164 protein-coding genes and 22 pseudogenes (1 of these 186 running past the window's edge) are annotated in these 181568 nt (G+C 58.3%); 82 read left to right on the forward strand and 104 right to left on the reverse strand.

The features are described 5' to 3' along the window. Positions 1 to 428, reverse strand: partial view of a helix-turn-helix domain-containing protein gene (locus tag RTP54_RS24015; protein ID WP_312366084.1) — the 5' end (the start) only. It extends 523 nt beyond the left edge of the window; 428 of the gene's 951 nt are visible here — the first part of the coding sequence; its start codon is at positions 426 to 428; its stop codon lies off the left edge, out of view. A 59-nt stretch (positions 429 to 487) separates the two neighbouring features. After that, a complete protein-coding gene (locus RTP54_RS24020; protein ID WP_312366085.1) occupies positions 488 to 901 on the reverse strand; it encodes a hypothetical protein in 414 nt (137 codons plus the stop codon). Between the two features lie 196 nt (positions 902 to 1097). On the opposite strand from RTP54_RS24020, the gene RTP54_RS24025 reads away from it, so the two are divergent. Continuing rightward, entirely contained in the window at positions 1098 to 3077 is a 1980-nt protein-coding gene (locus tag RTP54_RS24025) for an alkyl/aryl-sulfatase (RefSeq protein WP_312366086.1), read from the forward strand. Between the two features lie 557 nt (positions 3078 to 3634). Here RTP54_RS24025 and RTP54_RS24030 read toward each other — a convergent pair. From RTP54_RS24030 to RTP54_RS31085, 5 genes and pseudogenes are all read right to left on the reverse strand, one after another. After that, the gene (locus RTP54_RS24030; RefSeq protein ID WP_312366087.1) at positions 3635 to 3958 is read right to left on the reverse strand and encodes a DNA-binding transcriptional regulator; all 324 of its coding nucleotides are present in this window, start codon (positions 3956 to 3958) and stop codon (positions 3635 to 3637) included. Beyond that, positions 3948 to 4307 (reverse strand): type II toxin-antitoxin system RelE/ParE family toxin, encoded by a 360-nt coding sequence (locus tag RTP54_RS24035; protein ID WP_312366225.1) that lies wholly within the window; start codon positions 4305 to 4307, stop codon positions 3948 to 3950. Before RTP54_RS24035 ends, RTP54_RS24030 begins: the two co-directional genes overlap by 11 nt. A gap of 58 nt (positions 4308 to 4365) precedes the next feature. Further along, positions 4366 to 4521 carry a hypothetical protein gene (locus RTP54_RS24040; RefSeq protein WP_312366088.1) on the reverse strand — a complete coding sequence of 52 codons (156 nt, stop codon included), beginning with the start codon at positions 4519 to 4521 and terminating at the stop codon, positions 4366 to 4368. A 72-nt stretch (positions 4522 to 4593) separates the two neighbouring features. Then, entirely contained in the window at positions 4594 to 5232 is a 639-nt protein-coding gene (locus RTP54_RS24045; RefSeq protein ID WP_312366089.1) for a substrate binding domain-containing protein, read from the reverse strand. A gap of 132 nt (positions 5233 to 5364) precedes the next feature. Next, positions 5365 to 5535 (reverse strand): annotated as a pseudogene (locus tag RTP54_RS31085) (LysR family transcriptional regulator); the annotation flags it as partial. 69 nt (positions 5536 to 5604) lie between these two features. On the opposite strand from RTP54_RS31085, the gene RTP54_RS24050 reads away from it, so the two are divergent. The 8 genes and pseudogenes from RTP54_RS24050 to RTP54_RS24085 all read left to right on the forward strand — a co-directional run bounded on the left by RTP54_RS24050 (position 5605) and on the right by RTP54_RS24085 (position 13833). Then, entirely contained in the window at positions 5605 to 6996 is a 1392-nt protein-coding gene (locus RTP54_RS24050) for an MFS transporter (RefSeq protein WP_409517204.1), read from the forward strand. 30 nt (positions 6997 to 7026) lie between these two features. Continuing rightward, positions 7027 to 8076: an alpha/beta hydrolase gene (locus RTP54_RS24055; RefSeq protein ID WP_312366091.1), complete on the forward strand. Its 1050-nt coding sequence runs from the start codon at positions 7027 to 7029 to the stop codon at positions 8074 to 8076. A gap of 124 nt (positions 8077 to 8200) precedes the next feature. Beyond that, positions 8201 to 8410, forward strand: a pseudogene (locus RTP54_RS24060) (IS256 family transposase); the annotation flags it as partial. Positions 8411 to 8697: 287 nt separating this feature from the next. Continuing rightward, positions 8698 to 9948 carry an MFS transporter gene (locus RTP54_RS24065; protein WP_312366092.1) on the forward strand — a complete coding sequence of 417 codons (1251 nt, stop codon included), beginning with the start codon at positions 8698 to 8700 and terminating at the stop codon, positions 9946 to 9948. Positions 9949 to 9993: 45 nt separating this feature from the next. Further along, positions 9994 to 10186, forward strand: a pseudogene (locus tag RTP54_RS24070) (IS30 family transposase); the annotation flags it as partial. Between the two features lie 400 nt (positions 10187 to 10586). Next, a complete protein-coding gene (gene istA, locus RTP54_RS24075; protein ID WP_312366226.1) occupies positions 10587 to 11840 on the forward strand; it encodes an IS21 family transposase in 1254 nt (417 codons plus the stop codon). Further along, complete coding sequence (gene istB, locus RTP54_RS24080) at positions 11837 to 12718, forward strand: IS21-like element ISRel3 family helper ATPase IstB (RefSeq protein ID WP_312366093.1); 882 nt, start codon at positions 11837 to 11839, stop codon at positions 12716 to 12718. Before istA ends, istB begins: the two co-directional genes overlap by 4 nt. A gap of 363 nt (positions 12719 to 13081) precedes the next feature. Continuing rightward, a pseudogene (locus tag RTP54_RS24085) lies at positions 13082 to 13833 on the forward strand (IS6 family transposase). 205 nt (positions 13834 to 14038) lie between these two features. Here RTP54_RS24085 and RTP54_RS24090 read toward each other — a convergent pair. The 13 genes from RTP54_RS24090 to RTP54_RS24150 form a co-directional block, all read right to left on the reverse strand. Next, positions 14039 to 14824, reverse strand: coding sequence for a PhzF family phenazine biosynthesis protein (locus RTP54_RS24090; protein ID WP_312366094.1), 786 nt, complete (start codon positions 14822 to 14824; stop codon positions 14039 to 14041). Positions 14825 to 14932: 108 nt separating this feature from the next. Beyond that, the gene (locus RTP54_RS24095; RefSeq protein ID WP_312366095.1) at positions 14933 to 15715 is read right to left on the reverse strand and encodes an SDR family oxidoreductase; all 783 of its coding nucleotides are present in this window, start codon (positions 15713 to 15715) and stop codon (positions 14933 to 14935) included. After that, positions 15712 to 16644 (reverse strand): dihydrodipicolinate synthase family protein, encoded by a 933-nt coding sequence (locus RTP54_RS24100; protein WP_312366096.1) that lies wholly within the window; start codon positions 16642 to 16644, stop codon positions 15712 to 15714. Before RTP54_RS24100 ends, RTP54_RS24095 begins: the two co-directional genes overlap by 4 nt. Positions 16645 to 16651: 7 nt before the next feature. Beyond that, entirely contained in the window at positions 16652 to 18112 is a 1461-nt protein-coding gene (locus tag RTP54_RS24105; protein WP_312366097.1) for an amidohydrolase family protein, read from the reverse strand. Then, complete coding sequence (locus RTP54_RS24110; protein ID WP_312366098.1) at positions 18105 to 19505, reverse strand: ABC transporter substrate-binding protein; 1401 nt, start codon at positions 19503 to 19505, stop codon at positions 18105 to 18107. The genes RTP54_RS24105 and RTP54_RS24110 overlap by 8 nt, the downstream gene beginning before the upstream one ends. Before the next feature lie 68 nt (positions 19506 to 19573). Then, positions 19574 to 20602, reverse strand: coding sequence for a dipeptide ABC transporter ATP-binding protein (locus RTP54_RS24115; protein WP_312366099.1), 1029 nt, complete (start codon positions 20600 to 20602; stop codon positions 19574 to 19576). Beyond that, positions 20599 to 21579, reverse strand: coding sequence for an ABC transporter ATP-binding protein (locus tag RTP54_RS24120; RefSeq protein ID WP_409517195.1), 981 nt, complete (start codon positions 21577 to 21579; stop codon positions 20599 to 20601). Before RTP54_RS24120 ends, RTP54_RS24115 begins: the two co-directional genes overlap by 4 nt. Positions 21580 to 21600: 21 nt before the next feature. Further along, complete coding sequence (locus tag RTP54_RS24125; RefSeq protein ID WP_312366101.1) at positions 21601 to 22473, reverse strand: ABC transporter permease; 873 nt, start codon at positions 22471 to 22473, stop codon at positions 21601 to 21603. Between the two features lie 7 nt (positions 22474 to 22480). Beyond that, positions 22481 to 23446, reverse strand: coding sequence for an ABC transporter permease (locus tag RTP54_RS24130; protein WP_312366102.1), 966 nt, complete (start codon positions 23444 to 23446; stop codon positions 22481 to 22483). Between the two features lie 74 nt (positions 23447 to 23520). Continuing rightward, positions 23521 to 25089 (reverse strand): ABC transporter substrate-binding protein, encoded by a 1569-nt coding sequence (locus RTP54_RS24135; protein WP_312366103.1) that lies wholly within the window; start codon positions 25087 to 25089, stop codon positions 23521 to 23523. Between the two features lie 47 nt (positions 25090 to 25136). Continuing rightward, positions 25137 to 25535 (reverse strand): VOC family protein, encoded by a 399-nt coding sequence (locus RTP54_RS24140; protein WP_312366104.1) that lies wholly within the window; start codon positions 25533 to 25535, stop codon positions 25137 to 25139. Then, entirely contained in the window at positions 25532 to 26908 is a 1377-nt protein-coding gene (locus RTP54_RS24145) for an amidohydrolase family protein (RefSeq protein WP_312366105.1), read from the reverse strand. The genes RTP54_RS24140 and RTP54_RS24145 overlap by 4 nt, the downstream gene beginning before the upstream one ends. After that, the gene (locus RTP54_RS24150; RefSeq protein WP_312366106.1) at positions 26908 to 27567 is read right to left on the reverse strand and encodes an aspartate/glutamate racemase family protein; all 660 of its coding nucleotides are present in this window, start codon (positions 27565 to 27567) and stop codon (positions 26908 to 26910) included. Before RTP54_RS24150 ends, RTP54_RS24145 begins: the two co-directional genes overlap by 1 nt. A gap of 68 nt (positions 27568 to 27635) precedes the next feature. Between RTP54_RS24150 and RTP54_RS24155 the strand changes: the two genes are divergently transcribed. After that, positions 27636 to 28448, forward strand: a complete 813-nt coding sequence (locus tag RTP54_RS24155; protein WP_312366107.1) for a GntR family transcriptional regulator — start codon at positions 27636 to 27638, stop codon at positions 28446 to 28448. A gap of 127 nt (positions 28449 to 28575) precedes the next feature. Here the strand turns inward: RTP54_RS24155 and hydA are convergent, their stop codons facing one another. From hydA to RTP54_RS24180, 5 genes are all read right to left on the reverse strand, one after another. Then, entirely contained in the window at positions 28576 to 29976 is a 1401-nt protein-coding gene (gene hydA / locus RTP54_RS24160) for a dihydropyrimidinase (RefSeq protein ID WP_312366108.1), read from the reverse strand. Positions 29977 to 29995: 19 nt separating this feature from the next. Then, the gene (locus tag RTP54_RS24165) at positions 29996 to 31276 is read right to left on the reverse strand and encodes a cysteine desulfurase-like protein (RefSeq protein ID WP_312366109.1); all 1281 of its coding nucleotides are present in this window, start codon (positions 31274 to 31276) and stop codon (positions 29996 to 29998) included. A 26-nt stretch (positions 31277 to 31302) separates the two neighbouring features. After that, positions 31303 to 32040, reverse strand: coding sequence for an amino acid ABC transporter ATP-binding protein (locus RTP54_RS24170; RefSeq protein ID WP_312366110.1), 738 nt, complete (start codon positions 32038 to 32040; stop codon positions 31303 to 31305). Further along, positions 32037 to 32711: an amino acid ABC transporter permease gene (locus tag RTP54_RS24175; protein WP_312366111.1), complete on the reverse strand. Its 675-nt coding sequence runs from the start codon at positions 32709 to 32711 to the stop codon at positions 32037 to 32039. The genes RTP54_RS24170 and RTP54_RS24175 overlap by 4 nt, the downstream gene beginning before the upstream one ends. A gap of 67 nt (positions 32712 to 32778) precedes the next feature. Further along, positions 32779 to 33579, reverse strand: coding sequence for an ABC transporter substrate-binding protein (locus RTP54_RS24180; protein ID WP_312366112.1), 801 nt, complete (start codon positions 33577 to 33579; stop codon positions 32779 to 32781). A gap of 186 nt (positions 33580 to 33765) precedes the next feature. Here RTP54_RS24180 and RTP54_RS24185 point away from each other — a divergent pair, with 186 nt between their 5' ends. After that, positions 33766 to 34455, forward strand: a complete 690-nt coding sequence (locus tag RTP54_RS24185) for an FCD domain-containing protein (RefSeq protein WP_312366113.1) — start codon at positions 33766 to 33768, stop codon at positions 34453 to 34455. Positions 34456 to 34860: 405 nt separating this feature from the next. Continuing rightward, a pseudogene (locus tag RTP54_RS24190) lies at positions 34861 to 35289 on the forward strand (GMC oxidoreductase); the annotation flags it as partial. A gap of 573 nt (positions 35290 to 35862) precedes the next feature. On the opposite strand, the gene RTP54_RS24200 reads toward RTP54_RS24190, so the two are convergent. Beyond that, a complete protein-coding gene (locus RTP54_RS24200) occupies positions 35863 to 36093 on the reverse strand; it encodes a transcriptional regulator (protein WP_409517196.1) in 231 nt (76 codons plus the stop codon). Between the two features lie 220 nt (positions 36094 to 36313). On the opposite strand from RTP54_RS24200, the gene RTP54_RS24205 reads away from it, so the two are divergent. Next, entirely contained in the window at positions 36314 to 37204 is an 891-nt protein-coding gene (locus RTP54_RS24205) for a LysR family transcriptional regulator (protein ID WP_312366114.1), read from the forward strand. 23 nt (positions 37205 to 37227) lie between these two features. On the opposite strand, the gene RTP54_RS24210 is transcribed toward RTP54_RS24205, so the two are convergent. From RTP54_RS24210 to RTP54_RS24230, 5 genes and pseudogenes are all read right to left on the reverse strand, one after another. After that, positions 37228 to 37881 carry an Eco29kI family restriction endonuclease gene (locus RTP54_RS24210; protein ID WP_312366115.1) on the reverse strand — a complete coding sequence of 218 codons (654 nt, stop codon included), beginning with the start codon at positions 37879 to 37881 and terminating at the stop codon, positions 37228 to 37230. After that, entirely contained in the window at positions 37878 to 39053 is a 1176-nt protein-coding gene (locus RTP54_RS24215; protein ID WP_312366116.1) for a DNA cytosine methyltransferase, read from the reverse strand. Before RTP54_RS24215 ends, RTP54_RS24210 begins: the two co-directional genes overlap by 4 nt. Continuing rightward, positions 39040 to 39480, reverse strand: coding sequence for a DNA mismatch endonuclease Vsr (locus RTP54_RS24220; RefSeq protein WP_312366117.1), 441 nt, complete (start codon positions 39478 to 39480; stop codon positions 39040 to 39042). The genes RTP54_RS24215 and RTP54_RS24220 overlap by 14 nt, the downstream gene beginning before the upstream one ends. A 542-nt stretch (positions 39481 to 40022) precedes the next feature. Continuing rightward, positions 40023 to 41058 (reverse strand): annotated as a pseudogene (locus RTP54_RS24225) (Fic family protein). 258 nt (positions 41059 to 41316) lie between these two features. Further along, positions 41317 to 41838 (reverse strand): DUF6428 family protein, encoded by a 522-nt coding sequence (locus RTP54_RS24230; protein ID WP_312366118.1) that lies wholly within the window; start codon positions 41836 to 41838, stop codon positions 41317 to 41319. 43 nt (positions 41839 to 41881) lie between these two features. On the opposite strand from RTP54_RS24230, the gene RTP54_RS24235 reads away from it, so the two are divergent. After that, positions 41882 to 42223, forward strand: a complete 342-nt coding sequence (locus tag RTP54_RS24235; RefSeq protein ID WP_312366119.1) for a metalloregulator ArsR/SmtB family transcription factor — start codon at positions 41882 to 41884, stop codon at positions 42221 to 42223. 19 nt (positions 42224 to 42242) lie between these two features. Beyond that, positions 42243 to 43442, forward strand: coding sequence for an arsenite efflux MFS transporter ArsK (arsK, locus tag RTP54_RS24240; RefSeq protein WP_409517205.1), 1200 nt, complete (start codon positions 42243 to 42245; stop codon positions 43440 to 43442). 184 nt (positions 43443 to 43626) lie between these two features. Here arsK and RTP54_RS24245 read toward each other — a convergent pair whose 3' ends face one another. From RTP54_RS24245 to RTP54_RS24270, 6 genes are all read right to left on the reverse strand, one after another. Then, the gene (locus tag RTP54_RS24245; RefSeq protein WP_312366120.1) at positions 43627 to 44469 is read right to left on the reverse strand and encodes a DMT family transporter; all 843 of its coding nucleotides are present in this window, start codon (positions 44467 to 44469) and stop codon (positions 43627 to 43629) included. Between the two features lie 1095 nt (positions 44470 to 45564). Further along, positions 45565 to 45990 (reverse strand): plastocyanin/azurin family copper-binding protein, encoded by a 426-nt coding sequence (locus RTP54_RS24250; protein WP_312366121.1) that lies wholly within the window; start codon positions 45988 to 45990, stop codon positions 45565 to 45567. A 271-nt stretch (positions 45991 to 46261) separates the two neighbouring features. After that, positions 46262 to 46642, reverse strand: a complete 381-nt coding sequence (locus tag RTP54_RS24255) for a DUF6481 family protein (RefSeq protein WP_312366122.1) — start codon at positions 46640 to 46642, stop codon at positions 46262 to 46264. Between the two features lie 37 nt (positions 46643 to 46679). Then, positions 46680 to 46904 carry a hypothetical protein gene (locus RTP54_RS24260; RefSeq protein ID WP_312366123.1) on the reverse strand — a complete coding sequence of 75 codons (225 nt, stop codon included), beginning with the start codon at positions 46902 to 46904 and terminating at the stop codon, positions 46680 to 46682. 240 nt (positions 46905 to 47144) lie between these two features. Beyond that, complete coding sequence (locus tag RTP54_RS24265) at positions 47145 to 47354, reverse strand: cold-shock protein (RefSeq protein ID WP_112812233.1); 210 nt, start codon at positions 47352 to 47354, stop codon at positions 47145 to 47147. A gap of 592 nt (positions 47355 to 47946) precedes the next feature. After that, positions 47947 to 48192: a hypothetical protein gene (locus tag RTP54_RS24270; protein ID WP_312366124.1), complete on the reverse strand. Its 246-nt coding sequence runs from the start codon at positions 48190 to 48192 to the stop codon at positions 47947 to 47949. A 164-nt stretch (positions 48193 to 48356) separates the two neighbouring features. On the opposite strand from RTP54_RS24270, the gene RTP54_RS24275 reads away from it, so the two are divergent. The 3 genes from RTP54_RS24275 to RTP54_RS24285 all read left to right on the forward strand — a co-directional run bounded on the left by RTP54_RS24275 (position 48357) and on the right by RTP54_RS24285 (position 49870). Then, entirely contained in the window at positions 48357 to 48659 is a 303-nt protein-coding gene (locus RTP54_RS24275) for a DUF982 domain-containing protein (protein ID WP_312366125.1), read from the forward strand. A gap of 353 nt (positions 48660 to 49012) precedes the next feature. Continuing rightward, on the forward strand, positions 49013 to 49489 hold the full coding sequence (locus RTP54_RS24280; protein WP_312366232.1) for an Hsp20 family protein: 477 nt from the start codon (positions 49013 to 49015) through the stop codon (positions 49487 to 49489). 81 nt (positions 49490 to 49570) lie between these two features. Further along, positions 49571 to 49870: a DUF982 domain-containing protein gene (locus RTP54_RS24285; RefSeq protein WP_312366126.1), complete on the forward strand. Its 300-nt coding sequence runs from the start codon at positions 49571 to 49573 to the stop codon at positions 49868 to 49870. 110 nt (positions 49871 to 49980) lie between these two features. Here the strand turns inward: RTP54_RS24285 and RTP54_RS24290 are convergent. Next, positions 49981 to 50233, reverse strand: a pseudogene (locus RTP54_RS24290) (aspartate-semialdehyde dehydrogenase). A 275-nt stretch (positions 50234 to 50508) separates the two neighbouring features. Between RTP54_RS24290 and groES the strand changes: the two are divergent. Continuing rightward, entirely contained in the window at positions 50509 to 50823 is a 315-nt protein-coding gene (groES, locus tag RTP54_RS24295; protein WP_312366127.1) for a co-chaperone GroES, read from the forward strand. A 57-nt stretch (positions 50824 to 50880) separates the two neighbouring features. Then, a complete protein-coding gene (groL, locus tag RTP54_RS24300; protein ID WP_312366128.1) occupies positions 50881 to 52509 on the forward strand; it encodes a chaperonin GroEL in 1629 nt (542 codons plus the stop codon). Positions 52510 to 52571: 62 nt separating this feature from the next. Here groL and RTP54_RS24305 read toward each other — a convergent pair whose 3' ends face one another. The 3 genes from RTP54_RS24305 to RTP54_RS24315 form a co-directional block, all read right to left on the reverse strand. Beyond that, on the reverse strand, positions 52572 to 52940 hold the full coding sequence (locus RTP54_RS24305) for a response regulator (RefSeq protein ID WP_312366129.1): 369 nt from the start codon (positions 52938 to 52940) through the stop codon (positions 52572 to 52574). A gap of 163 nt (positions 52941 to 53103) precedes the next feature. Continuing rightward, a complete protein-coding gene (locus tag RTP54_RS24310; RefSeq protein WP_312366130.1) occupies positions 53104 to 54156 on the reverse strand; it encodes a sensor histidine kinase in 1053 nt (350 codons plus the stop codon). Further along, positions 54153 to 55595: an ATPase domain-containing protein gene (locus tag RTP54_RS24315; RefSeq protein ID WP_312366234.1), complete on the reverse strand. Its 1443-nt coding sequence runs from the start codon at positions 55593 to 55595 to the stop codon at positions 54153 to 54155. The genes RTP54_RS24310 and RTP54_RS24315 overlap by 4 nt, the downstream gene beginning before the upstream one ends. A 634-nt stretch (positions 55596 to 56229) precedes the next feature. On the opposite strand from RTP54_RS24315, the pseudogene RTP54_RS24320 reads away from it, so the two are divergent. Further along, positions 56230 to 56506, forward strand: a pseudogene (locus tag RTP54_RS24320) (hypothetical protein). Between the two features lie 190 nt (positions 56507 to 56696). Here RTP54_RS24320 and RTP54_RS24325 read toward each other — a convergent pair. Further along, positions 56697 to 63296, reverse strand: a complete 6600-nt coding sequence (locus RTP54_RS24325; RefSeq protein WP_312366131.1) for a putative Ig domain-containing protein — start codon at positions 63294 to 63296, stop codon at positions 56697 to 56699. 183 nt (positions 63297 to 63479) lie between these two features. Further along, positions 63480 to 64463: a helix-turn-helix domain-containing protein gene (locus RTP54_RS24330; RefSeq protein WP_312366132.1), complete on the reverse strand. Its 984-nt coding sequence runs from the start codon at positions 64461 to 64463 to the stop codon at positions 63480 to 63482. Between the two features lie 992 nt (positions 64464 to 65455). On the opposite strand from RTP54_RS24330, the gene RTP54_RS24335 reads away from it, so the two are divergent. Both RTP54_RS24335 and RTP54_RS24340 read left to right on the forward strand, forming a co-directional pair. Further along, on the forward strand, positions 65456 to 65827 hold the full coding sequence (locus RTP54_RS24335; RefSeq protein ID WP_312363638.1) for a hypothetical protein: 372 nt from the start codon (positions 65456 to 65458) through the stop codon (positions 65825 to 65827). A 526-nt stretch (positions 65828 to 66353) separates the two neighbouring features. After that, positions 66354 to 67466, forward strand: a complete 1113-nt coding sequence (locus RTP54_RS24340; RefSeq protein WP_312366133.1) for an AI-2E family transporter — start codon at positions 66354 to 66356, stop codon at positions 67464 to 67466. Positions 67467 to 67755: 289 nt separating this feature from the next. On the opposite strand, the gene RTP54_RS24345 is transcribed toward RTP54_RS24340, so the two are convergent. Continuing rightward, positions 67756 to 68259 carry a ferritin-like domain-containing protein gene (locus RTP54_RS24345; RefSeq protein WP_312366134.1) on the reverse strand — a complete coding sequence of 168 codons (504 nt, stop codon included), beginning with the start codon at positions 68257 to 68259 and terminating at the stop codon, positions 67756 to 67758. A 121-nt stretch (positions 68260 to 68380) separates the two neighbouring features. Here RTP54_RS24345 and RTP54_RS24350 point away from each other — a divergent pair, with 121 nt between their 5' ends. Then, entirely contained in the window at positions 68381 to 68683 is a 303-nt protein-coding gene (locus tag RTP54_RS24350) for a hypothetical protein (RefSeq protein ID WP_312366135.1), read from the forward strand. A gap of 115 nt (positions 68684 to 68798) precedes the next feature. Here RTP54_RS24350 and RTP54_RS24355 read toward each other — a convergent pair whose 3' ends face one another. The 5 genes and pseudogenes from RTP54_RS24355 to RTP54_RS24380 form a co-directional block, all read right to left on the reverse strand. Then, positions 68799 to 69116, reverse strand: a complete 318-nt coding sequence (locus RTP54_RS24355) for a hypothetical protein (RefSeq protein WP_312366136.1) — start codon at positions 69114 to 69116, stop codon at positions 68799 to 68801. Positions 69117 to 69243: 127 nt separating this feature from the next. Beyond that, positions 69244 to 69456, reverse strand: coding sequence for a hypothetical protein (locus RTP54_RS24360; RefSeq protein WP_312366137.1), 213 nt, complete (start codon positions 69454 to 69456; stop codon positions 69244 to 69246). Between the two features lie 396 nt (positions 69457 to 69852). After that, positions 69853 to 70530, reverse strand: a complete 678-nt coding sequence (locus RTP54_RS24365) for an aquaporin (protein ID WP_312366138.1) — start codon at positions 70528 to 70530, stop codon at positions 69853 to 69855. 1961 nt (positions 70531 to 72491) lie between these two features. Further along, positions 72492 to 73571, reverse strand: coding sequence for a BamA/TamA family outer membrane protein (locus RTP54_RS24375; protein WP_312366139.1), 1080 nt, complete (start codon positions 73569 to 73571; stop codon positions 72492 to 72494). Positions 73572 to 74119: 548 nt separating this feature from the next. Next, a pseudogene (locus RTP54_RS24380) lies at positions 74120 to 74453 on the reverse strand (FCD domain-containing protein); the annotation flags it as partial. 2 nt (positions 74454 to 74455) lie between these two features. Between RTP54_RS24380 and RTP54_RS24385 the strand changes: the two are divergent. Together RTP54_RS24385 and RTP54_RS24390 are read left to right on the forward strand one after the other, a co-directional pair. Continuing rightward, positions 74456 to 74614 (forward strand): annotated as a pseudogene (locus RTP54_RS24385) (SDR family oxidoreductase); the annotation flags it as partial. A gap of 10 nt (positions 74615 to 74624) precedes the next feature. Further along, the gene (locus RTP54_RS24390) at positions 74625 to 74849 is read left to right on the forward strand and encodes a hypothetical protein (RefSeq protein WP_312366140.1); all 225 of its coding nucleotides are present in this window, start codon (positions 74625 to 74627) and stop codon (positions 74847 to 74849) included. Positions 74850 to 75077: 228 nt separating this feature from the next. Here the strand turns inward: RTP54_RS24390 and RTP54_RS24395 are convergent, their stop codons facing one another. Continuing rightward, a complete protein-coding gene (locus RTP54_RS24395) occupies positions 75078 to 77060 on the reverse strand; it encodes a BCCT family transporter (protein WP_312366141.1) in 1983 nt (660 codons plus the stop codon). 244 nt (positions 77061 to 77304) lie between these two features. Here RTP54_RS24395 and RTP54_RS24400 point away from each other — a divergent pair. The 3 genes and pseudogenes from RTP54_RS24400 to RTP54_RS24410 form a co-directional block, all read left to right on the forward strand. Continuing rightward, positions 77305 to 77963: pseudogene (locus RTP54_RS24400) on the forward strand (ATP-binding protein); the annotation flags it as partial. 60 nt (positions 77964 to 78023) lie between these two features. After that, complete coding sequence (locus RTP54_RS24405; protein ID WP_312366142.1) at positions 78024 to 78401, forward strand: transposase; 378 nt, start codon at positions 78024 to 78026, stop codon at positions 78399 to 78401. 43 nt (positions 78402 to 78444) lie between these two features. After that, the gene (locus RTP54_RS24410) at positions 78445 to 78603 is read left to right on the forward strand and encodes an IS3 family transposase (protein ID WP_409517206.1); all 159 of its coding nucleotides are present in this window, start codon (positions 78445 to 78447) and stop codon (positions 78601 to 78603) included. Here the strand turns inward: RTP54_RS24410 and RTP54_RS24415 are convergent. The 6 genes and pseudogenes from RTP54_RS24415 to RTP54_RS24440 all read right to left on the reverse strand — a co-directional run. Further along, a pseudogene (locus RTP54_RS24415) lies at positions 78594 to 78785 on the reverse strand (type II toxin-antitoxin system VapC family toxin); the annotation flags it as partial. The gene RTP54_RS24410 and the pseudogene RTP54_RS24415 overlap by 10 nt on opposite strands. After that, a pseudogene (locus tag RTP54_RS24420) lies at positions 78782 to 79034 on the reverse strand (AbrB/MazE/SpoVT family DNA-binding domain-containing protein). The pseudogenes RTP54_RS24415 and RTP54_RS24420, both read right to left, overlap by 4 nt. Positions 79035 to 79212: 178 nt before the next feature. Further along, positions 79213 to 80196, reverse strand: coding sequence for an HAD family hydrolase (locus tag RTP54_RS24425; RefSeq protein WP_312366144.1), 984 nt, complete (start codon positions 80194 to 80196; stop codon positions 79213 to 79215). Positions 80197 to 80269: 73 nt separating this feature from the next. Beyond that, the gene (locus tag RTP54_RS24430; RefSeq protein WP_312366145.1) at positions 80270 to 80530 is read right to left on the reverse strand and encodes a hypothetical protein; all 261 of its coding nucleotides are present in this window, start codon (positions 80528 to 80530) and stop codon (positions 80270 to 80272) included. 336 nt (positions 80531 to 80866) lie between these two features. Next, on the reverse strand, positions 80867 to 82609 hold the full coding sequence (locus RTP54_RS24435; RefSeq protein ID WP_312366146.1) for a hypothetical protein: 1743 nt from the start codon (positions 82607 to 82609) through the stop codon (positions 80867 to 80869). Between the two features lie 9 nt (positions 82610 to 82618). Next, on the reverse strand, positions 82619 to 83584 hold the full coding sequence (locus RTP54_RS24440; protein ID WP_312366147.1) for a hypothetical protein: 966 nt from the start codon (positions 83582 to 83584) through the stop codon (positions 82619 to 82621). Positions 83585 to 84046: 462 nt separating this feature from the next. Here RTP54_RS24440 and RTP54_RS24445 point away from each other — a divergent pair, with 462 nt between their 5' ends. Then, positions 84047 to 85615, forward strand: coding sequence for an arylsulfatase (locus tag RTP54_RS24445; protein ID WP_409517207.1), 1569 nt, complete (start codon positions 84047 to 84049; stop codon positions 85613 to 85615). Between the two features lie 506 nt (positions 85616 to 86121). On the opposite strand, the gene RTP54_RS24450 is transcribed toward RTP54_RS24445, so the two are convergent. Further along, a complete protein-coding gene (locus RTP54_RS24450) occupies positions 86122 to 86388 on the reverse strand; it encodes a hypothetical protein (RefSeq protein WP_312366148.1) in 267 nt (88 codons plus the stop codon). A 23-nt stretch (positions 86389 to 86411) separates the two neighbouring features. On the opposite strand from RTP54_RS24450, the pseudogene RTP54_RS24455 reads away from it, so the two are divergent. The 3 genes and pseudogenes from RTP54_RS24455 to RTP54_RS24465 form a co-directional block, all read left to right on the forward strand. Beyond that, positions 86412 to 86692, forward strand: a pseudogene (locus RTP54_RS24455) (LysR substrate-binding domain-containing protein); the annotation flags it as partial. 356 nt (positions 86693 to 87048) lie between these two features. Further along, the gene (locus RTP54_RS24460) at positions 87049 to 88539 is read left to right on the forward strand and encodes an ABC transporter substrate-binding protein (RefSeq protein WP_312366238.1); all 1491 of its coding nucleotides are present in this window, start codon (positions 87049 to 87051) and stop codon (positions 88537 to 88539) included. Positions 88540 to 88593: 54 nt separating this feature from the next. Continuing rightward, positions 88594 to 90216 carry a serine hydrolase domain-containing protein gene (locus tag RTP54_RS24465; protein ID WP_312366149.1) on the forward strand — a complete coding sequence of 541 codons (1623 nt, stop codon included), beginning with the start codon at positions 88594 to 88596 and terminating at the stop codon, positions 90214 to 90216. Between the two features lie 654 nt (positions 90217 to 90870). Here the strand turns inward: RTP54_RS24465 and RTP54_RS24470 are convergent. Next, positions 90871 to 91596, reverse strand: a complete 726-nt coding sequence (locus RTP54_RS24470) for a haloacid dehalogenase type II (RefSeq protein ID WP_312366150.1) — start codon at positions 91594 to 91596, stop codon at positions 90871 to 90873. A 280-nt stretch (positions 91597 to 91876) separates the two neighbouring features. Beyond that, on the reverse strand, positions 91877 to 92494 hold the full coding sequence (locus RTP54_RS24475) for a TetR/AcrR family transcriptional regulator (RefSeq protein ID WP_312366151.1): 618 nt from the start codon (positions 92492 to 92494) through the stop codon (positions 91877 to 91879). Between the two features lie 204 nt (positions 92495 to 92698). Here RTP54_RS24475 and RTP54_RS24480 point away from each other — a divergent pair, with 204 nt between their 5' ends. Beyond that, entirely contained in the window at positions 92699 to 93823 is a 1125-nt protein-coding gene (locus RTP54_RS24480) for an MFS transporter (RefSeq protein WP_312366239.1), read from the forward strand. Positions 93824 to 94033: 210 nt separating this feature from the next. Here RTP54_RS24480 and RTP54_RS24485 read toward each other — a convergent pair whose 3' ends face one another. Both RTP54_RS24485 and RTP54_RS24490 read right to left on the reverse strand, forming a co-directional pair. Beyond that, complete coding sequence (locus tag RTP54_RS24485) at positions 94034 to 94585, reverse strand: isochorismatase family cysteine hydrolase (protein ID WP_312366152.1); 552 nt, start codon at positions 94583 to 94585, stop codon at positions 94034 to 94036. A gap of 173 nt (positions 94586 to 94758) precedes the next feature. Beyond that, positions 94759 to 94986: a hypothetical protein gene (locus RTP54_RS24490; protein WP_312366153.1), complete on the reverse strand. Its 228-nt coding sequence runs from the start codon at positions 94984 to 94986 to the stop codon at positions 94759 to 94761. A 121-nt stretch (positions 94987 to 95107) separates the two neighbouring features. On the opposite strand from RTP54_RS24490, the gene RTP54_RS24495 reads away from it, so the two are divergent. Next, positions 95108 to 95599: a GNAT family N-acetyltransferase gene (locus RTP54_RS24495; RefSeq protein ID WP_312366154.1), complete on the forward strand. Its 492-nt coding sequence runs from the start codon at positions 95108 to 95110 to the stop codon at positions 95597 to 95599. Between the two features lie 118 nt (positions 95600 to 95717). Here RTP54_RS24495 and RTP54_RS24500 read toward each other — a convergent pair whose 3' ends face one another. The 5 genes from RTP54_RS24500 to RTP54_RS24520 form a co-directional block, all read right to left on the reverse strand. After that, positions 95718 to 96323: a general stress protein gene (locus RTP54_RS24500; protein ID WP_312366155.1), complete on the reverse strand. Its 606-nt coding sequence runs from the start codon at positions 96321 to 96323 to the stop codon at positions 95718 to 95720. 20 nt (positions 96324 to 96343) lie between these two features. Continuing rightward, on the reverse strand, positions 96344 to 96664 hold the full coding sequence (locus RTP54_RS24505; protein WP_312366156.1) for a PepSY domain-containing protein: 321 nt from the start codon (positions 96662 to 96664) through the stop codon (positions 96344 to 96346). A gap of 710 nt (positions 96665 to 97374) precedes the next feature. Next, positions 97375 to 97644: a hypothetical protein gene (locus tag RTP54_RS24510; protein ID WP_312366157.1), complete on the reverse strand. Its 270-nt coding sequence runs from the start codon at positions 97642 to 97644 to the stop codon at positions 97375 to 97377. An 11-nt stretch (positions 97645 to 97655) separates the two neighbouring features. Continuing rightward, on the reverse strand, positions 97656 to 97973 hold the full coding sequence (locus RTP54_RS24515) for a hypothetical protein (protein ID WP_312366158.1): 318 nt from the start codon (positions 97971 to 97973) through the stop codon (positions 97656 to 97658). Between the two features lie 515 nt (positions 97974 to 98488). Then, a complete protein-coding gene (locus RTP54_RS24520) occupies positions 98489 to 99202 on the reverse strand; it encodes a YafY family protein (protein ID WP_312366159.1) in 714 nt (237 codons plus the stop codon). 281 nt (positions 99203 to 99483) lie between these two features. Between RTP54_RS24520 and RTP54_RS24525 the strand changes: the two genes are divergently transcribed. Both RTP54_RS24525 and RTP54_RS31090 read left to right on the forward strand, forming a co-directional pair. Further along, the gene (locus RTP54_RS24525; RefSeq protein WP_312366160.1) at positions 99484 to 100029 is read left to right on the forward strand and encodes a VOC family protein; all 546 of its coding nucleotides are present in this window, start codon (positions 99484 to 99486) and stop codon (positions 100027 to 100029) included. Positions 100030 to 100073: 44 nt separating this feature from the next. Beyond that, on the forward strand, positions 100074 to 100598 hold the full coding sequence (locus RTP54_RS31090) for an SDR family oxidoreductase (protein ID WP_409517197.1): 525 nt from the start codon (positions 100074 to 100076) through the stop codon (positions 100596 to 100598). On the opposite strand, the gene RTP54_RS24530 is transcribed toward RTP54_RS31090, so the two are convergent. After that, entirely contained in the window at positions 100543 to 100752 is a 210-nt protein-coding gene (locus RTP54_RS24530) for a transcriptional regulator (RefSeq protein ID WP_312366161.1), read from the reverse strand. The genes RTP54_RS31090 and RTP54_RS24530 overlap by 56 nt on opposite strands. 156 nt (positions 100753 to 100908) lie before the next feature. Here RTP54_RS24530 and RTP54_RS24535 point away from each other — a divergent pair. Next, a pseudogene (locus RTP54_RS24535) lies at positions 100909 to 101267 on the forward strand (LysR family transcriptional regulator); the annotation flags it as partial. A 1107-nt stretch (positions 101268 to 102374) separates the two neighbouring features. Here RTP54_RS24535 and RTP54_RS24540 read toward each other — a convergent pair. From RTP54_RS24540 to RTP54_RS24550, 3 genes and pseudogenes are all read right to left on the reverse strand, one after another. Further along, positions 102375 to 102620 carry a hypothetical protein gene (locus tag RTP54_RS24540; RefSeq protein ID WP_312366162.1) on the reverse strand — a complete coding sequence of 82 codons (246 nt, stop codon included), beginning with the start codon at positions 102618 to 102620 and terminating at the stop codon, positions 102375 to 102377. A 962-nt stretch (positions 102621 to 103582) separates the two neighbouring features. After that, positions 103583 to 103786 carry a hypothetical protein gene (locus RTP54_RS24545; RefSeq protein ID WP_312366163.1) on the reverse strand — a complete coding sequence of 68 codons (204 nt, stop codon included), beginning with the start codon at positions 103784 to 103786 and terminating at the stop codon, positions 103583 to 103585. Between the two features lie 818 nt (positions 103787 to 104604). Then, a pseudogene (locus RTP54_RS24550) lies at positions 104605 to 106034 on the reverse strand (cytochrome c biogenesis protein DipZ); the annotation flags it as partial. A gap of 295 nt (positions 106035 to 106329) precedes the next feature. On the opposite strand from RTP54_RS24550, the gene RTP54_RS24555 reads away from it, so the two are divergent. From RTP54_RS24555 to RTP54_RS24570, 4 genes are all read left to right on the forward strand, one after another. Beyond that, a complete protein-coding gene (locus RTP54_RS24555) occupies positions 106330 to 107373 on the forward strand; it encodes an alpha/beta hydrolase (protein ID WP_312366164.1) in 1044 nt (347 codons plus the stop codon). Positions 107374 to 107486: 113 nt separating this feature from the next. Further along, positions 107487 to 108227: a response regulator gene (locus tag RTP54_RS24560; protein WP_312366165.1), complete on the forward strand. Its 741-nt coding sequence runs from the start codon at positions 107487 to 107489 to the stop codon at positions 108225 to 108227. Further along, positions 108224 to 109549: a HAMP domain-containing sensor histidine kinase gene (locus tag RTP54_RS24565; protein ID WP_312366166.1), complete on the forward strand. Its 1326-nt coding sequence runs from the start codon at positions 108224 to 108226 to the stop codon at positions 109547 to 109549. The genes RTP54_RS24560 and RTP54_RS24565 overlap by 4 nt, the downstream gene beginning before the upstream one ends. A gap of 147 nt (positions 109550 to 109696) precedes the next feature. Beyond that, positions 109697 to 110116 (forward strand): organic hydroperoxide resistance protein, encoded by a 420-nt coding sequence (locus tag RTP54_RS24570; RefSeq protein WP_312366167.1) that lies wholly within the window; start codon positions 109697 to 109699, stop codon positions 110114 to 110116. A 460-nt stretch (positions 110117 to 110576) separates the two neighbouring features. On the opposite strand, the gene RTP54_RS24575 is transcribed toward RTP54_RS24570, so the two are convergent. Next, positions 110577 to 111011, reverse strand: coding sequence for an Rrf2 family transcriptional regulator (locus tag RTP54_RS24575; protein WP_312366168.1), 435 nt, complete (start codon positions 111009 to 111011; stop codon positions 110577 to 110579). Between the two features lie 174 nt (positions 111012 to 111185). Between RTP54_RS24575 and RTP54_RS24580 the strand changes: the two genes are divergently transcribed. The 3 genes and pseudogenes from RTP54_RS24580 to RTP54_RS24590 form a co-directional block, all read left to right on the forward strand. After that, entirely contained in the window at positions 111186 to 112157 is a 972-nt protein-coding gene (locus RTP54_RS24580; RefSeq protein WP_409517198.1) for an alpha/beta hydrolase, read from the forward strand. A gap of 238 nt (positions 112158 to 112395) precedes the next feature. Continuing rightward, a pseudogene (locus tag RTP54_RS24585) lies at positions 112396 to 112797 on the forward strand (IS21 family transposase); the annotation flags it as partial. A gap of 10 nt (positions 112798 to 112807) precedes the next feature. After that, positions 112808 to 113085 (forward strand): annotated as a pseudogene (locus RTP54_RS24590) (IS3 family transposase); the annotation flags it as partial. A gap of 372 nt (positions 113086 to 113457) precedes the next feature. On the opposite strand, the gene RTP54_RS24595 reads toward RTP54_RS24590, so the two are convergent. After that, positions 113458 to 114408 carry an AraC family transcriptional regulator gene (locus RTP54_RS24595; RefSeq protein ID WP_312366169.1) on the reverse strand — a complete coding sequence of 317 codons (951 nt, stop codon included), beginning with the start codon at positions 114406 to 114408 and terminating at the stop codon, positions 113458 to 113460. 211 nt (positions 114409 to 114619) lie between these two features. On the opposite strand from RTP54_RS24595, the gene RTP54_RS24600 reads away from it, so the two are divergent. From RTP54_RS24600 to RTP54_RS24625, 6 genes are all read left to right on the forward strand, one after another. Then, positions 114620 to 115501 (forward strand): carbohydrate ABC transporter permease, encoded by an 882-nt coding sequence (locus RTP54_RS24600; RefSeq protein WP_112810179.1) that lies wholly within the window; start codon positions 114620 to 114622, stop codon positions 115499 to 115501. A gap of 3 nt (positions 115502 to 115504) precedes the next feature. After that, entirely contained in the window at positions 115505 to 116389 is an 885-nt protein-coding gene (locus RTP54_RS24605) for a carbohydrate ABC transporter permease (protein WP_112810180.1), read from the forward strand. Between the two features lie 2 nt (positions 116390 to 116391). Beyond that, entirely contained in the window at positions 116392 to 117486 is a 1095-nt protein-coding gene (locus RTP54_RS24610) for a sn-glycerol-3-phosphate ABC transporter ATP-binding protein UgpC (RefSeq protein WP_312366170.1), read from the forward strand. A 40-nt stretch (positions 117487 to 117526) separates the two neighbouring features. Next, complete coding sequence (locus RTP54_RS24615; protein ID WP_312366171.1) at positions 117527 to 118792, forward strand: ABC transporter substrate-binding protein; 1266 nt, start codon at positions 117527 to 117529, stop codon at positions 118790 to 118792. Between the two features lie 71 nt (positions 118793 to 118863). Beyond that, positions 118864 to 120417 carry a glycoside hydrolase family 28 protein gene (locus RTP54_RS24620; protein WP_312366172.1) on the forward strand — a complete coding sequence of 518 codons (1554 nt, stop codon included), beginning with the start codon at positions 118864 to 118866 and terminating at the stop codon, positions 120415 to 120417. A gap of 8 nt (positions 120418 to 120425) precedes the next feature. Continuing rightward, the gene (locus tag RTP54_RS24625; protein ID WP_312366173.1) at positions 120426 to 121547 is read left to right on the forward strand and encodes a glycoside hydrolase family 88 protein; all 1122 of its coding nucleotides are present in this window, start codon (positions 120426 to 120428) and stop codon (positions 121545 to 121547) included. Positions 121548 to 121958: 411 nt separating this feature from the next. Here RTP54_RS24625 and RTP54_RS24630 read toward each other — a convergent pair whose 3' ends face one another. Both RTP54_RS24630 and RTP54_RS24635 read right to left on the reverse strand, forming a co-directional pair. Beyond that, on the reverse strand, positions 121959 to 122369 hold the full coding sequence (locus RTP54_RS24630; protein ID WP_312366174.1) for a type II toxin-antitoxin system VapC family toxin: 411 nt from the start codon (positions 122367 to 122369) through the stop codon (positions 121959 to 121961). Beyond that, a pseudogene (locus RTP54_RS24635) lies at positions 122366 to 122597 on the reverse strand (AbrB/MazE/SpoVT family DNA-binding domain-containing protein). The gene RTP54_RS24630 and the pseudogene RTP54_RS24635 overlap by 4 nt, the downstream one beginning before the upstream one ends. Positions 122598 to 123185: 588 nt before the next feature. Here RTP54_RS24635 and nhaA point away from each other — a divergent pair. The 3 genes and pseudogenes from nhaA to RTP54_RS24645 form a co-directional block, all read left to right on the forward strand. After that, entirely contained in the window at positions 123186 to 124418 is a 1233-nt protein-coding gene (gene nhaA / locus RTP54_RS24640; protein ID WP_312366175.1) for a Na+/H+ antiporter NhaA, read from the forward strand. 115 nt (positions 124419 to 124533) lie between these two features. Then, positions 124534 to 124758, forward strand: coding sequence for a transposase (locus tag RTP54_RS31095; protein ID WP_409517208.1), 225 nt, complete (start codon positions 124534 to 124536; stop codon positions 124756 to 124758). Between the two features lie 60 nt (positions 124759 to 124818). Then, positions 124819 to 124896: pseudogene (locus RTP54_RS24645) on the forward strand (LysR family transcriptional regulator); the annotation flags it as partial. Positions 124897 to 125035: 139 nt separating this feature from the next. Here RTP54_RS24645 and RTP54_RS24650 read toward each other — a convergent pair. Continuing rightward, complete coding sequence (locus tag RTP54_RS24650; RefSeq protein ID WP_409517199.1) at positions 125036 to 126367, reverse strand: PQQ-dependent sugar dehydrogenase; 1332 nt, start codon at positions 126365 to 126367, stop codon at positions 125036 to 125038. 403 nt (positions 126368 to 126770) lie between these two features. Between RTP54_RS24650 and RTP54_RS24655 the strand changes: the two genes are divergently transcribed. Continuing rightward, positions 126771 to 127163, forward strand: a complete 393-nt coding sequence (locus RTP54_RS24655; RefSeq protein WP_312366243.1) for a low affinity iron permease family protein — start codon at positions 126771 to 126773, stop codon at positions 127161 to 127163. Between the two features lie 286 nt (positions 127164 to 127449). Here RTP54_RS24655 and RTP54_RS24660 read toward each other — a convergent pair whose 3' ends face one another. Further along, positions 127450 to 128679, reverse strand: a complete 1230-nt coding sequence (locus RTP54_RS24660) for a penicillin-binding transpeptidase domain-containing protein (protein ID WP_409517209.1) — start codon at positions 128677 to 128679, stop codon at positions 127450 to 127452. A gap of 57 nt (positions 128680 to 128736) precedes the next feature. Beyond that, positions 128737 to 129782: pseudogene (locus RTP54_RS31100) on the reverse strand (transglycosylase domain-containing protein); the annotation flags it as partial. 262 nt (positions 129783 to 130044) lie between these two features. On the opposite strand from RTP54_RS31100, the gene RTP54_RS24665 reads away from it, so the two are divergent. After that, positions 130045 to 130851, forward strand: a complete 807-nt coding sequence (locus RTP54_RS24665; protein ID WP_312366176.1) for a nickel-binding protein — start codon at positions 130045 to 130047, stop codon at positions 130849 to 130851. 354 nt (positions 130852 to 131205) lie between these two features. Here the strand turns inward: RTP54_RS24665 and RTP54_RS24670 are convergent, their stop codons facing one another. The 5 genes from RTP54_RS24670 to RTP54_RS24690 form a co-directional block, all read right to left on the reverse strand. Then, positions 131206 to 131409, reverse strand: coding sequence for a hypothetical protein (locus RTP54_RS24670; protein ID WP_312366177.1), 204 nt, complete (start codon positions 131407 to 131409; stop codon positions 131206 to 131208). A gap of 30 nt (positions 131410 to 131439) precedes the next feature. Then, positions 131440 to 131694 carry a hypothetical protein gene (locus tag RTP54_RS24675; RefSeq protein ID WP_312366178.1) on the reverse strand — a complete coding sequence of 85 codons (255 nt, stop codon included), beginning with the start codon at positions 131692 to 131694 and terminating at the stop codon, positions 131440 to 131442. Positions 131695 to 131770: 76 nt separating this feature from the next. Next, positions 131771 to 131908, reverse strand: a complete 138-nt coding sequence (locus RTP54_RS24680) for a hypothetical protein (RefSeq protein ID WP_162703704.1) — start codon at positions 131906 to 131908, stop codon at positions 131771 to 131773. 35 nt (positions 131909 to 131943) lie between these two features. Further along, positions 131944 to 132750: a Ku protein gene (locus RTP54_RS24685; RefSeq protein WP_312366179.1), complete on the reverse strand. Its 807-nt coding sequence runs from the start codon at positions 132748 to 132750 to the stop codon at positions 131944 to 131946. Positions 132751 to 132753: 3 nt separating this feature from the next. Continuing rightward, the gene (locus RTP54_RS24690; RefSeq protein ID WP_312366180.1) at positions 132754 to 133614 is read right to left on the reverse strand and encodes a Ku protein; all 861 of its coding nucleotides are present in this window, start codon (positions 133612 to 133614) and stop codon (positions 132754 to 132756) included. Positions 133615 to 133784: 170 nt separating this feature from the next. On the opposite strand from RTP54_RS24690, the gene RTP54_RS24695 reads away from it, so the two are divergent. Further along, positions 133785 to 134114, forward strand: a complete 330-nt coding sequence (locus RTP54_RS24695) for a hypothetical protein (RefSeq protein ID WP_162703705.1) — start codon at positions 133785 to 133787, stop codon at positions 134112 to 134114. After that, positions 134111 to 134365, forward strand: a complete 255-nt coding sequence (locus tag RTP54_RS24700) for a hypothetical protein (protein ID WP_312366181.1) — start codon at positions 134111 to 134113, stop codon at positions 134363 to 134365. The genes RTP54_RS24695 and RTP54_RS24700 overlap by 4 nt, the downstream gene beginning before the upstream one ends. 79 nt (positions 134366 to 134444) lie before the next feature. Here the strand turns inward: RTP54_RS24700 and RTP54_RS24705 are convergent, their stop codons facing one another. Next, positions 134445 to 135161 (reverse strand): alpha/beta fold hydrolase, encoded by a 717-nt coding sequence (locus tag RTP54_RS24705; protein WP_312366245.1) that lies wholly within the window; start codon positions 135159 to 135161, stop codon positions 134445 to 134447. A gap of 385 nt (positions 135162 to 135546) precedes the next feature. Between RTP54_RS24705 and RTP54_RS24710 the strand changes: the two genes are divergently transcribed. Then, entirely contained in the window at positions 135547 to 136731 is a 1185-nt protein-coding gene (locus RTP54_RS24710) for an HWE histidine kinase domain-containing protein (RefSeq protein WP_312366182.1), read from the forward strand. A gap of 170 nt (positions 136732 to 136901) precedes the next feature. Here RTP54_RS24710 and RTP54_RS24715 read toward each other — a convergent pair whose 3' ends face one another. Beyond that, complete coding sequence (locus tag RTP54_RS24715) at positions 136902 to 137345, reverse strand: PRC-barrel domain-containing protein (protein ID WP_312366183.1); 444 nt, start codon at positions 137343 to 137345, stop codon at positions 136902 to 136904. Between the two features lie 381 nt (positions 137346 to 137726). Between RTP54_RS24715 and RTP54_RS24720 the strand changes: the two genes are divergently transcribed. Further along, entirely contained in the window at positions 137727 to 138308 is a 582-nt protein-coding gene (locus tag RTP54_RS24720; protein WP_312366184.1) for an intradiol ring-cleavage dioxygenase, read from the forward strand. Positions 138309 to 138464: 156 nt separating this feature from the next. Beyond that, complete coding sequence (locus RTP54_RS24725; RefSeq protein ID WP_312366247.1) at positions 138465 to 138959, forward strand: ferritin-like domain-containing protein; 495 nt, start codon at positions 138465 to 138467, stop codon at positions 138957 to 138959. Between the two features lie 113 nt (positions 138960 to 139072). Here RTP54_RS24725 and RTP54_RS24730 read toward each other — a convergent pair whose 3' ends face one another. The 5 genes from RTP54_RS24730 to RTP54_RS24750 all read right to left on the reverse strand — a co-directional run bounded on the left by RTP54_RS24730 (position 139073) and on the right by RTP54_RS24750 (position 143491). Next, the gene (locus RTP54_RS24730) at positions 139073 to 139261 is read right to left on the reverse strand and encodes a hypothetical protein (RefSeq protein ID WP_312366248.1); all 189 of its coding nucleotides are present in this window, start codon (positions 139259 to 139261) and stop codon (positions 139073 to 139075) included. A 187-nt stretch (positions 139262 to 139448) separates the two neighbouring features. After that, entirely contained in the window at positions 139449 to 140441 is a 993-nt protein-coding gene (locus RTP54_RS24735; RefSeq protein ID WP_409517200.1) for a L,D-transpeptidase, read from the reverse strand. 271 nt (positions 140442 to 140712) lie between these two features. Beyond that, positions 140713 to 141669 carry an SDR family oxidoreductase gene (locus tag RTP54_RS24740; RefSeq protein WP_312366186.1) on the reverse strand — a complete coding sequence of 319 codons (957 nt, stop codon included), beginning with the start codon at positions 141667 to 141669 and terminating at the stop codon, positions 140713 to 140715. 524 nt (positions 141670 to 142193) lie between these two features. Next, positions 142194 to 142430: a DUF6894 family protein gene (locus tag RTP54_RS24745; protein WP_312366187.1), complete on the reverse strand. Its 237-nt coding sequence runs from the start codon at positions 142428 to 142430 to the stop codon at positions 142194 to 142196. Positions 142431 to 142564: 134 nt separating this feature from the next. After that, positions 142565 to 143491: a hypothetical protein gene (locus RTP54_RS24750; RefSeq protein ID WP_312366188.1), complete on the reverse strand. Its 927-nt coding sequence runs from the start codon at positions 143489 to 143491 to the stop codon at positions 142565 to 142567. A gap of 129 nt (positions 143492 to 143620) precedes the next feature. On the opposite strand from RTP54_RS24750, the gene RTP54_RS24755 reads away from it, so the two are divergent. From RTP54_RS24755 to RTP54_RS24765, 3 genes are all read left to right on the forward strand, one after another. Then, positions 143621 to 143920, forward strand: coding sequence for a hypothetical protein (locus RTP54_RS24755; RefSeq protein WP_312366189.1), 300 nt, complete (start codon positions 143621 to 143623; stop codon positions 143918 to 143920). A 337-nt stretch (positions 143921 to 144257) separates the two neighbouring features. Next, a complete protein-coding gene (locus RTP54_RS24760; protein WP_312366190.1) occupies positions 144258 to 144851 on the forward strand; it encodes a DNA-3-methyladenine glycosylase in 594 nt (197 codons plus the stop codon). Positions 144852 to 145060: 209 nt separating this feature from the next. Continuing rightward, positions 145061 to 146317, forward strand: coding sequence for a DUF763 domain-containing protein (locus tag RTP54_RS24765; protein ID WP_312366191.1), 1257 nt, complete (start codon positions 145061 to 145063; stop codon positions 146315 to 146317). A 23-nt stretch (positions 146318 to 146340) separates the two neighbouring features. Here RTP54_RS24765 and RTP54_RS24770 read toward each other — a convergent pair whose 3' ends face one another. Next, complete coding sequence (locus RTP54_RS24770; RefSeq protein ID WP_312366192.1) at positions 146341 to 146787, reverse strand: hypothetical protein; 447 nt, start codon at positions 146785 to 146787, stop codon at positions 146341 to 146343. 148 nt (positions 146788 to 146935) lie between these two features. After that, the gene (locus RTP54_RS24775) at positions 146936 to 148270 is read right to left on the reverse strand and encodes a sorbosone dehydrogenase family protein (protein ID WP_312366193.1); all 1335 of its coding nucleotides are present in this window, start codon (positions 148268 to 148270) and stop codon (positions 146936 to 146938) included. 259 nt (positions 148271 to 148529) lie between these two features. Between RTP54_RS24775 and coxB the strand changes: the two genes are divergently transcribed. The 7 genes from coxB to RTP54_RS24810 all read left to right on the forward strand — a co-directional run bounded on the left by coxB (position 148530) and on the right by RTP54_RS24810 (position 156455). Beyond that, positions 148530 to 149495: a cytochrome c oxidase subunit II gene (gene coxB / locus RTP54_RS24780; RefSeq protein WP_312366194.1), complete on the forward strand. Its 966-nt coding sequence runs from the start codon at positions 148530 to 148532 to the stop codon at positions 149493 to 149495. Further along, the gene (ctaD, locus tag RTP54_RS24785) at positions 149492 to 152011 is read left to right on the forward strand and encodes a cytochrome c oxidase subunit I (RefSeq protein ID WP_312366195.1); all 2520 of its coding nucleotides are present in this window, start codon (positions 149492 to 149494) and stop codon (positions 152009 to 152011) included. Before coxB ends, ctaD begins: the two co-directional genes overlap by 4 nt. Before the next feature lie 7 nt (positions 152012 to 152018). Next, entirely contained in the window at positions 152019 to 152396 is a 378-nt protein-coding gene (locus RTP54_RS24790; protein ID WP_312366196.1) for a hypothetical protein, read from the forward strand. Continuing rightward, positions 152393 to 153031, forward strand: coding sequence for a cytochrome c oxidase assembly protein (locus RTP54_RS24795; RefSeq protein ID WP_409517210.1), 639 nt, complete (start codon positions 152393 to 152395; stop codon positions 153029 to 153031). Before RTP54_RS24790 ends, RTP54_RS24795 begins: the two co-directional genes overlap by 4 nt. Further along, positions 153028 to 154083, forward strand: coding sequence for a c-type cytochrome (locus tag RTP54_RS24800; protein WP_312366197.1), 1056 nt, complete (start codon positions 153028 to 153030; stop codon positions 154081 to 154083). Before RTP54_RS24795 ends, RTP54_RS24800 begins: the two co-directional genes overlap by 4 nt. Before the next feature lie 254 nt (positions 154084 to 154337). After that, entirely contained in the window at positions 154338 to 154802 is a 465-nt protein-coding gene (locus RTP54_RS24805; RefSeq protein ID WP_312366198.1) for an MgtC/SapB family protein, read from the forward strand. A 123-nt stretch (positions 154803 to 154925) separates the two neighbouring features. Beyond that, positions 154926 to 156455, forward strand: a complete 1530-nt coding sequence (locus tag RTP54_RS24810; protein WP_312366199.1) for a sensor histidine kinase — start codon at positions 154926 to 154928, stop codon at positions 156453 to 156455. A 113-nt stretch (positions 156456 to 156568) separates the two neighbouring features. On the opposite strand, the gene RTP54_RS24815 is transcribed toward RTP54_RS24810, so the two are convergent. The 5 genes from RTP54_RS24815 to RTP54_RS24835 form a co-directional block, all read right to left on the reverse strand. Beyond that, positions 156569 to 156832, reverse strand: a complete 264-nt coding sequence (locus RTP54_RS24815) for a hypothetical protein (protein ID WP_112811705.1) — start codon at positions 156830 to 156832, stop codon at positions 156569 to 156571. A 2-nt stretch (positions 156833 to 156834) separates the two neighbouring features. Further along, entirely contained in the window at positions 156835 to 157077 is a 243-nt protein-coding gene (locus RTP54_RS24820) for a hypothetical protein (protein WP_312366200.1), read from the reverse strand. 434 nt (positions 157078 to 157511) lie between these two features. Next, positions 157512 to 158081, reverse strand: coding sequence for an MOSC domain-containing protein (locus RTP54_RS24825; protein WP_312366201.1), 570 nt, complete (start codon positions 158079 to 158081; stop codon positions 157512 to 157514). Between the two features lie 255 nt (positions 158082 to 158336). Then, entirely contained in the window at positions 158337 to 158897 is a 561-nt protein-coding gene (locus RTP54_RS24830; protein ID WP_312366202.1) for a cupin, read from the reverse strand. A 70-nt stretch (positions 158898 to 158967) separates the two neighbouring features. Then, positions 158968 to 159222, reverse strand: a complete 255-nt coding sequence (locus RTP54_RS24835; protein WP_312366203.1) for a hypothetical protein — start codon at positions 159220 to 159222, stop codon at positions 158968 to 158970. A 282-nt stretch (positions 159223 to 159504) separates the two neighbouring features. Between RTP54_RS24835 and RTP54_RS24840 the strand changes: the two genes are divergently transcribed. Then, complete coding sequence (locus RTP54_RS24840; protein ID WP_312366204.1) at positions 159505 to 161013, forward strand: HWE histidine kinase domain-containing protein; 1509 nt, start codon at positions 159505 to 159507, stop codon at positions 161011 to 161013. A gap of 12 nt (positions 161014 to 161025) precedes the next feature. Then, on the forward strand, positions 161026 to 161358 hold the full coding sequence (locus tag RTP54_RS24845; RefSeq protein WP_312366205.1) for a response regulator: 333 nt from the start codon (positions 161026 to 161028) through the stop codon (positions 161356 to 161358). Here RTP54_RS24845 and RTP54_RS24850 read toward each other — a convergent pair. Both RTP54_RS24850 and RTP54_RS24855 read right to left on the reverse strand, forming a co-directional pair. Next, the gene (locus tag RTP54_RS24850; protein ID WP_312366206.1) at positions 161355 to 161780 is read right to left on the reverse strand and encodes a ProQ/FINO family protein; all 426 of its coding nucleotides are present in this window, start codon (positions 161778 to 161780) and stop codon (positions 161355 to 161357) included. The genes RTP54_RS24845 and RTP54_RS24850 overlap by 4 nt on opposite strands. Positions 161781 to 161924: 144 nt before the next feature. Then, on the reverse strand, positions 161925 to 162122 hold the full coding sequence (locus tag RTP54_RS24855; RefSeq protein ID WP_312366207.1) for a hypothetical protein: 198 nt from the start codon (positions 162120 to 162122) through the stop codon (positions 161925 to 161927). Positions 162123 to 162270: 148 nt separating this feature from the next. On the opposite strand from RTP54_RS24855, the gene RTP54_RS24860 reads away from it, so the two are divergent. Further along, positions 162271 to 162690 carry a hypothetical protein gene (locus RTP54_RS24860; RefSeq protein WP_312366208.1) on the forward strand — a complete coding sequence of 140 codons (420 nt, stop codon included), beginning with the start codon at positions 162271 to 162273 and terminating at the stop codon, positions 162688 to 162690. Between the two features lie 63 nt (positions 162691 to 162753). Here the strand turns inward: RTP54_RS24860 and RTP54_RS24865 are convergent, their stop codons facing one another. Continuing rightward, a complete protein-coding gene (locus RTP54_RS24865; RefSeq protein ID WP_312366209.1) occupies positions 162754 to 163833 on the reverse strand; it encodes a YihY/virulence factor BrkB family protein in 1080 nt (359 codons plus the stop codon). Positions 163834 to 164126: 293 nt separating this feature from the next. Between RTP54_RS24865 and ligD the strand changes: the two genes are divergently transcribed. Beyond that, a complete protein-coding gene (ligD, locus tag RTP54_RS24870; RefSeq protein ID WP_312366211.1) occupies positions 164127 to 166784 on the forward strand; it encodes a DNA ligase D in 2658 nt (885 codons plus the stop codon). A 45-nt stretch (positions 166785 to 166829) separates the two neighbouring features. Here ligD and RTP54_RS24875 read toward each other — a convergent pair whose 3' ends face one another. Together RTP54_RS24875 and RTP54_RS24880 are read right to left on the reverse strand one after the other, a co-directional pair. Further along, complete coding sequence (locus RTP54_RS24875) at positions 166830 to 167636, reverse strand: Ku protein (RefSeq protein WP_112832587.1); 807 nt, start codon at positions 167634 to 167636, stop codon at positions 166830 to 166832. Positions 167637 to 167651: 15 nt separating this feature from the next. Beyond that, entirely contained in the window at positions 167652 to 168551 is a 900-nt protein-coding gene (locus RTP54_RS24880) for a Ku protein (RefSeq protein WP_312366212.1), read from the reverse strand. Positions 168552 to 168796: 245 nt separating this feature from the next. Here RTP54_RS24880 and xth point away from each other — a divergent pair, with 245 nt between their 5' ends. Further along, on the forward strand, positions 168797 to 169567 hold the full coding sequence (gene xth, locus RTP54_RS24885; RefSeq protein ID WP_112811738.1) for an exodeoxyribonuclease III: 771 nt from the start codon (positions 168797 to 168799) through the stop codon (positions 169565 to 169567). 15 nt (positions 169568 to 169582) lie between these two features. Here xth and RTP54_RS24890 read toward each other — a convergent pair whose 3' ends face one another. Continuing rightward, entirely contained in the window at positions 169583 to 170356 is a 774-nt protein-coding gene (locus RTP54_RS24890) for an SOS response-associated peptidase (RefSeq protein WP_312366213.1), read from the reverse strand. 292 nt (positions 170357 to 170648) lie between these two features. Between RTP54_RS24890 and RTP54_RS24895 the strand changes: the two genes are divergently transcribed. The 5 genes and pseudogenes from RTP54_RS24895 (at position 170649) to RTP54_RS24915 (ending at position 178118) form a co-directional block, all read left to right on the forward strand. Further along, a complete protein-coding gene (locus RTP54_RS24895; RefSeq protein ID WP_312366214.1) occupies positions 170649 to 171407 on the forward strand; it encodes an ImuA family protein in 759 nt (252 codons plus the stop codon). Further along, a complete protein-coding gene (locus RTP54_RS24900) occupies positions 171322 to 172839 on the forward strand; it encodes a DNA polymerase Y family protein (protein ID WP_312366215.1) in 1518 nt (505 codons plus the stop codon). The genes RTP54_RS24895 and RTP54_RS24900 overlap by 86 nt, the downstream gene beginning before the upstream one ends. Then, entirely contained in the window at positions 172836 to 176102 is a 3267-nt protein-coding gene (locus RTP54_RS24905; RefSeq protein WP_312366216.1) for an error-prone DNA polymerase, read from the forward strand. Before RTP54_RS24900 ends, RTP54_RS24905 begins: the two co-directional genes overlap by 4 nt. Before the next feature lie 163 nt (positions 176103 to 176265). Then, positions 176266 to 176511: a hypothetical protein gene (locus tag RTP54_RS24910; RefSeq protein WP_312366217.1), complete on the forward strand. Its 246-nt coding sequence runs from the start codon at positions 176266 to 176268 to the stop codon at positions 176509 to 176511. A gap of 234 nt (positions 176512 to 176745) precedes the next feature. Beyond that, positions 176746 to 178118: pseudogene (locus RTP54_RS24915) on the forward strand (ISNCY family transposase). Positions 178119 to 178192: 74 nt separating this feature from the next. Here RTP54_RS24915 and RTP54_RS24920 read toward each other — a convergent pair. Both RTP54_RS24920 and RTP54_RS24925 read right to left on the reverse strand, forming a co-directional pair. Beyond that, positions 178193 to 178459 carry a hypothetical protein gene (locus RTP54_RS24920; RefSeq protein WP_312366218.1) on the reverse strand — a complete coding sequence of 89 codons (267 nt, stop codon included), beginning with the start codon at positions 178457 to 178459 and terminating at the stop codon, positions 178193 to 178195. 68 nt (positions 178460 to 178527) lie between these two features. Then, entirely contained in the window at positions 178528 to 178809 is a 282-nt protein-coding gene (locus RTP54_RS24925) for a hypothetical protein (protein ID WP_312366219.1), read from the reverse strand. Positions 178810 to 180244: 1435 nt separating this feature from the next. On the opposite strand from RTP54_RS24925, the gene RTP54_RS24930 reads away from it, so the two are divergent. After that, positions 180245 to 181099 carry a DUF932 domain-containing protein gene (locus RTP54_RS24930; protein WP_312366220.1) on the forward strand — a complete coding sequence of 285 codons (855 nt, stop codon included), beginning with the start codon at positions 180245 to 180247 and terminating at the stop codon, positions 181097 to 181099. Positions 181100 to 181568 lie beyond the last annotated feature (469 nt).

Below are 181568 nucleotides of genomic sequence, written 5' to 3' on the forward strand. Positions count from 1 at the left end.
CCAAGCCAATCCACGTAGTCCGGCAGCTTGCGAAAGCGCTGTGCCATTGCGTTCCTGACGGAGCGCCCGTCAAGGCTCAAGAGCAGCAGTTCAAAGGGCTTGATGTGCATCGACAGGTCCATGCCGGGGCAATGGACGGCGGCCGTGGTCGGATCCGATGTGAAGGCGCGCCCATTGACGCCGTGGTCAATGCGTCCCTTTTGATGAAAGAATGTGCGGAAGTGATCGGACAAAGGCCCCTGCGCTTTAAGTTCGACGGCGCAATCAAGCTCGACGTAGGAAAGCTTGATCTTGTCGCCGACAGCCTCATTCCATCGCAGACCGTAGCGACCGTCACTGATCGTGCTGTGGTTTTCCTCCCAGATCTGGCTTGCGAACTCCTCGCCTTCGTCCAGATCCGTGGTCGAAAACAGCCGATGTCGATACAAGGGTTCCAGGTCCGCCCCTCCCGCAGCTTGATTGCTTTCGTATCCTTTGACAGAGGATCCTATGCTTCAAATTGCCCCTGTGCTGACAGAGACAACAGGACAAGCATCGCCCGAAATTCGAAGGATTGGTCAGGAAGTTCTCTGTCCACTATTCTCGCTGACTCCTCGGTTATTGTTTGAAGTTCTTCCTCTCCAGCAATTTGGACCAGCACCTTGACTGCCTCAACCGTGGCGCTGTTCACTTTTTTGTCAGCGAAGTCGGCAAGGACTGCAAGCGTGGCGTCCTGTTTCAGCTCCTTCTCTGACATCAGCAGGCACGCCTCGGCTCCAATATGCGACAGTGCAGAACCAAGCTGCGACCAGGTAAGGGATGCGCCCACGCCGACGGCATCGCGGCAGACGAGAACGACGCTCTGGCGTAATCTGCCCCAGGCGGCTTCCCCGACACGACTGCGGAAATCCTGGTGGATCATGCGTTCCTCCATCGGCAGTTAAGTATCGTCGGTCCTTCGGACTTGGGACGCTATGCAAATAACGAACGCTGCCGCATTCGCAAATCGCATAGCGATTGCTGTGCTCGTCCCCCTACGCTCCGTTCAGACGTTTGCCGGGCTTTGCCTGAAGCGTCCGGTCAAGGAGACCAATCGAGTACAGAGGTAGGGACTAGACATGAAGCAGCACCTTTTCAGAACAGCATCCGTTGTGACTTTCCTGGCGGTAGCGCTGGCGCAGCCGGTCTTCGCACAAGAGGATGTCCGCAAGGACGCAACCGAAGCGACCAAGTCCGCAAACGACCAACTGCTCAAGCAGCTCCCGTTCAGCGACACCAGCGATTTCGACGACGCCAAGCGCGGCCTGATCGCGCCCCTGCCGGCCGACCTCATCAAGGGCGAGAGCGGCAACGCGATCTGGAATCCGGAGCAGTACGGCTTCATCAAGGAGGGTATGGCGGCGCCGGCGACCGTCAATCCGAGCCTGTGGCGGCAATCCCAGCTGATCACCATGAGCGGCCTGTTCGAGGTGACGGACGGTATCTACCAGGTGCGCAATCTCGACCTCTCCAACATGACGATCATCGAAGGCAAGGAAGGCATCACCATCGTCGATCCGCTGGTTTCGGCCGAGACCGCGAAGGTGGCGATCGACCTCTATTACAAGAACCGGGGCACCAAACCGGTGAAGGCGGTGATCTACACCCATAGCCATGTCGACCACTATGGCGGCGTGCGCGGGGTGGTCTCGGAAGAGGATGTCGCTGCCGGCAAGGTGAAGATCTACGCGCCGGAAGGCTTCCTGGAGGCGGCGGTCGCCGAAAACGTGATGGCGGGCACGGCGATGAGCCGCCGGGCGAGCTACATGTACGGCAATCTCCTCAACCCCGATCCCAAGGGGCAGGTGGGTGCCGGTCTTGGCACCACGACCTCAGCCGGTACTGTAACGCTGATTGCGCCGACTGACATCATCACCAAGACCGGCCAGAAGGAGACGATCGACGGGCTAACCTACGAGTTCATGATGGCGCCGGGCTCGGAAGCGCCTTCGGAAATGCTCTGGTACATCGAGGAGAAGAAGGCGATCTCGGCCGCGGAAGATGCGACCCACACGCTGCACAACACCTATTCGCTGCGCGGCGCCAAGATCCGCGAGCCGCTGCCCTGGTCGAAATACCTGAACCAGGCGCTGGTCATGTGGGGCGACAAGGCGGAGGTGATGTTCGCCCAGCACCACTGGCCGACCTGGACGAACGCCAAGGTGGTAAACCTGCTCGAAAAGCAGCGTGATCTCTATCGCTACATCAACGACGAGACGCTGCGCATGGTCAACCACGGCATGACCATGCGGGAGATCGCCGAAACCTTCAAACTGCCACCGAGCCTCGACAATTTCTGGGCGAACCGCGGCTATTACGGCTCTATCTACCACGATGTGGCCGCGACCTACGTGCTCTATCTCGGCTGGTTCGACGGCAACCCCTCGACGCTGCATGAGCTGCCGCCGGTCGAGGCGAGCAAGAAATACGTCGAGTACATGGGCGGCGCAGACGCGGTGCTCGAAAAGGCCAAGAAATCCTTCGCCGACGGCGACTATCGCTGGGTGGCCCAGGTCGCCAACCACGTGGTCTTTGCCGACCCGAACAACCAGCCGGCCAAGGACCTTGTCGCCGATGCGCTGGAACAGCTCGGCTATCAGGCCGAGTCCGGCCCCTGGCGCAACTTCTACCTGACGGGTGCGAAGGAACTGCGCGAAGGCGTGAAGAAGCTGCCGACGCCGAACACGGCAAGCCCGGATACGGTGAAGGCGATGTCGCTCGACCTGTTCTTCGATTATCTCGGCGTTAGGCTCAACGCCGAAAAGGCGGTTGGTGCGAGCGCCACGCTGAACTTCGATTTCGGCGATACCGGTGGCAAGTATCTCGTGCAGCTTGAAAATGGGGTCTTGAACAACACCAAGGGCGCGCGGGCTGAGAAGGCCGATGCCACGGTAACGTTGAAGCGCGAGGTGCTGGACAATCTGGTGCTCGGGTCGACGACCCTCGAGAAGGCAGTCGCTGCCGGCGAGATCAAGGTCGATGGCGACGCCACCAAGCTTACTCAGGTCGTTTCGATGCTCGACAACTTCGACTTCTGGTTCAACATCGTCACGCCGTGAGTTTGCAGTCCCGGGGGGTGCCTGCCCCCCTGCTACTACGCCTCGATCGCGCAGGAGACTGCGCGATCGTTCATCTGTGGAGGTCAGTCGAATGCGCCTCACAAACGTATTGTTGCGAACCCGACGCGAGCCGCAGCACTTCCAATGTCATAAGTCGCGTCCCGGACAATGAATGTGCGTCGAGGTGTGGGGGCCGTGCACAGGCCGGTTGTGTGAAGCGCTAGGCTAGCGATCTGCAACTCGGCTGGTCAGGTGTGAGATCAGAGGCCCAGCGGCGATTGCCATCCAGACCATTGTGTAGGTATTTTAAGGCCAAGTGAAAAGCGAACTGCTTTCGTGCCATCCTCACGGACCTTTCACATTAGCGGGTTCGGGAAAGCTCGGGGTTCTTCTTCTAAAGTCTGGCTCATGGGATTTTTACGCACGCTATGGTTCCATATTAGAACCTACGCCTCAACTGCTGTTTTGATTATGATCTGTTCCGGGTTGATCGCATGTTGATCGCATAATGTATCGGCTGGAACTGCGCGTGCCGATCCTTTCGCGGAAGTGTAGCCCTAAGACAGCATCTCTAGGCCGTGTTTTCGGACGATCGAGAGCAGCTTCAGTGCGGGGCCGCTCGGCCGCTTCGCGCCAGTTTCCCACTTTTGCACGGTCGACTCGCTTGTGTTCAGGTAACGCGCGAAGACTGGCCGGCTGACATGGTTGTTCTCGCGCAGCGCCTTGATCTCTTTTGGAGTCAGTTCCTGTGGGATGGACAGGCAAGTCTCATCAAAGGTCTTCATGGTTTCCTTGTCGATGGTGCCTGCCGCATACATGTCTTCGACGGCGCTATGGATCGCCTCAAAGGCATCGCTCTTGAACTTGCGCTTAGTCGTCATTGCAAATCTCCAATAGGGCGCCGGCTCTGATTTCGGCATCAAGCTCGACCTGTGTCTTGCGCCGATAGAGTTCGGCGAGCTTCCTGAAAGCCATGAGCTCGTCGTCATCGATGTTTGCGCGGTCCTTCTTCGCGAACAGATAGGTGAACACCCAATATTCACCGGCTTTTGCCAGAACGATCGAACGGTGCATGTTGTCGTTGAGCCGTTTCTTGAACACGCCGCCACCGAAATCGTCAGCCTGTCCGCGTGCGACTTGCTCAATCGCCTTGCAAAGGGCTTTGTCGGAGATCCGCGCTTTCTTCGCTGCCTTGGAAAACCACGCGGTTTTGAAAGTCCATTCTGATATCGCTTTATATAGCACTGGGTGCTACACACTATCAAGTTGTCGGGAAAGATTGTGGAGACTACGCTGCTTCCCATACCGGATTCAAAATCCTGGCAGCAAGCGCCGCCTTGTCCTGCGACAAGAAGCGGCCGCGCTCACCCACCTCTCGTAAGGTCGGCGCCTTGCGCTCGCTGAATTCCGAGACGCCCGGCGCGTGCTCGGTGACGAGACCCATCTTCTCCCGCTTGGCGTTAATCTGCGGCCAAAGCTGATGGTCTCAAGCGGAGATAGCTACCTCTGACCCGCCCTAGAGAAACACCCCGGCTTCGCGCGTGAAGGCGTCTATCAGAAGGCGCACGCCAGGAAGCATGCCGCGGTTGGCGGCATGGACCAGCGAAATGTCAAGGCTTGGGCCGGCCCAACCCGGCAACACGTGGACGGCTGTTCCCTCAGTGACCATCCTGCGGCCGACGAATGTCGGCAGCCGGCCGACGCCGAGCCCGGCTTCGATGGCCTCCGATATGGCGCGCACGTTGTTGGCCGACATTCGCGGCTTGAACTCGATTTTCAGGGGCTTCTGTGCGACATGGTGAAGCGTCCAGACTTGGCTATCGCCGGGGGCAATCTGCTCGCCGATCAGCGGGTAGCTGGCGAGTTCGTTTGGACGTGACGGGATGCCATGATCGGCGATCAGGGACGGGGCGGCAAACATCGATGCCTCCGTGCTGCCGATCTTGCGGCGGATCAGTGAGGAGTCCTTGAGGTTTCCGACGCGCACGGCAAGGTCATAACCCTCAGCAACGAGATCGACATAACGGTCGGAAGCGTCGATCTCGCAGCGCAGCTTCGGGTTGGCGGCAATGAAGCGCGCCACGATCTTGCCGAGGCCGGCCTCGACCAGCACCGTCGACATGGTCAACCTTAGCCGCCCGGAAGGCTCAGCCACCGCATGAGCCGCCTCGTCTGTTGCCCGCTGCAGTGCATCGACAATCAGCCGGCCATGAATGAGAAAACGTTTGCCGGGTTCGGTCAGCGACGAGCGCCGCGTCGTGCGTGCGATCAAACGGACGCCGAGATGCTCCTCCAGTTCTGCCACGCGCTTACTGACGGTGGCCAGCGGTATACCCATGGCACGGGCCGCGGCGGTGAAGCTGCCCGTCTCGGCGACGCGGGTAAAGATGACGACGGCCTCCACCGGTGGAAGGCGCTCGACGAATGGGACCGGCGTCTTTCGATTATCTACAGCCATATAGACTCATTCCATATTATCTCAATTATCGCGCCCATGGGGATAATCTATTTTCTTCTCATGAACCAGATGTCTTCACGCTCCTCACCCGAAGCCGGTACGCCGGCACAATCCGCACTGTTGACGCTCGCGATCATCTGCGGCGCCCAATTCCTTGTGGTCATCGATGCCGTCGTCCTGATGGTTGCCGGCCCGGCGCTGGCGCATGCGTTCGGCGCAAGCGAGCGCGACCTGCAATGGGTCTTCAATGCCTATGCGCTTGCCTTCGGCGGACTGCTACTTTTTGCAGGCCGGACTGGCGATCGGCTTGGCCATCGTCGTGTTTTCGTTGCCGGCGCTCTTGTTTTCGCGCTCTCCTCGCTCATCGGTGCGTTCAGTCAGTCGATGGCGATGCTGATCGCCGCAAGGACCCTGCAGGGAGTGGGGGCCGCCCTGCTCGCCGCCACTTCGCTGGCCCTGCTCACCCTGCATTTTCCTGCTGGACCGTCGCGGCTCCGCGCGCTCGGACTATTTGCGTCCTCAGCCACCGTGGGCGTGGCCTCCGGCACCCTGCTCGGCGGCCTTTTGACCAACTACTTCGGCTGGTCGTCCGTGCTCCTGATCAACGTTCCCCTTGGTCTCGCCATGGCCTGGGCAACGACCAGGGTAGGTGGCCGCAGCGAAGCCAGAACTGTCACCGTACCGGGGATGGACTGGGCTGGCGCAGCCACAGCCACGCTCGGCTTCGGAGCCCTCACACTCGGCGTCGCCGACCTCGCCGCTCCCACACCCGTCGCTTTCAGACTTCTGGCCTTGGCAGCCGGACTGCTCGCTGCCTTCGTCGTCATTGAACTTCGTAGCACGGCCCCGCTGCTCGACCTCAAGGTGTTTAACGTCCGTCAGGTCGCCGCCGGCAATGCACTTATCTTCGTCCACTCCGCCGGACCGCTGGTCACGCTGTTCTTCGGTTCACTCTACTTCCAGCAGGTACGCGGCATGGGGCCGCTCGAAACGGGACTCCTGTTCCTGCCCATGGCTCTCGCTTCGGTCGCCGGTGCCCGTTTTGCTCCAGCTATTATGGACCGCTTCGCGGCACGCCTCGTCTCGCCGCTAGGTTTCGCGCTGATGGGCGTCTCGTCCCTCATCCTGTCGTGGCTGCCGGCCGCACCTGAGCCGTTTGTCGCCGTATCCGCGTTTGCCCTGGCCATTGGTGGGTTTGGCTCGTCGCTCTCCTTTGTCTGCCTGACGGACGTGGCCACCTCATCGGTCAAGCCGGGCGAGGCCGGCATGGTCTCCGGCTTGGTGAACACCTCCCTCCAGATGGGCGGCGCCTCCATCCTCGCCACGATCCTCGCCGTGGCGGCCGCGGTTGCGTCGGCTCCTCTCGACATACACGCCAGTGCCTTCACCACGGCGGCTGTTATCCTCCTCGCAGGTGCGGTTGCCGGCCTTCTCCTTCTCACCGGCAAGTCCGGCCGGTGATCGTTCTTTACAAACACTTGGGAAACCAACATGCACCTCAATCGTAGGGAATACACCGCCATGCCCTTGCCCGCTCTCACTCTTGCGACCGTTGGCCCGGCCGAAACCGCCGCGCCAACGCTGCGTCAGCCCTCCGCTGTCGACCCGATCGATCTGGTCGATCCAGAACTCCGCCCCATCCTCAAGCAAATACCGCCTCTCGATCTCGGCCTGGGCAATCTCCAGGCCGTCCGCAGCACCCAGTTCCCGCCAGCGCTGCCAGCACCGGCTGTTCAACCAATGGATCGCTACATCGTGGGCGGCAAAGGCAATCCGAAGCTCAGGTTGGCCGTTCTCGACCCGGCGCCGCAGCGCTCGGACAAGCCGGCGATCCTGCACATCCATGGCGGCGGCCTCGTCGTCGGCAAGCCGGAGGTCGCGATCGTCGAGCTGCAGCAGCTATCTGCGGAACTGGGCGCACTTATCGTGTCGGTCGACTATCGCCTGGCACCCGAGCATCCCTTTCCTGCAGCGCTGAACGACGCCTATGCCTCACTCGCCTGGCTGCATGGATCGGCGGCGGAACTTGGCGTCGACCCGGACCGCATCGTCATTATGGGAGAAAGTGCAGGTGCCGGTCTGGCCGCAGCGGTTTCGCTGAGGGCGCGCGACCGCGGCGAACTGCCGATACGTTTCCAGCTGCTGCGTTATCCGATGCTGGACGACCGCACCGCCCTGCGCGCGCCGCCTGGACATGTCGGCCGCTTCATCTGGAACTGGCAGTCCAACGCCTTCGGCTGGACATCGCTGCTGGGGCGCAAGCCGCTCATGGGCAGCGCCCCGGCAGAGGCCGTTCCCGCGCGTGCTGCCGATCTCGGCGGCCTGCCGTCCACCTGGATCGGTGTCGGTACGCTCGATCTGTTCGCGCCGGAATCGATGAGTTTCGCTTCGCGCCTGATGGAAGCCGGGGTGCCGGTCGAAATGTCGGTGGTCCCCGGCGCGTATCATGGCTTCGACGCCATGGTGCCCGAGGCGCGCATCTCGACGGAATTCATCTCCAGTTGGAAGGCTGCGCTCGGTCGCGCGTTGAAGACCGTCTGATCTGTCATGTTCGCCCGCTTCCGGTCAAGAACAGGTGGCTACACTTTTGGTTGGTTATGGAATGGCCCACCCTTCCGAGGACTTCGAGTATGATGTCGTTCTCTTGAACGTGACGGAAGCAAGCCCCGACCAAGACAATGCCGTGCAGACTTGGCGGCATGTTGCTGATCACCTCCGCGCCAGATGCCCGAAGGTCGGCATCTTCCCGAACGAGGACAGCATCGCGCGCCTGATCGGCGCGGCCCCCCTCGAAGCCAACGACGAATGGCAACTCCTGAGCCGAAACATGCAGGTCGAGTCGATGGCCGAGCTAAATCCACCAAAAATCGAGGAAACCACTTCAAATTGCACCCAGAGCCGCCTGATCACCACGGCCCGGAGCTACGCCCGAAATTACGCCACCTTGACGGATCCTTTAATCTCAAGCCTGGCAGGCTGCTCGAAGTGTGCGGGTAGAGCGAGCCCTTGATTAAAATATACTAGTGGTTGAAAACGGTGGTGTGCTTGCGTGCGAGGTTGAAAGAACATGGTTAGGTTTTGCCTGTCGTTGTTTGTCGCCAAGGCCTGGTTTGGTGCTGAGGTAGGTTTTGCGCTCATCAATTCATCGGTGAACGAGGCCGGATGACGATGGTGTCGAGATGGCTACCGGCCTCCCTTTCTCCTCTCGCAGTTCCACGCCTGCGCCGGGTTCTTTTAGCCCAAATACCCGCCGATCTCGCTGATTGGCTAGACTTTGTGGCCCTAGCCTCATTATTGGCGTTTCACTGGAACCTCGGGCCTTCCGCTCTAGCTGGCCTGACCTTGGCGCTGGCTCTCCCTTACGTGTTGCTCGGGCCGTTTGTCGGCGTCTTAGTTGACCGCAGCGATCAACGCACCCTACTGGTCGCCAGCAATCTTCTAAGAGCTGTGGCGACCGCGTCCTTTGCGATCGCTCCGAATCTCGAGGCCCTGCTCCTGCTTGTCACCCTCAAATCAAGCGTTGATGCCGTATTCACGCCTTCCAAGCAGGTCACTTTGCCTTTGCTGAGCTCGCTGGATGGATTGGTCGCGGCGAACAGTCTGAGCCATACTATAAACCAGGGTACGAAAATAATCGGACCTGCCTTGGGAGGTGTATTGGTCACGCTGATGGACCCGCAAGGCGTCTTCATCGTCAATGCGGGCCTGTCGCTTATCGCGGGGCTGGCCCTTCTTGGATTGCCTTCGGGACTTCGGCATGCACCAGAGATGAGCGAGCCTAAGAGCTTTGCCCGAGAATTCATGCTCGGTCTTACCATCATCAAGGAGCGGCCGATGCTGTTTGCCGCCATTGCATCGATGGCCACAGGCTTTTTCCTGATCTTCCTCTATGATGGGCTGTTTGCACTGCTCATTCGAGAGATCGGTTACTCCGATTCAGCGCTGGGTCTGGCGGTCGCCGCTACCGGTGCGGGCGGCGTGGTGGGCGCGCTTGCCATCGGACAATACGCCACGCATGCAGATCCTCTGCGATTAATGGCGGTGGGGGGCATTTTCTTCGGTCTGCTTGTTGCAGTCGTTGGCCATCTGGGACGTGGCGATCTAACGCTTTCCCCAGTTGGCTTCTATCTGGTTCAGTTTTGGATTGGGTTTTGCAGCGCCGGCATCTTCGTACCCTACCGAACATTGATCCAGCGCGAGACACCTCCGGAGGCTATCGGCAGAGTGACTACTGTCAGCGAGGCTATGAGCGCCCTTGCGACCGCAACAGCCCCCCCGTTAGGAGCATTGTTGGCGGGGTGGTCGGGCGTTGCTGCTCCCTACCTCCTTGGCGGTTATGTCTCGGCCATGTTGGCCCTAGCCTTGTTTATCTTTAGTTGGGGTATTCGCTCGCGTGGCAAGGGGCCCAAATAGGGGGCGAGGTCTCAGGAAGAAAGAAAGCCGCACCGGTGATGGGTGCCAAACGCGCCCTGGCAAAAAGGCGCGGTGGAAAACGTCAACAAGCGCATTCGCCGCTTCATGCCAGGCGATACGGATCTTGCAGTCGTATCGCAACGCCAATTTGCTCGCAATCTCAACGACCAGCCGAGAAAGTGCCTCAACTACAGCACACCAACGGAGTCTTCTGGCGCATTTGCAGGAAGACGGCTGAACACCTAACCTCAAAACCACAATGAGGCACTTCGGTTGGGTTCTCCACACCCGTTCCATCGGAGCTACTGTCACGTTCGTTTACCTCCTGTTGCCACGCCATAGCCGGATACAAGTGATCGACCCCAGCGGTTTACCATTTGCGGAAGTGACAGCAGCGAGCGGAGGGTGGTATCCGCACGCGCTGAGCCGAACAGGTGCGAAGTCATGTAGATTGGCATTTAAGAAAACCGAGAATTACTCAGACAGCATGTGCCTGTCGGTACCGGAGCAATACTCCCCAATAGTGCCGTTTGAATCTTCCCCAGGTGCTGCGGCCGCCGGTCTTCCGGGGCGCGCCCCGGAAGACCGGCGGCGCGTCATCGCCGATACTCCTTCCGATGGTCGGAAGGGGGATGTTGGTGATCAAGCTGAGGGAGACGATCATGATCCTGGATCTGCATCAGCAGGGCCTGACGGTGTCGCCAATTTCCAGAGAAACCGGTGTCGATCGCAAGACGGTGCGCAAATACATTGAGCCGGGCCTCGAAGCTCCGGCCTATGGTCCAAGAAAGCCTCGGGCAACGGTTATCGACCCGTTCGCTTCATACCTACGGGAGCGGGTCAAATCCTATCCCGGTTTGACCGGCAGTCGATTGCTTAGAGAACTGCGCGAGCGAGGCTATACCGGCGGCTACACGGCTGTGACGGATTTTCTCCGTGATGTGCGCCCTGCTGCAAGTCAGGGCTTCGAAGTTCGTTTCGAGACGCCGCCCGGAGAGCAGGCCCAAGTCGACTTCGCCCAGTTCCACGTCGTTTTCACCGACGAACCGATGACGCCGAGGATCGTCTGGCTGTTCTCGATGGTGCTGGGTCATAGCCGCCTCATCTGGGCGCGTTTTGTCATGCATCAGAACCTACCGACCGTCCTGCGTTGCCATATCGCGGCCTTCGAGGCTCCTGGTGGCGCTCCCAGGGAGGTGCTTTACGACCGGATGAAGACGGCCGTCATCGGTGAAGGCCAGACAGAGGGCATCATCTATAACCGTGCCCTCATAAACCTGGCGCGCCATTACGGATTCCATCCCAAGGCCTGCAAACCGTATCGTGCCAAGACCAAGGGCAAGGTCGAGCGGCCATTCCGTTATATTCGCGAAGACTTCTTCCTCGCCCGATCTTTCCGTAACCTCGATGATTTGAATGCTCAGCTTCGGCATTGGCTGGATACCGTCGCCAATCCAAGGAAGCACGCCACGACCCTGCGCGTCATCAATGAAGCCTTCGCCGAGGAACGGCCGCACCTGCGACCATTACCGCTGGCCCCGTTCAAATCCGTCCTGAAGCTGGAACGCCGCGTGTCGCGCGAAGGTATGGTCAGCGTCGGCGGAAACACCTACAGCGTTCCGGATGCTACACGAAGCCGAATGGTGGAAGTCCATTCTCTCGCCGACGAGGTCCGCATCTTCGAAAACGGCATCCTGATCGCAGCCCATCCTGTCCTGGAGGGTCGTAAACAGCGCCGGGTTCATCCTGACCATCGACGAGCACTCGTGCCGCAATCCAGGACACGGGACGACGCCATTATCGTCAAGCCTGCCGGCGACACCGTACTTCAGCGATCTCTCGCCTTTTACGACGCTGTGGGCAAAGTCCTGGCACAGGAGAACCGCCCATGAGCGCGACCCTCGATGCCATTCCGTCCATGATCGATCGCATCCGTCATGATCTCGTCGGCCTGAAGATGCCACGGGCGCTGGAAGCTCTCGACCATGTCGTGCGCCGCCTCGAGCACGGTGAACTATCGGCACTTGAGGCCATCGACATCCTCCTGTCCGAGGAACTGACGCTGCGCGAGAACAGCCGCATCAAGACCGCCCTGCGAATGGGCAGGCTTGCAACGATCAAAACGCTAGCCGGCTTCGACTTTACGTTCCAACCCTCGCTCGACCGAGATCGCATCTTTACCCTGGCGCAGCTCGGGTTTGTCGACCGTCACGAGGCAGTTCATTTCCTCGGTCCACCGGGAACGGGAAAGAGCCATCTTGCCACAGCGCTGGGCGTCGAAGCCGTGAAAGCTGGAAAGAGCGTGTACTTCACGACGCTCGCTGACCTGATCGGTTCGCTTGCGCGTGCCGAACGGGAAGGTCGGCTCCAGGAGCGCATTCGCTTCTTCTGCAGGCCAAGCCTGCTGATCGTCGATGAGATCGGCTATCTGCCGGTCGTCTCGGGCGGCGGCAATCTGTTCTTCCAACTCGTCAATGCACGATACGAACGGGGGGCAAGGATCCTGACATCAAACCGCGGCTTTGCAGAATGGGGCGATGTCTTTGGCGATCCTGTCGTCGCAACGGCGCTGCTCGACAGACTGCTTCACCACGCCGTTGTCGTGCAGATCGAAGGATCCAGTTACCGGTTGCGCCAGCATGCCGAACTCATGCCGGAGCATGTCAGATCCAAAGCCCTCATCGCACCACCGGCATTCGCCCCGCCTCAAAAGCCACGCGGGCGGCCCCCGAAAAATCCTCAGTTCTCCTTGACGTCCACGTCGGCATAAGTGGGGAATTTTACTTCGGCACTTCTGGAGAAAATTCACGCGGCATTGACAGTGCCGTCTGTGCTTCGAAGATCGCATAATGTATCGATTGAAACCGCAGCTTCCCGCGCGCGGATGTAAACCCTTCCCAGAAGACTTAAGCCTTGGCCAATCGGACGCCTGGGCCATCGTTGGGCGCTGGGCCTTCCTCGAAGAACACAATGCCCCGCGCCTCATACACCCGTCTGATTGCTTCAATGGTGACCGGTTGCGGTCCTCTTGGACGGCCTCGTCTTGCTCCACCCTGCTCACGGTGTTTGCTGTCACCTTTGCTAGCTCCGCTACCTCGCGTACTCCGAGTTTTAAAATAGCGCGAGCGGCGCGATGTCACGTTGTCTGCAGCTTAACGGTTGAGGGATAGTTCGGCTGACATGAACTCGTCGACTATCAGCTACAAGAACCACCGCTTGCCACCGCAGTTCATCGCCCGTGCGGTCTGGCTGTATTACTGGTTCCCTTTGAACCTGCGGCTGGTTGAGGAAATGCTGGTGGAGCGCGGCATTGTCGTGTCTCATGAAACGATCCGGCGATGGGGCCGCAAATTCGGGGCGGATTACACCAAGCCGTTGCGCAGAATGAAGCCGTCGCGACACGATATCTGGCATTTGGACGAGGTTGTGATTTCCATCGGCGGCCGAAAACATTGGCTGTGGCGTGCCGTTGACAAGGACGGTTATGTTCTCGACGAGATCGTCCAGGCCCGCCGCGATACCAAAGCTGCCAGACGATTGCTGGTTAGACTGCTGAAGAAACACGGCTTGACGCCGAAGCGCATCGTCACCGACAAACTACGCTCATACTGAGCGGCAAGACGGGACGTGATGCCCCCTGTCGAACATCGATCGCACAAAGACCTGAATAATCATGCGGAGAATTCTCACGTGCCACTACGAAAACGAGAACTGATGATGGAGGGATATCGATCGGTCGGCGGTTTGCAAAGTTTTATCTCAGTCTTTTCTGCAGTCCGAAATCTTCTCGTCGCACCGCACCAGAAACGCTCAGCCCTCGCCACCCACGTTCATCGGATCCGCGCAATGGCGCAGTGGAAAGCCGTGACCGGCGCAACTGCTTGAGTTCACAGGCAAACGCCTTGTTCGGAGGGTGATGAAACAACGTGACATCGCCGTCGAGCGGCCTGCCGAGCAGATACCCTTGGGCCGTTTGGCATCCGAGCTCCACCAGGGTAGAAAGTTGATCCTCATTCTCGACGCCTTTACCCGTCGTCTAGCCGGGGGGCTGTGCGTGGCTTGAGATGCCATGGCAGCTACTGATCCCCGGTTAGATCTCGGCATAACCTTCGAGATAGAAAACGCAACTGCCTTCAAGTTCAACTCGATCGCCAGAAAGTCTGCATAGAACTTCGCCCCCGCGGCGAGAGGCTTGATATGCGTGAAATGTGGACTTTCCGGTAATCGCTCCCCAGTACGGTGCAAGCATGCAGTGCGCGGCCCCTGTGACCGGATCTTCCGGATTTCCTCTCGCGGGAGAAAAATAACGACTTACAAAGTCATAGCGTTCATCACCGGCTGCCGTGACGATAACGCCAGGACGATCGAGAGCTGCGATCGCGGCCAAATCGGGGGTGAGTGCGCGCACCGTTTGGGCATCACTCAATACGACAAGATAGCTGTGATGGCCGCGATACACCTCAACTGGAACGGCATTCAATGCTGCGGCCATGCGTGGCGGGGTGGCTACTTTTTCACATGGTCTCGACGGAAAATCCATGACGTATCCATCTTCCTTGCCCTGGACGGTCAACGGGCCGCTCTCCGTTTGGAAGATGACGCATTTTCGGCCCGGCTCGAGACGTTCCATCACAACGGCCGCACTTGCCAGGGTAGCATGACCGCACAGCGGAACTTCCACAGCAGGGGTGAACCATCGCAATTGATACTGCCCGTCTCGCTCCACTAAAAAGGCGGTCTCGGCGATGTTGTTTTCGGCCGCGATCGCTTGCAACGTCGCGTTGTTCGGAAAACTCGGCAGAACCATGACAGCTGCTGGGTTTCCCGCAAAGAGCCTTTTGGTGAAGGCATCGATCTGAAATAGAGGGACACGCATGGTATGCCATTTCCTCGTACTAAAGTGCAGATTTCGAAAAGGTCGCTGTTTGTCCTGTGCGCCAGGCAAGCCAGTGTCTCAGCGATCGATCTCAGAGGACAGGCAGTCTTATACTCCCCGGATCGCCCCACCATCCACCCTGATCTTCGACCCTGTAATGTAGGAGGCGCGCTCGGACGCCAGAAATACGGCAACATCCCCGAATTCTTCCGGACGTCCATAGCGACGGGCAGGAATGCTCGTTGCGGATGCTGCAGCGATATCCGCTTGGCTTTTTTCAGATCGTCTCGCAGCTATTGCGTCAAGTTCGTCGACGCGCTGCGTGTGAATGCGGCCCGGCAGGAGGATGTTCACGGTTACACCATCGGCTGCGACTTCGTCGGCAAGTGTTTTCGACCACCCCACAATGGCCGACCGTATCCCGTTCGAAAGCGCAAGTCGCGGGATCGGCTGCTCGACGCCGGACGATGTCAGCGTGATTATTCTGCCCCATTTCCTTGCCTGCATGGCGGGCAGAAGCCGGCCGGTGAGATGAAAGATGTTTGCGGCCATCGTTTCGAACTGAGAAAGCCAGTCGGACCTCGTGGCATCGAGGACGGTACACGACGGCGGTCCGCCGGTGTTGTTGATAAGAATATCGACACCACCTTTTTCCAGAAGGTCGTCGACAAGGCCATCTATGCTCTTCAAATCGCTGAGATCGACTGCGCACGGGAGCACCGGTCCTGCATCCTCCGGTAGATCGATGCGCCAGGTCTCGACTTTTTCGACCGATCTTGCTGCAGCATAAACGGTCGCTCCCTCGCGAGCGAGACCAGCCGCGATGGCGGCGCCCAATCCACGGCTGGCACCCAGTACCAGCGCCGTCTTGTTTACTAGTCCGAGGTTCATAGACCAAGCTCCTGCAGCCGTCGTGTCTGTCGTTCAGTGAGCCGTTCGATTTCGTAAATGTCGTCCTTCGAGAGGCTGGCACCGGGTTTGCGCAGTGCAGCGAACGCGATCGCGCCGCGCTTTGCCATGATATATTTGCGGATCGAAAGCCCGAGACCGGGCTGCTGTTCGTAACGCGCCAGAGGCAGATAGGCGTCGAAGATATCTTGTGCCCGGGTAAGGTCGCCCTCGCGCTGGAAACGCACGACGTCCCGCATCATCTCGGGATAGGCAAAGCCGGTCATAGCTCCGTCGGCGCCACGCGCCATTTCTTCCGGAAGGAACATGCCGCCATTGCCGCAAAGGATCGAGATGCGGCGCTTTCCTTGCGTTTCCGCAGCTTTGCGTAAGGCTGTGATCTTGCTAAGCCCCGGCCAGTCTTCGTGCTTGAGGCAGACGCAGGTGGGCACCTGGTCGATGATGGTCTGAATTACCGAAACCGGGATCGTCACGGAGGTGACGAGGGGAAAATCCTGAAGAACGAAGGGAACGTCGCCAAGAAATTCGGCCGCCTGCTGGTAGTAGCCAATGATCTGCTGGTCGTTTCGAAGCGTCGGTGGCGGCGCTATCATTACGCCCGCGGCGCCGTAACCGATCATCATGTCGGTCAGCGTCTTCATCGGGGCGAACCCCGCGGACGAAACGCCTGCGACCACCGGCACCCGACTATCGACGCGCTTGAGGATGCGCTTGACGTAAGTCTGCGATTCCTCCGTTGTCAACTTCTGGGCCTCGCCCATCATTCCGAGGACGGTCAGTCCCGTGGCGCCACGTTCCATGTAAAAATCGACCAAGCGATCGGTGCTGTCGAGATCGAGAGCGCCCGTGTCGGTGAATGGTGTCAACGCGATGATATAGACGCCATTTGCGTCCTCAGTCAGTCTTGCCATGGGGGCCTCATTCGACGGAAGGGGTTGCGTTCGGATAGCGGGCTGCGCCGAAAAATCCTTCGGGCAGTCCGATCATCGATTTCAGGTTCATGCGCCCAATAAGCGCGTCCGCCTCGCGGTTGGCGGCGGCGAGGATCGCAGCTGTATCTGCCTTCACTGGCCGACCAGCCTCAAGCAGCACTTCTCCGTCGATCACGACCATGTCGACATCGTTGCCGTTGGCAAAATAGACGGTCCGGAAAGCTTGCATCTGGAAAGGCGCCAGATGCGGACGATGCATGTCGATCACGACTATGTCGGCTTTCTTGCCGGCTTCCAGTGAGCCGATCTCGCCATCGAGGCCAAGCGCCGTTGCGGCATCGGTAGTTGCCATTTCCAAAGCTTTACCGGGTGGGAGGACAGAGGGGTCGCGGAAGAATGTCCGATGATAATGCATGCATTGCTGCATATGGCGGAACATGTCGCAGGTGCGATCCGGTGCCGTGGCGTCGGAACCGAGCGCAACCACCGCGCCGGCTTCGATCAATTCGGTCGCCGGGCATCGACCGAGAATCGAGGCGATCGCGCTGGGATTGTGCGCAATGCGCGTGCCGGTATCCGCGATAATCTGGATTTCTTCTGCGCTGAGGTCGATCGCATGCGAGAGCAGCGCATCGGGACCTAGCATGCCTATATCCTTGGCCCGCACGACGGAGCCACGCCAGTGGCCGTCTTGCGTGAAGATCACTCCGGCGTCGCGCGACAAGGCCCGCATCGTCTGCGTCTGAGAAACGGCAGCTTCGTAGTCGCTGGCGGAGAGCGTTTCGGCGTGCTCATTGCGCAGCACCGGCGTCAACAGGGCAATGCGTATGCGCCCTTTGCCGTGCCAGTCTTCCAAGAGCGAGCGCGAGACTGCGAACTGATCCTCGAATGTGACAGGATGTTGATGGCGCGTGCTTCCATCCCAACGGGCATAGGTGCGCGGATGGGGGGGGCGCGTGGAACCTACGGCAACTACGGAACGTGTACCGATGGAGGCCACGGCCTCACAATGGGCATGACCATATACAGGATCGTCGGTACGCATGATCGTGTCGCCGCCACCCAGCAACGATACGCCGCAGGTCACGCCAAAGCGAAGCCGTTCCAGGGCGGCAAGTTGCGCTTCGGCATGCCAGAATTCTGGCGTCGTGCCAACGGTATAGGCCATGTTGACAATCTCTTCCCAGCAGTCGGCCTGTTCCATGCCCATCGTTTTGATCAGGCCGTGGCCGGCGTGGGCATGGACATCGATCAGGCCGGGAATGACAACCTTGCCGGAGGTATCGATGGTGCGGCCGGCACGATAGCGCGATGCCAGGATATCTGCGGGCCCAACGTCGACAATCCGGTCGGCGAGGACTGCGACTGCGCCGTCGTCGATCACCCGGCGATCGGCATCCATGCTAATGACGGTTCCGCCGCAAAACAGCAGATCGATATCAATCACGACAATTCCTTTCCTGGCCGAATCCTGGCAGGGCGGTGACGTCGAGGACGGCGTCTGGGCGCATCCGCCATTCCGGATGGTCGCCGGCCAATCCCGTTACACGCAAGGGGTTATAGAGATAGAGCCAAGGCGGATCCTTCTGCAGCAAACGATAGGCGTTCTCGTAAAGCGCCCCACGCGCGGTGTTGCTCGTGGTGCGTCGGCCCACGTCGATCAGTTGCTCAACCTCGTTGTTGTGATAACCGAGCCACCAGGAGCCGCGGGCACGTGCATCGATCTTTTCGGCGAGCACGCGAAAGGTGCTGAGCGGACTGGAATCGAAGACGCACATGTCATGCACCTGCTTCAAGCGCACCCCATGGGCATACGCCTCGCGGTCTTCGTGCCGATGGACGCGGAAGGATATGCCGATTTTTGAGAGCTGTAGTTCAACGGCAGCGGTCAGCCTTTCCGCTTCGTCCGGCAGGCGTGTCGGGCAGTCGACGTCGATGACGAAACCATCGCCATGGCCCGCCGCCGCAAGCAGGCGCTTTGCTTCGACAAGATAGCATTCCAAACCGCCGGTGGCATCCGTGGCGCCGAAATGAGCGGGGCTTACAAAACCCGTCAATGGCCGCGCCGCACCACCGACCACGGTTTCGACCAACGCTTGCCGGTCAAGCGCAAGATTGGCTGCGCGCCGAACCCGCTGGTCGGCGAAAGGCCCGCTGGCGCTGTTGAAAAGGTAGATGATCGAGACCGGGACCAGAGAAACGGCGCGGGTAAAGCCATCGGCGCGATCAAGCGCTTGGGAATGATGGAAGTCGAGGCTATTTGCGACCTGGGCTTCGCCAGCAACAAGCATAGTCTGACGTCGGCCGGCATCCGGTTCGAAAACAAAACGGATGTGTGCGTTTGCAGGTTTCTTGCCGTGCCACCCCTCAAAACGGCGACCGGTGATGTCGAGGCCGTCGCGGAAATTTTCGAAAAGGTAGGGACCTGTGCCAACCGGGGCCGAGACATCCCCGCTTTCGTAGCGTTCGAGTGCACCAGGCGCGATCACATAGCCGTAGACAAGGACGTCTAGAAGATCGGCCATGGGACGAGCGAGAATGATTTCGATCGTCCTGGCATCCAGCGCAGTGATCTGCGCATCGCCGAGATATTGGCTCCAGACGCCGGGTGCACCTAGCGTGTACCCCTTGTCTGCTCGTGACATCCGGCGCAGCGAAAGGATAGCTGCATCGGCATTGCAGGTGGTGCCGTCGTGGAAAGTCAGGGCCTCGCGCAGACGGAATGTCCATGTCCGGGCATCGTCTGACACGTGCCAACGCTCAGCGAGCGCCGGAACGTAGGTGCCGTCATGGCCATACCGTACGAGGCCATCGAAGAAGGCGTCGAAGATGCACAGCACGTCGTTTGCATCGGTGCAGTCGTGCGGGTCTTCAAGTCGCAGCCGCGGTTGGACGATTGTAGCTGTATTCATGACGCGAAAACCTCCGGGTGGGGATCGTGCAGATGGCAGGCAACGCTGCCGCCGCCCGGCTGCGGACGAAGCGGCGGGCGCTCCACCGAGCATCGCGAGAAGGCGAGGGGACAGCGGGTTCTGAAGCAGCAGCCCGAGGGAAGTTTCAATGCGCTCGGCACCTCGCCGACGATTTCCACCTCAGTTTTACGAAGCGACTTGTCAACGCTCGGAGCTGCCGAGAGCAAGGCTTGCGTGTATGGATGTCGCGGATTGGCAAAGAGCTGGTCGCGCGAGGCCGTCTCGACCATGAAACCGAGATACATAACGGCGATCCGGTCGGCGATATGGTGAACCACCGACAGGTCATGGGACACGAAAAGATAGGACAGTCCGAACTCGTCGCGCAGATCCATCATGAGGTTGAGGATCTGCGCCTGGATCGAGACGTCGAGCGCTGACACTGGCTCGTCGGCGATAATCACCTTGGGTCGCACCGACAATGCACGCGCAATCCCAATACGCTGGCGCTGACCGCCGGAAAATTGATGGGGATAACGGTTTGCCTGTTCGGCGCTCAGTCCAACGCGTCCGAGCAACTTGATCGCCTCCGCATCGAGTTCCCGGCCGCTCATTTTGCTGTCCGATTGCGCGCGCATCGGTTCGATGACGATGTCCTTGATGCGCTGCCGCGGGTTGAGAGACGCGTAGGGATCTTGAAAGATCATCTGGAGTTTCCGCCGGAAAGGTCGCAATTCCTTCTGGTTGAGGCTCGAAACTTCTGTTCCGTCGATATAGATATCTCCGGATGTCGGAGCGTGTATGCGCGCTATTGTCTTTGCGACGGTTGATTTTCCACATCCGGATTCCCCCACGAGCGCCAGCACTTCGCCGGGCGCAATCGACAGCGACACCCCGTTGACAGCGTTTAACACCCTTTCCGGTGCAAGCAACTTCCCACCGCCGAACTGCAAGCGATCGAAAAAACCGCCGCTGATGGAGAAGGCTTTCACAAGGTTGCGGACATCAAGCACAGGTTGCGTCATCGTGCCGCCTCCTCAAGTGGAAAATGACAGGCGGCATCAAGCGATCCGCGAACATGGGCAAGATCCGGTGAGCGTTCGGCGCATATGGGCTGGGCGCGGGGACAACGCTCGCGGAAGGAACAACCGACACCGATCGCGCGGATATCCGGGACGGTTCCTGGGATTTGCCGCAAGCGATGCTGCCGGTTCGCAATACGGGGTATGCTGTCCAGCAATCCGCGGGTATAGGGATGTGCCGGATTTGCAATGATCTCGTAGGTCAACCCGCGCTCGACCACTCTGCCGCAATAAAGGACCACAACGCGGTCCGCCATTTCCGACACCACCGCCAGATCGTGCGTGACGAGGATCATGGCCGCGCCGGTGTCTTCGACCTGGCGACGCATGAGCTTAAGGATTTGCGACTGGACGGTTACGTCAAGGGCGGTTGTCGGTTCGTCGGCAATGATCAGACGCGACCCGGCGAGAAGCGCGATGGCGATCACGACACGCTGGCGCATGCCCCCGGAAAACTGATGCGGATAGGCGTCCAACCGCTTATCGGCCTCGGATATGCCGACATCCTCCAGCATGCGAATGCAGTGCGCGCGCCGGGCGGCCTGATCTAGATCAGTGTGCAGACGCAGCACCTCGTCCATCTGCCGGCCGACGGTGTAGACCGGATTGAGCGAGGTCATCGGATCCTGGAAGACCATGGCGATCTCGCGGCCGCGCACTCTGCGCATCGCGCGTTCATCGAGGCTGGCGATGTCGCGGCCATCAAAACGGATCTCTCCGCCGACAATTTTCCCCGGGGGATCGATAAGGCCGAGAATCGAGAAGCCGATCACGGATTTTCCGCCACCAGACTCCCCGACAAGACCGACGATCTCTCCGGCCTTGACGTCGAAACTGACACCGTCGACGGCCTTCACCAGCCCGCCAAAAGTGTGGAAATGCGTTCGCAGGCCCCGGATGTCGAGCAAAGGTTTTGCCATCTGCGTTTCCTCCCTCATGGCTTAACGCAGCCGCGGATTGAGTTCGTCGCGCAGGAAATCGCCGAACAGGTTGATGCCGAAGACGAGGAACATGATGAACAGACCTGGAAAAGCAGAGGTCCACCAGATTCCTGAGAAAAGAACGTCGAAACCTTCCTTGACGAGTAGACCAAGCGATGGCTCTGTGATCGGCACGCCGACGCCAAGGAAGCTTAGGGAGGCTTCGATCAGAATGAAGCTTCCGACTTGAATGGTCGAAACGACGATCAGTGGTGTGAGGACGTTCGGGAGCACATGGCGTCGGATGATCTGGGCATCGCTGAGGCCTGCAACGCGTGCTGCCTGGATGTATTCCTTCTGGATTTCGCTCAGCGTCGAGCCGCGCACGGTGCGCGCATAGACGACCCAACCGACTGCGGTGAGTGCAATCAGGATCATGCCGATGCCATTTCCGAACGCCGACATAAGGAACAGCGCAATCAGCATCGATGGAAAGGAGAGCTGGATATCGGCAATCCGCATGATCACGGCATCGAGCATACCGCCATAGTAGCCGGAAATCAGGCCGAGGGTGGTGCCGATCACACACGAACAGATCATTGCCGCAAGACCGATAAAGGCGGAGATGCGCGCACCGTAGATGATCGAGGCAAGCACATCGCGGCCCTGGCCGTCGGTGCCGAGCAGGTAGCGCGGATCGCCACCCTCCAGCCATACCGGGGGTTTGAAGCTGTCCATCAGCTCGAGCTGCGACACGTCGTAGGGATCCTGCCAGACGAGAAACGGTCCGAGGATGGCTAGGAACGCGAAGACGAGAACGAGCACGGTGCCAAGCACGGCAGGGATGTTGCGACGGTAGTTGTAGACGAACTCGGAGGAAAGCAGGCGGTTCATCTGATCCTCACTTGACCGTTATACGAGGGTCGATGAGCGTGTAGACGATATCGACCAGGAAATTGATCACGACAAAGATAAAGGCGGTCAGCATCAGGTAGACGACGATGACGGGCCTGTCTCCGCGATAAATGGAATCGATCAGAAGCTTCCCGGTCCCGGGCCAGGCGAAGATCGTCTCGGTGATGGTCGCAAAGGCGATGAGGTCACCGAGTTGCAGGCCGAAGATAGTGACGACCGGGATCAGAGCGTTCTTCAGGCCATGCGCAAAGAGGATATGGCGGCGCGAGGCGCCCTTGGCACGGGCGAACTTGATGTAGTCCTGCCGCATCACCTCCATCATGCCGGCGCGGGTGATGCGCAGGATGATGGCGAGCGTGGCAAGCGCCAACGTGATTGCCGGCAGAATTATGTGCGACCAGCCGTCTGCCGTGAAAATCGAGAGGCGCAGCCCCAACACCTCGACCGTATCACCACGCCCTGAAGAGGGCAGGAACTGGTAGCGGACGGAGAAGAAGAAGATCAACATCATGCCGACCCAGAACCCCGGTAGCGAAATACCGAAGAGTGAAGCGGTCATGATGCCGCGAGAGGCGGGGCGGTTCGGGTTGGCGCCGGCATAGACACCCAGCGGAATGGCAATGACAGTGGCGATCCCCATGGCGACGAGCACCATTTCCATGGTCGCGGGCAAGCGTTCAAGGATGAGATCCATCGCCGGTTGGCGGAACACATAGGACCGCCCGAAATCGCCCTGCAACAGGTTGGATAGGAAAATCCAGTATTGGCTGACGAGCGATCGATCGAGGCCCAGCAGGCGGCGCGCCTGCTCAATCTCGGCAGCGGTGGAATCGATGGGAATGACCATAAATACCGGATCCCCGGTGAAGCTCATCATCAGAAAGACGATGACGGACACCACAAAGAGGACCAGCACCATCTGTAGGAGCCGTTTTACTGTATAGCCGAGCAAGGTCGAGGATCCGTCAGGTTCGTGACTGGAAGAATAGGTGCCGGATCAACCCGGCACCCTTGCGGATTTATGGACTATTCTTTCACGTCGATATCGTAGGCCCAAAGAAACTTGTCGGCCCGCGGGGTAATGTCGACGTTGGTCTTAGCCGCGTAAAGATCCTGTTCGTAGTGGATCGGGATCATCGGAATATCCGCCATCAGGATCTTGGTCACGTCCTGCAGGTACTTGTCACGCTCATCAAGCTTGGCGGTCGCGTCTGCCTTGTCGATCAGGGCATCCACTTGCGGATTGGAGTAGCTGCCGCGATTGACCTGGCCGTATCCTTCTTTCTTGTCGCGCGTGTAGAACATGACGCTGTACATTGAGCCGCCGTCGCCCGATGGCACGTCCCAGCCGCTCATGATGAGGCTGGACTTGTCGCTAGGAACCCGGATGTATCCGAAGAAATTCGATTTCGGCATCAGGTTGAGCTTCAGATTGATCTTGATCTTGCCGAGCATGCTGGCCAACGCCTGGACGATCTGCTGATCATTTACGTATCGGTTGTTCGTGGCATCGAGGGTAACGGTGAAGCCGTCTGCATAACCGGCTTCCGCCATAAGGGCCGTCGCCTTTTGCACATCGAACGGATACATGTCGCGGAAACTCGCCCCGTCCAAATAACCGGTATGGGAAGCGGGCACATATTGCGCCGATGGGGTGGAGAGCCCGTTCATGATGACCTTGTTTATGGCGCCGACATCGATGGCGCGAACCATGGCTTCGCGAACGCGACGATCGACCATCGGATTCTTGTCGAGGTCGATGGTTGGACTCTTTTCGCGCTGATCGATCGACAAAACGACATTGAGCAGGCTCGGCTGGGCAAGAACCTTGTATCGATCATCGGCCTTTACCCGATCGACGTCGCGTACGTTCAGATCCTGGATGACATCGACTTCACCCGTCAGGAGCGCGGCCGTGCGGGTTGCGCCGTTGGTAATCGGACGGAAGGTGACGGTGTCGAGCTTGGCGGGTCCGGCAAAGTAGTCCTTGTTGGACTCCAGCGCGATGCGATCTTCCTTGACCCATTCGACGAGCTTGTAGGGTCCGGTGCCGATCGGCTTGAGGTCGGCTGCCTCGTCGCCGGCTTCCTTGACGTACTTCTCGTTGAGAATGAGCACGGCGGCAAGGTCGTTCGGCAAGACCGCGTACGGGCGGGGTGTCTTGATCTCGACCGTGTAGTCATCGATCGCTTTGAACGCGGAGATGTTGGCGCCAAGATTGGCCATCAGTGACTTTTTCAGCCGGTCCAAAGTGAATACGACGTCGGAGGCCTTGAATTCCTCGCCGTTGTGGAATTTCACGCCCTTGCGAAGCTTAAAGACCCAGGTTGTGTCGTCCGCGAGCTCCCAGCTTTCGGCAAGACCGGGACCGAATGAGAGATCCGCGTTACGGCGAACGAGCGGGTCGTAGATGTGGTAGAAAAGGATATTGCTCGACAGTTCCTCGCCGGCTTGAGGATCGAGGTTCACCGCGTCGGAGGTAAGCCCCACCGTGAGTGACTTGGCCTCGATAGGGCCGGTCAAGGAGGTGGAGGCTAGAAGGAGCGCGCCTGCGAACAGGGTGCCCTTGGTGGCTATCATGCGTAGATTCATCATCGTGTTCCCCTTTTTTTGGTTTGGTGATGAGAAGCGTGCGGAGCGATCTATGAAAGTGCGGATTGGACCTCGATCTGATAGCCCTCCGGATCGTCAAGGACGAAGGCGCGAATGCCGAGCGACGCGCTGTCGCGTGGCTCCGTCAAGCCGGAAGCTTGGTGGCCGGCAAGATAGGCGTGCCACTTGTCAACAGCAGGGACGCGGATGCACAGCTGCACCGGCTTGACCGGATGGGCCCGATGCATGCCGCGCGTTTCGTCCACGAGCCCGACATACGCGTTTCCGGCGATCCTCAAGATCTTCGACCAGCCTTGGTCGATCTCCAGCGGGAAGCCCATGACCTCGGTATAAAAGGCAAATGCCTTCGGCAGGTCCTTGTAGTAAAGAAAGGTAATCGCCTTCTCGACCTGTCCGCCATCGGGGCGGGTCGTATGTTCATTGCTCATTGGTTCAATTCTCCCGAGAACCAGCTGGTGGGACCACGAGCGGCATAGCGGCCGTCGCCCGGCCGATTGAGGACGCGCGTGCCATCGTAAGCAAGGCGTCCGGCAAGAAAGGTTCCGGCGACCCGGCCGGCGAATCGACGGCCGTCGTAAGGGCTCCAACGCAGCCCGTCTTCGGCATTTGCCGAATCCCAGACGACTTCGGCCTCCTCGAAGATGGTAAGGTCTGCATCGGCACCCGCAACGATCGCGCCCTTGCGCGGCGAAAGTCCGAAGAACCGGGCAGGCCGTTCGCAGAGCTGCTCGACGGTCAACCGGATCGGGTCTGCACCCTTCGCCTTGGCAATCGTGTAGAAGGCTGGCAGGAGCGTTTCCATCCCGGGCACGCCCGCTCCGGCATCAAAGATGCTGTCGGCGAATTTGTTGTCGATAGGCCAGCTTGAGTGGTCGGAGCTGACAAAGGCGACACGGCCAGACAGGACCTCGCTCCATAGCGCATCAATCATTCCCGGCCGGATTGGTGGATTGACCTTCATGCGCGCGCCGAGTTCTGCGCCGTCGCGGTCCGGGTCAAACCAGAAATAATGCACGCAGGTTTCGCCAGTGGCCCGGTAACCGTCATGGCGATAATTTTCCACCAGTCGGAACCCACGTGGCAGACTGATATGAACGATATGGGCATGGGCGCCCACTGTTGCCGCAAGCTCAAGGAAATGTGCCGTCGATGCGAGTTCTGCAGCGGGCGGCCGGCTCTGGGAGTGAACCCCGATACCGTCTTGACCAGCACCACGCGCACGCCCGATGCGCGATCGCACGATCTCCTGGTCTTCGTTGTGAAGGCCAACCGGCAAGTCCGTATTGGCAAGTGCGTCGAGCAGGTCGAGCGTGAGCGCGGCGTCGATGCGCGGGAACCGGGTTGGGCTGCTTTCGAATGCGGATATCTTGAAGGCGACGACGCCACTTTCCGCAAGCGCCTTGATGTCGTCGATGGGCTGGCTTGGCATGACGGTGGCGTAAAGAGCGACATCTGTATGCGCGTACCGACCGATCGCCGCCATCTTGGCCGCCAGATGCGCAGGCGTGCTCAACGGCTCTGGATTGTCGTATGGCATGTCGACGATCGTCGTGACGCCACCGGCAATTGCAGAGCGGGTCGTCGCCTCGATGCCCGGTAGGCCCAGATAACTGCCTGCATGCGTTTGCCCATCGACCACCCCGGGCATCACGTAGCTTTGACCAGCATCATGTGTTCGGGCAGCGTCCGGCGCCTTACCAGCGCCGACAGCATCAATGCGGCCGCCGCTTACGCTAACCCACCCGTTCTCAAGGATGCCTTTGGGCGTAACGACACGGCCACGCACGATAAGGTCCAGCATTATCGTGCCCTCCGGACATAATGAAGATCTGCATGCGTGCACGCGAGCGCGACGCCAGCCTGGACGGGATCGATCACGGGCAGGCCGAGGCTGTCCTGTAATGCCTCGCGGTAGGAGCCGAGACCGGCACAACCGAGAATGATGACGTCGGCGCCATCCGCGTCGCGCAATTGTCCGGCAATCGCGGATACACGCTCAACGACATCGGTTGCGACGAGCTCAACGATCGTCATGTCGATGGAGCGGTCACCGGCAAGGCGCGCATCGAGTTTGAGTTTTTCAAGATAACGTCGATGCCTCAAGATCGAGGACGGGCCGAGCGAAACGATCCCGAAACGCGCGCCAAGACCGAGCGCAGCGAGGTAAGCGGCCTCCGCTATACCGGTTACGGGCACACGCCCTGCAGCACGCACCACATCTATGCCCGGATCGGAGAAACAGCTTACGACGATCGCATCAGCCGTCGCATCGCGCACGGCTTCAACGAGATGCGGAATGACCTCGGCAACATGCGCGTCGGTTTCGATTCCTGGCGGAGACTTTGAAAGCTCGATGCAGCGAATAGCGTGCCGCTGGTCGATCAAGGGCTCCAGGCAGGCCTCCATGGAGCGTGTGACCGCTTTTGAGCTGTTCGGATTGATTACGAGAATGTCACCCACGCGGCCTCCTGCGGCCCAAAAAATCCGGCCCCCTTTGATATTTCACGTAATATACTACGAAATATTCCATGTCAAAGCCTGATGCGATTGATTGTTCGTCGAACATCGCCCAAAACAGAAAATCAGCGGGCGCCGCAGGAACGCGTCGCCGCATAACCGCATGGGAAACGAATGTGGAGGTAACATTGGCGAATGCGGACGGTGCGACAGGCAAACCCCGCAAGCAGTCTCTGACGGAGACTGCCTACGCATCCGTGCGCGAACAGATCCTCATGGGTGTACTTCGGCCGGGAGCAGAGTTTTCGGAGCTCGAGTTGGCGGAGCGACTGGCGATGAGCAAGACGCCGGTGCGGGAAGCGCTGGGCAGGATGGTGGCGGAGGGGTTGATCGAAGCCTTTCCCCGCCGCGGTTACCGGGTCACGCCTGTCACTGTGAAAGATATCAACGATCTGTTTGCCATCAGGGCAATGGCTGAGGGAACCGCGGCCGCCATGGCTGCGCTCAATCTCGGTGCCGACGATCTCGATCATCTCGACATGCTTGCAAACGCACGATACGAGCCGTCGGAGGGACCGACTATCCATTCTTTCGTCAAAACGAACGGGCAATTTCACATGGCCATCGCGCGGGGATCAACCAATCCAAGGCTGGTTGCGATGATATCGGCGCTTCTAGATGAATGCGCGCGGCTTTTCTACCTGGGGGCTCGCAGCCGGGACGTGAACCCTGAAACGAATGATGATCATCGGCACATTCTTCAGGTGTTGCGCCTGAGGGACAGCGAAAAAGCGCGGGCGGCGATGGTCGAGCATAGTGAGCACACCCGACAGGGCGTGCTCAAGGCGCTGATCTCAAGTGACGTCAGCAATCTTAGCATCTGAAGCCATGGAGCGTAGAGCTCTAAGGTCGAAGCGCCGCCGCCAGCGGTGGTTCCTATACTCGATCGGAGATGAAGTAGATTATGTTGCGCCGACCGCACAGTGAAGCTTGGCGATTTTCAACCGGTACCTATGCCGACGTCGAACGGGTTCGCGCCAGATAGTTACCTAGGCCCTTGTCGGCGACCAACGCGTCTCCATCGATTACTGTCTTGCCCCGCACGATCACCCGAACCGGCCAGCCTGTCACTTCAACCCCTTCATACGGCGTGTAGTCGGCGCCGTGATGCAGTATATCATTGCTGATGACCACGGATTTCATCGGATCCCAGAGCGCGATGTCAGCATCGGACCCGATGGCGATCGTATCCTCGCGCGGGTAGAGGCCATAAAGCTTGGCATGGTTGGTGGAGGACAAGGCGACGAAACGGTTGATGTCTATGCGGCCCTTGCCGACGCCCTCCGAAAACAGGATCGGCAGCCGTGTTTCGACGCCGGGAATACCATTCGGTATCCAGCGGAAGTTCCGCTTGCCTTCATGGTTGAGCTTGCCCTCGTCATCGTCGTAACGAAAGGGGCAATGGTCGGAAGAGAACAGGTCGAACGTACCGTTCTGCAGGCCCTCCCAGCATGCGATCTGGCTATCCTCGTCGCGCGGCGGTGGCGAACAGACAAACTTCGCGCCTTCTAACTCCGTGGCGTCGAGATCGCTGGCGGTGAGCATCAGGTATTGCGGGCAAGTTTCGCCGGCTACCTTGGTCCCTCGCGCCCTTGCGCGCTGGATTTCCTCCATAGCCTGTCGGTTCGAAACATGGACGACGACGATCGGCGTATCTACAATCTCCGCCAAGGAAAGGGCGCGGTGCGTGGCTTCCCGCTCGGCGGCAACCGGGCGGCTTTTCGCATGAAACTTCGGAGCGAGCTCACCATTTGCTTCGTGACGGTCGATCAGGAAACGGATCGCGTCCTCGTTTTCGCAATGAACCATAACCAGGGCGCCGGACGTCCTGGCACTCTCAAGCGTTGCCAGGATTTCATCGTCACGTAAGCGAAGGTTCTCATAGGTCATGAAGACCTTGATCGACGTGTATCCAGCCGCCACAAGAGCAGGCAGCTCCTGCTCGAGTACATGTGCTGTGGGATCGGAGATAATGATGTGGAAGCTGACATCGACATAACAATCACCTTCCGCCTTGGCATGATAGGCCTTCAGAGCCTCCCGCAGTGTCGAGCCTTTTTCCTGCAGGCAGAATGGCATCACCGTTGTATTGCCACCAAAGGCTGCGGACAGCGTGCCGCTGGCGAAATCATCGGCCATGACGATCCCGCCGCCAGACGGTTGGGCCAAGTGTACGTGACTGTCGATGCCGCCCGGCATTACATAAAGGCCGCTGGCGTCGATGATCTCCAGGGCATCATCAACGTTATCGGCCATTGCGGCGATCAGGCCATTGCGAATACCGACATCGCACCGGAAGGTGTCGCTGGCGGTGATGACGGTCCCGTTGCGGATGATCGTGTCGAAGGACATGCTGGCTCTTCCCGGTTTTTCAGGCGGCGGTTGCAGAGCCGGAGGGCGATCCGAGGATAGTATCCAGCGCCTTCGTCATCTGGTCGACTTCTTCGATGGTGTTGTAGTGGACCATCGAGACCCGGACCACTCCGTTGCTTTCAGTGAGATCGAGATATTCCGCTAAGCGCCGGGAGTGGAAGTCGCCGAACCGAATCGCAATTCGGTGAGCGTCCATCGCCTTGCAGATTTCCGCCGAATCCCGACCATCGAAGACGAAGCTGATCGTCGGGATGCGAGTGCCGTCCCTGTTGGCGCTATGACCGATAATACGGCAGTCGTTGCGGCCGCGCAGATAGGTCAGCAGTTTGTCGACAAGCGCGTTTTCCTGCGCCGCTATCGCGCCATAAGCTGCGACTATTTTTTCGCGGGTGGAACCGGTTTCGCCGGCCATTTCACCTATTTCGATCAAGTAGTCGACAATCCCGCATGTTGCATAGGCAAGCTCGTAGTTCGGGTTTCCCGGTTCCAGTTTGCCCGGCACTTTGTCCTTGCCATAGAAGTAGTGATAGAGCGTATCCAGTTCCAGAAGGTGGTCATACTTGCCGTACATCAGCGCATAATGCGGGCCGTAGGTCTTGTAGAGACTGAAGACGTAATAATCGACATTGAACGCCTGGACGTCGACCGCGCGATGCGGCGCATAGGCAACTGCGTCGACACAGATGCGCGCGCCCCTTGCATGGACGAAATCCGCGATCTCTCGAACCGGATTGATCGAGCCGAGAATATTGGAGGCATGGGTGACGCAGACAAGCTTGGTTCGAGCTGACATCAGCGGCTCAAGATCGATCAGATCGAGCGTGAAGGTGTCCTTGTTGAGCGGCCAGGTCTTGATGACTATGCCTGCGTCACGAAGTCTGACCCACGGACCGATATTCGATTCATGATCGGCAATTGTGATGACGATCTCGTCGCCGGGCACAAGCTGGCTTGTCATCGCGCGGGCGAGATTCTGCAAGAGCGCCGTCGTTGAACTGCCGAAAACAATTTCCTCCGGCCTTGATGCGTGGACCAGATGCATGGCGGCTGTGCGCGCCTCGTAAAGCGCCTTTGCAGCCGCCTGCGACACGTCGTAACTTCCGCCGATCTGGACGTTCTTGTCATAAAGGAAGGTATTGATCCGCTCGACGGCCTGCTTCAGGATCTGCGACCCGCCGGCATTGTCGAAGAATGTCCAACCATGAGACAGTCCGGGAAACTGGCTACGGACGAAATCGAGGTCTAGCTCGCCTTTAGCGAATGAATTTTGGTTCGGCATGTGGTCCTCCAGACCCAGTGTTGTTTTCAGTGGTCGAGAACAGAGCGCAGGAAGCTACGCGTCCGCTCTTCCTTGGGATTGTCGAAGATTTCGGAGGGCATGCCCTGCTCGATAATGCGGCCGCCGTCCATGAAGATGACGCGATCGGCCACCTGACGGGCAAAGCCCATTTCGTGGGTGACGACGACCATCGTGACGCCGGTACCGGCAAGCGTCTTCATCACGTCCAGCACCTCACCGACCATCTCCGGATCGAGTGACGAGGTCGGCTCGTCGAACAGCATGACCTTGGGCTCCATCGCCAATGCACGTGCGATCGCGACGCGCTGTTGCTGGCCACCGGATAGCTTACCCGGATATTTTTCCGCCTGTTCCGCAATGCCGACACGGGCAAGCAGTTGCCTAGCCTTTCGCTCGGCGTCCGCCGGCTTCGTACCGCGCACCCGCATCGGCGCCAGCATGACGTTTCTCAGCACCGTTAGGTGCGGAAACAGGTTGAACGATTGGAACACCATGCCGACTTCAGCGCGCACCTTTGCTAGCGTCTTGCACGGGCCCACGACAACGCCATCCACGACGATACTGCTCTCGTTAGAGAAACCCTCAAGCCGGTTGATGCAGCGAATAAGAGTGGATTTGCCAGACCCGGACGGGCCAATGACACAGACGACTTCGCCTTCCGCAATATCGAGATCTATGCCGTGAAGAACCGAGAAGATGCCATATGCTTTTTTCAGGTTGGTGATTTTGATCAGGGGGGTCATGAGTGTTTGTCCTTGCCAAAGCGTGTTTCCAACCGCGCGACGATGGCGACCAGGGGCCACAGCAAGGCGACGTAGATCAGCGCTGCGCCAATCAGTGGGGTCGGGTTGGCGGCCAGTGCCTGCGCCTGGGTGGCCTGTTTGAGGAGGTCAGGCATGGCGACGACGGATGCTAGTGCCGTATCCTTGAGGACGTTGATGCAGTTGTTGGTCAGTGGCGGAATCACGATCCTGATCGCTTGCGGTAGGATCACATCGACCATCATGTGGCGGTTGGAGAGGCCGAGCGCCTGTGATGCTTCGAACTGCCCATTGGGTATGGCTTCAATACCCGCGCGAAAGATTTCCGCGGTGTAGGCGGATGAGACGAGTGTAAGCGCCACGACTGCAGAGACGAAAGGTGAGAAGCGTATGCCGACGAAAGGCAGAGCGTAGTAGACAATTATCAAGAGCACCAGAAGTGGGATCGAGCGGAAGATGTCGATGTAGATCCTGGAGAGAAAGGGAGATGGGCCCGGCCCATAAAGCCGGATAAGGGCGAGGAGCAACCCGCCGACGAGACCGGCAACAATGCTGGTAACGCCAATCTTCAAGGTGACGAGCAGGCCCGACAACAGAAGCGGGAACGTGTCGAGCAGGATCGGAATATTGAAGAAGGTATTGAGGAGGTTCATGGGGCACCGGCTGTCGCAGTGGAATTGATGGCGGAGTTGAGATGCCGCCATCACGAGGAGGTTCGGCTTACTTTGCGGCCGGCATGTCCATGACCATGACAGTCGAGGTAGTCTCCTCGGCTTTGGCGCCGAACCATGTTTCGTGTAGTTTGGCGACGAAACCTTCTTTCTTCAGCGTCGAGATCACCTCGTTGACCTCCTTGGCCAGCGGGTCGCCTTTGTTGAACATGACCGAATACTTCTCGCCGGTGGGAATGCGTTCGACCACCTTCAGATCCGGCTTGTCCTTTACGTAATAGAGAAGTGCCGGGATATCGCTGATGTATCCGTCGACGCGGCCGGCAACGAGGTCCAGCATGGCGGGCGACAGGCCCTCGAACTTGCGGATCTCGCCCAATTTGTATTGGGCGGAATTGTTAGTCGCCCACATGTCGCCCGTCGAACCGGTGTCAACGCCGACAACCTTGCCTTCCATTCCCGAAAGGCCAACGATGCCGCTTGATGCTGTGACCGTCAAAGACTGGTCGCTGTCGTAGTAAGGCTGCGCGAAGGTCACAGATTCCAGTCGCTTGTCAGTGATGGTGATTGATGACACCGCCATATTGATGCGGCCGGATTGGACGGCTGAGAACAGGCCGTTGAAAGGAACGTTTACGAACTCAACCGACTTGCCAAGTCGCTTGCCGACCTCGTTTATCAGATCAACTTCGAAACCGACGATCTCGCCTGATGCATTCTGGAATTCCCACGGTACGTTGCCGATGTTAGCGCCGACGGTGAGGTCGGCAGCGATGGCGGAGGAGGCAAATGCTGCAGTTGAAAGCAGGGCGGAGATGGCTGTGGAGGTAATGAGTGTAAGCGCTTTCATGACGTTCCCCCTGATTTTTTTGGAATGAAACGATTACGGTTGGTCGTACTGGTCTGACCAGTAAGACCAAACAAGCATGCTTGTTTGGCAATTGCAAGAGATGGCGTCGATAAAATAGACTTGGCGCGAGATCAGCTCCTTCGCGATAAGAAGGGCTATATCGCAGGGACAGATGGAAAACACACAATGCTGAACAAGACTCTGGTCCCACAATCCGTCGCCCGCGAAATCCAGAACATGATCCAGAGCGGCAGCCTGAAGCCGGGGGAGAAAATCCCATCGCAGCGTGAATTCTCACTGAAGTTCGGAATCAGTCGCGCTTCCTTGCGCGAAGCCCTGCTCACACTCGAAACTCTCGGCTTGCTGAAAACGGAGGCGGGACGGGGGACGTTCGTTTCTGGTGGCCCGTCCTCCGCCTCCAATCACATGGGGCCCTGGCGCTACTCCGACAGCTATTCGGTTTTCGACGTATTCCAGACCCGAATCATGCTGGAGGGCCAAATGGCCAGTCTCGCAGCCGGGCGGCTGATGGCCAACCAACTGGACCAGATGGAGAAAATGACACGGCAGATGGAGGAGGCGTGGGCACAGCAGGATCTCTTGGCTAACGTCGAAGCCGACCTGGAATTCCACGCGATCATCGCTTCCGCCTGCAGCAATGCAATGCTGCGCGCACTCTACCAGACTGTACGCGAACAAGTGACCGCGACCCAGCGTCAGCCAATTCCAATCACCGATCCCGAGCGCATGGATGAATCCATAGCGGAGCACCGCCGAATCATCGCGGCCCTACGGGCTAACGACTCAGTAGCCGCACGACTGGCAATGGAAACGCACATCCGCAATACCGCGCGTTGCGCGGGGCTGGAGCCTTAGAAGGTGCGAAATTTCAGCGACGCAAAAGCTCCAGGTGTTAAGTGTGCAGGCCGCCTGATGGCAACTCAAGAACACGGAAGGCTTGCTTAGCGCGATATGCTGTAGCGACACAACAACGTTGAGGGCGGCCAGTCGTCAGGCAGCTCTTTTGCCAGTCTGCCGGATATGTTGCCATCAGGTGCAGTCTTGGTGGCGAACCAATTGAAGCTTATTTTGTGGTCAATGGCCATCGTCATGGCCGCACCGCAGCTTCTGTCCGACGTTCTAAGTCGCGAGATTTGGCGCGAAAGCATGCTCGCTGCTAAAATAGGTCGATTGCCGAGCTTGATATACAGCTCCACCGCGCGAATTCTGTCTGGATGGGGTCCAATTTTTCGTCCGCATCCCCCTCTTTGGTCCGATATAAACGATCCCGTCCTGATCGAGCCGAACTCCCTCAGTGAGCCCGAAGACATGGCATCCGCGTTGGCCGCAGTGGAATTATGTCGCGAACTCGGAAGAAGCGACGGCTTCAGACCTTTGGTAACGGGTGAAACCGCTCCTGGCCCGCGCAGCAGGTCAGATATGATGGATTTCATTAGACGCTCGGCCGTAACCTATTGGTATCAATCCTGCACCGCCAAAATGGGACGTGACAATATGTCGGTCGTCGACGGCGAGCTCAAGGTCTACGGGATCGAGGGTCCTCGCATTGCAGACTCCTCAATCATGCCGCAGATCACCACCGGCAATACCATGGCACCTTGCGTCGTTATCGGGGAGCGCGCAGCCGATCTGATCGGGAAGTCGCATGGTCTGAAGGCTCAGAGTGCACCCGACGCTCAGACGGTCTGATTTTGGATTCGGAGAGCTTTGCGCTGCATCGGCGGCGCAAAGTTTATCCTAGGCCGAAAAACCAGCAGCAGGTCATCCTGCGGCTCTTCGGCGCAGGCCTCAAGATGCTGAAGCGAGCAATCTACGGGCGCGCCGGCCCACAACTAATGAGGGCGAGAATGCTACCACCGAATCACATAAATTGAGGATGAACTCGGTTAAATGCAAATCGACAGATCTAGGTTTTCGTAGCGAAACTTGCGCGGTTCTGGTCACTTGACGGCATAATTTATCCATCACGCCTGAATGGACATACAAATCTCGCGATCTTTGACCGCACCATCCCAGAATTGTCGGTGGTGCGCGTGGTGACATTGATTGGAGCACCCGGGCATGGCCACCGTCATAAACGATCGTCGCGTGAGCCTCGTCGACATCATATGTGATCGCCACGATGGCCGAAGATCTGGATCCCATGTAGCTCTCGTGCCGTTCATAGGAGGTCAGCGCGAGGCGTGTTCCTGGCTGCGCTCTGTATAGGCCCAGATAGTCGCACAATGTATCGACGGGCGGGAACGCCTCCTATCCGGCCGGTTAGAGAGCCAATCGAATTCCGGGCCCGCCATCTCCGCTGTATTCGCCGTCAATGAAGATGACGCCAGCGGCTTCGAACGCGGAGCGAATGCTGGCAACCGTGCGGGGCTTCAGTTCCTCGCCGCGCTCAAGTCGGACGATGGTATTTGTTGAGACATTTGCCGTTTCAGCAAGCTCTTTGACGCCCATTTGGAGGGCTGTGCGAGCCATCTTGCATTGAATGGGCAACAAAATCGCCTCTCCATATCGATTTCGCCTTGACGTGGCGATTATTGGATCGTATTTACAACTTCGAGGCGCAATGCGCTTCGAGGTGATTCTATCCCGACTATAGCGGGGCTGCAGCGTACGCGCGAGCGTGGGCTCGCACGCGCTTTGGATAATCGTTCAACCAATTCTCTGGGAAACATCGCCGGCAAGTGGACGCCGCCGATTAAACGCGGAGTGTGACATGGAACTTCGCCAACTAAGTTACTTCGTGGCGGTCGCCGAGGAGCTGCATTTCGGTCGGGCGGCGGCTCGGGTGTGTATCGCTCAGCCGGCGTTGAGCTGTCAGATCCAGTCACTGGAAAAGGAGCTCGGCGTGCAGCTGTTCATCCGCTCGACACGGCGGGTAGAGCTGACGAGGGCAGGGGCGGTCTACTACGATCGCTGCATCCGGATTCTTGGCGATGTCGACCTGTCTGCGGAGATGGTGCGCTCGGTTGCCGGCAAAGCGGTGAGGAAGATCCGGATCGGGACGGTCTATCCGGCAACCATCGGCGTTCTGCCGGCGTTCCTCGCCCGCATCGGCCGCAAGTATCCCGAAATCGAGCTGCATATTTCCAGTGGCTCGACCAACGACATCATCCGCAGGCTGGAAAACGGCCAGATCAATCTCGGCTTCATCCGCCCGGTCGAAAACATAGGCTCGCTCCGGTTCTTTTCCATTGCCCATGAGCGCTACCTGCTGGCGCTGGAAAAGAAGAGTGTGTTGCTCACCCGCAGCGAGATAGACATCGAGGATCTGAAGGGCGAGAAGATCATCTCGTTCTCACGACAGAACCTCTCCTACACAGAGCGCTATTTCGCGGAGAAATTCGAGGAGCATGATCTGGCGAAGAACGTCGCCTATACCTGCGACGACACCTTCTCGCTGGTGTCGCTGGTTTCGGCCGGTCTTGGCATTGGCTTTGCCCCGGAATGGACGCTGGATCTGCCCAATCGTAATTTCGAGCTTCGCAAGGTGAGGGGAGTGGACTTTCGGATCGGGCTCGGCGTCGCCTGGTCGAAGGACGATCCGACGGCCGCGCGCGACGACATCATCGATATCGCGCGATCGCTGGTGAGGGCGGGAAGGTGAGCGACGACATGATCGCGAAGCAGCTAAGGGGTAAAATGCATATGTCCGCTTCGTGGAGGATCGTTCGCATCGAGAAAGCTGGCTACCTTTTGCGCGATGTCTTGACTGCTTTCCGGTCGCTCTCGGCATTTCTGCGCCCAAGCGCGACCAGGATGCAGCACGTCCCAAAGAGGGCGCAGTCCATTGTACCTACCAGCGCCAGGATCATGGTTGCCGAAGCCGTCCAACACTCGATTCCACAAGGGCTTGAATGTGGAAATCAACAGGCTTTCGCCGAGTGGTATCCAGATGTCGTCGACGATAAGGAACCGGGCTTGGAAGTCGGCGACCCTCAGGTTTTCGGGTGTATTGGCCTCGACAAGCGCGATGCTCTCTCGATGTTCCTCGAGGCGTTTTTGAAGCCAGCGTCCCTTGGTTTCGCCCTTCAGGTTGGCGCCACGGCGCGAACCGCTCGGTATCGCCTTGCCGATATAGATCGGCCATCTCATTCCATCTCGATTGGCATTTGCGATGGGGCCATAAAGCGCTAGATCGCCGTGGTAGTAAATGACGTAAATTCCCGCGCCCTCGAAAGAGGGTATCTCACCAAGTGGACACGGCTCCCGATCGAGGAGCGCCTCGGCCACCGACTTCCCCAGGTTCAGCTTATCGAGCGGGTTATAGGCCGTACCGCTCATGCCTTGCCCGCTTGCATCGTCGACGCGATCAAATGGTCACGCACGGACTTGGCGACGACCTCACTAAGCGTGACGGGAACCGCGTTGCCGAGCTGACGCATTGCCTCGCTCCACGCGCCGTGCAGCGCGTAGTTGTCCGGAAACGCCTGGAGACGAGCGCTTTCGCGGATCGTGAAATATCGCACACTTCCATCCGCGCGACGCAGCATGTTCTCTCCACCCGGAACGCCGTGAACGCCCGCCTTGAGCGTCTTCGCCGGCTCGTCTAGCGAGCTTCCGGTGTGACCGACATAGGATCGAGCGCCAGGTTGTAGCTTGTGGTTGAGGATGCCGTGATCCTTGTCGCGCGGCGTGGGTTCCGGCAGGCCGGCTAAGGCGTCGCGCACCGTTCGCCAAGGCAGCTCGGATGGCTTGGCGCTAAGCCGTTGGCCACGGGTCTGGAAGCGTTCGTTGATGACGCGATCCTTGGTCGCGACCTTATGCCCATCCCAGTATTCTCCACTCTTGAACTGGGAATGAAGGAGGGCGTCGAGCGAGTGGGTTTCCCGGGGGAAACACCAGTCCGCCTCGATACCTTCGGCGAAGCCGACGAAGACAACACGCTCGCGTTTTTGCGGCACACCATGGTTGGCCGCGTTCACCAGCTGATGGATAACCCGGTATTCGATCTTGCCACCTGAAGTATGATGTCGTTGCAAGCGATCGCGGTGGTCTTGCCAATCCTCATCCGGCCCGAGCTTGATGGACGGAAATGTTAGCTGCAACAGGATGTAGCCGAGGTAGGTGGAGAAGGTCTCGCGGGTGAGGCCCTTGACGTTCTCAAAGATGAACGCCCGCGGGCGCACCTCGCGAACGGCGCGCACAGCCTCGGGCCACATGTCACGGCTATCATCGTGCGCGCGGTGGCGACCGCCGATTGAGAAGGGTTGGCAAGGCGGGCCGCCGGTGATGAGCTCGATTTTTCCCTCGAATGGGCGGTAATCGACGTCGCGGACGTCACCCTCGATGGGCGCCGGCCACTTGGCGATGATCGATTCCTTGATCTTGCGGTTCTCGCGCAGCGTGTCGCAACACCAGCGATCCCACTCGACGATAAGCTCCGGCTTGAAACCGGCGAGGCTAACGCCCATGCCGAGGCCACCCGCGCCAGCAAAGAGTTCAATCGCCTTCACTTTCGTCTCCCTTGCCGCCGAGGAATTCGAGGATCTCGCGCCTCAACTTTCCTTGGTCCTTCACTTCGCATTCCCAAATAACGAGCACACGCCATCCAAGCGCCTCGAGCGCCCGCCGCACGCGTTCGTCACGCGACTGATTCGACGCGAGCTTCGGACCCCAGAATTCAATACGTGATTTGGGCATGCGCGCAAGGCGACAGTCGGGGTCGCTGTGGCGGTGCCAAAAACATCCGTGGACGAGGATAACGGACCTGAACCGAGGCAACACGATGTCCGGCGATCCCGGCATATCGCGACGATGCAGTCGAAAGCGGTAGCCGAGCGCATGAACCACGCGGCGAACAACTAGTTCGGGTTTGGTGTCGCGTCCACGCACTCGGGACATGCGGTCTGATCGCTGCGAGGGGGTGAGGGTATCAGTCATCTTGCCACTAGCTTGGTTGCATGATTCGACTTGCGTCGCGGCCATGCCGCGATGCTCACTGGCGGCTCTTGGGCGATGTCTCCATATAGTAGCCGCCGGCCGATCTCGCCATCGCACGGGAGGCGGCGAAACCCACGCCTGTAATGTCGATCTTACCAGCCCGCGAGACCAACCAACGGGTCATCTTGGCGCCATTAAGAAAAATTTGCGGTTGCGCGAATCGCGGGTCCATAAATATCTAGGGTAGATTGGTCGTGCGTGGGAAGGGTTTGTGTCGCGCCATAGTCGCTCGACGAGCGTTCCGGCGAGCATTTCGCGGCTATTGATACCGTTTTCGAGCGCTGCCATCAGGAAGCGCGTCGCGGTGTGCCTTCCGCAAGGATCTGCCTTGGCCGTGGTTCCATAGAAGCCGGCGGCAGACCTAAGCGTCGACGCGCTCACGGGCCGGAGAGAACTTTGCTTCCTAGAGCCCTGCAAGCCCTGTTGCTGTGATGTTCACTTTTCGAGCCAAAATAATCGCATAATGTATCGGCAGGAACGCTTTAGCCGCTTGCTCCCTCGCTCAGTATTTCCATGTACGCGCGATAGACGAAGACTCGGCCACGCCGTCGACCTGTTGCTTCTTCGACGATCCCAAGTTTCTGGAGTTGGTCTAGAGCTGCGTTGACGGTCGGCATGGTTAGTCCGCTCCGCTTCATCGCCGTGGGGGCGGTCAGATAAGGGCTGGTGCGCATGGCTTCGTGGATCTGAAGGACTGATCCGGTACGCTCAGACTCCCTTACGATGCGTTCGCGGTCACCGTCGAACAGTCGTGCAATTTGATTGGCAGTCTCAAAAGCTTGTTCCGCTGTTTCGGCGATTCCATCCAGAAAAAATTCGAGCCACGCTTCCCAGGTGCCGTATTCGCGGACTTCCTGCAGCAGGCGGTAATAGTCGGACCTGCGCGATTTGAAATACAGGCTGAGGTAAAGCAGGGGTTGTCGAAGCACGCCGGTGGCGCAAAGGAATAGCGTGATCAAAAGCCGGCCGAGACGGCCGTTGCCGTCCAGGAAAGGATGGATGGTTTCAAACTGAACGTGAATGAGTCCCGCCTTGATCAGAGGTGGAATGTCGGGCGTATCCAGATGAACAAACCTCTCCAATTCCCCCAGGCAGTTCATGACTTCATTGGGAGGAGGGGGCACAAACATTGCGTTTCCCGGCCGAGTTCCGCCGATCCAGTTCTGGGACGTGCGGAATTCACCAGGGCTCTTCGTCCCTCCCCGGCCGCTGTCCAACAATCGCTGATGCATTTCCCGAATAAGGCGCAGTGATAGCGGCAGCTGCTCCAGGCGCTTGAGACCGAACATCATGGCGTCGACGTAGTTGGAGACTTCCCGGATATCGTCGACCGGCTGGCCACCGATCGCTTCCGACCGCGCGCTCGGCCGCGCTTGGACGTGTGACCAGGCCGGTGATCGCGATTGGCGGAACCGGGGGAAGGGCAGGCGGCACGAACGCTTTGAGGCGTTCACCGCCGACAGCGGTTTCAACAAAGCGGCCCAACCGTCCATTGGTATTGGGGTCGTTTCGGTCCATTGCCTTCCCGTGTCGATTGTTGTGGTGGAGTTAAATAGCATCGCGCCTTAATTAACGAATAGCAATTTTGTTAATTAGTGGGATCGCTTAATAAACGACGGGCATGGAAGCTGGTTCGAATCTCTCGAGGCGAGGGTTTGAAAGCTGGCTTAGGGGCCGAAATCGGCCTGTCCGCTGTAGGACATTCAACACGACAAGCGGACACCGAGCTTCTTGACGCAAAGGTCCCGAATCGCCCGCCAAGCGTGCATGGCTTGACTAAGCGCAACACTTCCTGTCCGCCGAAGAGCCGCAGCATGGGTACTCGGTGGACGTTCGCTCTGCCAACCAACGGTCCCGTGGTTTGCAACTCGCAGGACGCGGCGTCAATGCTACATAGAGAGCACCGTCCTCCACGACGGGAGCGTTTGCGCAGAACAGTTGCATCGGCCGGACGCCATCGCTCACTTCGAAGGTCAACTTTGCGGAGCCGTCGAGATGGACGTGTTCGGAAACCTTTCGGACGATCGCCGAGAACTTCCCGGCCGTCATATGGGTCCGCTCGCCCTCCTCGATATCCCACAGCTGCACGAAGATTTCCGACCAGGCTTCCGGATTTGCCCCGCAATCAAGCGCGGAGAACTGACCGGCCTTCACCTCGGTCATGTGATAACCGGGCTTTACGGGCTTACCGTCGTAGGTGAAGACCAAGGGCAGTTCCGGAGTTTCTGCGGCTCTGCCGAGTAGCTCACCGAGCGAGATATGGGTTTTGTCGGATTGGCTATTGTCGATCGTGCTCATTTGCGGCTATCCTCGATTTCAATGATTCAAGGATTATTGAAATATGGATGATCGTCAAGCCCTCTCCTCCTTCGCCGCGCTTTCTCAGGAAACCCGACTGTCCATCGTGAGAACCCTGGTCGTCGCCGGTCCTGAAGGTCTGGCCGCCGGCGCGATTGCCGAACGCATGGGCGTCTCTCCATCGAACGTCTCGTTCCATCTCAAGGAACTCGAACGCTCTGGTCTCATCACCCAGCGCCGGGAGTCGCGCTCGATCGTCTACAGCGCGAGTTACGACACGTTGGCCGACCTGGTGACTTTCCTGATGGAAGACTGCTGTGCGGGGCATCCCGGCATCCGTGGGTCCGTCGAGCGATCCGCTAATTGCTGTTCGAGCGAAGCATAGGCCGTCAAGGAACACGTCATTGCATACGATCAAGGTTCCGGCGGGCATTGTCTCCGCTCTCGGTGTCACGCAGATCATCGGCTACGGCACTCTCTACTACTCCTTCAGCATCCTCGCCCCCGGAATGGCCAAAGACCTCGGCATCAGCCTGGAGCGGGTCTTCGCCGTCTTCTCGGTCTCGCTGTTTATAGGGGGCCTGTCCGCCCCGTTCATCGGCAGGCACATGGACAAGATCGGTGCGGCGACAGTGATGACGCTGGGGTCGGCGCTTGCGGCGTTCACGCTGGCGCTGTGTGCATGGTCGCCGTCCGTATCGCTCTTCGCCCTTGCGATCGTTCTGCTGGAAGTGTCCTCCGGGATGGTCCAGTACCAGGCAGCCTTCGCCACACTGGTCGAAAGTGAACCTCGAACTGCGTCGCGAAGCATCACCTACCTCACGCTCATCGGCGGCTTTGCCTCCACCATCTTCTGGCCGATCGCCGCGACACTGACCGGATATCTGTCCTGGCGGGAAATCTATCTGGTGTTCGCCGTCCTGAACCTTCTCGTCTGCATGCCATTGCACTACTGGATTATGCTTGCCGGAAGAATCGGTTCGAAGACGGACGAGACAAGAACCCGCGAGGTCGTCGTTGGCGCTCTTGAGCCACAGGCGCGCCGCCGTGGCATGTTGCTGGTCTCCTTTGCCTTCTCTCTTTCGGGCTTCACCCTCGCCGCAATCCTTGCCCACATGGTGCCGATGCTCGGCGCGATCGGACTCGGCAGTGCGGCGGTCGTGATCGGCTCCTTGTTCGGTCCGGCCCAGGTCATGAGCCGCCTGATCAACATGGTCTTCGGAAAGAGCCTGTCGCCGCCCGCGCTGGCGATTGTGTCCGCGGCGCTGATGGTCGTCGGTGCGGTTATACTCGGGTTGTCGGGTGATTGGCTGCCAGGTGCGGTGGCTTTCGCCATCTGTCTTGGGCTTGGGTCAGGGATCAACAGCATCGCTCAGGGGAGCTTGCCGCTCTATCTCTTCGGGTCGGCTGGCTATGGCGCGATCACGGGCAAGATGGCCGCGGCAAGGTTGGCGACTGGCGCAGCCGCCCCGTTCGCGTTCGCGACTGCAATGGATCAATTCGGGATCGCCGTCTCGCTTTTCGTCATCGCCGTGCTGGGTGCGCTCGGAATCCTCGCATTTGCCGCTGTAGCAGCTTCTGTTCAGGGCGCGCGCGTTGCCTGATGAGAGGATGGCTGCCCAGCCTCGTCGGATCGATAGACGTCTCGTAGAACAGTCTCTATGGGGTTGCGGCGCATATCCCGACCGCCCTGTGACCAAGCGACCCCATCACCCTGAGCTAGTTACCACTTGGTGATGGCCCAGCCTTAGCTGTTGCCATAACCAACGGGTCAACGCCTTACGGTTTTCATCGATCGGCGTTCTTTCTGTCGAGTTCTGACGCTTGTTTCGGAGTAAGCCCGATGTCGTCAAGTTGGCGCTCGTCGAGCATCGATAGCGTCTTAGATTGTTGAATAGCGGTCATGCGTCCGGCCAACTCGATAGAAGGTTCGACGATATTTCGCCTCAGCACCATCATGACAGCGCCGAGGATCAGGATGGCTCCCAACCACTGTGGTGGCGTCAGGCGCTCACCCAGAAAAAGGAACGATCCGACCACCCCGAATACCGGGATGAGGCTGAAGAAGCTGCCGGCAACGCTCGCGGGCATTGACCTGAGCGCATGCAGATACAGCCAATAGGCAAGTGCATAGTAGAGAAGCCCTGAGAGAACAATCGTTCCAACGTCCTGGATTGGCACGGTGGCAATGTCGGGCGGGGCGACTGCGTACAGTTCAAGCGTCCAAATCAGAACCATCCAACTCAGTGCGACGGTCTGTTGTATGGCGACCGTGAACAGCGGACTGGCGGTGAGATTGCGCGCCAGTACCGTGTAGATCGCACAGCACAGCACCCCGACCAGGATCAGCGCTGTTCCCAGGTTCGTGCTAGAAGACGGCGCACCTGTTAGGGGGCCGCTGATCAGAAAAACCCCGCTTGCCGCAAGAGCCACGAGACCGGCGAGTTGGCCGTCAATTCGCTCCTTGAGAAATATCCAGGCAAGGCCGAGAATGAGGATCGGCTCGAAAGCCCAGAGCAATGTCGCAATGCTCGCACTGGTTTCCGCCAGGCCGAACATGCTGAACGTATAGGCCCATCCAGGATTGAGAAGGCCGAGCAGCCCGATGGGCACCTTCGGATCAACACCCAAGGCTGTTGCGAGGACGTTGGTCTCACCTCCAAACTTGCAGAATCGGCCATTGACGCGCGGACCCAGCCTGCTTTTATGCAAGAATGACTAAGAAGCTTTCCGATTTGAAGTTGAGGCCGCGGCTAGTCGCCGAGCTCAATCGGCATGGATATTACACAATCGAGGACTTAAAGAACGTTCCCATGACAGTCCTATTGCGAATAAGGGGAATGGGCCGAGCGTCGTGGCAAACGATTTGCGACGAACTCGGGCGCAAACCGTATTCCGACGGGTGAAGTTAAAGGAATGTCCTACCAACCACGCTACCATTGGCGCCGCACCGGGCTAGATAAGAACGAGCTGCCGGCCGATCCCGATTGGCTCGGGTTTGACGGCGTCGGCTGTATCGGCCGCGTGCGGAAAGAGACCGCCGGACCCGACGCGGGACAGTGGCATTGGGTTGGCTCACTGCCTCGGACCTTTCAAGGAACGCCGCCGATGCCGAATTCCCAAACCGTCTTAGCGGCGCAGACGCCGGTGAATGTTGCGTGACGTATCCAGGATTCTGGGCTCAGAGGCGTCCCGGCGGGGAGCGTTCAGAGCTATCCCTTCACGCCACGCGCCTGTTTTAGCGGGGTGTCCCGAAGTATGAGCATCGCCATGTGCAGATCCAAGACCACGTCGGCGCGGCGAGCTTTCTGTTGGTGCAAACCGTAGGGGCGGGGCGATGCGCAGCCCTGGAACTCCTTCTACTCCGCGTCGAGCAACAACGGAGCAGTCGGGTCGACATCATCGATATCGCGAGATCGCTGGTGAGGGCCGGCAGGTGAGGGCCTGGATTTCGTACTGTTGGTCGTGGTGCGTCCTTCATCAAACGGAGCAGCTTGCCGAGCCTAGCCTTGCCGGATCCCGGCTGCTAGCCGCGAGACTAGGCTTTTAGACGATCAAGCCGAGCGCGAACGGCCTGTCGCAGCGAGTTGTCCGCCGCCAGTTCCATTCGCGCATGTTGAAGAATACGAGCCGTCATCCCGTGCAAGATCCGTTGCGACAGAGAAAAGGGCTTGATTGCAACGGAGTAAAACGCTTCGCCGAGATCGGGGGAGGAAGGTGGATCGTCTACTCGGTAACTGTCAGCATGGCATGCATACCGGCTTCGTAATGGCCTTTTATATTGCAAAGAAGTGCATAGGAGCCCGGCGCGAGCTTGGCCGTCAGCTGACCTTCGGAACCGGGTTTTAGCTCGGAAACCTCGCCCATGCTTTTGAGCGTCTTTTCGTCGATCCGTCCCTTGGCTGCATCAACGACAAGCTGCTGATCGGCTGACTTCAGCTTCACGAGTACCATCTCATGCTCTTCGGTAATGGCATCGTTGTGGACTAGGAATGTCGTCTCACCGGCCTTGATCGTGGAGTGATCGAGGGTGAGAGTCATCGGACCGCCGGTTTCGCCCCCCTCCGTGACCTTGACCATGGTTGCGGCGAATGCTGGCGTTGCAAGACAGGCGATTGCAAAGGCGGTAGCTGTGTTGCGCAGGTATCGCATGCAGAGTCTCCTTTTGAGAAGGTCGATTCACCACGTTGCGTGGGGCAGAACCTAGGGGCTCCGTCCTGTCGATTCCCTGTCAACCCAGCTAATGGACACGGGGCCTTGGAGTGCATGCGATGAAAGTCGAACTTCGTTCAAGGTAGAATAGATGGCCGGTATTTCTTGCGAACCACATCAGTGGCAGGGAGAGCGAGGACCTCATGCGCTGAACAGCCCAACATCGCGTACTCGCAATCGGCGGCTACCCAGGCAGTTCTTGGCTGGCCTTTCAGCCCTGTCGGGCCTTGCGGTTGGCGTAGCGCCGATCGCGTTCGGCCTTGCGCGCAGCTTCGTCTTCGATGACGCGTGAAATGCGGTTCTTGTCAGCGGCTTCTCGTGCATCGGCTTCGGCCGTTGCTGCAGCGACGATTGCTGCCTCGCGCTCGACTGCCTCCGCCTGCAAGCGCTCGCGCTCCTCGGTCTTTACCCGCTCGCGATTGATGCGCCGTTCCTCGCGGGCGGCAGCGACCACCTGGCGTTCGGCCTGACGGGCGAGCTGGGCCGGTTCGGCTGCTTCCTTGGCAGCGCGATAGGCCTGGAGAAGCGCTGCCTTCGCATCGTTGGCGGCGCTGCGACGGTCGGTGAGTTCACTGTTTCTGATGTTTCTCAAGTCTCTATTCCAGTTGAGGTGTCACCCTGACTGAAAGTCAGGCCTTTCTGACACGTTTCGAAACGGGGGCGGCGGAGGCCGTCAGGCGATCCTGCAACTCTTTTGCCAGGCGGGCCTCCCGCAAGCGCAACGTCTTTTCTTCGCGAGCCTGGACGATGGAGTCGAGCTCTTCGACCGCGCTGTCCCGGGCGAAGAATTGCGATTGCTCCTTGGCAAAGGCGATCTCCGCACGCTGGCGCGATTTGGTGTGTATCTCTGTCATAGGGTTTCCCGACCTAAAAAGGGCTCGCCAGCGGTGGTACACCTCGACACGGAGGCGCGCGGCAACCGCGCTATCCCTTTTGTTCCCACATGGTTTCATCTCCGGCGCGATTTCGATCGGCGGGATCATGCAGGCAACATGTGGGAATAAAAAAGGCCAGGCATATTTGCCTGACCTTGATGGGTATCATGCTCTCGACAGTGCCAGTACATCCGTGGTCAAGGGAGAGCCGATACCGATTTAAGCTGCCTGAAGGTTGCAGGCAGACATCTTGCCCGACTTGTTGTCGCGCTCCATGTCGTAGGCGAGCTTCTGGCCCTCGACGATTTCGCGCATGCCAGCGCGTTCGACGGCGGAGATGTGGACGAATGCGTCCGGGCCGCCGTTGTCAGGCTGAATGAAGCCGAAGCCCTTGGTGGAATTAAACCATTTAACTGTGCCAGTGGTCATGATGAACCCTTTCATAGCATATTGAACGACCGCCGCGCGGAAGCGCTGCGGATGATGATAGCGATTTTTGAAAGGAAGGTTCGTCAGGGCGCGGTTGCTAAATGCGCGGTAACCAAAGCTCAGCAAGCAAATATCGGTAAATCACTGATAGAGGCAACCGACCTGTTAGTCAACTTTTAGTTTCCGCCAATGATGGCGCCGCCAGGGGGTCCTGGCCGACGCGCAGTCCGTCGGCCCGCTCGAGAGGGTCTGTCGACTCGGCATCTGCGCTTGTCCATGGGCCGGCATACATCTTCGATGCCGCGGCGAATCGTCAGATTAACGCCGCTGTTGTCGTCTCGCAAATGCATGCCTGACTGCCTGCTGGTAATATCGCCGGATCGCCGGGGAGACCGTATCAATCCTCGCGACTGCCAATCTGCTGAATAGAGAAGGGTGCCCGGCGCAATCTATCCATGCGCTGATGGGGGCTCAAAACGATAACGAGTGAATGGAAACGCTATGCGTTGCTGAACCTCCCGAGCGCTGAGGAGTCTTGGCATCAGCTTTGCAGATTTCGAAAAATGACAACAACGGCTTCAGCGGTTTGCCACTAGTGACGCTTGCGGGCGATCAAGACGACGCCGGCGCCTAGCTCAAACATCTCTTCACCCGTGTCCATGGACAGGAAATGATTATCCGCGAGGTCGATGAGAGCTGCTGCAACCTCTTCAGGCGACCAACCCGCTGCCTCGGCCCGACAGGCCAGCAGTTGGAATTCTGTCTCAAGTGCCTTCTGGCACTGCGAGCCACGGTCCGGATGACATGCAGGAAGCTTGGGCGGGGCTATCTTCGGCATCGATCTCTCCTCCTTGCTACAGGATAGTGCGATGAAATCGCTCGACAAGATGTCAATTCGTCCACGCAAAACGACGGGATCCTGCTCTTGACATCGATGCAGCTCGCGCCAACATTTTTAATGCTTCTTTTTCATCCGGGTGTTGTGTGCGAAAGGAGGATGCCATGTTCAATCCGGAAATGATTTGGATGTCGCCCGTCTCACTCCGTCTGAAAGACGGAACCGAGCACATTTTCTCAACCGTCAACGACGCGCTCGATTTCCTCGAAGCGGATTGGTCTATGCTGCGCGGCAGAAAGCACAATCGTGCGGTTCAAGCCTGCCGTCGCGCCCTGAACCGGGTAACGCCGGTTGCGATCGCTCGAGAGGCGTTTATTGACGCCTGTCTTGACGCTGGCATGTCTGCGACTGCCGCAGAAGCTAATTTCGCTCGCCCTGGCTCCGGCGGACAGCGATCAGTCGCCTGAAAAGCGCTGCGATTGGGGCACTATGTGTGTCCCAATCAGGCTTAGAAATGTGTGATCCACTCGCAAGGTTGCCCCAGGAATATCCGCTTCGGCAACCGTCTATTGCTCATCTGGGGGCGCCCGCCACGTGGCGTCCTGTCCTTCCAGAAGTCACCCCCCGTCGACACTAGCAACAGTGGCCTGAAGCCTTTTCGTGGGCTGTTAAAAGGGCGCTCTTTTTTGCAGCTGAGCTCTTGAAACAGAATGTGACCAAAACCAACTCAAATTCGCTGGCTGCCGTAAGGGTCAGCAATCGCTGGGGCATCAGGCGTCTGGCGCCCCCGTATCCATGTTGCTTCAAGGAGGATATGGTTATGGCAACATCTTATGACTATGCACCACTCTTCCGCTCGAGCGTTGGCTTCGATCGCGTATTCAATCTTCTGGAAAATGCGCAGCGTGCCCGCACCGTCAGCGACTGGCCACCCTACGATATCGTCAAAACGGGTGACGATACCTACCGCATTACGGTCGCCGTCGCCGGCTTCTCGCAGGATGATCTCAACCTCACATTTCAGTCCAACCTGCTGACGATTGCCGGCAACAAGGGCGAACCTCAGGGCGAAGGCTATCTGCATCGCGGGATCGCGGGCCGTCCCTTCGAACACCGCTTCGAGCTGGCTGACCACGTCAGGGTTTCGGGCGCTGATCTGACAAACGGGTTGCTGTCCATTGATCTGATCCGGGAAATCCCCGAGGCAATGAAGCCGCGGAAAATCGACATCCAGACGAACGCAACTCTCGCAGAGACGCAGAACGCTCCTAAGATCGGGAGCCGAACGGCCGCCTGAGATGATCGGTGCATGCGTGGGCGCCGTTGTCGGCGCCCCCTTTTTTCCGCTCAACGATCGGGCTTATGAAAGGAGAACACGATGAAACCCGATATGTTCGAAGCACCTGTAACCATTCTGACGGGCCTCGGTATACCGACGGAAGTCCGCACGGTGATGCATGCTTACCGGCTTCTGATGGACTGGCCAGCTTCCCCTCATGATCCAGCCCGCGCATTCGCGTTGAAAGCATGCCGAGCCGCACTGAGGGACGAAATCGAGGCGGAGACCGCCCGAGGCGTTTTTGTTGCCTTCGCGGAAAAACATGATTTGATCGCCCCAACAGTCGACATCGCCGTCGCGAGGCGCAACACGCGCGGCAGCAACCAGCAAATGCTATAGCTCCGAGAACGCCTAAGCGTTGGAACAGCGGCGCTTGGGTCAATGATACCGCAGGGCGTCGAGGATGCCCTGCAGCGTGATGACCTAAATGTCTGCCACGACACACTTCGTTAGTACAGATCGAACTCCCCATCGATCTGGTGCCATTCGTTCGGGCCTATCAGCCGTCTGTGCGAATAGCGTATGGAATGGAGTGGGCCATCGAGCTTCTGCTGCCAGAAATTGAGAAATCTTCGCAACGTCATAGTGCTGCCAGACATAGGTCTGCAGCACGGATTCGAAATCGGGAATGCGGTAGAGAATATGTGCTGTGGTCAGGCCATATCCATGGAGTTGTTGCTCCAGGTCTGATGAAAACTTCATGCTCCATCTCCATCCAACAAACAGGACAATGCTGCCAAAGGTGCACTCCCTGTGCAATCAAAATCGGTCGTTCGGGCGAATTTCCGTTCCGGAACAGTCGCTTGGCAGAAGAGAAGTTTGACTGCTATTTTTTTGCCCAAGACCCTTGAAACCGGAAATCTGCAAAATTAAATCGATCGCCGCCGGATGCCTCATGGGTCCGGCACCCGTTCCGGATTGGTCTTCCGGCCGGAAAGGGAAGTATTGATCATCATCGTTTGTCCATGGAGGAAAACATGACGTTCCGACCGCTGCACGATCGCATTCTTTTGCGCCGTATCGATTCCGAGGAAAAGACAAAAGGCGGCATCATCATCCCCGATACCGCCAAGGAAAAGCCGCAGGAGGGCGAGGTCATCGCCGTGGGTTCCGGCCTTCGAAGCGAGGCTGGCCAGGTGCTGCCGCTCGATGTTAAGGCCGGCGACCGTATCCTGTTCGGCAAATGGTCCGGCACGGAAATCAAGATCAACGGCGAAGACCTGCTGATCATGAAGGAAAGCGACGTTCTCGGTGTCATCGAAGTCGAGGCGGCACAGAAGAAGGTCGCCTGATCGGCCGGCACTACAACCCATCAGTCAAATCTAGCTGCCTGTTGAAGGAGTGAACACATGGCTGCGAAAGACGTCAAATTCAATGTCGATGCCCGTGAACGCATGCTGCGTGGGGTCGATGTTCTGGCAAACGCCGTAAAGGTCACGCTCGGCCCAAAGGGCCGCAACGTCGTGATCGAAAAGTCTTTTGGATCTCCGCGGATAACCAAAGACGGTGTCTCGGTTGCCAAGGAAATCGAGCTTGAAGACAAGTTCGAGAATATGGGCGCGCAGATGTTGCGCGAGGTCGCCTCGAAGACCAACGATCTAGCCGGTGACGGCACAACCACCGCCACCGTTCTCGCCCAGGCTATCGTCAAAGAGGGGGCAAAGGCTGTCGCATCCGGCCTGAACCCAATGGATCTAAAGCGCGGAATCGATCTTGCCGTCGACGCTGTCGTGAGGGAGTTGAAAACCAACGCCCGCAAGATTTCGAACAATTCGGAGATCGCCCAGGTTGGAACTATCTCGGCCAACGGGGACGAGGAGATCGGCCAATATCTCGCTCAAGCGATGGAGAAGGTCGGCAATGAAGGAGTAATCACTGTCGAAGAAGCCAAGACGGCTGAAACCGAGCTTGAGGTGGTCGAAGGCATGCAGTTCGACCGCGGTTATCTCAGCCCCTATTTCGTGACCAACCAGGACAAGATGCGGGTCGAGTTGGAAGATCCCTATATCCTCATCCACGAAAAGAAGCTGTCCAACCTGCAGGCTATGCTGCCGGTACTCGAAGCAGTGGTGCAATCCGGCAAGCCGCTTGTGATCGTTGCTGAAGATGTCGAGGGTGAGGCACTGGCAACGCTCGTCGTCAACAAGCTGCGCGGCGGGCTTAAGATTGCAGCCGTCAAGGCTCCTGGCTTCGGCGATCGCCGTAAGGCGATGCTGGAGGACATCGCCGTCCTCTCCGGCGGCACAGTCATTTCCGAGGATGTCGGTATTAAGTTGGAAAATGTCACTCTCAACATGCTTGGTCGGGCGAAGAAGGTGGTGATCGAGAAGGAGAATACGACGATTATCGATGGTGTCGGCTCAAAGGCGGAAATCGACGGCCGGGTGGCTCAGATCCGAGGGCAGATCGAAGAGACCAGTTCCGACTACGATCGCGAGAAGTTGCAGGAACGCCTGGCCAAGCTCGCCGGCGGCGTGGCCGTCATCCGGGTCGGCGGGTCGACGGAAATCGAAGTCAAGGAGAAGAAGGATCGCGTCGACGACGCATTGCACGCAACCCGTGCTGCCGTAGAGGAAGGCATCCTGCCTGGCGGCGGCGTGGCGCTGCTTCGCGCCACCAAGGCCCTAGACAACCTTGCCTTCGCCAACGACGAGCAGCGTGTCGGGATCGATATTGTCCGGCGCGCGGTCGAGGCCCCGGTTCGCCAGATCGCGGAGAATGCCGGCGCCGAGGGCTCTATCGTAGTCGGCAAACTTCGGGAAAAGTCTGATCTGCAGTTCGGCTGGAACGCTCAGACTGGAGAGTACGGCGATCTGTTCGCAATGGGGGTAATCGACCCGGCAAAGGTTGTAAGGACGGCTCTCCAGGACGCAGCCTCCGTGGCGGGCCTTCTTATCACCACGGAAGCAATGATCGCCGAAAAGCCAAAGCAGGAAAAGGCTTCTGCGCTGCCAGCTGGTGCTGGCATGGATTTCTGAGCCTTTGACAACGAAGGGAGCTCGCCTTGAAAGGCGGGCTTCCGGTCCTAGGAAGCTAGGCTCTACACCGCGACCAGCATTTCCCTCATCGTCGTTATGACGCGGGCGTGATCATAGGGCTTACTGAAAAACCTGCCCTCCACTGGCAGTCGGTCGTCGCTCAATTGGCGGTGACCCGAGGTCACGATGATCTTGATCGGTGGCCACCTGTCTCGAACCGCTTCCGCGAGCTTCAAGCCGTCAATGCTACCTGGCATGTCGATGTCAGTGAACATCAGCCTGATGTCGGAACGCGCGTTCAAGATTTCGATCGCTTCGTCCGCATTCGAGGCCTCGAAAACAGTAAACCCCTCGTCCTCAAGCGACATCGCGATATCCATCCGGACAAGTACCTCGTCCTCCACGACAAGAACAGTGATCCCCGTATCCATCCCTGACCGTCTCCGTCTTTCGCGCTGTAAACATGCTTGTTCTTAAAGTCGGAAGAAATGAAGTAACGCGTGCAAGACAGGAACGATCCAATTGGGAACAGCTATTTTTTCAGGGAATAGGAGGGGTTAACACTTTGAGATCGAACAGCTCGTGAAGTCGATCTTACGGTGTCCGGTTTTTCGGCGAGAACCGTGACAGCGGACCGCTCACGTTGCACCGAACGCCACTCGGGGCAAAGGTGATGGCAGGGGGCGATCCGAACAGCTCCCCTAAAGCTGAACGCACATATCGAGTTCCGTACCCCTGTCGCGACGGTTCACGCACGGTGGGCCCTCCCACTTCTACCCAACTCAAGGAAAAGACTGGGTCATCCGTGCTGGAGAGTTCCCACACGACATCGACCTTTCCATCGGGAAGGCACAATGCGCCGTATTTGATCGCGTTTGTAATGAGCTCGTGCAGACACAGTGCTATGGTCGTTCCTGCCTCCCGCGTGACCGTAATATCCGGACCTTTGGCTTGGATGCGGCTTATACCATCGTTGTTATAGGGAGAAACCGTCCGCTCCACGACGGCACTAAGCAAGACCTCTTCTCCTCCTGCCTCAAAGACGGCCGTATGGACATTGGAGAGTGCCTGAAGGCGACCTGTAAAATCGCTTGCCAGGTCCTCGACGGTCATCGTCCCGCGTCTCGTCATCTGGAAGATCGAGGTGACGCTCGCCAGAATGTTCTTAACCCGGTGATTGAGCTCTAGACGCAGCTCCCTTTCCCGCTCGATGGAATCGCGCACCTGGCGCTGACGCATTCGCACCAACAGATTTGACTGAATCACGTTGACGAGTTCCAGTGGGGCTATGGGTCTCGTGTGGAACAACAGACGCGACCCCGGCCAAGAGATTTGCAATTGACTGCGGATACTCGCTATCGGCGCGGCGCGTTCCAAGAGAATGATGATCGGCACTTCCGACCAGTCCGGTTGTTCCGCAAGATGCTCCGCAACACTGGCGACGATTTCGGGGTTGAGCGCCTCATGCGTAATGATGATGACGCCTGGAGACAGCTGGAGATACTGGGTCAAAGTGCTGCCCGCCTTGGCGGCTCTGACCTCTACCTTCTGTTCCTGAAGGAAGGCGGTGATATAGTCTGCGTCCTTGCGAAAGGGAGCAAGGACGAGCACCCAGTTCAGTGCATCGGCGGGGGGAGTTGCATTCATTTCGGATCAGGCAGGGGATTATAGGCAACGACGCTGACACTGCCGCTTTCAATGATCAGTTCCTGGATGTTGAGGTCATGTGGCCCGTGGCGTTTTTTCACCACCGTGATGTTCCGTCGCAAGCGCCCTTCATGCTCCAGGATCCGCAGGAGAAGAACGGTGTCGCCAAGAAAACTGACATCAACATCGATCCCCACATTCTGGCCAATCAAGCCATGCTGAGCGACGATCAACATGGTCAAGACACCAGATCTCGCAAGATATTTCAGCAGCGACTGGATATCACGAACCGCTTTCTCGCGGTGGGGAAGTGAGTTCAGATATCCGGTCAGGCTATCGATCACCACGACGCGCGCTTTATTCTGCGTGACCGCCTCCTGAACGATCTGGCCGAATTCACCGGGCGAGATCTCATTCGGGTTGAAATCGCGCAGGATCAGTTTGCCATCCTTATGAAACTGCCGTAGTTCCATGCCCAGGCCTTCGGAGCGGCGGAAGAAGGTTTCCAACCGTTCTTCGAACAGAAACAATGCAACATTTTCGCCGCGTTTCAGGGCCGCGGTCGCATAGAGGGATGACATCGTCGATTTGCCGGTTCCCGACTGCCCGATGACCAGTGTCGTTGTTCCCGCTTCCTGACCGCCACCGAACATCTCGTCAAGCTCGGTGACGCCGGACTTGATCAACTGCGGCTTAGAGCTCTCCGATGCGGTATTCGGCATGATGCGGGGGAAGACGACAACGCCTTTGCCCTCACGAATAGCCATATCGTGATAGCCGTCGGCGACCGGCACGCTCCGCATCTTCGAAACTTCGATGCGCCGGCGCACTCCACCATACTCCTCAAGAGATTTGTCAAACCGGATGACACCGTGGGCGAGCCCTTCCACCTCCTCTCCGCTTCGATCATGCCCGGTCGTCTGCGTGTCCAGGAGCAACGCTACAACATCCTGTTTCGCAAGGAAGGCCTTGAAACCGATCAGTTCGCGCCGGAAACGAGGTGAATCGCCGGTGATCAGGCGGATCTCAAGGAGTGAATCATAGACGAGGCGGCGAGGCTTGTGTTCCTCGATCGCCGCTTCGATGGCCTTTCTTGTCTCGTCCAGACGGAGGTCAGCGGTCAGGAATATGCTCTGGTCATCAGCCTCATTGACGGTGCCCGACGTCGACAGTTCTTCAACGCGGATGCCGTCCAGAGACCAGCCATGTGAAGCAGCTATCGCCTCGAGTTCGGCGGCTGTCTGCGAAAGCGTAACATAGATACAGCGTTCCCCTTCCTCGACACCGGCGCGCAGGAACTGCAGCGCGGCGGTCGTCTTGCCCGATCCCGGCGCTCCTTGAAGCATGTAGAGGTTCGATGCGGGTAAGCCACCGCGCAGGATTTCGTCGAGCCCGGCAATTCCCGTGCTAACGATGGTGGGCTTCTTCCGTTTTGGCATGTTCGTCCCTTGCAACTCAAATCGATGGCGTGCATCATCCCTGGAAAGGCGCACAGATGTTATATTTGTCTTGTACGAAACATCAATCATGTCGGTTAGCCGCTTCGAATAGCGTGTAATAGGCGTATTCAAGAAAGTAGACGCCCGCGAACGAAAAAACTAAAAGTTGACGTTCTCAGACAACGCGCCTACCATTTTAGCTGTCGATATTTGCTTGATCAGCTTTGGTTACCGCGCGAGTGGCTACGCGTTTTGAACGAGCCTTCCCTCCAAACGTCGTATTCTTTCCGCAACGCTTGCGCGGAGCGGTGGTCTGTATTGCTTTGAAAGGGCTCATCATGACCATTGACCCGGCAGAGCGCCTCTTTCCGCCAAGGGCTTAGGCCTGCCAACGCGGCGTTGAAGCATCGTTCACATCTCTTCCGTCAAGCGCGCTTGAACCGCGAAATCTTCGAAGGCCAGACGATTGGCTTTGACGTGGAGTGTGAAAAGCAGGTCGGGCAAGATGCGTGCTTGCAATTTATGGGCTGTTTCCGTTGACCACGGATACGCTTCCACAGTTCCTTTTCATGCCCCGACGATAGCGCTGGTGTTGATCGCGATCGGCTACGCGGGCTCAACCATGTGAGATCTCATGACACAGAAACCCAACGAGCTTCAGGCAATTAACACGGCGTGGCAGATCGCCATGCAGGAAATTCTGAGAATGGTGGTCCGAGACATTTACAAAAAACGGCGACGAAGCAGAGTTTAGGTCGCATATAAAGCGCATTGAAGAAGCGGCGGTCGACAGCATCTATTCAGGCCTCATGTTGCGGTGAACCGACGAGTGGACGGAGGTTCTCGTCAAAGAGAAGGCGAGCAATTTCGTCACCACGCTCTTGACGTCGTTTAGCTACGACAAGGCGTGATTTACCGGCCAACAAGCTTCGCGCGGCAGACGGGCAGACCGGGTCAGTGCGCGCGGCTGAGAAGATCAGATGTCGGAACTGTTACGCTCGGCGCGTCAGCCCTTAGTCTCGTCGGGCGTGTTGAGAACGTCGAGAGCGGCTGATCGCTTCAAGAGATTGGATGCAGTAGCGATACCTGATGCTCGATCATTCAGAAACGTGCACTAACCCCTACCTTTGCGCCGCCAGATGTCTCGCCGTCGCCTTCGACGTTTAGCAGCAGTCCGGCATCGATCGACCATCCTTGCGGGCCATCGATCGACAGTGCCGCGGAAACGGAACCGAACACACCTTCTCCATCGAGCCCGGAATACCCGACAGTGCCGGCCAGCCTGGGGGTCAGGGTCAGGTCGCTCTCAAGGTTGAACTGTCGGGCAATCTCCGCCCTCAGGCTGACCCGCAGCTGTTCTTCGGTGAAGCCCTCGATGTCGATGGCGTTGCCGGCGCCATTCTTCACCCCATAATCGTCAACCGTTTCGGAGAAGTAGACGGCCCGCAACGCCGGTGTGAACACGGTGACGTCATCCAGCTGCCACTGCCCCTTGATCGCGGTGTCCATGAGCAAGCGGCGGGTGCCGAACGTGCCGTCCCAGGCGTTCGCATCGATGGTGTTGGACGATCCGCCATAAAGCAGGCTCGTATCCCAGAAGATGCCCTTGCCGATTTCGAAGGAGGCATGGGGACCGGCCAGCCAGCCATTGCCGAAAAGCTCCATATCCTCGTCGGTCGGATCGGTCATCCGGTCATAGTGGAAGGACAGCCCGAGCAGCGCTTTCTCCGACAGCAGATAGTCCGCGCCGAGCGAGACCATGCCGAAGTTGCCCCACCTGTCGTCTTCGTCCTTGCGGCGGTGCATCAGGACTGTGCCGTCGAGCCAGATGTTGAATGGCGAGATTTCCGCCTGCTCAATGCCATCGGCCCTGTCGCGGGCTGCCTTCATTTGGGCAAGGCTGGTGGAAAAGCCAAGTGTCACGCCATCGGTCGAGGGTGTCATGCGGCTGGTCAGCGTCTCGGTGCCCGCGGCCATCCGCCGACGGTCGATCAGGCCCGGCACCTTGATGGTCGAAGCGATCAGGTTCTGGCGTGTCCGCACGAAGTCTCGCACCAGCGCGTTGATCTCCTCGGCGTGCTTGGAGGCATCAAAGGCGAGCTTGTAGGTCACGGTCCCGGTGTTGGACGCACCAAGCGCGCTGACGAGACGGAAGCCGACGCGCACCTGGCCGGAATAGGCCTTGTTGGGCGTGAATTTCAGGTACCAGCCAACCGGAGGGGCAACTGGGCCAGCCTGCGCCAGTTCACCCTGGATGATGGACGCGGTCCCGGCCTGGGCCGGCTCGACGAAGGTTGCTTCGGCCCCGATGAACGGACCGCCGGTGGCGCCGCGATTGAGATAGACGTCCGGCGGTGTAGATCCGGGTGGAACATCGACCACCTTATCGGTGACGTAAATCGCGCCAGCCTGCACTTTCAGAGTGTAGTTTGCCGTTCCCGTTGCACCGTTGCTGTCTCGAACCCCAATGGCGAAGCCATAATCGCCTCCAGCGTCAGCCGAGAGCGGACCCGTCAGTTCGCCGGTTGAGATATTCAGGACCATGCCTTTGGGCAGTGAGCCGGAGGCGAGGCGATAGAGCAGCGGAGCCGCTCCGCCTTCAGCAGAAATCGGCTGGCTGTAGGCCTCGCCCGCCATGGCCTGCCTGAGAGATCCGGCAGGCGGCGAGAAGGTAAAGCCGACAGGAGCCGGCGCAACCGTGATCGAATAGCGCGCCGTTCCTTCAGCGTTGTTGGCGTCCGTTGTGGTCACGGTGAAGGCGTGATTTCCAACCAACGTCGGGGTTCCAGTGATCGCGCCAGTGGAGCCATCGAGCGCGAGCCCCATAGGCAACTGACCCGATGTGACGGCATAACGATAGGGCGCTGTGCCAGCCGAGCCGGTAACAATGACGCCGCGATAGACGGTTCCCGCGGTCCCGCTCGTCAGCGTGCCGGCCGGTGGTGACAGGTTGAGGCGCGGTGCTGTCACCGTGATCGATACCGTTGCGGCGGAAGAGGTGCCGGTCGAATTGGCGGCCACATAGGTGAAGCTGTCCGCGCCCGAATAGCCCGCCGTCGGAGTGTAGATGATCGACAGCCCCGAAACCGCAGCCGTACCGCGGGTCGGCGAGGTCTGGATGGTCAGTGCGTCGGCGACGCCGCCGCCGAGATAGAGCGCGATTGGATTGGCCGTGGAGTTTGCCGCGACGGTCGCAGTTGACGGGTGGGCGGTCGGCGCCTGGATGGCGATGGCGATCGAGTAGCTCGCGGTTCCCGTGGCCCCGTTTGCATCGGTTGCCGTTACGGTGAAATTAGAGATACCAGCCATCGTCGGCGTTCCCGAGAGGCGACCGGTTGTGCCGTCGAGCGTGAGACCCGCAGGCAACTGGCCCGATGTAACGACGAAACGATAGGGCGCGGTACCGGCCGACGCGGCGAGGGAAATCTCGCCATAGGCAGTCCCGACGCCCCCGCCGGTCAATTGGCCGGTTACGGGTGAAACGTTGAGAGTTGGTGCGGTCACTGTAATCCACACCCTCGCGACGCCAGACGTGCCGGTGGTGTTGGTGGCCACGTAGGTGAAGCTGTCCGCGCCCGAATAGCCCGCTGTTGGGGTATAGGTAATCGCAAGTCCGGAAACCGCGGCCTTGCCGTTTGACGGCTGGGTGCGGATGGCCACGGAATCCGCTGCGCCGCCCGCGAGATCGAGCGTGATTGGGTTGGCCGCGGAGTTTGCTGTGACGGTCACACTTGCATCCTTGGCTGTCGGTACCTGAATGGCGATGGCGATCGAATAGCGCTCGGTCCCCGTGGCTCCGTTGGCGTCGGTGGCCCTCACGGTGAAACTGTAGGTTCCGGCCGTCGTCGGCGTTCCCGATAGGATGCCGGACGAAGAGCCGAGCGTCAGCCCGTCGGGCAGCGGGCCGGTGACCGAGTAGACGTAAGGTGAGGTGCCGGCCGATGCAGCGATGGCGACGTCGCTGTAAGCAGACCCGACTGTTCCGGTGGGCAATGCACCGGCAATGGGCGAGAAGCTGAGCGTGGGGGCAGTAACTGTGATCGTCACCGTCGCGACGGCTGACGTGCCGGTAGCGTTTATGGCGGTGTAGGTGAAGCTGTCGGAACCGGAATAACCCGGCGACGGGGTGTACCTGATCGACAGACCGGAAACCGCCGCCGTGCCGTGGGCCGGCTGGGTGCCGATGGAAAGCGTGTCGGCCGCGCCGCCGCCGAGGTTGAGCGTGATCGGGTTTGCCGCGGAATTTGCCGAAACCGTTGCGCTGACATCGCCGGCGGTTGGTGCCTGCACCGCGATCGCGATGGCGTAGCTTACTGCACCCGTGGCCCCGTTAGCGTCGATGGCCGTCACGTCAAAACTGAAGTTTTTTGCTGTCGTCGGTGTTCCCGAGATGAGACCGGAGGTGGGATCAAGCGTCAGTCCGTCCGGGAGCATGCCGGTGACTGCATAGATGTAGGGCGAGGTACCGGCCGATGCAGCGACAGTGATGCCGGTGAAAGCCGACCCGACCGTCCCACCGGACAATGTACCAGCGACCGGCGAGAAGCTGAGGGTTGGTGCAGTGACCGTGATCGTTACCGTCGCGACGGCCGACATGCCGGTGGTGTTGGTCGCGGTGTAGGTGAAGCTGTCGGAGCCGGAATAGCCTGGTGTCGGGGTGTAGGTGATCGACAGCCCCGAAACCGCCGCCGTGCCATGCATCGGCAGGGTGCCGACGGCAAGCGAGTTTGCCACGCCGCCGCCGAGGGTGAGCGTGATCGGGTTTGCCGCGGAATTTGCGGCAACCGTTGCGCTGACATCGCCGGCCCTCGGTGCCTGCACCGCGATGGCGATCGAATAAGCCGCAGTCCCCGTCGCGTTGTTCGCGTCGGTGGCCGTGACCGCGAAGGTGTAGTTCCCGGCCGTTGTCGGTGTTCCCGATAGGACGCCGGACGAGGCGTCAAGCATCAACCCGTCCGGCAGCGTACCGGTGGCGGCATAGCTGTAGGGTGAAGTGCCGGCCGATGCGGCAACAGTGACGCTGCCGTAGGCAGTTCCGGCGGTTCCACCTGGCAAGGCACCGGCAACGGGCACAAACCTAAACGTGGGTGCTGAGACCGTGATCGCCACCGTGGCAGCTGGCGAGGTGCCGGTGGCGTTGGTGGCCATGTAGGTGAAGCTGTCGGTGCCCGAATAGCCTGCCGTCGGGGTGTAGGTGATGGATAGGCCCGAAACCGCGGCCGTGCCGTGCGTCGACTGGGTGCCGATCGCCAGTGTATCGGCCGCGCCGCCGCCAAGGTTGAGCGTGATCGGATTGGCCGCTGAGTTTGCCGCAACCGTTGCACTCACAGCGCCGGCGACAGGCGCAGGTTTCGGTGTGACGGGGCTGGATGCAGTGGAGGCCGGCCCAGCGCCGGCGTTATTGGTAGCCGTGACCGTGAAAGTGTAGGCCGTGCCATTGGTCAGGCCTGTGACCGTGATGGGAATAGAGCCACCGGTTGCGCTTATGCCACCCGGATCGGACGTTACCGTATAGCTGCTGATCGGCGTGGTGCCCGGATTCAGCGGAGGGCTGAAGCTGACTACCGCCTCTGCATCACCCGGCGTCGCACTGACGCCCGTCGGCTCGTCCGGAACCGCGCCGGCGCGATTGACGGCGATGTCATAGGTCCTTGTCGTGACCGTATCTTGCGCCGTAACCACGATGCTTAACGTGTTGTCGCCGACCTGGAGGTTGACGGGAAGGCTGCCCGGCGCCGCGATGACGGTTCGGTTGACCGAGACGACGGCGCCGGGATGTGCGCTGGCCGGCGTGATGGTGATGGCGGAAACGCTATTGCCCACCGAGACAGTATAGCTGGTGGTGGCGGCGTCGAAGGTCGGGGTAAGCGTGCCGCTCGAAACGCCGATGCCCGAGAGGTTGGCGTCGCTCGAGGGCGGCGCGACGATCATGGGCGTACCGCCGGTGAACGCCTTGGTCATCTCATTGCCGGCGAAGTCCTTGATCCCGGTGCTGGCGGACAGGCCGAGCGCCAAGGTGCCTTCTCCCGAAGCATTCGCGATCTGCACCTGATAGGTCGATCCCGATCCCGACACACTGTCGATCGTGCCTTGCGCGGTTCCTGTTTTCGCCAGGGTGAACTTGCCGATGTCCACGGCCGTGACCGGTTCGGAAAACTTGACGTGGAAGGTGGCGGCTGTCGTGGTGGGGTTGATTGACGTTACCGTGGGCCGGACGCCGTCGATCCTGATGCCTGATGTATCGGCAATGTTGCGCAGTGTGATATCTGCATCCACTAGGCGGTTGTAGTCCGTGATCGTTGCCCCCCCGCGCGCCATTGACGAGATTGCGATTCCGTCTTCGTCGAGGTCGTTTTCGGCAACAGTGTAGGAAAACGTCATGGTGTTAAAGACGGCGCCGATCAGGTTGATCCGCTGCTCGACAGCCCCAAAGACAGCCTTAAGGTACGGCCCCCCGTTGCTAGCGATGTGCTGATCGAACTCCACGTCGAACAGCAGCGTGGCGCCGATCGCGTAGGTTCGTGCGGGCGTGTTGAGCGGTTTGACGCCGGTGACGATTGGAGGGGCGACGTAGGTATAGCCGTTCGCGCGCGTCACGGAGCTGTTGCCGACGGTCGTCACGGTCACATTGGCCGGTCCGGCGGTTCGTGGCGGCACGGTGGCGGTAATCTGGGTGGTGCTGTCGACGGTGAACGTGGTGGCAGGCGTGCCGCCGAACGTAACGGCACTCACACCGATGAAGTTGGTACCGGTGATGGTCACGGATTGCCCACCGGCACTGCTTCCAATCGACGGCGTGACGCCGGTGATCGTGGGAGGTGCGCTGCGCGTGACGACCACCCGATAGGTCCGCGTGACCGTGCGGTCCTCGGTCGTCACGGCAATGGTGAGTGTGTTGTCGCCAACATTGAGTGGCACGGCGGTCGATGTGCCCGATACGGCGCTGACCCCGTTGATCTTCACCGTCGCGGTGGTTCCGGGCGTTGACGGTGTTACGCCGAGGGTGGAAACGCCGTTGGCCACCGTGGTCGTATAGGTCAGGGTATTGGTGTCGAAGGCCGGCTCGAGGTTGCCGCTCGACAGGGCGAGACCGGAAAGTGCGGCGTCCAGCGGGTTGCTCTTCGTAACGCAGACGACGTCCATTCGCCAGGGAACGGTTGTCGGGCTTTGGTTTATGAATTCAACATAGATTCCACCGTCAACGAGGTTTTGCCCGGAAATCGATGCGGATTCATTGCCAGTTACAACACCGGCTTCATAACTGGTCATGAAGTATTCGGCGCCAGTTTCAGAGATCGCGGTGAAATACGCGCTGTCCCAGTAGGATGGATTGCGGATCAAATCGATATGAAGCCGGTCCGTCGTTAGAAAATCACTCTTGGGGTAGGTCTTCGAGAGAGCTAGGACGTCCTTCCCGTGCAGGTCGGCAACGATATCCTCACACCCTTTCGACGCAGCGAACGCTTCTCCCGCCACGGCCACGAGGCTGGAAAGAAGGAAGATCAGGGCCGTCACCAGCCGGATCTGATTGCGCCAGAACCGGCGCAACCTTTCAGCCTTCGGCAACGCCTCCACCGGCGTGGCGACGCACATTCGTTCGACGATGTCGTCAGACAGCATCGCCGAGGTGCTGCCGCCGCTTGCCCTACGAACGGCCGGGCTGCGGGAACGTGCGGCGGTGCCCGATAGGTAGCTTGTCATGACGGATTTCTCTCAACAAAAACCGCGCCATGGCAGGCGCGCTTCGTGTTAGCTCGGAGAAAGTGCCGTCTTCAATTGGTGGAGGCGGTCAGGTGTGGAAATGCGCACCCCGTGCCAATGACCCGGCATTTACCGCCAAATCGGTGGTCTCGACGCCGCGCCTACCGCTTGAAGTGCAGGTCCCTATCGCCCGATCAAGCCGATCCATTGCGACCAGTCGGTCGCCGACAGACCAGGCGCGGATTTCAGCAGGGTGGGATGATGCGCCGAAAGATGCCGTAGCTCCCTCGGAGACAGGCCGAATTCCCGACGAAAAGCCCGGCTGAAATTTGCCGCGTTGGTAAAGCCGTGTGCTAAGGCGAGGTCTGCAATCGCCACGTGCCTGTACTCCGGCGCTCGAATGTTGATGAAGGCACGCCGCAGGCGCTGCTGCGCCAGGAAAACCGAAAACCCCCCAACCAGTTCCAGAAGCCGATAGACCGTTCGGCGCGATAGACCGAATGCGGCCATGACACGCTCCACGGTTAGATCGGGTTCGAGCAAGTGGTCGGTTATGTAGCGCCTGACCGCGATCGACAGCGCATGGCCGACACCAGCTGCATTGCCCTCGCTCGTCTGGCTGTTGATCGCGGCGCCGGCAAGATCGAGCAGCGGAGACAGGACCGCTTCCGCTTCCCCGACGGAGATATGATCCAGTTGTTGGTGAAGGCTACCGAGCGTGTCCCTCAAGAGCGCGACGAGCGGCAATCTCGCAGGCAGGACCAGCTCATGGTTGTCGTCCGGGCACTTCAGACGGGGCGCCAGCATCTGGCGTGGGATGACGAGGCTCAGATGCTCGTGGTCGATGGTGGATGTCGCGAGCGGCTGCGCCATATCGATCACGTAAAGGTCGCCGGGGCGGGCGACGCTGCCAGCGGCTCCGCGGCTTGCACTTTGGCCGCTGACGTAGAACTGCACGAGATATCCATCCATGCCGTCCCGGGCGATCTTGTAGCGGGATCGATCGAAATCCTGGCTTCTAGATCGGGTCCGTGCAACGCCGACGCCTCCTATCAGCGCCGCATCGACGCTGGCAAAAAATGGTTCGTCGGACGGGCCGCGAAGCCGTGCGTCAAACAGTACGCCGATCGACTCGCGCCACATCAGATGGGCATTCTGCTGCCGCATGCCGGTCGTGTCGAACCGTGAGCGTGGCAATCCGAAATGCTCGGTATGTATGACCTCCGAGCCTGCAGTTGATTCAAATGACGGCTTCATGGACTTCATTCATTGCGGCGCGGGCTTGCACGCAAGGGTTCCGCAAGCTGCGATTGATTTCTAATTAAAGCGCAAGTTACTGAAAACCCGATGCAAAGCAACCACAGGCAGGGGATCGCGACTTGGGCATCGAGAGGCTGAGGTCGGCGATAGCTTGTTCGGACGTTTTCTTGGGCAACAGTTCAGAGGTCACCAGAAGGGCGATATCGGACCGTGCATTCAAGGCGCGCCCGTTGGGCAAACTGAAAATCTCAGTCGTTTCTGACTAGCCAGAGAATCGAGACGGTTTCCAGGGACACCAGTCGCAATGGATTTCGGCCAGCTTGATCCAAGCCATCGTAACGCCTGAGCCTCCACCCGATAATATGGCATGGTGAACACGCGAGGATCGCATGATCTTATTATTGGGAGAAAAGTTCGCCAACATTCCGCTCAACGCTCAACGCTCAACGCTCAAGCGCGGAAAGCCCTTCGGGCGAGACGGCCATAAGGAAGGCACCCGCGCGTCTCCTTGCCAGAAAAGTTCGACCTGACAACGGCGACGAATGCTGCAACCTGCACACAGCGCTCCGAGTACGGAGGAAGGCACCATATCAACTCCTCGTTCCTCTCTGCTCATCGTTACCATGCCTATCCTACTGGTCTGGGCATTCAGGCCCGCGCCTTATGTGTTTACAGGGGCTGCGCCGGCAACGCAGTCTGACAGCCTGACACAGTGAACATCCTTGAACGTTGCCGACCTGCAGTTCGACTGGTTCTGCCCGTCTCTGACAGAGATGCGGGGTTTCTTTCAGACCGTCACGTTGCTGCCGTCATGGAACCGCCACTGAAGCTACGCGTTCCTGTGCGTTAGACTTCGGGCACTACCGGCATTCCGCTGGCATCCCCGATGGGAAAAAATCATGAAAACGCTTCTAATCGCATTTGGCGTAGCCGCTGCTACGTCATGGTCCGCTTATGCCGCCGAACCGGCCAAGATGGTCGACACGAAGGTGGGCAAGGTCATGACCACGGGAAACGGCATGACCCTCTACACGTTCGACAAAGACACTAAAGGCAAGTCGAACTGCGACACAGATTGCCTGAAGATGTGGCCGGCGTTTCATGCCGCTGCGAAATCGAAGGTTGAAGGCGAGTGGTCGCTGGTCAAGGACGCGGCCGGCAAGGAGATGTGGGCCTACGACGGCAAGCCGCTTTATACGTATGCCGAAGATAAGAAGGCCGGAGACGTCAAGGGTGACGGCGTCAACGGTGTCTGGCGCCGCGCCAAGTAAGCCCGTTCAGTCGATGGAGGGTGGCGTTCTCGCCGCCCTCTATTCGGGCTGGAACGAAGTTACTTCTGGCGCGTTACATAACGTTGGAGTACTGCACAAAGTAGCGTCGTCCATCATTGTGATTGACGATCACCAGGGTACTCCCAGGAGACCCAAATGGATATCACCACACTGCTCGTTATAGTTCTGATCGTTCTCGTCCTCAGCGGTGGCTGGTACGGTCGCGGCCGTTGGTATTGAATATTCGTCAACGGACAGAATCGCGCATGCCCTTCCTGGGCTGATCGGGTTATTCCGAGGAGGTCCTCGAAGGGGCAATTGCCCCACATTGCGCGAGTCGGGCTTGCGAGTTCACGTCGCTGCGACCACTCAATTCTCCCAGTTTTGAAAAACGCCGCAGCTACATCGGTTGTTTCCATCCGGCTTGGCCAGGCTGGCCTACCGCTCAGCGTTCGCGCAGAACGGCGGGGGGTATGGTTGTGCGGATGTGTCGGAAATATGCCCCGAAACGAAGGCGGATCGGGCAATGTCAGATTCTCGCAGATGGATTGGACCTGTTCTCGGCACCAGCGCTCTTGCACTGCTGGTCGTTGCTTGTGCGCTGGTCCTTTGGCCCTTCCTATCGGCGATAATGTGGGCTGCAGTGATCTGTTTCTCGACGTGGCCGCTCTACCGCCACTGCGAGCGCGCGGTCGGAGGGTACCGCGCCTTTGCCGCGGCGATCATGACGATCCTGGTTGTCATCGTTGTGGCGGCACCACTTGCCCTCCTGGTAACCGCACTCGTCGACGGCACAAGAAATCTGGGCGAGGGAATTGCGCACGTCCTGGGTGAAGGGCCGCCCGCACCACCCAACTGGGTGAGGAGCCTGCCGGTCATTGGCGAAGGCGTGGCGGTTTATTGGGAAAACCTTGTACATGATGCGCCTGCGTTTATCGAGGAACTCAAGAAACTTACGGGCCCCGTCACCGATGTCGCCCTTGCGGGGGGAGCCGCCCTCGGTTCCGTCGTCCTTGAACTAGGGCTCAGCATATTCATCACCTTTTTCTTGTTCCTGCACGGTCGTCGCATGACCGGTTTCATGCGCCAGATCAGCGAGCGTGTTGCCGGTCCCCGTGGCAAGAGGTTGCTTGCGGTCATCGGTCTGACCGTGAAGGGCGTCGTCTACGGGATGATCGGGACTGCTCTTGCGCAGGGCTTGCTGGCCGGGATCGGTTTCTGGATCGCGGGCGTGCCTGAACCGATATTGTTGGGTTGTCTGACTTTCGCACTGTCATTCGTGCCGGGAGGCCCGCCCTTCGTGTGGGCGCCAGTTGCACTCTGGTTGCTCTTTCAAGGTTCCATGGGGTGGGCGATCTTCATCGCCATCTGGGGCCTCTTTCTCGTCAGCGCCATTGACAATTTCATCCGCCCCTACCTGCTCAACCAAAACAGCAACCTGCCGGTTTTGCTGGGGCTGTTCGGGCTCGTTGGCGGCGTGCTGGCCTTCGGGTTGATTGGGCTTTTACTTGGGCCGACCCTATTGGCAGTCGCATACAACCTGTTTCTCGAATGGGCGGCAGCTGAACTCGAGGAGCGGGCCCAAGCGGCTTCGCATTCCCCCTTGCCCGAGGACATCGGAGCCGGTCCAAGGGGCTAGTTGCCATCTCCGCCAACCTGCGCTGATGTTGGTGCGTCAGTTTGACTGAGAACTCGATGAGTAAACGCCGCGCCTGGACGGTGCCGCATTTCACCGCCTTTTGCACATTTGCCCGAGGCCACGTCGCTTCCGAGGGGCCGTAACAGCTTTTGCCCGGCTCGATAGGATCGGGCCGGGCTGATTTTCGCGTGAGAGCGTTTCTTTTTAGGCGACGTCAGAAACGCTCCACCTCTCCGCTCTCACGCAACTCCTGACTGAAGTACGCTTGCGCATTTTGCCTGGAAATACCCTAAGCCGCTTTTTCTGCGTTCTGATTGACGACCTTGGTGGCGATCGCGGTCAGAGCAATGTCCGTTGCCTGTTCTTCGTCGAGCGTCGTTTGAAGAAGCTTAGCGGCATCTTTCATGCCTAGTTCCAGCGCCCAGGTGCGCAATGTGCCGTAGCGTGACATTTCGTAGTGCTCGACAGCCTGTGCGGCAGCAAGCAATCCGGCGTCGAGCGCGGGCGAACCTTCATACTCGTCCATGATTGACGCACCTTCCTTGGTGATGCCCATGATGGCGTCACATGTCTTATTTTCAGGCTTTTTGCCGATGATCTTGAAGACCTCTTCCAGCCGCTCGACATGAACCTTGGTCTCTGTAAGATGCTTGATGAACGCATCCTTGAGCAGCTTGCTCTTGGCGGCATCCCGCATCTTCGGCAGCGTGTCGATGATCTTGCTCTCGGCGAAGTAGACGTCCTTCAATGTGTTGTGAAAAAGCACGTCCAGTGTTTTGATTTCCTTGGCCATGATGGCTCCTGTGGTTAGAGGGTTTTCTGCCATGCTCCAGGCAACATGCCTGGTCTCGCCGGTCGCCCCTCATGGGCGGCCAGGTTCTTGATATTCAGATAGTTGGTGGACGGGGCGAGCCGTGTCTGAGATCGGCGGGCTAGCGAGTGCCTCGATGATCCCGAGCGCCCGTTTTTACCGGCTGTCCGGGATCGCGACCCTCACGGGTTCTTGCTGTACGGATGTCGACGATCGAATGGCTCTTGGCTGCGGATGGAATGCGCCGCGTCTCGTGCCAAAGGGCACATTCAAGAAGAGACGATTCATCGGTGTTGCCGAACCGGAGTTCATCCATGATGAACCTCGCCAGGCGATCGGCCCGTATGCCGCGCTCCTGAAGTCGTGTCTTCAAACAGGTCGCTTCGAAAACTCTCCGCACCACTGAAAGTTCGCTGGGGCTGAGATGGTGGCCCGTCAGGCTGGGTAGTGTGTGCATCGCATTCTCCCGTTTGGAACAGTGGAAGGGCTGACGGCCGCTCGGTCGACGTTCAAGTCGGCGGTCAAGAAGGTAACTTGGCGGGGACGCTTGAGACTGCGCCGCCTTCGTCATCCCATCGATCGATCGCTTCGGCTTTCGTCTGTGCCGGCGTCTGATGCTCTCCCTTCGACGCGCTGCCACGCTCGAGGAGCGCTGCGGCGAGCAATTCGCGGCTATTGATGCCGTTTTCGAGCGCTGCCATCAGGAAGCGCGTCGCGGCTTTCCTTCCACTTGGATCTGCTTTGGCCGTGGTTCCATAGAAGCCGGCGGCCGTGAGCACCTCGACCAACAGGTTGAGGTCGTCTGCATCAAGATAATATTTCGGATGGCTGGAAGACATGACGTCCTCCTTTTGTTGGGGCACAGGCACATAGACCCGTTCGCTACAGCGCCCGCTTCAATCGCTGTCGTCAAAATACCCTGCGCGCAATATCGCACGGAGGCAATCGACATCAGTCAAGTGCGGATCATAAGCGCGTTATAATCGAACGTTGTACCATTGCCAGCTTTTGGACGTCCATCGCGTTAGCGAGATCGAGCCTGCGGGGGCCGGCCTTCGCAAAGATTTCCCGCGCCGCTAGCGGCGCCAGGCTGTAGGCCAGAATGAACTCTTCTAAATCGTAGACAGCATCCCAGCCGCGCAGCAACGCCTCTTTTTCATATTTGATATGCATTGTCATTGTACGCTCCCGCGTGTCGGATCTCGGCGCAAAGACGGCCATTTGTCAGGCGGCAGAGGAAGCGTCAGGAAGGTATGTATCGAACTAAACGGCGCGGGCGTCATATGGTTCCCAGGGGGCAGTATCCAGTTTGATGCTGTGACTGCCTTTATGTGCGGGCTTCAGCGTATTCCCGGCTTGCGCCGTCGGCTGCGGCAGCCTGCCCCCATCTTTTCCGAGCCAACAAGTCAGAACGTCTCGTTCCCATTCTTCAAGCAGGCGAACGATAGCTTCATAACTAGGATTTGTTTGAGGCCCTGGCATCGTTCTGCTGTCCAGGCGAGTAGCTCCGGATCCACGAAAGAAAAACCAATGTTTCACCCTCTAAATCAGCGCCCGGGCACTGCCCCACTGGCGTTAGCGGGGCTCTGACGTAACAACGGAAGCAGCCGTCAACCACCGTGCAAATTCGACAGCGAGCAAACTGCCCAGACATTGGGAAACAACGAAGGCCAGGACGTCTACGGGGCGAATACCCGCAAGGCTGTCTGTGAATGCCCTGGCTATCGTGGTCGCCGGGTTTGCGAAGGAGCTCGACGCAACAAGCGTAACTGACAGGACGTAGAAACCGACGAAGGCGGATACAGAGTTGGGGCGAAACCTGAGCCCAAGGAAGATCGTGAATATGAGGCCAAACGTGGACGCTGCCTCGGCGATCCAGACGGGAAATCCGGTTCGTACGTGAACGCCGACAGAGAGCAGCGGCAAACCGAAAGTGACATGGACGAAGACAACGCCGAGTACACCGCCGATCGTCTGCATGGACACATAGGCGGCCGCCTCCTTCCGCGGTATCTGGCCCTGAAGGAGCATTGCCAGACTCACCGCCGGATTGAGGTGGCCGCCGGAGATCGGCCCGAGCAGCTCGAGAAGGACGTATAGCGCCGCGCCGCAGGATATAGCGACACACAGCACAACCAACGCCGGAACATCCGTCATAGCACCGGCCATTGCCGCGCTTCCAACAGCGGATACCGCGAGCAGGCCCGTCCCGAAGGCCTCGGCAACAAGGCGTTTTGAAAGCGAGTGATTCACGGCGGTGATCTCTGTATTTGGTCTGTGATGGCGTTAGACAGATGGCGACTGTGTGCCCATCGCTATCGGTGACGGTGATGGGCACACAAGGTGACTTTTCCCCCAACAGTTTCTTGAGAACTGAAGAATAGATTTGCGCCGGAATGGATGCTGGATCTGCCCAATCGCAACTTCGAGCTTCGCAAGGTGAGGGGAGTGGACTTCAGGATTGGCCCTTGCGTCGCCTGGTCGAAGGACGATGCGACGGCTGCCCGAGCCCAAAACGATCGCATAATGTAACGTCAGGAAGCGGCTAAACTCCAAAGCCTCCCCTAGCGATGATACTGGATTTTGTCATGCTGGCGCATTGCATTGTGCTTGTGAAGGAGATTTGACATGGCTGCAAATGCACTGGTCCAGACGCGGATTGATGCTGACATCAAGGACCGCGCCACGGCTGTCGACAGAGCCCGCGAAGTCCTTCGTGGCCTCGCTGGTGACGAAGAACGATCCCTTGAGGGATCCCGGGACCGTTCCTGCCACACCCGAGCTCTTCTCTTGTTGCGGGGACATTGGTCTCACGTTTAACCTTGCAGAATCGGCCATTGACGCGCGGACCCAGCCTGCTTTTATGCAAGAATGACTAAGAAGCTTTCCGATTTGAAGTTGAGGCCGCGGCTAGTCGCCGAGCTCAATCGGCATGGATATTACACAATCGAGGACTTAAAGAACGTTCCCATGACAGTCCTATTGCGAATAAGGGGAATGGGCCGAGCGTCGTGGCAAACGATTTGCGACGAACTCGGGCGCAAACCGTATTCCGACGGGTGAAGTTAAAGGAATGTCCTACCAACCACGCTACCATTGGCGCCGCACCGGGCTAGATAAGAACGAGCTGCCGGCCGATCCCGATTGGCTCGGGTTTGACGGCGTCGGCTGTATCGGCCGCGTGCGGAAAGAGACCGCCGGACCCGACGCGGGACTGTGGCATTGGGCTGGTTCACTGGGACTTTTCAAGGAACGCCGCCGATGCCGAATTGCGGTTACCTCTCAACAGCTCGCTTGGCGACGAGCTTGGTGGAGGAATACTGGGATCGCGCTCTCGCGAAGTGAGGGCGATTGGCTCAGTAATGGTGGATGTCTGTGACGTATCCAGGAATCTGGGCTCCGGGGCGTCCCGGCGGGAAGGGTTCAGAGCTATCCCTTTACGCCACGCGCCTGTTTATTGTTGTTGGGGCCTTCTGCGAGATCTCCTCGAGCGTTGCCGGGATGCGGTTCCCCTGCGACAGCGTGGTCGTGGACTTTGGAACATGCCTGACGACGAGATACGTGGCCGCACTACACATCGTCGCTGAGACAAGAGTCTCTCTTATGCTTGCTGTGGCCAAGGTTCATCCTGTTAGAACTTCTATTCGTTGTGATGTTTCTGCCCGGATCATGTTTGAGGCAGAGCATCTCCTTAACCAGTCGCAGACTGACGGAACGAGAATAAAGCCAAACGACCCGATCAATTATCGAAGCTGGAAATCGATGGCGCTTGTTACGAGGCGACAGCATGAGCCACCGCCACTATTAGCCTGAGATAACCGACCATCGCTTCAATCGGCAATCGAGCTCCGCCATCGCGAAATAACCAGACGCTTTGCGAAGTACTCATTGGTTTGCCGAAGCTCGCCGTTCTCCCGCCCCAGAGCCTTCCTCTGCTCGGCCCGTTCGCTTGGGAGTCCGGGCCGGGACCGTCCTCCACTTCACCCATTCATTGAGAGTCTGCGCCGTGCAGCCGATCCGGGTTGCCAAGTACGACGGGAGAAATGCCTGTTCGACACTCAAGCTCCTCGCCGATTCCCTTGCGCTGGGTATGGCCAAATCATTGCGATCGCCCACAGCCCTGAAAAACCGTATATTCTGCGCTTCTCATCAAAGCTTCACGCCCTGACGTTGTCGACACGGATATCTGACTATATTTATGGCGCGAGATTGGCTTAATCCATGGTCCGCGCCCAAGCGTGGCCGAACTGGATGTAGAAGGTCGTATCTTCCGGCCCGCGCGCGACATCCAGCCCAACGTCGATGCCCAGCTTGTCAGCGATCCGGTATCTGATGCCCGCTCCGTAGGTCCAGATATTGTCCTGAGCCTCATAGAGCCGGGTGTTGTTTACAAAAGTTTGCCCATAGCCACCGAACACAACGACGGCCCAGCGAGGCGTGAGCTGACGGCGTAACTCGGCCTCCATACTTAGCGCAGTGTCGCCCTGATAACGACCGGATTGAACGCCGCGGAGATTGACGCCCGGCGACATGAAGAACGGCGCGGCGTCAGAAACATTACTAAGACTGACCATGGCACCAAGAGACCACATATCGTCCAAACGCTGGAAGGCGTGGATGTCAAGTTGCGCCGCGGTAAACTCCCGGTCGCCTCCAAATGCATCGGAATAGACGTCAACGCTGAAAATGGCGTTGATACCTTGCGTGGGCGAAAACGGGTTGTCGCGTGTGTCATAGTTCAATGACAGCCCGAGTGCAGTATATTGTTGTTCCTCGGCAAACCTGTCGATGACCGTGTTCACCCGGTCGGCAAGGGGACCTTGCGTACTGAGTGATACATCCGAGGTGCGGTATATGAAGCGCGGCCCGACCGAGAATGACGTTTCGGGAACTTTGTAGCGGATATTGCCGAAAGCAAATTTCATTGCATTGCGATAGTCGACTTCGTTACTGCCGCCGAACGGGAAGATCGGCAATGTCACGTCGGCAACGCCCAGGCCGAAACGATAAAGCCACTGACCCTCAGCAAGTGTCCCTTGACGTAACAGCCCGCCCCCCCAAGATCCGTTTCCGGTGTAGGCGCCGCCCGCGATTGTGCGGCCAGGCGCCACACCGGGCGTGGTCGAGGGATGGATAAATTGGCCGGCAACACCAATGCCTCCCTCGACCGCCGGTTCGGTAATGATGATCGGAACAGGAATGAAGCCGCCCTGGTTGAGCGAACCGGAAACATCCAGGTACCCATCTTCCGGGTCGATAAATCGGGATAGTGAGTCAGAAGCCAGCACGGGCATTGTGGCAAAGCCCAGAAACACAGCCCCGGCGAGGAACGCCCTGCAGAAAAGCGCTCGGTACGACCAAACTACCATGACATCTCAAACGACCTGAAGCTTCGAGTTTGACACCGTCTAAATTGAATTGGGCCCGCAGGCTACTTCCTGCATCTCTAAGAGAATCTCACATCCAACTCTGCTGCAAGAAGAATTGTTGCTCTGATGGGCCAGCAAACGCGTTCTACACGTGGCGCCGCGCACAGTGCTGACGCACGTGTACGGTTCTTCGCCGAAAAAGCTTATCAGCCTTGTCTGTGAGCCCAAAACGACGCGGTTCGCCGCTAGAGCCAGGCCTCTCAAACGTCCGTGGAAGCGTCAGACAGGGCGTGGCTCGCCGATGAACCGATCGGGGTTTTAGACTTCGATCGCAACACTCGATAAAATCGACCGTTGACTACGAGCCATCTGCTTTGCCTGACCGCCGTGCGATTATGTAAATGATCTTTCTCAGCAGACAAAGGAGGCATTGTTGCCACTGCTCGGTGGCAACCCCGAGGGCAGTCAGTCAAAAGTTCAGGATTTTGAGCTTCGGTCTGCGAAAGATCAGCTAAGATGCCGTTGAGGGGCATTCGCCGCCGCATCAGCATCCCTCGCATCGATAGCGTTGATTATCGCCTCGTGTTCGGCGATCAACCGCGTCATGGAACCGGGATGGCGCAGTTGCGGATTGGATACCCGATCCATATCGGCCTTGATGTCCGAAATGGCGTTCCGGGCGAGCCCACAACCGACACCCTCCGCGATCGCAATGTGGAACTATTCGTCTTCCCAGCGGAAGGCGTTGTGGTCTCCAGCATCATTTGCCGCTTTCTGGCGATCAAGGATCGTTTCGATCTTGCGACGCAGACGCGGAGCGAAGCGCCGACATAGTGAAACAAATTCCCGCCGGTCGCTGGGCGCGTCCCGACGACATGGTTGGTGCAGCAGTCTTCCTGGCGGCACCGGCATCCGACTATATACATGGCACCATCCTCCCGGTGGACCGCGGTTGGCTTGCCCGATAAGGGAACCAAAATGCAGCATTATTCCTTGCTTGAATATAAGGTCTGGACCGAAGTCCCGCCCGTCAACAGCCGCGTGCTGCTCCCGGTCCTGGAACGATGCTCGCGACCTTGGTCGGCTGGAGATCGCTGGCTGGGGACGAGCGGTGGTCGCGTCGGTTGCGCCATGCGCGAAGCTTTGGCACCGGTCAGGACCGGCGTGGTCATCGCCGGCGTCCTGTCGATCCTGCGGTGGTGATCACCGCCGCCGTCGCCTTCGCTTCGGCGATTCTAGTGGTCCGGGTGGCCGCTTTCCGGGGGTGTTGATCGTTGCGCTTCGGGGAGTCATCGGGTGGCTGATCGGCTAACGGCGTAGGTGGGTTCCGACCTCGCAACCACGTCACACAGGAATTGAAGATTCCGAAAACGTCAAAGGGTCGCGCTCGGTAGGCGCGCGGCGCTGCCGCAGGCCGGTTTGTGGAGGCGTTCAGGCATCCGCATTTGGTGATGCCGTCATCAGTGATGCCTCAAGAGATCGGACTTGCGCCAGGTAGCGTTGGAGCTGTGCCAGTACATCAGCGATTATCTGCTCGCGCGACATGCCCATAATATCATATCCACGACTGCCGTCCCCGAAAGTGGTCCTTGCTTCGTATCGCATTGCATTTTGATTCGCCTCAACAGCAGAGAATGCGGGGAGGCGATGCTGCGTGATACGAACGCCATAAACGAAATCGCGAATGCCCTCGGTGGATGCGGACAGGGTAAGAGAACCGTCCCCAGCTTCGGCGGTGACCACAGCGGGATGTGAGCGCTTGTCCAGTTCCCTTGCGACGGTCTGAAGCGCCGGAAGCGCAGTTTCGGCAAGAAATTTCTCAACATCCGCTTTTGATGGAGCGTTCAGCATCATCGCGAGCTGGCGTTGCCACGGTACTTCGGACGAAGGCCGTATCTGCGTGCGCCCGGCAGCATGCGCGCGGCTTTGCTCCATGTCCGCCCGCATTCCCATGAACAACGCCAGCACCAAAAGCAGCATGACAAATGCAAACGGTAGTGCCGTCGAGATGGTGACCGATTGCAGAGCCGAGAGGCCACCTGCTGCAAGCAGCACCGAAGCCACGACGCCCGCGACCGCGCACCAGAACACACGCTGTAGAGCGGGCGTCTCCGTATCTCCGCCGGATGCTATAGTGTCCATGACAAGCGAACCGGAATCACAAGACGTCACGAAGAAGACGCCGATCAGAACGATGGCAAGCGTGGACGTTACCGAGGCAAATGGCAGGTATTCAAAGAACTGAAAGAGTGCCACCGATAGGTTCGCCTTCACGTCTTTCGAGAGGGCACCGTTGGCAATCGTCGTATCGACGTACATTGCCGTGTTACCGAACACAGTCATCCAGAAAAACGTGAAGACGGCTGGAACAAACAACACCGCGACCACGAACTCCCTGACTGTTCGACCACGCGAGATACGCGCGATGAACATGCCGACGAAAGGCGACCAGGATATCCACCAGGCCCAGTAAAATAGCGTCCATTGGTCGATCCATGGCCGAGGCTCGTAGGCGTAGATGTTGAAGGTTCTAAGCATAAAGGTGTCGAGGTAAAGCCCGATGTTTTGGACGAAATCGCGCATAAGCAAGTTGGTGGGCCCAACGAAAAGCACGAAGATCATCAGGAGCAATGCACATAGTAGGTTTATCTCGCTGAGGATCCGTACTCCCTTTGCAACGCCTGTAACAACGGAAATCGTCGCGACACCGGTGACGACTGCCACAAGCGAGATTTGCACGAAGGCGGAGACTGGGATCCCCAGGAGAAAATTGAGACCTGAATTGATCTGGAGCACACCGAATCCGAGCGACGTCGCCAAACCGAAGAGCGTCCCGCAGATTGCGAAAATGTCGACGGCATGCCCGAGAGGCCCGTTGATGCGGTGCCTCAGGATCGGGTAGAGGCCGGATCGAACGGTGAGCGGAAGATTGTAGCGGTATCCGAAATAGGCTAGCGACAAGCCGACGACTGCATAAACCGCCCAGGCGTGAATGCCCCAATGGAAAAACGTCACGCTCATGGCCTGACGCTTGGCGGCAATGGAAAACGGATCCGCCTCAGGCGGTGATGCGAAGTGCGTCATCGGTTCGCCAACGGCAAAATACATGAGGCCGATGCCCATGCCGGCTGCAAACAGCATGGCGAGCCAGGAAAAGTAGTGAAACTCTGGTTCTGAGTCGTCAGGACCCAGCTTTAGATCGCCATATCGGCCGGCGGCCAAAATGATGACCGAGAAAAGAAAGATCGCAACCGCTAGAAGGTAGAGCCAGCCGAATTGTGTCAGGATCGCCGCCTGCATTGCGCTGAAGATGCGCTCCGCCTGCTGTGGGACGATGACCCCAATCCCGACAAATATGGCGATAACCACCACGGCGCCGAAGAATACTGGCGGATTAACCTTGAATTGACGCATCACGCCTCCAGTTTCCACCTCGCCGCAATCATATAGTTGTCATCCTCTCAATAAATTGACCCCCTGCCAAGCGTCGCGCGGCACCGACGCGGTGATAGCGATTCATCCCAGATGGCAAACATCGCCACGACGACAGACGCATCAAGGCTTCCTGAGTGCAGGGTGCAGGGGTTGCGCTCAGAAATTCTGCCATCCGTCGCTCGATGGGGCGACTGCGTTGGCATATCGTTGTCCGCCGCGCAGGGCGCCACTGGCCAAGGACATCGACGATTTCGACTTCGCCGATACGCCCGTGAATGAACCCCTGGTGTGGGAACTGGCCACCGGCACCTTCGTCGCCGATCAGCGCAACGTCGTCCTTGTCGGCGGCACGGGAACCGGAAAGAGCCATCTGGCCATCGCCAGTGCCCGACCCCTCATCCGCAACGGAACACACGGGCGCTTCTTCAACGTCGTCGATCTGGTCAATCGGTTGGAAACGGAAACGCGCAGCGGCAAGCAGGGGCGGACGGCCGACTATCTGAACAGGCTCGACTTCATCATCCTCGACGAACCCGGAGACCTGCCATTGCGAAGGCGGGCGGCCAACTCCTGTTCCAACTCATCAGCAGGCTCCATAAGCGCACCTCGTTCATCGTCACCACGAACCTGGCCTTCGGCGAATGGCCGACGGTGTTCGGTGACGCCAAGATGACGGCCGCGCTCCTCGACCGTCCAACCCATCACTGCGAGATCGTCGAAACCGGAAACGAGTCCTGGCGCTTCAAGAACCGCTCTCAAAGCGAAAGCCGAAGACAATCGTCACCCGCCCTTGGCCCACCCTCTGCAACCCCGGCCAGGCCAAACGCTGATCTACGGAGCAAGGGGGTCAAAACTGGACGCCAATATGGAGTGCGCCCCTGAGGGTGGACAGATAGGCCTGATGAATTGACCGGGCTTGCCGGGTTTCCGAAAGTGGAGCCCATGGCAAAACATCGCATTCACAGCATAGAATTCAAACGGCAGGTCGCGCAGGAGTTTGTCGCGGGCGAGACTTTGCATAGTCTGGCAAAGCGTCACGACGTGTCGCGCAACTTGATCCGGATTTGGGTGAGCAAGTATGAGGAAGGTGCGTTCGACGATGACGCTCAGGCCGCCGACCTTATCCAGGAATACGGGGCCCGGATTGCAGCGCTTGAGCGCCTCGTAGGCAAACAGGCGCTGGAACTAGAGTTTCTAAAGGGGGCTCTTAAAACGCACTGCGGCCGAGAAGCGGAGCTACATCCGCCATCACCGGCCCGCTGGTATCTCCGTCGTCGAAGGATGCCGGCTAATGGGTATCGCACGCTCGACCTATTATGACAGCCCGGAAAGGCCTGTCGATAATACCGCTATCGTCGAGGCGATGTTTGCCATCTGCGATGAATTTGAATTCTACGGCTACCGTCGCGTTGGTGCCGCGTTACGGCAGCAGGACTTGATCGTAAACCACAAGAAGATCAGACTGCTAATGCGTCAACACGATCTGCATCCGAAAATTCGTCGCCAGCTCCAACCCGCTTGATCAAGGAAACCGTCAACGTCTTCGATCCGATCGTAGCGGACGGCGAGTTCGGCGTAGACGATGTCGTTGATCCAGAGTGCTCCAACGACGCTTGCGGCTTCCAGCTGCGCTATCGACCAATCGGCCCAAGTTGGATCATCGGTAACGACGTCGAGAAGGACATTCGTGTCTACGAGTATCACGGCTCGCCACGCGTAAGCGCCATGATCGCGTCAGTGTCGGGGCCTTGCCCGCAGCCCTCGTAGTTTTGCGAAGCGGCTGGGCGGCTGCTTTTTCGCAGCATGGACGAGGACAACGCTTCCATCGGAAGTGCGCCGGAAGTCTATCTTGCTTCCAGGCACGATACCCAAGAGATCGCGCACCGGTTTTGGAATCGTGATTTGCCCCTTGGCTGTAACTGTCGTTGTCCTGGTCGGACCGGTGTAGGGAATGATTTATCGAAGGGTTCACTTTTTGTCACGGTTTTCAAGGAATTGGGTTGTCAGTTCGATTCCCTTCAAGGCGACGAATTGCGCGCGGGGGTGCGATCAACCTTATGCCGCGCTTGCGCCCCCTCGCTAGGCGATCGATCTCGGGTCAACGCTGCGCGTTAGCCTCTAGCCGTCTAGTTTACTCGGGATAGATCTGTTTCCAGTCCGTTTTCATGCTGACGATCGTCCAACCGTGCTTCGGGCCTTCCGTAAGTCCCTTGTCAAGCCGACCAAAATTAGATTCTCGATCATATGCGAATTCGCGGTCTGCATCGTCGTGATGTACGATCATAGCAAAACTGCTGCCGCCGCTCGAAGTCGCCCACTCCAACATCTGGAAATCCCCATCGGAATTGCCGAAGGCTGCTATCGGGCGTCGACCGATATGTGTGTAAACGCCGATGGGCTTGCCTGACCCATCGTCGACGAAGTCGATCTCTGGCAGGCGCACGATCTCAGGCTTGCCGTCGTTCACCTCATATTTCGACTTAATGGAAGAGCCGACGACATTTTGTGGTGGGATACCATAGACCTGCTCGACCCAAGGTCGCATAAACTCGATCCCACCGCCGGAAACGATGAACACCTCGAAGCCGTTCGCCTTCAGGTACGAAATTAGTTCCAGCATTGGTTGGTAGACCATGCTGGTGTAGAGTTTGCCAGTTTTCGGATGCTTTGCGGTCGTGATCCAATCGCTAGCGATTTTTGCAAACTCGTCGCTTGTCATGCCGGCATGCGTGGCTCCGACCAATTGCATAAGTCCCCTTTCCCCAGACGAAGCCAAGCCGCTGATATCGCCTGCGAGCACGGATTTAAACGGCTCGGCATCTTTCCAATCGGGATGTTGAGGCGCAAGAGACTTGATACGATCGAGTACGAAGGCGAGCTGAACATACATGGGCTGCTCTCCCCAGAGCGTACCGTCATTGTCAAACACTGCCACGCGCTCGGCGGGGTCGACGAAGTGATCGCCCCCTTCACTCGATACTCGGGCGACGAAATCGACGATCGCCTGTTTTGTCGCGCCGTCATTCCAGGACGGAAGATCGTCCGCCCTGGAGATCAACGGTGCGAGGGTCAAAAAGAAAGCGACACCTGCTGCTATTCCATGGACGAAGCTCATGGTTTGGCCTCCGAAAATTGATTGACATGGCGCATGGGACGGACCGCATGGCGTCGAGATGTGACACTCCGGTCTAATCTTGCTCTCGCGGCAGAATCTCCCGAAAACGATTGAGTGCACCCTGGATGAATTCCTCTATTTCCGCCTCAATTTCCTCGGTCAGCAATTTGAAGTCATGGACCTTCACCTCGTCGGTTCGCCAGCGCTCCAAGGCAGTTCGGGCGACAACATAGTCCTCACACAGGCTTCTGAATTCCGGAGTTCGGCCGTAAAGGCGGCGGATGGTCAACTCGTGCATTCGAAAATGCTCGATCACCTCGACTAGGTCGGACATGACGGCAACCTCGCATTGGTCCACCCTCGATCAAGACAAGTGTCGCTCGGTTCTGCCCGCGCAAAAGGTGCGAACATGTACGAACATGTTCCTTGGAGCGGTTCAGCAAGGTCTCGGGAACGAGCGGGCGCGGACGGGCAAAAAAGCGCACGTCGGATGTCACGATGTTTGGCGAAAGACGCGGCGCGGCCTCAGTGAATGTGGGCCTCGTGATCTGCGATGCTGTGGTCGACCACCGCTCGGATATCGGCGCAACATATCGCCGAGCGTGGTGCATTTTTCGTGTGTTGCGGTGTCAACGCTTCTCCGCTGCCTCACGCTCCGCAACCTTGCCGACTAGCGCGGGTTCACGAAACGGACCGCGGCCTTGGCAAGGCCGTCATCGAGCAGAGCGATCAGCGCCGGCGACCGAGATAGCACAAGTTCACTCTCTAGCGGCGTCGTCGAACCACCGTTGTTCCGGCGCACCTCTCGCGCCAAGCCGATTTGACCGGATGCTGCCGCCCGCAGGAGATTGACAGCGGTGTCGGCAGGATTGGCGAGTTGACCCGCACCCTCAAGCGCTTCGCGGTATTTGCCGTTACGGTAATCTTCGAGCGCCAGCGTGAGCGCCGCATCGTGGTGCAAATACCCGCTGATTGCTTTCGCCGCGTGTGCGAGACGCACGCCCTCTGAATAATGCCCACTGACGAAGAGCAGCAGGCCAAGCCGCGCTGGAATGGCATCGTCGAGAGGATTGAGTGCAGCGGCGCGGCGACCGGACAGGTATGCAGTCTCCCTGTCGCCGGCGATGAAGCGTGCATGCATCCGGGCAACATAGCTCCGGCTTGATGTTGGTGCAAGAGCCACCGCCTTGTCCGCTAGCCTTACCGCCCGCGCCACCACCGCCGGCGAGGCGCCTGGCCCCCTTGTTGCCGCCAGTACCATTGCCAGGCTCGCAACAACATCGGCATCATCGCGGTAGGTCAACGATTGCTCCAAACAGGTCTTGGCCGTAGTCAAGCCTTCAGAATCGATCCGTGCCAGCGCAACGTCGGCAAGGTGCACGCAACCGACACCGATCGTTGGCGACATCAACTGCCGCGCCGCTTCCAGGCTGACGATGACGCCTTCCTCGCCGGCGAGCGATCTAGCGAGCCGGGCCAATAGCTTTTCTTGGACTGCTTGTCCGTTATCGTCATCGCTGTGTGCCTCCGATATGCCCGTTCTCAGCACCTCATTGCTTTGCGCATCGACAACCTGCCACGCGGCCTGGCTCTTCTTGACATCGGCGGTATATTTTACCGAGATTCGGTACTCATGACTGCCTTGCAACTTCAGCGGCGTCTGTGACCCAACCCACCCGATGACGGATTGCGTATCGACGCCAATCGCCGGTGATCTGGCCAAAGCGCGCACCGGGGAGAACCGCGACAGTGCGTGGACTAAGTAAGTCTCTATCTTCCTCTGGTCTTCTTCGCCAACTGCGCTGTCGGCTCGAATGTCGACAGTGATCGTTGGCTTGACCGAAAGCGTCGGTTGCCACGGGACGCGCTCAACGGCACAGAGGTAGAGGGCTCCCGCCAATGCCGCGACCCCTGCGACAGCAAGGGCAATCAGGCAAGGTGCTGTATGTTTTGGTCGAGCAATCGCAAGATCTATTCTGGCTTTCCTCACATGCTCGCTCGGCACCTGGGTGAGATCGGCTGCGAATTGCGAAAGGTCCGGTGGATGGCCAATTTTTAAAAAGGTCGGGACATAATTTCCCTTTGCAAGCTCGATGCGCAACCCTACTTTGTCACCGGCTGTCTCATAGTACTGGGCCAGCGCCGCGCGCAGCCGCGCAGCTTCGACACGCACGATCGGATCGGCATCCGGGTCGAACGAGGCGGGGCGGCCGAAAACGTCAACTGCGATGCTGTAGGCTTTGATCTTGCCTGAACGGCCGGCATAGAATTCATCGACTACATAGCGCAGAAGCTTTCGGTGGCGCTCAGATCCGCGGAACTCCTTGTCGGCTAAAATCCGATCCAGCGCCGCTCGTACGGCATATTGGGTGACGAACCTACCAGCTACATGACGAGTACCTTCCTCTTCCATGACGCGCTCCTACCTATCCCCTGGCAATGTCCCGTGTGTTTCTCCGATCGTGGCAGCGATCGATCTGGCGATCTCGTCTTGCACCGCGAGAGTAAAGCCCACCGTATCGCTTCGCTCATATTCTCCGATCCAAACTATTCGGCGCGTACTGACCTCGAGGAGGCGAGCAATGACGCGCAGCTTGGTCGCATCTGGCGTCCGAACACTTCCATCCAGCACGTGTGTCAATCCGAGGCGGACTCCGACTTCGATCGGGCCTTCCATTGCCTGTGCTTCAGTCCCGGGATCATAAAGGCGCAGTCCAGAGATTTGACTCAATCTGGTCAGCACGCCCTCGGCAATGTCGCCGCCGATCTTCTTTTCTAGAGGCGTCATGCGATCAGTGGCAAAAGGCAGGACAGCAAGCGCAGGACCGCGAACATGTGCGTGCCCCTTTGCGTCATCCAGATACCACAGTACGACAGCAAGGCTCAGCCCCCCGGCCAGAATGAAGAGCGCCGCTGCTGTGAGCCACAACCTTCCATTCGGTCTAGGATTTGCGGGCTCAAGTATGCGAGGAGGCTCCGGGGTTGCGGTGGCACTAAATTCCGCCGACTGCGCGACGACGGTATCCTGTTTCCATTCCATGACGGGCATGTATTGCCCCTTGGGGACAGCGATGCGACGAGGGCTGTCTCTTCCGGCGGAGACATAGTAGCCGTCTAGGTCGTGGCGTAGCCGACGCACCTCCAGCCGAACGATCGGATCTGTCTGTGGATCAAAGCTTTCATCTCGCCCGAACACGACGGTGGCTATGGTGTAGCCTTTGAGTCCCTTGCTGCGCCCTGCCAGGAACTCCTCCACCAAGAATGTCAGGAGCCTTCTCCGACGAGGCGTCGATTTGAAACCAGGGCTTTCAAGTATTCGGCTCAATTCCTCACGCATTTGGCCGGCCGAGCTGCCAGTTCCTGCATCGGGCAACGAGTTCGACGTCATGACGGTCCTCGCAAGAAACTACTTGTGTATTCGCTGGGGGAAGGAACAGCGTTCGCTTTCGTGCGTCCGAGGCCAGTCTTGGGGTTAATGTGGGTTTTGAAAAGTACGTAACTGTTAATTTGGGCCGCGAAAGCGAACCGATGTGGGTCGTCTAGCGCCTGGGAGGGCTATCGGGCGGCTCGCAAAGTGAGAACGGTGCATCCTCCGCAGCGGGCACTCAAACCGTCCGCTGCAAGCGCTTATTGAAAGTTGAGAACATGTTCGCACATGTTCGTACCTCGACAGATTGCGACTTTAACTGGCCTCCTATCAAACGGTCGTGAGGTGCAGAGGTGTTGGATGTTGCCCCGAGGGCACGCTCCGCCTTTTATCAAATCGGCAAAACGACGATTGGCTGCGCGCGAGCGCGTTCGAAATGAGGACAGGCGATCTGCCCTGAAGATTTGGAGGCCCGAAATGCGAATGAAAGCCCGGATTTGCGGCATGCTGTTTGCAGCGAGCGCGCTAACGGCCGCGTTGCCGTCTTACGCGCAGGATCAATCGGCCGAAAAGCCGAACATTCTCGTCATTTTTGGCGATGACATCGGCCAGACGAACCTGTCGACCTACAGCTTCGGTCTTATGGGTTACACCACTCCGAACATCGATCGCATCGCGAACGAGGGCATGAAGTTCACGGACTACTATGCCGAGCAGAGTTGCACGGCGGGCCGTTCGACCTTCCTTACCGGCCAGTCGACACTGCGTACCGGACTATCGAAGGTTGGGCTCCCAGGCGCGGATGTGGGCCTTCAAGCGTCAGATGTGACAATTGCTACAGCGCTCAAGGATCAGGGCTATGCCACAGGCCAATTCGGCAAGAACCATCTCGGCGATCGCGACGAGTTCTTGCCCACAGCGCATGGTTTTGACGAGTTCTTCGGCAATCTTTATCACCTGAATGCCGAAGAAGAGCCGGAAAATTTCAACTATCCTCAAGACGCGGAGTTTCGCAAAAAATTTGGTCCCCGCGGGGTTATCAAAGCTTCGGCTGATGGCAAGATTGAAGATACGGGACCGCTGACGAAAAAGCGTATGGAGACCGTCGATGACGAAACCTCGGCGGCCGCCATCGACTTCATCGATCGTCAGGTTAAGGCCAAGAAACCGTTCTTCACTTGGATGAACACGACGCGCATGCATTTCCGCACCCATGTTCGCGCGGAAAATCGCAGCAAACCGGGCCTGACGGCGCTTACCGAATATGCAGACGGAATGATCGAGACCGACAAGCTCATCGGCACTATCCTCAACAAGCTTGACGAGCTCGGCGTCGCAGACAACACGATCGTGATTTACACTACCGACAACGGTCCCCACCAGAATTCCTGGCCGGATGCCGGGACTACACCGTTCCGCAGTGAAAAGAACACCAACTGGGAAGGTGCTTTTCGCGTGCCGGCTATGATCCGTTGGCCAGGACAGATCAAACCGGGTTCGGTTGCGACCGGGATTTTCTCGGGACTTGACTGGTTCCCGACACTCTTGGCGGCAGCTGGCGATACCGACATCAAAAATCGCCTATTGAATGGCGCCTCGATCACGGGCAAACAGTACAAGAACCACCTCGACGGTTACAACCAGCTCGACTATCTCATTGGCAAGACTGATCAAAGTGCTCGTAAAGAATTCTTTTACTTTAACGACGATGGCGACATGGTTGCCATGCGCTACGAGAACTGGAAGATCGTTTTTTCTGAGCAGCGTGCGACGGGCACACTTAGAATTTGGGCGGAACCCTTCACCCCACTTCGCGTCCCCAAGATTTTCGATCTGCGCGCGGATCCTTATGAACGCGCCGACGTAACCTCGAACACCTATTACGACTGGGTACTCGATCACGCTTACTTGTTGGTGCCGGCCCAGGCAATGGCCGGTCAGTTCCTGGGTACGTTCAAGGACTATCCACCAGCTCAGCGCGCTGCCAGCTTCTCAATTGATCAGATTCAAGAATCATTGAAGAAGTCGTTCGACTCGATGGCGGCACAGTAACGCCAGCGGCAGAATAACCAGGAGCGCCACCGATCGTTGTTCTCGGTGGCGCTTCTTACTCGCGGAGTGAAGGATCCCACTCTATTCGGCGGCTCAATGACTTCGATCCTTCCTCACCCGAAAACTTGGTTAGCCGTCAATTCCCCAAGCAGCATCTCCTGGTTACCCGACCAAAGAAGAGCGCATACGAATGGGCCAAAGCTCGTCAAATCGACGCGACTCGTGTCGACCCTCACGCGAAATCACAATAATCACCAAAGTCTGATTGACTTTTATGTGTGTGCGGGAGATTTGAGGATGGGTCCAAGTTACGATCACGGAATGTTTCCGCTTTGTGGTTTCAGATTCGCATAATGTATCGGCTGGAACTGCTCGTCAGCCGAGCCTTGCCAATCACGAAGACTGGCCGTTGCTGATAATATGAAGCTCGGCGAGGAAGGAGGCTGCTACCCGGGTCGCTTGCGATGCGTCCGCAGGAGCGCCGTCCAGACCGTACACAGCTCTGTTCATCGCGTAAAGGGCGTCTGCAATTGGTCTGCCGATTGTATCGCTAGCCCGAGGAGCTGGAGTTCGACCAGCGTGGCGCCAAGAGCAGTTGGTCGCTCGCTGTGGGTCTGGTTTGCCATCAACAGTCGGATCTCACGCTCAATTTCGATGCGGAGCTTCACCAGCGACATCAACGGGAACTCGCGGGCAAGCTCTGCTTCGGTCGGTAGCTCTGTTTGCAACGGTTGGGGAAGGGCGGCGGACAACCTGTACTTTGCAACGCCCATCGGCTTTGCCGAATCCCGAAGGCCGCTATATCCCAGAGAAATTCGAGGAGCATGATCTTTCGAAAAGCGTCGCCTATACCTTTTTCGACACCTTCTCGCTGGTGTCGCTGGTATCGGCCGGTCTTGGTATTGGCTTTGCGCCGGAATGGACGCTGGATCTGCCCAATCGCAATTTCGAGCTTCGAAAAGTGAAGGGAGTGGACTTCAGGATTGGCCTCGGTGTCGCCTGGTCCAAGACGATCCGACGGCCGCTCGGGACGACATCATCGATATCGCGAGGTCGTTGGCAAGGGCGGGGAAATGAGGGAGCATTGTGCAGGATTAGCTTCGCTGCAAAGCCAGCGGCGTAGTCGGTTCCGGCTCCTGCCTCATGTCCGGCGCCATGGGTGAAGAGGTACGCCTTCTTTGAAGGCAAGAGGTTCGCCAATTCCCTTTCCGCCAAAAGCGCCCAAGCTTTGCGCAGTCTGACTGTCGATAACACCGAAGAAAGGCCGGACACCTTTATTGGATCTGCGTCGGACAGACCCACGTATGGGTCAAGACAAAAGGCTTGACAATATTCAACCCATAACCTCATCCTGTTGTGGAAGTTATTCCATAATAAAGTAAGTTGGGAGGCTTATGATGAGGAAATTGGGATTGCTAACTACGTTGGCCGTGATGTCGGCGATGTCCGTAGCTCACGCAGAACAGCAAAAGGGTGGCGTCATTGATGTCGCAACAATCGGCGAGCCTCCCACACTCGACGCCATGGTGACGTCCACCGATCTCGTCGGCATGATTAGCCAGCATATCTTTGAGACGCTTTACACCTTCGATAGCAATTGGAATGTCGCGCCGCTTCTCGCGGAGGGCCTGCCCGAGATCAGCCAGGATGGCAGCGTCTATACAATCAAGCTTCGTGAGGGCGTTATCTTCCATGACAAGACCGCCTTCGACTCGGCCGACGTCGTTGCATCATTGAACCGCTGGCTGAAGCTCGCCGGGCGCGGAAAACAGATCGCTCCAAATGTCGAACAGGTGGAAGCCGTCGATCCGTTGACCGTACGCATCACACTGGCACAGCCCTACGCGGCGCTCCCGGCATTGCTTGCCTTCAACAATTCCGCAGCGATTATGATTCCGAGCGAAAAACAGGCAGATCCTATGACCGATGTGGTCGGCACGGGCCCTTACCAGCTCAAGGAGCGCAAACCGGACCAGTACATCCAGCTCGTCCGTTACGACAACTACAAGCCTCGCTCCGAAGACGCTTCCGGTTATGCCGGCGAGCGCATTGCCTTTCTCGACGAAATTCGCTTCGTGCCTGCGCCGGACGCCTCGACTCGGCTCGAAGGCGCGGTCGCCGGTCAGTTCGCCTACACGGATTCGATCCCCGTCGAACAGATGGACCGGTTGACCAATTCCAAGTCGGAGGCCGTGCTCCTCCAGAACTTCGGATGGCTTATGATGCGGATGAACTCCAAACAGGGCGTTCTCGCCGACATGAAGGTGCGCAAGGCGGTGCAGAAGGCACTGAGCGAGACCGACATGCTGGCGGCTGCCTTCGGCGATCCGAAGTTTTATGCGGCTGATGGTAGTATGTACCCCGAGGGATATCCCTGGCGCACGGATGTCAATGTCGAGGGGAACTATGACGTTGCCGATCCTGATGCCGCCAAGACGGTATTGGCGGACGCCGGCCTGGCCCCCCCGGTACCGCTTCGAATCCTCACGAGCCGTCAGTATGAGTTCCACTACAAGATAGCGCTGGTCGCTGCGGAATACCTGAAGCTCGCCGGCTTTGATGTGAAGATGGAAGTGGTGGATTGGGCGACGTTAACGCAGCGTATCCAGAATCCCGAGCTCTGGGACATTTTCATTACCCATAGCCCATTCCTTCCTGAACCGGCGCTGATCAACATCCTTTCTCCAAGCACCGTTGGCTGGTGGAGCACGCCCGAAATCGCAAGCGCGATGACGGCGCTTACTGGCACGACCGACCAGGCCAAGCGCGTAGCCGCATTTGGAAACGTCCAGTCACTGATCATGGAGCAGGCGCCGATGATCAAGGTTGGCAACTTCAGCGCACTTTCCGCGAAGTCGCCAGCGATGAAAGGTTTCTGGCCATCTCCTTGGCCATCCTTCTGGAATGTTTCACTCGAAAACTAAGAGATTGTTCCTGGTCCCCGTCGAGGCGGGGACCAACGGGTTCGCGGGTAACAGATGTCCTCCTCTTTCACCGGAAATATATCCTCTGCATCGAGCGAGCGTCTCGATGCGCTCGTAGCCACTGCGGCTTCGGCATCGGGCCCCGGCCTGGCCGTCGCCGTCCTTCACAAAGGCGAGCCGGTTTACAAGCGCGTGCTGGGGCTTGCGAACCTCGCGCACGACATTCCGCTGACCGACCGTTCGGTGATGCGCATCGCCTCGCAGAGCAAGCAGATCACCGTCATGATGATCCTGTTGCTGGAAGCGGAAGGCAAGCTCTCGCTCGACGACGACATCCGCAGCCACTTCCCGTGGCTTCCCGACTGGAAGTGCCGAGTAACGCTCGGCCATCTCGCATCGAATACCAGTGGTATCCGGGATATTCTCGATTCAATGATCATTGCCGGCATGCCGATTACGGCTCCCTCGTCGCGAGCGACGGCGAAGGCGATTGTAGCGAGGCAACGGGACCTCAATTTCGCACCCTCCACCGACGTGCTCTACAGCAATTCTAATTTTCTGCTTCTTTCCGAACTCATCGAGAAGATTACGGGGAAGGGCTTCGACGAAGCACTGTCGCACTATATCACCGGGCCGCTTGGAATGAACGACACGCGGCTGATGATGCGCGACGACGAAATCTATCCGCGGCTTGTGGATCACCATCGTCGAGGTGCCAACGGTAAGTGGCTGAAGTCGACCTGGGGGATCGCGATTGGCGGGGAGGGAGGACTCGTCTCGACCCTTTCCGACATGATACGCTGGCAGCAGAACCTTCGAAATCCGATGGTCGGCACCACGGACATGGTCGAGCGGATGGGGCGTTCCTTCGTGACGATCGGCGGCGCCGCCTCACCCTATGGCCTTGGTCTGGTCAACACGAAACAAAAGGGCGTTGACCTAATCGGCCATGGCGGCTGGATCGCTGGATCGCGGTCGGAATCCTTCCGCGTTCCATCCGAAGATTTGAGCGTCATCCTTCTTTCCAACCACGACGATTTTTCGTCGTTCGGAATCGCGCGGGATTTGTTGGACATCTTACTCGGTCGCGAGCCAGGTGGGCTGATTTCGCGGCAAGGAATTGCGACACTCGAGGCCCACTACGGTTTCTGGCGCTCGGAAGATGGAGGATTCCTGTTTCGTCTGGAGGAGGCGGGAGGCCTTCCTGCGATTGCCGGTAGCATGGGTGTGTCGCCACTAGAGGAGGTCGAGCGCGGCATCTTTCAGGCTCGAGGAGCCCTCCCGTCATTCATCTTCTCTGTGGCATCGGACGGTACGATTGAGACGGAGAGATTCGGTCGCCGGAAGCTGTATCGTAAGATTGAAGAATCGGCAGGCATGTTCATTGGTATCTCAGGTGTTTACGAAAGCGACGAGGCTGGTCTGACGGCAGCTGTCGGCCAACAGGGAGAAAGTTGGCAGATGCGCATTTCTTCGCCGTTCGGCGCCGCTTGCGTCGAACTGGAATCATGTGACGATGACATGTTTCTCGCGCATCCTGTTGATCGGGAGCCCCACGATGCTTGGCGCACAGCACCCTGGATTCTGCCTTGGCTCTATACGGTAAGATTCACCGGAGATGGGATCGTTCTTAACAGTGACCGTGGACGCGCGGTGGCGCTTCGACGGCGGACCTGAAGTGTCCCGATATTTCGCTAACAACACGAGTTCACCGGCGACTTGGATCCAGAAGGATTCGCAAGTCCGTTCGGACGCAGATGCACGCCCGCATACCTTCCAATTGTTCAGCGACGTTCACTGACTATGGTGGCAGCCCGGCGCCGACCGTCTTCTCCGACGGCTTCGCCTCAACAGGCCACTCCCAATGCGCACTTGCGAATAAAGCCTGCGGTCATCACGGGCAACAGCGGCTCCATTGCCGTTAGCGGCGAATTCAAGTGCATTCTGGGCATGGGCGTCCTCATCGGCTTCGCCCAAAAACGATGACCGTCTTCACTCACCCAACGAGAAATACGATTCGGCGAGCCTCCATAAAGAGATCCGGAGATGGGGCCGCTTGCCTGGCGCCTTTTGCTTTAGAGGTATTTCCTGTGGGTTCGACGCTTAGTGGATAAATCCAGTTAGAACGGCGGGATGGCAGGGAACCGCGTGGGTCATCCGGCACTCCTCCCGCCAGCCTTCCTGTGTCGCAGTCGCGCTTGAATGGGGGGCCATCATTATCTTTAAATAAAAGTGCCGTCGCTCCGATACGAGGAATGCGAGGCCCACGGCAACCGGGTGACCTCGCCCTTGAGGCCGTGCCAGCGCGCCAATACTGCTAAAGAATATCGGTCACGACCGACCTTTCAACAATATGTCCGCAATCCCCAAAAGATCAGATGCCTCGCAATCCCAGTTATTGGGTAACGGGCTGTATGCCGGTTTTGAGGGATCGTTTGCATGAGGGCGCGTAACATAACCGGTTTTCAGCCCGCAATTGCGGGCAGCATTCAGATCGTAGTCATGGGCCGCAATCAACATTGCATTGCCCGGCGCCACGCCCAGCAATTCGCAAGCACGCACATAGACCTGAGGCATCGGCTTGTAGGAGTGCCATACATCCGCGCCGAGCACCGTGTCCCAAAGGAGCTTTCCGTGTCTAGCCACATTGATCATCAATCGAGTGTGGCCATCAGAGAGTGGGGCAACGATGAAGTGTTTTTTCAGTCGAGATATCCCTGCCGCGGAATCAGGCCAAGGTTGCAGTCGATGCCAGGCAAGATTGAGATGACGTAGGTCCGCCTGATCAATTTTGACACGCGTGAGTCCAAAGGCTTCCAGGGTCTCCTTGAGGTTCTCCAGATTGAGAAGGTCAAGCGTCACAAATGGCCGATTGCCAGCTCGCACCGCCTCGACCGACGCATCATAGCGGCCAACCCATGCATCCGCAAAATCTTCAGCATCTATTTCTGCTGCCGCATAACGTGCGAGAAAGGGCTTAACCTCCGCTGCAATGCTGCCACGCCAATCAACAACTGTTCCTAAGACATCAAAGAACAAAACTTCGAGATTTTCCATGACCACTCCCACGTTGGTTTTCGTGTGCATCTACTAGCGGTACGACGGATCGATCCTGTCGATCTGAGGTTTGAGATAGTCGAAATGTTCAAACGGATGCTCGTACCCTCCTTCAGTCGTTTTCTGCCCGAGTTGCTTCGGCCCCATATTCGAGGGTTGTCGGTGGATTGGGTGGATGGTGGGGGTACGCGCTCCAACCGCTCCTTGAAGCTCTGGATAGCTTTCTCACTTGTATGGACAGGCCAGCTACGTCGCCGCCCTCGGTAGCCAGGCAGCCATCTTAGTCCTCCCTTGTCGTAGCAAGACGAACGAGTTCGACTGAACTCGTTCGGGCTCGGAAAAATTCGTCTGAATCGCCCATCAACGAGGCGACATTCGCCGCTGCCTGATACGCCACAAGCTCAAAAACCATCTGCTCGACATCCAGATCGGTCCGGAATTCATGCGCTTCCTGAGCAGCACGGATCAAGTCAGCGAAACGGGAGCGGATTTCTTTTCGATGCTCGTTGATGCGATCGCGAATACGTCCAGGGCGCGCTCGATATTCGCTGCTGACTGCATTGATGAAGCAGCCGCCAGGCAAAGTGCGCGCCTCGACAAAGCCGAACCATCCATCGACGAGTGCCTCAAGTCTTGAAGCAGGCTTGGGTTCCTGCATCGCGGGATCCACCACGTTTCGCTGGTACAGTGCGACTGCACTCTCAAGCGTGGCGAGTTGTAACGCTTCCTTGTCGCCGAACAGTACCTGGATATTGCCCTTTCCCACGCCGGCATCTGTGGCCACACGACCGATCGACAGGCCTTCGAGCCCTTCCGTCGACGCGATTGCTGTCGAATGCTCAAGGACCTGAGCGCGCGCCCTCTCTCCTCGTTGGCGCCTGCGATCCAATTCCATCATCTCAACGCCTCCAATTTGGGTTGACTTCCAAATCCATTTATATATACGGTCGTATGTATATCAAAACGAGTTGCGCCGGTCAAGGGAACGAGCGCTCCGCAGCAGTTCTGACGCCACCGTGCCGTCGAAAGGAAACCAATGAACAGGTCAACACCGAGCAATGTGCAAACGTCACAACACACCGGTCACTGGGTCACAGTCTCCATGCTGGCCTTTGGCGTATTCGTAGTTGGCACAGGCGAATTCGTATTGGCGGGCCTTTTGCCACTTCTCAGTCGATCCCTTCACATATCTGTCAGCACGGCAGGACAGGTGATAACCGTATTTGCACTTACGTGTGCTTTAGCAGGCCCCCTTCTGACAACCTTTACCCGTGGATGGCAACGCCGGCAGGTACTTTTGATCGCCATATTGGTCTATATGGCCGGGAGTGTCTGGACCGCGCTGGCGCCACACTACTGGCACGTTATCGCGGGCCAGATCCTGGCCGCGCTCGGTGTTGGTCTATTCGTGCCGAACGCAACAGTAACCGCGGCGGCTCTGGTTCCCGAGGCGCATCGCGGGAAAGCTATCGCTATTGTAGTCAGTGGCTTCACGGCCGCCGCTTCGCTCGGAGCTCCGTTTGGTACGGTACTTGGCGGGCTCTTTGGCTGGCGCACAACATTGTGGCTGGCGGCCGCTCTTGCGATCGTTGGGGCGCTCGGGGTGCTCGCTCTGGTCCCGAGGAAGACCTCGACAGCTCAGTCAAGTGGCATCCGACAGCAGTCACGTCTGCTTCGTGAGCCTCACATTCTTGCGGTTCTTAGTGTCACGCTCCTTGCCTTCACCGCCGTCTACATTCCCTACACCTACATTGGCGTGATCTTCGAACCAGCGACGGGAGAAAGCAGCCTTAATCTGGCAGGATTGATGCTGACGCTCGGTATTGTCGGCACACTGGGCAATCTTACCGCGGGTGTGTTCGCAGATCGTATCGGGGGTCCGAAAGTCGTGGCGATTGCACTCGTTTGGCTGATAGCCAGTTTGTTGGCTATCCCCCATGCAATCGGAAACCTGTCGTCGGCTTACGTCGTGGTTGCGTTTTTTGCGATTGCTGCATTTGCAATCACAACACCACAGCAGCATATGCTGATCGCACTCAAACCGCAGTCGGCAGCCGTTCTGATTTCGTTGAACCAAGCGATCCTTTATCTGGCAATCGCACTATCAGGTTTGGTTGGCGGTCTCGGTGTCGATTTGATCGGACCGGATCGGGTGAGCTATATCGCGGCCGCCCTTGCTGCCATTGCCCTCCTTTTATCGCGGCTTGCAAAAAGGATGACCCACTAGTGACCATAAGGAAGAATTTGAACTTCACACTGGCTATCTCCGTTGGTCATGATGACCTCAGTGTAGTTTCGCCGAGCCGGCCCTACCGATCAGCGCCACGACGCGAGAAGGCCAAATCCTGACGTAACGCAAGCGGAATAATCCACCGAATGGTCTCTGAAAGCAAAGCCGACAGGGGTAGCGCCTTTTCCACGACACCCGCGTTCTGCTTCAAACCACCTCGACGCGTCCGCCAAACCTGGAACGAAAGAGAGCTTCATGTGCGTCCTGATCCGGATCGTAGCAACAGTCCTGGACCAAGCGCACATCGTAGTCTGCATCACTGGCCCAGGCGACGCTTGAAAGAACAACGCCGGTCGTGCTTATCCCGGCCATTACCAGAGTGCTTACGCCGCGCGTCCGAAGGTCGGTGTCAATTGATGTTCCATGAAAGACACTAGCTCGCGGACATGCGTAGAAAAGGTCCCCCGTTTCGATCGCAAGCCCTTCGACCGGCCGCCCCGTACGAAATCGTCCGGTCGATAAAAAGGGTGTGATTTGGCGGTTATTCGGCGGCGGTGCATGTTCATACGCCTCCCCCAGCGAAAAATTGGGGAACAGTAATGGCCGACCGGTGACGCGCCATTGTTGGATCAATGCATTGCATTGATCCAACAATGGCGATGGTTGATCTCCAAAAAGGATTGAGAACACGTCGACTTGATAGTGCATAATCACGAGAGCCGCTCTATCAATATAAGTACCTTGAAAGTCGAGTGCCATAAAAAACCTCTGAATAGATTTGAATTCAGCCTAATATTGTCGACTCGACGCGTCCTTTCAAGGTAATTAATAGCTCGGGATCAACAACATTACGTTATCAACCGTCGCTGATACGCAGTAAAGGCGCGCCAGAGGTTCATGTCGTGGCCCTTCCAAGTTAGTTAAGCACCAGTCTAGACATTTTTGCTCCAAAAATAGTCCACTGGGCGCTGCGCATTGCGTAGCCCGTTTGGCAGAAAGTGTGCCGGAATTGTGGGAGCGATGAAGAATTTCAACTGCGTCGCCAATCCAAAGGTGTGCTGGATTGCCGTTAAAGGGTGAAAAAGTTCGCTTACTACGATGACTGGCTTTTTTGAAAGGGAGAAGAAAAAGAACAGAAAATTGACCTGGGTGGATGCCAACGCCGGGCGTTTTCGGGCTTGAAGTGTTCATCAATTCGCACGAGATTTGGCCCCTTTTAACACCGGTGGATGTCGGGTTTGATCGTGGCTCCCCCTCACCTTTTCAGTAGCAGGAGCCGAGATGTCCTTCGTCGTTTCGCCAATCTCAGTTGATCACTCAGAAAGTTTCCATTCGTGCCTTGATGTCGTTGCACGGGAGAGGCGGTACCTCGCTCAGACCAAGGTATTACCCTTGGAAAAAGTGCAGGAGTTCGTTGAAGCAAGTGTCGCAAATGATAGTGTCCAGTTTGTTGCTCTGGACGGCGACTGCGTCGTTGGCTGGGCGGATATCTTCCCCGCCTGGCAGGACGCGATCTCCCATCGAGGTAGCCTCGGAATGGGTGTCCTGCCCAACTACAGAGGCCAGGGAATAGGCGAAACTTTATTGCACGCCTGTATCGAAAAGGCGAAGCTGAAGGGCATAACTTGTATCGAACTCGAGACCCGCGACGATAATCGGCCGGCTATTCGGCTTTACGAGAAATTCGGTTTCCGCCGTGACTGCGTGAAAAGCCATGGGATGAGGTTCGACAGTGTGTACTTTGCTACTGTTCAGATGAGCCGCATACTGTAATAAGCGCAATAGTCCCGTCCCAGCCGGGCGAAGATTCAGTATCAGCTCAGCGGCCTTGTTGTTGACGTCATCGGAAACGGCCCCATCGGGGCCGTGTCCAGGGATAGAGGTTGCCGGCTTAGCGCATGCCCTGGAGACGCAAACGCTCCTTCTCGATCTCTTCAGTGGTGTAGGGATCGCGGGCCTCATCAAATTGCACCCAACCCTGCTCCGAGTAAGAGGCCCGGCGCTGGACCGGATCGACCCAGCTGCCCCGGCGCAGAATTGCTTCCGCATCCGCGTAGAGCGCGTTGTCCACACGGGCGGTAACGACGGCGCCGCCGCGGCGCACACCCTCGGCATAAACATGCGCATGCTCTGCCGGAACACCCGATTCCGTCATCGCGCCGATGATGCCGCCAGCAGCACCACCCGCGACAGCCCCGGCGGCTGCACCTGCGGCCGTGGCGGCAAGCCAACCGGCAGCCACCACCGGTCCAACGCCCGGAATGGCCATCACGCCGAGCCCCGTCAGCAGCCCGCCGACCCCACCGATCGCCGCGCCGACACCGGCTCCGGTACCGGCACCTTCAGCGGCGTTGCTGTCGTTGTCCGTCCCAGAGCGGTCGCCACTATTGTTGGAAACGATACTGATATCGTCCGACGGAACACCGCGATCTTCAAGCGCGCTAACTGCCGCGCGGGCGTCGGAATAATCATCGAAAAGTCCGGTAACGGTTTTCATGAGGGATCTCCTAGAGAGTGTTAGTTGGCAACGATGTTGCCCTGGTAGTCGAGCGCGACCGCAACGGACTTTCCGTCCTTCATTGCGGTGGCGCGCCAGACGCCGGTCTCGTCGAGTTTTAGCCCGGTGATCTCGGTGTAGCCGCCGTCTGCCAGGCGTTCCTTGGCTTGCTCCTCAGTAAAGCTGTTGGAGCCGGCAACCGGCGCGGTGGGATTGGTCGTGTCCGGTGTCGCGACAGCGGGTGTGTCGCCATCCGTCCTGGCGGGAGGTGTTGCGGTTTGAGCGAGCGCGCCAAGGGTCGACGCGCCGAGGAATACCGCGGCGAGCAGCAGATTTTTCATGATGTGGGTCCTTGTTCGTAAGCTAGTAAAGCCTACTCACCAAACTCAGTTGGCCGCCTTTGGTTCCTGATTGCATTGAGAATTGTCGCGGTCAAAGGTTCCAAGCCTGCCGCCGTGGCCGGCGCGTTTTTTTGCTCCAAGGCGGAACGCGCTCATCACCTCCCGCGCTATCACGGCGGAACGGCTGGACGTCATGTGGCGCCAAGCGCCCGGGCTGTTACACGACGCTAAAGCGTCTTTGTCACGATTTGCGTCGCGACCGAAATCACAGGGCCCGCCAAGGCGACGGTGGTACCGAGTCCCGCCTCCCTCCACCTGCGGCCCCTCGCGAAATCCTAGTCATATCTTGCCGTTCTGCGCATGTGGCACCTCACCGAACCAGGCGCGGTCGGGCGTATGAGATGAGCTGGATAGCGTCATCTTCCATCGCTAGGCATAGTTCATCGTACTCGGCGACCAAGTCGCGCCGAATCCTCCGCGCGCGCAATTCGTCACGCTTCACCATCGCGAGCCCGTAGATTTCCAGCAATTCGGATAAAAGAGGGAGTTTGATTTCTGCCAGTTGTACCCGGTGGCTTGGCAACCGGACCATCATTCTAGCACGCCCGATCCTTTCGTAATCCATCTTTCGACTCTCGCAAAAGTGGTCTTTATTCGATCAACACACCCAAAGTACGTAATCCGCGTAATGCGGCGGGCATTTAAGCTCGTCAGTAGAAAAGACGCCTCAGTTTGAGCTTTGCCTTCAGGCATTCGGCCGCATCGTCAGCAGCGCTGCAATCGATTTCGCGAATTTTCTCGAGCGCCTCTTCTCTCGCTTTTTTCGCGATTTCGTCTGCGGACATTTGTAATGTACTGCCATCATTCGAAGTCACCGTGCAGACATCTCCCATGCACATTGTCGTCTGTGCGTGAGACGGTAATCCTAGTGCGATCACTGTCAACGCAACAACGTTCGCAATCCAGATCAAGGGTACCATCGCGTGTTGACCTAACGCACGATTCGGGGGCTAGCGGAGGCGATCAACTTGACGGCTTGATCTTCCATGGCCTGGCACTGTTCGTCGTACTCAGCTAGCATTTCTTCATTCCCCTTATATGCGCGAAGCTCGTCGCGTTTCATAGCTGCTATGCCGTACCTCTCCAGTAAATCGCAGAGCGCCGAATAGTTGAGGTCGGCAAGCTGTCTCCGGTGTCTCGGCAGCCGGATCATCATGCGCGTGCGGCCGATTTTCTCGAAATCCATCGCCAACCTCAGCCATTGAGCTCCAGCGCAATACTCACCCATCATACCGAAGGTATCAATCATGAATATGAATCGATGCATCGCGGCGGGCCTCTCCCACTCCAAGCAGTAGGACGGCCCGAAGACGCAGGGTCTCTTTCGCCAGCAATAGTCCGCTTGCAATGGGACAGAAAAAAAGCGGCGGAAGGCCATGCATGATCGCATTCGATAAAATTGTCGGGCGCGTCGGCCATCCTGGGAGCGCCGACTGCGACAGTTGCAACCCCGCTCGCCGCAGCGCGTCCGCAGGTTCGACGACCAAGCCGCGCGACGCTCTATTCATCGTCTTAAGGGCGCCTCGAAGTTGGTCCGCGGTTTTGGGCGCAATCCCGAGCTTTTGGAGTTTGGCAAGCATCGGACCAAGCGCCGCAAGTCTCTCGCTGTCAGTTTGGCCGGCTATCAACGACCGGTTTTCACTTTCGATTTCTCTGCGAAGCGATAATAGCGACATTAGAGATCTGTCCCGCGCGACCTATCGCCCCGACGTTCCGCAGCCAGCCGATCGATGATACGGCTGCGAGGATCTCAGGTTGATGCCATCAATGCATACCCACTGTCGTCCAATCGCCATTGCGAATGCCTAAGTGTGTCTGCCAAAGGCGACGTAAAGCGTCGCCCTTACCGTGAAATCGTTCAGAGACGAGAGAACAAGACTGAACTCGGTCGGTCCGGAAACGACGGAACGCGCTTCTCAACTCGCACCATCCAACGATCATGTGGGCTTCGACGTCGTACGCTAGCGCTATGGGCATAATCAGTCTGCACGTTGCCTCACCTGCGGCATCCGAATAATTGAGGAACAGCTTTCGCTCCTCTCGAATGGCCTGCCGGATCATGGCCACATCCAAACCTTTGACCGGTGATGGACCGGGCGGTGTCGCGTAAAGGCTGTCGGTAACGAGCGGACCAGAAACAGCCTTTGGGATGACGTCCTTAATCTTCTCCAAAATCGTTCCAGCTGCGACGTTCAAGCCCACGTCACCCGTCCGTTGCAGGAGGCACAGAGCAACGACCAGGGCTTCAACCTCGTCGATAGTAAACATGAGCGGCGGCAAGTCGAATCCCGGCTCGATCATGTAGCCGACGCCCGCTTCGCCTCTAATCGGCACGCCCATCGCCTGAAGCGATACAACATCGCGGTAGATCGTCCGCTTGCAGACTTCGAGTTGCTCCGCAAGCCCCGACGCGGTGCGCGGACGCCGTGCCCCTCGCAAGGCCTGGACAAGTTCAAAAAGGCGGCTCGTTCTTCTCATTTCAGACCCCCAAACAAATTTCACATGGGACTGCTGACAGGGTCATGTCAGCAGTCAGCGCGTATCTAATGTCTGCTCGTTTCAGCGTGGAGAATTGCTGGTGATCGCAAATTGTCACAGCCGCCATCACATCATCAAGGCGGACCAGTTCAACCCGCTCACCCGCGTTGTAGACGGCGAATGTGACCTCTTCTCCGGAAACGTGGCCGCGATCCTGGGCTTTTTTCTCGGGCTCCGTGCCCTCCGCACCATGCAACTAGACCCCTCTGAAAGGAATAAGAATGACCGTCGTGCCCGCTCGACCTGCCGGTTCGAACACCGTCAATCCGTTCATCATGACTGACGATGCAAGTGCGCTGATCGCGTTCGTCACCGAAGTCTTTGGCGCCGTCAATGTGCCCGAGGCGCGTACCGTCGATTCCGACGGACTGATCCTGCACTCCGAGCTGCTCATCGGCGACTCGATGATTACGATTTCAGACCGCAAACCCGACTGGCCCTTCACGCCTGCATTCACTCGGGTCTATGTCGACGACGTCCCCGCGACCCTCGCACGGGCCGAGCAACTGGGTGCCCGCATCGTTACGCGGCCGACAGAGTTCTTCGGGGACGTCTTCTCGCGTTTCCAAGATCCTCAGGGCAACCTGTGGTGGGTCTACCGTCATAATCCCCCGACGGACACGCAAGACTGGGGGCAGCTGGATGCGGCGACAGACGCCGACAAAAGCTGGGAGTCGTTCACAAGCCCGGAACTGGAATACATCCACTCAACCCTCGTCGATGCAATGGCAGCGCTCAAGGACCCACGGGGTTTGTCTACGTCGTAGACCCTATGCATCGCACCAGTCAGCCCGCCGAAAGGACACTGAACATGCGCATTCTCGTCACCGGAGCAGCCGGCAACGTCGGACGACACCTCGTCACCCAGCTCCAAGAAGCGGGTCACGAGGTCCGTGCCCTCACGCGCAACCCCAAAAATGCCGGGTTCGCTTCCGGGGTCGAGGCGGTCATAGGCGACTTGAGTAACATCAGTACGCTCGAAGGCGCTTTCCGCGACGTTGACGCTATCCACCTGATCACCTTCGGAGGGGGAGGTTACAACGATTGGAAGCGGTGGTTCCGCAATGTCGTTCCACGCAAACCTACACAACTAGAGGCTTGCAGTTTGACGCTGCGTGAGAGGGAGTTGGCACCTTCATTCCAACATGAGGGTTGTGTCGGATTGATCGCGGTAGTCGTTGAAGGGCAGTCCGATCAGCAGGTTCGGGCCGGGCTCTTTTCGGCGAAGGAAACCCCGCCGAAGGCATCGCACTCTGCAATGGCCGACTTGAGGCCAGACACTACTTGTTCAATCGCACGCCAAGATCACCGCTGTCCGCGTAATCGCCATCGATGAAGCTGATGCCGGCGTGTTCGAAGATGGAACGAATGTCGGCGACGGTGCGCGGTTTGAACTCGTCACCCCGTTCGAAGCGAACGGTCGTGTTGGTGGAGATCGTCGCCGCTTCAGCCAGCGCCTTGACACTGATTTGAACAGCAATTCGAGCCATTCGCAATGTGACTCCAGGTCATTCTGTCGGGACTATAGCAACCTAAGGGTGCGCGCGCGAGCGTGCGGGCGATCGCGTGTTGTGTGCTTGTTTCGCAACGTGAGGGCTCGCTGAAGCACGGGAATAACTCTGTCGTCGGTAGGTGTACAGCACGGCATGGAACTACGCCAGCTTTCCTATTTCGTAGCGGTGGCCGAAGAGCTTCACTTTAACCGTGCCGCGGAGGGATGTGCATCGCCCAGCCCGCGTTGAGTGCGCATATCCAGGCGCTGGAGAAGGAATTGGGCGTCCGGTTGCTCGAACGATCGACGCGTAGAGTCTCACTGACGGGGGAAGGGAAAGTCTTCTACGATCGGGCGGTGCGGATCATCGGTGATGTCGGCCTGTCGGCGGAAGTGGCGGGCTCGGCCGCCGGCAAGGCGGCGCGCACGATCAGGATCGGGACCGTCTATCCTGCGACGATCGGCGTGTTGCCGGCATTTTTTGCTCGCATCGGCCAACGGCCAGATCAAAGGCCGACGACCCGACCGATCGGTGAGCGCGCGTGGGATATTCGAGCGCGCCGCCTCGTAGGGCACATCGAATATCCCGACGGCTGCCACCGTGCGCCAGGTTCTAGGCGCAAATCGGGATGATCGCCATACCTCAAAGGAGTGATTTCGAACGATCTTGGGGTGCAAAATCGGCGTCGGCTCATGCAGAGGCAATGCGGTGCCTCCGCTACTCGAGCGATGCGTGCCCAGACGTTTCGTCGCTTTCGTCCAGGGAGACGGTTTCGCCGATTGGAGTCGCCGCGATCGTCTTTATCTGTTCGGCGAGGTCCGCAAGCTTTTGCGCAAGGTGTTGGAGCTCGGTCGGGGAGTTTGCGCCCTTGGGGCCATTTTCGACACTACGTTCGTGCACGCTCTCGTCCTTCTTTACGTTGGACTTGGAAGTTCAGTATATTTCCGTGTCTGCATATAAGGCTACAACGCATCGCGTTTATTTGTCCGATTTCGTCGCGGCGAGCCAACCGCACCCCGGCCTTGATTACGGGAAGGGCCGCAACACCCTTCGCACCTTCTGTGAGACTTCGCCGAGTGTCGCCATCACCCGGTTCACCTGGGAGAACTTGGAAGCCCGCGTTGGGCCATACCTAATGGCGTCATACTCTCTGGTGGAGGAGAGGGTCACTAAGTGGGCCGCCGTACGTTTGCGCAGCACGAGCCCAGTATCAATGGCTACCCTGGACCGCTCGCCAAGATCGTGTTGAAAGCCGCGGATCGTTTGGTGGTCGAGGCCTTTTGCGAGCAGGAGCGCATCCAGGTAGAGTTCAACCGAATGTAGAGCCAAAGATGAACCGGACGATGCGCGAGATTTGGCGAGGTGGCACCAAGCTTCACGGCCGCGTCTCTATACTGCGCTGGCAGTGCCAAAGTGTCGCGAACGCTTGGCTCCCGGCTCGGATACGCGGGGTCCATTGTGGTTTCGCTCCAAGGTTGGTCGGATTCGTGATGACGTTTGTTGGTAGCTTGTCGGTCGAAGCGACCGAGAGGCCAGCGCTCTCCGTCAGTCGAACTTCGGCGCGATATTGAGGTCGATCTGCGTCGACGATCGAAAAGAGTAGCGACGTGATGAGCTCCTCAGTTGGACTGGAGAGCCCTGGCTGACAGCCAATCTGCAACGGCTTCTAGTTCCGCACTCATATCGCGCGCCTGGCGCTCACTCAGCGCAAATTGAAGTGCGGAGACGTCTGTTTTGTCGGGACTGACGCTGAATTCGAGCCTAAGAAATACATCACCTTCACTATCGTTAAGCGTCGCAACCTTCCAGCCGACGACCGGGGACATTCTGAGGCTGCGGCGCCCGTGCTTGTTCCAGCTGTCCATCGCGTTGAAAACCTCCATTTGAGGAAGCGATATTAGAGCAAAACAATGACAAGTTGTCGACTGTCGCCATGATGACCCGTGAACCTGCGAAGCATTCGGAAGGTATCTCGTAGCTGTCGTAAACATAAGCTTTGCGGGCAGAAGTTATTCTGCCCGAGGGACGGAGAGAAAACAGCTATTGAACTTCGCGCGCAACGCAGGTTGGCCGGCGCACGCGTGTGTTTTCAACGGCTGTCTGGCGTACGCGAAGAGGGGCGCGGCTTGCGGGCTACCGAGGATCCACCGAGCGTCAGTGGCGCGTATGTCTTTGGTGGGACGGCTCACGGCTTACTTCGCGTTGTCTCAAGCTTGCTCGCCTGCAAAACCAGCGTCCGCACTCGGTCAGCGCCAACTCGTCCGTGTTCCCGAACCTGAACTCATCCATGAGGAATTTCGCGAGGCGGCCGGCTCGGACGTCCTGGCGCGGGATTCTCGCTTCGAAGCAAATGCGATCGAATATCCTTTGAAGGGTATCGATCTGTTCGGGTGCAAATTCAAAACCTGACTGGTCAAAGTGAATAGCCATAAAGACCTCCCTCCTTGGGCTACAGCGTTCACCGAAGGGAAAAAGATAGCGAGTCTTCCACTTGGCTCCAAGTGAGCAAAAGTAGAGAAATTTAATGGTAGGACTGCCGGTGGTGGTGGCAGCGAAATACCGGCCAACGTGTTAACTGCGGGCTATCGGACATTGCCTGCCGTCCGCGGGGTTTTCAAAAAACGCGCAGCGATGGCGCGGGGTGTGAGCTTCGCCGAAGCTATCTGACGCATCATTTTAACGAGCAACGGCAAAGTGTAATGTGACATCCCGCCAACTCAGGAATATACTGGTGGCTCGATGACCTTGCTCGCGGCCTTCCATCCGCAACCTCGACCCGGAAGGCCGCATTTTTGTGAGGTTCGCTCCGACGAGTTGGGGCGGAAAGTTACAGGTAGTCTGCCATCTTTCTCAACGCATCGCGGTCATGGATCCCGCTCTGAAACATCCCCAGCAAGCGGGCAGCTAGGAGCTCTGCCTCTTCACTTGAGCGGTCCAAGCCACGGGCCTGGAGCAATTCGTCGAAGACCGATTCAATCAGTTCAATTTGATCGGGGAGAACGGCACCCCCGTGATGGTCACCAATACGCATCTCGCCCTCCTTACGGGCTAAGGCGCGGTGAGCCTGCAGTCGCCAAAGCCCTCACAACAAGCTAGCGATAAGAAATTATATGGAGAGTTTTGCTTTGGGCAACGGGAATCTTGAAGGATAGATTGACTCAGGCGATCGCCGAATGGGGAGCGACCGCCTGGTGGTAGGGACATGGTGGCAAAGCCGAAACATCCGATCGTTCAATGTTCGGTGGATGAATGCGCTGTTGATCGGAGCTCGGAAACCTTGCGATCGAGATCGACTTTGTAAGGGCCGAATTTCATGAAGAGTTCGCGTGCGGCCAGAGGTTGGAGCCCGTGTGCCTGGATGAACTCTTCGAGGTCGTAACGCGTGTTCCAGCCGCGTACTACCTTACTATATTGCTGCTTCGTGTCTTCGTGTTGCATGGCAGTGTTACTCGAAGTACGGGTGATTGCATCGCCTCGCCGAGGCCTGCTTGGATCACCAAAATCCAATTGCTGGCAAAAGGTTCCAGCGTGGCTCGTCATCTCCATTGTGCCTTTAAAAAGCGATGACTAAGGCACCTCCTAAGCCTCCGAAACAACTGCTTCTTGGCGAAGAGGCGGTGCTGCGTGGCCAGTCGCGCAATCCTCGTGATCCCGATCAGCCGCGATCGTCTTTCGATCCTGCCCGAGACCGCGAACGAGGGAAGAACGTGGGTGGATCGAGGGAGTACCGGGGCAATGCGCTCAACCTTTGATATGATTGCGTCGTTCGGAAATTTCCACGAGCATTCCGGGGTGACACGGAGTTCTACCATGCGCTATCTGTCATTGGCCCCGGTTGAGGTCCGGCTACGCGACGAAATAGTCGGTGGCAGTATCGGCCGTGTTTTCTCGTTCGAGACAAAATCGGTGGCCCGCTGATAGCCGACATGGGTTTCACCCGAGCCGATGTTCCGCATGTCCGGGCTTGCCTCGGCACCTTTCGCATCAGGGGCTACGGGTGCGTTGTCGGCCATCTCGCTGCCGGCCTCGCGCAGAAGGTCCTGGATCGCCTTTTCGGTCTGGCTGTAATTGCCTTCCCCGAAATGATGTTCGCGGATCTGGCCCCTGGCGTCGATTAGGTAGTGGGCCGGCCAGTAGCTGTTCTCGAAGGCGCGCCAGATCGCGTAGTCGTTGTCGATCGCGACGGGATAGCCGATCTTGAAGTCGTCGATGGCCTTTTTGACATTGTCGATCTTCTTCTCGAAGGCGAACTCCGGAGCATGTACGCCGATCACCACCAGGCCCTGGTCCTGGTACTTTTCAGCCCAGGCGCGGACATAGGGAAGGGTGCGGATGCAGTTGATGCAGGAATAGGTCCAGAAATCGACGAGCACGACCTTGCCCCTGAGCTGCTCCATCGTCAGCGGCGGCGAGTTCAGCCATTCGACGGCGCCGTTCAGCGAGGGCGCGAGGCCTTCGATGGGCAGATCGCTGCGGAACGGTTTGCCTTCCTCCGCAAGGCCGATCACTTTGTCGCTGCTTGCGACAACTTGCGAGGGCGCGCCGCCGGTGGGCTTCACATTCAGCCTGTCGAGCACGGCCTGTTCGAAGGCGGCAGTGCTGGCATATGAGAATTGCGCGAGCAGGCCGGTATCGAGCCCAATCGCGATGACCGTGACCCCGGCAAGCACAGTTACCCCCAGCCCCTGGCGGATGCGCTCGGTGACGCCGACCGACTTTTTGATGCAGGCAAAGATCTTTCCGCCGACGGAGAGCGCGAATGCGAGCGAAGTGGCCGCACCGGCCGCATAAGCGAGCAGCAGGAAGGTCGTCTGCAGATTGGCGCCCTGCAAGGCAGCGCCCGTCAGCACGAGGCCGAGGATCGGCCCGGCGCAGGGGGCCCACAAAAGGCCGGTCGCAACGCCGAGAACAAGCCCGCTTGCGGCGGTCGGCGCGGAACTCGTACCGCCGGATACACTCAGCAGGCGGTTGCCGAAATCGACCACCGGCTGGGTGATGAAGCTTGCCATGCGCGGCGAGATCAGGCTGACGCCGAAGGCCGCAAGCAAGGTCAGCGCGGCAAGGCGGCCATACTCGTTGGCATGGATCGCCCAGCTTCCGCCGACGGCGGAAAGTGTGGCGACAACACCGAAGGTGGCGGCCATGCCGACCAGCATGGGCAGCGTGCTGCGCACGAACGGCTGGCCCGAGCGGGCGAAGACGAAGGGAAGAATGGGGAGGATACAGGGGCTGAGGATGGTCAGTGCCCCTCCGAGATAGGCAATGATAAGAAGCGTCATCATCGTTTCCTTTGAACCGGTTTGTCGGGTTCTGGACGGCGATGGAGCTCGACCAGCAACGGCGCCAGTCTGGTCGAGACGATGTATCCCGGATGTGTCCGGCTCGGCGCTCAAATGTACCAAAGTGTAGGGAGCGTCGCGTTCGCGGCGGCGGCGATGATGCCGTGCGAATTGTATCAGAACGTATCGGCAAGGCCGGATGCTACATCCCTATGCAATGAACGCGGATAACCGAAACATCGGGGATACATGCCGGCAGTTTTCTCTCCTCATCAGTTCACAACGGAGAGAATTAATGTCCAGCGATATCAACCTTCAGCGTCGTCGTTTCTTCGGCATGGCCGCCCTTACCGTGGCAGCGGTGGAATTCGGCTTCGGCACAACCGCAAGCGCGAAGTCGTCCACGCCAACGGTTGCCGTCGTCAAGGCCGGTTCGCATACCTCCTTCGAGGCTCTGAAGCAGGTCAAAGCCGGTGTCCTGAAAATCGGTTATGCGGAAGCCGGTCCGGCTGATGGCCCGGTCGTGCTGCTTCTCCACGGTTGGCCCTATGACATCTACAGCTTCGTCGATGTCGCGCCGGTCCTTGCCGATGCCGGCTACCGGGTGCTGATCCCCTATCTGCGCGGCTACGGCACGACCGAGTTCCTCTCTGCCAACACACCGCGCAACGGCCAGCAGACGGCGATCGCGTCCGACATTGTCGCCTTCATGGATGCGCTGAAGATCGAGCGCGCCGTCATAGGCGGTTACGACTGGGGCGGACGCACCGCGGATATTCTCGCGGCTCTTTGGCCGGAACGCTGCAAAGCGCTGGTCTCCGTCAGCGGTTATCTGATTGGCAGCCAGGAGGCGAATCGGAAGCCGCTTGCGCCGCAGGCTGAGCTTTCCTGGTGGTATCAGTTCTATTTCGCCACCGAACGGGGCCAGGCCGGCTACGAAGCAAACCGGCGTGATTTCGCCAAGCTGATCTGGAAGCTCGCCTCGCCGCAATGGAATTTCGATGATGCAACCTTCGACCGTTCGGCCGAGGCCCTCGAAAACCCGGACCATGTCGCCATCACCATTCACAACTATCGCTGGCGGCTTGATCTCGCCAAGGGTGAAACGAAGTATGACGCGCTGGAAAAGAAGCTCGCCGCCTTCCCGGTCATCGCCGTGCCGACCATCACGCTCGAAGGCGATGCCAATGGTGCGCCACATCCGGAGCCTTCGACCTATGCGAAAATGTTCACCGGGAAATACGAGCACCGCACGATCGCCGGCGGAATCGGCCACAACCTGCCGCAGGAAGCGCCGGAGGCTTTTGCCCGGGCGATTCTCGATGTGGAACGCTTTTGAGTTCGCCTTGCCCGCCGCGATCGGATTTGCCTGTTTCGCGGCGGCCGATTTGGAGTCACAAGAGGGAGCGCTATTCCGCCTAGCGCCCAATTCACAGAGGACCCGGAAGCCAGATGGAGCATGTCGACCATATCCTGATCGTCGATGACGATCGCGAAATCCGCGAACTGGTTTCGAGCTACCTGAAGAAAAACGGACTGCGCGCCAGCGTCGCCGCCGATGGCCGCCAGATGCGCAGTTTCCTCGAGGGCAACGCGGTTGATCTGATCGTGCTCGACGTCATGATGCCGGGCGACGACGGGTTGGTGCTCTGCCGCGAATTGCGCGCCGGCAAGCACAAGGCGACGCCCGTCTTGATGCTGACGGCCCGCAGCGACGAGATGGACCGGATCATCGGCCTTGAAATGGGCGCCGACGACTATCTGCCGAAGCCGTTCGCCGCCCGCGAACTTTTGGCTCGGATCAAGGCCGTGCTGCGGCGCACCCGCGCGCTGCCGCCGAACCTGCGGATATCGGAGGCGGGGCAATGGCTTCGCTTCGGCGACTGGCGTCTCGATACGGTCGGCCGGCGTCTTCTCGACAGCCGGGGAACGGAGATTGCGCTCAGCGGCGCCGAATACCGGCTGCTGCGCGTCTTCATCGACCATCCGCAGCGGGTGCTGAATCGCGATCAGCTCCTGAACCTGACGCAGGGCCGTGATACGGACCTCTTTGACCGCTCGATCGACCTTCTCGTTAGCCGCGTCCGTCAGCGGCTGGGGGATGACGCCCGCGAGCCGACCTATATCAAGACAGTGCGAAGCGAAGGTTATGTCTTTTCCGTCACGGTGGAAATCGAAGAGGCGAGGGCATGAGCGCGGCCGCTGCCCTTCGTTCCGGTCTCTGGCCGAACACGCTTCGGGCTCGGCTTTTCCTTATTCTGCTGGCAGGCCTCGCGATCGCCTACGGGCTATCGTTCACCGTCCTCTACCTTGAGCGCACCATGTCTGCCAAGGCCATCATGCTGGGGACGCTGGAAAGCGATGTCGCGACCTCGATCGCGGTTCTCGACCGCCTGCCGGCGGATCAGCGCGGCGGCCTCCTCGACCGCCTCAGCCGCGGCAACTATCGCTTCGAACTCGGGCCCGGCCTGCCGGGCGTGCCCGACACCTCCCGCAAGGCGCGGGAAATCGGCGGCAGGATCGAAGACGCGATCGGCGGCAGCTATCCCCTGCGTATCGAATCCATCCCTGGCGACATCACGCGGCTTCAAGCGCATGTGACGCTGAGCGACGGAGGTCCTCTGACCATCGACATCACGCCGCGGCCTCCGATGCCGATCGCGGCATGGCTGCCCTATGTGCTGGCCGTTCAGATGGCGCTTTTGCTGCTCTGCACCTGGTTTGCCGTCCGTCAGGCGATCCGCCCGCTCGGTACGCTGGCAGCGGCGGCCGATGCGCTCGACCCCAACAAGAAGGACCCGCCGCTCAGCGAGGCCGGGCCGAGCGAGGTCGCGCATGCGGCGCGCGCCTTCAACGCCATGCGCGAAAGGATCGCGCATTACCTTGAGGAGCGCGTCCAGATCCTTGCCGCGATCTCCCACGACCTACAGACGCCGATCACCCGCATGCGGCTGCGCGCCGACATGGCCGACGACACCCCCGAAAAGGAGAAACTGGTTCGCGATCTCGGCGAGATCGAGCGGCTGGTGCAAGACGGTATCGCCTATGCCCGCAGCGCCCACGGCAACGGCGAAAAACTTTCCCGCATCGACCTGTCGTCCTTCATCGACAGCATCGCCTATGACTATCAGGATACCGGCAAGGCCGTCAGCGTCATCGGCTTGGTGCAAGGTGTTGCCGCGACCAAGCCGCATGCGCTTCGCCGCATTCTCACGAATTTCGTCGACAATGCGCTGAAATTCGCCGGTGCAGCGGAAATCGGCTTCGAACGGAGGGGCGAGGGAGTGATTGCCATCACCGTGATGGATCGCGGCACCGGCATTCCCGATGCCATGCTCGACGCCGCCATGCAGCCTTTCTTCCGGCTTGAGCAATCGCGCAACCGAGAAACTGGCGGAACGGGGCTTGGCCTTGCCATCGCCGAGCAACTGGCCGCTACGATCGGCGGTTCCGTGCGGCTCTATAACAGGGAAGGCGGCGGGCTTGCTGCCGAAGTCACCATCCGCGCCAGCTGAAGATGTAAGCGAAAATGTCCCGATCGGCCGGCGCTACTCTTTGATACAGTTCGGCTGATTTTCGGACACAGAGGGGATACGTCGGCGCGTCAGAACCACTCCGTCACCAGATGCCGCAAGGGCGGCTCGTAACCAAGGAGTGTTCCCATGATGCAGATCGAAAAGGTCCTCTACACCGGCAAGACCCATACCACCGGCGGTCGCGACGGCTTTACCCGCAGCAGCGACGCGGAGCTTGACGTCAAGCTTTCGCCTCCGGGCAACGGCAAGGCGGGCACCAATCCGGAACAGCTCTTCGCGGCGGGCTGGTCGGCCTGCTTCATCGGCGCCATGGGCCTTGCCGCCTGCAAGCGCAAGCTCAAGCTTCCGGCAGATACCGCCGTCGATGCGGAAGTCGATCTCGGCACGACGGAGGGCGCCTACTTCCTGCAAGCCCGCCTGACCGTCAGCCTACCCGGTCTCGACACCGACCTCGCTCGTGCATTCGTCGAGGAAGCACATCAGACATGCCCCTACTCGAAGGCGACGCGTGGCAATATCCATGTCGAGCTGATCGTTGCGCAGTGAATCGCGTGTGCTTGCCGCATGTCATCGGCATGCGGCGGGCAGGCTCGTCATCCGGCACCCGCCACATCTTTGGAGAACCCTGTGAAAATGCTGATCACCGGCTTCCTGATCGCCGCCGTCCTTGCTGCCCCTTGTATCTACGATGTCGCCTCGAAGGAACCGTCCTCGCTCGCAGGTCTTTTCGCGATACTCTAGCCAACCTGGCAAACGATCTTGTCCGCGGCGTTCTTCGGGTACCTCGATGAACGCCGCGTGTTTTGGCTGGAACGTCGAGGTGCGGCGCACCGGATGTCCCTCTCAAGGATTTCGGATGATGCACCAGCCTTGGGCATATTCGACCATGATAGACGAGTTCCACGGCAAGGCGGCCGCCTTCGCGATTGAAAATCCGGATCAAACCGGCCGCCGCCCCACGGTTAGCGCTCATCGCCCATTCGATGAAGGGTTGAGAGCAAGCAGTCTATTGAGAGGTCCCGGACGCATTGTGTTTGGCATCTTTCGCTATCTGCGCCAGTGTCGTGGCAGCGTACGTCGCAATCAGACGGGCCTCTGCCGCCGCATGCGCCTTTTCCAGTACAGAATTTGATGCACGCTCGACTGGGCAGGTTGGGTGATCTCGCGAGATGGGAGCGTTGAGGATAGCCCCCTTTGTTAGAGCGCGCTGGACGTCAAGCACAGTGACCTGGTCGAGCGACCGGGTCAATTTCCAACCGCCTCCTCTGCCGCCTTCGGATTCAACAATTCCATGTTCACGCAGCGCCCCGAGCGTACGGCGCACAACAACGGGATTTGTGTTGAGCATCAATGCAATTTGTTCTGATGTTTCCCTGCCGCCGAGCAGTCCCATGTGAACCAACACGTGCAGCATTCTGGCGAGCCGACCGTCGGTCGTCATCACGGACCTTTCTGCAACAATTATAGTTACGCTATCTTGACATCCAGATATTATCGTAACACACGTTGTTACGCGATAGAAATAGCGCAAATGCGACGCCGCCGCTTTTTGAGTTTTTCGCCGCTCGTCATTGCTTTTCCATCAATCGTCCTGTCAGCAAATCAGGAGGCTCCCGTGAAAGACACACTTATAAAAACCCGCACGATCAACATGAGCATCCTCGATGCGGGTCAAGGCCCGTTGGTTCTCTTCTGCCACGGCTTCCCTGAGACCAAATACGCGTGGCGACACCAGATACACGCACTTGCACAAGCTGGATACCGAGCGGTTGCGCCAGATATGAGAGGCTATGGCGGCACCGACGCGCCTGAGCACCTATATCAATACACAGTCTTTCACGCAGTTGGCGACCTTGTGGCACTACTTGATGCGCTTGGTGAGCACCAGGCTGTCGTCGTCGGCCACGACTGGGGTGCGACCATTGCATGGCAAGCTGCGCTGATGCGACCAGATCGGTTCCGTGCTGTCGTCGCGCTCAGCGTGCCGATGATGGGACAGCCACCTGTGCCACCGTCAAAGATTTTCCCGCAGACCGAAGACGCACTTTTCTACACGCTGTATTTTCAGAAGCCCAAGCTCGCCGATGAGGAGTTTAGTCGCGATGTGAGCTTGACTCTTCGCAAGATCATGTTCGCAGCAAGTGGGGAAGCAGGCCGACGTAAGCCGGGCGATGGGACACCCAATCCATTCGGAATGGTCGCCAAGGGCGCCGGGTTGCTAGCAAGCCTCCCAACCCCCGCCAAGCTGCCGGAATGGCTACCCAGTCGAGAATTCGACCAACTGATCAGAGCCTTCGAGTTATCAGGTTTCACCGGAGGACTGAACTACTATCGCAATATTGATCGCAACTGGGAACTGCAGCAGGGCTTCGTCGGCCAACTGATCCGGGTGCCCGCATTCTTCATGATCGGCGACCGCGATACTGGCCTCGCAATACCCGGCATGGATCAGATTATCACTGCAATGCCGAACTTGGTTCCTGACTTGCGAGGCTCTCATGTCCTTCAAGACGCGGGTCATTGGCTTCAGCAAGAGCGAGCCAAGGACGTATCGGAGTTAACGATCAATTTTCTGGGCGGGCTTTAGATGTCCCGGATCGGATTGTCTCTCGTCTGGCCGAGGCGAGACGAATCCGACCGGCAGCTAGTTGGTCATGTTGCGGGTTTCACAAAGTGCGGGACAAGGATTTCAGTAAGTCGCGGACAGCATCGCGACAGATTTAGATCGATTTTCGTGAGCGCCAATCTGGCACTTTGCCCTCGTGTTTTTGAGCGAGGAATTGATGCCCAGACGGAAGCTAGCGAGACATACCGACGTGTAGGACATCCGATCGATCCTGCGGCTGACGCTCGAGCAGGATTGTCGATACGCGCCGTTTCCGAGCGGCTGAAGATGAGCAGGACATCGGTTTCGACGTATCTGCTGCGGGCGCGGGAAGGCTGGGCTTGCGGTCTGTCCTCTTCCACCTGGCCTGGACGAGGACGACGTTCTGGACCAACGACTATTCCGCCGAATGGGGCGACCTCCGCGCGATACCGACGAACCGAATTGGCCAAAGGTGGCCAGCGAATTGAAGGGCAAGGGCGTGACGCTCAATCTGCTATGGCAGGAATACCGGGAAGCCCATCCGGATGGCTATGGCTATACGTGGTCTTGCTGCCGGTTTGCCGATCACGAAAGCCGGGCAAAACCCACCTATCGCAGCCGTCATGCTGGTGGCGCTATGGAATGCGACTAGTCAAGACACCAGCGAGCAGTTCCAGCGTCTCATGGCGGATCACGGCATCACATGCTCGATGAACCGATCCTTCAATGTCTGGGACAATGCCGGGATGGAAAGCTTCTTCTCATCACTCAAAACGGAAGGACTGCTCGCAAAGTCTATAGGACCAGGGAAGATGCTAAGGCAGACCTGTTCGACTACATTGAGCGCTTCTACAATCCGAAGCGTTCCCATTCGACACTGGGCTATCTCAGCCCGATGGAATTTGAAAACAAGGTGGGGTTAGCCTAACTCGGTGTCCGAAAATCCGGCAGCAGGCCATAACGCGCCCGGCTATGCCCGCTTGATGTGCAAGCTCCTGTTCTCCGGTGACGGCATCGCTGTATCCGAGACGCTTATCCGTTTCTCTCCGCTGCTTCACCCTTGGCTCTTCGACAGCTCGTGCGTCGTTTGCGCGAGTTTCGCATTGGCCCCTTGACGTCGCCGCACATATCATACAGCCATGATTAATACGTATTACATGTTCGTCGCAATCAAGGAGGCGTTTGACACGGTGGCAACGACCTATGATCAGGTCCGTGCTAATTCGATTGACCCAATCATGGATTTGGATTGCACGGAAGTTCCGTTCCGCCAGGCCGGCCTTGATACACAACGCGCTGGTCAGCGCAGCGGTGACGGCCGCGCCCCCAAATGACTGGCTGCAAGCCCGTCCGCGAGCGCCAACGCCTGTTCGGGTTCGTCCAGCTTCATCAAGCCACCATCCCGACTCTGGCGGACTCTATTCAAATGATCGCGCGGACTGAGACCCAGCGTTCGCTTGAACATACGGGAGAAGTAATAGGGGTCGGAATAGCCGACTTCGGTGGCGGCCGCGGCCACAGAGAGGCCAGCCTCAAGGAAATGCATGGCGCGCTCCATGCGTTTCAGTTCCTGGTATTTTCGCGGTGTGCGGCTCACACGTTTTTGAAACTCGCGGAGGAAATAGTCGCGGTTGTAGGGCGAGGCATCGACTGCCCGGGACGCAATTTCAGGGTCGAGCGGGTTGGCGGATATCATTGTGGCGGCCTTCATCACGGCAAGGGCGATCGCATCGGCGCCTTCCGGCAGATAGGTGGCATGGTCTCGCCAACCGATGAAGGCGTCCTCGATGAAGGCAATGAGCAACACCATGAAGAGATGATGCTGGCCCAGCGTAACGGAGGAGGGGGGAGCACTTTGGCGATAATGACGCACCAACGGTTCGAGAAGCGGCCAACGTGTCAGTCGCAGTTTCAGTTGCAGGTCCATTTGCGCGATCAGATCATGGCGCCCATAGATCTCGAGCGTGAAGTGCTGGGCGACACCGAGATAGGTCTCCCGCCCCTCATTCCAGCCAACGAAGCGCTGACCGCGAGAAATCAGCATCGCATCACCCGGCTCCATGATCACCGGCTCGCCGTCGATCAGGTATTGCCCGCACCCATCGAGGCAGATCACGAGATCATCGACCTCATTGGATTTGTCGATCCGCCAGGTGTGCGAGTGCTCCATGCGGATTGCTGCGCGCGTCAAATTGAGAGTGAGTGCTGCAGGTGGAATCGCGGAGAGAATTCCACCTTCAATTTCGTCCATCTTTTTCCTCGCCTTTGTGAATTCATTCTGCAGGACGGATGGGCGATTGTCATCGCATAAATCGCTTATGCGCACCGTATCGCCAGGGAGGAGAGATCGGTCGCAGGGAAAAGGGGAGAGATCCCGTGTTCTCTGTACCGATCCGGGAGCATAATTTGTACGAAACTGTATCTATGAGAGCTGCGCTTCCGTGCCGTCCGGGAGGAAGGGGATGAAAGGGCAGCGGCTTCTCGGGCTCGGCTATCTCGCGCCATACATCATCGGGCTACTGATTTTCACAGCCATTCCGTTCGTTGGCTCGTTCTACCTGAGCTTCACGCGCTACGACCTGATGAGCGAGCCGCGCTGGACGGGGCTTGCCAACTATGAACGGCTTTTTACTAGAGACCGCACCTTCATCAAATCCTTAAACGTGACGCTGCTCTACGTGTTCGTGACCGTACCGCTGAAGCTTGCCTTCGCACTTTTCATCGCTGCGATCCTGAATTACCGGTTGAAATTCATTGGCCTATTCCGCACAGCTTTCTATGTGCCATCGATCCTGGGAGGTTCGATCGCGATCGCCGTACTTTGGCGCTATGTCTTTGCCTCAGAGGGGCTTGCGAACATGGCGCTCGCGACGCTCGGGCTCGCGCCGGTCGACTGGTTCGGCGATCCGACGAACGCGCTCTTCACCATTACGCTGCTGCGCTGCTGGCAGTTTGGCTCCGCCATGGTGATTTTCCTGGCAGCGCTGCAATCCATCGACAAGTCGCTCTATGAGGCAGCCGCCATCGACGGCGCTGGCAAGGTGCGGACCTTCTTCTGGATTACGCTTCCGCTGCTGACCCCGGTCATTTTCTTCAACCTCATCATGCAGATGGTTCAGGCATTCCAGGAATTCAACGGCCCCTACATCATCACCCAGGGCGGCCCGCTGAAGGCAACCTACCTGCTGCCTCTCTATATCTATGACGAGGCGTTCAAGAAATTCAACATGGGATACGCCTCGTCCATTGCCTGGGTTCTCTTCACCATCATCACCGTGCTGACCCTCTTAGCCTTCTGGTCCTCGAAAAAGTGGGTCTACTACGCCGGCGACAAGAGGAACTGATCCATGGCAGATCTTCAAACGCTCAACGACCGCCATGCCACACGCCGCGCAAGGCTCAGCCTGATCTCAACGACAATTCGTTACGTCCTGCTCTTCACGGTTGGCTTCGTGATGCTCTATCCGCTGATCTGGCTGGTCGGCGCAAGTTTCAAGACAAACTCGGAGATTTTCGCTGGCGCGGGTTTCCTGCCCGAGAACCCGACAGCCGATGGCTATGTCAAGGGCTGGCAGACGTCGACGCCCTATACGTTCGGCCGCTTCTTCTGGAATTCGTTTCTGATCATCCTACCGAAGGTGATCGGCACGGCCATTTCCTGCACCATGGCTGCCTACGCCTTCGCGCGGTTCGATTTCCCGTTCAAAAAGGTGCTCTTCGCATCGGTGATCGCGATCCTGCTTTTGCCGAACGTCGTGACGCGCATCCCGCAATACATCCTGTTTCGTGATCTCGGCTGGCTCGACAGCTTCCTGCCGCTCTGGGTGCCCTCGGCCTTTGCGGGTGACGCGTTCTTCGTTTTCATGCTGGTCCAGTTCCTGCGCTCGCTGCCGTCAGACATGGAAGAGGCGGCGCGCGTAGACGGGGCCAACAGTCTCCAGACACTCGTCTACATTGTCGTCCCAATGCTGGCGCCCGCGCTGATCTCTGTCTGCCTGTTCCAGTTCATGTGGACCATGAACGACTTTCTCGGGCCGCTGATATACCTGTCGTCGGTCGACAAATACCCGGTGAGCCTCGCGCTCAAACTCTCCATCGACACGACGGAAGCTTTCGAATGGAACCGCATTCTCGCAATGTCGGTGCTGACCATCACGCCCGCTCTCGTCGTGTTCTTCGCTGCGCAACGATACTTCATTGAAGGGATCTCCTCCGGGGGAGTCAAAGGCTGACCATGGCAAAGGTTCAACTGAAAGACCTCGAAAAGATTTACGGCGGCGCGTTCAAGGCGGTCCACGGCATCAACCTCGATATCGAGGATGGCGAGTTCATGGTATTCGTTGGCCCGTCGGGCTGCGCCAAGTCCACCACGTTGCGCATGGTGGCGGGGCTTGAGGAAATCTCGGGCGGCGAGATCGTGATCGGCGAGCAGCGCGTCAACGATCTGCCTCCCGGCAAACGCTCGATCGCGATGGTGTTCCAGAACTATGCACTCTATCCCCACATGAAGGTGCGCGGCAACCTCGCCTTCGGATTGAAGATTGCCGGCAAGCCGAAGGTCGAGATCGAGGCCGCCATCACACATGTGGCCAGGATCCTTGAGATCGAGCCGCTGCTCGACCGCCTGCCGAAACAGCTCTCCGGTGGCCAGGCGCAGCGCGTGGCACTCGGGCGCGCCCTCATCAAGAAGCCGGGCGTCTTCCTGTTCGACGAGCCGCTTTCCAATCTCGACGCCAAGCTGCGTGCCTCGATGCGGGTGCGCATCACCGACCTGCACCGCCAGTTAAAAGCCGAAGGTCTGTCCTCGACGGTCATATACGTCACGCACGACCAGACGGAGGCCATGACCATGGGCGACCGGATCTGCGTCATGCAGGCTGGGCGCATAATGCAGGTGGCGACACCGAAGGAGCTCTATAATCGTCCGGCAAACCTGTTTGTCGCCGGCTTCATCGGCAGCCCCGAGATGAACCTCGTTGACGCGACTTTCGAAGGAAGCGAACTGCGGATCGGCAGCCAGCGCCTGGAACTCGGCACCAATCTCGAACGCAGACTTTCGGCCCGACCTTCCGAGGCTGTGCTCGGCATGCGCCCGCAGCATCTTTCGCTCTCAGCCGACGGGCGGGGTCTCTCGGCGCGGCTCACCAATGCCGAGTTCATGGGGCACGAGGTCTATCTTCATGCTGATCTCGAAGGGCGAAAGCTGGTGAGTGTCGTGGGTGCTGCCGAGTTCGAGGCGCTTGGGCGATCGGACGTGATCTGCCTGCGTCCCGATCCTGCGCACCTGCATCTATTCGACAAGACCGACGGCCGGAACGTCTCGCTGTGAGGAGGCAGCGTTTGGCCCAAATCCAAGGAGGAGAAGTCCTATGACGATGAAGAGAATGATTACAGCACTGGCCAGCGTTGCTTATGGCGCCCTGGCACTTGGAACCGTAGCTCACGCCGGTGAATTGCGTATGTCCTGGTGGGGCGGCGAGAGCCGACACGTCGCCACCCAGAAGGCGATCGCCGCGTGCGGCGAGAAATACGGTCACACCGTCAAGGGCGAGTTCACCGGCTTTGACGGCTATCTTGAAAAGCTGACGACCCAGATGGCCGGCAAGACCGAAGCCGACATCGTCCAGGTCAACTGGCCCTGGCTGCCGCTGTTCTCGAAAAATGGCGACGGTTTCGCCAATCTTCGCAACCTCAAGGCAATCGATCTTTCCAACTGGACTGAGGCGGATCTGTCGGCCGGGTCGATGAACGGCGTATTGCAGGGGCTCTCCGTTTCGACGACAGGCCGCGTCTTCTTCTTCAACGCTACTACCTTCGAAAGGGCGGGCGTCGCCATACCGAAGAGCTGGGACGAGTTCTTCTCCGCCACGGCGACGATCAAGGAAAAGCTCGGCAAGGACTACTACACCTTTAACGCCGTCAAGGAGACGGCGCAGCTGTTGACGACCCTGGCCGTCGTCCAGAAGACCGGCAAGGATCTTGTCGACCCAGCGACCAATCGCGTCGCCTGGACGCCTGAGGAACTCGCAGAAGGCATTTCGTTCCTCGGCAAACTGGTCGAGACCGGTGCGATCCGATCGCAGAAGGAAGAGGCTGCCGACGGCAACGTCAATCTGTTCGAGAAGCCGGCCTGGGCCGGCGGCAAGATCGCCGGTTCCTACGAGTGGGATTCGACCTATTCGAAATATGCTGATCCGTTGAAGGACGGCCAGGTGCTGAAGCCCGTGTCGATGCTGAAGCTGCCGGATGCGGTGACTGAAGGCGTTTATCGCAAGCCCTCGATGGTCTTTTCCATCTCGAAGAATTCCAAGGACCCAGAAGCGGCGGCTCAGATCGTGAATTGCCTGCTCAATGAACCTGAGGGCATCGATGCGCTTGGAACGTCGCGCGGATTGCCGGCGTCGAAGGCGGCCGCAGCTCGCCTTGGCGATAAGGGAGAGCCAGAAGTGCGTGCCGCAAACGCTATCGTCATTGCTGCGAGCGGCCCGGCCGTCTCTCCGTTCAACGAACATCCGGAAGTGCGCGCAGCCTTCATCGATACGCTGGAGGAATTCGCCTACGGCCAGCTGAAGGCGGATGAGGCAGCCGCACAGATCATCGATACGGTGAACGACGTGCTGGCGGAGTTCGATTGATGTCAGGCTTCCCGTCGCGGTTTTTCGCGGCGGGCTCTCCCTTCACTGGATAAAGACGAGAGAAAGCAACCATGATCCGACCGTCCATCATCGCGCTGTCGGCGCGCACGGCAGCTCTTTGCCTGCCTCAAGCCGGCGCGCTTTATCGCCTGGCCGAGCGAGCGCGCTGGCAGCTCTCCTCGTTGGCCGGCGGTGCCGAAACGCGAGAAGGCGTGACGTCGACCGTGGTCAGCCTTCTGTATGACCTTCAGCCCAGTTGCCGCTACCGGTTCGAGGTCGAAGGATTGCAACCGCTGGAGTTCGAAACGGCAGCTTGTGCCGGTCTCGTCGACGCCACCGAGTTCGGGCTGGTGCCAGGTGTCCGTCACGACGACCTCGAGGGTGCGCGCGCCAACGCTGTCGCTGTGGCGACTGCAATCGATGCCGTGCCCGTTGGCGGTACGCTACGTCTACCGACCGGCGTCTGGACCGCTTATCCGGTGCGACTCAAGAGTGGCATGACCCTCAATCTCTGCAGGGGAGCGATCCTCCAGGCACCTTCAGGCCGAACGGACTGGCCCATTCTTGAGGCCCGCGACGCGGTAGGCAGGATGCTTGGCAGCTGGGAGGGTCTGCCTGCTGCCTGTTTTGCCGCACCGATCCATGCCGTCGGCGCTGAAAATCTGGTGATCGAAGGCGAAGGCACGCTCGATGGTTCGGGTGAAAAGGGCGATTGGTGGGCGTGGCCCAAGGAGACACGCGATGGGGCGCGTCGCCCGCGGGGCCTCCACCTCATTTCGTGCACCGACATAAAGCTGCTCGGTTTTACCATCCGCAACGCTCCGTCGTGGACGATCCACCCGCAAGGCTGCAGTCGGCTTGTCGCTGCAGGTCTCACAGTTACGGCTCCACCCGATAGCCCGAACACCGACGGTTTCAACCCCGAAAGCTGCCGGGAGGTGACGATTACCGGCGTGCGCTTTTCCGTTGGCGACGATTGCATCGCCATCAAGGCCGGGAAGCGGGGGGCGAACGGCGAAGACGATCACCTGGAAGAGACCCGCGGCGTGCGTATCACCCATTGCCTGATGGAGCACGGTCATGGCGGCCTCGTCATCGGTTCGGAGATGTCGGGCGGCGTACACAGTGTTGCAGTCGAGGACTGCCAGATGGTGGGGACGGATCGCGGCCTGCGCCTGAAGACGCGACGAGGCCGCGGAGGATCAATTACCGACATCTCCATGCGCCGCGTTCTTATGGATCGGGTCGAGACGGCGCTGTCGGCCAACGCGCACTACCACTGCGATGCGGACGGCCACGCCGAATGGGTGCAATCACGCCAATCCGCCCCGATCGGTATGCAAACCCCCATTATCGACGGCGTCATCGTCGAGGATGTCGAAATACGCAACCTTGCGCACGCCGCAGGTGCTTTTCTCGGGCTGCCGGAAGCACCGATCCGAAACATCAAAATCAGGCGCCTGAACATTTCTTCCTATCGCGCCGACGCGACCGCTGCACCTCCGATCATGGCCGACAGGATCAGACCGATGCGGCATGAAACGATCGTCGCCGAGTGCGCCGAAGTCGACTGCGATGAGCCTGCGCTCGTAAGCAGCGCGCCGATTTCCGTTTCCCTTAAATGAGATATCTAATGGACCCGATTACTTATTTCGATCAATATGCGCGACGCTACACCCCCTACAAGGGCGGTAGCTGGTGCTACGAGGACGGCTGTATCTATCGTGGTCTTCGACTGCTTTTCGAGGCGACAGGCGAGGGTTACTGGACCGCGCACCTCCACCGGCTCATCGATCGCCAAGTCGCTTCTGACGGCACACTCCTCGGCTACGATCCGGCCGAGTACAATATCGACCACATACTCGCTGGTCGCGTCCTGTTCCCGCTGGCCGCAGAAACAGGTGACGGTCGCTACAAGACAGCGGCGGATCAACTGGCATCCCAACTTGAAACCCATCCGCGCATACTTGCGGGCAACTATTGGCACAAGCAGCGCTACCCCCATCAGGTTTGGCTCGATGGGCTCTATATGGGTCTTCCGTTTCAGATTGAATATGCACTTGCGACCGGCAATTCGGCCTTGATTGTAGATGCGCTTCGACAGTTCGAGACAGCCCTTGCGCGCACGGCCACGGCCAAGGGCCTCTACGTGCACGGATATGATGACAGCCGGAAGCAAAGTTGGGCCGACCCGATTACGGGAAAGTCGTCAACTGTCTGGGCACGGGCCGTGGGCTGGCTGGCCATGGCACTCGTTGATACCTTGGCGCTTCTGCCAAACGACAAAGCGACCGGCGCGCTACGATTGAACACCAACCGGCTGCTCGACGAAGTGATGGCACGCCAGACGCCGTCGGGCTTCTGGTTGCAAGTCCTCGATGAACCGGACCTTGCAGGCAATTATGAGGAGAGCTCTGCGTCTGCCATGTTTGCATACGCGTTGCTGCGGTACGCGCGACTTGGTCTTGCTCAGGCTGATCGAGCGATCGTCGCCGGTCGACGAGCCCTGGAAGCCTTGATTTCGGGACGCCTTGTCGCCGATGACCAGGGCATTACTCGATTGACGACAATCGTCGGTGTCGCTGGTCTCGGCGGCTTCGAGGGCAACTATCGCGACGGCTCGCCCGGCTACTACCTCTCGGAGCAGGTGGTAGCAGATGACGCCAAGGGCGTCGGCCCTCTAATGATGGCCTTCGCCGAAGATCAGCTTCTAAGAGGGGCAACCGGCCGACAAGGATCCGCCAGCTCCCGTTGAGCAAGTCGTTCAACTCGATGGCGGCACAATAACGTCAGCGGCAGAAGATCAAGGAAGCGCTACCGATAGTTGTTCTCGGTGGCGCTTCTTATTCGCCGAGTGAAGGATTCCACTCTATGGGGGCTCAATGACTTCGATCCCCCCTCAGCCGACAACCTTGGGTAGCCGTCCCAAGCAGCATCTCCTGATTATCCGACCAAAGAAGAGCGCATATGGGCCAAAGCTCGGCAAAGCGACGCGCTTCGTGTCGACCCGACCCTCACCGCGAAATTCGTAATCACTGATTCACTTTTGTGTGTCTGCGGGAGGTTTGAGGACGGGCGCAAGTTGCGATCGCGGAATGTTTCCGCTTCCTGCTTCCAGGATCGCATAATGTGTCGAGGGGAACTGAGCCTTACATGAGCGGCTTCATCAGGTCGGCATGTTCGGCGCAATCAGCGTCAACGTTGGGAAATAGGTGCGATAACGGCCGACGTCGCGTGTGAGCAGCGGATAGCCGGTGACCGCTGCGTGCGCACCGATGAACAAATCAGGGAGTACCCCTGTCCGCGTTCCGCCTGCCTTCCGATATCGTGTAAAAATCTTGCTTGCAAGAAAGAGGGCCTCTCGCGGTACCGCCGCCAGCTCCAACCCCGCTTGATCAAGGAAGCGGTCAACGTCTTCAATCCGATCGTAGCGGACGGCGAGTTCGGCGTAGACTATGTCGTTGATCCAGAGTGCTCCAACGAGGCTTGCGGCTTCCAGCTGCGCTATCGACCAATCGGCCCAAGTTGGATCATCGGTAACGACGTCGAGAAGGACATTCGTGTCTACGAGTATCACGGCTCGCCACGCGTAAGCGCCATGATCGCGTCAGTGTCGGGGCCTTGCCCGCAGCCCTCGTAGTTTTGCGAAGCGGCTGGGCGGCTGCTTTTTCGCAGCATGGACGAGGACAACGCTTCCATCGGAAGTGCGCCGGAAGTCTATCTTGCTTCCAGGCACGATACCCAAGAGATCGCGCACCGGTTTTGGAATTGTGATTTGCCCCTTGGCTGTAACTGTCGTTGTCATGGTCGGACCGGTGTAAGGAATGATTTATCGAAGGTATTACTTCTTGTCACGGTTTTCAAGGAATTGGTTTGTCAGTTCGATTCCCTTCAAGGCGACCGACTAGGCAGATCACACAATGAATCGAGGCAGAGATGCCTTCATCCCACCAGCTGCGATTGCTGTCCGCCGGGTGATTATGGGATCAGCCGGCGACCGTTTTCGGGCAGTACTTCATCGCGCCCGGAACCCAGGCCGAGCAAATTTGCTCTGCGTTCATCACGGTTTATCCAGTAGGCCAGTTCAGCGAGTTCGTGTGTACTGAGGTTGCGTAACCGATTTGTATGCGGTCGGTTTACGTTTGAAGCCCACGGCAAGAACGGGCTGGTCCGGAGTGAATGCCGCTTTTGGCGTGGATTACAAAGGATGTTGGCGGGTCGCCATTCGAGCTGGCTGTCAAACGTTTCGGATTTAACGGCACCAGGGGTCGATATTTGTAGATATCTCCGCACATAGGCGTTAATTACTCTCGCAAAGCGCGTGCTGCGGTGCTGCGGGTTCCCCCGAAATCCACGGAGACTTCGATCAACCTCTCACAAGGAGCGCGAACCCATGTCTTCGACAATCTCCAAGGGCCGCATTCAATCCACTCTCCGCCACTTTCTCGACAACGGGGCTCTCGGCGGCCTCATTTTGATGTTAGTTGCCCTGCTCGCAATCACGACGGCAAATTCGCCGCTGGCGAATGCGTACTTCAATGTGCTGCAAGTCTATCTCGGCCCGCTCAGTGTCCAGCACTGGATCAACGACGCGCTTATGGCGGTCTTCTTCCTTCTCGTTGGGCTGGAGATAAAGCGTGAAATGCTTGATGGTCAGCTATCGAGTTGGAGCAGACGCATCCTTCCGGGAGCCGCTGCTGCGGGAGGAATGGCCGTTCCAGCGCTGTTCTACATCTACTTCAACTGGAATGAGCCGGCCGCGATCAGAGGGTGGGCCATTCCGACTGCAACGGACATCGCCTTTGCGCTTGGTGTCCTTTCTCTATTGGGAAAACGCGTTCCGACATCCCTGAGGATCTTTCTTGCAGCATTGGCAATCATAGATGACTTAGGGGCCGTCATCGTGATCGCGTTATTTTACACGGCCGACCTCAATCTGTTGGCCCTTGCTGGCGCCGCCATCGTCTTCACAAATCTCCTGATCTTCAACCGGATGGGTGTGAAAACATTGTGGCCGTACCTCGTCCTGGGTGCGGTCCTATGGGTTCTCACATTTGCATCCGGTGTCCATGCGACATTGGCTGGTGTCATCCTTGCACTGACTATCCCGCTAAAACGTACACCCGGAACTCCTGAAGCCACGCATGCAGAATCCCCTCTGCATAAGTTGGAGCATCATCTTCAGAAGCCCGTTGCGTTCGCCATTGTCCCGATCTTCGGGTTTGCTAATGCGGGCGTATCATTTGCTGGGCTATCTATGTCGATCTTTGCGGAGCCGCTTACCATCGGCATCGCAGTCGGGCTGTTCCTCGGCAAGCTAGTTGGTGTTCTCGGAACCGTTGCAGTTCTCGTCAAGCTAAACCTCGCTCAATTGCCTGCGCAAGCAAGCTGGGGTCAGATGACCGGGGTTGCCCTCTTGTGCGGTATCGGCTTCACGATGTCCCTGTTTATCGGGCTGCTCGCATTCAATGATCCGGCCGTACAGGATCGAGTAAAGATCGGCATCATGCTTGGGTCATTGGTATCGGGTTTGCTTGGCGCGGGTTTTCTCATGTTGTTCGGACGTAGGGACGCGGCAGAGAAGTGTCATCGCCACCTCTCCGTAACAAGGACGAAAGCGCGATGATCACCCAGTTGCTGGAAGGCCGGCGAAACTGGTCAACGAGCCTTTGAGATTTCGCCCATTGCACTGAAGTTACGTCGCTAATTCCGAAGTGCGCGACGTACCCAATGGTCAACTCATGGGGTGGGTTGAGCGTCTGGCTGGCGTCGAACGCCTCCGTGCCGCTAGCAAGGAGGACAAGCTTCGGATTCTGAAGGAGGTTGAGACGAACAGCTCTGGTGTCGCCTCGATTGCCCGGCGTCACGATGTTCTCCCGCAGCAGATTTACACCTGGCGGAAGACGCTTCGCCGGGACATCCGGCCGTCGGGTGGATTAGGCGTGACGCTATTGCCGGTGGGCTGATCGGGCCGGATGTGGAAAGCGAACCCGATCGCGCGGCCGCAGCAGAGAAGGTGACGGCATGCCTGGAACAAGGAAGACCCAACCGCATCTAGGGACGACATCATCGACGTTGCCCGACCGCTTGCGCGGCCAGGAAGGGGGCCAGCAAGTTGGAGAACATCAACACCGAGGATCCCAAAAGGTCCCGGACACAGCGTCGGCAGATACCATTGCAGCTGCCACGCGTAACCCAGAGTTATACCCAGCTGTGAATAGCGTTATTTTATAGGGCCAGAGCCTAGTCGCGGCTGACGCGCCAGATGACGTTGCCGACGTCGTCTGCAACCAACAGCCCGCCCTTTTTGTCGATCGCCACACCGACTGGGCGTCCCTTCGCTCTGCCCCGATCTATGAAGCCTGTAAGGACATCAGTCGGCTCGCCGGCGGGCATGCCATTTCTAAAGGGGATGAAGATCACTTTGTAGCCGCTTGGCCTGCTACGGTTCCAGGATCCGTGTTGGCCGACGAAAGCGCCGTTCTCATAGCTGGGCCCGAGGGATGTACCCCTGGAGAAAGTCAGCCCGAGCGATGCAGTATGCGGGCCGAGCGCGTAGTCCGGCGTGACGGCCCTCGCCACGAGGTCTGGGCGCGGTGGTTTAACGCGGGCATCGACATGGTGACCAAAATAGCTATATGGCCAGCCATAAAATGCACCGTCACGCACCGATGTCATGTAATCGGGGACGAGGTTGTCACCCAGCTCATCACGCTCATTGACCGCTACCCAGAGTTTTCCGGTATCTGGATTCCACGAAAGCCCATTGGGATTGCGAAGGCCAGTGGCAAAGACGCGGGTGCGGCCGCTTGCCTTGTCTACCTCAAGAACCGCGGCGCGGTCCTTTTCGACTCGCATGCCATTTTCCGCAACATTGCTGTTGGACCCAACAGTGACGTAGAGCTTACGCCCGTCCGGGCTTGCGATCACGTCCTTGGTCCAATGGTGGTTGATTTCTCCAGCAGGCAGATCGGTCACCTTCCGTGGCGGCGTGCGAGCCCGAGTCTGGCCGTTTGAATAAGCAAAAGCGATGAGCGCATCCGTGTTGGCGACGAAGAGTTTTCCGTCGGAGAGTGTCATTCCGAAGGGCGAGTTGAGACCTTGAGCGAAGGTTCTGCGGATGTCAGCTATACCGTCGCCATTGATGTCGCGCAGGAGTGTGATGCGGTTTGCGCTCTTTGTGGCGGCGCCCGCCTGCTTCATCGCCAGGCCCATGAACACTTTCTTGAGACTGAAGCCCTCGTCGTGTTCGGCTGGAGCGTTGCTCTCGGCCACCAGTACGTCGCCATTCGGGAGCACATGCAGCCATCGCGGGTGGTCAAGTCCTGTCGCAAACGCATGGACCTTCAGACCTTCGGCTGGCCGCGGAGTTCCTCCCGTTCCCCAGCCGACGGCCGTGGCAACGTTGACGGTCGGGAGGACCGACGGCTTCGGTTCGGGTAGGCTCGGGTTGAAACCGTAACCGATTTTTTTCTCGTCGCGTGGCGTTTGTGTCAGCGTGTTGCCAGCGCAGCTCGCCATCATCGTGGTTACGCCCAGGGCAACAGCGACTATTCGCGGAACATCTATACACATGGGATGTCCTCCGCAGGAGATTGCAGCCTGCCTACGTAAGACGCGACGTTACGTCAAATTGTTCCGTTCGCATCCCAGGCGAGCGCCGGGGGCCAGGACAAGAACCCCTATCGCAAACCGCTTCCTCGTATCGGCAGCAGCGATCCCGTCGTGAAAACGCTCGGCTCGGCAAAATCGCCCTTTTCCAGCTTCCGCGCATGAGGAGGTCGCGCGCTGGCGACATCGAAACGGGGGTGGTCAGATCGTTTCCAAATCCAGACGGTGTGAATGCGCGCGGCCTCGTGAGGCTGGATCATCGACCTTGGGAACTACAACGGTTTTCGAGGGTTTATGCGGAACAGCTGCTGCTCTCATCGCGAAGCTGGCAGCTCGCGAGGGCTGGCTTCGCGAAGGCGAGGAGAACATGTCGGACAACCGCCACTTCTTTTCCAGATTTGCGACATCCGTTGCGGACCTTTCCGGCAAGCCGACCACTTTCGTGGCTGCCGTCGTCGTCGTTCTTGCATGGGCTATCGCCGGCCCTTTCTTCGGCTTCAGCGATACGTGGGAACTCGTCATCAATACGGGGACCACGATAATCACGTTCTTGATGGTTTTTGTCCTTCAGAACTCTCAAAATCGCGACGGAAAAGCGATGCAGGCAAAGCTGGATGAGCTCATCTTGGCCTCGAAAGCCCGGAATGAGTACGTCGGTATCGAGAAGCTGGATGAAAAAGAACTCAAATCTCTGATCGAATCATTAGATGAGGCGGCGAAGGATTCCGGACTAAATTCCCGTCAGGGCCACTCCGGGTGAGTGCCAACCTGGAGATCCATCGATTGGCATTAATCACTTGCCAGATTGCCGAGCGGCCTGCGCCTTTCCCGAAATAACCTGTTGTGTTCCGACCGCTGTGCCGGGAAGGGTAGTGGGTGGCGCGAGGTAAGGCTCATCGAAACAGAACGTCCCTTTGAATGGCGCTTTGGGAGTACATATGGACCCCTGCAGGCTCCTCGCGGGCGAGCTCGAGCCGCTTGCGAGGCAGACGCCTGACAGCCCGTCGGCCGCGTCCCAGCCCGTAACGTGGCGCCATGCGAGTGCTCTAACGCTCGCACATGCGCCGCTCTCCCTGGTAGGGCTGGTAGGTGCAATCCGAGGCTCGAAACGATCTGTAGCTCCTGGCGCAGGCCCTTACGTTGCAGGACGCCGCAACCCCTTGGCTTGTGTTGGGCCTGTTATCTGGATCGACTTGGAGCGCGGGTTGTGCCATTGCCGCCTGCATGAAGTCGCGCCAGATCCGCGCCGGAAGCGCTCCACCGGTGACGCCTTTCATCGGCGTATCATCATCGTTGCCAACCCATACGCCAGCGACGAGATCTTCAGTAAATCCGACAAACCAAGCGTCACGATTGTTCTGGCTGGTGCCTGTTTTTCCGGCGGCGAATGCCCCAGGGAAAGCGTCCCGACCGGTGCCACGCTCGACCACAAGCTGAAGGAGGCTCACCAAATCCTGCTGATAAGGGCCAAGGTCGACCGAAGTGGGCACTATTGGACCGACCCGGAAGGCTTTCGACTGTTCGGACGCCTGAAAATCGACGATGCCCCAGGGTTCGACGGGGGATTTCCCAAGACGGATAGAGGCATAGGCGCCCGTCAGGTCAAGCAAATTGACTTCGGATGAACCGAGCGCCAATGCCGGCACAGGATTAAGAGTAGCGTCGATGCCGAGCTCTTCAGCGGCGGCAACGACATTCGCAATCCCTACCTCCTGCGCCAACGCAACTGTTGCGCCATTGAGGGACCGGGCAAAGGCTTCAGCAATCGACACCCAACCACGATAGCGGCCGGTCGAGTTTTGCGGCGACCAGCCGTCCACTTCAATGGGTCCATCAAAGACGCGATCATCCGGGCTAAGTCCGCTCTTGAGTGCAGCGTAAAAGACAAAAACCTTGAAGGTCGAGCCTGGCTGTCTCTTGGCGGAGACGGCGCGATTGAACTGGCTGGTCTTGTAGTCGCGCCCTCCAACCATGGCGACGACCGCTCCGTCCGGCGTCATCGCCACAAGTGCTGCCTGAGATGCCCCCAACGATCGCCCGTATTTGTCGAGATTGCGGGCGACTACATCTTCGGCGAGCTGTTGCAGCCGCGGGACCAGCGTTGTTCGTACCGTTGTCGAGCCCGGAGACGCTCCGGCAATTTCGCCGGCCTGAGGCGAGATCCAGTCTGCAAACCAGCTGCCCGAGCGAGGTGTCGGGCTGGTTGGATGCAACTCGGCAAACTCTGCCTTGGCCGCACTCGCCTCTTCCCAATTCAGCTTCCCGTTGGCAACCATCGCGTCCAGGACGGTGATGGTTCTCTCACTTGCGGCCTTGAAATTATCGATCGGATTTAACTGGCTCGGTGCCTTCAGCAGACCGGCAAGCATGGCGGCTTCCTGCACGTTGAGCGCAGAGACATCCTTGTTGAAATAGATCCGTGCCGCCGCCGGCATTCCCGTCGCGCCAGACCCGAGGTAAACGGAATTCAGGTATCTCGTCAGGATCTCGCGTTTACCCAGCTTCCATTCGAGCCAGAATGCGATGACCAATTCCTGCAGTTTCGCTTCAGCGTCCGGTCGCTTTCAAGATACTGCACTTTTATCAACTGTTGGGTAATCGTGCTGCCGCCTTGAACGACTGACCCTGCTTGGAGGTTTCTCAGGACAGCCCGCATGATCCCTTTTACATCTACCCCGTAGTGATCCATGAACCGCCGATCCTCGATTGAAAGAACGGCATTGACTAGATGTGCAGGGAACTCCTCATACCGGGCGTAGGGACCCTGGAAGGGTCCTTGTCTAACGATCGGTTCACCGTCGGCGGCTTCAAGGACCACAACAGGTTTCAAGGATCCAGCGGCGATTTCCGTCCATGGGACGTCCTGCAATGCCCACACCAGCGTTCCGGTCACCAGGATCAAGAGGCTTGCCAACATCGCCAAGATGCCGCGTTTCAAAGACCATGGCCGTATTGGATGGAGCCACGAAGGTTTGGTGAAGATTTCGAATGATGCGAATAGTTTCCTGCCAAGGAAGCCCACACCGGACGCCGCCCTCAGCATCAGATCGTTCGGAACCAGACGGCCCGCACCGCACGCGCCTGATTTGAGTGTATTGACCAGCTCAGACGACGCGGCCAGGGAACGTTGTGCTAAGGTGGCGACGTCGCGGCGAAAAGCAGCTGCAAGAGTGAGAAAAGCGAGCTTGCTTTCTGTGAAGGCAGGCTGGGGTGGCGCAATGTCTTGCTCATCGCTCTGTGGTGGCGAAGAATCGGCTTCCCCAGTATCGGAACTGATTTCCGGATCTCTCGGATCTCGCAAGGATTCCGGCTCAGCGTGCTTTGCAGAAGCGGCATTTTCGCCATTGGTGAGGTTTGAGCGATCTGTGAAGTGGGACATTTCCTGCCGGCGCTGTTGTTCCTTCTGAAATTAGTGCGGGAAGAGGCAGAAGAAAGGGCTTCAGCATAGCAAGCGCCCACGCTGGAAAACGGCAGTTTTCTGTCAGTCGTCCGCCGCCCTTGTCTTTCATTTCGCGACGGGCCGCCTTAGCATGGCGTTCCGCGGATGGTTCGGAGCCACGAGCCGTGCGCGAGATAGACGATAATCCGGCAACGTCGTAAACTGTGGACCTACCGAAACGAAGTCTGTTCGGGAGCGAACCATGCCTATCTTCATGGACCGACATGATCTCGCTGGGGTTTCCGCCGCGGATGTCGCAGAGGCACATCTCAAAGATCTCAGCATACAGGACCAATATGGCGTCAAGTTCCTGACGTACTGGTTCGACCACCGTCGCGGAACGACGTTCTGCCTCATAGACGCACCCGACGCCGAAACCGCCCAATGCGTTCATCGTGAGGCGCACGGGTTTGTTGCCGGGGAAGTCGTGGAGGTAGCGCTATCGGCTGTGGAGGCATTTCTTGGTCGAATACAGGATCCGGAGGGGGCGGGGTCGATCGCCAAAGATATGGACGCAGGTCACCGGGCGATCCTTTTCACGGACATTGTCGGGTCTACCGAAATGACCGCGCGTCTTGGCGATCGCATGGCCACCGAACTTATCCGGGCCCATGACGCTCTGGTGCGCGGGTGCTTGGGACGTTTATCCGGCCGCGAGGTCAAGCACACAGGTGACGGCATCATGGCCGCGTTTTCGTCCACGGAATCTGCCGTGGATTGCGCCATTGACATCCAGCGCGAATTCAGTCGCTACAACACAGGCAATGCCGAGCCAATTCACATTCGTATCGGCCTTGATTGTGGCGAACCGGTTGAGGACAGTAACGACCTCTTCGGCACAACGGTGCAGTTGGCAGCACGGCTCTGCGCCGCCGCCCATGGCGATCAAATCTTGATATCTGAGAATGTTTATCAGGAGTACAGCAAGGCAGATGTTTTCACGCATGGCGGACGCCACCGATTGAAGGGATTTGCAAGACCTATGCTGGCCTATCGGTGCGAATGGTGAAGCTAGAGATCGCTCCACGTCACCGCAGATATGCAGATGTTTGGGCCCGATCTTCCTCCCGACGATCGCCAAGCCGGCTTTCACCTCGTCGAGGGCCAGCCCCTGCGCTCGGCCACCGTTGAACAGGTCGCTTCGGTACGGATGGGTGTCACCGCCACTGCTCGACGGTGATGGTTACGATTTCAGAATGGCAGGCAGTGCGAAAAGGAAGCTGTAACCCATGCTCACAGCTAGGTCGCGGCAAACTTCGTATTGTCGAAAGGTACTAAAAGGTCGGCCCCTGCGGAAAGGGGCCGATGAAGTGTTTGTCGGGGGACAGACGATAAACGCGGGGTCTCTCGTTATGTTCCGGCGCTAGAGATATTCGGCCATTTTCTGAAGCGCTTCCCGGTCGTGTACGCCGCTTTGAAAAAGGGAAACCAACCGGGATGCGAGGGCTCCAGCCTCGTCGCTTTTCTTGTCGAGGCCTCGTGCCGCAACCACCGCGTCAAAGACGGCTTGAATGATTTGCATCTGGTCGGGCTCGATGTTGGTGTTTCGCTGTATGGAAATCGCCATTGCGCGCTCTCCTCGAATCGTACCACCCATTCAAAGCGTGGGGCGCTGATTTCCCGGAGCTCCAAGCTTTGCACTCGCGCAGAACCAGCGGCCGCGTTCCATGAGCGAAACCTCGTCGAGGTTTCCACCTCGCAACTCGTCCATAAGGACCTTTGCAAGGCGGCTTGCTCTGGCATCTCGACGCGAAAGTCGGTTTTCGTAGCAAATTCTATCGAAGATCTTTTGCAGCCGAACGATGTCTTCAGGCCCCACATCAAACCCCGACCTGTCGAATTTCGTTGCCATGGGGTCTCCTCATCGCCATGTATTCGTTCACGCGAGGAAGATAGCGTGGAAGTTTCCTCAGTCCATCGCTGGAAACTCACTCCATCTCGGCGCCGAAAAATTGGGGATCGTCGAGAATGTATTCGAATACGTCCCCATACTCCAAATCTAATCGTTCATGGATCAGCGTCCAGTGTGCACCGTCAGGGAGGTCCAGCATTTCGACGTCGTTCATCACGTCGCGTACTTCCTCTTTGGTCGGTCGGGGTGTCATTTTGCCTTGCCTCCCATGTTTCGCTTTTCGCGATCCAAGCTATCTCGCAGCGCTGCCATGATATCGACGACGTTGTCCTTCGCCATCGGTTCGATCTTGCGCTTGCCCGTGGACTTCAGCGTCTTCATCTTCCCGGCGATCATTTCGAGCATGCGATCCTGAATGGGATCGGTGATCGGCGCCCATTTCTTGGTCTGGGCTGTGATCAGCTGTTTCATGAGGGGTGCAAGGCCTCCCTCGGGTTTCGCATTGATATGGGAAAAGTACTCTTCCTCCGGCCGCACTTCGTCGCCATATCGCAACGTCCAGAGCACGATTCCTTCGCCGCGTGGCTCAAGCATGACCGCCCGCTCACGCTGGCCAAGAACAAGGCGGGATATTCCGACGACCTTCTCTGCGCGCATCGCGTCACGGATAACGGCGAAGGCGTCCTCGCCAACCTTGTCGTTTGGCACGAGGTAGTGCGGCTTTTCCAGCCAGATCCATTCGATGGAGTTGCGCGGCGTGAACATATCAATCTCGATGGTCCGGACGCTTTCGAGCGCGACGGCGTCCAGTTCCTCCTCCTCTAGGATGATGTAATCGCCTTCGCCGCGCTCGTATCCTTTGACCTGATCGTCCGGGTCGACCTCCTTGCCGGTGACGTTGTCGACGTAGCGAGAGGCAACCCGATTGCCGGTGGTCCGGTTCATCGTATGGAAGCGCAGCTTTTCCTCGTCGCCAGTGGCGGGCGACATCGCGACCGGGCAAGTGACCAGCGACAGCTTCAGATAGCCTTTCCAGTACGGCTTGACGGCGGCCATCGCTCAGCTCGCCTTCTTGCGCGCGGCCGGACGCGCCGCGGGAGCGGAGCGAGCCGCTGCTGCGGCGGAGCGTGGTTTGGACGCCCGCGCCGACCCGAAGCCGGCGCTCATGCGCAGCGCTTCCATGAGGTTTGTCGAGGGCTCGACCTTGGCTCGCTTCTTCACCTTAACCGTTCGGCCCTCCATCTTGGCTTTCACGAGCTCGGCGAGTGCGGCATCGTAGCGATCGTCGAACGTCTTCGGATCGAAGAGGCTCGTCTTGCTCTTGACGATGTGCTTGGCGATATCGAGCATTTCGCCTTCGAGATTGAGCTTCGGGATTCCGGAGAATGCCTCCTCCACGGAACGGACCTGATAGTCAAAGTTGAGTGTCGTCGCGATCAGCCCGTTACCATGAGCGCGGATCAGGACGCTTCGCAGCCGACGGAAGAGAACGGCCTGGGCGAGGGCGCCAACATTGGATTCACGCATCGCATCGCGGATCAGCACGTAGGTTTCTTCGCCCAATCGATCGGGCAAGAGGTAGTAAGGTTTGTCGAAATAAAGGTCGTCGATTTCGGAGAACGGGACGTACGACTGGATACGCAGTGTCTTGTCGCTTTGGGGCACAGCGGCGGCGAGTTCATCCGGCTCAAACAACACGTAGCGTCCGTCGTCGACCTCGTAGCCCTTGACCTGATCCTCGCGCTCGACGACCTTCCACGTGTCGATGTCGACATACTCTCGCTTCACGCGATTGCCGGTTTTTCTGTTCAGCGTGTTGAAGCTGACGCGCTCAGAAGTCGACGCGGCGCTATGCAGCGCGACCGGGCAACTGATCTCGGCAAACTTCAGAAAACCCTTCCAAAGAGCGCGTCCAGCCATGTCTTCCTCCCGGTAAACCCGGATTCAACGGAACGAGATTACGTTTGTTCCTCCGAGTACGCGAATCAATTGTGGCGCTTGATGGGTTGTCGATAGTAAAGTGAACCTATCCACGGGTATTGCGTTAGGGGATTGTGTTGCACCGAGCCCAGCCTGAGGAGGGCGGCGCCGTGAATACGAAGCTCCATATCGACGGGTCGTTCCAAGCCATGCATCTAGCCTTGGACGAGGCAAGCCGGGCATTCGAGAGTGGCGGCGCTGACCGGCATAGAGACGCTTTGCAGAGGCTCGGTCGTGCGGTCATGGACTCGCTGGCAGAGATCATCGAGACCGATGGGGGCACGGATGGTTACCTCTATGACGCCGAAGGCATCAGCCAGGATATCGAGGCCTGTTACCAAAAGCTGATCGAGGCTGAAGACGCGGCGGAGCCCGATAGTGCTCCTCGGCAGTCCAGCCACGGCACGATGAGCTTCCGGCAGCAGGGGGTCGGTCGATGATCACCGGATCCGATCTGCTGCAGATTTCCCTTGCAAGGGTGAACATGGATCGGTCGGACCTCGAAGCTGCCGGCGTGATTGATCCTGGTCATGAGGGCGACAAGGCCTGGTCGAATTTTGGGCGAGACATGGACACCTTCATCTTGAAGCTGCCTGAAGGGCGACGGGCGGCGCTTGCCGCAATGATCAGCGCGCGAGGGCAGGGAAAAACTCCGGTGGCCAACAGGCTCGAGCACCTGTTCGTACGTTAGGGATCCCATCGCTCGCCTGGGGTTCCAGGCGTAAGGCCGCCTCTCTCGGATAGCGCTTTTTCGAACTACGGACTCTATCTCATTGTGCCGTGGCCCCAAGGTTTTGCTTCAATAGCCAATCCCACAGTTCCGGATCGTTTAAGGCGGCCCCCTCAACGCCTGCGTGATCCACGCCCTCAAGGACGGTCAAGCGAGCATTGCGTTTCAAGCCGACGAGGCGTTCATAGAGGACGATTGAATCCGACAATGGGATCACGTCGTCGTTGGTACCATGGAAGACCCAGAACGCTGCTTTTTCGTTTGTCCTGCTCAGGTAATGGCGGTTACCGCCGCCAGCAATCGGGACGACGGCGGCGAATCTATCGGGGAACTGCTCTGCCATGGCCCAAGCACCGAAACCGCCGCGGCTGTACCCCACGACATAAACACGTGTGCGATCGACACGGTACTTCGACATGACGTCTTCGAGCGCAGCCTCTACTTTCTCGATTGGATAAAGCAGTTCCTCACTCGGATTCTGGGGCGAAAAGACCAGAAACGGGAATGTCTTTCCATCCTCGATCAGTTTTGGAAGGCCGCTCGACCGGACTTTGGCGATATCGGTTCCGCCCTGATCGCCACCGTGCAGCCAGACAACGAGCGGATAGTTTTTGCTCGACGAAGAATAGTCATCTGGCACGTACATCAGGTAATTGAGATCACTCTCTATTTTGGAGCTCGATTTTGCCGCCAATTGCTCGGCACGCGCTACGCCTATGCTGGAGATTGCTAGGACAGCCGCCAAGACCAATGCCATGATTTCCCGCGTCATTCGATGACCTCCGCCATACGTTCGATATCAAGGAACTTCAAATGGAGCCGAAGGATGAGAACTCAAGCATTACGCTGATTTGATCCTTCAGGCCTCTCCAAGAATCTACGCGGCTCGACCGTCGGGGAGAGCGTTGGAGCACGATGAAACGGACTAGTCCTGTCGGCGCCAACACTGCAGAACATCGTCTAGCACACGGCCCGGATGAGAAAGCCGGTGTATCACCAGCTTGCCTCACGTTTGTTTTGATGAACGAAGCCGAATGGCCAGAACATCGACTGGTACGCCTCACCCGATGCACGAGCGCGCCCTGTGCTGACAGGTCGGACATCATCCGCTAGGATCGTCCCGTTTGGGGCAGGAACCGCACATGCTGCAATCCATATCGGAACAACTTTTCGGGGAAGTTTTCATCACGGAAGAGCTCTTTCGACGACCGATCGATGATGCGGATTTCTTGCGTGAAAAAACTGCTCTCCAGGAACTTGCAACCCACATGATCAAGGATCCTGATGGAGTTCTACCGAAGTTCGTCCAGCTCGCAATGGAGATGACAGGTGGAGTATCTTCAGGCCTCAGCCTTTATGACGGGCGCTCCGCTCCAGGGATCTTTCACTGGAAGCATCTGTGCGGAAGTCTCTCGGCATTCGAAGGTGCGACGACGCCACGGAACTACAGCCCGTGTGGTGTAACCCTTGATCAGGGAGCCCCCGTCCTTACCCGCCATTCCGAACGGGCATATTCCTGGATTTCCGACGCTGGAATCGAGATCCCAGAAGTCCTCTTGGTGCCTCTTTACGTCGGGACCGATGAACCGTTGGGAACGCTGTGGGTTGTCTCCGATGAGGAAAGACATTTTCATGGTGGGCATGCGCGCATTGCAGGCGAGCTTGCGACCTTTGTAGGCATCGCTCTTCACATCCAACGAAGCCAAGAAGAATTGCGAAATGCTCTTGAGGTGCAAGAGACCCTAACGAAGGAAATGAACCACAGGGTGAAGAACGTTTTTGCCCTGACTGAAAGTCTGATCCGCCAAACGCTGAAAAGCTCCGACACCAAGCACGATATGGCCGTCGCGCTTTCAGGTCGAATTGCAGCCCTTTCGCGCGCCCACGACATCGTCCTGCGGAATCGAGAATCGTCAGATACAATGGGTTTCGAGGAACTCCTAAGGGCAATCGTGGCACCTCATGATAATTCCTCCGACGGCGTACCGACTGCCATCCCGTCACGCGGACCGACGCTGGAGCTCGACGAGCGTCAAGCCACCGCTATTGCCCTTATCTTCAACGAATTGGCCACGAACGCGGCCAAATACGGTTCCCTCAGCGTCGCCGGCGGAACCGCAACCATTTCCTGGGCAATCGACAATGACTGGGTGTCCGTTACCTGGCAGGAACGCGGCGGGCCGCGTACCGAGGTTCCCAGCCGAAAAGGCTTTGGCAACTTGCTCGTAGAAAGAACGGTAGCCGGCATGGGCGGGACACTTGCCTATGATTGGCATGCTGACGGAATGACGGCGGTGATATCGATTCCGAAGAGTGTGTTTCAATAACGCCCTGCCAGAGGCGACCGGCCTGCTGCAAGTATGCCGACACTCAGCTTGGTGCTTACACTGGCCTGTCCTCGATCGGTCTAGTGCTTCGTGTGTAACTGGCTGAAGTCGGGAAATGCTCAACGCGCTCGCCGGGAGGGGCGAGCGCGAACGGTGAAACAGATCTCGACCTATTTCTTCAGCTTGGAGTAGTCGAACTTCGGAGCCTTGGAGAGGTCATCCTTGTTGGTGTCCACATACGCCTTCCAGGTCCCGTCGTCGTTGGCGAGCGCGAATGACGCGGGATCGATTACGACATAGCTCTCACCAACCCCCAGGAAACCGCCAACGCTTGCGATGATGCCGATGACCGATTTTCCGTCACCGATGACGACGTCTGAAATCTCGCCGACGTCTTCGTTCTGCTTGTTGTAAATATCGACGCCGACCAGCTGTGAAGCAACGATATCCGTATCCCTGATCTCCACATGTTTCAGCGGCATTTTCGCAGCCGTTCCCATCGTGATGCCGGGACCAGCCAGCATGGCATCCGCACCGGTAGCGGCCGGCTCTTGCGCGAAAGCGGCGCTCGAAACGAGGGCAACAGTAAGGGCGGCGGCGGCGACATATTTCATGCAAATCTCCTGTTTAATGCTCGCCACGCCGACGATGTCGTGGCGACCCTAAACGGAGTCAGCGCGAAAAAAGTTCCAGTAAATCATTGTTTTAAGTGGAATCCGGCTCTTCCTCGCGAGGTCGGGCCCCCCATCATATGGTTTGCACGCTGAATGGGACCGGACGACAAGGAGATGACAGCGTGTGTGGGAACGGTACCAATCGCCAGGAAGTGCGGTATTCTTGCTTTGTTAGGTGACGAAATTCGGTCGAGGCGCAGAACGTTCACGGTGGGAGAAGGTCAAACGTCGATGACTCAATGTTCTGCTCGTATTTCACATCCAAAGATGATCTGCTGAGAGCACGCCTTGAGCCACTTCCATTCCAGGGAGGTAACTGCCATGCCGACCCGGCGCCATTTCCTTATCAGTTTCGTTACGACGCCCATCGTTCTGCCGGAGCTCGGCCATGCTGCCGCTTTGCCTGCGGAACTGCCGCTTACGGCTTCTTGCCATGAGGACGGCGAACCGACACCGGTGCAGACAGAAGGACCTTATTTTACACCGGACAGTCCTGAAAAACAGGACTTCGCGTTTGATGCACCGGGTGGTGAAAAGCTGACGCTTGCCGGCTACGTGCTAACAAGGGAATGTCAGCCTGTGGCTAAAGCGTTGATCGAGTTGTGGCATGCCGATGAGAGCGGGATCTACGACAATGTCGGATACAAACTCCGTGGCCATCAATTTTCCGATACACAGGGCAAATGGTGGTTCGAGACGATCGTACCAGGGATCTACCCTGGTCGCACTCGGCATTACCACATCAAGGTCCAGCGACCCGGCGGGAAAGTGCTGACGACGCAACTGTATTTCGCCGGTGAACTTGGAAACCAACGTGACCGGTTGTTCGATGATTCCCTGTTGCTCGATGTATGGGCGACCAGCGACGGAAAATTCGGCCGCTACGATTTCATAATCGCATAATCGGCGCCTTCCGGGACGTTCCAGCAGTTTGCCGTGCTGGAGCCCAACGCGCAGACAGCAACGGCGTCTTGCGGTATTTTAGAAACTAGAACTAGAACGGGAACGATTTCGTCGCTCGATGCTTTCCCTCCTGCACTCATCCAAGGGAGAACGTTGATGAAAACGCTTGCTGAAATTTTCGAGCACACGCTGCAGGATGTATACTTCGCCGAGAACGCGATCACCAAGGCGCTTCCAAAAGTCGCCAAGGCCGCAAACAGTCCCGAACTCAAGAAGGCGGCCGAGGAGCACCTGTCCGAAACGAAAGACCAGATCAAGAAGCTGGAGCAGGTCTTCAAGTCCATCGGCAAGAGCGCATCCGGCGAGAAATGTGATGCCATCGAGGGCCTCATCAAGGAGGCCGACGGCTTGATGAAAGAGGCGGAAGGCACGGCGCTGGACGCCGGCCTTCTGGCGGCTTGCCAGGCTGTCGAGCACTATGAAATTGCCCGCTATGGCTCGCTTCGTGAATGGGCCAAGGATCTCGGTCACGACGAAGCACACAAGCTTCTGAGCGAAATCCTCGATCAGGAGAAGGCGACGAATAATAAGTTGACCAATCTTGCCGTGACCTCAATCAACAAGGTCTCCGGGCGTTCAAAAGCGGCGTGAGCAAAAATGGGGCGGCATTGTCCGCCCTTTCTTCTCGCGGGCACTTCCAGCGATGGAAAGCGTGGTCATAGCGTGGCGATGGCCCATGCCTGGCAGCAGCAAGGGAAGCGAGCTCACGATTTCTGCTTGTCTCCCGCGCTTTTGCCGTCAGAGCTCTTCGACCGCTCTTCGACACGTTTGGCACCCTTGGCCAATGGACTGCCTTTCTGGCGCTCGATCCGTCTTTCCTCCTTTTTTGTGCTTTCGATCAGTGCTTTGGCCGAGGCATCACCCTCTGCCGTTGGTTCCTGTCGCTTGGGCATGGCATTCTCCTTGCTGTTCACTCGTTGCTCGAACCAGCTGAATTGCCTAGGCGCGATCTGAAAGCCAAAGCGCTCAGGCTCTTTTAACAGGAAGCTCCTGAACTGTCCGGTGATGGGCATTTGCTTTCGTGCGAACAGGCGCAGTAACGGAAAACCACCTTTGTGCGCTGCCGGTCGAGGTCAGACGCTATTCTACAAAATCAACACGCACCCCGGGTTTGACCATACCTGCCAGCTCCTCTACGTCCCAGTTTGCCAGGCGCACACAGCCATGTGAGCCCACCTTGTCGATAAGTGATGGCTCAGGCGTGCCGTGGATGCCATAGGTCGGCTTTGACAGATCGATCCATACCGTTCCCACGGGCCCGTTCGGACCACTCGGGATTTGAAGAACGCCGCTGTTCTCACCCTGTTTGAAGTTCACCTTTGGATTGTAGGTGTAAGTCGGCATTTTGACGACGCCGTTGACCGTGTGGCTCCCCGATGGAGCAGGCGTATCGGAGCTGCCGACTGTAGCAGGGAAAACGGCTAAAAGCGCATCGCCGTCACCATAGGCGAAGATCTGACCCGCCCTAGCATTTACTTCAAAGCGACGAACCTCCCCCGCCACGGCGGGGCCCGGCATAACCACTGAAATCGTTTCGCCAACGGTAAAGCTCGCCCGTGGATTGAGCGCTTTCAAAAGGTCAATATCCATGTGGAAATGCTCGGACAACCGCTCGGCAACGCTGGTGTAGCCGAGATGGCTCATCTTTGCCTTTTCGCCATAGTCGTCGGGCACGGCTTTCACCAGGTTTTCCGTATCCTGATTGGAGATCTTGTAGCTCTGGGCAACAGGCGCATTCGACTTTAAGCGAGCCGTAACGTCAGGGTCGAGCTTGCCATCGACAGGAAGTCCGTGCATCGCCTCGAAGCCTGCCACCGCCTTGCTGAGGTTCTCTCCAACATAGCCGTCGATCACACCTGGAGAGGCCCCGGCCCGGTCAAGCAAGACCTGAAGGTTAACGACTGCGGGATCCGGCGTTTTTTCCCCATCCACTGGGGAAGAAGTTTTACCGGAACTGAAGCTGGGCAGGGTCGAATTGATTGTTTCAGGCAAAAGTTCGGCGCCGCTGACAGGTTCCTCAAGCAGCGCTGAGGCGAGGAAAGTGGCAAGAATGATGAAGCTCTTCATGAGCATCCAAACGAATGTCGCGTGCTGTTGTTCCGCCTCGGGAGCTGAAGCAGGCGTCCTAAATGCTCGCCTTCAATCGCTGCGTGCTCTGCGATGGAGTCCTAGTGAAAAAGATGGCCCCCTTTCGGAGGCCATCTTGCACACGATCCGGAGGGATTAGGTCTAGATCGCTTGCGCGTGCTTGCGTACAATTTCCAGCGCGCAGGAATGTTCCATCGCAGTATCGAAATGCGCGTGCAATGGTCGATGGAAAAATCGATTTTACTCTCTGCGCCGTCTAGTAACCGCCGATGATCGGCAAGATCTCGCCGGTGATGTAACTTGAGCAATGAGGAGAGGCGAGAAAGACGTAGGCCGGCGCAATTTCCTCGGGCTGAGCCGGTCGTCTCATCGGCACGTTAGCCCCGAACTTCGAAACATCCTCCGCTTCCTTATCGCTGGGGTTAAGGGGGCTCCATACCGGACCAGGCGCAACCGCGTTCACCCTAATGCCCTTGGAAACGAGCTGTGACGCCAACGCGCGCGTAAAGGCGTGAATGCCGCCCTTTGTCATGGAGTAATCGAGCAATGTCTTTTGACCATCAATGCCGGTGATGGAACCGGTGTTGATGATTGCCGAGCCGGGTCGAAGATGAGGGACTGCGGCCTTTGTCATATGGAAGTAACCGTAGAGATTGGTCTTTAGCGTCTCGTCGAAATGGTCGTCACTTAGGTCTTCGATGTCATACGAATGCGCTTGAAAGGCAGCGTTGTTGACCAGAACGTCTAGCTTGCCGAATTCCGCGACCGCCTTGGCAACAGCCTTCGCGCAGAATTTTGAATCCTTGACGTCACCCTTGAGAACGAGGCAACGGCGGCCCTCGCGCACAACGGCCTCCGCCGTCTGCTTAGCGTCATCATCTTCATCGAGATGAAGAATGACCACGTCGGCGCCTTCTCGCGCAAACAGCACGGCGACCGATCGCCCGATCCCTGAATCCCCTCCGGTGACGAGTGCCACCTTATCGAGAAGCTTTTCTGACCCCAGGTAAAAAGGGGCATCGTAAAGCGCAGGGGGGGATAGCTTGCTTTCGTCGCCAGGCTTCTTTTGATGCTGTTTTGGAAAGGGAGGCGCGGGGTAGGTTCGTCCACCTGCCTGCATCGCGGCAATCGTCGCAGGCTTTCCCTTTTCGTCGTCTTTGGCGACTTTCTTCTGGATCGCACGTTGCTTTGCGGGTGTAGCAGATCTTGCCATTGTGACGTTCCTTTCAAGCTTTGCCCTTGAACTACAACGCTGGATCCGCGACTTTGTGCCGAGTGATCTGGGTCTTGGAGCGATCAGCGCATGAGGCCGGCCGCGCGCAACGCGTCCTCGATCGTTCGACGAATGCCGTTAGATGGATCTTGGCGGAGCTTGTTGTGGCGGGAGGTGGATCTTGGCCTGCAACGCGCCCGGGTTCGATCCAAAAGCCTCAAACGGAGCCAGATGGCCCTCGTCGTCTATACCAGATTGCATTGAGCGAAAGTGTTTGAGGCGTGCCAGGGTGTCGGATAGGGAGCGCATGGTGGTACCTCCAAGGCCGTAACGGCCAGGATGGCTGTCATAGCGGCCGTGCGCAGACAAAATAATGCTGCACTGCACAAGGCAATGCTGCATTGCACAGTTTCGATGTTTATTGCTTTGTTGAACCCCTCGGACATTCAGGTTGCTGGGGTTAGATGCCGAGAGATGCTGCGATCAGGGACTTGCCGTCTCGGGATGTGAGCTTCCGAGCATTGTCATTCAAGCCATAGGTTCTGAAACGTCAACGTCGATACCGAGACAGGTTCACCAATGTCGGTCCGTACAGAAACTGAAATTTTGGTCCCAATCCCGTCAGGCAATTCGTCGCGTGCGATGTCGACAAGTATGCGCGTGACTTCCTGCATGACGGCTTCGCGGGAGGCAAGCTCCATCCCCTGTTCGTCGAGCGTTTGCCCGTCTCCGTTTTGCAGATCAAAAAAATAGCGCGTCATAGATTCAACCTCCGCTCGAGAGAAAGTCCGATTGGCGGGTAATGTTCCTTCCTTGTTGAGCGAGCTGGATGCGAAGGGGTCAGTTTGGAGTTTGACGTGCAACCACTCCGTTTGAGAGGGGAGGTCGCGCGCTCTCATGGACCTGAGCGGTCAGGTCGTGTGACGAGCTCAGATACGGTCTGGTTCGACGGTCCTTCTTGTTTTCTCCTCTCCAGACTGCGCGCCTGTGAACGGGCGGCGCGCAACTCCTCTAGGTTGGGCAGCCACCATCCCCGGCTAATTTCGGCCTTGTTCGGGCGATGATGCGCTGGCCAGGTCGCCACCAGTTCTGACAATGATGCCGGTCGCCATCGAGCCCAGACAAAGTCGCGCGTGTCCGCCGTGACATGAGGATAGGAGCGTCTGATATCGTCTGGTTCGGCGTACTCTCCCGTTACGTCGGTTACCAGCACCACGCCGTAAAGAGGCGTCATCACTACTCTGCCGATTGGCGGCTGCCCGTCCGCCGGAACCGGATATCGACGGCGACGGCGCTCGTTGTTACGTAGTTTGGCGCTCTCATACTTCGGTGTGAGCCTTTCTTCCTCCTGCCGGCGCTTGCGTTCGGCCGGTTCGCTTCGCCGCGCGGCCGCCTCTATCGCGGGCCATTCGCGGCGCAAGGCTTCATAGGATCGAAACGGCACTCGCCATGCGCGTAACTCGTCGTCCCACCGGGCCCAGGGTATCGATCGGAGATGCTCAACAGCCGTCCTGGAATAGGGAGTGCGCACGCGGATATCCTCCGCGAACTCCAGATATCGACTGGAGAGCGGTTCAAAAATGTACGCATCGCGCCCTTTGGAATCCGCATGCAACTCAAGGCTTTCATTTTCTCGAGCTAGCCATTTTGCGATCCGCTTACCTGCCGTCTTGCCCGGTACAAACCACGCCCGCCGCTCCTCATTCCAACGGGCACGCGGGAACGCCCTGCGAAAGCGCTCCACGGTCATCCGGTCATAGGCAAATTCCGTTGTAGCGCCTATCCGCGTTTCGTTGGCAGACTTGTCTCCAAGGAATTGCATTGCCATCACCGCATATACTGAGCCTCTTACTCAAACGCCTGGGAAAGCCACAGGTTCATTCCTCAATGGAACAACGAGACATCTCTACCGTTGGAAGTCATTGCGACCACTCCAAAGGAGACCGTCACCATGGATACCGAACGCCCCGGCGGCATGGAATTCGCCATAGAAGACGACCGACTGGCAACAATTCCGGCCGAGCACGTCGCAAAAGTCCGACAGGTGCAACTAGAGGCGCTTCGGACCGAGCTAGGCCACCTGAGGGCGGAATTGGCTGGCATCGTTGCAGGCACGTCTCGACTGGCCCTGACCGAAGCTGTCGTTGTTCTTGAAACGACGGAAAACAGCATCAGAAGACATTTTCTGCCCGTGCTGATCGCGGCCGGCGCGATCGGTTATCTATGGGGCATTTCCCGTCAAGCTCGCTAGGCGAGAGCGCTCCTTGGGCTTGGTTCGTTGTCGAATGCTCTGTCGAACAGGACTTGTCTCAACCCGTCAAATTCTTAAGGACCGAACCGCCGGCGTCGCAAAGGATGCGGACGAAGGACTGATCGAGCTTGCAAAACCGGCCGACGTCGGTGAGCTGATCAGGAAGCTCGGCAAGCTTCGTGTCTGGGCGCGGGAAGAGAAAGCACGAGCAGGCTGACAATCGGCCAACCAGTTCCCATTTATCCACGTGGCTTGTGCTGGTGGTCGCAATGTTGCATGAGCGATTTCAACCAGCCCAGTCCGAGGGGTGCGTTTCGAGGAAGAAGGACCCGTAGTGATGACGCCATCATTCTTCGACCGCGATGCTGTTGCCGTCGCCGAAGCATTGATCGGCGCCACTCTTGAGTTGGACGGGATCGGCGGCGTCATTGTCGAGACCGAAGCGTATCGGCGCGACGAGCCGGCCTCGCACAGCTACAAGGGCCAAACCCTTCGAAACAGCGCGATGTTCGGACCGGCAGGTCACGTCTATGTCTACAGGTCCTATGGTCTGCACTGGTGTCTCAATTTTGTTTGTGAAGCGGGCAGTGCGGTGCTGATCCGGGCGATGGAGCCACGGACCGGTATCGAAACCATGCGCTTGAGGCGCGGAACGAGTGTCGACAGGCTCTTGTGTGCTGGACCCGGCCGTCTTTGCCAGGCGCTTGCAGTCACCAAGGAGCATGATGCTCGGTCGCTTTTCTCAGCGCCCTTTCGCGTCACGGCCGCCCACGAGGTGGTGGAAGTCTGCCAGGGGCGGCGCATAGGCATCAGCAAGGCGATCGATCTTCCGTGGCGTTTCGGCGCACTCGGATCAAGCTATCTCAGCCGCGGATTTCCAGAGCTTATCGCTCGGAGCGCTCTGATAGACCGCGGAACATTCCCGTCCTGAGATCATTCCCCTTGAGGTCGCAGGCTGTGCCAAGCGGACACGATGGGGATGGAGAACATCAGGATTTTTCCGTTTTCTCCTTTTGGCCAACGAAGTGGCAGTCGAGCTCCTTATCCATCCGGCCTGCGACCGTCTGGTGCGAATGTCAAATTTTGCAGCGCTCGACGGCTGATGATAAAGCGCACCATCTGCTCAACGGAATTAGCTCCATGGCAAAACGTTCGGGAAGTGCTGATCTGCCGCTCCATGGCGGGCGCGTGCCCAAATGGCTCGGCGAGCGCATGACCAGGCTTGGCGGGATTATCACCGAAGCGATCGTCCTTCATTATGGTCGAGACGAGTTCCTGAAAAGGATGGCACACCCTTTCTGGTTCCAGTCTTTCGGTGCTGTCATGGGAATGGACTGGCATTCATCCGGCATCACCACGAGCGTTATAGGCGCGCTGAAAAGAGGACTCGCGCCAAGGGCGTCAGAGCTTGGCATCCATGTCTGCGGCGGGCGGGGAGCCCAGTCGCGCAAAACGCCTTCTGAACTGTTGGCGATCGGTGGAAGGGTCGGATTTGACGCCGAACGGCTGGTTACGACCAGCCGCCTCGTTGCCAAGATCGACAGTGCCGCCTTGCAGGATGGCTTCGACCTCTACCTCCATGGTTTCATTGTCACGGATGATGGAAAATGGGTGGTCGTGCAACAGGGCATGAATGGAGACCAGCGTCAGGCACGACGCTATCACTGGCTTTCGGAAAACCTAGAAAGCTTTTTCGATTCTCCGCATGCCGCAATCGAAGGGACGAGCCAAGGCGTCATCGTCAATCTCGCCGATCGAAGGGCGCAGCAATCGCGAAAGGGGCAGATCGACCTCCTCGAAAATATGGGACCCGACCGCATCGTTCGCGAAGCAATGGCAATCCGGCGTGCAGAGCGCGTTGTCGAAGCCGTGCCGGAGCAGCTTTCATTGCCGCATCTCATCATGCCGTCACATCACGACGTGCGGGAAAAGGATGTGAACATGAGCCGGCTGCACGCAGCCCTTGCCTCTGCAGCGGATCGAGGGCCGAAGGACTTTCAGGACCTCCTTCTCACGCCCGGCGTGGGCGCAAGAACGGTGGAGGCGCTCGCCATGGTCGCTGAAGTCGTTCACGGGGCTCCTTGCCGCTTTTCTGATCCGGGACGGTTTTCGCTCGCCCATGGCGGCAAGGATCGTCATCCCTTTCCTGTTCCCATCAGGGTCTATGACGAAACGATCAAGGTGATGAAGTCGGCTGTTTCGAAGGGTAAACTCGGACACACCGAGGAGCTGGAAGCGCTTCGACGGCTGGATGAGCAAGCTCGCCGCCTGGAGCACTATGTGACTGGCCCGGACTTGAAGGAGATCATCGCCGGCGAGTTTCGTCGATCATCTTCGTTTGCCGGCCGCAGCGTTTTCGGTTGGGAACCGCTGGCAAAACCCGAAGTTTCGGAATGAGCGGTACAAAATCAATGCCGTCGTCAAATTTGCACCGGTTTGATCGTCGCCACCGAGATGTTACCTTCCATCAGGCCGCGCACGAGCCCAGTTTTTGCATGCTCGACTTCGATGACCGTGTAGAGCTTTTCATCACGAAACGCGCTCGCGTCCAGCGTGCTCACGCCTTCGGCCGGCGCCGCATCGACCTCCATGTAATCGAGCTCGCACCCGGCGGCCACGACACGCGCATCGCCTGATGACCTGGCCGCGACGAGCACTTCGCCCTGGTTCAAGGCGTTTTGCCATCGCGGGTCGTTTGGGGCTGCGATAGGCACCAGGCGATAGACGCTAAGAGGTCCTCCTTCTCCCACGAAATCCGTGGCCTGGCGCCGCGCGTCGGCAAACTGGGCCTTGCTTTCCATTGATCTGCCAAATTCCGTGGCGTTTTCACCGGTCGGCTTTGCCGAGCCGTCGTTCTTGTTGGACATTGTTGCAATCTCCTTTGGTTCCCCAGCTGCAGCATGAGAGCGGGCGCCAGCCGAGCCACCCCGGCCAATCGACGTCGACACCGTTCACGCACCTTTCGTTGGGTCAGAAGGGATAACGGAGGTGCTGCGAAGGAGTTCCGGGATCCCGTCAATTGACCGGGGTGACCCGCCAGATCGTGTTTCCAACGTCGTCTGCAACGAGCAACGCACCGCGGCGATCCACCGACACGCCGACGGGTCGGCCGCGTGCCCTGTCATCGCCACTGATGAAGCCGGTGAGGATATCTTCAGGGGGGCCGGACGGCAGACCGTCGGAGAAGGGAACGAAAATCACCTTGTAGCCACTTCGAGGGCGGCGGTTCCATGAGCCGTGCTGCCCGACGAACGCGCCGTTTTGATATTTGGATCCAAAGAGCTCCCCGGTATAGAACGTCAGGCCGAGCGAGGCGGTATGCGCTCCAAGCGCATAATCCGGCACGATTGCCTTGGCCACCAGATCGGGCCTTTGCGGGTTGACCCTGGCGTCGACATGCGAGCCGTAATAGCTGTACGGCCAGCCGTAGAATCCGCCATCCTTGACCGAGGTCATGTAGTCCGGAACGAGGTCGCTTCCGATCTCGTCGCGTTCGTTGACCGCCACCCAGAGCGCGCCGGACTGAGGTTGCCACGAGAGACCGTTCGGGTTGCGCAATCCCGAGGCGAAAAGCCGTATGTCCTTGCTGGCGAGATCGATCTCAAGCACAGCGGCCCGGTTGGTTTCCGCTTCAATACCGTTCTCGGCGACGTTGCTGTTAGATCCGACAGTCGCGTAGAGCTTGGTCCCCTCGGGATTGGCAATGACGTCCTTCGTCCAGTGATGATTGATCGGGCCAGCCGGTAGATCGGCGATCTTGCGACCCGGCGAGGCGATCTTCATCTCGCCCTCCTTGTAATCGAACGCCATGACGGCATCGGTGTTGGCAACGTAAAGAACCCCATTCGACAAGGTCATTCCGAAAGGTGAGTTGAGGTCTTCGAGGAACGAGGACCTGATCTCTGCAACGCCATCACCATCCGCATCGCGCAGAAGTGTAATCCTGTTGGCGCTCGGGACTTCGGCTCCGGCACGTCCCATGAACAGCCCCATCGCAAATCCGCGTAAGGAGAAGCCGGTGTCTTCCTTGGGAGGCTTGTTGCTTTCGGCAACGAGAACGTCGCCGTTCGGCAGCACATGAAGCCAACGGGGGTGGTCGAGGTCGTCAGCAAAGGCCCCGACCGTGAACCCTTCCGCAGCCGTCGGCTTTTCGCCTGGTGCCCACCCGATAGCCTCCGCCACATTGACGGTCGGGACGAACGTCGGGTTCGGTTCTGGCAACTGCGGCTTGCTGCCATACCCCTCTTCGGCAGTCAGCGTGGCTTGCTCCTGATTGAGGAAGACGAGCGCCGCGCCGACAATCAGCAACGCGAGGAACAAGAACGCGATAGAAACCAGAACCCTGCGCATGCTGACGCTCCTTGAAAGCTGGTTGGAAAGCTGGTGACACCGAGCTAACTCGCCAGCATGCCGATCGTTTCATTTGACGCCGGCAAGTGCAGCGAAATGTCATTTTGGGCTGGAACTTCGCGCGGCGGTGGTAGTTTCCCTCACTTGAGGGAAGGGGCGTCCGTTGATCTACCGATGTAGCCATCGTGCGGGGAAAACGTATCCCGCTTTCCAGGGGGCCAGGAAGCCGAACGAGCGGTCGTTGGCTATTGGCGTCCGCATGGCGGCTGTACTCCTGTCTACTTTTCTGCTTTCAGCCTGCACAGGTCCCCAGTCGGTCTTTGGAGCGGCTGGACGCGAGGCGTTAGCGATCGAGGACCTGATTGTCGTAACCGCAGTCGGCGCCGCGTGTGCCTGGTTTATCGTAACCTCGCTTCTCATCTATGCAGGTCGTGTGCGACGCCACCGCTTCGCCGAGGAAACCGCGCAGCGATTTATCACCTGGGGAGGCGTGGTCGTCCCCACGGTCCTCCTTTTCGCGCTTCTTTCCTATGCGGTGTGGAGCATGCCGGCGACGCGTCCATGGTTTGATCGCCAGCAAGCGGATCTTCAGATCGAAGTCACCGGCGAGCAGTACTGGTGGCGGATACGCTACCTTAACACATCAGGCGATGTGGCATTTGAAACTGCGAATGAATTGAAGTTGCCTGTCGACCGGCGCATTCGTGTTTCGCTTAAGGCAAACGACGTCATCCATTCGTTCTGGATCCCCGCTCTTGGCGGCAAGATGGACATGATACCCGGGCGAACCAACACGCTCTGGCTGGAGCCGACCCGGATCGGGTCTTATCGTGGACCATGTGCGGAGTTTTGCGGCACCTCACATGCATTGATGACCCTGACGGCAATCGTCATGACCATGGATGACTTCGAGACTTGGCGGCAGGGCCGCACAAACAAATCTCCAACATCTGCGGATGCAGGCGCTGCGTTCCAGCGCAACGGTTGTCCCGCCTGCCACGCGATTGACGGGACTGACGCGAAGGGTCTGGTCGGACCGAACCTGACAGCGTTCAAAGACCGGCTCAGACTAGGGGCGGGGGCTGCCGCCAACACACGGGACAATCTATTTCGCTTTATCCGCGACGCCGGGGAATTCAAACCCGGCGCTCAGATGCCGGCTTTCCCGATGATTCCTGAGGGCGAATTGAATGCGATCGTCGACTACCTCGCAGGTGAAACATGAGCGTCGTTGAAGATCGGGACCAGACGCCAATCTCGACGGACGAGGAGGAGCGGCAGCTTCGGGCGGTATGGGCCAACCCGTCCGGCTGGCGCTACTGGACCTCGGTCAACAATACCCAGATCGGCCTTTGGTATGCGGCGACTGCATTCCTCTTCATGCTCTTTGCCGGGGTATTAGCGCTTCTCGTGCGCGCGCAGCTTGCCGTCCCCGAGAACGATCTTTTATCGGCAGATTTCTTCAATCAGGCGTTTACCCTTCATGGCACCGTCATGATGTTCCTCTTCGCGGTGCCGATCTTCGAAGCCGTCGCAATCTTCCTGCTGCCGCCTATGCTCGGGGCGCGCGAACTGCCGTTTCCTCGTCTTTCGGCCTTTGGTTTCTGGAGTTTTCTTCTCGGCGGCGTGTTCGTCTGCGGGTCAATCTTCTTCGACGCCGCACCCAACACCGGCTGGTTCATGTATCCGCCGCTTGCGACCGACAAACAGTACTCGGGTATCGGCGCCGATATCTGGTTGCTGGGTCTTTCCTTCATCGAGGTGGCCTCGATCGCCGCCGCGGTCGAACTGATTGTCGGCATCATGAAATGCCGCGCCCCGGGCATGCGGATCAACATGATGCCGCTGTTTGCCTGGTATCTTCTAATTGTCGCCGGCATGATCCTCTTTGCCTTCCCGCCACTGATCGCCGGCGACATTCTGTTCGAGATGGAACGAATGTTCGACTGGCCGTTCTTCGATGCCGGACGGGGAGGGGATCCCTTGTTGTGGCAGCACCTGTTCTGGATATTCGGCCATCCCGAGGTCTACATCATCTTCCTGCCGGCCATCGCATTGATGGCGATGATCGTCCCGACTTTCGCCCAAAGACCGATTATCGGTTATTCCTGGATCGTTCTGGCGGCGGTCGGAACAGGGTTCCTGAGCTTCGGCCTTTGGGTCCATCACATGTTTACCACCGGCCTGCCGCAGATCTCGCTTGCCTTCTTCTCGGCCGCCTCCGAGGCCGTCGCCATCCCGACCGGTGTCCAGATATTCGTTTTCATAGCGACCATGCTGGCGGGGCGCGTGATCCCGTCGGTGCCGATGCTGTTTGGCGGAGGCGGTCTGGTGATTTTCGTCGTCGGGGGGCTCACCGGCGTCATGGTTGCGCTGGTACCGATCGACTGGCAGGCGCACGACACCTACTTCATCGTCGCCCACCTGCACTACGTCCTGATCGGCGGCATGCTTTTTCCCGTTGTGGCGGGCATCTACTACTACTATCCCCTCATCAACGCCCGCAAACTCTCCGATCGAATGGGCAAGATCGCCTTCTGGCTGATGTTTTCCGGCTTCAACATCGCGTTCTTCCCGATGCACTTCGCCGGACTGCGCGGCATGCCGCGGCGTGTCTTCACCTATCCGGCCGATGTTGGCTGGGACTGGTTCAACATGGTCTCCACGATCGGTGCATTCGTTTTTGCGACCGGCATTGCGATCGTCGTCGTTGACGTTCTGCGGCCAAAACACCGCCAGCCCAAGGGCCAGGCCAACCCCTGGAATGCCGGCACGCTTGAGTGGATATCCGAGCCGGAGGAAAACTGGGGTGTGCGCTCCATACCGATCATAAAAAGTCGCTATCCGCTTTGGGATCAGCCAGGACTTCGCGACGATATCGCCAAAGGACGGTTTTATCTGCCTGGCGCGGCTGAGGGCTATCGCGAGACGCTTGTCACGTCGGTCCTTGATGCCGAGCCCATCCAATGTCTGCGCGTCGGCGGCACATCCTATTTGACGATCCTCAGCGCGATGGCGTTGGGCGGTGTCTTCGTCGCGATAACGTTTCACTGGTGGATCATCACCGCTCTGTGTGCTGCAGCGTTTCTGGCTTTCGTCATCGGCTGGTTGTGGACCGGCACGGCGATCCCGCCGGAAAAAGCGGAGAAGGACGTAGGTCTTGGGCTTTCCTTGCCTCTCTACGTTTCAGGCCCCGCATCCGTTGGATGGTGGGCGATGTTCATTACCATGGTGGGAGACGGAACGGCCTTTGGCAGTTTGGTCTTCGGTTACTTCTTTTACTGGACCATCCACGATGATTTCACAGCTGGTCTTGCCGGACCCGGTTTGAAGTGGCCCTTGGTGGCTCTCGGCCTGTTTGCATCGGCATGGATTGCGATGGTCGCTGCGCGGAGCGTGAACCGCGGCCATCGGACACGCGGCATGCGCGTTCTCGTCCTGTGTGCGCTGACGCTCACCCTGCTTGGAGGTGCAGCTGCCCTGGCAGGACCATTGCTCACGCAAATGGACCCGACAGAGCACGTCTATCCGGCAATCGTCTGGGTCCTCGTTCTATGGCTTGTGTCCCATGCTGCCGTCGGTGTGGTGATGCAACTCTATTGCCTGGCGCGCAGCTTCTTCGGACGCCTGACGGCCACACACGACATCGATCTCGTCAATGTCGTTCTCTACTGGCACTTTTTGACGATCACCGCGTTGACCACCCTTGGGGTCATCGGTTTGTTTCCGGCAATGAGGTAAGGGAGCTATGCGAATATTCCCTCGAGACCTTGAGACGCTCTGGACGCTTTTTACGGCGCCCGTCGTCTGGGCGGTGCATTTCCTCGCATGTTACCTGACGGTGGCGATCCATTGCGCAAAAGGAGGCGGCGAACGCCAATTCGCCATGCTTCAGTTGGTGCTTGGCGGCGTAACGCTTGCAGCGCTTGCAACGATCGCGATCTCCGCATTCCTCGCCTGGAGACAGTGGGGGTTCGGTACGACAGACCCGCCGCATGATGATCCGACGGAGGAAGCGCGCAAGTTGTTCCAGGGTTTCGCAACCCTTCTCCTTTCGGCGCTTAGCTTCGTCGCCGTGCTGTTCGTAGCAACGCCTCTCCTGGCGATCGATCGTTGCTTCTCATGAGGTCGGGAGCTCTCATCGCAGCGCTTGCGTTGCTGATGGTTGTCGTTGCGGCATCGCTTGCGGCCTTCGATCCGCGGGCCTTCTCCGGTCATATGTCAGTGCATATGGCGCTTGTCGTCGTCATTGCTCCTCTCTTTGCCTGCGGCATTTCCGGCACACGATTGGACCCGACGATTTCCTGGGGGCCTGGAGCCGCAATTCTGTTGTCCTTCGTTGAATTCGTCGTCGTCTGGATCTGGCATGTCCCAGTGATGCGCGATCTGGCCGAGCTCTCTGTCAGTATGCGGTTGCTGGAGCATGCGACCTTTCTCGCCGCAGGCGCCTTGCTCTGGCTCGCCTGCCTGGGAGCGGGTGCGCAAGTCGAGCGTCGGCTGGCTGGAGCGGTCGCACTCCTGATGACGTCTATGCACATGACTCTCCTGGGGGTGCTGCTGACGATGTCGCCTCGGCCGCTCTTTGGCGGCGGCGACGTGAGCTGTCTTGGGGTGACGATGACCGCAAGTCAGGATCAGCAGGTCGGCGGCATAATCATGCTGCTGGTTGGCGCTGTCGTATACCTCGCCGGTGGAGTTGCTCTCGTTGCCAGGTTCCTTGGTGCCCCTCCCATGCAACCTCGCAAGGGGATCGAGCTATGAGGCGTTGCTGGAAATGTCTTGCCGCAACCGCCGGGCTCGTCCCGGTTGCCGGTTTGCTGATTGCCTGGCTCGGGCTGGTCCCAGTTGGCGCGACGGGCGGTCATTGGGCAGTCACCGAATGGTTCTTGCATTGGACGATGCGCTCTTCCGTTAGAACAGCAGCGCTTGGGATCGAAAAGCCTGCCAGCTTCGAAAAAGAGGCCCATTTGCGGGTCGCAGCGGCTCATTTCGAAACCGGTTGCGCCGAATGTCATGGCTCTCCGGTTGAGCGTCGCTCGGCCGAAGTGCTGGCAATGTTGCCACCCCCACCCGATCTCAAGGCCAGCATCCGTCAGTGGAAGGACGAAGAGTTGTTCGTGATCGTGCGGGATGGGCTTCGCTATACCGGTATGCCGGCTTGGCCGGGTCGTGAACGCGAAAACGAAGTCTGGTCGATGGTCGCATTTCTCAGGGAGCTTCCCGACATGAATGCCGCCCGATACCAGGAGCTCGCAGGCGGCATGAGCGCGGGAAAGGGATCTGCATTCTCCTCCTGTCTCTCCTGCCATAGCCAAAGCAGAGAGGACGGCGATGACGGCAGTCCGGTGATAGCGGGACAGTCGGAGCTATATCTGAAGCAAGCTTTGAACGCATACATCGACGGAGACAGAGAAAGTGGTTTCATGGAGGTGGCGGTATCGAAGCTTGAACCGTCGGATATCGTCGATGCTGCCCATCACTTTTCAAATCGCACTGGTGGCAAGCTTTCGGCGAAGGTGACTGCTCCTGCTGTCGATACACGCGTTCTAACCCTCGTTCACACCGGTGACCCTGTGCAGAAAGTTGCCGGCTGCAATGCTTGTCACGATGGTCGCAACCCACGCTATCCGTTGCTCGCCGGGCAGTCGCGGTCCTACCTCCGGCAACAACTCCTGCTCTTTAGATCGGGCGGGCGCAAAGAGAGCGCCACCGAGCTGTTGATGAGCCAGGCTGTGAGAAATCTTTCTGATGACGACGTCGAGCGGCTTGCCGCTTACTATGCCTCCATCCCGTCGACCGGAACACCGCGGTGATCAACCGAGGCACGGATCGGCGCTACATCATCGGCGGCGCGACGGCGACCAAGCATATCCATCCAAAGCTTCCACGGTGTTCAGCTTGCGAAACTGGAGGCGATCGCTAGGCCTTCGACCGCCGCTGCGGTTTTGCCCGTGCTCACCCGTCAAGTCTATCGAATGTCTCTTTTTGCATCGCACCGATAGCTGCTCCTTGCCGCGTTGCGCCAAGAGCCTATCTAGCCAGCAAATTCTAAGAGTGGAGAAGATCTTTGGGCGAATGGCTAAGATTGGTCGGGGCAGACTTGGATTTTCTACCTCATCTCGGATCGCTCCTCTTCGCATATGCGCTGGCCTTTCCTATCGGTTGGGATCGCGAGAGAAATGAAAGAAGCGCAGGTCTGCGGACATTCCCGCTGGTCGCCATTGCCAGCTGCGGATTCATCCAGGCTGCAGAACCCCTGATACAGGGCAATGCCGAGGCGACCGCGCGAATTGTCGAGGGCCTGATAACGGGCATGGGCTTTATCGGGGGTGGGGCTATTCTCATCGTAAGGAGCAGCGTGCGGGGCACGGCAACTGCCGCAAGTCTGTGGGCAACCGGAGCGATTGGGACGGCTGTCGGGCTTGGTTCGTTCGATACGGCGATCGTGCTCTCACTGGTAACATTCGTTACCCTTCGTGCCCTGTCCAGCTTCAAGGAGGAGGGAGCGAGCGAAAAAGGCCAACCCGAGTAAACCGCCGCCTTCCGTGAGGAAATTGATTGGCTGGTGTTGACCGTCTCAACCTCGGTGCAAAGTGACAAGCACCGACGTGTCAGATAATGCTCGCCTTGGGGATTGTTTAAGGCGCAGAGTCAAATGGTCATAAAGCGGGGGAGCCCTTCGGTTGCAACAGCTGCGACGGCCGTCATTGCGGCCATGTTTGCCGCACTTCTCATCCTTCTCGGCCTTTGGCTCCACGAGAGCTATTCGTCAGCAATCAAGGGCACAGAAGAGCGGGCGACGGCGGCAGCGAAGATTGTGGCGACCAACGCGGCGTGGATCGACGCGCTCGCCTGGCAAGCACTTCAACGCATCGACGATTCCCTCGGAGCCGATATCGGAATTGCCAGCGACACCGTTCACGACATCAACGACGCAGTCGCCGATCTCCCAGGTCGTGTTCAAGCCTATGTCGTGGATCGCAATGGCAATACCTTGTACTCCACGGATCCCGCCATCAAGCCGATGAACATTACCGACCGACCCTATTTTTCCGAGTTGGCAAAAGGGGCAAAGACGCACGTATCCAGCCTTCTGGTCAGTCGCCTCACCGGTGACCAGATTTTCGTCTTCAGCCGCCGCCTGGATCGCAAGGGTGAATTTGCGGGCGTGGCGACCGTGGCTTTCCAGGGTAAAGTACTCGCCGCGGTCTGGGAAACAGTCGACCTCGGTTCGGGATCAACGGTCGGTATCATACGCAGGGATGGACAGTTGGTCGCTCGATATCCTGCCCCCGCCGGCCCGCTCGACATGAGCAAGTATACCCTCTTCACCGACTTACTGCCGAACGCTTCCTCTGGGACGTATCAGGCCGTGTCACCCGCCGACGGCGTTTCGCGTATTGTCGGATATACCGTCGTCGAAGGCACTGAATTTATAGCAGTCGGATCGGCCGAGCGAAGCGCAGGCTTGGCACCATTCTGGAACGACGTTTTCATCGCCGCCGCAGTCCTGATGCTTGCAGCCGTCGGTTCAGTGGCTGCCGGTGCCTGGATCAAGCATCTGCTACGGATCGATGCCGCTAAATCCGCCAGCCTCACAGCGGCGCTCGACGAAAACCAACTTTTGATGCGGGAGATCCATCATCGCGTCAAAAACAACTTTCAATCCGTCCAATCGCTGATCCGGACCCAGCAACTACCCAAGCATATCCAGCAATCCCTCCTCGACAGAATTGCGGCGATGGTCGCGGTTCATGAACAGATTTACAGCCGCGACCAGTTCACGACAGTGTCCACCCGCGAGTTGATCCCTGCAGTGGTGGATAAGCTGCTGCTCGCCTGCGGCGACCGCGTTGGCGTCACTTATGAACTTGAAGACATCGACATCGCGGCCGACCATGCAACGCCGCTCGCGCTCCTGACGAACGAGGTGGTTACAAACGCTCTCAAATACGCTTTCCCGGATGGTCGCCGCGGCGTCGTTTCCGTCACACTGACCTCACTGGCAAACAAGCGCGCCTGTCTCGTGATTGCCGATAACGGAATTGGATTCGACAAAAACGCGGCCGTCACAGGAATGGGCACCCGTATCGTCCAAGGCGTGGTGGGCCAGCTTCGAGGCGAATTCATCTATGAGCGTCGCAACGGTACCGTCTTCACTGCCGAAATCGAGATCATCGACTAGCGGACACCGCAGCCCGAGCTTTTCCACGAGGTGCGACAATGCATTGCCTAAGCATTGTCGAGCCACGGTTCAACACGCCGGTACGTCCCCGGGAGTCCAGCAATCAAGTCATCCTACTGAAGCTGGAGCTTCATGGCTTGACCTATAATCGTCAGCTGAAGCACCGGCATGCCCCGAACAAAATGCTCCTCGACGAGGTCGAGCTGCTCCAACCGGCTCACCATTTTTTCTGAGAGGCGCTTGTCACCAACGAGCCACCCCTTTCCCAATTTTCGTTGTCGGCGGAAAAAGGCGATGGCCCTGAGTGCATCCTGCTGGGTGTGCGTTAGCATTTTTGCTGTCTCGACTGCGCTGGGGCGTTCCGGAAAAGTACGCATCGCTACTCCTTCTGTAGAGCACCGCGAACGTCAGCGCCGGGCCAATCGTTTGCGGGCTCGTCAACGTCGTCTTCGGCCGGGTCGGGGTCACGCTCATATGCGACCCGCCGCCTTGCCACGACCTCCGTCAGCAATTCGATGATGACTGTCGTTTCATGCCCCTTGGTTACAAACTGGTCGATGACGTCAGCAACAACTGCGTCCAGTTCCTCGAGCAGCTCTGCGTTTTCAGATTTCCCCGTCATGGTTCCGCTCCAATCAACTGTCGATTTGATGCCGTTGCCATTTTTTGTGGGCGCCAGACGGCGGTCGGAATAGGCTGCCGCTCATCCTCGCCAAATCGTCTACTGCGTTGAAGCTCGGTTCGGACGGCATTGCAGTGTTCCTCCAAAGTCTACCCACCAAAGGTACCTTTACGCCCCTGCGTTTCTCGAGCGGGCAATAACCTGCATTAGCGTGTCGAGTTTGGATCTGACTGGGCCGAACCGTGCATAAAGCTCCAAAGCACGGGTTGCGTTTAGCCCATAGGCCCGAGCGAACTCCTCAAGGCTGTAGGTGGCGCTACTGGGGCTCTGACGTGTCGGGCTCTGAGGGTGTTTGGCTGCGTTCTCGCTTTGCATGATTAAGCAACGCCCAAGTCGCTCGACTGTTCCAGGAGCGCTCTGCGTGGCGGCCGCCCCTAAAAGCTAATCTTGCCGCGGGAAAGTGAGGCTAAAAGCTTGGCATGGGCTGGAACGTTGCTATAGCGCTTGATCAGATCAGCAGACGGTGTCGTTCCGTAATGATCCATCATCTCGGCCATCAAGATACGCTCTCCTTGGAAGGGTTCATGTTGCATGTCCATTCCCGCAGCGATGACCCCGCTCTGGACCACCCGACAATAAAACCCGGGGCGAGCAGCCTCCATGTACCGCTTGGCGAAACTACGATCCTTCATTCTCTCGGAGAGAATGCGGCACGGCATACGAGGCGCCGTCACCTCCAGGAGGAGTTCGGCGGTAGCGAAGCGATCGCCGGCGGCAACGTCGCGATTGTCGAGCCCTTCGAGGCAAAGATTCTCGCCGAACAGTCCATGAAGTACAGGGCGCCCGAGCGCCTCTTGCCACCACAACCGTGTCAGGTTCCCTTCGATGTAGACGGCCTGTTCGCGGCCGCCGTGATGCCTGCGATTGCAGATGGTATCGCCTTCAAGACCCTCAAGGCCCACAGGCAGCCTGCCGCTCGTCTCGCGCTTGTTGATCCCGCTCATTTGGGAACGGCTGGGTCTTGCCTCTGCTTTACCGACGCATACGGAGAGGACTTTCAATTTCGTGCCTCGTCCTGACCCAACTACAACAGCGCGACCATAACGGCGACAATGATCATCGCAAATGCCGCCACGCCGACATGAAAGGCATTGGCGCGGTCGCTGTTGCTTTTGAAGCTTCCTGACATGACGTTACCTCACCATTGGACTGGTCAACGCACGGCTACACAAATGGTTCACGGCGCAGTGCTCGGCAGCCTACTTGTCGGGCTCGTCATTTAGGTTGGTCTGAACCTTCTCTCCGGGCCAAGCAACGATCAATGGACCGGCGGAGCCATATATGGGGTCACTGCTAGGTATAGGTAGGTTGGCGATTGTCTTCAGATCACGCGGCGTTGCCGCGGAAGTTTTTACATCGGCGTATTGGCCAGGAGGATAAGCGCCTACGACCAGAAAGTCCTCGTCAGCAGAGATACGCATATGACCGGTGCCTGCAGGAAGCACCAAGCAATGGCCGGCCCCGACAGTGAGCCTCGCGCCATCTGTTCCACCGATCAGAAGTTCTGCCGTTCCCGCCGCGATCCCGAGCACTTCGTGAGCCCCGACGTGGTAGTGTTGATAGGAAAAGACACCGTTTCTCCAAATACCCTCCCATCCTGCATCCGAAAATAGCCGTTCGAATGAATAAGCATAGTCCGGGTGAGCTCTGTCGAAAACATTGCTGTAGACGAGCACGGGGAGGAAGGGGTTGTTGGGAACCCACTCGCTGGCCGTGAAGCGGAGTGCCTTCGGTTGTCGCATTTCCATTCGCTGCGTCATGTCAGAATGCTCTGAGAAAAGCTTTTCGAAGGTGAACGCGGGGAGACAGAGAGCCGCCCCGCGCCATGTGCTACATGGCGTCCATGCCCTTGATGGCGTTGTCCAGATGGGACTTGCACTTCTCCAGGTCGCTTGCCGCCATCGCGTCCTTGGCCATGGTCAATTCCTTGGCGGACTCGATTTTCTTGGCGCCGTCATTGATCTGCGCGATCTGCTGTTCGGCCTTCATGAGGGATGCCTCGTCACAAACGACACTGGTCTGAGCCAGAGCCGGCGCGGTCAAGGAAGCAACGAAGGCGAGAGCGGCAACTGATTTAAAGATCATCATTGTTCTCCATTCGCCGGCCCAGTGCCGGCTTTCCACCTGAATTGAACGGGACAAAGACAAATCAGTTCCCCGTAATCAGAGGGCATTTTTCCGAAGACATGGAGTGCAGACAATCTCAAGGGCAACTGGGCCACCTGTCTCAGGCTCGGTTAGGCTGGACAACCGGTGGCAGAACGAGGGGATCATCACGCAAACTTCAGATTTCCAATTCTGGCAACGTCTTGCAAATACGCCCTTCCGCAATATTTCTTCGTGAAATGTGGAGGGAAATGCAGTCCGATGATGTTGCAGAATGCTACCGACCCAGCCGATCCTTTTCAATTTCTGGGTCACGAGGGTGAAATTTCCAACTTGATCCGTGGCTTCGATTGGCGATCAACAGCGCTTGGTCGCGTGGAAGATTGGCCGCCTTCCCTCAAAACAGCGACGGCGCTGTTGCTCCATTCCCCCGTCCCGATCGTAATGCTGTGGGGAGAAGAGGGGGTCATGATCTACAATGATGCCTACTCAGTCTTCGCGGGGCATCGACACCCTGTGCTTTTTGGGTCCAACGTCCGTGAAGGATGGGCGGAAGTCGCGGACTTCAACGATAATGTAATGAAGGTCGGCCTAGCTGGCGGAACGCTCGCCTACCGCGACCAGGAGTTGACGCTTCATCGTAAAGGGTTCCCTGAGAAGGTCTGGATGGATCTTTTCTATTCTCCGGTTCCAAACCAGAGTGGGACGCCGGCCGGGGTCATTGCGGTTGTCGTCGAAACTACCGACAGGGTGCTTGCCGAGCGGCGCAACAGGGAAGAGTTCCAGCGGCTTCAGAATCTATTCGAACAAGCCCCGACATTCATGGCCATGCTGAGTGGGGCAGAACATCGGTTCGGGATGGTAAACCCGGAATACCGCAAACTGGTGGGAAATCGGGCGGTTGAGGGCTTGACTGTTTCCGAGGCTCTGCCTGAGGTTGCTGATCAGGGCTATGTGGCGCTGCTCGATGAAGTGTTCAGTACGGGTGAACCGGTGAATAGAACGTCGGAGCGGGTGCTGTTGAAGTGGACCCACGACGGTCCTTTAGTCGAGAGATTTCTTGACTTCGTCTACCAGCCCATTCGAAACGAGGCTGGGCAGGTCACCCATATCTTCGTTCAAGGGTCTGATGTAACGGAGCGCGTTCGTGCGGAGATCCATCAGAAGCTATTGATCAATGAATTAAACCATCGCGTAAAGAACAGCCTTGCGTCGATTCAGTCGATCGTTACCCAGACGCTCAAGTCTGTCGGTAGCAAGGAAGAGGCTTCTCATGCCATCTCTGAGCGCATTCTGGCATTGTCGCGCGCGCATAACGTACTCACGAACGAAAACTGGAATGGTGCCGACCTTGAGACGATGGTGGCGCATTCGCTGGACGCGTTCCAGCCTCTTGGGCGTCAGGCAATCAGCATCGACGGACCGAAGCTTCGTGTCGGTCCGCAAGCCGCGCTGTCCTTCGCACTTGCCATGCACGAGTTGGGCACCAACGCAGTAAAATATGGTGCGCTGTCATCCCCAAGTGGTTCTGTTGAAATCACGTGGTCGATCCAGGAAAACGGGACGTTCGAGCTTTTATGGATTGAAAAGGGTGGCCCGGTCGCCACCGAAACCGGGCGTCGAGGTTTTGGGTCGAGGCTGATCCTCCATGTCCTCCCGAAGCAACTGCAAGGCTCCGCCGTTATCGACTACCATCCGACGGGTATCGTTTTCAGGCTGACGACCTTCCTTCAGGCCGTCAGAGACGAACCCGCGGTCGATGGTATCTAAATGGCGCGGATATTGATCGTCGAAGACGAGATGCTCGTCGCCATGCTGATCGAAGATGTCGTGGCGGAATTAGGACATCAGATTGTCGGCCCGGCCATGCGGCTCGAAACCGCTTTGGTGGCGGCTGAAAAAGAGGATCTCGATTTTGCCATTCTCGACATCAATCTTGCCGGCAAGCAGTCGTTTCCCGTGGCAGACATCCTCTCAATGCGTGGAATCCCCTTCATGTTCGCCAGCGGATATGGAGCGGACGGTCTCGTCGATCCCTACCGAAGCGCGCTGATCTTACAAAAGCCCATTGCCCCCGAGGAAATAGCGCGTGTGCTGATGCGCCTTTCGATTTAACGCGGTGCTTGGTCGCTGGTGGGCGTCTTGGTGAGGGCGAGCAATGCCGCGTGCCCATCTCGTTTCTTGAAATTATTGCACTTTTCTTGCGCGGCCATTCGGTCTGCGTCGGATACAGATTCAAGCTGCAGGCCATCGATGTCATGCCGCACAGAGCCTGGCTGCGCGACCGTTATGTAGTATCTTTTCGAATGAAGATAGGCTCCGGCCGCGCGCCGCAATTGCGATACGCTCAAACCGGGTCGCAAAAGCGGTCGGATTTCATTCCATAATCCGAGTGCGAATGGCCGGATGGGATCGCCAATTTTTGCCGGCAGAATTGCGATCGGCCGGATCAAGAGCGAATTAATGGCGTTCGCCTTGGCCACATCGATATCGCGCGCGAGAACGGGGCGGGTTGCATTGCGTGAGGAGGAGGTCATGGCGGCCTTGGTCTTTTATTTTGCCGCCAGCTTTAGCAATGGATCGCCTGGCTGTCACCGGCTGCTTCGCCAAAGTAAGGTGCCGAAGGCCCACCATCACAGCTGCAAGACGGCGAAGGCAGCTTTGCATATGATTATGCCGATTCACTTTTTGGCGGTCGTTTGCGCGCGCGCTATCATCGCCCTGTCCAGGTCCACCTTGTCTGGGCCGGTGCGAGAGAAGATCTCGCGTGCCTCCAGTGACGGCAGATGGTAGGCGGTTATGAACTCCTCGAGATCATAGCGCGTGTTCCAACCTCGCACGACCGCGCCAATGTTCTTCCTCGTATCGGATAGCGACATGTTCAACCTCCTTTGATCGGGTACGTCGCGATCGCTTGGCATTGACAGTCGCCGCAGGGAACGGTTGCCAGTCCGCTCAATGGAGGCCTCTTGATCCCTCCGTCGATCTCAGGCCTGCCATCATGAACAGACGTGCATCAAGCAGTCCGTGAAGCGCCAGATAAATGTCCTTGACTGCCTCGAAGTCCCGAATGGATTCCAGATCTGCCCGGCCATTGCCCATGTCATGGCCAACTGTCTGTGCCTTTGTGAAAAGCTCTCCAACCTTCGACCAAAGCCGCAAAGCTTCAACCGTGGCAAGATCCGAGCGCGCGAGCGCCTTGACGACGATCTTCTCGACCGCGATCGCAATTTCTGCCTGTTCAACGATTACGGCGCGCCAATCTGGCATAGGCAGATCCGTCCTAGTCCGGAAAGGGACATTTCGGAACGGATGCGCTGGATCGGACCGCGACTCTTCAATCCAACCCCTTTCGAGGCGTTCCGGTATCCCGAGCATTTTAGAAGGGTGCCTGAAGCTGGCGCAATTAACTTTGACATGCCCGTCACCAGGTCACGGAAAGAATGACCAGCAGAAGACTTGGTTTGCACGCGATGGGGAAGGTGAGGGGACTGACCGGTTGCGAAAAGTCTAGCGGACCGACTTCCCGATGCTGTCGGCCATGTGGGCGCCTCTCGTTCCCATGGGCATCGGTGGGCCGGTTGTTGTATCCCGGGCTGTCTGGTGTTCGAGTTGGGCGTTAAGTTCAGCGCCAACAATCAGAATGCAAATCGATAGCCAGATCCACATCAAAAAGCCGACGAGGCCGCCCAATGCACCGTAGGCCGCGTTGTAGTCGGCGAATGTCTCTAGGTACCATGAAAATCCGAAAGCCATGAGGACCCAACCGGCGGTCGACAAAGCCGCGCCCCATGTCAACCATCTGACCTTTGCGGGCTGTCTGCTTGGTCCAAAGCGGTAAATTGCCGTCATCCCCGAAAACACCAGAACGAGCAACAGCGGCCAACGTACAATGAGCGCCATTGTTTCCTTCCAGGGATCGAGCCAGACAAATTCCAGAACCGCCGGCAACAACGCCACGATGCCTATTGTAACGATTGCGGCAATCAACGCGCAGACTGTGAAGACGAGCGCGACAAGGTTGAGCCTGACAAAGCCGCGCTTTTCGGTTTCTTCATATGCAACGTTCATGGCATCGAATATGGCCAGCGTGCCGTTGTGGGTGCTCCAAAGGGCGATCGCGAGCCCGACGAAAAACGCGACCCCGAGCGTCGTCTCCCGTCTCAGGACGAGCTGCTCGAGTTGGTCGGCGAGAATATCGAAAGCGCCTGGAGGAAGCACGGCGGCCATCTCGCGCAGGTGATCCGTAATCGCAGCGGGATTGGCGATGAGACCGTAAAGGGAAACGATCGCAGCAAGTGCCGGAAACGTGGCCAGGAGTATATAGAAGGTTGCTCCGGCAGCAACGAATGCCACTCGATCGCCAGAGATCTCGTGCATCGTGCGCCAGAGCACATCGCGCAAACCTCGCTGGGGAATGTCTTCGGGAACCATTGCACGGCGCCCGTGTGCATCCTTAGGCAACGCAGAATCGTTGCTTTTCGCTTGGCGATCCTTCCCATCGGTTTTCGAGATGCTGATGAGGAGGGTGGCAATGGCGGCTATCGCGATGATGGTTGCGGGATTGATCGTCTTGCGTTGCACCTGCATCAAAGCTCCGATTGTTTAAGCTCTAACGCTTTCGTGCGCTATTGGATGCACGCGGGCCGAGTTCGCCGAGAAGACGGTCAGACGAAGCGCATTTCCTGTGGCCCGACATTGCAGTTTCGGTTTTCTTGCGTTGGCTCCATCCTTGTAAAAAGTCGAGGGGAACCAATTGTGGACATGACGCTTTTCCTCGGCAGGCCGTAGACCGACGTGCGACGAACCGGGCGCCGAGAGCATTCGACGGGCCACAGTCACACCAAGTCGGACGCCGCAATCGATCGGGTGGGGGACCTTTCATGACAAGTGACAAACTCTCGACCTACAAGCAGAAGCGAGATTTCAAGCTGACGAAGGAGCCGAGCGGATCGGCCGCACTGAGGCCGTCCAATCGGCGACGATTTGTCATTCAGAAACATGCGGCCTCCCGCCTTCATTACGACCTGCGTCTTGAGCTCGACGGTGTCTTCAAATCCTGGGCCGTGACCAAGGGCCCCTCGCTCGATCCCCATGACAAGCGCCTGGCGGTGGAAGTCGAGGACCATCCGCTAGATTACGGTGATTTCGAAGGCACCATTCCCAAAGGTCAATATGGCGGTGGAACCGTAATGCTCTGGGACCGAGGATTTTGGGAGCCCGAGGGCAATCGAACGCCGGAGGAGGCGCTCGCCAAGGGAGATCTCAAGTTCAGCTTGGAGGGCAAAAGGCTGCGTGGAAGCTTCGTGCTCGTCCGCATGCGCAAAGACCGGGACGGCGGCAGCCGAACCAACTGGCTCCTGATCAAGCATCACGACGATTTTTCCATCGACGGTAACGGTGCGGCTCTCCTTGAGGAGAATGTAACCTCTGTCGCCTCCGGGCGCTCCATGGAAGTGATTTCGTCGGGCAAGGGCAAAAAACCGAAACCCTTCATGGTTAACGAAGGGATCATCGACGCTGATGCCGTGTGGGACAGCAGACATGGGCTTGCCGCTGCGCAGCGCCGGTCTGCAAAGAGTCCATCGTTGAAAAAACGTCCGCCTGCCAGAAAGCGACATCCAGGCATGCCGTCCTTCATCGAGCCGCAACTTTGCCAAACACTGGCGCGGCCACCGGGGGGCGAGGGTTGGATTCACGAGATCAAGTTCGACGGATATCGCATTCAGTTGCGTGTCGAGGATGGAACGGTGACCCTGAAGACGCGAAAGGGGCTCGACTGGACGGCCAAGTTTCCCGCCATCGCCAGGTCCGCGGCAGGACTTGCAGACGCCATCATCGATGGCGAAATCTGCGCACTCGACGACCGCGGCGCCCCAGACTTTGCCGCCCTTCAGGCAGCGCTATCAGAAGGAAAAACCGACGCATTGGTCTTTTTCGCATTCGACCTTCTTTTTTCCGGAAACGAGGATCTGCGGGACATTGCCCTGATTAAGCGCAAGGAGCGGCTTCAGAGCGTGCTTGCGGACGGCGGCGGCGATGTACGTCTGCGCTTTACTGAGCATTTCGAAACGGGCGGCGAGACCGTCCTCAGATCGGCCTGCCGGCTGTCACTCGAGGGCATCGTTTCGAAGGCGGCGAACGCGCCCTACCAGTCCGGCCGCACCGATACCTGGACCAAATCGAAATGTCGCGGCGGTCATGAAGTGGTCATTGGCGCTTATGCCAAGACAAATGGCAAATTCCGGTCTCTTCTCGTTGGTGTCAACCGCGGTGATCATTTCGTCTATGTCGGCCGGGTCGGGACGGGCTATGGCGCCAAGACGTTGGAAAGCTTGCTGCCGAAGCTGAAGGCGCTGGAAACCGCCAGGTCGCCCTTTGCAGGCATCGGGGCGCCGAAGAAGGACCCTGACATCGTGTGGTTGAAGCCGCAGCTGGTTGCCGAAATCGAGTTTGCCGGTTGGACGGCCGACGGCCAGGTGCGACAGGCAGCCTTCAAGGGCTTAAGGCATGACAAGCCGGCAGCCGAAGTGGAAGCCGAAGCGCCGGTGCAGCCATCAAAGGCCGTACTGCCCGATCCTTCCAGTGAAAGGCCGCGCGCCAACCGCGCGCATAGAGGCGGCAAGGTTGAAGTCATGGGCGTTATGATCTCAAGCCCGGAAAAGCAGCTATGGCCTGACGGCGGTGACGGCGTCCCGGTGACGAAAGCGGATCTCGCCGGCTACTATGAGACTATCGGCTCCTGGCTTGTCGAGCATATCAAGGGTCGCCCCTGCTCGATCATTCGCACGCCGGACGGTATGGCCGGCGAGCAATTTTTCCAGCGCCACGCCACGCCGGGAACCTCCAACCTGTTGGAGCTCGTCACGGTGTTCGGCGACAAGAGGCCTTATCTGCAGATCGATCGCATCGAAGGCCTCGCTGCGATCGCCCAGATCGGCGGCGTCGAGTTGCACCCTTGGAATTGCGAGCCCGGAAAACCCGAAATTCCGGGTCGACTTGTGTTCGACCTGGATCCGGGTCCGGGCGTCGAGTTTTCGAGCGTGGTGGAAGCGGCTCGTGAAATCCGTGACCGGCTGGAGGAGTTGGGCCTCATCAGCTTCTGCAAGACGACCGGCGGCAAGGGACTTCACGTGGTGACACCGCTTGCTATTCCACGCGGGAAAAAGCTGACCTGGGATGAGGCAAAGACTTTCGCCCACGATGTTTGCCAGGATATGGCCCGGGACAATCCGGGTCTCTATCTGATCAAGATGGCGAAGAACCAGCGCGAAGGTCGCATCTTCCTCGACTATTTGCGCAACGACAGAATGGCAACGGCCGTCGCTCCACTGTCGCCTCGGGCGCGGCCGGCGGCGACGGTGTCAATGCCGCTCAACTGGAGCCAGGTCAGGGCCGGGCTCGATCCGAAGCGCTTTACGGTCCGCACTGTGCCAAAGCTCATCAACGCGAGCACGGCCTGGCAGGATTATTGCGATAGTCATCGCTCACTTGCACAGGCGTTGAAGCGTCTGGCGAGCAAGACGAAGACGAGATCGTGACCATCACTGCGGAAATTGCGCCCGTCCGCTGCAGGGCTTGTGTCATTATTTTTTCGAGTGCGTTTCGGCCTTAACCGATTTGCGTAAGGCATCCATGATGTTGATGACGTTGCTGGGTTCCGGCTCGGTCGCTTTCGGCTTGGCCTTACCCGCCTTTTTCAGTTGCTTCTTCCTGGCGTTGATGATGTCGAGCAGACGGTCCTGGACCGGGTCGACGACCAGCTTTGGGTTCCAATCGGTGGTTTTCTTCTTGATCAGTTGCTGGACGAGCGGCATGAGGTCTGAATCGGCCTTCCCGTCGCCAATATCGGCAAAATAGGTCTCCTCGTCTCTGACTTCGTCACCATAGCGCAAAGTCCACAGAACGATGCCCTTTCCCCTTGGCTCCAGCAAAACCGCGCGCTCGCGCCGCGTGATGACGAGGCGGGAAATTCCCACCATCTCCTTGGCTTCCATCGCATCGCGGATGACGGAAAAGGCTTCCTCGCCTACGGGGTTGCTGGGAGTGAGGTAATAGGGCGTATCGAACCAGATCCATTCGACGCTGTCGCGCGGCGTGAAGGTGGTAATCTCAATCGTGTTGGTGCTGTCCAAGGCTACATTTTCCAGCTCTTCGTCTTCCAGCAACAGATATTCGTCTTCCCCGCGCTGATAACCTTTGACCTGATCTTCCTCGTCAACTTCCTCGCCGGTGACCGAATCCACGTACTGGCTGACTACGCGGTTGTGTGTCGCGCGGTTCAGCGTATGAAAACGCACCTTTTCGTTATCGGAGATGGCGGGCATCATTTGCACCGGGCAATTGACCAGCGAGAGTTTGAGGTAGCCTTTCCAATAGGGACGAACTGCCATTGACCCATTCTCCGGTTAGCTGGCGCGCCGCTTTGACGCTGAGGCGGGTTTCGATTTAGATGTCGCGGGTTTGGCAGACGTCTTGCGCGTAGCGTTCTTGTTGGCGTTTGCTGCCGCACGTTTTGTCTTTGCCGTCTTTGCGCCAACGCCGGCGCTTTCGCGAAGCGCCTTTAGAAGATCACCAGGTTTTGAAGCGGCCGGCGCCTTCTTCTTGGGAAGCGCGCGCCCTTCGATCTTGGCCTTGACCAGTTCCACGACAGCAGCCTCATATCGGTCGTCAAACGCGCTAGCGTCGAAGCTGCCCTTCTTTTTCTCGATGATATGCTCGGCGAGGTCGAGCATTTCGCCTTCGATCTTCAAGTCAGGGAGGTCCTCGAAAGCCTTGTCGGACGATCGGACTTCGTAATCGAAGTTGAGCGTCGAGGCGATCAATCCCTTGCCATGGGGGCGGATCAGAACGGTGCGCATCCGTCGGAAAAGAACGGTGCGGGCGATCGCGGCAACGTTCTCCTTTTTCATACCGTCACGCAAGAGCATGAATGCGTCGGTGCCCATCTTGTCCGGGGTGAGATAATAGGGCTTGTCGAAGTAGGTGGTGTCGATCTGCGAGCAGGGAATGAAGGCTTCGATCGTCAATGTCTTGTCGCTATCTGGGACGGCTGCAGCGACTTCTTCCGGTTCCAGCACGACGTACTGACCATTTTCGGTTTCGTATCCCTTGACCTGATCTTCCCGCTCGACGGCATCTCCCGTTTCGGTGTCGACAAACTCCCGTTTGACCCGGTTTTTTGTCTTCCGATTGAGGGTGTTGAAGACTACGCGCTCGGACGACGAAGCGGCTGTGTAGAGCGCGACGGCACAGGCAACCTCTCCGAATTTTATGAAGCCTTTCCAATTCGCTCTGGGGGCAGCCATTAAGCCAGTTCTCCTCTTGCAACCCGACCCGATTCAACCGTTGAACCGGCAAATCGTTCCTCGCTCCAAAGAAACCTTTCCCGGGCCCGCCGTTGAAACGCCCGCCCGCAACATTCGGCTGAGGCGCTTGCGTGCATCTTTTTTCGCACGCGCGCGTTTCAAAATGAAACTGAGCTTTCGCTTTGGCGAAGTTTGACAGTGGTCCCCGCGACGATGGTGCGTCGCAGAAGCATGGATCAGATCGCGTGAAACTTGCCACGTACAATGTAAACGGCATCAATGGCCGTCTCGACGTTCTGTTGCGCTGGCTTGGCGAAGCAGCGCCGGACGTGGTTTGTCTGCAGGAGCTGAAAGCGTCAGATAACAAGTTCCCTCGGCGAGAAATCGAGAACGCCGGCTACGGTGCGATCTGGCATGGGCAGAAATCCTGGAACGGCGTTGCCATTCTCGCCCGAGGGGATGTGCCGATCGAGACACGGCGCGGTCTTCCCGGCGATCCCGACGATAGCCACAGCCGCTATATCGAAGCCGCAATCAACGGCATCCTTATCGGATGCCTCTATCTGCCAAACGGCAATCCGGCGCCGGGCCCTACCTTCGACTACAAGCTGCGCTGGTTCGACCGGCTCCGCGATTACGCCGCAGAACTCATTGAACTTGAAGTTCCCGTCGCCCTCATCGGTGATTTCAACGTCATGCCCAGCGATCTCGACGTCTACAAACCCGAGCGGTGGCGCGACGATGCGCTCTTCAGGCCGGAGGTGAAAGCGGCCTATTCCAGCCTGGTTGATCAGGGTTGGACGGATGCCGTTCGACATCTCCATCCCAATGAGCGCATCTATACGTTCTGGAAATATTTTCGAAATGCATTTGCGCGCGATGCCGGGCTGCGCATTGACCATTTCCTGTTGAGCCCTAAGCTGGCGGCGGGTCTGAAACGAGCAAAGGTCGACAAGGCCGTCAGAGGTTGGGACCGCACGAGCGATCACGCACCGGTCTGGATAGAGGTGTCGTAGCTTGGCTGTGGGAAGCTAGACAGGACTCGATGGGGCGACGGGTTCTCCCGCCCGCGTCACGATCGTTGAGCCATAGGGTTCACGCGAGATGATAATCAGCGCATCGTCGGCCAGAGGACGCACGAGTTCCTTTGCCTCCTCCCATGGTGCGCGCATCCACAAATCGGTCTCCTCCCGACTGAGGAGCAGCACTGGCATGGCCTTCTCATGGATGGGTTTTACCAGCCCATTCGCATCGGTGGTCAAGAAACCATAGAGGTCGTCGATCGTCAGGCCGTCCTTTACCTTGCGCACGCTTTGCCAGTTTGGGACGTGAACCCCCGCAAAGAACATCAGAGGTTTGCTCTCGTCGCGCGCAAACCAGGCGTTCGGGGTTCTTCCACCTTCCTCCTTGGCGGAAGGGTCCGGCTCGGCAAAGCTGGTCACCGGCACGATGCAGCGATGCTCGACGCCGAACCAGCGCCTCCAGTGAGGAAAATTGAGGTTGCGGACATTCGTCGTTCCGCCATCCAGTTGCTCGCGAAGCAAGGTCTCGAAATCGACGTCCTTGCCCTTTGCGCGCAACTTCTCAGCCTTCTTCTCGGCTTCCTTCTTGAGGGCGAACAACGGGGAGGGTAGTCCCCAGCGCGCATGGACCAACTGCTTCTTGCCATCGGCCGTATTTCTCAAGATCGGCCCCATCTGGTCGGGGTTCATCTGATAGGCGGGCATGAGGTTGATGAGGCTCTCGACATCCTGAGCCCATCTGTTGACCCAATCCTTGTCTTCCATGCGGTAAAGATTGCACATTCCGGCGCGTCCCTCATGAAGCTGTCGCCATCCTAACCGATGGTGCAATCAGCTGCCAACGGCCACTCTTCCGCAGCTTCCTTAGATTTTTTGAACCGTCGCGAATGTGAGGCCCAAAACATCTACGGCCATGATTCCCAACGTGAATCTTTTACGCCCCTAAAATTGAGGGATAATATTCCTATTTTCGGTTGCTTGACACCGAAGGTCGAAAGGAACAGATAGGGAACAAATGCCCTTTAAGCGACATGAAGTCGAACCTCCAACGCGACCTTTGAGGCTTACGCGAAAGATGACTGCTGCCCGAGACAGGGTGATTTCCGATCTGCGCGACCGCATTGCCGCTCTTGAAGGCAGCGCTTTCAGGAAGCCTGCGTTTCTTGCTTTCGGTGTTCCTGAGATTGACGCCGTGCTGCCGGGAGGCGGGCTTTCACACGGTGCGCTACACGAATTTGCTGGCGGCGGTGCTGGCACAGTCGACGGGGCCGCGGCGGCTTTGTGCGTTGCCGGCATCGCGGCACGCACGAAAGGACCGATCCTGTGGTGTCTGACGCGCCCCGACCTCTTTTTTCCAGCACTCGTCCAGGCCGGCCTTTCGACCGAACGGCTCGTTTTCGCAGAGGCCGACAAGGAAGAAGACGTGCTCGCCAGCATGGAGGAGGGGCTTTCCTACGGCGGTCTCGGGGCTGTCGTCGGGGAGATCGTCCGGCTGCCCATGACCGCATCGCGAAGGCTTCAGCTTGCGGCCGAAAAGACGGGAACGATGGGGTTGGTCGTCAGGCGATGGCGCCGTCAGACGGAGGCATCCGACTTTGGCCAGCCAACTGCTTCGACGACACGATGGCGGGTCAGTGCGTTGCCGTCGGAAGAACTTCCGGTTCCTGGCGTCGGACGACCGCGGTGGCTTCTGGAATTGATCCGGGCGAAGGCCGGGGAGTGCGCAGAGTTTGTAGTAGGAGCGTGCGATGTCACGGGTCGTATCCATTTATCTCCCGGATCTGGCGATCGAGAGGTTGAAGCGCTCGGACGACGGGGCAAGACTGTCGCCTGACCTGCCGCTCGCCATTATCGCAAGAAGCGGCTCGAAGCGTTGGATTAGAGCCCTGGACTCTCGGGCCCGCCAAGCTGGTCTTGCTGTCGGCATGCCGGCTGTCAAGGCACAGGCGATCATACGCGACTTGCAGATGGTCGATGCTGATCCGGGGGCCGATGTCGCCGCGGTGGAGCGCATCGCGCTTTGGGCGCTCACGCAATACTCTCCCGTTGTCGCGGTGGATGCGCCAGATGGCATAATCATGGATACAGAAGGTGCCGACCATTTGCAGGGCGGCGAAGAGCTGATGCTGTCAGGTATCATCAACCGCTTTCACGGCCGGGGACTGACCGCGCGTGTCGCGATCGCTGACAGTTGGGGCGCTGCGCACGCGTTGGCGCGCACGAGCAAACGCGACATCGTCCGCGTTCCCGACGGTGAGACAGGGCGCTTCGTAGAAAGGCTGCCAATTGCGTCCTTGCGGCTCAACCCTGACCTGGTTGGAAGTCTACATACGCTCGGGTTCCAGACGATTGGCGCGCTCTTGGCCACGCCTCGCGCTCCGCTCGCATTGCGGTTCGGACCAGAAATCGGCCGCAGGCTCGACCAGATGTACGGACGTATCCCTGAACCGATCGACCCCATAAGGCCGGCCGAGCTGATTGAAGTCTCGCGCGCATTCGCTGAGCCGATCGGCGCAGCGGAAACGATCGCCAAATATGTCGCCCGGCTGGTTGCAGACCTCTGCAATGCGCTTGATAAAAAGGGGCTTGGCGTTCGCCGCGCCGATCTCATCGTCCACAAGGTCGACAATACCATTCAGGCCATCCGGGCCGGCACCGCAAAGCCCTCCCGTGACGCCACCTGGCTGACGAAACTCTTCAAAGACCGGATCGAAAAGATCGAACCTGGCTTTGGAATTGAGCGGCTCTCGCTTGCTGCAATCATGAGCGAACCTCTCGCGGAGGCGCAGAAATCTTCGTCCCTTGTCGAAGAGGAGGTGATCGATATCGCACCGCTGATCGACATCATCGGCAATCGGGGCCAACGGGTCTATCGGGTGATGGCTGTGGCAAGCGACGTGCCGGAGCGCAGCGTCAGACGGACCAGCGTGGCAACGGCAGCGGCCGGTGCCTCATGGACCCTACATTGGCCAAGACCGGTTCGCCTGCTAGACCGCCCGGAGCAGATCGAAGTGATTGCGCTTTTGCCTGACCATCCTCCGGTCGTAATAACCTGGCGAGGCAAACGACGCCGCGTGAGGCGCGCTGACGGGCCGGAGCGGATCTTTGGGGAGTGGTGGACGAGGAGCGCCGAATTCGATGCGGTGCGCGACTATTTCGTCGTGGAAGACGATGGCGGCGAGCGATTCTGGATCTTCCGGTCCGGCGACGGGGTCGACGTGGCGACCGGCTCGCACAAATGGTTCATGCACGGGATCTTCGCATGAGCTACGCCGAGCTCCAGGTCACAACGCATTTCTCGTTCCTGCGCGGAGCTTCATCCGCCGACGAGCTTTTTGCCGCCGCCAAAGTCCTTGGCATAAGGGCGCTTGGCATAGTTGACCGAAATTCGCTAGCAGGTATCGTGCGGGCGCTTGAAGCATCGCGGGCGACCGGCATCCGCCTTGTCGTCGGCTGCCGTCTGGATCTGGTCGATGGCACGTCGATCCTGGTTTATCCAACGAACCGGGAGGCCTATTCGCGCCTGACCCGGCTTTTGACCCTCGGCAAGGCCAGGGGTGGCAAGGCCAATTGTCTTCTCTCCTTCGACGACCTTTCACTTTATGCAGAGGGATTGATCGGTATCCTCGTGCCCGACCTTGCAGACGACGCATGCGCCGTCCAGCTCCGCAAAATGGCCGGATTATTCGGAGATCGTGCCTATCTTGCTCTTTGTCTTAGGCGCCGCCCGAACGATCAACTGAGACTGCACCAACTGTCGAACATGGCCGCACACTTCAAGGTGAAGTCGGTCGTTACCAACGACGTTCTCTTCCACGAGCCCTCTCGCCGGCAGCTGCAGGACGTCATAACATGTGTCCGCACGGGAACGACCATCGACGACGTCGGCTTCGAACGTGAGCGTCACGCGGACCGTTACTTGAAGCCACCGGAGGAAATGGAGCGGCTGTTCCCACGCTACGCCCAAGCGCTGGCAAGGACATTGGAGATCGTCGAGCGTTGCCGGTTTTCGCTCGAAGAACTCACCTATCAGTACCCTGAGGAAGCGATCGTGCCCGGCAAAGACGCACAGGCATCGCTGGAGCATTATGTTTTCGAATACGCCCCAAGACGCTACCCGGAGGGAATGCCGCCCAAGGTACTGAAAGTCGTTCGTCATGAGCTCAAGCTCATCGCGGCGATGCGATACGCTCCCTATTTCCTCACCGTGTTCTCAATTGTGCGTTTTGCCCGAAGCCAGGGTATTCTCTGTCAGGGGCGAGGGTCGGCCGCCAACTCGGCCGTCTGTTACATCCTCGGGATCACGTCCATAGACCCCGAGACCAACGATCTGCTGTTTGAGCGTTTCGTGTCGCAGGAACGCGACGAGCCTCCCGATATCGATGTCGACTTCGAGCACGAGCGCCGCGAGGAGGTAATCCAATGGATCTACAGGACCTATACGCATCAAAAGGCGGCTCTTTGCGCGACGGTGACGCGGTACCGTGCCAAGGGGGCAATTCGTGACGTCGGCAAGGCACTCGGCCTGCCTGAGGACATGATCAAGGCCCTGTCAGCCGGCATGTGGTCCTGGTCCGACGAGCTGGTTGCCGATCGGAACTTGCGCGAGCTCAACCTCAACCTTGACGACCGTCGGCTGGCGCTCACATTGAAACTGGCAGAGCAGCTGATGGGAGCGCCGCGCCATCTCGGCCAGCATCCTGGCGGCTTCGTGCTGACGCATGACCGCCTGGACGATCTTGTGCCCATCGAGCCGGCATCGATGGCCGATCGTCAGATCATCGAGTGGGACAAGGACGATGTCGAGGCGCTGAAGTTCATGAAGGTCGATGTGCTGGCACTAGGCATGCTCACCTGCATGTCGAAGGCTTTCGCGCTTATTGCGGACCACAAGGGCCAGACGATCGATCTCGCAGGCATCGAGCAGGAGGATCCATCCACCTACGCGATGATCCGGAGGGCCGATACGCTCGGAACGTTTCAAATAGAATCCCGTGCGCAAATGGCGATGCTGCCTCGACTGAAGCCGCGAACGTTCTACGACCTGGTGATCCAGGTTGCGATCGTTCGCCCTGGGCCGATCCAAGGGGACATGGTTCATCCCTACCTGCGCCGACGCGAAGGCAAGGAAGCGGTCGATTACCCGACGCCCGAACTGGAAGCCGTCCTTGGAAAAACGCTGGGGGTTCCCTTGTTTCAGGAAAGTGCGATGCGGGTGGCGATGACCTGCGCCGGGTTTACCGGCGGAGAGGCAGACCAGCTTCGAAAATCCATGGCGACTTTCAAGTTCACCGGCGGTGTGTCGAAGTTCAAAGACAAGCTCGTTAACGGCATGGTGAAGAACGGCTATTCGCCGGAGTTCGCCGAAAAGACCTTCTCCCAGCTTGAAGGCTTCGGATCCTACGGTTTTCCGGAAAGCCATGCGGCAAGCTTTGCGCTGATTGCCTATGCCTCCAGCTACGTCAAATGCCATTTTCCCGATGCGTTTTGCGCCGCTTTGATCAACAGCCAACCGATGGGCTTTTATGCGGTAGCGCAAATCGTCGGCGATGCGAGAAAGCACGGTGTCGAAATCCGACCTGTCTGCATCAACCGCTCGCGATGGGATTGCATCCTCGAGCCGATCGACGGCGACGAGCGTCGCCATGCGGTGCGGCTCGGCATGCGGCTCGTTCGAAACCTAGCCGTCGGCGACGTGGCACGTATCGCCGCCGCGCGGGGAGATCAGCCTTTCGACAGCGTCGACGACCTGTGGAGGCGGGCAGGCGTGTCCGCGGCCGCGCTCGTCGAACTTGCCGAAGCGGATGCATTCCTTCCTTCGCTAAACCTCATGCGACGCGATGCGCTCTGGGCAATCAAGGCACTTCGCGACGAGCCCCTTCCTCTTTTTGCCGCTGCGTCCGAGCGCGAGATGAGGACGGTTGTCGAACAACAGGAACCAGAAGTCGCCCTTCGACAGATGAGCGAAGGCCACAACGTCATCAAGGACTACAGCCACACGGGCCTGACGCTTCGCCAGCACCCAATCGCCTTCCTTCGCAAGGATCTAACAGAGCGGCAGATCATCACCTGCGAGGAGGCGATGGCCGCCCGGGACGGTCGCTGGCTGATGACGGCTGGTCTTGTTCTCGTCCGTCAGAAGCCCGGATCCGCCAAGGGCGTGATGTTCCTGACGATCGAGGACGAAACAGGACCGGCCAACGTGGTCGTCTGGCCGAAACTGTTTGAACGCAGCCGTCGTGTTGTGCTCGGATCGAGCATGATGGCGATCAATGGCCGCATCCAGCGCGAAGGGGAGGTCGTTCATTTGATCGCTCAACAGCTGTTCGACCTGACCGGCGATCTCTCCTCCCTTTCCGAGCGGGATGAGGCTTTTAGGTTGCCGACCGGCCGTGGCGATGAGTTCGCGCACGGATCGCCTGGCAGCCCGGACTCGCGCGAGAGGCCCCTACCGGCCAGGCCACGCGACATATTCATTCCCGACCTGCATATCGACACGCTGAAAGTGAAGAGCCGAAATTTTCACTAGCCTGGGGCCAACGCGTGGAAACCCGTCGGCGACGATCGCCCCCGGAACAGAAACCGTGTCTCAGAGTTAGAAGAAATCGGCGGCAGCTGGTGCACTGTTGACCGGCGTTTGAACCCGTCAACTGATGGTCCATTTCGCTTTCGTTTCATAATGGACGTGCAAAATGCGTATGAAGAATTTTCTTGAACTCACGTTCGGACCTAGCGACATTCGAACTGTCGAAACAGTGCTCGACGAGTGGCGTGAACGGCGTTTGTTGCCGAGGGATCACCCGGATAGCGCGCTTGCCGCGGCCATTCTTTTCAGTCTCTTTCGCGCGGGACATGACACTGTCCCGAAACTTCAAGCAGCGGCAAGCCGGCACAAGGGCCTGGCCGAGCTTACGCCTGATGATGAACGGCCACTTTGAGTTAGGGGCCGCTTTCGTTGCGGTATTCGTCATGACGCAGCCCCTAATCGACGGTCGTTTATGCAAAAATTGGCCGGATAAACCGTAGCCTTGCTCGTTGATTTCGGTTTGGGTCGAGAGTTCCATAATAAAGCTTATGCCGCAGGTCTCTTGTAGCCGCAAAGTTAAAGTGTCCTGATCCTGCAAAGTTGGAATGTCACTCTCCCCGGGTTTTGGTGACCTGGGAGATTGCGGATGGGATTGATTGCGATGAGCGAACGCGATCTGCAGCGGATTGAGGTTTTGTCTAAGGTAATCGCTGGCCGCATGACGCTGGTGTCAGCGTCGCATGTGCTTGAGCTGAGCACCCGCCAGGTTCGCCGGTTGCTGGAGCGGATCAACACCGGCGGTGCGGCATCGATGCGGCACAAGGCAATCGGGCGACCGTCGAACAATCGGATCAACGACGGTGTTCGGGATTATGCGGTTACCCTCGTTCGCGAACGCTATGCGGATTTTGGGCCGACGTTGGCAGCTGAGAAGCTCGCCGAGCGCGATGGCTTGCATGTGTCGCGCGAGACGATGCGCAGTTGGATGGTCGATGCCGGCCTCTGGCTGTCGCGCAAGCAGCGCCGGACGTTTCACCAGCCACGATTACGGCGCGAATGCTATGGCGAGCTGGTGCAGATCGACGGCTCGGAGCATCGCTGGTTCGAGGATCGCGGACCGCCGTGCTCGCTGCTGGTGTTCGTTGACGATGCGACCGGCAGGTTGATGCAGCTGCGCTTTGTGCGTTCCGAAAGTGCCTTCACCTATTTCGAAGCGCTGGAACTCTATCTCAAGCGTCACGGCGCACCGATTGCGTTTTATTCCGACAAGCATTCGGTGTTCCGGATGGCGAAGAAGGATGCCCGGGGTGGCCAGGGCATGACCCAGTTCGGGCGTGCACTCTCAGAGCTAAACGTCGAGATTCTTTGCGCAAATTCCAGCCAGGCCAAAGGTCGCGTCGAACGGTTGAACCGGAGCTGCAAGATCGCCTGGTCAAGGAATTAAGGCTGGCGGATATCGACGACATGGCGGCTGGCAATGCCTTTCTGCCTGGCTTCATGGACGACTACAACGCGCGGTTTGCGATCGTCCCTGCCCGGTCCGATGACCTGCACCGGCCGATGAACCTGGCGCCGGGTCGGCTGGCCGAGATCCTGTGCAAGCGCGAGCAGCGCCATGTCGGATCACAGCTGACGTTTTCGTTCGAGCGCCAGCGGATCATGCTGGAGGAGACCGAGGTGACACGTGGTTTGGCTGGTCGTTATGTCGAGACCTATGCCTATGCGGATGGCCGGTTGGATGTGCGGTGGAAAGGCCATTCCCTGCCCTACAGACTATTCGACAAGGACCAGCGGGTGACGCATGCGGCAATCACCGAGAACAAACGGCTTTCCGATGTGCTGGCCTACATCAAACAGCGTCAGGAGCCGCAAATGCAGCCTGTCGTGAAGACGAACAGCGAGAAGAATGGTTACAAGCCGCGGGGCCGCAAGCCGGGCAAGCGGACGGATTTCATGAACGATCCGGTGGTGATTGCTCGGCGCGAGAAGGCCCTGTCCCGCCTCGATGCGGCGGAATGATCCATCGATCTGGCTGCCAAAGCTAAAGCCGACGGGGTGCCGTTCACCCGCCCCGATCTGATCTTGCAACCGGATCAGCCGGTCAGATCGGGGCTGGTCATCGTGCCGTCCGCCGGCTCAAGTGACATTTCTACTTTGCACCCAAGCGGACAGTTCAACTTCGCTGCCACATCTCCTGTAGCCGCAAAGTTGATCTGCGGCCAGGTCTGTGCATTGGCCGGATCCCGATTCCGCCGAAGTATATCGAACAGTAATTCCTGAAATTTTTGCTTGAAATCGTGCCGTGATTCCAGATCCATTACGATCGAATAAATTCGATCTAAGTTGATAACCGAACCCAAAGAACCCCGATCCAAACATTCCCTGAAGAGACGCCCTTGAATGCGCTTTAAAAATTTTATCCTCAGAATTAATCCTTAAAATTCTTGCTCAGAAAATCTTCAATACGATTCGCATCATCTTTCGTAAGCGGAACCCAAATCACTCCCTCCGGACTTCTGTGTTCAATTATTAGATACTGCTCTCCGGAAGTTTTATCTTTCCTTAATTGAAATGAAATATTTCCATACTTGTATTTAGTTTGAAGATAAATATAGTCAACGATATCATCAGAAAATACTGATATTACTGGATGAACGATCCTTGAGCCAGCCTCCTTGGAAAATGCTAGTATCTTATATAGCAAGTCCATCCCATCGCTCCTTTAAATAGAAATCCGGAACAGCATCTTAGAGAATATCTACTTCCGCAGATGCTCCCACCGCTATCGCTTTTCAGGAAGATCGGTGACGCACCCATAGCCACACGCTCGAATTTCGGAAAAAATCCGCCGACTGGGCGTCCTCGGTCCGCTCAGCAAACTATTCAGATCTAGGTTAGTTCGCCATACGCGGCCATCCCGCACAACCCGGCAAGGGCCGACGTTTAAGGCTAATCAGATTTCAAACGTCGAAAAATGCGACACACACGGCGCCAATCGGGATGCTCTAGCCCTCCAGCTACCCCTACAATCCTTCCCCTCCGAAGGACCACTCCCGATACTTGCATAAAACAACTATGGCGCGCGCACCAGCTAAATCTTGGAGGCCGAGTTGCAAATCTTTTTGGGACCCACCGGTGCGGTTCCAGCCGATAGATTGTGCGGTTATTTTGGCCCCAAAAATGAACATAACAGCCAAGCCGTGCAAGGCTCGTGGGAGCATTATTCTGCCAGCTGCTAAGGCGACGTCCACCAAGTCACGCGGCCGCGAGATCTCCCCAAAGCAGCCCCTCGGGCTGTTTGGGCCGAATGTCCCAGTTGGGTGGAAAGCGGCCTAACAACTTTCACGCTGACGGAGGACGAAGCGGCCATTCGGCATCGCAAAGATCAGTCGCGTAGGACCGACTTTTGCACCTGACCTTTGCGACGGAAATTCTACTGAAAATTCAGCGCGGGTATGCTCGCAAAACTTAAGAATTGAGCGACCGCTTCATTCCCGTTTTCGATGCGAATCGTCAGCGAACTGACAGAAGGTAATCCAAGCCCTGCGTGAGGCCGCGGCGCGACCGTGAGGTGATCCTCGTCGTCCAGGGCCGCCGACTTCAATTGCAGGTTCGGATACTCTCGCCTCCGCAATGCTACTTCTAAGGCCCGGTTGTCGGCGACCATATCTACCGTCTGATTGTAGCGCCGGTCGCCTTTTCGCTGCGCCTCATAGGCGCCGACCCTGACGGCGACACTGCGTCACAATCTTCATGCTGTCAGCAAATTGAAGCAAGAACGGAACGCGACCGACGGGGCAGTCGGTCCCGCTTCCCCTTCGGGCCACTATGTTGGAAGCTCCTGCGGCGGCCCTTTTTACGTCCTTCGCGTGGCGCGAATTCCCGCTTTCCCGCTGATGCGGCGCTATGCTGAAAGCTCCGATACGCTTCATTCTGGCTGACCGATCGGGTCGATCGACTGGAGGCCGAGGGTCTTTGCCCCTTCTCTCCCCCAAACAGTCTTTCGCCCACCTTCCTATGCTTTCGCTCTCGTGCAGGTGGTTCCCCGCAAAGACTGTTTTCCCCCTCCGTCCCCACCGCTCGCGCGGCCCCGGGAAGCAGGACGCGACCCTGCTTCGCGGTCCAAGGGAAAAGGAGAAATGACAATGAGTATCTACGCCAAAACCGCGCGCTTCGACACTGGTCGGGCGCTCACCGAGGATGAGATGCGTGGATTTGCACCCTCGATATTTGCCACGTCGGCCCATGAAAGCCGCTCCGAGCGGTTCAAGCCGATCCCAACTATTGAAATTTTGCGTGGTCTCGTGAAGGAGGGATTCGTGCCGGTGGGAGCCCGCCAATCGGTTAGCCGCACCGAGGGAAAGGCGAATTTTACAAAGCACCTCATCCGACTTCGCCGTCTCGACGATGGCAACGTCTATCGGGTTGGCGATACCGTCTGCGAAATCCTTCTCAAGAATGCCAATGACGGAACAAGCGCGTACGAGTTGCTCGCAGGTCTCTTCCGCGTGTGCTGCCTCAATTCGCTCGTCGCGCAAACGGGAACGATCGACGCGATCAAGGTCCGACACTCCGGTGACGTTCAAGGCAAGGTCGTCGAGGGCACCTATCGTGTCCTTGGGGAGGCGGAACGCACCCTGGCGGCGCCGCAGGACTGGTCGAACTTGAAAATGGGGCGTGAGGCAAGGGAAGTCTTAGCCGAAGCTGCACACCTTGTTCGTTTTGGAGACGCAGACGGGGTGGTGATGAACCCGATCAGGCCGGAGCAATTGCTGGCGCCACGCCGCATCGAGGACCGAGGAGAAGACCTTTGGACCGTGTGGAATGTCGTTCAGGAGAACAGCATCAAAGGTGGATTGCGCGGTGTAAAGCGTGATGAATTCGGCAGGTCGCGCCGATCGACGTCCCGACCGATTAACGGGATTGATCAGGACATCAAGCTCAACAAGGCTCTTTGGCTCATTGGGGAGAGGATGGCGACGTTGCTCCGAAATCGCTGATCCTCTGTCGGTGGTAAACATCCTCGCGTCCAGTGATCCATCTGGGCGCGAGGTTATCGTGTCTCTTTAGAGGCGCCCGAAACCCCGCCCCTCAAACTCCCCTGCCCACCCAAAACAAGTCAGACTCGGGGCTGCGTCGAAGCCGAGCGCTTGCGGGCCGGTCGACGCTGCAATTGTCTAAGCTTGAGACAGCGCTGCGTTATCGACATCGATCAGGCACCGGAAAGACACACAGCCTTCGGCTAATAGACGATCTCGCTGAGGGTTGGCCCACCCCTGTTCTGCCGAAATGGCTGCACTGGCCCCATTGACCCAAGCCTTCCCACACCGATCCACGCGACCCTTGGGGGAGTGGAGGCTCCTAGCCCCCGCCCCGGACAAGATCTCATTCCGTCAAATCCTATAACGTATGCCTCTCCTTAATCGCGTGACAGAGGGATCTCGATCGCGACACGCGTTCCTTGGCCTG

The sequence above is a fragment of the Ensifer sp. genome (genome assembly GCF_031989085.1).
GTDB lineage: Bacteria > Pseudomonadota > Alphaproteobacteria > Rhizobiales > Rhizobiaceae > Ensifer.

Bases quoted from the DNA above. Each gene is read 5' to 3' on its own strand.
- RTP54_RS24560 (WP_312366165.1), top strand. From the start codon at position 107,487: ATGGAGCATGTCGACCATATCCTGATCGTCGATGACGATCGCGAAATC.
- RTP54_RS24705 (WP_312366245.1), bottom strand. From the start codon at position 135,161: ATGGCATTGGTCTTGGCGGCTGTCCTAGCAATCTCCAGCATAGGCGTA.
- RTP54_RS24665 (WP_312366176.1), top strand. From the start codon at position 130,045: ATGCCTATCTTCATGGACCGACATGATCTCGCTGGGGTTTCCGCCGCG.
- RTP54_RS24755 (WP_312366189.1), top strand. From the start codon at position 143,621: ATGGATACCGAACGCCCCGGCGGCATGGAATTCGCCATAGAAGACGAC.
- RTP54_RS24220 (WP_312366117.1), bottom strand. From the start codon at position 39,480: ATGACTGATACCCTCACCCCCTCGCAGCGATCAGACCGCATGTCCCGA.
- RTP54_RS24775 (WP_312366193.1), bottom strand. From the start codon at position 148,270: ATGCGCAGGGTTCTGGTTTCTATCGCGTTCTTGTTCCTCGCGTTGCTG.
- RTP54_RS24745 (WP_312366187.1), bottom strand. From the start codon at position 142,430: ATGACGCGCTATTTTTTTGATCTGCAAAACGGAGACGGGCAAACGCTC.
- RTP54_RS24750 (WP_312366188.1), bottom strand. From the start codon at position 143,491: ATGCAATTCCTTGGAGACAAGTCTGCCAACGAAACGCGGATAGGCGCT.
- RTP54_RS24435 (WP_312366146.1), bottom strand. From the start codon at position 82,609: ATGGAAGAGGAAGGTACTCGTCATGTAGCTGGTAGGTTCGTCACCCAA.
- RTP54_RS24615 (WP_312366171.1), top strand. From the start codon at position 117,527: ATGACGATGAAGAGAATGATTACAGCACTGGCCAGCGTTGCTTATGGC.
- RTP54_RS24335 (WP_312363638.1), top strand. From the start codon at position 65,456: ATGAAAACGCTTCTAATCGCATTTGGCGTAGCCGCTGCTACGTCATGG.
- RTP54_RS24515 (WP_312366158.1), bottom strand. From the start codon at position 97,973: ATGATTGATACCTTCGGTATGATGGGTGAGTATTGCGCTGGAGCTCAA.
- RTP54_RS24525 (WP_312366160.1), top strand. From the start codon at position 99,484: ATGACCGTCGTGCCCGCTCGACCTGCCGGTTCGAACACCGTCAATCCG.
- RTP54_RS24095 (WP_312366095.1), bottom strand. From the start codon at position 15,715: ATGAACCTCGGACTAGTAAACAAGACGGCGCTGGTACTGGGTGCCAGC.
- RTP54_RS24285 (WP_312366126.1), top strand. From the start codon at position 49,571: ATGAAACCCGATATGTTCGAAGCACCTGTAACCATTCTGACGGGCCTC.
- RTP54_RS24875 (WP_112832587.1), bottom strand. From the start codon at position 167,636: ATGGCAGTTCGTCCCTATTGGAAAGGCTACCTCAAACTCTCGCTGGTC.
- RTP54_RS24595 (WP_312366169.1), bottom strand. From the start codon at position 114,408: ATGGACGAAATTGAAGGTGGAATTCTCTCCGCGATTCCACCTGCAGCA.
- RTP54_RS24460 (WP_312366238.1), top strand. From the start codon at position 87,049: ATGTCGGCGATGTCCGTAGCTCACGCAGAACAGCAAAAGGGTGGCGTC.
- RTP54_RS24135 (WP_312366103.1), bottom strand. From the start codon at position 25,089: ATGATGAATCTACGCATGATAGCCACCAAGGGCACCCTGTTCGCAGGC.
- RTP54_RS24495 (WP_312366154.1), top strand. From the start codon at position 95,108: ATGTCCTTCGTCGTTTCGCCAATCTCAGTTGATCACTCAGAAAGTTTC.
- RTP54_RS24360 (WP_312366137.1), bottom strand. From the start codon at position 69,456: ATGACAATGCATATCAAATATGAAAAAGAGGCGTTGCTGCGCGGCTGG.
- RTP54_RS24050 (WP_409517204.1), top strand. From the start codon at position 5,605: ATGTCTTCACGCTCCTCACCCGAAGCCGGTACGCCGGCACAATCCGCA.
- nhaA (WP_312366175.1), top strand. From the start codon at position 123,186: ATGTCTTCGACAATCTCCAAGGGCCGCATTCAATCCACTCTCCGCCAC.
- RTP54_RS24770 (WP_312366192.1), bottom strand. From the start codon at position 146,787: ATGTCCAACAAGAACGACGGCTCGGCAAAGCCGACCGGTGAAAACGCC.
- RTP54_RS24485 (WP_312366152.1), bottom strand. From the start codon at position 94,585: ATGGCACTCGACTTTCAAGGTACTTATATTGATAGAGCGGCTCTCGTG.
- RTP54_RS24510 (WP_312366157.1), bottom strand. From the start codon at position 97,644: ATGGTACCCTTGATCTGGATTGCGAACGTTGTTGCGTTGACAGTGATC.
- RTP54_RS24930 (WP_312366220.1), top strand. From the start codon at position 180,245: ATGAGTATCTACGCCAAAACCGCGCGCTTCGACACTGGTCGGGCGCTC.
- RTP54_RS24230 (WP_312366118.1), bottom strand. From the start codon at position 41,838: ATGAGCACGATCGACAATAGCCAATCCGACAAAACCCATATCTCGCTC.
- RTP54_RS24185 (WP_312366113.1), top strand. From the start codon at position 33,766: ATGCTGAACAAGACTCTGGTCCCACAATCCGTCGCCCGCGAAATCCAG.
- RTP54_RS24825 (WP_312366201.1), bottom strand. From the start codon at position 158,081: ATGAGCGGGATCAACAAGCGCGAGACGAGCGGCAGGCTGCCTGTGGGC.
- RTP54_RS24340 (WP_312366133.1), top strand. From the start codon at position 66,354: ATGTCAGATTCTCGCAGATGGATTGGACCTGTTCTCGGCACCAGCGCT.
- RTP54_RS24505 (WP_312366156.1), bottom strand. From the start codon at position 96,664: ATGAAAAATCTGCTGCTCGCCGCGGTATTCCTCGGCGCGTCGACCCTT.
- RTP54_RS24355 (WP_312366136.1), bottom strand. From the start codon at position 69,116: ATGTCTTCCAGCCATCCGAAATATTATCTTGATGCAGACGACCTCAAC.
- RTP54_RS24600 (WP_112810179.1), top strand. From the start codon at position 114,620: ATGAAAGGGCAGCGGCTTCTCGGGCTCGGCTATCTCGCGCCATACATC.
- RTP54_RS24575 (WP_312366168.1), bottom strand. From the start codon at position 111,011: ATGACGACCGACGGTCGGCTCGCCAGAATGCTGCACGTGTTGGTTCAC.
- RTP54_RS24660 (WP_409517209.1), bottom strand. From the start codon at position 128,679: ATGGTTGCCAACGGGAAGCTGAATTGGGAAGAGGCGAGTGCGGCCAAG.
- RTP54_RS24900 (WP_312366215.1), top strand. From the start codon at position 171,322: ATGTCACGGGTCGTATCCATTTATCTCCCGGATCTGGCGATCGAGAGG.
- RTP54_RS24100 (WP_312366096.1), bottom strand. From the start codon at position 16,644: ATGGCAAGACTGACTGAGGACGCAAATGGCGTCTATATCATCGCGTTG.
- RTP54_RS24610 (WP_312366170.1), top strand. From the start codon at position 116,392: ATGGCAAAGGTTCAACTGAAAGACCTCGAAAAGATTTACGGCGGCGCG.
- RTP54_RS24800 (WP_312366197.1), top strand. From the start codon at position 153,028: ATGAGGCGTTGCTGGAAATGTCTTGCCGCAACCGCCGGGCTCGTCCCG.
- RTP54_RS24440 (WP_312366147.1), bottom strand. From the start codon at position 83,584: ATGACGTCGAACTCGTTGCCCGATGCAGGAACTGGCAGCTCGGCCGGC.
- RTP54_RS24625 (WP_312366173.1), top strand. From the start codon at position 120,426: ATGGACCCGATTACTTATTTCGATCAATATGCGCGACGCTACACCCCC.
- RTP54_RS24480 (WP_312366239.1), top strand. From the start codon at position 92,699: ATGCTGGCCTTTGGCGTATTCGTAGTTGGCACAGGCGAATTCGTATTG.
- RTP54_RS24850 (WP_312366206.1), bottom strand. From the start codon at position 161,780: ATGACCTCCTCCTCACGCAATGCAACCCGCCCCGTTCTCGCGCGCGAT.
- RTP54_RS24395 (WP_312366141.1), bottom strand. From the start codon at position 77,060: ATGCGTCAATTCAAGGTTAATCCGCCAGTATTCTTCGGCGCCGTGGTG.
- RTP54_RS24165 (WP_312366109.1), bottom strand. From the start codon at position 31,276: ATGCCGAACCAAAATTCATTCGCTAAAGGCGAGCTAGACCTCGATTTC.
- RTP54_RS24115 (WP_312366099.1), bottom strand. From the start codon at position 20,602: ATGACGCAACCTGTGCTTGATGTCCGCAACCTTGTGAAAGCCTTCTCC.
- RTP54_RS24735 (WP_409517200.1), bottom strand. From the start codon at position 140,441: ATGCTCATGAAGAGCTTCATCATTCTTGCCACTTTCCTCGCCTCAGCG.
- istB (WP_312366093.1), top strand. From the start codon at position 11,837: ATGAGCGCGACCCTCGATGCCATTCCGTCCATGATCGATCGCATCCGT.
- RTP54_RS24765 (WP_312366191.1), top strand. From the start codon at position 145,061: ATGGCAAAACGTTCGGGAAGTGCTGATCTGCCGCTCCATGGCGGGCGC.
- RTP54_RS24205 (WP_312366114.1), top strand. From the start codon at position 36,314: ATGGAACTTCGCCAACTAAGTTACTTCGTGGCGGTCGCCGAGGAGCTG.
- RTP54_RS24280 (WP_312366232.1), top strand. From the start codon at position 49,013: ATGGCAACATCTTATGACTATGCACCACTCTTCCGCTCGAGCGTTGGC.
- groES (WP_312366127.1), top strand. From the start codon at position 50,509: ATGACGTTCCGACCGCTGCACGATCGCATTCTTTTGCGCCGTATCGAT.
- RTP54_RS24310 (WP_312366130.1), bottom strand. From the start codon at position 54,156: ATGAATGCAACTCCCCCCGCCGATGCACTGAACTGGGTGCTCGTCCTT.
- RTP54_RS24055 (WP_312366091.1), top strand. From the start codon at position 7,027: ATGCACCTCAATCGTAGGGAATACACCGCCATGCCCTTGCCCGCTCTC.
- RTP54_RS24040 (WP_312366088.1), bottom strand. From the start codon at position 4,521: ATGGGTCTCGTCACCGAGCACGCGCCGGGCGTCTCGGAATTCAGCGAG.
- RTP54_RS24690 (WP_312366180.1), bottom strand. From the start codon at position 133,614: ATGGCTGGACGCGCTCTTTGGAAGGGTTTTCTGAAGTTTGCCGAGATC.
- RTP54_RS24020 (WP_312366085.1), bottom strand. From the start codon at position 901: ATGATCCACCAGGATTTCCGCAGTCGTGTCGGGGAAGCCGCCTGGGGC.
- RTP54_RS24685 (WP_312366179.1), bottom strand. From the start codon at position 132,750: ATGGCCGCCGTCAAGCCGTACTGGAAAGGCTATCTGAAGCTGTCGCTG.
- RTP54_RS24145 (WP_312366105.1), bottom strand. From the start codon at position 26,908: ATGCTGGACCTTATCGTGCGTGGCCGTGTCGTTACGCCCAAAGGCATC.
- RTP54_RS24260 (WP_312366123.1), bottom strand. From the start codon at position 46,904: ATGACAGAGATACACACCAAATCGCGCCAGCGTGCGGAGATCGCCTTT.
- RTP54_RS24730 (WP_312366248.1), bottom strand. From the start codon at position 139,261: ATGCCCAAGCGACAGGAACCAACGGCAGAGGGTGATGCCTCGGCCAAA.
- groL (WP_312366128.1), top strand. From the start codon at position 50,881: ATGGCTGCGAAAGACGTCAAATTCAATGTCGATGCCCGTGAACGCATG.
- RTP54_RS24330 (WP_312366132.1), bottom strand. From the start codon at position 64,463: ATGCGGCAGCAGAATGCCCATCTGATGTGGCGCGAGTCGATCGGCGTA.
- RTP54_RS24305 (WP_312366129.1), bottom strand. From the start codon at position 52,940: ATGGATACGGGGATCACTGTTCTTGTCGTGGAGGACGAGGTACTTGTC.
- RTP54_RS24175 (WP_312366111.1), bottom strand. From the start codon at position 32,711: ATGAACCTCCTCAATACCTTCTTCAATATTCCGATCCTGCTCGACACG.
- RTP54_RS24795 (WP_409517210.1), top strand. From the start codon at position 152,393: ATGAGGTCGGGAGCTCTCATCGCAGCGCTTGCGTTGCTGATGGTTGTC.
- RTP54_RS24565 (WP_312366166.1), top strand. From the start codon at position 108,224: ATGAGCGCGGCCGCTGCCCTTCGTTCCGGTCTCTGGCCGAACACGCTT.
- RTP54_RS24325 (WP_312366131.1), bottom strand. From the start codon at position 63,296: ATGACAAGCTACCTATCGGGCACCGCCGCACGTTCCCGCAGCCCGGCC.
- RTP54_RS24210 (WP_312366115.1), bottom strand. From the start codon at position 37,881: ATGAGCGGTACGGCCTATAACCCGCTCGATAAGCTGAACCTGGGGAAG.
- RTP54_RS24555 (WP_312366164.1), top strand. From the start codon at position 106,330: ATGTCCAGCGATATCAACCTTCAGCGTCGTCGTTTCTTCGGCATGGCC.
- RTP54_RS24540 (WP_312366162.1), bottom strand. From the start codon at position 102,620: ATGGACAGCTGGAACAAGCACGGGCGCCGCAGCCTCAGAATGTCCCCG.
- RTP54_RS24840 (WP_312366204.1), top strand. From the start codon at position 159,505: ATGATGTTGCAGAATGCTACCGACCCAGCCGATCCTTTTCAATTTCTG.
- RTP54_RS24270 (WP_312366124.1), bottom strand. From the start codon at position 48,192: ATGCCGAAGATAGCCCCGCCCAAGCTTCCTGCATGTCATCCGGACCGT.
- RTP54_RS24375 (WP_312366139.1), bottom strand. From the start codon at position 73,571: ATGCCCGTGCTGGCTTCTGACTCACTATCCCGATTTATCGACCCGGAA.
- RTP54_RS31095 (WP_409517208.1), top strand. From the start codon at position 124,534: ATGGGGTGGGTTGAGCGTCTGGCTGGCGTCGAACGCCTCCGTGCCGCT.
- coxB (WP_312366194.1), top strand. From the start codon at position 148,530: ATGGCGGCTGTACTCCTGTCTACTTTTCTGCTTTCAGCCTGCACAGGT.
- RTP54_RS24905 (WP_312366216.1), top strand. From the start codon at position 172,836: ATGAGCTACGCCGAGCTCCAGGTCACAACGCATTTCTCGTTCCTGCGC.
- RTP54_RS24835 (WP_312366203.1), bottom strand. From the start codon at position 159,222: ATGATCTTTAAATCAGTTGCCGCTCTCGCCTTCGTTGCTTCCTTGACC.
- RTP54_RS24250 (WP_312366121.1), bottom strand. From the start codon at position 45,990: ATGCGATACCTGCGCAACACAGCTACCGCCTTTGCAATCGCCTGTCTT.
- RTP54_RS24475 (WP_312366151.1), bottom strand. From the start codon at position 92,494: ATGATGGAATTGGATCGCAGGCGCCAACGAGGAGAGAGGGCGCGCGCT.
- RTP54_RS24820 (WP_312366200.1), bottom strand. From the start codon at position 157,077: ATGACGGGGAAATCTGAAAACGCAGAGCTGCTCGAGGAACTGGACGCA.
- ligD (WP_312366211.1), top strand. From the start codon at position 164,127: ATGACAAGTGACAAACTCTCGACCTACAAGCAGAAGCGAGATTTCAAG.
- RTP54_RS24265 (WP_112812233.1), bottom strand. From the start codon at position 47,354: ATGACCACTGGCACAGTTAAATGGTTTAATTCCACCAAGGGCTTCGGC.
- RTP54_RS24180 (WP_312366112.1), bottom strand. From the start codon at position 33,579: ATGAAAGCGCTTACACTCATTACCTCCACAGCCATCTCCGCCCTGCTT.
- RTP54_RS24470 (WP_312366150.1), bottom strand. From the start codon at position 91,596: ATGGAAAATCTCGAAGTTTTGTTCTTTGATGTCTTAGGAACAGTTGTT.
- RTP54_RS24670 (WP_312366177.1), bottom strand. From the start codon at position 131,409: ATGGCGATTTCCATACAGCGAAACACCAACATCGAGCCCGACCAGATG.
- RTP54_RS24810 (WP_312366199.1), top strand. From the start codon at position 154,926: ATGGTCATAAAGCGGGGGAGCCCTTCGGTTGCAACAGCTGCGACGGCC.
- RTP54_RS24895 (WP_312366214.1), top strand. From the start codon at position 170,649: ATGACTGCTGCCCGAGACAGGGTGATTTCCGATCTGCGCGACCGCATT.
- RTP54_RS24605 (WP_112810180.1), top strand. From the start codon at position 115,505: ATGGCAGATCTTCAAACGCTCAACGACCGCCATGCCACACGCCGCGCA.
- RTP54_RS24090 (WP_312366094.1), bottom strand. From the start codon at position 14,824: ATGCGTGTCCCTCTATTTCAGATCGATGCCTTCACCAAAAGGCTCTTT.
- RTP54_RS24830 (WP_312366202.1), bottom strand. From the start codon at position 158,897: ATGACGCAGCGAATGGAAATGCGACAACCGAAGGCACTCCGCTTCACG.
- RTP54_RS24760 (WP_312366190.1), top strand. From the start codon at position 144,258: ATGACGCCATCATTCTTCGACCGCGATGCTGTTGCCGTCGCCGAAGCA.
- RTP54_RS24120 (WP_409517195.1), bottom strand. From the start codon at position 21,579: ATGGCAAAACCTTTGCTCGACATCCGGGGCCTGCGAACGCATTTCCAC.
- RTP54_RS24500 (WP_312366155.1), bottom strand. From the start codon at position 96,323: ATGAAAACCGTTACCGGACTTTTCGATGATTATTCCGACGCCCGCGCG.
- RTP54_RS24790 (WP_312366196.1), top strand. From the start codon at position 152,019: ATGCGAATATTCCCTCGAGACCTTGAGACGCTCTGGACGCTTTTTACG.
- RTP54_RS24890 (WP_312366213.1), bottom strand. From the start codon at position 170,356: ATGTGCAATCTTTACCGCATGGAAGACAAGGATTGGGTCAACAGATGG.
- RTP54_RS24570 (WP_312366167.1), top strand. From the start codon at position 109,697: ATGATGCAGATCGAAAAGGTCCTCTACACCGGCAAGACCCATACCACC.
- RTP54_RS24925 (WP_312366219.1), bottom strand. From the start codon at position 178,809: ATGGACTTGCTATATAAGATACTAGCATTTTCCAAGGAGGCTGGCTCA.
- RTP54_RS24235 (WP_312366119.1), top strand. From the start codon at position 41,882: ATGGATGATCGTCAAGCCCTCTCCTCCTTCGCCGCGCTTTCTCAGGAA.
- hydA (WP_312366108.1), bottom strand. From the start codon at position 29,976: ATGTCCTTCGACACGATCATCCGCAACGGGACCGTCATCACCGCCAGC.
- RTP54_RS24910 (WP_312366217.1), top strand. From the start codon at position 176,266: ATGCGTATGAAGAATTTTCTTGAACTCACGTTCGGACCTAGCGACATT.
- RTP54_RS24620 (WP_312366172.1), top strand. From the start codon at position 118,864: ATGATCCGACCGTCCATCATCGCGCTGTCGGCGCGCACGGCAGCTCTT.
- RTP54_RS24030 (WP_312366087.1), bottom strand. From the start codon at position 3,958: ATGACGACTAAGCGCAAGTTCAAGAGCGATGCCTTTGAGGCGATCCAT.
- RTP54_RS24345 (WP_312366134.1), bottom strand. From the start codon at position 68,259: ATGGCCAAGGAAATCAAAACACTGGACGTGCTTTTTCACAACACATTG.
- RTP54_RS31090 (WP_409517197.1), top strand. From the start codon at position 100,074: ATGCGCATTCTCGTCACCGGAGCAGCCGGCAACGTCGGACGACACCTC.
- RTP54_RS24880 (WP_312366212.1), bottom strand. From the start codon at position 168,551: ATGGCTGCCCCCAGAGCGAATTGGAAAGGCTTCATAAAATTCGGAGAG.
- RTP54_RS24465 (WP_312366149.1), top strand. From the start codon at position 88,594: ATGTCCTCCTCTTTCACCGGAAATATATCCTCTGCATCGAGCGAGCGT.
- RTP54_RS24425 (WP_312366144.1), bottom strand. From the start codon at position 80,196: ATGAGCTTCGTCCATGGAATAGCAGCAGGTGTCGCTTTCTTTTTGACC.
- RTP54_RS24740 (WP_312366186.1), bottom strand. From the start codon at position 141,669: ATGGCAAGATCTGCTACACCCGCAAAGCAACGTGCGATCCAGAAGAAA.
- RTP54_RS24520 (WP_312366159.1), bottom strand. From the start codon at position 99,202: ATGAGAAGAACGAGCCGCCTTTTTGAACTTGTCCAGGCCTTGCGAGGG.
- RTP54_RS24125 (WP_312366101.1), bottom strand. From the start codon at position 22,473: ATGAACCGCCTGCTTTCCTCCGAGTTCGTCTACAACTACCGTCGCAAC.
- RTP54_RS24450 (WP_312366148.1), bottom strand. From the start codon at position 86,388: ATGGGCGTTGCAAAGTACAGGTTGTCCGCCGCCCTTCCCCAACCGTTG.
- RTP54_RS24410 (WP_409517206.1), top strand. From the start codon at position 78,445: ATGTTTGCCATCTGCGATGAATTTGAATTCTACGGCTACCGTCGCGTT.
- RTP54_RS24155 (WP_312366107.1), top strand. From the start codon at position 27,636: ATGTCAAAGCCTGATGCGATTGATTGTTCGTCGAACATCGCCCAAAAC.
- RTP54_RS24655 (WP_312366243.1), top strand. From the start codon at position 126,771: ATGTCGGACAACCGCCACTTCTTTTCCAGATTTGCGACATCCGTTGCG.
- RTP54_RS24430 (WP_312366145.1), bottom strand. From the start codon at position 80,530: ATGTCCGACCTAGTCGAGGTGATCGAGCATTTTCGAATGCACGAGTTG.
- RTP54_RS24675 (WP_312366178.1), bottom strand. From the start codon at position 131,694: ATGGCAACGAAATTCGACAGGTCGGGGTTTGATGTGGGGCCTGAAGAC.
- RTP54_RS24170 (WP_312366110.1), bottom strand. From the start codon at position 32,040: ATGACCCCCCTGATCAAAATCACCAACCTGAAAAAAGCATATGGCATC.
- RTP54_RS24530 (WP_312366161.1), bottom strand. From the start codon at position 100,752: ATGGCTCGAATTGCTGTTCAAATCAGTGTCAAGGCGCTGGCTGAAGCG.
- RTP54_RS24445 (WP_409517207.1), top strand. From the start codon at position 84,047: ATGAAAGCCCGGATTTGCGGCATGCTGTTTGCAGCGAGCGCGCTAACG.
- RTP54_RS24545 (WP_312366163.1), bottom strand. From the start codon at position 103,786: ATGCGTATTGGTGACCATCACGGGGGTGCCGTTCTCCCCGATCAAATT.
- RTP54_RS24710 (WP_312366182.1), top strand. From the start codon at position 135,547: ATGCTGCAATCCATATCGGAACAACTTTTCGGGGAAGTTTTCATCACG.
- RTP54_RS24725 (WP_312366247.1), top strand. From the start codon at position 138,465: ATGAAAACGCTTGCTGAAATTTTCGAGCACACGCTGCAGGATGTATAC.
- RTP54_RS24065 (WP_312366092.1), top strand. From the start codon at position 8,698: ATGACGATGGTGTCGAGATGGCTACCGGCCTCCCTTTCTCCTCTCGCA.
- RTP54_RS24140 (WP_312366104.1), bottom strand. From the start codon at position 25,535: ATGAGCAATGAACATACGACCCGCCCCGATGGCGGACAGGTCGAGAAG.
- RTP54_RS24275 (WP_312366125.1), top strand. From the start codon at position 48,357: ATGTTCAATCCGGAAATGATTTGGATGTCGCCCGTCTCACTCCGTCTG.
- RTP54_RS24650 (WP_409517199.1), bottom strand. From the start codon at position 126,367: ATGTGTATAGATGTTCCGCGAATAGTCGCTGTTGCCCTGGGCGTAACC.
- RTP54_RS24815 (WP_112811705.1), bottom strand. From the start codon at position 156,832: ATGCGTACTTTTCCGGAACGCCCCAGCGCAGTCGAGACAGCAAAAATG.
- RTP54_RS24405 (WP_312366142.1), top strand. From the start codon at position 78,024: ATGGCAAAACATCGCATTCACAGCATAGAATTCAAACGGCAGGTCGCG.
- RTP54_RS24720 (WP_312366184.1), top strand. From the start codon at position 137,727: ATGCCGACCCGGCGCCATTTCCTTATCAGTTTCGTTACGACGCCCATC.
- RTP54_RS24865 (WP_312366209.1), bottom strand. From the start codon at position 163,833: ATGCAGGTGCAACGCAAGACGATCAATCCCGCAACCATCATCGCGATA.
- RTP54_RS24025 (WP_312366086.1), top strand. From the start codon at position 1,098: ATGAAGCAGCACCTTTTCAGAACAGCATCCGTTGTGACTTTCCTGGCG.
- RTP54_RS24700 (WP_312366181.1), top strand. From the start codon at position 134,111: ATGATCACCGGATCCGATCTGCTGCAGATTTCCCTTGCAAGGGTGAAC.
- RTP54_RS24390 (WP_312366140.1), top strand. From the start codon at position 74,625: ATGCAGCATTATTCCTTGCTTGAATATAAGGTCTGGACCGAAGTCCCG.
- RTP54_RS24715 (WP_312366183.1), bottom strand. From the start codon at position 137,345: ATGAAATATGTCGCCGCCGCCGCCCTTACTGTTGCCCTCGTTTCGAGC.
- RTP54_RS24315 (WP_312366234.1), bottom strand. From the start codon at position 55,595: ATGCCAAAACGGAAGAAGCCCACCATCGTTAGCACGGGAATTGCCGGG.
- RTP54_RS24680 (WP_162703704.1), bottom strand. From the start codon at position 131,908: ATGAACGACGTCGAAATGCTGGACCTCCCTGACGGTGCACACTGGACG.
- RTP54_RS24855 (WP_312366207.1), bottom strand. From the start codon at position 162,122: ATGTCGCTATCCGATACGAGGAAGAACATTGGCGCGGTCGTGCGAGGT.
- ctaD (WP_312366195.1), top strand. From the start codon at position 149,492: ATGAGCGTCGTTGAAGATCGGGACCAGACGCCAATCTCGACGGACGAG.